Genomic DNA, 165,579 nt, shown 5'->3' on the forward strand with positions numbered 1-165,579 from the left:
TTTGACGGTGTTGATTGGTTTCATGTGAGTGGTATAACGGTCGCTTTGAATCCAGATATTTATCGACTGACTTTTCGTTTGATGGAAATGGCAAAGGGGCAGGGTGTTAAGGTTTCCTTTGACTTGAATTATCGAGAAAGTTTGTGGTCTTCTTTTGAAGAAGCGAGGGAGAAATTATCTCCTTTTGTGAAATTGGCAGATATTTGCTTTGGTCTAGAGCCTATTCAACTTTTCAATGAATTTGGAAAAGATGTGAAGGATGAATTGGGGTTGAAGCGCCCTTATGAAAATAAAGAAGTCTTGTTGGCGGTGGTTAAAGGTCTGGCGGAGACTTATTCTTTGCAAAGTCTTGCTTTTACCCAGAGGGAAATGACCTACAATAATGAATATTTGCTGAAAGCATACTTGTATCAAGATGGTATTCTTTATGAAACGGAAAAAGAATCCATTCAAGTTTTGGACCGAGTTGGGACAGGGGATGCCTTTACAGCAGGAATTATTTTGGGCTATTTGCAGGAAAAAACGCTACAGGAAATAGTTGACTTGGGGATGGCTAGTTTTCAATTCAAGCATACCATTGAAGGGGACATTAATGTCATCAGTCAATCAGATATTGATTTGCTATTGAAAAAAGGGTCACGTGAAATAAAACGATAGAAAGAAGGAAAAAGTATGTTGTATCCTATACAAACAAAAACACGCTCAGTTTATTCTTTAAATGGAATATGGGCATTTAAGCAAGGGAATAATGATGTTCATACTCTGTTAGATACAGATGAAGTAATGGTTGTACCGAGTTCCTTTAATGATGTTGTTGTCGATAAAGCAAAGCGCTGTTTTGTCGGAGATAATTGGTATGAACTCACGGTGGCTCTTCCTGTCGTATCAGCTGATGAAGAGTTGGTTGTGCGCTTTGGTTCGGTGACGCATCAGGCTAAAGTATATGCAGACGGTCAGCTAATCGGGGAGCACAAGGGTGGTTTCACACCTTTTGAATGCTTGATTCCATCAAACTTATACGACGCTGACCAATTCCGTTTGACAGTCTGTGCCAATAATGAGTTGAATTACACAACCCTTCCAGTAGGGAATTATAGCGAAGAAGTGGATGAGAATGGTCAAATTGTGAAGACCGTCAAAGAAAATTTTGACTTTTTCAACTATGCTGGTATCCAGCGGACAGTCCATCTCTATAAACGTCCCAAAAATAGAATTGAGGATATTGTTATTCGGACGGAGCTAAATCAAGATTTGACTCAGGCAGTAGTAAATGTTGATGTGAAGACAATTGGGCAGTACGATTCCATCCGTATGTCTATTTTAGATCAAGAGGGACAGGAAGTAGGTCTTCTTGAAAATGGACAAATGGTCATTGAACATCCACGCCTTTGGGAGGTCTTAGATGCCTATCTCTATACTGCTAAAGTTGAATTATTTGACGGAGAAAACTTGCTAGATACCTACTCAGAACAATTCGGCATTCGTAGTGTTGCGGTTGAAAATGGGCAGTTTTTCATCAATGGAAAACCTTTCTATTTCAAGGGATTTGGTAAACATGAAGATACCTTTATTAATGGTCGTGGTTTCAATGAAGCAGCCAATCTGATGGATTTGAATTTACTGAAGGATATTGGAGCAAATTCTTTTAGGACATCTCATTATCCCTATTCTGAGGAAATGATGCGGCTGGCAGATCGTTTGGGAATCGTTGTCCTTGATGAAGTGCCAGCAGTTGGCTTGTTCCAGCTTTTCAATGCAGCCTTGAATTTGACAGGTGATTCTGAAGAAGTAAAAAATACTTGGGAAGTTATGCAAACCAAGGAGGCTCATGAGCTGGTGATTGATGAATTGATAGCGCGTGATAAGAATCATCCTTCTGTAGTGATGTGGGTTGTTGCCAATGAACCGGCAGGACATGAAAAGGGAGCGCGTGCTTACTTTGAACCTCTGATTCAGCGCATGAGGGATAGAGATCCTTCTGGGCGTCCTGTGACCTTGGTCAATATTATGACAGCAACGCCTGATAAGGATGAGGTTATGGATTTGGTCGATGTTGTCTGTCTCAATCGTTACTATGGCTGGTATGTTGCTCATGGTGACTTGAAAGAGGCAGAGAAAGGGCTCCGTCAAGAGTTGGAGACTTGGCAAAAACTTTATCCTGACAAGCCGATTTTGATTACGGAATATGGTGCAGATACTCTTCCAGGTTTGCATTCGATGTGGGATATTCCTTATACAGAGGAATTTCAGGTGGATTACTATGATATGAACCATCGAGTCTTTGATTCTATTCCTAATTTAGTTGGTGAGCAGGTCTGGAATTTTGCTGATTTTGAAACCACGGTTGGTATCATTCGGATTCAAGGAAATCATAAGGGGTTATTCTCACGGAATCGTCAACCGAAGCAAATTGTTAGAGAAATAAAGAAACGTTGGACTGCCATTCCAAACTACCATTATAAGAGGAAATGAGCTATAATAGTAGCAAATAGAAAGTTGTATTGGAGGACCAAGCACATGGCGAAACCCTTGGTAGAAAAAGCATCGGAACGCTTATTGGAATTGATTTTGGAAAGAGGATATGAAGTTGGTGACAAGCTTCCAAATGAGTATGAATTGGCCCAAGATTTAGAAGTTGGACGTTCGACTGTTCGTGAAGCTGTTCGAAGTTTAGCTACTCGAAATATTCTGGAGGTGCGCCAAGGGTCGGGAACCTATATCAGCTCTAAAAAAGGAGTATCAGAGGATCCCTTAGGTTTTTCTTTGGTAAGAGACCGTGTGAAGTTGACGACAGATTTATTTGAAGTGCGGTATTTGCTTGAACCGAGAATTGCGGAGCGTGTCGCTCAGTTTGCCTCGGACGAAGATATTGCTCGACTAGAAGAAATTGTCCTTGCTATTGAAGAGGCCGTTGCTGCTGGAGACACGAAGCATCTGGAGTTGGATGTAAAATTCCACTGTATGCTGGCTGAGATGAGTGGGAATCTGGCCATGACAAGTCTCATGCCTGTCATTAATCAATCTATTCATCTGATCAATGAAAATTATTCAAATCGTCAGATGAAATCGGATAGTTTACAGGCCCACAGGAACATCTTAATGGCTATCAAGCAACGCCACCCTGTTGCAGCATATGACAGCATGTTAGCACATATTATATCAGTAAGACAGGTTGTTTTAAGCGAATGGTTCGATAAAGATATGACCTTGCATGGTCTCAATGATCATAAATAGAAATACAAAATAAATTGCCCAGAAGAATTCTTCTGGGTATTTTTTGCTTTTTTCATTGACAAATCATCTGATGAATTGTATACTATAACTATAAATGACAACGCTTTCTAATTGGAGGTCAAGATGTTAAAGCAATTAAAAGAAAATTACTTTTTTGCAGTGATTCGCGGAAAAGATGAAGAAGATGCGAAAGAAATCGCTCGCCATGCGATTTTGGGAGGTATTCGAAATATTGAAATTACATTTTCGACTCCAAATGCAGCGACAGTTATCAAAGAATTACAAGAGGAGTTCTCAGATGATTCTTCCGTAGTCATCGGGGCGGGAACAGTAATGAATCTTAAGCTGGCACAAGAGGCCATTGACGCAGGGGCTAGTTTCCTGGTCAGTCCTCATTTTGATAAAGAAATTCAAGACTTGGCTCAAGAGGCTGAGGTATTCTACTTCCCAGGCTGTGCAACTGCAACAGAGATTGTCACAGCTAGTCAGGCGGGATGTCCTATTATTAAGCTTTTCCCTGGTGGCGTGTTGGGGCCTGGATTTATCAAGGATATTCACGGTCCTGTACCCCAAGTGGATTTGATGCCTTCTGGTGGCGTATCGGTTGAAAATGTTGCAGATTGGAAAAAGGCAGGTGCTTGTGCTGTTGGAGTCGGTTCGGCTCTGGCAAGTCGAGTGCAGGCTGAAGGCTATGAAAGTGTAACGACGATTGCTCGCAGTTTTGTTGCAGCTTTGGAGGGATGAAATGAGTTTTAATGATACAAACTTTATGCTAAAAAATGAGCCTGCTAAGGAGCTTTACGGGAAAATAGCAGAACTTCCTATCTATGATTTCCATTGCCACTTGGATCCTAAGGAAATTTTTGAAGATAAGGTTTATGAAGATATCGTTGATCTGTGGCTGGGGGGTGACCATTATAAGTGGCGCTTGATGCGGGCTAATGGTATCTCAGAGGAAGAAATCACAGGTTCAGCAAGTAAATTAGATAAGTTTAAGGCTTGGGCAAGAACCTTGGAACGGGCTTTCGGAAATCCTCTCTATCATTGGAGTCATTTGGAATTGCGACAGGTTTTCGGTGTTGAGGAATTGTTGACCGAAGAAAATGCAGAGCGACTCTATCATCAGCTCAATGCCTATTTGCAAGACCATCAAGTTAGTCCACGAAAGCTAATTGCGGATGCTAGGGTGACCTTTATTGGGACAACTGACCATCCACTAGATAGCTTGGAATGGCATAAGCGCTTGGCTGAGGACCCAACTATAGATACTGTAGTGGCACCAACTTTCCGTCCAGATGAAGCCTTTATAGAACATCGAAATTTCAATCCATTTATTAAACGCTTGGAAGAAGTAACAGGGGTAGCAGTAAGAGACTTTGCAAGTTTTGTAGAGGCACTTGGTCAGCGCGTTTCCTATTTTGCTCAACACGGTTGCCGAGCAAGTGACATCAGTTTTACGGCTATTTCATACGAAGAAGCAAGCCTTGAAGAGCTTGATGATATTTTACTAGCAAGACTTGCAGGTAAAGAGGCTGGCCAATCCAGTATCAATAAATGGCAGACAGCCATCTTTAGAGAATTGTGCCGATTGTACAAGAAACATGGTTTTGTGACACAAGTTCACTTTGGTGCCTTACGGAATAACCATACCGGACTGTTTGAAAAACTTGGAGCAGATGTAGGTGTGGATTCGATTGGAGACCAGACATGTCTGACTGTGAATTTGAATCGTTTGTTAGATAACTTGGTCAAGGAAAATGCCCTCCCAAAAATGATTTGGTACAATCTCAATCCAAGTTACAACATTGCTCTGGCCAATACTTTGGCGAATTTCCAGTCCAATGAGGAAGGGCTTCGTAGCCAGCTACAATTTGGTGCTGGTTGGTGGTTCAATGACACCAAGTTGGGTATGATTGACCAGATGAATGCCTATGCAGAACAGGGCATGCTTGCTAATTTTGTTGGGATGTTAACCGATTCGCGTAGCTTTTTATCTTATCAACGGCATGATTATTTCAGACGCATTTTAGCGACTTATGTCGGCCAATGGATTGTTGATGAAGAAGTGCCTGAAGATTACAATCGTTTAGGGCGGTTTGTAGAAGCCATATCCTATTACAATGCCAAAGAATTTTTTGAACAATAAAGGAGAGTAAATCATGAAAATGTCATTTCGATGGTATGGGAAAAAGGATCCTGTGACACTTGAAGAGATTAGGGCGATTCCTGGTATGCAGGGGATTGTGACTGCTGTCTATGATGTGCCAGTTGGTCAAGCTTGGCCCCTTGAAAACATTCTAGAGCTGAAAAAAATGGTAGAAGAAGCAGGACTTGAAATTACTGTTATTGAATCCATTCCTGTCCATGAAGACATCAAACAAGGGAAGCCAAATCGTGATGCGTTAATCGAAAACTATAAAACGTCCATCCGTAATGTCGGCGCTGCAGGTATTCCAGTTGTATGCTACAATTTCATGCCTGTGTTTGACTGGACCCGTTCAGACTTGCACCATCCACTTCCAGATGGTTCAACTTCTTTAGCTTTCCTCAAGTCTGATTTGGCAGGGGTTGATCCTGTGGCGGATGATTTGAACTTACCGGGTTGGGATTCATCCTATTCCAAGGAAGAAATGAAGGCTATTATCGAAAATTATCGTCAGAATATTTCCGAAGAAGATTTATGGGCGAATTTGGAGTATTTCATCAAAGCGATTATGCCAACGGCTGAGGAGGCTGGCGTCAAAATGGCCATTCATCCTGATGATCCTCCCTACGGAATCTTTGGTTTACCGCGCATCATCACTGGTCAAGAAGCCGTTGAACGATTTTTGAATCTCTATGATTCAGAGCACAATGGAATTACCATGTGTGTCGGATCCTATGCTTCTGATCCGAAAAATGATGTCCTTGCCATGACAGAATATGCTCTCAAACGCAATCGCATCAATTTTATGCATACGCGCAATGTGACGGCAGGTGCTTGGGGCTTCCAAGAAACTGCACATTTGTCACAGGCTGGTGATATTGACATGAACGCTGTTGTTAAATTATTGGTAGACTATGACTGGACTGGTGCCTTGCGTCCAGACCACGGTCGTCGTATCTGGGGAGACCAGACCAAGACACCTGGTTATGGTCTGTATGACCGAGCTCTTGGGGCAACCTACTTTAACGGTCTCTATGAAGCCAATATGCGAGCAGCAGGCAAGACGCCAGATTTTGGAATTACAGTCAAAACAGTTGGAAATAAGGAGAGCTAATATGTCACGTGTTATTGAGTTTAAGGATAAGGTTGTTGTTATTACAGGTGCAGGAGGCGTTCTTTGTGGCTATTTGGCAAAAGAATTTGCAAAGGCAGGTGCAAAGGTTGCGCTTTTGGACTTGAATGAGGCTGCGGCTCAGGTCTTCGTTGATGAAATTGCAGCAGCAGGCGGTGTTGCAAAAGCCTATAAATCTAATGTTCTTTCTAAGGAAAATTTGGAAGAAGTTCGTCAGCAAGTCCTAGCAGATTTTGGTCCTGTAGATATTTTAATCAATGGGGCTGGAGGCAATAATCCCAAAGCGACAACGGACAATGAGTTCCATGAGATTGGGTTGCCAGCTGATACCAAAACTTTCTTTGACTTGGATGAGGCAGGTATCAATTTTGTATTCAATTTGAACTATTTGGGAACCTTATTGCCAACACAGGTCTTTGCACAGGATATGATCGGTCGCTCGGGAGCAAATATTATCAATATTTCCAGCATGAATGCCTTTACTCCTTTGACAAAAATTCCAGCCTATTCAGGTGCCAAAGCTGCTATTAGTAATTTTACCCAATGGTTAGCAGTCCATTTTTCAAAAGTTGGCATCCGCTGTAATGCGATTGCGCCTGGATTCTTGGTTACCAACCAAAACCGTGGTTTGCTATTTGACGAGTCAGGTCAACCGACCGCACGTGCTAACAAGATTTTGACCAATACACCAATGGGACGCTTTGGTGAAGCCGAAGAGTTGGTCGGAGGAGTCTTCTTCTTGGCAGATGAGAATTTGGCAAGTTTTGTCAACGGTGTTGTTTTACCGATTGACGGTGGCTTCTCAGCCTATTCAGGAGTCTGATGATGAAGACGGAATACGTATTTTGTGTGGACTCTGATGGCTGCGCCATGGACACCATGACCTACAAACATAAACTTTTTTTCGGCCCCTTGGCTGCAGATGTTTTTGATGTCAAAGATAAAGAACCGTTTTTAGCTGAATGGAATCGTGTCAATCTGTACTCTCGAGAACGTGGTATTAACCGCTTTGTAGGCTTAGTTAAAGGCCTAGAATTTGCAGGTGTGACTGGTATAGACAACTTGAAAAATTGGGTCGCGACCACAGATTCTTTGTCAAATGCTTCTCTGGAAAGATTGATAGAGGAGCAGCCGTCAAAAGATTTGGAACTCGCTTTAAAATGGTCCACTCAAGTCAATCAAGCCATTAAGCATTATAGCGGTCCTGTTTTAGCCTTCATCGGCGTTCACAAGGGCTTGGAAAAATTGAGCCAGTTAGGAAAAGTCTACGTGGTTTCTTCTGCTAATAAGGAAGCAGTAGAAGAAGAGTGGACAGACCAAGGTTTGATGGACTATGTTACAGAATTGTACTGTCAAGACCGTGGTAAGAAAGAAGATGTCATCAAAGGGTTAATAGAGGAAGGGTATTGTCCTGATAAGATTATGATGATTGGTGACTCGCCTGGTGATTTGAAGGCGGCGGAATTGAACGGTGTCCATTTCTATCCTATTTTAGTAGGACGAGAGATGCAATCTTGGACAGATTTGACAGAAACGATTGCAGATGAATTTGCTCATCAAGCATTCACAGGTGAGAAAGAAACAGAATTGACACAGGCATTTTGGAATAATTTAGACGACTAGAGAGAAGGGCTAGAGGCGCTATGTCCTCTAGCTTTTTTGGAGGCAAACATGACACATTTAGTAGATTTACGGAAGAAACCTTACAGCCTTGATGAAGAGGCTATTTCTTGGATTGAAGAAACCATTGCTCAGATGACCTTAGATGAAAAAATCGGTCATCTCTTTGTCAACATGGGGAGCCAGCGGACGGAAGAATATCTGACTGGAGTATTAAATGATTATAAGATTGCTGCTGTTCGTTATAATCCTGGACCTGCTGCAGATATTTGGGAGCAAAACTATATTTTGCAGACCAAGTCTAAGATTCCCCTTTTGATTGCAGCCAATACTGAATCTGGTGGGAATGGTGCTGTTACGGATGGGACGAAAATTGGGGATGAAATCAAGATTGCTGCGACAGCCGATCCCAGCTATGCTTATGAAATGGGGAAAGTTGCAGGACTTGAAGCAGCTGCGGTAGGCTGCAATGCCTCCTTTGCACCGATTATGGACCTCAGCTGTAATTGGCGCAATCCAATCATTGCAAACCGAACTTGGGGAGCTAATGTAGACCAAGTCATTGAATTATCTAAAGAATACATGCGTGGCATTATGGAACACGGCATTGTGCCGTTTGCTAAGCATTTCCCAGGCGATGGCATTGATGAACGTGACCATCATCTCTCTTTTGCTTCGAATCCCATGACCAAGTCTGAATGGATGGAGACTTTTGGACGGATTTACGGTGAAATGGCTGACGCAGGTCTTCCAGGTATTATGGCGGGACACATTCATTTGCCAAATGTTGAGAAAGAAATGCATCCAGAACGTGAATTGGATGACATGTTGCCAGCTTCGCTGAATAAAACCCTCTTGGATGAATTGCTTCGTGGAGAGTTGGGTTATAATGGAGCCATCGTCACGGATGCCAGTCATATGATTGGTATGACGGCTTCTATGCCGCGTCGTGAGCTATTGCCTACAGCTATTGAGGCAGGATGCGATTTTTTCCTTTTCTTCAATGATCCAGAAGAAGATTTGCAATGGATGAAAGAAGGATTGGAAAATGGTCTGCTTTCTGAGGAACGCCTCCATGATGCCCTTCGTCGTACCTTGGGCTTGAAAGCTAAACTCGGTCTTCACTTGTTTGAAGGTCGTCGTCAGGAAATCATGTTGCCAAAAGAAGAAGCACTGGCTTTGATTGGTAGAGATGGGGCGAAACAGCTTGCCAAAGAAGTAGCTGATAAGGCGATTACCTTGGTAAAAGCCAAACAAGAAGGAATTTTCCCTGTCAATCCAGACCGCTACAAACGTATTTTGTTGGTAGAAGTAGATGGCTATAAGGGTGGTTTTGGCGCCATGATCAATGCTGGCAAGAAGAGAGCAGCCGATACGTTGAAAGAACTATTAGAAGCTCGAGGTCACCAAGTATCTATCTGGGAAAATACAGAAGCACGGATTGCCAAATTGCCAGAAGAAGAAAGACCAGCAGCGATTACAAATGTCTATGCTTCCAAACGTCCTATTGCCGAAATCACAGATAACTATGATTTGATTATCAATTTAGTCGATGTCAACTCAGGAGGGACAACTCAGCGGATTATTTGGCCAGCTGCCAAGGGAACACCAGACCAGCCTTTCTATGTTCACGAAATTCCAACCATTGTTGTCTCCGTTCAGCACCCATTTGCACTTGCAGATATGCCACAGGTTGCAACCTATATCAATGCCTATGATGGCTTGCCTGTCACTTTAGAAGCCTTGGTTGCCAAACTAGCAGGAGAGTCAGCCTTTACAGGGGTATCGCCTGTTGATGCCTACTGTGGTTTGGTAGATACACGTATTTGGCGAGGAAAATAAGGAGGAAATAATGCCTAGATTGGTTGATTTGCAGAAGAAACCCTATTGTTTGGATGAAGAGCAGATTGCTTGGGTGGAAAATACCTTGGGTCATCTGACTGATGAAGAAAAAATCGGTCAATTGTTTGTCAATCTATTCTTCTTCGGAGGAGACGCTTTTAGCGGAAATAATTTGAGTAATCAGGAATTGATGAATCGATACCACATAGGTGGCGCCCGCTATATGAATGGTAGTCCAGAACAGGTACAAGGACTGATTAACGAGTTGCAAAGCTATTCAAAAGTACCTCTCTTGGTTGCAGCGAACTGTGACTCAGGTGGAGATGGAGCTGTGAAAGGAGGAACCTATATTTCCTCAGGTGCTCAATCTGAAGCCAGTCGGGATCCTCGTATTCCCTACCTAGCAGGTCTCGTATCTGCGCGCGAGGAGACTGCATTAGGTGTAAATGTCAATTTTGACCCTTGCGTGGACATTGTTCAGAATTGGCGCAATACTATCGTCAATACCAGAGCCTACGGTACAAATGCTGATGATGTTATTGCCTATACCAGTGCCTATTTGGAAGGATTGACTGCTGAAAGAGATGTGATTCAATGTATCAAGCATTTCCCAGGAGATGGTACAGAAGAACGTGATCAGCACCTAGTCCTCGGTGTCAATGAGCTCTCTCCAGAAGAATGGGACAAGAGTTTTGGTCGTGTCTACCGTCATCATATTGAAGCTGGTGTTGAGATGATTATGGCGGGTCATATAGCCTTGCCCTACTATCAACAAACATTGAATCCAAGTTTGAAGGACGAAGATATTTTGCCTGCAACGCTGGCTCCCGAATTGATTCAAGATTTATTGAAAGAAAAACTGGAATTCAATGGCTTGGTCATAACAGATGCCAGCCATATGTTGGGGATGACAGCAGCGATGCGTCGTGAAGATTATGTCCCAGCAGCCATTGCTGCGGGTTGCGATATGTTCTTATTCTTCAATAACTTAGAAGAAGATTTTGAATTTATGCTCAATGGCTACCGCAAAGGAGTGATTACTGAAGAACGCCTTCATGATGCTCTCCGTCGCATTTTAGGTCTGAAAGCCAAACTCAATCTGCATATCAAGCAAGCAGAAGGAACCTTACTAAAATCAGCTGATGAATTGGCTATTATCGGCTGTGAAGAACACTTGGCTTGGCAACGTGAAGCAGCAGACAAAGCAATTACGCTGTTGAAAGATACACAGAAAAATCTTCCAATCAGTCCAGAAACCCATCGCAGAATCCGTTTATATTACCTAGAAGGCGAAAAAGAAGGGATTATGGCGGCAAGTACAGAAGTGGTTGATAACCTTAAATCTGCCCTAGAGGCGCGTGGTTATGAAGTGACTGTCAATGATGGCACAACTCGAATCAAAGGAAAAACGCTGCAATACCGAGAAGAAGTTGATCTAGTCTTGACTGTTGCCAATGTCATTGGATATGGAGCGCAGAATAATTACCGCATCCAGTGGAAAACAGCCATGTCCAATGAAGTTCCTTGGTATGTACATGAAGTTCCAACCATTTTCGTTTCACTAAACTATACAACTCACCTTCACGATGTTACCATGGTCAAAACTGCTATCAATGCCTACCATCATAATAAAAACACGATCGAATCCCTCCTTGATAAATTAGAAGGAAAAGATGCATTCTATGGTGTGCCAAATGAGAATGTTTGGGCCAATAAATGGCAGGCAAAACTATAAGAACCTGTATCAACAGTTTAGCACTTCCGTCTAAGGCTAGTTTTTTTCAAAATACAGTCAGAATTCCTTCAAAATACTATCTTTATGATCGAAAAACTAGTTCTTATTTAAAATACTTCGCTTGTGAATACATATTCTAAATGTAAACTCCTTTCTATCCTAGATAGAGGGAGTTTTCTAGGAAGATTTCTTGCCAAACTTTCTTATTTTTGATAGAATATTCTTAATTGAATAGAAGTCTGTGAGACTAGTACACCTATGGAAACTGTCCAGGGAGTTGAGCCGTGACTGTAAGCTCAATCAGTGAAAGTTGGTCGAATTCACTCACGCAAGGACTTAGAACCTGTATTCACAGTTCAGCACTTCACTTGTGAATACAGATTCAAAGAAACGAGGTCTGCCTAGCAGATGAAAACGGATGGTACCGCGTGACAACGCTCCGATACGAGTGGTGTCATGCGTTTTTTTTTATTGGAGGAATTATGTCAAACATTGAACAACAGTTGGCTGAATTAAGCCAAACTACACTTGAACAATTAAAAGAAATCCAGCACCAAGGAGAAAAAGAACTACAAGACCTGCGTGTTGCGGTTTTGGGTAAAAAAGGGTCCTTGACTGACCTGTTGAAAGGCTTGAAAGACCTATCTAACGATATGAAACCAATCGTTGGTAAGCAGGTCAATGAAGTACGTGATGTGCTGACAGCTGCTTTTGAAGAAACCGCTCAGAAGGTTGCAGCCGCAAAAATTCAGCAGCAATTAGCGTCAGAAACTATTGATGTGACCTTGCCAGGTCGTCAGGTCAAGGTCGGAAAACGCCATGTCTTGACTCAAACTTCTGAAGAAATCGAAGATATTTTCTTGGGCATGGGCTTCCAAATCGTTGACGGATTTGAAGTGGAAAAAGATTACTACAACTTTGAACGCATGAATTTGCCCAAAGATCACCCAGCTCGTGATATGCAGGATACCTTCTACATCACAGAGGAAATCCTTATGCGGACCCATACGTCGCCTGTTCAGGCACGGACCATGGACCAGCATGATTTCTCAAAAGGTGCTTTGAAGATGATTTCACCAGGCCGTGTTTTCCGTCGTGATACGGACGATGCGACCCACAGCCACCAGTTCCACCAGATTGAAGGCTTGGTTGTCGGTGAAAATGTATCCATGGGTGATCTCAAAGGTACGCTTGAAATGATCATCAAGAAAATGTTTGGTGAAGAGCGTCAAATTCGTCTCCGTCCGTCTTACTTCCCATTCACAGAGCCATCTGTTGAGGTGGATGTTTCTTGCTTCAAGTGTGGTGGTGACGGCTGTAACGTATGTAAGAAAACAGGCTGGATTGAAATCCTCGGTGCCGGCATGGTCCACCCACAAGTATTGGAAATGAGTGGGATTGACTCAACCAAGTACTCTGGCTTTGCCTTCGGTCTTGGTCAGGAACGCATTGCCATGCTCCGCTACGGTATCAACGATATTCGTGGATTCTATCAAGGCGATGTACGATTCTCGGAGCAATTTTAACGTAGCACTACTTAAGGCTGACAAAGTCAGCTCTTAAGTAGACGGGAATCGCTATTCTGCGACTTCCCTAGCTACCTTACTAGGATTTCAAGCAAAAGATATCGTTTTGCTTGAAATCCGTCGTAATCTGATAAAGTTAGTAAATTGTTGTTTGAGAGAAACGGTAGCCGCTATAGCGGTCTACCTACTCCCCTCACTAGTTCTAAGGTTGAAAAAGTATCGTTTTCAACCTTAGAACGTCGTAATCCGATAAAGTTAGTAGATTGAGAGAAGCGGTAGCTGTTCTAGCGGTCTACCTACTCTTCTCACTAGGTTTACAGTTGAAAAGTAGTGTTTTCTAAAAAAATAAAGAAAGAAAAGTTATGTTAGTAAGTTACAAATGGTTAAAAGAACTCGTTGACTTTGATGCGACAAGCCATGACTTGTCTGAAAAAATGTCAACAACAGGGATTGAGGTAGAAGGGGTTGAGCAAAAGAGTGCTGGTCTTTCTAAGTTGGTTGTGGGTCAGGTTGTGTCTGCTGAGCCAATTCCTGATACCCACCTCAACATCTGCCAGGTCAATGTCGGTGAGGAAGTTACGCAAATCGTTTGCGGTGCCCCAAATGTCAAGCCAGGCATCAAGGTGATCGTCGCTCTGCCAGGAGCTCGTATCGCTGGAAACTACAAGATTAAGAAAGGCAAAATCCGCGGCGTTGAGTCCTTGGGGATGCTCTGCTCATTGAGCGAAATCGGCGTGTCCGACTCTGTGGTACCAAAAGTATATGCGGACGGAATCTACCACCTGCCTGAAGATGCAGTCGTAGGTGAGCCAGTCTTTTCATACCTTGACCTCGACGACGAGATTATCGAGCTGTCTATCACGCCAAACCGTGCCGACGCCCTCTCTATGCGTGGCGTGGCTCACGAAGTGGCAGCTATCTATGACAGCAAGGTCAACTTCAAGCCAGTGACCTTGGAGGAAAGCGACAAGAAGGCCAGCGATGTGATTGAAGTGGCCATTGAGTCAGACAAGGTGACTGCCTACACAGCCCGTGTCATAGAAAATGTGACTATCGCACCGAGCCCACAGTGGTTGCAAAACCTGCTCATGAACGCAGGTATCCGCCCACTCAACAACGTGGTGGACATCACTAACTACATCTTGCTCTACTTCGGTCAGCCAATGCATGCCTTTGACTTTGACAAGTTTGACGGTAAGAAAATCGTAGCTCGTCAGGCAAAAGAGGGGGAAAACTTGGTAACTCTTGACGGCGAAGAGCGTGACTTGATTACTGATGACATCGTCATTTCCGTTGCGGACAAGGCAGTTGCCCTCAGTGGTGTCATGGGTGGTGCCAACACAGAAATTGACAACAACTCTAAGACGGTTGTGCTGGAAGCTGCCCTCTTTGACGGTAAGTCTATCCGCAAGACCTCTGGTCGCCTCAACCTTCGCTCTGAGTCCTCTTCTCGCTTTGAAAAAGGCATCAACGTGGCAACCTTGACGGAGGCCATGGACACAGCAGCTGCTATGATTGCGGAGCTGGCTGGTGGTCAGGTCTTGTCTGGTATCGTTTCTGCGGGTAGCGTGGACACATCAGATGTCCCAGTCACAGCGACTATTGATTACGTTAACCGCTCGCTCGGGACCAATCTGGACTATGCCCAAATCGCAGACATTTTCCGTCGTTTAGGTATGGAAACAACTGGCGATGCAAGTCAGTTTACAGTAGCAGTGCCGCGTCGTCGTTGGGACATTCGCATTCCAGCAGACTTGGTAGAGGAAATCGCTCGTATCTATGGCTATAATAATCTACCGACCACTCTTCCGAAAGAGGACGGAACAGCAGGTGAGTTGACCCTGACCCAGAAAATCCGTCGCCAAGTGCGTAGCCTGGCAGAAGGTGCAGGCCTGACAGAAATCATTTCCTATGCCTTGACAACACCTGAAAAGGCTGTGGAGTTTGCGGCTCGTCCAACCACAGTCACCGAACTCATGTGGCCAATGACCGTTGACCGCTCTGCCCTTCGTCAGAATATGGTGTCTGGTATGCTGGAAACAGTGGCCTACAACGTGGCTCGTAAGAATAAGAACTTGGCCCTCTACGAAATCGGAAAAATCTTTGAACAGTCTGGCAATCCAAAAGAGGACCTGCCACAAGAAATCAATAAATTTGCCCTTGTCTTGACAGGTTTGGTGGCTGAGAAAGACTTCCAGACACCAGCAGTATCCGTTGATTTCTTCCATGCTAAAGGTATTTTGGAAGCTATCTTTGGTCATTATAAGTTGGCAGTTGACTTTGTGGCAACCAGTGAGATTGCTGCCCTGCACCCTGGTCGTACAGCTGAAATCCATTTGAATGGAGTAGTTATCGGCTTTGTCGGGCAGGTACATCCTCAAACGGCTAAGGACTACGGTATTCCTGAGACTTATGTGGCTGAAATCAATCTGGATGCGATTGAAGAAGCTCTCCAGCCTGCTCAGCCATTTACGGAAATCTCCAAATTCCCAGCGGTTAGCCGTGATATTGCCCTGCTTTTGAGCAGCGATGTCAAACATCAGGATGTCCTGGATGCCATTGCTGGTGCTGGCGTGAAACGCTTGACCAAGGTGACCCTTTTTGACGTCTATGCAGGCAGCAATATCGAGGCTGGTAAGAAGTCTATGGCTTATAACCTGACCTTCCAAAATCCTGCGGACAGCCTGACGGATGAAGAAGTGGCGAAGTATATGGAGAAAATCAGTAAGTCGCTCGAAGCACTTGGTGCTGAGATTCGTTAATTTGTAGATCTTATCAAATCCTAGTCTGCGGGCTAGGATTTTTGGGAGGGAGATATGAGTACTCAAGACATTCAAGAAAAATTTTTCCGAGATGGGAAATTGCTTGTCATTCCGAAAAAGCTGAAAAGTAAGCAGGTCTTGTTTGCTTATTTACAAGAAGAATTAGCTAAGAAAGGCTCAACATTCACCGAAAAAGAAGTCAATGCCTTCCTAGCTGAGTGTTATGATGACTATGCTATATTGAGACGCTACTTGGTGGATTATGGCTACTTATCGCGTGACCAGTATGGTTTGGAATACAGGATAGAAGAAAAGAGATGATTGCGGTCATCTCTTTTGTCTTATACTCTTCGAAAATCAAAATTATCCGTTGTCAAGAGCCTTGATGAGTGAAAAGCTCCAGTGGAGGTTTTCAGCCTGTTACCTTTCAATAAAAAAGTAACAGAGTTCTATCTTCGCCTTCGTTTCCTAGGCTACTTTTGATTTTCATTGAGTATTACAAAATAAAAGGTTCAATCTTCAACTCTATCTGTTTGCCATACTTGGCTAGTAAATCGTCTGCCAGGGGATGATAGAGTGCTCTTAGTTGTTCAATCTTGTCAGGGAATTGCTTGCCAATGTAGTCAAACTTGCATTCGATGGTTAAGAAAAGTTGGTGGAAGAGTTCGTTAATTTGGTTCAATCGGGCAATCATTTCTTCGTCTTCTTTGAGAAAATCAGGAATTTCTGAGCGATTGTTGACAAAACCGTCGATGAGTTTTACGGGGAAAGAGCCGTATTCTAGGACAAATTCGTACATGGGTTTCTCCTTGCCTTACTATTGATAGGACTATTGTAGCATAGATTAGAATGTGACAAAAGAATTTCAACTTTATTGCAGTTTAAGTTTTGTTTAATTTTATTTTCAGTTTCATTTAAAGCTTGGTCGGTAAACTATATCTTGTAAACAAGACAGGGACCTGTCAAAATTTAGGATAGAAGAGGCACAATAATGAAAACAAGAATCGTACAAAAGCAGTTTAAGCGTAAAGAGACTAAATATATCGTTGATAAAAAAACTTTTGAACTTTTAGAAAAGGAACTTCGTCAGTACATGATGGCAGATGAATTTGCGACATCAACGATTACCAATATCTACTTTGATAATGAAGATTTTGATATGATTCAAGATTCACTTGCCAAAAAGAATGGACGTGAGAAAATTCGTATGCGTGTCTATGATGCGACACCATCTGAATCGAGTCAAGCCTTTCTTGAAATCAAGAAAAAAGAAAATAAAATTGGCTATAAATACCGTTTAACTTCAAACCCTGTTTCTGTAACAAATTATATCGAAAATGGAGTGATTGATTCTACAATCAAGGATGATAAGGTAACCACAGAACTCGAAATGTTGAGAGAACGCTACGGGACTATTAAGCCGAAGATGTATATCTACTACGATCGCGTATCCTATAAAGGAATCGAAGACAAAAAAGTTCGTCTCACAATCGATAAGAACTTACTGTATCGAGACTACGATGTGGATGCAATGGAAGGTAAATTTGGTAAGAACCTATTAGACCCAACCAAAGTAATCATGGAAGTAAAAGTTCCAGAAGAGCGACCAGAATGGTTAGTAGCCTTGCTTGAAAAATACCAGATCGAAAAACAATCATTTTCAAAATATGGCAATGCCTATAAGCTTGCCCACAACATCCCTGGAGAGGAAGTAAGCCAACATGCAGCTGTTTAATAGTATCTTTTCAACGGCCAATAGCAATATTACCTTAGCGCAGATGTCCATGGTTTTTGGAGTTAGTCTATCCATGGGGGTACTCTTAGCGGCTGTTTATAAATATAAATCTAATTATACAAAGGAATTTGTCATCACACTAAGTTTAATGCCAGCTTTGATTGCTGTTATCATTGCATTAGTTAATGGTAACTTGGGAGCGGGTGTTGCGGTAGCAGGGACTTTCAGTCTAATTAAATTCCGCTCAGCAGCAGGTTCTTCGAAGGAAATGCTTGCAGTCCTCTTAGCGATGGCTATCGGTCTAGCGACAGGAATGGGTTTCCTAGGTTTGGCTGTCTTTATGACGGTCATCTTATCTGCTTGTATCTTGATTTTTGAGAACATTAGCTTTGCTCAAGTCAATCAAAATCGTCGTCATCTCTTGGTAACAGTGCCAATGAATTTTGACTATGATCAATTTTTTGAAAATCAATTTGGTAAATCTTGCAAGCAAGCCGACTTAATTTCCCTCAAGTACAAAAAGAAAAAAGAAGCGCTGATTTTAGAATATCAAGTTCTCCTCGATAAAAAAATTACAGATAAACGTTTGGTAGATACAGTATTGTCAGCTGGTCCCTTGGATGTCGTATTGAACAAGCAAATGCCTAAGAAAAAATTCTTATAACGAAAATAAGCCTTGAAAACCAAGGCTTTTTCTATTTATAGGATTACTCCTCATAAAAATCAACGCTGTAATCCAGCAGTTTGTCCCCATCATAGCGAAAGCATGCAGAGAAGAAGGGACGGTTTTCCAAGAGCCATGCTTGAAAATGGCGATCGCCTTCCCAAGTTGGTTTGGAGAGCACTTGGTCATAAGGAACCCATTCTAAATCGCCTTCGTTGCAATCAATCAAACTTCCTTCAAAACCAGTTATCTTAAAGACATAGGTGTACCAGTCTGTATTTGGAGTAAAGTCTGGGAAGGTTATCACTCCTTTTAGAGCATGCTTTGTTACAGTAAGCCCAGTTTCCTCAAAGACTTCTCGAATGGCACAAGCCTGTGGTGTTTCGCCAGGTTCTAGTTTACCACCAACTCCAATCCATTTTCCTTGATGGACATCGTTTTCTTTCTTGTTTCGATGAAGGAGAAGAAATTCCTTACCATTATCAATGTAGCAAATCGTAGCAAGTTGGACAGGTTTTTTGGTCATAAAGGCTCCTTGTAGTTGATTTATCCTATTATACCACAAAGGTGGTAGTAGGGACACCTGCATGGTGCTCTGGTAGGGGACAGTTTTGGGATCAGAATACTGAAAGCCCTTTTCTGAAAACAGTTTTTGAGGTATAATAAGAACATCAAACTATTTAGGATGCACTATGTCAAAACAAGAACAAATCGAACAAACAATTTATCAATTATTGGAATTATTGGGTGAGGACCCGAATCGTGAAGGTTTATTAGATACGCCTAAACGGGTCGCTAAGATGTATTTAGAAATGTTTAACGGCCTAGAAGAGGATCCCAAAGACCAATTTACAGCTGTCTTTTCAGAGGGACATGAAGAGGTTGTTTTGGTAAAGGATATTCCTTTTCATTCTATGTGTGAACACCATCTTGTCCCATTTTATGGTATTGCACATGTAGCCTATATTCCGAGTAAAGGGCGTGTGACAGGTCTTAGTAAATTGGCGCGTGCAGTGGAGGTGGCGAGCCGTCGTCCTCAATTGCAGGAGCGCTTAACTCATCAAGTGGCTCATGCACTTCAAGATGCCCTTGAACCAGAAGGTGTTTTTGTCATGGTAGAAGCAGAGCACATGTGCATGAGTATGCGTGGGATTCGCAAGCCAGGTAGCAAGACAGTGACTACAGTTGCCCTTGGCAAATACAAGGAAGATGCCATCTTGCGCCGTGAACTCTTGTCCATGATTCACAATAAATAGGAGGTTATATGTCAATCGAACAGTTAGCGAATCAAGTAACCATTATGGGGATTCTCAATGTGACGCCAGATTCATTTTCAGATGGTGGTCACTATAATGAGGTGGAGTCTGCCTTGGTACAAGTAGAAAAGTTGTTGACTGAGGGTGCTACCGTCATTGATGTTGGTGGTGAGTCCACTCGTCCAGGTGCAACATTTGTGTCTGAAGAAGAAGAAATCGCACGAGTGGTTCCAATTATTCGTGCAATCAAAGAAAACTACGATTGTTTGGTCAGCATCGATACCTATAAAACAGGCACAGCGCGTGCAGCCTTGGAAGCAGGCGCAGATATTTTAAATGATGTCTGGGCAGGACTTTATGATGGAGATATGTTAGCCCTGGCTGCGGAGTATAAGGTACCAATTATTCTCATGCACAACCAGAAAGAAGAAAGCTATGCGGATATTGTTGGAGAGGTCAAAAACTTTCTAGCCGAGCGTGCCCAAGCAGCACTTGATGCTGGTGTTTCCGCAGACCGGATTTGGTTAGACCCAGGATTTGGTTTTTCAAAAAATGTCCAACATAATCTGGACCTTTTGCAAGGTCTGGAACAGATTACTGCTCTTGGTTACCCTGTTCTATTTGGAATATCTCGTAAGCGCGTGGTAGATTATCTGCTTGGTGGAAATAGCTTACCGACTGACCGCGATCAAGCAACGGCAGCCTTGTCTGCCTGGGCAGTCCAAAAAGGCTGTAAAATGGTCCGTGTTCACAATGTCGCTGCCAACCGTGACATCGTTAAAGTTTGGGACCAATTGACTTCTGGAGGTCAACATGGATAAGATTTCTCTTAATAAATGTCGTTTTTACGGCTACCATGGTGCCTTCAAAGAAGAACAAGTTCTCGGTCAAATTTTCACAGTTGACTGTGATTTGTTTGTTGACCTGACAGCAGCTTCACAAACTGACAATTTAGAAGACACAGTTCACTACGGTATGGTCTTTGAAACCATTAAAGCAGTTGTGGAAGGCAAGCCCTACATCCTTATAGAAAAGGTAGCAGGTGTTATTTGTCAGGAGATTTTTGATCAATTTCCAAAGGTGGAGAAGATTCGCTTGGCCATTTACAAGGAAAATCCGCCCATTGCTGGACACTATGATTCTGTCGGAATTGAATTGGAGCGTGAACGACCATGAAGCATATAGCCTATCTCAGTATCGGAGGGAACATGGGCAATCGGCAAGCCTATTTACAGGCAGCCCTAGACAAATTAGCCAGTCATCCAGGTTGCCAGCTTGGCTTAGTTTCCAACATTTATGAAACTCCAGCTTGGGGTAAGACAGATCAGGCTGATTTCCTCAATCTAGCTTGTCAAGTGTATACTGATTTATCTGCTCAGGATTTTCTAAGCGTTTGCCAGAACATCGAACAAGAGTTGGACCGAGTACGGATTGAAAAATGGGGACAACGGACCATTGATTTGGATATTATTTTTTGGGATGAGGAGAAGATTCAAGAAGAGAATCTGATTGTTCCCCATCCCTACGCCCATGAAAGAGCATTTGTTCTCAAACCTCTTGCTGAGATTGCTTCTGATTACCGTCACCCAATTTTGAAAAAAGTGGTATCGGACTTACTTGCAGAACTAGGGGAACAAAAAGATATAAAAATTTTCAAATAGTTGCCTCTGATACTAGGTTTATTAGGGGATAGAATAGATAAAGGAGTTTTATGACAATTTTAGCAACTTTAGGGGTTTTATTGGCTATTGTAGCCATTATTTATTGGACATCAAAAAATTTACATGTTATCATTGCGGCACCACTAGCTAGTTTAATCATCATTCTGACCAATCAGATGAATGTTTTGGAAGTTATGTTGGGCAAAGAGCAGTCTTATATGGCGGGCTTAGCAGGTTTTTTGATTAATAATTTTGCCATCTTTATGTTGGGGTCTATCTTGGCACGTTATATGGAGGCAAGTGGAGCTACGCAGACGATTGCCAATAGCATTTTGAAAGTAATGGGAAAAGATAGTCCCTATAAGGGCTTGTTAGCCATCACTTTGATTGCTTCCATTCTGACCTATGGTGGTGTGAGTATTTTTGTAGTCATTTTTACCTTGCTTCCCCTTTCACGCCCCCTCTTTAAAGAGTTGAATATCAACTGGGCACTTTTTCCGATTCCTGTCTTTTTGGGAGCAGGTACCTATACGATGACAACTCTTCCTGGGGCACCTTCCATCCAGAATGTCATTCCGACAAAAGTTTTGGGAACTAGCTTGACCGCGGCACCCGTTATCAGTTTGGCAGCCAGCTTGACGCTATTAATATTTGGCTTGCTCTACATGGCCTACTGCCTCAAGAAAAGTCTAGCAAATGGAGAGACGTATACGGAAGAAGAGGATGAAGCTGCAGTAGTGGTAGCTGATAAGACACCAAATCTATTTTTATCAGTCTTGCCTCTATTCAGTCTTATTGGGACGATTTTCCTAATGAGTAAAACTCCGAATGTCCTAGCAATTGGCTTGCTGGTTTCTATCCTTCTATCAGCCTTGATTTTTTATCCATATCTGCCAAATCAAAAAGAAATTTTGAATGCTGCGACAACAGCATCTATAGTGCCTGCTTTTGCAACTTCTAGTACCGTAGCATTTGGGACGGTGTTAACCTTGTCAGCAGGTTTTGCAGTCATTCAAGAATGGATTCAACAAATACCAGGATCACCGCTGATCAGTTTATCTGTTTCGACAGCATTGGTTAGTGGTATTATCGGTTCATCTTCTGGTGCGGTAGGTATTGCTTCAAGTAATTTCCTCCCTGCCTATTTGGAAATGGGGATTAATCCAGAGTTGCTGCATCGTGTAGTAGTTGTTGCATCAGCTATCTTGACAGTTGTGCCTCAGTCTGGTGTGATGATTACCTTCCACAATCTTTCGAAATTAAGTATGAAACGAGGACTCAAGTATTCGTTTATCCTAGTGACAGTTGGGCATTTGTTAGCCTTACTTGTGATTTTACTGTTGGCACCTTTGCTATATTAGGATTGATTAACGAACAAATAAAAGCCCTGCCAAATGGCGGGGCTTTTATGCACGAATAACAAGAAGTGGCTTAAGACCAAAACTTCTCTGCAATTTCTTGGCCTTGTTTAATTTTTGCCCACTGTTGCGGGATGGCCAATTCATTACCTGAATCACATGAAGCGAATCCACATTGATGTGACAAGTAGAGACGCTCTTTTGGAATAATCTTGCTTGCTTCTTCGAGTAATTTATAAACACGTTCTTCATCATCCAAATCAGAAGTTTTACTTGAAAGTAGACCAAGAACGACTTCGACATTCTTATCACGCAAGCTTTCCAAAGCTTTTAAATCACCTGCACGTTCATCATCCCACTCAAGGAAGAATCGATCGTATTTTTGGTCACGCAGGAATTTTTCAGCAATGGCTTCGTAAGTTCCGCCAGCTGCTGAGCGGCTTTCATAGTTACCACGGCAGTTGTGCGTCCAGACGGTTAAGCCAATTTCATGTCCGTAATCAATAACAGCATTATTGATAGCAACAAACTCGTCAGCCAAAGCAGCCAATGCTTCAGAATCGTCTTGTGGCAAGAAAGGTACAGGGTTAGCAGGGTCGAATAATTCCCAAAGGCAGTCATCGAATTGAACGATTTGTCCACCAGCTTCCTTGTACTGGTCTAAAAATTCTCTATAGGCAGCCAATAAACCTTCTTTCAAATCCTCACGTGTTTTATAAACTTGGTCTGGACCGACTTGACCATTGAAGAGAACAAGCTCGGTAAAGGCATGGGCAGGTCCCCATACAGTTAACTTTGTATCAGTTTCACCAGCTAGTTCTTTAACTTTTTTATAAATGTCAATGAAATGGTGATTTTTTGCTGAAAGAGGACCTGTGATACGTAATCCAATATCCTTACGTGTTTCAAAAATTTGTCCATCATGGTCTTTAAAAGGATAACCATGCTCAGCAATGTAACGCTCGATACCATCGAAGCCCCAGACAAAGTCAAGATGCCACATTGATTTTGAAAACTCACCGTCTGTTACAATATCAATACCATTTGCTTTTTGTTCAGCTACAATCGCTTCGATAGTTGCAGCTTCAGTTTCTTGATAGCCATCAAAGGCGTCGTAGAATGGGTATTGGATATTGTCACGATGCTCAATTTTACGTTTAAATTCTCCTAAGTTTGCTGGTCGAAGAAGTGAACCGACTAATTGGAATCTTGAAGTTGTCATATATGTATCTCTCTTTCTTTCGTTTTAGTATGAACCTATTCTAACTCATAAGCTATCATTTGAAAAATAGTTATTTTCATGGCAAATCCATAGTTAAAAACTATAACTAGAAAAAAAGACGGAAATAACTTTCTATCATTTGTCAACTATGGTATAATCGAAAGTGCTGAAATCCGAACATTAGGAGACTTAGGAGAAAAATGAAAAAACAATCACCCTTTATAATTGCAGGAATCGTCATGCTAGGGGTCGTGATGCGTGCCCCCTTTACAGCTTTGCCTGCTATTTTGACAGATGTGGCAGCAGGACTGGGAGTAGAAGTGAGTTCATTAGGAATTTTAACCTCTATTCCGCTCATTATGTTTGCTCTCTGTTCATCCTTAGCACCGCGTCTTGCGGCTAAGTTTGGCATGGAAAAACTAATGGCCCTGGTCTTACTGGTCATGGTGCTTGGTTCAGGAATGCGAGTTCTCAACTTACCAGCCCTTTACATTGGTACAATGCTTGTTGGTGCTACAATAGCGTTTATTAATGTTTTGCTACCAAGTTTGGTTGCGGCTAATTTTCCAAAGAAAATTGGTCTGTATACGACGATTTATATCACTCTCATGGGGGTTGCGGCAACAGTTGCATCTATGATTGCTGTTCCAATTGTATCCTCTAGTTCTTGGGAATTTTTTATTCTGTTAATTACAGGATTGGTGTTTATGGCTTTCCTAATCTGGTTGCCTAATGTAAAAAATAACCATCGATTTGCAAGTGAGAACCAAGGAAAACAGAAATCATCTATCTGGAAAAATAAAGCAGCGATTGCCTTTTTGATATTTGGTGGGCTACAATCAGTCCTCTACTATACAGAGATTACCTGGTTGCCAACCATTTCTCAATCAGTTGGCTTTAGTAAGGCAGAAGCAGGTCTAATGGCTGGTTTCTTCAATATGACAGCTATTCCCATGTCTATGATTATCCCGGCTGTTCTTTCCCGTCAGACAAAGGAAATGCGTCGAAATATCATGCTGGCTATTTCATCTGTTACCTTGCTTGGCTTGGTTATGATGGCATTGATTCCGACCAATCTCATTCTTTGGTCAGCACTTCACATTATTTTAAGTTTTTCAAATGCAGCCCTCTTCCCTTATATGATGTTGAGCTTTACTTTGAAAACAAGCAACAGCCAGGCTACTGCTCAGCTATCAGGAATGGTGCAGACAGGTGGCTATCTCATTGCAGCATTTGGACCAGGCCTTCTCGGTTATAGCTATCCAATCTTCGGAAACTGGATGCCATTGATTCTTGCTCTGGCTATCGTCACACTTGCCATGATGTGGACTATTGTTCTGATCGAAAAAGAAGATATTATCTTATAAAGTATAATCCCTTAAGAAGGCTGTCATTTTTCTGTGAAAATGGCAGAGCTTCTAAGGGATTTTTTGTCAAACAAAAAAGCTGGACTCCTGCCAGCTTTTTAATGTGCTACACGTTTACGAGCAGCTTTTTTACGATTTTCCTCAATGAAGGCTTCTTTCTTTTCTTCTGGTTCAATGATTGTTTTGTGAACAGTGAAGACTGCGCCTGCTGCAAGAGCAACTGTAGAAAGAACACCTGTCAAGAAACCTTTACCAAAACCTTTAGCCATAGTTATTTCTCCTTTACTTGTGTTATAATAGATTTTAGCGAAAAAACAAAATATTTTCAAGGAAAAAGATGAAAACTAAAGTTATTGTGGTCATTGGACCAACTGCGGTAGGAAAAACCGCTTTAGGCATTGAATTGGCCCGGCGCTACAATGGAGAAATTATCAGCGGTGATAGCCAGCAAGTCTATCGCAAACTAGATATTGGTACGGCAAAAGCTAGTCCTGAAGAGCAGGCTGCTGCGGTTCATCACTTGATTGATGTCAGAGATGTGACCGAGGGCTATTCGGCTTATGAATTTGTAGCAGAAGCCAAGGCCTTAATTGCTGACATTACTAGTCGTGGAAAGTTGCCCATTATCGTTGGAGGAACCGGACTTTACATTCAGAGCTTGCTTGAAGGCTACCATCTAGGCGGGCAGGTTGACCAAGAGCAAGTTCTTGCTTATCGGGCGGAACTTGACTGCTTGTCTGACGAGATTTTGGAAACAATGGCAGAGCAGGCAGGTTTGACGATCGAAGGAAACAGCCGACGGAGAATTATTCGTGGGTTAGAGTTGAAAAAATTTGGCAAGAATTTAGAAAATACAGAGTCAGAATTTGAGCCTCTTTACATCTGCCTGACGGATGACAGACAGGTTCTTTACGACCGCATCAATCAGCGAGTGGATAAGATGATAGCGGCGGGCTTGCTAGACGAAGTTAGCCGGCTCTATCAAGAATACCCAGAAGCCCAAGCTGCTATGGGAATTGGCTACAAGGAGTTTTTCCCTTATTTTGCTGGTGAGCTTTCGCTAGAAGAAGCGGTTGATAAGGTCAAGCAAAACAGCCGCCGCTTTGCCAAACGCCAATTGACCTGGTTTAGAAATCGGATGCAGGTTCCCTTTTATTCAGTAGGCCAGCCAGATTACAAGTCTCAGATTTTCACCGCCGTGGAGGAATTTTTAAATGATTGAAACGCAGAAAGAACAAGAACGTGCCCTCCTGGTTGGAGTGGAATTACAGCAGACAGACAACTTTGACATGTCCATGGAAGAGTTGGCAAGTCTGGCTAAGACGGCTGGCGCTCTGGTCAAGGGAGTCTACACTCAAAAACGTGAAAAATACGACAGCAAGACCTTTGTCGGCTCAGGGAAACTAGAAGAAATTGCCCAGATGGTAGAAGCTGATGAGATTGATACCGTCATTGTCAATAACAGACTGACACCCCGTCAGAATGTCAATTTGGAGGAGATTCTGGGGGTTAAGGTCATCGATCGCATGCAGCTGATTTTGGATATTTTTGCCATGCGAGCACGGAGCCACGAGGGAAAACTGCAGGTCCACTTGGCCCAGCTCAAGTACATGTTGCCACGCTTGGTTGGTCAGGGTATTATGCTCAGCCGTCAGGCCGGTGGTATCGGCTCTCGTGGACCAGGTGAAAGCCAGTTGGAGCTCAACCGTCGAAGCATTCGTAATCAGATTCACGACATTGAACGCCAACTCAAAACGGTGGAGAAGAACCGAGCGACTGTCCGTGAACGCCGCCTGCAATCAGGCGTGTTCAAAATCGGCTTGATTGGCTATACCAATGCTGGTAAGTCCACTATTATGAATGCCATGACGGATAAGCGACAGTACGAGGCGGACGAACTCTTTGCGACACTTGATGCTACGACCAAGCAGATTAACTTGGCTGACAAGTTCAACGTGACCTTGACCGACACGGTTGGTTTCATTCAGGACCTGCCGACCGAGCTGATTTCTGCCTTCAAATCCACCTTGGAGGAGTCCATGAACGTGGACCTCTTGCTCCATGTCATCGACGCCTCTGACCCCAATCACAGTGAGCAGGAGCAGGTAGTCTTGGATATTTTAAAAGACTTGGATATGCTGGACATTCCGCGTCTAGCCCTCTACAACAAGCTGGACAAGACGGACGACAGCTTTACCCCCAGTCAGTTTCCTCATGTCATGCTGTCCGCTAAGGATGAAAATGCCAAAGGCCATATACAGATGATGGTCTTGGCCAAGATTAAGACCATGTTTGAACGGTTTGAGGTCAGGGTCCCACTAGCTGAAGCTTACAAGTTGCACGATTTAGCTACTCTAGCTCTGATAGAAAATCGGACCTACGAAGAGGATGTGGAAGTGGTATCAGGCTATATCGCTTCCAGCAATAAATGGAAGTTGGAAGAATTTTATGACGGATTATCTTGATTTGGCAATGAAATACGGTGGCTTTACCAGTCTGGACAAGGTCTATCTGGCTAAGAAATTAGCTGATTTGACTGACCAACAAAAACTAGATTTTATCACGCCACCACCTTCGGTTATCAATGCTTATTTTGCGGAAATCTACCAGAAACAAGGGGCAGAAGAGGCGACGGATTACTATCTGACCCTCTCTCAGCAGCTCTGCCTTTTTCCAAAAGAGCCCAGCTTTGAAGAAGATAAGCCCTTTGTCCGCCTGAATTTGTCAGGCAAGTCTTTCGGATTTGCCTATGTGTCAGCGGATGGTCTGGCTCAGGTTTTTTCGGAGCAAGACGAGGAAGTGACGGAGAGTTTGCTCTTTGAAATCGCCCAAGTTTTCCCCTACTATGTTGTCTTTGTGGAGGAGGGCAAGATTTTCATGAAAGCCAATCCCTTTAAGGACGCCGAGTTAGAGGAAGTTGAAACAGACTATCTCTTGACCCAGGTGGAAAAGGCAGAAGGTTTGGTCAAGATTTCAGGCTTTAATCAGGAAGAAGTGCTGGAAGTGGCGGACGGATATGCTGGTCAATATTACTATGTCTGGTCGGGTCGCTCTGCAATTTTATATATAAAACATTAGAAAGTAAACAATGCAAATTCAATTTTTAGGTACGGGGGCTGGTCAGCCCTCCAAGGCTCGAAATGTATCCAGTTTGGCCTTGAAACTCTTGGATGAAATCAATCAGGTTTGGTTATTTGACTGTGGCGAAGGAACTCAAAATCAAATCTTGGAAACGACTATTCGTCCACGTAAGGTCGCAAAAATCTTTATCACTCACCTGCACGGAGACCATATTTTTGGACTGCCAGGTTTTTTGTCTAGCCGTTCTTTCCAGTCAAGTGAGGAGCAGACTGATATTGATATTTACGGTCCTGTTGGCATCCGTTCCTTTGTCTTGGCAAGTTTGAAAGTTTCAGGGACACGCCTACCTTATCGCATTCATTTTCATGAATTTGATGTTGATACAGTTGGTCAGGTCCTAGAAACGGACAAATTCACGGTATTCGCTGAAAAGCTGGACCATACCATTCCTTGTGTCGGCTATCGTGTCATCCAGAAAGATTTGGAAGGGACATTGGATGCAGAGGCTCTGCGCGCGGCAGGTGTACCATTTGGCCCCCTTTTTGGAAAAATCAAAAACGGTCAAAACGTGACCTTGGAGGACGGCAGGGAAATCATTGCCAGCGACTATATTTCTCCTCCTCGGCCTGGTAAGGTAGTGACCATTCTAGGTGATACGCGCAAGTGTCATGCCAGTGTCCGTCTGGCTGTCAATGCTGATGTGCTGGTGCATGAGGCGACTTACGGAAAAGGCGATGAGAAGATTGCTCGCAAGCATGGGCATTCGACCAATATGGAAGCCGCTCAGGTTGCCAAGGATGCTGGTGTCAAGCAGCTCTTGCTTAATCATATCAGTCCACGATTTTTATCAAAGGATATTAGTCAATTACGGAAAGATGCAAGTACTATTTTCGAGCAGGTTCATATTGTCAAGGATTTAGAGGAAATTGAGCTATGAGAACCATTCTAATCACAGGTGCTTCTGGTGGCTTGGTACAGGAAATGGTGCCATTGCTGAAGGATGATTTTTTGATTTTACTAGGTCGTGATGTCGAAAAAATTGAGCAGCTCTATGCTTACCATGAAAAAAAGGCTGTCTTTGATGTAGACATCCGAGATGAAATAGCTCTGACGGCATTTTTCGATGAACTGGATAGTCAGTTTGGTCAGATTGATATTTTAGTCAATAACGCTGGCTATGCCATTTACGATGATTTTGAGAATTTTTCCAGCCATCAGGTGCAGGCTATGTTTGACATCAATACTTTTGCTCTGATGACCATGTGCCGTTTAGTAGGCAAGCGTATGAAAGCTAGACGGAGCGGACAGATTATCAATATCATTTCCATGTCAGGCTTGATTGCTTCAAGTAAATCGTCAGTTTATTCGGCGACCAAGTTTGCAGCTATGGGTTTTTCTAATACCATTCGCTTGGAATTAGCCCAGTATGGTGTGACGGTTACTACGGTCAATCCAGGTCCAATCGCAACCAGCTTTTTCGACCAAGCAGATCCGGATGGAAGCTATCAAGAGAGCGTCAAGGCTTTCTTGTTGCAACCAGATTATGTGGCTCGGAAAATCGTGGCAGCTATGGGGACGAAGAAACGAGACATCAATCTGCCCTGGTCACTAGCAGCTGCTCATAAACTCTATACTCTCTTTCCAAGAATAGCAGACTACTTGGCCAGTACAGTATTTAATTTAAAATAAGCATAGAAAAACGCCGAAATAACACTCGGCGTTTTCGTGTATACTAGCTACGCTTTTTTCTACGTAAGGAGATACTGCCTAGAAGTAGGCTACCTAATGCGATAGCGATATAGTTTGTTTTTTCACCTGTTTGAGGTAGTTGTTTTGCATCGGTAGACTTGGTGGTATGTACTACTGTAGTAGTTTTTGGCGCCTCATCCAGAATATTTTTTGGCATTTCAGGTTGCGGTACAAGAATTTCTACAGCTGGTAAGTCTTCTAAGGTTGCTAATTGGCTACCAAAGAGGGCGTTGGACACCCAACGGAAGAAGTGAACAGGGTGGACCTTGTTTGTTGGATTACCTGCATAGATAAAGACAGGTTGGTCTTGATAATTTCCAGCGATGGCGACAATTTTATTGGCTAATTTGTCATGACCAGGCCACCACCCTGCGATATAATAATCTTTGTCAGCAATTTTAACAAGTGTTTTAAATCCTTCAGGAATGCCTTCAATCCAATTACCGGAGTTGGAATAGAAAAGTCCATTCATAGCGTAGCCACTTGTTAATGGATCTTTATCATCAATAATAGCCCGCATGAGACCTTCATAGTCACCACCATCTGTAAATTGTTCCGCATTGAAACCTGCTAAGATTCCTAATTCCTCCAGTTTTTGCATGGCGACACCACCTACGATGATGATTGGTTTCTTACCAAATACACTAGCATCGAATTGATCTGATTCGAGAATGATAGCATCAGCCTCATCTGGGCTATTGACAATTTCAAACCCCATTCGTTCTACCGCAAGTGCAGCATTTGCAAGAATGGCAAAGTCGCCTGCCCAACTATAAGAGTGAGAAGGAGCATACACCTTCATTGCTTTCAATTCTTGTCCAAGAGGCTTCTTATAGAGAGGTTCGCCGTATAGAGCATAGGTGTCCAGCAAGTGGCTAAATTGGTTAGTTTCCATGATGTAGCCATCGTCTGTAAGGTAGACCTTAGCGCCTGATTTGATGGCTTGATTAATGGCCTGAACGGCGCTTTCAGATGTGTTTGCAACGATATAGTAAGGCGCTTTGAAATCAATTTCCGTAGTACGTGGAGCTTTTGTCCATGTGATGCTACCTAATTTGCCGCTAAAGGCATTTTCTTCAAATACAGCCTTGGCGCTAAAGCCTTTCATATCTGGGAAGTTGACCACCAATTCAGCATACATGGCTCCCCAAGCAGATTCATCAGAACCAGCGTAGAGGACATGGTTAGCGAATCCTCGTTTGGCTTGAGCCATATCGACAACTAGGTCGCCCTTGCGGAAGTTTCCAACATCTTCAGTTAATTCCTTGACAATAACCCCATTACGATTGAAATATTCAATCATCTTAAAGGCTTCTTGCATATCGTTGTGTTTATCGAGCGTCATAGGAATCACATAGTAGTCTGGGAAGAATTTTGGCTGGTCTTTTTTGACACGTCCGACAACAGCTCCGTCTGGTCCGACTAATTCAGACTCTGCTTTTGGATCTTCTACCTTATTGACACCGCGTGAATAGTATTTGAGACGCATTTCCATGAGACTGTCTGGTTTGGTTGCCATATTGTGAACACCGCCCAAAACAGCAAAGAATCCAGCCTTGAATGATTCTTGATTTCCTTCTGGAATTTCGATCGTGTGTCCAAGAATACCGTGATACATTGCATACACCGCTGTATAGCCTGAGAAGGAATCGTCCCAACCATCTCCCCAGTGGACTTTAGGGATGGTATAGCGTTCATATTTAGAATTTGCAATACCTGCTCGGCCCATTTCATGAGCTTTTTCCAGCATAATATCGGCTAGTAAATCATATTCAAAGTTCGGGTCATGTGGCGGAGTGGCAGGCTCGATGAGAAATCCAGATACAAAACCATGAATATCTAAAACAGATATTGGATTCCATTTGTGGATTTGACGGACGATGGCTTGTGTTTCTGGATTCACTTGGAAACCAGTATCACGGTTAGGGTCCAAACCATTTACTAGTGAACGCAAGTTTTTAACATCGCCATCAGGATTTTCTGTGAAATTGAACAAGAAGATAAATTTATCTAACAAATCTGTCACTTTTAAATGAAGAGTAACAGGATTTCCATCGGCATCTGTAGATGGGAAAGTAATGGTATCTTTTTGTGCAAATTCTTTGAATAGGCTAGTTACTACATCTATGCCGGGTTGTTCATCAGCATGAGTGTTGTTGATGAGAATAGGTAATTTATAGTCGAAGGTTCCAGCTTGCAACTCTTTCAGCATCTGGTCGGGTTGGGTCAGCATGAGTGGTGTTGTTTCAGTAAGGTATTTATCAATACTTGCTTGATTTTTAGCTACAACAGCCATTTTAATATCTCTACCTTCAGCTGATTGACCAATTGACTCAATCCTTACTAAGCGGTCGGTCGCGGCATTATTTTTAGTTTCCTCAATCTCTGTCAACATTTCCTCATGTGTACGGTAGGCTTCATAAGGACGGAAATGAAGAGTTTTTGAAATGATCAAGTTTCCATCGGCACTAGTACCTTCCAATAGCATATCTTTTATAAAATGTCGATAGGTACGGCGAATATTACTCGGTGTCCGTTTACTCAAATCTTCTCCAAAGAGAGCTGCGAGCTGGATATTCAAATGAAGTTGGTTATCCTGTCTGCTTTCTTCTACTGTGATAAATGTATCGCCTGTGAAATCTCCCTCTTTCAAATTCCATGTTTTCCATTCGGAGATAGGCTTTCCATCCAATGTCCATTCTATTTTTTCAGTCGTATCTGGAAGAGTGACGGATTCTGTGATAGTGACTGCTTCCGATAGATAGACAGTTTTTGTTTCGAGTGTAATTGTATCAATAGTCGGTGTGGCAGATTTTTCTTCTGTAGGATCCCGACTATCATTATTAGCTGATCTGAGCGTAGTTTCCTCGGTATTGGGCTCGGAAGATGTTGTATCTTCTTCTGTGGAAACAGGTGTAGGAGAAGTATCTGCTATTTCTTCAGTTTGTTTTTCTGTCTCCTTCCCGTCTACAAGATTATCTGTAGCTTCGCTTGTGCTAGTTTCCATGATAGGAGTCTCTTCAGGCAGTGGAGTCACTGTTTCACTAGCAGTAGTTGGCATCTCCTCTGTATTTGCGAAGACCGTTCCCTGAGTGAGAGATGCAGCTAAAAGAACTGTTGAGGCAAGCAGGACTTGATTCAACAGCCTTTTCTTATATGAAAGTTTCATGCGAACTTCCTCCTTTTGATAATGTGTACGGGGTAGTAAATTAAAACGGGTTATTTCATGCCTATCTTATCAAAAAATATATGTCTTTACAATATGAGTTAAATATGTTTATATATTTAAAATATTCAGAAATATCGGATCATAAAGACTATTTATTTTGAGTAGGATAATGAACTAAAATCTGTTATAATGGTAAAAAAATAAGGGAGAGATGTATGGAAAAACTTTGGAAAATTATATACAGTCGGACCTTTATCGTCATTAGTTTGATTGTTCTAACCATTTTCCTTATTCTATGGTTGGTAGGTTCGGCAGCTACCTATATGCCTGCTTTATTGATTGTTTTGCAAATTTTTTCGATTTTTGTAGCTATTTCAATCATCAATAGACCGATGAATACCAGTTTTAAGTTAACCTGGATTGTTTTTGTCATTGGTATTCCGATTTTTGGTGCTCTATTCTATTTTATTTTGCAGTCCAACATCGAAACCAAACGCTATCGTAAAAATTTTCATAAGCAAGCACAAAGACTTCGGGAGTATAGCAAGACGTCTGAAAAGGTCATGAAGGCATTAGAGCGGGAAGATAAGGAGCAACTGAAATTAGCTCACTTTATGAGTGAGTACGTTGGCTACCCAATTCATACCAATACGGATGCCGTCTATTTTTCAACAGGTCAGGAAAAATTTGAAGCTCTACTAGAAGAATTGAAAAAGGCAGAGCAGTATATTTTCATGGAGTACTTTATTGTCGATATGGGATATATGTGGGATTCCATCCTTGACATTTTGAAGGAAAAAGCAGCGCAAGGGGTGGAAGTTCGTTTTATGTATGATGGGATGAATTCACTGACCAATCTTCCCTATAATTACTATAAAACCTTGAGAAAATATGGGATAAAAGCCAAAGTATTTTCTCAAATTATCCCAGCCTTATCTACGGTGCAAAATAACCGTGACCATAGAAAAATTGCGATTATTGATGGAAAGGTTGCCTTTACTGGTGGCATTAATATCGCAGATGAATACATCAACAAGAAAGTGCGTTTTGGTTACTGGAAAGACGCAGCGATTATGATTAGGGGAGAAGCTGTTGCAAACTTTACGTTGATGTTCCTTCAAATGTGGAATTACAATGAAAAGACAGAGACAGATGATCTACAATATCTCAAAACGCATAAAGATTTAGAGACGGAAACCATTGATGCTGAAGGTTTCTTCCTTCCGTATGGCGAGAATCCATTTGATGGAGATGAGGTAGCCAAACGAGTCTGCCTAGACATGATTCAGTCGGCAACGGATTATATTTATATCATGACACCCTACTTAGTGTTGGATGATGAAATGATTGATAATTTGACTTATGCTGCGAAGCGTGGAGTCGAGGTTCGCATTCTGCTCCCGCATATCTACGATAAAAAATCGGCTTATTTGGCTGCTCGTACTGATTTTCCGACTTACTTGGAAGCAGGAATTGAAATCTTTGAATTCCAGCCTGGGTTTGTCCATTCCAAAGTTGTTTTAGTCGATGATAAGAAAGCTACTGTTGGTACGGTGAATATGGATTTTCGCTCTTTTTATCTTAATTTTGAGTGCGGTCTCTATATTTACAATCACTCGGCAGTTTTGGCAGCTATTAAGGATGACTTTACTCATTCCTTCAAAAAATCACAGCAAATTAACCTTCTAACCTTCCATAAAACGTACTCTTGGTATAAGCGCTTGGGAGGAGCCCTACTGCGAATTATTTCACCTTTATTATAAATTGCACTAATTAGTTCTTCATGGAGCAAGGGATCGACATTCTGTTTCGGTCTTACCTTGCTCCATTTTTCTTGGAAAATGATATAATAGAAAGATAGTTTATACTCGGAAAAGTTACAGGTTACTTGTGATTTTGAGTATTAAGGAGTAAAAAAACGTGATAAAACCCAATTATGACTGGCAATTATTGACCGGTTTTTCTGATGAACAATTTATCAAAATTGCTAAAAAAGAAGGAGTGGACCCGGTAGCAGCTAAGTTGCTGTATGAACGTGGCATCCATTCGGCGGAAGAATTGCATACTTTCTTACAACCAAGCTTAGAAGACCTTCACGATCCCTATTTACTACATGATATGGACAAGGCGGTAGAGCGGATTCGCCGAGCAATCGAAGATTACGAACAAATTTTGATTTATGGAGATTATGACGCAGACGGCATGACCTCGGCATCTATTCTGAAAGAAACCCTGGAGGAAATGGGGGCAGAAGTCCAAGTTTATCTTCCCAACCGTTTCACAGATGGCTATGGGCCAAATCAATCAGTTTACAAGTATTTTATCGAGCAGCAGGGGATTTCTCTTATTGTGACGGTGGACAATGGCGTAGCGGGTCATGAAGCGATTGCCTATGCCCAGGAAATGGGTGTCGATGTTGTTGTGACAGACCACCATTCCATGCAGGAAACCCTTCCCAATGCCTATGCGATTGTACATCCAGAGCATCCAGAGGGAAATTATCCCTTCAAACATTTGGCAGGTTGCGGTGTGGCTTTCAAATTGGCCTGTGCTCTTCTTGAAACTGTTCATGCAGACTTGCTGGATTTGGTCGCAATTGGCACCATCGCTGATATGGTTAGCTTGACCGATGAGAATCGTGTCATGGTCAAATATGGTCTCTCGCTTCTCAAACAGACTGAGCGAGCAGGTTTGCAAGAGTTGATAAAGATAGCTGGTATTGACATAGACAGTATTGATGAAGAAACAGTTGGTTTCCAACTTGCTCCGAGGTTGAATGCCCTTGGTCGACTTGATGATCCTAATCCAGCCATCGAATTACTGACTGGTTTTGATGACGAAGAGGCCCATGAGATTGCTCTCATGATTGACAGTAAGAATGTTGAGCGTAAGGATGTCGTCCAAGCAATTTACGATGAAGCAAAAACCATGCTCCGTCATGATAGACCTGTTCAAGTTCTGGCTAAAGAAGGTTGGAACCCAGGTGTTTTAGGAATTGTAGCAGGACGCCTACTAGAAGAATTGCACCAGCCTGTTATCGTCTTGTCTATTGAAGATGGTAAGGCAAAGGGTTCGGCTCGTTCGGTTGAAGCGGTTGACATTTTCAAGGCCCTTAAAGATCATCAGGACCTATTTATCGCCTTTGGTGGCCATGCTGGTGCAGCAGGTATGACCTTGGAAGTTGACAAACTCGAAGAGCTTGCTCTAACCTTGGCAGACTACATTATCGAAAATAAATTGGATTTATCCAGCAAGTCTTCGCTGGTCTTAGATGAAGAATTGGATTTAGAGGAATTAACCCTAGATACTCTAAAATCTTTCGAGAAGCTTGCGCCTTACGGCATGGATAATAAAAAGCCTGTATTCTACATCAGAGACTTTCAGGTGGAATCTGCAAGAACCATGGGGCAGAATAATGCTCATTTGAAACTACGCATTACTAAAGGTGCTGCTGGATTTGATGTGGTTGCTTTTGGTAAGGGCAATCTAGCCTTGGAATTTTCACAGGCCAAGGGCTTAGAACTAGCTGTCACCTTGTCTGTCAACCAATGGAATGGCAATACCAGTCTTCAGCTCATGTTGGTTGATGCTCGGGTCAATGGTGTTCAACTTTATAATATTCGTGGAAAACAACATCCTATTCCTGTAGGAGTCCCAATTTTGGACATTGAAAATCCAGTAGCAGATAACAAAGCAATTGTCTTGGCTAACTTGCCTGAGGACCTCAGTAGTCTGCGTAGCTATTTTCAGGAAAGAGAATTTGAAGCCATTTATTTTAAAAATGAAATTGCCAAACCGTACTATCTAGATGGTTATGGTAGCCGAGAACAATTCGCTAAATTATATAAGACTATTTACCAATTTGATGAGTTTGATGTCCGCTACAAACTGAAAGATTTGGCTGGTTACTTAAAAATTAAGGACAGTCTATTGGTTAAAATGATTCAGATTTTCCAAGAATTAGAATTCGTCACGATTACGGATGGGGTCATGCGGGTCAACAAAGAGGCGCAGAAGCGAGAGATTTCAGAAAGTCAGATTTATCAAGACTTAAAACAAACCGTAATGCAGCAAGAGTTAATGGCGCTTGGCACCGTTCAGGAAATTTATGAATGGCTATGTGGTCGCGTTTGATGACAGTAGAAGCTCTGGTTGTTGTTGGAGTGATTGGAACGCTTCACTACACTTATAGGTTTATCAGGCAAAAAAGTCTGTTGAAAAATCTTGAACAGATAACCGAAATAAAGCACGCACTGATTGAATTACAGCGAGTAGGATGGTCAGAAAGAACCATCAAAAAGGTTTTCCTGAAACAACTGTTGCCTCTAAAACAAGAAGACATCCCAGCATTTGTTCAAAATTTCATAAAAGAAGCTGCTATTTTTGCCTCAACTAGCTTTTATCAGTTGATAAAAGTTGACAGTCGCTCTTTAAGCCAAGAGAAAGCGACGGCTTTATTGGAGCAAAGTATGAATATGTTAGATTTTCCTGAGGAATTAAGTCACGGGATATTACCTGAACTTTTGCAGAAGATGGATGTGAATTGTCCTCCACACCATCCCTTTTGGCGGTACTTTTCTAAGCTAGTTGATAAGGCTTTTCCAGTTCGAGAATTAGAAGTCAAACGGCCGTTAAACAGACAGGTCCATCAACTGCGCTACCTTATTTCCTATCAGCAGGCTTTTTGGGTACGTCAGCAGTTTGGAAAAGGAAAAACAGACTGGCAGGCTCTGGTAGCCTATTTACGTAGCCTACCTCGGTGGTCTTACCGCTTACGAGAATCTGCCCGTCTACACAATAAACAACTGTTCGGCAAGAAAAATCAGAAGACCTTGCCAGTCAATATGAAGATTTTGATTCATTTTCACAGCGAATTTATCCTAAATCAAGATGGACAATTTGCCTTGATTTTAGAAGAACGACCTCAGGTCAATGGCGTGGTAAACGGGGCTTCCTTCAATTATGCCAGAGCTAATAATAAGCGCCATAGACAACTTGATATGGCTCCAGTTGGCAGGCAGGATCCCGTTTTTCGGAAAGAATTGCTACGCTCAAAGATGGGAGTCTATTTATCGCCTACTCGCTTTCGTCGCTACCAAAAAGGAAGAAATGAGGTTGGCTGGGAGCAGTCTTACTTTAATCAGCAAGGAAGCTTTTCCTATGGTGGGCATAGCAGGGCAGCTTGTGTGGCGAATGTGAGGAGACGATTTGCTAAAGATATAGGTCTGAAATGTACCAAAAAACAATTTCATGGTATAATGAAGAGTAAAAATTATTTTTAAAAAGAGAGAGACAAATGAACTTAAAAGATTACATCGCAACAATTCCTAACTATCCAAAAGAAGGTATCGAATTCCGTGACATTAGCCCTTTGATGGCAGATGGAAATGCTTATAGCTATGCAGTACGTGAAATCGTTCAGTATGCGACAGATAAGCAAATCGATATGATTGTTGGGCCAGAGGCGCGTGGTTTCATTGTTGGATGTCCAGTTGCCTTTGAATTGGGAATCGGTTTTGCACCAGTTCGTAAGCCAGGTAAGTTACCACGTGAGGTTATCTCAGCTGATTATGAAAAAGAATATGGTGTAGATACATTGACGATGCATGCAGACGCAATCAAACCAGGACAACGTGTCTTGATTGTCGATGACTTGTTGGCAACTGGTGGTACTGTAAAAGCTACGATCGAAATGATTGAAAAGCTTGGCGGTATCGTTGCTGGCTGTGCCTTCTTGATTGAGCTAGATGATTTGAAAGGCCGCGAAGCAATCGGCGATTACGACTACAAGGTTTTGATGCACTATTAATCTAAGGTTATAGCCAAAACTTATAACTGGTCCTATTTTTATTCTAATTGAATTGCATAGCAACCTGTCTTATAATAAATATAAGAAAATTGGGAGGTTGCTTATGCCAATTAAAATTGAAAAATCATTACCAGCAGTTGAAATTTTGAGAAAAGAGAATATTTTTGTGATGGATAGTGACCGAGCTAGTCATCAGGACATTCGTCCTATCAAAATCCTTATTCTCAATCTCATGCCACAGAAGATCGTGACGGAGACTCAGTTGCTCCGTCTTTTGGCTAACACTCCTTTACAGCTAGAGGTTGAATTTCTCTACATGGCTAGTCACGAGTCCAAAAATACACACTCAGACCATTTGAAGCAGTTTTATAAGACTTTTGAGCAGGTCAGGGATAGCTATTTTGATGGGCTCATCGTGACAGGAGCACCAGTTGAAAACTTACCTTTTGAGGAAGTTGATTACTGGCAAGAACTTACTCAAGTTTTTGATTGGTCAAAAACACATGTTTATTCAACATTGCACATTTGTTGGGGAGCACAGGCTGGTTTGTATGCACGCTATGGTGTACCCAAACACAGTATGTCTCGAAAACTATCAGGTGTATATTGTCAAGAAGTGACTAATCCAACTAGCCCTCTTATGCGTGGATTTGACGATGAATTTCGTTCACCACACTCCCGTTATACGGAAGTAAGAGAAGCAGATATTGCCCATCTGAGTGGGTTGACGATTTTATCACAAGGTCCAGAAGTTGGCCTATCCATTTTAGCCAGCAGGGATTTAAGAGAAATTTATAGTTTTGGACATTTAGAGTATGATAGGGATACCCTAGCTAAGGAATACCAACGTGATTGTATAGCTGGAAAAAATCCCCATTTACCGGAAAATTATTTCAAAGAAGATGACCCTACAAGCAAACCATCTCTCTCTTGGAATTTACCAGCAGCACAATTCTTTACCAACTGGGTGAATTACGCTGTCTATCAAGAAACTCCATACGACTGGCATATCTTTGAACAATCAGCCCAGTCAGCTAGTCTTTAAAGAGGAAGTATGAACTATTCACAGCAATTTCGTCAGGGACATTTGGTCCTGCCAGCAGCAATATTATTCCACTATCAAGAGCTTTTTCCGTCGGCAGATGATTTTTTGATTTGGCAGTTTTTCTTTTATCAAAATTCTTCAGCTATCGAATCATTAGCACCTAGTGAGATTGCTCAAGCTACTGGTAAAACAGTTGCCCAGGTCAATCAAGCTATTGAAAATCTCCAAGATGCTGGACTCTTAGAATTTAAGACAATCAGTATTGCTGGTGAAATTGAAATGATATTCGATGCGCTTCCTGCTTTTGAAAAATTGGATGCTCTGTTAACTCCAAAACAGGCAGTTGAGATTGTGCAGCCAGAGAATGATTTGAAGACCTTGGTGGGTGATTTTGAACGTGAATTGGGCCGCTTTTTATCGCCGTTTGAAATCGAAGATTTGCAGAAGACTATTGAGGATGACAAAACTTCGATTGATTTGGTTCGTGCAGCCTTGAAAGAAGCTGTTTTTAACAACAAAACAAATTGGAAATACATCCAAGCTATTCTACGAAACTGGCGCCGTGAGGGAATTACTACAGTTGCGCAAGTAGAAGCGAAAAATGCAGAAAGAGAAATTCAGACTCCTAAGAATGTGACTGTTTCAAGTGACTTTCTTGATGCAATGGATCTCTGGAAAGATTGATATGGAAACAAAATTATCTAAAAGGCTGGAAACAGTCGCAAGTTTTGTCCCACAAGGGGCACGTCTAGTCGATGTAGGGAGTGACCATGCTTATCTCCCTCTTTTTTTGGTAGAGCAGGGGCGTATTGATTTTGCCATTGCAGGGGAAGTCGTTCAAGGTCCCTATCAGTCAGCGCTCCAGAATGTAGAGCAGGCGGGACAAACAGAAAAAATTCTAGTCCGTTTAGCAAATGGCTTAGGTGCGTTTGAGATGTCTGACCAGATGACTGCCGTGACCATAGCAGGTATGGGAGGGCGCTTGATTGCAGAAATCTTAGAAGCAGGAAAAGAAAAGCTTGCGACCATTGAACGGTTGATACTCCAGCCAAATAATCGTGAAGATGATGTGCGTCGATGGTTGGAAAAAAATGGTTTTAGATTGGTTGCTGAAAAGATTCTGGAAGAAAATGGCAAGTTATATGAAATCCTCGTTGCAGAATCAGGACAGATGAGATTATCAGAAGTTGAACATCGTTTTGGTCCCTATCTACTAGAGGAGGCTTCACCAGTTTTCGTCAAAAAGTGGAGAAGAGAACTTGAAAAATTAAGTTTTGCTTTGGAACAAGTTCCATCTGAACGCCAAGGTGACCGCTTTGCAATTTCCCAAAAAATCCAACAAATTCAGGAGGTACTCCATGTTAGCTAGTCAGGTTATTGAGCGCTATCAAGCCTTTTGCCCCTCTTCTTTGGCTATGGAAGGCGATGTCAAAGGGCTGCAAATTGGTACCCTTAATAAAGAGATTCAACGTGTCATGGTGGCTCTGGATATTCGTGAGACAACAGTGGCAGAGGCGATTGATAAAAAGGTGGATTTGATTATCGTCAAGCACGCTCCAATTTTTCGTCCCATAAAGGATTTGGTGGCAGACAATCCGCAAACTAAAATGTATCTTGATTTGATTAAGCATAATATTGCAGTCTATGTCAGTCATACAGATATTGATGTGGTTGAGGGTGGTCTCAACGACTGGTTCTGTGAACTATTAGAAATTCAAGATACTACCTACTTGATTGAAACTGCCGAGGGGCAGGGGCTTGGTCGTGTGGGGACAATAGCAGAGCAGACTTTGGAGGATTTGGCTTTGAAAGTCAAGTCTGTCTTTGGTCTAGATGCTGTCCGTCTAGTGACCTATGGGCATCAAGCCAAGCAGTATGTCAGCCGTGTAGCCATCTGTGGAGGCAGTGGTGGTTCCTATTACCATGAGGCTCTTGCCAAGGGAGCAGATGTTTACATCACAGGCGATATTTACTACCATACTGGGCAGGACATGCTGACCCAGGGCTTGCTGGCTATTGATCCAGGCCACCATATCGAAGCCTTGTTTATCAAGAAAATTGCTGAATTGTTGGAAACTTGGAAGGCAAAAGAAGGTTGGGATGTCGAAATTCTACCTTCAACTGTTTCAACCAATCCGTTTAGACATTTGTGATAAATTAATCAGTACCTGATTATGGAAAGACCAAGACGACATTTAATGTGGTTTTAGGTCTTTTATTTTTTAGATATTTTCTTATTTATTTAAGTGAAAAAGCTTGAATTTTATAATAAATTAGGGTATCTTAATTTATAGGATATGCAAGATTAAACAGGATAGGATGTTAGTTATGACTTGGTTTACTAATCAGTCTGTAGTTCTACAGGCTTTGCTAGGTGGTTTATTCACATGGTTTTGTACGATTATGGGATCTGCCGTTGTATTTTTCTTTAAGACAGTTAGTCGTCGTTTGCTAGACACCATGCTAGGCTTTGCAGCTGGTGTTATGATTGCGGCTTCTTTTTGGTCTTTATTAGCTCCATCGATTGAGTATGCTGAAAGTTCATACGGCAATTTGGCTTGGATACCAGCAGCAGTAGGTTTTGCAGCAGGTGGTATTTTTTTACGCTTGGTAGATGCCTGGGTTCCGCATTTACATTTGGGAAATGATAAAGACAAGGCAGAAGGTGGTGGTGAGAAGGAGAGAAAAAATCTATCCAAAACAGCCCTGCTCTTCTTAGCCATTACAATTCACAATATTCCTGAAGGCTTGGCGGTCGGTGTGACATTTGGTGCACTTGCTTCTAACTATAGTCCAGCAGCTTTTATTGGTGCAATCGGCCTTGCTATTGGGATCGGTATACAAAATATTCCTGAAGGGGCAGCCTTGGCTATTCCAATTCGTACAGACGGCGCATCTAGGTGGAAGGCTTTTTACTGGGGATCAATGTCGGCAATTGTCGAGCCGATTGCAGCAGTCATAGGGGCTTTTGCGGTCACCTTTATGACACCTATTTTACCTTATGCCCTCTCCTTTGCGGCAGGAGCCATGATTTTTGTCGTCGTAGAAGAGCTCATTCCAGAGTCGCAGACAAATGGCAATACGGACATTGCAACTCTGGGCTTAATGGCCGGTTTTATCATCATGATGATTTTGGATGTTGCCTTAGGATAATTTGTTAAAGTCTGTTGTTACAGGCTTTTTTCTTATGACAATATCTTTAAAAATATGGTATAATGAACTGATATTAATTTAGGGAAGGTACTCTTATATGAAAGGTATTATTCTAGCTGGTGGGTCAGGTACACGCTTGTATCCTTTAACGCGCGCAGCTTCAAAACAGTTGATGCCAATTTACGATAAACCAATGATCTATTATCCATTGTCAACATTGATGTTGGCTGGAATCAAAGATATTTTGATTATTTCAACTCCGCAAGATCTTCCACGTTTTAAGGATATGTTAGGAGATGGTTCTGAACTTGGAATTTCACTTTCATATGCAGAACAACCAAGTCCAGATGGTTTGGCGCAAGCCTTCATTATCGGTGAAGAATTTATCGGTGATGACAATGTAGCCTTAATCCTTGGTGATAACATCTACCACGGCAATGGATTGACCAAGATGTTGCAACGTGCAGCAAGCAAAGAAAAGGGCGCGACTGTCTTTGGTTACCAAGTAAAAGACCCAGAACGCTTTGGTGTTGTCGAGTTTGACGCAGATATGAATGCCATCTCTATCGAAGAAAAACCTGAAGAGCCAAAATCAAATTTTGCGGTTACTGGTCTTTATTTCTATGACAATGATGTTGTGGAGATTGCCAAAAATATTAAGCCTTCACCTCGTGGTGAGTTGGAAATCACAGATGTCAACAAGGCTTACTTAGAGCGTGGCGACTTGTCTGTGGAGCTCATGGGCCGTGGATTTGCCTGGTTAGATACAGGTACGCATGAAAGCCTCTTGGAAGCTGCACAGTACATCGAAACGGTTCAACGTTTGCAAAACGTTCAAGTGGCTAACTTGGAAGAGATTGCCTATCGCATGGGCTACATCACCAAAGAACAAGTGCACGAGTTGGCGCAACCACTTAAGAAAAATGAATACGGACAATACTTGCTCCGTTTGATTGGAGAAGCCTAATGACAGAAAACTTTTTCGGTAAAACACTAGCAGCTCGCCCAGTTGAAGCTATTCCAGGAATGTTAGAATTCGACATTCCTGTTCATGGTGACAACCGTGGTTGGTTTAAGGAGAACTTCCAAAAGGAAAAGATGTTGCCTCTCGGCTTCCCTGAAAGCTTCTTTGCAGAAGGAAAATTGCAAAATAATGTTTCCTTCTCTCGCAAAAATGTTCTTCGTGGTCTTCACGCTGAGCCTTGGGATAAATACATTTCAGTGGCAGATGGCGGTAAGGTTTTGGGAACTTGGGTGGATCTTCGTGAAGGCGAAACCTTCGGTAATACCTATCAAACCGTTATCGATGCTTCAAAAGGTATCTTCGTTCCGCGCGGAGTGGCCAATGGTTTCCAAGTTTTGTCAGATTTCGTGGCTTACAGCTACTTGGTTAACGACTACTGGGCTTTGGAACTCAAGCCTAAGTATGCTTTCGTCAACTACGCTGACCCTAGCCTCGACATCCAGTGGGAAAACCTAGAAGAAGCAGAAGTTTCAGAAGCAGATGAGAATCACCCACTTCTCAAAGATGTGAAGCCTTTGAGAAAAGAGGACCTCTAATGTTTCAAGCCTTTTTGGAAATAGCAGAGCAGTTAAACAAGCTAGGAATCACTCCCTTGTTAATGGGCTCAGTTGGTTTGGAAAGGCGCACAGGGAGGGACTGGCAGGCAGGAGATTTAGATATTCATGTTCCAAGTGATCCACGTGGCTGGGAAGCCCCAGACGACGAACGGATTTACCGTGCAGATGAGCTGATTGCCATGATGAATCAACTCGGCTATGTCCTGGTTGACCGTCACGAACATGAATTTCATAAAGATGGCTTATCTGTTGAATTCGGAGGTCTGCATTCACTGCCTGAATTTGCTGGTGTAGAGCTAGAAGATTTGGAAGAACTAGAAACAGCAGGTGTTCGCTATTACCTACCGACACTTGAACAATACCTGAAAATCTACCAAGCCTCTTCAAAAGATTCCTACCGTGCAGAAAACAATAATCAAAAAGACTTTGCCAAGATTGCTTACTTGGAAGAAGTATTGAAGTAGTCTGGTAATTTAAAGAAGGCGAGCACAGTGAGCCAATAGCGATAGTTTCCGCCGTAGTGAAAATAGGAACCTGCATTCATAGTTCAGTACGTTCATCTAAGGCTATTTTTTCAGCTACTCATCGTTAGTTTTTTTCAGAATACAGTCAGTATTCCCTCAAAAAACTGCCTTGATTAGCGAAAAACTATCTCTTATATAAAAGTACTTCACTTGTGAATACAGGTTCCGAGATTACGTTTTACGTAATCTTGCAGGGAAATTTTGAAACCTTGGGTTCAAAATTTAGCCATGAAACCGAAGGTTTGCTGGCGTCCCCACTACCTAAGGAAACTATCAAAATAAGAAAAATTCGGAGAAAAAAATGTCTCAATTTAAAAATATTATCGTAACTGGTGGAGCTGGTTTCATCGGTTCAAACTTTGTACACTATGTTTATAACAATCATCCAGACGTTCATGTAACTGTTTTGGATAAACTTACTTATGCTGGTAACAAAGCTAACATCGAAGCTATCCTTGGTGACCGTGTTGAGCTGGTTGTTGGCGACATTGCAGATGCTGAGTTGGTTGACAAATTGGCGGCTAAAGCAGATGCAATCGTTCACTATGCGGCAGAAAGCCACAATGACAACTCCCTCAACGATCCAAGCCCATTCATCCATACCAACTTTATCGGTACTTACACCTTGCTTGAAGCGGCTCGTAAATACGATATTCGTTTCCACCATGTATCGACTGACGAAGTGTATGGCGATCTTCCTTTGCGTGAAGATTTGCCAGGTCATGGCGAGGGTCCAGGTGAGAAATTTACAGCAGAAACCAACTACAACCCATCATCACCGTACTCATCAACCAAGGCTGCTTCAGACTTGATTGTTAAAGCATGGGTGCGTTCATTTGGTGTTAAAGCGACTATTTCCAACTGTTCAAACAACTACGGTCCTTACCAACACATCGAGAAATTTATCCCACGCCAAATCACCAACATCTTGGCAGGTATCAAGCCAAAACTGTACGGTGAAGGTAAAAACGTCCGTGACTGGATTCATACCAACGACCACTCGACTGGTGTTTGGGCAATCTTGACAAAAGGCCGTATGGGTGAAACTTACTTAATCGGTGCTGACGGTGAGAAGAACAACAAAGAAGTGCTTGAATTGATTCTTGAAAAAATGGGTCAACCAAAAGATGCTTACGATCACGTGACTGACCGTGCAGGACACGATTTGCGCTATGCTATTGATGCAAGCAAACTTCGTGATGAGCTTGGCTGGACACCACAGTTTACCAACTTCTCTGAAGGTTTGGAAGAAACAATCCAGTGGTACACAGATAACCAAGACTGGTGGAAGGCTGAAAAAGAAGCTGTTGAAGCTAACTATGCTAAGACACAGGAAGTTATTAAATAAGACTATTAAAGGCTAGGGCTCATGCCCAAGCCTTTCTTGAAATAAGGAGCAAATATGATTTTAATTACAGGTGCAAATGGTCAGTTGGGTACAGAATTGCGTTATCTCTTGGATGAGCATGGTGTTGAGTACGTTGCCGCTGACGTAGCAGAAATGGACATCACGGATGCAGATAAAGTGGATGCCTTCTTTGCAGAAGTCAAACCAAGCGTTGTTTACCACTGTGCAGCCTACACAGCTGTTGATATGGCAGAAGATGAAGGTAAAGAACTCAACTACAAGATTAACGTAACAGGCTCTGAAAATGTTGCTAAGGCAGCTGCTAAATACGGAGCAACCCTTGTTTATATCTCAACGGACTATGTCTTCAATGGTGATTTGCCAGTCGGTCAAGAGTGGCAAGTAGATGACCAGCCAGATCCACAATCTGAATACGGTCGTACCAAGCGTTTGGGTGAAGAAGCAGTCGAGAAGTTTGCAGACAAGTTCTACACTGTTCGCACAGCTTGGGTCTTTGGTAACTACGGTAAAAACTTTGTTTTTACCATGCAAAATCTTGCGGAAACCCGCGATACTTTGACGGTTGTCAATGACCAACACGGTCGTCCAACCTGGACACGCACACTTGCGGAATTCATGGTACACTTGGTGGACACCAAGCAAGCATTTGGTTACTACCATTTGTCAAACGATGCAGCAGAAGATACGACTTGGTTTGACTTTGCGACGGAAATCCTTAAGGATACTAATACCAAGGTATTGCCAGTGGATTCTAGCCAGTTCCCAGCCAAGGCAAAACGTCCATTCAACTCAACCATGAGCTTGGATAAGGCAAAAGCCACAGGCTTTGTCATCCCAACTTGGCAAGAAGCTTTGGAAGCATTCTATAAACAAGAAAAGAAATAGTCTACAGGAGATGTGTATGAAAAAGAAAGCGATTGTTAAGCCGTTATTGACATCAGCAATCCTTCTTGCTTTACTGGGAGGTGCTATATTACCGTCCGGAGCAGTTCCAGTTGTAGCAGCAGAGACAAGTCAAAGTACGACCTATCATTTAACTGATGATGAAAAAGTTGCCGTACGTGAATATATTCAAGCAAAAATGACTATCGATATGCAAGAATATGGATTGGCGTTTCTTGAGGGAATGATGGAAGAAATGGCATCGGGTAGTGCTGAAGCTACATGGGATGAAGAAATTGCAGACTTGAAGGCAAGCTTAACAGCAGAGCAAGTTGTTGTTTTAGATGAACTTAAAGCAAATTTAATTGGTAGCATAGCTCAACATTACCATTACTTATTTGAGACACTTACAGTCGCTGGAAAAAGCGGAAGAGAAGAAGCAGCGGCTATAGTTTCTAAGTACGAGTCTGAAGATGATGCAAGTACTCCTGAAGCCGAGTTGGCTGCATTGAAATACGCTAGAGAAGTTATCGTTGAACTACTGAATAAAGAGTCGGCAGCGATTGATAATTATATTGCTTATGCAGAAGCAACTGGACAAGAATTAGCTGGATTGTTGGAAAGTGGAAACTCTAATTTAGAATCTATTACATCTGCAACTATAGGATATGGTCAAGCTCTTGCAACTGCTTCGCAACCAAAATTTCCGTATGACTTTTCAGAAATAGACCGACAGATTGCAGAACTAACTGCTAGTCTACAATCAAAAGTCGAGGATAAAAGTACAGCTAATATTGAAAATACCGGGGCACAAACAAGTCAAAGCGTTTCAAATGACTCAAATGATTTGCAAGATGTTTCAGGTCAAGGGGATGGTCAGATTTCTGATGTAGCTACAGGAAAAGGTAGTATTTCCGAAGCAGGTCAGAAAAAGGTTATACCAAATGATAAAGCTAAGGTATTACCAAAAACCTCAGGGAAATCTGGTCTTCCATTAACTGTATTAGGACTCATAATAATTTTTGCTGGTTGGCTATTGACAAAGAAGCAAGAAGAAAAATAAAGGATTAGTGTAATTACATCTATTTTGAGAAATATAGTTGTTTTTACATGTGAAATACATAAAGGAGATATTTGTGAAAAAAAGAACGTTGTTATTTCTTTCTTTGTGTGCATCCGCGTTGAATGCTCAGCTTGTTCAAGCGGATATGGTAAATGCCCCATCTAGTCAAGTTTCTTCATCTCAGGTTGCTGAAACTGGCGGGCAGCTATCTGTCGTTGATGAGGCTGGTCAGATTAAAGCTATTCTGTCGAACATTCAAGGGGAAATTATTGGTGTTACAGCCCAGTTTAGCTCTGAAACAAATAGCGGCATTACGGTCACATTCTCAATGGATGAGCAGGGTAGATACGTAGCGGTTTTGGATCGGTCTGCATTTGCGGAGGAAGACCAAGTCTTTTCGCTGAAGTTAACAGCACAATTAACAGATGGAAGTTTTCAGACCTTATCAGATTATAGTTTCGAGTGGAAGAAGGATGTCGTAAACGCGGCTGAGAAGCCTACTGCTTTGAATAATAGTGATGCAACTCCGTCTAAAATTGAGGAGGAAGCAATTTCGACTACTACAAGCTCAACGGTTAATTCTAGTTTGACAGCAGGTACAACAAGTAGTACTTCGAATTCGCTGACCAGAAGTTCTTCCAATACGATTGCAGGAAGTTCGAATGGCTCTACAAGTGTTCCAAGTGCTCGAGTCAGTACAGCTTCCAGTTCGGTCAATGTTACACAACCTACAGGCACCATCACAATTGAAAATCGTAACGATGCCCAAGGTACCTTCGATGTTCGTGTTACTAATGTTTCGTCACCGCGTGGTCTAGACAAAGTCTATGTTCCGACCTGGACAGAATCAGGAGGTCAGGATGATATTGTTTGGCATGAAGCATCACGCCAGTCAGATGGTAACTACCTTGCAAGAATTAACAAAACTCAACATAAATATGAATCCGGTAAATATATCTCCCATGTTTATTACCGAGGTCACGATGGAAGTATGACTGCTATTGGCGGAGTTAGTGTTGAATTGCCAGAATTAAAACCTACAGGCATCATCACAATTGAAAATCGTAACGATGCCCAAGGTACCTTCGATATTCGTGTTACTAACGTTTTATCACCGCGTGGTTTAGACAAAGTTTATGTTCCGACCTGGACAGAATCAGGAGGTCAGGATGATATTGTTTGGCATGAAGCATCACGCCAGTCAGATGGCAGCTACCTTGCAAGAATTAACAAAACCCAACATAAATATGAATCCGGTAAATATATCTCCCATGTTTATTACCGAGGTCACGATGGAAGTATGACTGCTATTGGCGGAGTTAGTGTTGAATTGCCAGAATTAAAACCTACAGGCATCATCACAATTGAAAATCGTAACGATGCCCAAGGTACCTTCGATGTTCGTGTTACTAACGTTTCATCACCGCGTGGTTTAGACAAAGTTTATGTTCCGACCTGGACAGAATCAGGAGGTCAGGATGATATTGTTTGGCATGAAGCATCACGCCAGTCAGATGGCAGCTACCTTGTAAGAATTAACAAAACCCAACATAAATATGAATCCGGTAAATATATCTCTCATGTTTATTACCGAGGTCACGATGGAAGTATGACCGCAATTGGCGGAGCTAGTGTTGAATTGCCAGAATTAAAACCTACAGGCACCATCACAATTGAAAATCGTAACGATGCCCAAGGTACCTTCGATATTCGTGTTACTAACGTTTCATCACCGCGTGGTTTAGACAAAGTCTATGTTCCGACCTGGACAGAATCAGGAGGTCAGGATGATATTGTTTGGCATGAAGCATCACGCCAGTCAGATGGTAGCTACCTTGCAAGAATTAACAAAACCCAACATAAATATGAATCCGGTAAATATATCTCCCATGTTTATTACCGAGGTCACGATGGAAGTATGACCGCAATTGGCGGAGCTAGTGTTGAATTGCCAGAATTAAAACTTTCTGGCACCATTACAGTTTCAGATGTAAATGTTCAAGCAGGTAGTTTCAATGTTCGCATCACTAATATTTCATCACCGCGTGGTTTAGACAAAGTTTATGTTCCGACTTGGACAGAATCAGGAGGTCAGGATGATATTGTTTGGCATGAAGCATCACGCCAGTCAGATGGCAGCTACCTTGCAAGAATTAACAAAAACCAACATAAATATGAATCCGGTAAATATATCTCCCATGTTTATTACCGAGGTCACGATGGAAGTATGACTGCTATTGGCGGAGTTAGTGTTGAATTGCCAGAATTAAAACTTTCTGGCACCATTACAGTTTCAGATGTAAATGTTCAAGCAGGTAGTTTCAATGTTCGCATCACTAATATTTCATCACTGCGTGGTTTAGACAAAGTCTATGTTCCGACCTGGACAGAATCAGGAGGTCAGGATGATATTGTTTGGCATGAAGCATCACGCCAGTCAGATGGCAGCTACCTTGCAAGAATTAACAAAACCCAACATAAATATAGTTCAGGGAAGTACATTTCGCATGTTTACTACCGCGGAACAGATGGAAGTATGACAGCAGTTGGCGGTACTAGTGTTGAATTGCCATCAACACGCTCCTACACAGTCTATATTGACCCAGGACATGGAGGGCGAGACTCAGGAGCTTCTTATGGAGGCGTACATGAAAAAAATCTTGCTTTGTCTGTTTCAAATAAGTTGCGTGAAAATCTCTTGAAATATGGAATCAATGTTTTGATGACCCGTACAGGTGATTATGATGTAGACTTCAAAACAGAGAGGTCACGAATGACGAATGCAAGCAACGCAGACTTATTTATTAGTATCCATTTTAATGCGACGGGTGCAGGAGTTTCGAATGCAACTGGTATCGAAACATACTGGTATCAATACGATCCGGAATACCAACCTAAAATTAATAAAGAAATGCATAATAACCCTACTCGTTTAGCTGAAAGTGAGATTTTAGCTAACAAGGTTCAGGAGAGTTTAATTAAAGAAACAGGTGCAGTTAACCGTGGCGTAAGAAGAGAAACTTTTGCAGTCCTTCGCGAGACAGCAATTCCTGCTATTCTAGTGGAGCTAGGATTTATGGATAATCCTTCGGAGTTACAAGTTATCAAACAAGATTCTTATCACACTCGCCTTGCGAAAGCATTGGCACAAGGTGTAATGAACTGGTATGGTGCTGTTGAGGGAAAGTAGGAATTGCAGGTACAGATATTGAAACAGGAAGACTTTCTAATGATCAGAAAAGTTTCATAGCTAATCTAGTGCCTGCAATTGAGCAAAATTCAAAAGCGAATTCTATCCTTTCTAGCGTCATGTTATCTCAAGCCATCCTAGAAAGTGCATGGGGAACGTCATACTTGGCGACTCATGGGAATAATCTTTTTGGCATCAAAGCGAATGCTGCATGGACGGGGGATACAATTGAAATCATTACCAATGAATACCGTGATGGTGAGAAGAAGCAAGAAAAGCACTTGTTTAGAAAATATAATTCATGGAATGAAAGTGTAGCAGACTATGCTAAGTTCTTTACCTCTACTCCGTGGAGAATAAAAAATTACCAGAGTTTTAGGGAGGCAACTGATTATCAACAAGCTATTCTTGCGTTAAGACAATCAGGATATGCTACTGATCCGAAATATGGTGAAAAATTACGATCAATTATCGAGAATTACAAGCTTTATCTTTTAGATAATTAAGTTTTTTGGATGATTGATGATAAAATAGCCTTGCTCAAAAACGAGCAAGGCTATTTTTATCACTCATATAGATCTGTTAGAGGTCGTTTATCAACGGCACTATTGTATTCTAGTTGTAAATAGGTTTGGTAAAGTGATAGGCTTGACATGTCTTCAATTTGTTGACCGCTATTATCGATGTTTCCCCAACTAGTAATGATAGGTGCTTCGATTTGCATATCGCTCAAAAATTGTTGGTAAGGTGATCGAGGAAGGGCATAGTCTGATTCGGATAAAATATCCATCAAATATGGAACGAGATAATTTGGGCTAATAGTTGTAGATTCACGTTCCTTAATATCAAAATTAGACCAAATCACAAAAGGGGTAGAATATTTAGCAGCAGGATTATTTTCATCCATAAACTGCGAGTAAAATTCTTGACTCAAACTAGGTTGGTGATCGCCGTACATGACGATGACCGTAGGCTCTTTGTAAGTGCTAAAGAAAGTAATTAAATCAGCAAATGCTTCGTCCGTCTTCTTCATGCTGGTCAAAAATTCTGTTTCAGCTAAGTATTCAGATGTTGAACCATTAATGCTGACTTCACGAGGGTAAGTTTCTTCTGTGCTTAGATATCCGCCGTGACCTTGCATGGTGACGACAAAACTGAATAGAGGACGGTTTCCTTTTTGTTTGTAGAGTTCCTTTATTCCATTAAATAGAAATTGATCAGATGGCCAACTTCGATCGGTTGTAAAATCAGCTAAAGTTTGAATTGTAGGAACAGAATCAGAGAAATAGCTTTGCTCAAATCCTAATAGAGGATAAACGATCTTTCTATTATAATTGATACCAGTTTGCGGATGTAACGCAACAGTCTCGTAATTTTTATCTTTTAGATAGGATGCAAAACTTGGTCGTTCTTGCATGATAATCTGTTGATAAGGGAATAGATTAGAAGATAATAGACTAATAGCATTGCTTGTTAGAACTTCATACTCTGTATTGGCTGTCCCACCTCCAAATACAGAAACATTTAATGTACCGTGAACAGCATTATCTGTTAAAGCATGTTGGTTTGAGAGTGGATCAGGCTCCATACTTAATCCCTGTAAGTTTGAAAAATCACTCTGTGATTCATTCTGTATAAAGATAATATTAGGTCGGATTGTCTGTTTTTCTGTTTCAGGAGAGTACTTCTCAAGAATTTCATTAAGTTTGGGAACTGAGTATCCATCAGGTTTAGTGATTTTACTATCTTCATAGAAAGAGGCAAGCGAGAGTGGGAGCCCTGACTCGCCATAGGTTGCATACATACGCCAGCGGTTTAAGGGAATATCAGCATTTTCTACGATTTTTTGACTGATAAAGGGAAATAGTAAAACCAAAGAGAGCCCAGCTACTATTCGAATAAACTTTTTGAAGAATGCTGTATCATATTTATCGTTGCACATTACAGTCGCAGATAATTTTGGAAACCTGGTATAAGGAACGAAAGTATAAACAATAATAGAAAGCATTGTGATGGTTATGCTTTGTAACATTTTATTGTTTAATTGTAATGCAACATTGGACGCTACATTTAAGCCATCTTCAATTTGAAATAAATTATAGAATAGAAGTGGTGTTCCCCTGCTATCAATCATGACTTTATTCACTAATCCAATAAGTAATGACAGAAGTAATAAGGCGAGAGTAGCTCGACGAATATTGAAAAATAAAGAAAGTATTATATAAACAAGCCAAATAATTAATAGATTATTCAGTATAACCTGATTAGACAGAGGTGAAAACTGTGAATATGTATTTTCTATTATAAATAAGGAAAGATATGGGACAGCACAAAAAACTATAATAGAAATAAATTTATTGATTTTTTTCCACAGTTTATTTAATAATCTATTGAAACTTGCAATGCAAACAACAGTCAGAAGAGAGAACAAGTGGACTAGTTTTACAAGATTAATTTCTTTGAAACTTGAATTAAATAAAATCAGTTGGTCACTATAGAATAAAGAAAAAGATAGAGAGATTATGGTGTGCTCTACGAGTAGCAGTATAAGTAGGATAGCAATTTTCTTTCGATTAAGCTTCCAAGTCATTCCTTTTATAATAAAAATTAAAATGCCTATTCCAAAAAAGATTAGATGTAGGTACCAAATAAAATTATCTTTGGTCATCTTTATTCCTTGAGATAGGGGAATAAATGCTATGTTTCTATGCCCATTTCCTTTAGAAGTATCAATAGTTTCAAATAAGCGGTTGTTAACAAAAATCTCAATTTTATTCCTGTCTGATGTGACATTGTATTCGAATGCTAGTGATTGTATGCTTTTTTGAGGAGAGATGGCAATTGTATCTCCCAACGAACGGGATATATAAAATTCGGTTAAAACATCGACATCTGCTACATACCAGTCATTTTCCCCAAAATTATCACTTGAAACATATTTACCATTGATTTGTATTCCTTCTAAATACAGTTGTGGACCACCAGCAACTATCTTTACTTGATTAATTTTTGAAGATGCGCTCAACTCGTTCTTGATTAAATGGGTATAGTGGATGAAAGAAACACACATCAAGAAAGATAATAGCCAATGGACAATTAGTTTTAAAAATTTCATATTTTACTCAAATTTCTAATTAATTTAGTATGTTTGTATAAAAGCCAGTACATATTATATCAAATTTTTCTTATTAACTCAAAATTTGTTTTTACCTATACTGTGGAGTTAGAAGTGTAGAAAAAGAAAAGGCTTTATAGCCAAACTAGGATAGAATTAGGAAAAAAAACTAAAAAATGGTATAATGAAAAGAACTGCAATTTGATGGAGAGGATTCATGAAACACGTTTTTATTATCGGTAGTCGTGGACTGCCAGCAAAATATGGTGGCTTTGAGACCTTTGTCCAACAATTGGTCAGTCACCAGCAATCTGAGAAGATTTGTTATCATGTGGCTTGTTTATCGGATACAAGTCATCACCAACATTCGACCTACCTGGGTGCAGATTGCTTCACCATTAATCCACCAAAACTTGGACCAGCTCGTGTGATTGCTTATGATATGATGGCGATCGCTTATGCCCTTAAAATCATTAAGGAACAGCAGATAGAGCGACCAATTTTCTATATCTTGGGAAATACCATAGGTGGCTTCATAGCACCTTTTGCGAAAAAGATTCACTCTGTTGGAGGTATCTTGTTTGTCAATCCAGATGGTTTGGAATGGAAACGGGCCAAGTGGGCTAAGCCAGTCCAAAGCTATCTAAAATTTTCTGAAAAAATGATGGTCAAATATGCTGATTTGATTATTGCTGATAATGAGGGAATTGAGGATTATATTCAATCTGAATACTTAGCTACCAATACACGCTTTATTGCCTATGGTACAGATTTAAGTCCGACTAAGTTAACAAAAGAATCTGAACAAGTTCGCCAATATTTTACAAATTGGGACATTAAAGAGAAAGAATTTTATCTGATTATTGGTCGTTTTGTACCTGAGAATAACTATGTGACAGCAATTAGGGAGTTTATGGCAAGCAACACGAGACGTGATTTAGTTATCGTTGCAAACCATGAAGGCTCTGCCTATTTTCAAAAATTGAAAGATGAGACAGGCTTTATATCCGATAAGCGGATTAAGTTCGTAGGAACAGTATATGACCAAGAACTACTTAAGTATCTGCGCCAAGAATGTCGAGCTTATATTCATGGACATGAAGTTGGAGGAACCAATCCTAGTCTCCTAGAAGCGCTGGCGCAAACCAATGAAAATTTGGTTTTAGGTGTTGATTTTAACCGCAAAGTTGCCCTAGCAGGTGCTCGGTATTGGAGTAAGGAGTCAGGTAGCCTGAGTCAATTAATTAACCAAATTGATGAGAATGCTGAAGCGGTGGAATTAGGAGAAATTGCGAAAAAACACATGAAGGATGAATACACCTGGGAAAAAATCGTCCAAGAGTACGAGGAATTATTTTTACAATGAAAGTAAACATACTCATGTCGACCTACAATGGTCAACAGTTCTTAGCTGAGCAAATTCGCTCTATCCAAGAACAGACTTACACAGACTGGACACTATTTATTCGTGATGATGGTTCCAGTGATCGAACAAGAGAGCTTATTAAAGATTTTGTTGAACAAGATCAGCGAATTCATTTCATAGATGTTGAGACAGATGAAAATCTCGGTGTCATCAAAAGTTTTCATAGGCTAGTTCATTATGATACTGCTGATTTCTATTTTTTCAGTGACCAAGATGATGTTTGGCTACCAAATAAACTGGAAGTTAGCTTGAAAAAAGCACAAGCCTATCCAACAAATTTGCCATTGATGGTTTATATGGACCTCAAAGTTGTCAATCAAAATCTAGAGGTTATGGCAGAAAGCATGGTAAAATCTCAATCTCATCATGCCAATACGGAATTGGTGCAAGAGTTGACTGAGAATACTGTGACTGGCGGTGTCGCCATGATTAATCATCATCTTGCTGAAATGTGGCAAGTAACTGAGGATATTTTGATGCATGATTGGTATCTGGCCCTGCTTGCGTCAGCCTTTGGAAATTTGGTATTTATTGATCAACCAGGGGAACTGTACCGCCAGCATTCTGATAATGTTTTAGGAGCTCGAACTCTCTCAAAACGCTTTAAAAAATGGATTCGCCCTCATATTTTATTTGCGGTTTATTGGGATTTGATAAAAAATAGTCAAAAACAAGCCCGACACTTACTACAAATGCCTCTATCTCAGTCAAATAGAGAATTAATTGAAGCATTTGTAACCATTATGGATAAACCAATGCTTGAACGATTCAGGATTTTAAGAAAATATGGATTGAGGAAAAATAAGGCTTTCCATACATTGGTATTTACAACACTCATTATTACAAAATTTGCTTATAAGGAATAGTTATGAACTTATTGAATAGAGAAAACCAGATTCTTTTGAAAGAAATGGTAAAAACTGATTTTAAACTGCGTTATCAAGGTTCTTTGATTGGACACCTGTGGTCAATCCTAAAACCATTGTTACTTTTTACAATTATGTATTTAGTCTTTGTACGTTTTTTGCGTTTTGATGATGGAACTCCACATTATGCAGTAAGCTTACTGCTTGGTATGGTTACTTGGAACTTTTTTACTGAAGCAACCAACATGGGAATGATGTCCATTGTTTCTCGTGGAGATTTGTTGCGTAAATTGAATTTTTCGAAAGAAATTATTGTCTTTTCTTCAGTTGCAGGAGCTGCAATTAATTACGCCATTAACTTAATGGTTGTGTTTGTATTTGCTGCTATTAACGGGGTTCCCTTTACTTGGTCCGTTTTAGTTATAATCCCATTGTTTTTTGAATTGGCATTACTAGCAACAGGTATAGCTTTCATTCTATCTTCTTTATTTGTAAGATTTAGAGATATTGGTCCAATTTGGGAAGTGTTCTTACAGGCTGGATTGTATGCGACACCAATTATTTATTCATTGACATTTATTTTACAGCGTGGGCAAGTAACATTTGCTAAATTGATGATGTTGAACCCTGTTGCACAAATTATTCAAGACCTGAGACATTTTATTATTTATTCGGGTAGTATGACAATAAGAGATTTGATTCAAAATCCGCTAATTGTTGCGATTCCATACGTACTACCTATTATTATTTTTATTCTTGGGTATATCATTTTTAAAAAGAACTCGAAGAGATTTGCGGAGATTTTATAATGACAAATAAAAAAATAGCAGTAAAGGTAGAACATGTAAGTAAATTTTTTAGATTACCTACGGAGAGTACGCAAAGTTTACGAACGACTTTGGTAAATCGCTTCAAAGGTATTAAGGGCTACAAGGAACAACATGTTTTACAGGATATTAATTTTGAAGTAGAAGAAGGGGATTTTTTTGGAATTGTTGGGCGTAATGGTTCTGGAAAATCAACACTTTTGAAAATAATTTCACAAATCTATGTTCCGGAAAATGGGAAAGTAATTGTAAATGGTAAGCTTGTATCTTTTATTGAATTGGGTGTGGGATTCAACCCAGAGTTAACAGGTCGTGAGAATGTATACTTGAACGGTGCAATGCTTGGTTTTACGACGGAAGAAATTGATGCAATGTATGATGATATTGTTGAATTTGCGGAATTGAGTGAATTCATGAATCAAAAGCTGAAAAATTATTCTAGTGGTATGCAGGTACGTTTAGCCTTTTCAGTTGCCATTAAAGCTCAAGGAGATATTCTGATACTTGATGAGGTTCTAGCAGTCGGTGATGAGGCCTTTCAGCGTAAATGTAATGATTACTTCCTAGAGCGTAAAAAAAGTGGAAAAACAACCATTCTTGTCACCCATGATATGGGAGCTGTGAAAAAGTATTGTAATAAGGCTGTTTTGATTGAACATGGTGTAGTTAAAGCGATTGGCAATCCATTCGATGTAGCCAATCAATACAGTGTGGATAATATACAAATACAGCAAGTTATAGCAGATTCTAGCGAGCCTATTTCGGATAGTCAAACAAAAGTAATTGATAATTTTACGGCACATTTAGTGGGAGAAGATAGATATAGTAATGAGGATGAAATAACGATAGAATTTACTTATGAAGTATTGAGAGATGATTTATCAACGTATATCGCCTTCTCATTTGTAGATTTGTCAACAGGTTTAGGGTTGTACAATGACAACTCTTGGGATTATTTACAAAAGGGAGTTGGCAAAAAGCGATTAAGGTATACCTTTAAGTTACCATATTTTAATCATGTGAAATTGAGATTAATGGCGACATTAAGAGATGAAAAAAATAATGATTTAGGTATATTGAATATTCCTAATCCTCCAATTTTTTCTATAGATAAAAAAATTAATTTAGATGATTTTTCAGAAACGGACTCAGCAACCGGTTTACTTATAAGACAGGGAAGTTGGATAGAACAGTAGGATTAAGAAATTATGAGAATATTATTTATTTCTCCAGTAGGTGCTCTATTTAGTGGTGCAGAAGTGTCCATCTTGAATTTAATGGAGTATTTATCAAAAAATGGTCACCATATATATAACGTAATTCCTGATAATGAAACCAATGCCGATTCTACTTACCTAAGTAGGATGCAAGTTGCAAATATTAAGTATTATTCTATGCGTTCTTTATGTTGGTGGTGGCTAGAATCTAAAAATATTCCTGAAGCAGATAGAACGGCGGCACTATTATATCAGCATAAAAATATAGCAGACATTAGACAGATTATTAGAGAAGAAGCAATTGACTTGGTTATCTCTAATACAGTCCATGTTTTTCAGGGTGCAATCGCTGCAGCGCTAGAAAACTGTAGACACTATTATTTAATTCATGAATTTCCAAAAGGAGAATTCGAATATTATAAAGAAAAAATACCTGTAATTAATTTATTATCCGATAAAATTTTTGCAGTACATGGGGGACTTTATGAAGAATTATCAAATTATTTCTCATCAGATAAATTAAGCTCGTTTATTCCTTATTCCCAAGTAGATGAGCAGAAGCTAAAAACAGGCAGAAGAACTCGGATAGTTTCAATTGGAGGTATATCGGAGTGGAAAAATCAACTGGAGTTGATAAAGGCTTTTGCTAAGCTACAATCGACTGACTTGGAGTTGGTATTTATTGGAGGATGGGATAATGAGTACAAAGCTATCTGTGATTGCTATATCAGTGAGAACTCAATCAGAAATGTTCAGTTTTTAGGTTATCAAGAAAATCCTTGGAGTTTTGTTACAGATAGGGACATTGTAGTATTCCCTTCAAAATTTGAAGCATTTCCGTTGGTATTGGTAGAAGCAATTTTGAATGGTGTCCCATATATCGCTTCAGACAATCTTGGGTATCATACAGTAGGTAAATTCTTTGAAACTGAAAATTTCTATAGCCTAGGAGAAGTTGAAGACTTAGTAGAAAAATTAAAAAATACTTTAGAAAACTACGAACATTGTAAAGATGAAGCGTTACTGCTAAGTGCTGTAGCTCAACGGAAGTATACTATTTTCGAGGCCTCTAAGAATATCATAGACAGTATTAATGGTGATTTTTTTCCATTAAAAACTAAAAAGTTACAAGGAATTTCTAGTCTGCTTGGTGTATCAATTGCTGAGGATATGCTTAGGTATATTGAACAGCAGAAAATTACTGTGTATTACTCCAATGAGAAAAATGAGTTTTCTGTTGCAGATTCATTTGTTCTACCACTTTTAAATGAAGGTGAATTTACAATTAATACTGGCATAGCAAAGAAGATTCGAGTAGATTTATCAGAGTCTTTTGGCAGTTTTGAATACACAAGTTTCAAAACAGTTGATGATGCTATTGAATTAACTCCTATATTTGTTAGTGGAATAGAGCTGAACGGCGGAAATGTATTTGCAGAAGAGGATCCGCAGCTTATTTATGATGTTAGCGAACTTAGTGACCGAAAATTAGTATTTAGATACAAGAGAAAAGATGTGAGTTCTACACCTAAGCAACTCTGTGAACTATTAAATGAGGAAATTATAATCAATAAAAGTAAGGAAATGGAGTTGGAGCAACTCCAAGAGAATTTTAAACAGTTGGAGCTGGCATATGAGCAACTATCTAATGATTATCACATGGTAATTGGTTCACGACGTTGGACAATCCCAACTAAGATTATTAACTTTTTTAGGAGAAAAAAATGAGTCGTTTGCTTATTTATGTACATTACAATAAATATGATGCTATTAGTGATCATGTAATGTATCAGTTAAAAGAAATGAATCCGCTTTTTTCAAAAGTAATTTTTATTTCGAATAGTCAATTATCAGAAAAATATGTAAGTGTTCTTTTTTCAAAGGATTTGATACAAGAATTTATTCAACGTGAAAACATCGGTTATGATTTTGCGGCGTGGAAAGCCGGATTAGAATTAGAAGGGCTAGATAACCTGGAAAAATATGATTCGGTAACCGTTATGAATGATACTTGTTTTGGGCCTCTATGGGACATTGTAGGGTATTATGAGAAATATGAAAATGATCCTGAAATTGATTTTTGGGGTATGACAAATCATGCAGAAGTCAAAGGACATAATTTATATATACCTGAGCATTTGCAATCTTATTTCATTTCCTTCAAAAAAAGATTAGCAACCTCAAATGTTTTTCGGAAATTTTGGGAATCTGTTGTTGCCCATACTGATGTACAGAAAGTAATTGACGAGTATGAAACTCAGTATACAAAGATATTTATGAAAGCAGGTTTTACTTATACAGCAGTCCTAGATACTGTTCCGATTCATCAAGATTATTTCCATAGGAATTTCACGATTCACTACCCACAAGTATTATTGGATTATAAGGTTCCCTTTATAAAAATAAAAACATTCGACTTGTCACAACATCTATCGCCGTATACTCTTAAAACAATCGAAGAAAAATCAAGCTATCCTATAGATTTGATTGATTCTCATATGACCAGTGTTTCAATTCCTACTCCTGCCTATTTATTGGATAGAAAAGTCATTGAACCCTCAAATAAAATAGTTTCTGTTGACAAAAAAGTAGCAGTTCATTTACACACGTTCTATGTAGACTTACTACCAGAATTTTTAAATACTTTTAAAGAATCGTTTACATTTAAATATGACTTGTTTTTGACAACCGACTCCGAAGAGAAGCGGGAAGAAATACAGGAAGTTGTTGATGCATTTGGAATGCAAGCAGAGATTGTTGTGACCGGTAAAAAAGGTCGCGATGTTGTGCCAATGTTCAAATTAAAAAATTATTTAAGTCAGTATGATTTAGTTGGACACTTTCATACAAAAAAATCCCCTGAATATCCATATTGGGTAGGTGATTCGTGGAGAAATGAATTATTTGACATGCTGATTAAACCTGCTAATGGTATTTTATCTGATCTGTCCAACAACGAGGGGATTGGATTAGTTATTGCTGATATCCCAAGTTTTTTCCGATATACTAAGATTGTAGATCCATGGAATGAAAATCGTTTTTCAGATGATATGAATCGTCTTTGGGAAAGAATGAACCTTGGACGAGAGATTGATTTTACGAAGATGGATACCTTTATCATGAGTTATGGTACTTTTATCTGGTTTAAATATGATGCTTTAAAACCATTGTTTGATTTGAATATATCAGACGAAGAAATTCCGGATGAGCCACTTCCTCAACATACGATTCTTCACTCCATTGAACGTATTTTGATGTATATTGCATGGGCTAAGGGTTATGACTATCGGATATCAAGGGCACAGTTTTATATTACTCCATTTGTTGATAACAAAGTATTAAATATTCGCCCAGACACATTACCTAATACATATATTAATTTTGATAATATTGGTGGAATCACTGGTGCATTAAAATATATTTATCGAGGCCCGGGAAGTGCAATTAAGTACATAATAAGACGAATACTGAATCCCAAAAAATGATTGGTAGTAGAGCTATCAGATAGCGGGGAGATTGATAAAAATTCTATATGAATCATCTTTTATAGATACAGTACATATTTGGAGGAGAATAGGGTTGAAAAAATCTGATTTGCTTATAATAATACCTGCCTATAATGAAGAAGAATCTATTGGCGCTGTTGTTGATAATATCATAAATAATTACAGCCAGTATGATTATGTAGTCATTAATGACGGTTCCAGAGATAGAACATCCATGATTTGCCATAATAAAGGATATAATATAGTTGATTTACCAGTAAATCTTGGATTAGCAGGTGCATTTCAAACAGGACTTCTATATGCCTATGAAAAGGGATATAAAAAAGCTGTTCAGTTTGATGCAGACGGTCAACATCTGCCAGAATATATTTCTGTTTTGGATGCTAAAATTGACGAAGGATATGAAATGGTGATTGGATCTCGCTTTGTTTCAGAAAAGCGTCCAGTATCTTTGAGGATGCTAGGAAATATATTGATTAGTGCCGCGATACGACTAACAACAGGTAAAACAATTAATGATCCAACTTCAGGGATGCGAATGTTTTCAGAAAAGCTGATTAAAGAATTTGCATTGAATATTAATTATGGACCAGAACCAGATACGGTTTCTTATTTAATAAGACAAGGTGTTAAAGTTGTTGAGGCACAGGTGTATATGCAGGATAGACAGGCAGGAGAGAGTTATCTTACGCTCTCTAGGTCTATTCAGTATATGATGCATATGTTTGCTTCTATACTCATAATTCAAAACTTTAGAAAGAGAGGGTAGTATGAGTTTATTATTTCAAGTGGTACTAATTTTTGTCTCTCTTTTCACTTGTGCATTTATTTTGCGAGCAATTCGTAAATCACAAGTTCAGATTGATGATTCCTTATTTTGGATTTTCTTTTCATTAATCTTATTAGTATTCAGCATTTTTCCAATTTTTGCTGAAGCAATTTCAAAAATTCTGGGAATTGCCTCTGCGGTTAATTTTATATTTTTATTTATTATTTTCTTATTGTTAATAAATCAATTTTATTTAACTATTCGTATTTCTAAGTTGGATACGAAATTAAAAAGCTTAATACAGAAAATAGCAATTAAGGAAAATGATAGTGAGTAGCATCAATAAAAACGTTAGTAGAAATAAAATTTATTTTTGGAATTTACTTGGAAATGTATTTGCCTCAGGTGTATCAGTATTATATTTGATGGTTGTTTCCAGATTGCTGTCAGCAGATAGCGCTGACCAGTTTAGCTTAGCTTCTTCCATAGGAAGTCTATGGATTGTTATTGGATTGTTTCAAGTAAGGAACTTTCAAGGAACGGATGTCAATGGGAAGTATACCTTAAGAGATTATTTTCAAACTAGGGTAGTTACAATTGGATTGATGCTTGTAACAATCGTACCGTATTTATATATTATAGGCAATGGGGAATACTCTACGGAGTTAGTTACACTAACGATACTTTTTTTACTATATAGAACAGGTGATGCACTTTCGGATGTATTTCAAGGTTTCTTACAACAAATAGGTAGGCTAGACATTGCTGGTATGTTGATGACTTATCGCTATCTGATTAGTATTATTATTTTTTATGTGGCATTATCACTAACAAAGTCTATTAACTTTACAATAATTTGTCTAATTATCTTTACATTTTTTTATATAATATTGATAGAGGGATATTTTGTTAAACAGAATACTTATTTTGCTTGGCGGATGATTTTAGAAAAATGGAATTGGGTAGGAATAATTAATATTTTAAAAGCTTGTTTTCCCCTGTTTATAAATGGATATCTATTATTGAGTGTCCTAAACCAACCCAAAATTGTCATAGAAAAAGGAATGCAACTTGGTTTGCTAGAGACAGGTATTCAAAGGGATTTTAATATATTGTTCATGCCTGTTTTCTTTATGAGTATGTGCATCCTTGTAATTCGTCCACAAATTACAAATATGGCATACTTATGGGGAAAAAGAGATTATGCTCAATTTTCTTTATCGCTGAAAAAAATGTTTTTAGCACTAGGTGTCGTAGGAGGGGTCTCTGTTATAGCTTCTAATGTCATAGGGATACCAATTTTAAGCCTTGTTTTCGGTGTGGATTTATCGAAATATGTGTTTGAATTAACTATTCTAGTATTATCCGGTACATTATATTCCATAGCTATTGCAATCGAAAATGTATTGACAATTTTTAGAAAACATTCAACGTTAGTTATGACATATCTTTTTATATTTTTCCTTTCTTCAGTTATATATCAACCTTTAATTTTTAAATTTGGTATTATGGGAGCTTCGGTAGCGTTTACGATTGTTATGGGAGCATATACTTTAGGGGCTATTACAACATATTGGATAGTTATCAATCGAGAAAGAGGTAAAAATGTCTAAACGTATTATTTTTGTTACACACCATTTAGGTGGAATAGGTGGAGTGCAAAGGGTGGTTGATCAATTAGCGAAACGTTTTACATGTGATGGAAATGATGTTACTGTGATTGGATGCGGAGTACAAAAAGGTGTAAAACATAATCCCAAAAATCTCGAATATGAAGAGATACTGCTCTATAGTGAAGATATTTTTTTTGATAAGCCGTGGATGTTCTTTGTTGAAAAATTATTTTCTAAGAAATTGAATAATATCTTGGAAGATAAATTAAGTAAAAATAATGATGCTATTGTTATTTTAGCGAATCCCATTGTGTATTTACTGATGGATAATATTATAAGAAAATGGAGAGATAGCGCTACTTTTATAGGTCAGATGCATAGTTCAGCTGAATTTGTTCTAGATAGTCAAGGTCTATATTCAGTTTATCCATTTATTATCAAGCACTTTTATCCAAAGTTAGATAAAATACTATTTTTAACTCCAGAAGATTCTAGGATTATTCAAGATGCTTATACGATTGATTCAGCTAAAATGGGCGCAATTGGTAATCCATTATCCAATTATATTCATAAAAACGAGCAATTGGTTAATGTAAATAACAAGGTTATTTCATTTGTTGGGCGATTAGATCCTGTAAAACAAGTTGACCATGTGATTAGAGCATTTGCAAGAATAGCAGGGGAGTTTCCTGATATTCAGTTAAAAATATATGGTGATGGAAATGAAAGAGCTTCATTGGAATCCTTGATACAAATGTCGGGTGTTGAGGATCAGGTACACTTGATGGGCAGAACTGATAAAGTTGAAAAAGTTTATAAAGATTCCCTCTTCACATTGATGACTTCTAAAACGGAAGGATGGCCATTATCCCTAGTAGAATCTCTGTTAATGGGAGTTCCTGTTTTATCATATGCCTGCAGCCCAGGTGTCTCAATACTTCAATCTGCAACACCAGAAATGCTGGTATATGATGGAGAAGAAGAACTTGCTGAAAAGATGAGATATTATTTAACGAATTCATCCGAATTGGTAGATATCGCACGTAGGGGGCAAACATATTTAACAACCAATTTTTCAGAGGATAAAATTGTGGAAGATTGGTATATATTATTTGATAGCATAAAAAAATAAAGGAGATATGATGGATAGGTTTGTGGAGTATTTAAGATTTTATCACATTGCAGAAATGCTAAAAAAAAGATATAAATATGTATTGTTTATTTGGCTATCAATAATTGTCCTCTATTTTATTTTAGATGGTGGGGTAGTGAATGCTCCGAAAAAATTATTAATTATTTCGGGGGTAGTATTTTCAGCTATTATGCTTTTTCCTGGTAAGTACCATAATCGGGTATTTATTTCGATTCTCCTATCGGGAAGTTTATTCGTTTACAATACGCCAATTATGGATACACCAGATGAGAATGTTCATTATGCAAGAGCTCTCTATCTTAGTGATGGACATCTCTACGTTCCTGAAAAGTTAGAACAGAGCAAAATTGCAGATGATATTATAGATGTTGAAGCTGTATTTAAACAACCACTTGTATTGACCGATTTAGAAGATGAAGAGGTTGCAGAAGAGAAAGTCACATATTCTGGGATTGTAAAAACAAATGGATATGCTTTTATTTCTTACTTGCCACAAGCAACAGGGATTTTGATTGCACGATTATTTAGATTAAGTATTTCGGCTTCAATCATCTTGGGACGTTTCCTCAATCTATTAGTTTACGCTTTATTGGTAAGGTTAGCTATAAAAAAAGCTGCCACGAATAAATACGTTTTGGGTACAGTAGCACTACTTCCTATGAGCGTTTATATTGCAGCATCATTTAACCAGGATGCTATGTCAAATGGACTGATATTCTTGATAATTGGCTTATTCTGTGAATTTGTAGAGAAAGAACAGATTACTGATATTGATTTATTTCTGTTTGCATTACTTAGCTTAGCACTTGCAACAATGAAATTCCCATATGTTTTAATAGTTGGGTTGCTACTATTTCTACCTATAAATAAATTAAATTTGAGAAAATATTTGGTGATTTTTATATCTATAGGTGTGACCCTTATTTTAGGGATAGTTTGGTTAAAAATAGCAAGTAGTATTAACTTACAATTAGTTGCCGAAAATCCAGAAATTAATCCGGCAAAAAAAATTGTCTATACCCTTCAAAATATTGGAGGATTTCTTCAGTTGGTTCTGAAAGAACTTTTCTATTTGGTACCAAATAAGCTACAAGGAGCTTTTACATTTGGATGGTTTACTTATGGGTTGGACCTGACATGGTTATATATAGCTTATCTGTCTTGTATCTTTATAATGTTACCTAGAAAAAAAATATTTAGTAATTGGAATAAAGTCGGAATAATTTTAGTAAGCCTAGCAATTACAATGGGTATCCTTTTAACTGCTTATTTGATGTGGAATCCAGTTACAGACATGTCTTTTGCAGGTGTACAAGGAAGGTACTTCATAGGTATTTTTGTATTATTAGGTCTGGTAAGTAATGTTTTTTATGAGAGTAATAATAGAATTACGGTAGAAACCGAGAAAATTGAAAGTACCTTGCTATTGTGTGCTAATTTCTTTGTCTTAGCATTGATTATTAGAACTTTTATTGAATATTATCAATTTTGAAAATAGTAATGAAAATAAGAATTGGATTAGGGGCATCTCAATATTACATGTGTTCCCACCAATTCCTACTCAAAATATTTCAAAAGCGTTTCAGAAGTTTTACAAACCAACTAATATTGTCATGTAAATGTAATAAAAAATTTCAAAAGATAGAGGTTTTCATAGGAAAATCTCTTTTTTTGTGCTAGAATAATAGATGGAGGTCCGATATGATCAAAATTTTTGGTAAAATTCGTTACCATTGGCAACCGGATTTATCATGGGCCATTATTTACTGGTCACTTACCTTCACGCCTATTTTCATTGGTATGACACTTTTATTGGAAAAGTTGAGAGTGTCAAGATTATTTATCTTACTTCTCTCTCTCTTTGCTGTATTAGTAGTGCTTGGCTTGCATCGCTATTTCGAGATAAAAGAAAAGCATTTACGGATTGCTTCAGCTAATCCTTTTGCAGTACAGAAAATTGAAATTGCTACCATAGAAAAAATTGAAGTTTCTTATCTAGCCATTCGCATATTTTCACACGAATTTCCCAATGGGCAGGTGTATCACATGCGCAAATGGCCGAAAAAATACTTTATTAACCATTTAGCTATTCATAATTGCTTCAAGGGTGAGATTGAATTAATAGACCATTTAATAAAACAGGATTATTTTGAAGAGTATTATACAAAAAAAGCCAAATCAATCCGCTGAAATGGCTTTTGTAGGACATGATTTGATGGCTTTGAGAATATCTGGATTGGGTTCAATCGTTTTCTCAAATTGTGAGTCGTCTGAAAAAACAACGATACCGTCGTCATCATAATCGAATATAGATGAATAGGTTTGACAGAGCCCGCAGGCAATGCACCGTTCAGGAATAAGTTTTATTTTCATATTAGTATTGTAATCATATTTTAATAAAAATACAAGGAGTTTTCTCGATAATGTCACAAGAGCCATGGAATGAAGAAGTTTATCAAACAGAAACAGTTAGTCGAAAAGAACGTTTAAACAAGGGAGTAGCAAGTACAACAGTATTTACAGTCTTGGCAATTATTTTCTTTGTTATCGTACTGATTATTGGTATCACTGCCATCTATTTGTCGGTTGGAGGAAGTAAAACAGATTCAACTAAAGAATTCTATAATCCAAGCTCCGCAGCAGTTGTAGCAGAAAGTTCAACTTCAGTTGCAGAAACACAGGAGTCTACTTCTACTGATGCGACAGAAACAGAAACAACGGAAACAAGTTCCAGTCTAGCAGAAGCTACGGATGGCTCTACCCTTACTGTTCAAGCAGGTGAAGGTGTTGGACAATTAGCCGCACGTGGCGGGATTTCAATTGCTGAGCTAGAGCGATTAAATCCAGAGAAAATGACCACAGGGTCTTGGCTTGCACACCCAGGTGATGTAGTTCGTATTAGATAAAGAGGAGTTATGAAATCAATTCAAATTGCAATTGACGGTCCAGCTTCAAGTGGGAAGTCAACGGTTGCTAAAATTATTGCTAAAAATTTTGGATATACTTACTTAGATACAGGCGCTATGTATCGCTCGGCTACCTATCTAGCCTTGACAAACGGCATAGAGGTTACAGATCAAAATAGAATCGTGGCCTTGCTTGCTCAGTATCCTATTCGATTTGGGCGTGATGAAAATGGCCAACAATTAGTTTTTGTGGGTGATGAAGATGTTACTTTGCCAATTCGTGATAACCAAGTAACAAATAATGTGTCGGCAGTAGCAGCACTTCCTCTAGTACGGGAAGAATTGGTACGCCTGCAACAGGAAATTGCCCAGGCTGGTGGTATTGTCATGGATGGTCGCGATATTGGAACAGTTGTTTTACCACAGGCAGAACTCAAAATATTCCTTATTGCCTCTGTTGAAGAGCGGGCCCTTCGTCGATTTAAGGAAAATACGGAACGTGGCATTGAGACCGACTTGGAATCCTTGAAAGAGGAGATTGCGGCTCGTGACTATAAAGATTCTCATCGAGAAGTTTCTCCTTTAAAGGCAGCAGATGATGCCATTACCTTTGATACAACAGGAGTATCCATCGAAGGTGTAGTGAAATTTATTTCCGAAAAAGCGAAAGAAATTCTTGACAAGTAGTTTTAGACATGTTAGAATAGTCGTATTGAGAAAAGCAGAAGTGAGAGCTTCTCGCCTTGCGACTAACGTTGTCTGGCTCTACGGATTAAGATTTCTTCGGAAAGAATAATGGTGTAGTGCGGACTTGTTTAGCAAGTCCGTTTCGTTTTTCTCGAAAAATATAAAATGAGGTGAAAAGCCATAGCAAAGCAAGATTTGTTCATCAATGATGAAATTCGAGTGCGTGAAGTTCGTCTTATCGGTCTTGAGGGTGAACAGTTGGGAATCAAACCGCTCAATGAGGCTCAGGCCATTGCTGATAGCGCCAACGTGGATTTAGTATTGATTCAACCACAAGCTAAACCACCAGTAGCGAAAATTATGGACTACGGTAAGTTCAAATTTGAATATCAGAAGAAACAGAAAGAACAACGCAAAAAACAAAGTGTTGTCACTGTAAAAGAAGTGCGTCTAAGTCCAGTTATTGATAAAGGGGACTTCGAGACAAAACTTCGTCATGCCCGTAAATTCCTTGAAAAAGGAAATAAGGTTAAGGTTTCGATCCGTTTCAAGGGTCGTATGATTACCCACAAAGAAGTTGGAGCGAAAGTATTAGCTGAGTTCGCTGAAGCAACCCAAGATATTGCCATTATCGAACAACGCGCTAAGATGGACGGACGTCAAATGTTTATGCAATTGGCCCCAGCTTCAGATAAAAAATAAGCTTTTTAAGCAAAAGGAGAATTAACATGCCAAAACAAAAAACTCACCGCGCATCAGCTAAACGTTTCAAACGTACAGGTTCTGGTGGATTGAAACGCTTCCGCGCTTATACTTCACACCGTTTCCACGGTAAAACTAAAAAACAACGTCGTCACCTTCGTAAAGCAGGTATGGTACATGCTGGTGACTTCAAGCGTATCAAATCAATGCTTACAGGTTTGAAATAAGCCGACTACTAGAATTTAGATTATTTGGAGGAAAATTAAATGGCACGTGTTAAAGGTGGCGTTGTTTCTCGTAAACGCCGTAAACGTATTTTAAAATTAGCTAAAGGTTATTACGGAGCTAAACATCTCTTGTTCCGCACTGCGAAAGAACAAGTAATGAACTCTTACTACTATGCATACCGTGACCGCCGTCAGAAAAAACGTGATTTCCGTAAATTGTGGATCACTCGTATCAACGCGGCTGCTCGCATGAACGGTTTGTCATACTCACAATTGATGCACGGTTTGAAATTGGCTGAAATCGAAGTAAACCGCAAAATGCTTGCTGATTTGGCAGTAAACGATGCAGCAGCTTTCACAGCTCTTGCAGATGCTGCTAAAGCAAAACTTGCTAAATAAGTATATAAAATAAAGAGTTTGGTCTGTGTACCAAGCTCTTTATTTTGTTTTAATCTGCTCATGGCTTGCTAAATTTCAATATGAATGATATACTTAACTGGTAAATTAAAAAGGCGACAAATTTTATTTTATGAAGTAAATGGATATGGAGATGGCATTCTACAATGGTAGAATCCATTTATCATGTCAATAATATAAATATAATAGTAAGTAAGGAGAGAAATAGTGATATGAAACAAGGTAAGACTTTGCTTTATGTAGCAGGAGTATCGCTTATTTGTGCTGTAGCATTGCTAACCTATCGAGTGTCTAATTATAAAGAGCAATCGAGCCATCAAAAAATAACAAGCATCGAAACATCGCAATCAAAGCAATCAAAAGAGATTCCTTCAGATTCGAAAAAGGAAGTTCCAGGGATTGATAAGGCGACGGATGATGGTTTTTTACTCACTGATGAATCACAAATTGAGGAAAAAACTGATTTAGGAATTATTGTCAATCATGGCGATCATAAGCACTTTTTCTTTTATTCAGATTTAAAGAATACAAAATGGGCTTATTTAATTCCTGAGAACTATCAAGAAAAAACACATTCTTCACAACCTAATAGAAGTCAATTATCGTCAGGATCGAAACAGACCGAAGATGAATACGTTTTTGATCCTAAAGATATTGTCGCAGAGGATGCAAATGGCTATACTGTTCGGCATGGGGATCATTATCACTATATTTTAAAATCAAGCTTAGGTGGTACGATACACAGGCAATTGACCTCTGATAGTCGTCAATCGCCAACTCTTCCTATCGTTCACCAACAGGAAGGGATTCCGGGGATTGATTTTCAAACGAGTGATGGTTTCTTGTTTGATGGGCAAAATATCAGCGGTGTAACGGAAACCGGGATTCTAGTAAGGCATGGGAAACATTTGCATCTTATTCATTTTGAAACATTGAAAAAGAGTAAATGGTCTTATCTTGTGAACCAGTATAAACCAAGTGTTGAATCGGATAAGAAGTTACAACCTGAGGTAGAAAATTTTGAGTATCAAACCAAATTGGACTATTTAGCAAAAGAACTGAATTTAGAGCCGTCACGTCTTAAGAAAGTCATCGTTGACGGTCAAATTGGATTAGAGTATCCGCATGGAGATCATACACATATTGTTTTATTAAAGGAAATTGATACAAGGAAGCCGTTTGAAAGTCCAGAGGATCGTATTCTTAAGCAAAAGGATGGAGAAACTCTTGAACAGAGAAAAGAACGTCTCATTAAGCAGTACATGGATCGTTTTAAAGTAAAACGTGAGGACATTACAATTGATGGGAACCATATGAGTTGTACGCCACGGGGACCATGCGCACGTTTATAAAATTGATCCTAGTTTGCCAGATGATCCTGAGCGTGATGTTAAGACCGAAACGGTAAATCTTGCTATTGAGAAACAATCGGTATATGGGCCTTTTTATACAGAAGGTTCAACAGAAAATTTAACACGTAATGGTGTCCATCAAAAGTATCATCCGGAAGGTCTTCAGGATATTAAAAATTTCATTCTAGTAACATTCAGTACAAATAGTGATTTTGGTGATTTTGTCGTTAATGGTAAAAAAACGAAGAGAGTTTATTATTTGGTTCGTAAAGATTTAAACTGGGAGGATTTGAACATCACCTATCCGCAGACCCTTCGACAAAAGGGACGCGTCTTCAATGGTTGGAATGCTACTTTGCCAAAGTCTGGCAAGATGGCAAGAGAACATCAAAGTTTTTATGCTGATTTTGATACTGTTTATCGTAAGCCGACAAAAAATATTTACACTCCAAGTGATGATGTTTCAAATATTGATTTATCAGACTATGTACCTGTTAAATATAGTGCGATAGCCAATGGTCGTTTAAAATTAAATGGTGAGATTCGAGCAGGGGTCATATACTTTGTGAAATCTGACTTAACTTGGAAACAAGCTAAGGAGCAGGGGCTTGTTGTACCAGAACCGATTCCAAGTAAAGATTATGAATTCATCGAGTTTAGGACAGTTATTACCGGTGGAGAAAAAGATACAGATTATGTTAGTGCCACAACGAGCTTGGCAGCATTTGGGACAACAGCTCCTCGTATAGGGCCATATATTGCCGAAAATACGGATAATCCAACGGACATCAATGATCCAAGTAGACATCCAAATTACCATTGGCATGATCCAAAGAATTATGTAGCTCTTGCATTTCGAGCAGGTGAAGGCGGTCAACTTCAGACCCATTTGGGAACTAGTAAAACAGTTGTTTACCTTGTCAGAAAAGGGTTAACATTGAACCAAGCTGGAATTTTTCCGCCATCTTTGAAGAGTGATAAAGGTTATAAACGAGATTATACAAAACCAATTATTCCAAATGTAGCATGGGACACACCTATTTTGAAAGATACTGTCCACGATATTCATTTTGATAAAGTTGAAAGTGATAGCAAAGACGGAACAGCTGAGAACGGGAACACTTGGTTGCCTGGAAATCCACTGCCGAATACTCCAGATGTCCCTAATGGAGAAGAGAACGCAGATAGCTGGTTAGATGATTTGTTGACACCTAGCCTAGAAGTAGAAAATGTAACAGACATTGCAACAGAAGATACAAAAGCAACTGAAAGTAGTACTGTTGCACCCATAGATGTCCCTAAGAATCCATCAGCAGGGGAAGAGCCTAGTGAGGATTCTATATTTCCTTGATGGAATAGAGATGAGTGATTTGAAATAGTGGTCTAATACTCTTCGAAAATTAAAATCAGACGTTGTTGACTTGATTTGATGAACTTCAGTTCTATCTGCATCTGCGTCGCCTAGCCTATTTTTGATTTTCATTGAGTATAAAAAGGCTTAGAATCAATGTAGTAACTGACATGATTCTAAGCCTTTTAGTGTATTACTGCGAATTTGAACTGGTACTTGTTGAGCTAGTGCTTGTACCAGTATTTGGTGTGCTAGTAGCAGTTGTACTACCGTGAAGTTCTAGGTAGCTTGGTGCTTTAAATAGTTCAATTGTTGATTTATTGCCGTTTTTACTATACAAACTTGTCGATTGTGTACCAAGTTTATTCTCCAGTGCAATCTCGGCAGCCAATGAGTCAATGTAGTTATATTGACTTGAATCTAAGGCTGGCAATCCATTGTCGAAGAATCGGATAAGATCACCAGTTTGAATGGCATCGCTAGTCGCTAGTTGTGCTGCAGTAGCTTCTTTAATTGCATCAATTTCTTTTTGAGTTGTCTCATCTGGATTTGTAATTTCAAGACCAGTTTCTGTATAGTAGATTTTACCTTCGTAGCTAGTGTATTTTGGTGTGATGAAACTGCCAGCGGTTCGAAGAGCCACAATTTGGCTGTGTTGGCTGGAAAGTAGGTCTTGACCAACTTGGAGATAGTTATCGGATTTGATTCCTAAAAGATGTTCGAGAGTAGGAAGTGCATCAATCTCACCACCATAGGTATCAAAAATCCCACCGTTGGTCATTCCAGGTACAACAATCATATATGGAACACGTTGCATCATGGCATTGTCAAAATCTGACCAAGTCTGTGAATCTTTTCCAATCAACGGTGCCAAGTCAGGATTGCGTGAATTAGAAATCCCATAGTGATCACCATAGAGAACGATGACGGAGTTTTCGTACAAGCCAGTCGCTTTTAAGTAATCGAAAAATGCCTTTATGGATGCATCGAGATAGTTTGCAGTAGCAAAATAGCCATTAATGGTTTCATCATCTGTATTGGCTAATGGAAAGCCGATTTCATCCCCAATCAAGCTGGTTGTATAGGGGTAGTGGTTGGAAACCGTGATAAATTTGGTATAGAAGGGTTGCTGTAAATGTTCAAGGTATTGGATAGAGTCGGCAAACATGATTTTATCATTCAGACCGTATTGGAATGAATTTTCAGCAGTGGCTTCAGAGAAGTAGGATTGATCAAAGAAGTAATTGTAACCCCACTGTTTATAGGTGTTGTTCCTATTCCAGAAACTGGCTGCGTTACCGTGGAATACAGCAGATGTATAGCCACCATTTTGAGAGAGAATATATGGTGCAGCTTGCTGGGTATTGCTTCCACCATATTGGACCATGAAAGAGCCTTGATTGAGTCCAAAAAGTGAGGTTTCAATCATGGTTTCGGCATCAGAGGTTTTACCTGCCTTCACTTGGTTAAAGAAATTAGAAAAGGCGAGAGTAGAGCTAGAATGATACAGAGAATTGAGGAAAGGTGTGACTTCGTATTCGACACCATTGACGTTCAACTTATAGTCAATAACAAATTGTTGTAAGCTTTCTAGGTGGAGATAGATAACATTTCGCCCTTTGGCAATACCGAAGTAGTTGTCATTCGGTTGAGCATAATGTTCTGTAATATATTGTTTTACAGGCTCCAGGTCTGAGGCAGTGGCCCCAGAGCGATCCCTATGGGCATTGTAGGTTTGATTAGCATTGTAGCCAAGGAAAGCTGGTAACCCAAGGGCTCTGACGATATAAGTATTAGAAAATCCTCTCGTAAGTAGCTCAGGTCTATCAATTTCTGCTAAAAAGAGATTGATAGAGAACAATAATACTGAAAAGGCTGTGATGGCAAAGCTAGATTTTTTATGAAATGGAGTTTTGTCCCAGTGAAATGCCTTACGGTAGACTAAGAAACCAAAAGCTATAAAATCAAGAAAATAGACAATGTCCCATAGCCTAAATAACTTAAGAGCTGCTTCTCCTAGTCCAGCAGATACGCTAGAGGTAGCCATCATGGTAGAAATGGAGATATAATCGGAAAATTCTCTATAATAGACTGCATTTGAAAAGAGCCAGGCGAAAAGAACAATATAAATGGTCATCGCTACACTATAGAATGCTTTCGTATTCTTTATATAAAGCGAGAGACCAAGCAATAAAATCCCTACTGGTAGAGGATTCATAATAGCGATAAAATTTTGGAAAAATCCTTGGGTATCTAAATTAAAATCAACATAGTAGGCCCAGAGTGTTTTGAGCCAGTAAATGATCAGCAAAATCAAGACGAAGCCAAGTCGAGTTTGTCCGCTCTTCTTGACGTAGTCAATTAGTTTTTTCACAATAAAACCTCATGGTCCTTTCTAAAAGCTTAGTTCATTATACCATAATTTTAAAATAAGCCTCAAAGTTTAGAGTTTTTTTGGCATATATGAAGAAACATGTTATAATAATTCTATGAAAATAAAGGTAAACCGTATTGCAGAACAGAAAATAAACAGAGGGATTCAACTCTTGGATAGCGCTGATTTTTCAGGTTTTTCGTTTGATGATGACAGGCTGGCTGTTTTGTATTCAGAATCTGGAAGCTATTTAGGTCAGGCTTATTTGTCTAAGCAGAATAAGGGAATAGGCTGGCTGTTTAGTAGAAGCAACCAAGACTTGACCATGGATTTTTTTGTTAAATTATTCGTGGATGCCAAACAGAAACGTCAACATTTTTATCAATCTGAGATGACGAATGCTTTTCGTTTATTTAATCAAGATGGAGATAATTTTGGTGGAATGACGGTTGACCTGTATGATGAATACGCAGTTTTTTCATGGTATAATACCTTTATTTATTCTGTCAAAGAGATGATTGTTGCTGCCTTTCAACAGGTATTTCCCGAAGTAAGAGGAGCTTATGAGAAGATTCGTTTTAAAGGTTTGGCCTTTGAGTCTGCTCATCTTTATGGAGAAGAAGCCCCTGAGTATTTCACTGTGTTGGAAAATGGAGTTCACTATCAGGTTTTTATGAATGATGGACTGATGACGGGAATCTTTTTGGATCAGCATGAAGTACGTGGTTCCTTGGTGGATGGCCTGGCGGCAGGCAAGTCACTTTTGAACATGTTTTCGTACACGGCAGCATTTTCTATTGCTGCTGCCATGGGCGGAGCAGGGGAAACGACTTCTGTCGATTTAGCCAAACGCTCGCGAGAACTTTCTAAAGCTCACTTTAAGGTTAATAGTTTAGACTTAGATAATCATCACTTTGTAGTAATGGATGTATTTGAATATTTCAAATATGCCAAACGTAAAGGCTTGACTTATGATGTGATTGTCTTGGATCCGCCAAGCTTTGCACGAAATAAGAAACAAACCTTTTCAGTAGCCAAAGATTACCACAAGTTGATTTCTCAATCTTTGGAAATACTAAATACAGGTGGAACTATTATCGCTTCGACCAACGCTGCAAATGTTTCTGTCGAAAAATTTAAGCGGCAGATTGAAAAAGGTTTTGGTGTTAGAAAATACCGTTATGAGGCAAGTTATCGCTTGCCAGCCGATTTTGTAATCAATAAAAATGATGAAAGTAGTAATTACCTAAAGGTCTTTACGATACAGGTAGATAAATGAAAATAGTAGTTCCTATTATGCCTAGAAATCTGGAAGAGGTAGAGGCCATTGATGTAGAACGTCTAGCAGAGGCAGATATTGTTGAATGGCGAGCAGACTATCTTCCGAAAGATGATATTTTAAGAGTAGCACCTGCTATATTTGAAAAATGTAATGGTAAGGAAGTGGTTTTCACCATTCGGACAACACGTGAAGGTGGCCACTTGGATTTGGACGATCAAGAATATGTTAATTTAATCAAAGAAGTTGCAGCGCTTTATCAGCCAGATTATATTGATTTTGAATATTATTCTTATAAGTCGGTTTTTGAGCAGATGTTGGAGTTTCCTAATCTTGTGTTGAGTTATCATAATTTTGAGGAAACACCGTCTAATTATATGGAAATCATGTCTGAACTGACTAGCCTGTCACCAGCTGTTGTTAAAATGGCTGTAATGGCTAAGACAGAGCAGGACGTCCTAGATGTTATGAATTATACTCGTGGTTTTAAATCGCTGAACACCGAGCAGACATTTGCGACAATCGCTATGGGTGAACTAGGGAAGTTAACGCGTATTGCAGGTGTGATTACAGGATCCTGCTGGACTTTTGCCAGCTTAGATGAAACATCTGCACCTGGGCAGATGTCTTTAGGCAATACTCGTAAGTTTTTGGAAATTTTGGAGAATTAAGTATGCGTTATTTAACAGCTGGTGAGTCTCATGGACCACGTCTAACAGCCATTATTGAGGGAGTTCCAGCTGGTCTTCCTTTAACAGCTGAGGATATTAATGAAGATTTAAAACGTCGCCAGGGGGGATACGGTCGTGGTAGTAGGATGCAGATTGAAACAGATCGCGTAGAGATTACGGCTGGTGTTCGTCACGGTAAGACAACCGGTGCCCCGATTACATTGAATGTGACCAATAAAGACCATCAAAAATGGTTGGATATTATGGCAGTTGAGGACATCGAAGAGAAGCTCAAAAGTAAGCGTCGTATCAAACATCCACGACCAGGACATGCTGACCTAGTTGGTGGTATGAAATATCGCTTTGATGATTTGCGTAATTCCTTGGAGCGTTCTAGTGCGCGTGAGACAACTATGCGTGTAGCTGTTGGTGCGGTTGCCAAACGGATTTTGGCTGAGTTGGATATTGAAATTGCTAACCATGTAGTCGTTTTCGGAGGGAAGGAAATTGATGTCCCAGATGGTTTAAGCGTAGCAGAAATCAAAGAGCGTGCAGCTCAGTCAGAAGTATCCATTGTCAACCAAGAGCGTGAAGAAGAAATCAAAGCCTATATTGATCAAATCAAGCGAGATGGAGATACTATTGGCGGAGTGATTGAGACTGTTGTTGGAGGAGTTCCAGCTGGCTTGGGATCATATGTGCAATGGGATAAAAAGTTAGATGCAAAATTAGCGCAGGCTGTTGTTTCAATCAATGCTTTTAAGGGAGTAGAATTTGGAGTAGGCTTCCAAGCTGGCTATCTCAAAGGGAGCCAAGTCATGGACGAAATTCTCTGGTCCCAAGAAAAAGGATATACACGCCGAACCAATAATCTAGGTGGTTTCGAAGGTGGTATGACCAATGGCGAGGTCCTAATCATTCGTGGTGTTATGAAACCAATTCCGACCCTCTATAAGCCATTGATGTCGGTTGACATTGATACCCATGAGCCTTATAAAGCTACTGTGGAGCGTTCAGATCCAACGGCTCTCCCAGCAGCTGGTGTGGTCATGGAATCAGTCGTGGCTACAACTCTAGCGACAGAAATCCTAGAGAAGTTCTCTTCCGATAATATGGAGGAATTGAAAGCTGCAGTAGCCAGTCATCGCGACTATGTCAAAAATTTCTAGGTAATTAATGAAAAAAACGATTTTAATTGTAGGTCTAGGGTTGATTGGAAGTTCACTTGCGCTCTGTATTCGCAAAGACCATCCTGACTATCACCTCATTGGCTTTGATCCTAACGAACAATCATGCCAAATTGCCTTGGGCAAGGGGATGGTTGATGAGGTGTCAACGGAATTGGAGGGTGTGGCAAAGCAGGCTGATGTGATTCTTCTTTGTGTTCCAATTCAAGTTTCTTTGCGTTTAATTGAAGAATTTAGTACCCTTGAATTGAAGGATACGGTCTTGATTACAGATGCAGGTTCAACGAAGTCTGCAATTGTGGCTGCTGCAGAGGAACATTTGGCGCCAAGACAAATTAATTTTATCGGTGGCCACCCTATGGCAGGTAGTCATAAATCTGGTGCCAGTGCAGCAGATCTCTATCTATTTGAGAATGCTTACTACATTATGACACCGTGTCAGGCTACCAAGCGGGATGCGGTTCCCCGATTGACAGATTTGTTATCTGGAACGGGGGCACGTTTTGTTCAGATTGATGCAGCAGAACATGACCGTGTGACCAGTCAAATTTCACATTTTCCACACGTATTGGCTTCTAGTTTGATGCATCAAGCTGGAGAGTTTGCGCAAGAACATCCCTTTACGAATAATTTTGCAGCTGGCGGATTTAGAGATATGACACGGATTGCGGAAAGTGAGCCGAGCATGTGGACTAGCATTTTGCTAACCAATGCGGATTCTATTCTAAATCGAATCGAGGAATTTCAAGAACGTCTTTCAGAAATTTCAGATGTGCTCAGATCTGGTAATCAAGAAGCAATTTGGGACTTTTTTGATAAGGGACGTCAAACTCGTAAAGCCATGGAAATTCACAAGCGTGCAGGTGTTGATTCTTTCTACGATTTATTCCTTAGTGTTCCTGATGAGGAAGATACGATTTTGAAGGTTTTGGAAGTCTTACGGGGTATTTCCATTGTCAATATTCGTATCAATGAAGAGAACCGTGAAGATATACACGGTATTTTACAAATTACGTTTAAAAATAAGGGAAATTTGGAAGACGCTGCGAAACGTTTAAGAGAGCAGACGATTTACAAAATTCATTTAGATTAGGAGAAAATTATGTCAACAAATATCTATGATATAGCAAATGAATTGGAACGTGCAATCCGTAACCTGCCTGAATATAAGGCGGTGGAAGCCGTTAAGGTCTCAGTTGAGGGGGATTCAGAAGCCAAAGAAATATTGGAAAGTTATATTTCTTTCCAAAAAGAAATCCAATCTAAATTGCAGGCTGGTGAAATTCCTACTGAAGCTGACCAAAAGAAAATGTTGGATTTCAACAAGAAAGTTCAGGGAAATCCACTTTTGACGGAATATTTCAGCAAGCAACAACAATTGGGAACTTATGTAGCTGATTTGGAACGTATCATCTTCAAGCCTCTCAACGAATTGTTGTAATATATTTATATTTGATAGGAGCAGGGTGTTAGGTCGTGGATTGACGCCTAGTATATACTGCTTACGTAGAGTTCTTATCTCCAAGTACAGATTTAGAAACGGTACTTTGGGGAGTAAGAACTCTTTTTTCTACCTTCTCACAGCATCCATTTCTTATAAAGTTATGGTAATTACTTGACATTTTCTAATAGAAGTTCTACAATATATTTAGTATATGGTTATAACCAGTTTGATAAGTATATATATCAATAAAGGAGATAGTATGACAGTATTTATAAAAGCAAAATCTATTATTTTACCAGAGAGTGAGGTCGAATCAGCCTATTTAGAAATCACTGACAAGGGTCAGTTTGGAAGGATTGTGACCGAAAAGCCTGAAGGGGAGATTGTTGATTATTCTGACTTTCATTTAGCACCAGGGCTAGTTGATACACATATCCACGGCTACGCTTCTCACGATGTTATGGACAATGATTTTGAAGGGATCAAGGTAATTTCAGAAGGTCTCTTGTCTTGTGGGGTGACCTCTTGGCTTCCAACGACCTTAACAGATACGACTGAAAATTTAGATGCAGTTTGTGAAACGATTGGGACTTATGCAGGGCAGGAAACAGGCGCCAAGATTCAAGGTATTTTCTTAGAGGGTCCCTTCTTTACAGAAAAATACAAAGGAGCACAAAATCCTAAGTACATGAGCGATCCATCCATTGAAAAGTTGGACAACTGGCACAGCTTATCGAAAGGTTTAGTCAATAAAATTGCCATTGCTCCAGAACGTGAAGGTGTTAAAGAATTCATCGAGTTTGCTAACAGCAAGGCAATTCATACTGCCTTGGCTCACAGCGATGCGACCTATGCGCAAGCGGAAGCAGCAGTAGAAGCTGGTGCCAATATCTTCGTCCATGTTTACAATGGGATGAGTGGGCTTCATCACCGTGAACCAGGTATGGTCGGAGCTACTTTGAATTTAAAAAATGTCTATGCGGAAATGATTTGTGATGGACACCATGTTCATCCAGCTGCGGCAGAAATCGTGGTCAAAGCACGTGGAGTAGAGGAAACTGTTTTGATTACGGACTGTATGCGAGCTGGCGGTATGGGTGAAGGGGAGTCCCGCCTCGGTGAATTTGAAGTTGTTGTAAAAGATGGAACTGCTCGTTTAAAAGAAAGTGGTAGTTTGGCAGGTTCTATCTTAGAATTGATCGAAGCAGTACAGAATGTTGTGAAATGGGGCTTGGTGTCCCTACCTGATGCCCTTCGTATGGCCTCTCTGGCACCAGCTCGCTCTGTCAATATTGACCATATTTGCGGTCGGATTGCAGAAGGCCGAGCTGCAGACTTTATCGTCGTAGATGATGCAGGACGCTTACAAGCGACCTATCTAGATGGCGTGAAACGATTTGGTTAATAAAATTTCTTAGGAGGAAACTAATGACAAAATTACAACTTTCTCAGGCTAAATTCAATCACATGACCCGCTTGTCAAATAGCGATCAGGTGATTGCGGCCTTGGCGATTGACCAACGGGGGGCTTTGAAACGCTTACTTGCTGCTGCAGCAGGTGGTGGCGAATTTGGAGATGACATTTTGATTGACTTCAAGAAAGTCATTTCAAGCGATTTGACCCCTTATGCAAGCTCTATCCTCTTGGATGCTGAGTATGGTGTTCCAGCTTCAGAATTGCGTCATGCAGATTGTGGATTCATTGCAGCTTATGAAAAAACAGGTTACGATGCGTCCACACCAGGTCGTTTGCCAGACCTTTTGCCAAACTGGTCAGCTAAACGCATCAAAGAATTGGGAGCGGATGCCGTAAAAATCTTGCTTTACTATGATGTAGATGACAAGCCAGAAATCAACGACATTAAGCATGCTTGGGTAGAACGCATTGGTAGTGAGTGTATCGCAGAAGATATTCCTTACTTCGTCGAAATCTTGACTTACGATGCCAGCGATATGGATGTGACTTCTCGTGAATACGCAGCCCTCAAACCACACAAGGTCAATGGTGCCATGCGTGAATTTAGTAAGTCACGTTATAATGCCGACGTGCTCAAGGTTGAAGTGCCTGTCAATATGAACTTTGTAGAAGGCTACACAGATGAAGAGCCAGTCTATACAGTTGAGGAAGCTAAGGCCTTCTTCAAGGAACAAACAGACAGCACTCACTTGCCATTCATTTATTTGAGTGCAGGTGTATCTGCCAAACTCTTCCAAGAAACACTTGTCTTTGCCAAAGAAGCAGGTTCAAGCTTTAATGGTGTTCTTTGTGGTCGGGCGACTTGGAAGGATGCAGTAGCCATCTTTGCAAGCGAGGGTGAAGAAGCAGCCAAAGCTTGGTTGGCAGATCAAGGTCGCCGCAACGTAGAAGAACTCAACGAGGTTCTAGCAACTACAGCATGTCCTTGGACTGAAAAAGTTGAAGTAAAATAATTGTTTTAGTAGGGTCTGAGCTTAGGTTCAGACTTTTTTGTGACATCAAATATAGTCATTTATACCCTTCGAAAATCAAAATCAGTCGTTGTTGACCTGATGTTGCATATCTCCCGCCTTGAACAGTCCATTTACTGTGCAAGCAATCCCAGAAACAAGAAAGCATTGAGTTATAGCTGCGGCTGTTGACAGGTCGTTTTATAGCTAATAATATAGGGGTCTATTTTTAGAAAAATTCGAAAAACTTGAAAAATCTGAAAATTTACGCAATTTCCTATTGACAAATAATTTGAAAACAGTTATGATAGTTACAAATAAATGAGAAAGGGAAACAGAGATGTTACAAATGTGTCAAAATCATTCAGCTAATCATACTTATTTCTACGGCTATTTTAGATAGTGTTTGTAGACATGGTAAACATGGATGCAAACACGGGAACGTAAAGTTTGTATCTATGTGGCTGTAGCTATTTTGACATGTGCCCATAGATGATACATCTAAATGGCACGGATAATTCATTCTGTTTTCCTATACAGATGAAATATAAGGACCGTTTAGAGTGTAGTCTAAGCGGTCCTTTCTTGTTTGCAATTATATTTATAAAAGGAGAATAATCATGGGATTTAAAAAAATTATACTTAGTTCAGTGGCACTTTTGTCAGCAGTAACGCTTGTTGCATGCAGTTCCAATTCGTCAGATTCAAGTTCAGTCAATGTTGGTATTATTCAATATGCTGAACATGAAGCATTGACCTCAGCTCGTGAAGGCTTTGTAGAGGCACTCGAAGAAGCAGGCTACAAGGAAGGTGAAAATCTGACGATTGATTTGCAAAATGCCCAAGGTGATCAAGCAAACTTACAGACAATGGTTGAGAAATTGGCAGGGAAAAATGATCTTAACTTTGCCATCGCAACACCGGCAGCCCAAGCCATGCTTAATGCAGATAGTGAAACATCAAGTGTATTCACAGCTGTCACAGATCCAGTTGAAGCAGGTTTGGTTGAATCATTGGAAAAACCAGGTGGGACCATGACGGGATCGACTGATGCAACTGATGTGGAAGGTCAAATCGAGATGTTGCTCAAGGTTGTACCAACTGCGAAGACTGTCGGTATTTTCTACAATTCTAGCGAGGTAAACTCAGAAGTTCAAGCTGAGCAGGCTAAAAAAGCACTCGAAGCAAAAGGTGTAAAGGTAGAAGTGACAACAGTTACGACTACAAACGATGTTCAGCAAGCTATTACTTCACTTGCAGGAAAAGTCGATGCTATCTATCTTCCAACTGATAACACAGTTGCCTCTACAGCTTCAACAATCGGTGATATTTTAAAAGAAGCAAAAGTTCCAGCTATGGGAAGTGACGCGGCAGTTATTGACGCAGCTCTATTTACCTACGGTGTCGACTACCATGCTATCGGTGTTCAAGCTGGTGAATTGGCCGTGAAGATTTTGAAGGGTGAAAAGCCAGCTGATTTAGCAGTTGCAAAACCAAATACAGCGGCTATTACCGTCAATGAAGAAATGGCTAAAGCTGTTGGTATTGATGCAGCGACTATAAAAGCATTAGAAGAGTAAAATATTTAGGAGAAGAAACGTTTATGTATTATAAGCTAGTAAAAAAATTGGCAACTATTTCAGTAGCAAGTATGGGTTTGCTAACACTTGCAGCTTGTTCCTCATCATCAGAACAAGCTTCCTCAGATGTGGTCAAAGTTGGAGTTCTCCAATATATGGAGCATGAATCATTGACAGCTGCCCGTGAGGGTTTTGTGGCGGAATTAGAAGCAAATGGCTACAAAGAGGATGAAAAATTGGTTTTGGACTATCAAAATGCCCAAGGTGATCAAGCTAACCTTCAAACCATTTCAGAACAATTAATCGATGGAAATGATATTGTCTTGGCAATCGCTACGCCGTCTGCCCAGAGTTTAGCGACTGTGTCTACTGAAACGCCGATTGTCTTTACTGCGGTTACAGATCCCTTGTCAGCTGATTTGGTAGAATCCATTGAAAAACCAGGTGGACTTTTGACAGGTACTTCTGATCAAGCTCCAATTGACAAACAGGTTGAGTTGCTAGGACAAGCTGTTCCGAATGCTAAGACAGTTGGTATTTTGTACACTACTAGCGAACGTAATTCAGAAGTCCAGGTAGAGCAAGCTAAGGAATTGCTAGAAAAAGCAGGTTATAAGGTAGTGGTAAAAGGAATCACTTCGACTAATGAAGTACAAGATGCTACAACAAGTTTGATGAAGGATGTAGATGCTCTCTTTATTCCAACAGACAATACTGTCGCTTCAACCATGACCATGATCGGTGAATTGTCAGTGGAGCATAAAGTTCCTGTCATCGGTGGTTCAACGGACATGGTGGATGAAGGAGGTCTTTTGACTTACGGTACCAACTATGAAGCTTTAGGTCGTCAAACTGCAAAAATGGCTATTAAGATTATCGAAGGAGCCAATGTGTCAGAAACAGCGGTAGAATACCCAGAGACCGTCAGTCTTCACGTTAATGAAGAAATGGCTCAGAAATTAGGTATCGATACTTCTAAGCTTGCTGTATCTGAATAAGATCGGTATGATAGAACCTAGTATTGACTACGAATTTAGAAAAAGGAGAAAATCGTGGATATTATTTTATCAAGTATCTCGCAAGGCTTGCTTTGGTCAGTTATGGCGATTGGTGTTTACTTGACGTTTCGTATTTTAGATATTGCTGATATGACAGCTGAGGGGTCTTATCCGCTTGGAGCTGCTGTTTGTGCGACAGGGATTGTGAACGGAGTGAATCCCTTACTGGCAACCTTTATGGCTATGGTAGCTGGTATGGGTGCAGGCTTGATTTCTGGTTTACTTCATACAAAACTAAAAATTCCAGCCCTTTTGACCGGTATTGTAACCTTGACAGGTCTCTACTCTATCAACTTGAAAATATTAGGCAAAGCCAATGTAGCCCTGCTCAAACAAGAAACACTGGTGACCCAATTGCAGGATTTCGGTTTGACAAAAACAAATGCTGTTTTGGTGATTGGTCTGGTCTTTGTACTAGCAGTTGTAGGCCTATTGACGCTCTTGCTCAATACACAAATTGGTCTAGCTATTCGTTCAACAGGGGATAACATTCCAATGAGTGAGGCCAATGGTATCAATGTAGACAATATGAAAATCTACGGCTATATGTTGTCGAATGGTCTAATTGCCCTTTGTGGAGCTCTTCTTACTCAGAATAATGGCTATGCAGATCTCAATTCAGGTACTGGTACCATTGTTATCGGTCTAGCATCTGTCATTATTGCAGAAGTTATCTTGCGTAACTTACGCCTGGGTTGGAGACTCCTATCGGTTGTTCTCGGTGCAGTTGTTTACCGTTTGATTATCTTAGCGATTTTGGAAATTCCAGGTATGGATGCAGACCTTGTTAAACTCTTCTCAGCTATCCTTCTGGCAACCGTTCTCTATGTGCCAGAATTGCAGAAGAAATTGAATATTCGTCGTCCAAAATTGAATGGAAATGCTTAGGAGGAAGTCATGTCTACAATTTTATCAATTCAAAATATTCATAAAACCTTCGAAGCTGGAACAGTTAATGAGAACCATGTCCTTCGTGGGTTGAACTTAGATGTAAAAGAGGGTGATTTTATCTCCATTATCGGTGGTAATGGTGCTGGTAAATCAACTTTCATGAACTCACTTGCAGGTGCCTTGACGGTTGATTCGGGCGATATTTTGCTTGAAGGTAAATCCATTAAGTATGTCTCAGCTGCCAAACGTTCTAAGGACATCAGCCGTGTCTTCCAAGATCCTAAGATGGGAACAGCTTCCCGCTTGACCATTGAAGAAAACATGGCTATTGCCTATCGTCGTGGATTGTCACGTGGTCTTGGCTGGGGTGTGAAGGATAGTGAACGTGCTATTTTTAAGGAAGCCTTGAAAGAACTTGGTCTGGGACTAGAAAACCGTATGAAGGTTGACACGCAATTTCTTTCAGGTGGTCAACGTCAGGCCTTGACATTGATGATGGCTTCGCTGGTCAAACCAAAAGTTCTGCTCTTGGACGAACACACTGCGGCCCTTGATCCCAAAACTAGCGATATGGTCATGGAATTGACTAAAAAGATTGTCGAGAGTCACCAGTTGACAGCTCTGATGATTACGCATAATATGGAAAACGCCATTGAATATGGTAATCGTTTGGTCATGTTGCACCGTGGTCAGATTGTTGTCGATGTAGAAGGAGAAGAGAAGAAGAACTTAACCGTTCAAAACTTGATGGATCTTTTCTACAAAAACAGTGGTGAAAAGCTAACTGACGATGAAATGATTTTATAAAAAATAAGACTACTGATGATTTTGAATCAGTAGTCATTTTTCTTATCTTGTCATTTAGTATTTCTTTTATTACTTCGACGTGAGAGGAAACTCCGTTTCCTTATTTCTAACCTTCAACTATCTACCAGATAGTTGAAGCGAGTACTAAAAGACTATACTTGTAGAAATTCTAGCATTTCTTCCATTGGAATTTGATGGATGGCAGCCTGTCCCGATTGAGGGACGATGACGAGTTTGATGGTCTTGCCACGTGCTTTTTTATCGTGAGTTAGGGCGGCGTATAATTCATCTACATTCCAAGGTTGGTGTGTAGTCGGCAAGCCGAATTTTTCACACATGGCGATAATCTTTTCTGTCATACCAGCTGGCATCAGTCCTTTTTTCTCAGCTGCGCGTGAGATTTGTACCATACCGATAGCAACAGCTTCACCGTGCATGACCTGGCCGTAACCAGCGGTCGCTTCAATAGCATGTCCAATCGTGTGACCGAAGTTGAGGTAGAGTCTGACACCGTTGTCTAATTCATCTTCGACAACAACCTTGCGTTTGACTTCACAGGAGTGGTAGATGATATAGTCAGCATGCTCCAGAATGCTCTCGACAGAGCCGTCTAATTGGTCTAGGGTTTCCCAGAGCTCCACATCATCTATTAAGCCATATTTGACAACCTCGCCCATTCCTTCAATCAATTCTCGTTTGCCGAGTGTTTTGAGGGTATCAGGGTCAATGAGAACGCCGTCTGGTTGGCAGAAGGTCCCCACCATATTTTTGGCAAATGGGGTGTTCACGCCAGTTTTTCCCCCGATAGAAGAATCGACTTGGGCAGTTAGGCTGGTTGGGATTTGTAGGAAATGGATACCACGCATATAGGTAGAAGCGACAAAACCTGCCAAATCGCCAACGACTCCTCCGCCGAGAGCAATGATTCCATCACTTCGTGTCATACCATTTTTTACGAGAAATTCGTAGGCCTGGTTGACGGTATCAAGATTTTTTGAGGCTTCACCTTCTGGAAATTCAAAAGCAATGGTTTCAAAACCAGCTTGTTCTAAGCTTGACTGGACTGTTTCACGGTAGAGTGAGCCAACGTGGTCATCTGTAATAATGGCGATTTTCTGAGGTTTCCAAAGTTCTTTGACCCATGCACCTGTCTGTGCTAAACTTCCTCTTTGGATAAGGATGTCGTAGGGATTGTGGGGAAGATTGACGGTCAGTTTCATCAGATTTCCTCTCTATTTGATGTCGTATTTCTGGACTAATTGGTCCCAAATCAAGTCAGTCGGCATTTCCTTACCAGTCCAGGCTTGGAAGGCTTCAGCTGCTTGGAAGAGAAGCATGCCCAAACCATTGATAGTTGGATTGCCTTGAGATTGGGCTAGTTTTAATAAAGGTGTTTCGAATGGTTGATAGATCACATCTGCAACCAAAAGATTTTCAGGAAAGCGAATGGTAGAAGGAACAGGTTGAGAATACCCATCCATGCCTACACTGGTTCCGTTGACTAGTAAGTCGGAGTTGGCAATATGTTCCTGTAGTAATTGGCTATCTTCGAGCGCTAGGACCTGCATAGGAACTCCAGTTGCTTGAGCAATAGGTGTAAGACTCGCCTGTGTTCTTTCCAAGCTTTGTTGGCGGCAGAAAATAGTAATTTCCTTTGCACCATCCAATGTAGCCTGAGCTATGATAGCAGTAGAAGCACCACCACCACCTAGAATGGTCAGTCGCTTGTTGCGTACTTGGAATCCTCTTAGTTTTTCTAAACTTTTGAAGAATCCAATGCCATCGGTATTGTGACCGATTAGTAAGCCGTTCTGATGAATGACAGTATTGACAGCGCCAATCAGGCGTGCAGAGGCTGTTAAATCATCTAGATAAGGAATGACAGCTTGTTTATAGGGCATGGAAAGATTGATGCCAAACATATCGTAGCGTTTGATATTTTCAAGAGTAGCAGCCAAATCCTCTTCTGGAATTTCCAAAGCGACATAGACACCATTTACACCTGTTTCCTTAAAAGCCAGATTATGAATGAAGGGGGAAATGGTGTGTTTGATTGGCTTTGCAACAACGGCAGCAAGACGAGTGTAACCATCAATGTTCATAGCTTACCTCCAAATTATTTATCCTATAAAAAATTAAGGAAAGAATTAGACAGTTTGATGAATTTCACGAATCAGAGCTTCCGTTTTTTCCCAACCCAAGCAAGGATCGGTAATGGATTTTCCGAATACCTCAGGGCTATCTTGACGGCCGTCTTCCAAGTAGGATTCAATCATGAAACCACGGACATATTTGCGAATGGCTTCATTCCAATCACGGTTGATGAGGGTTTGACGGACGATACGGATTTGTTCCAGGTAGTTTTTACCAGAATTGTCGTGGTTGGTATCAATTACGATAAATGGATTTTTAAGACCAAATTGTTCATACTGTTTGATGGTTTTCAAGAGAATATCATAGTAGTAGTTTGGCTCATAACCGCCCTTTTCAGTATTGGCACCACGAAGGATAGCATGAGCGAGAGGGTTGCCATCTGTATCAACTTCTGCATCGCGGTAAATAAAGTTCTGTTTGTTTTGTGCGGCGTAGATAGCATTGAACATAACGGTCAAATTACCAGAAGTTGGGTTTTTCATACCAGTTGGCATATCGACACCTGATGCAACAAATCTGTGTTCTTGGTCTTCAACCGAACGTGCTCCGATAGCATGGTAGGACACCAAGTCTTCCACAAGAGGGTAGTTGGCAGAGTAGAGCATTTCATCAGCAGTTGTGAGTCCGGTCTCAGTAATGACACGGTAATGCAAATTACGAACGGCTGCAATTCCGTTAATGAGGTCTGGTAATTTAGAAGTATCTGGCTGATGAACCAGTCCTTTATAGCCTTCCCCATTGGTACGTGGTTTAGCTGTGTAAACCCGCATGACCATGAAGATTTTATCTTTGACTTCCTCTTGAAGCTTAGAGAGACGACGTGCATATTCTAGAACGGCCTCTTCATTATCTGATGAGCAAGGGCCGATAACCAAGAGCAGACGGTCATCTTCGCCTCGGATAATTCTTTTCAGTTCTTCATCGCGCTGATTTTTTGCAGCCAGAAATTCTCCTTCTAACTTGGAAAGTTCCTTTACTTTATCGATGTCTAAACTGGTGCTACGTTTGTGAATTCCCATAATATCTTCCTATCTGTTGTAAATTTCTCGGATGAGTTCTTGTGTTTTTTCCCAGCCTAAGCAAGGGTCTGTGATGGATTTTCCATAGATGTCTGGATTGTCTTGGCGACCGTCTTCAATGTAGGATTCAATCATAAATCCGCGAACGTAGTTACGAATGGATTCGTTCCAGTCACGGTTGATTAAGGTTTGACGGACGATACGGATTTGTTCCAAATAATTTTTCCCAGAATTGTCATGGTTTGTATCGATAATAATAAATGGATTTTTCAAGCCAAATTGGTCATAGAGCTCAATGGTTTCTAGAAGATTGTCATAGTAATAGTTTGGTAGGTATTTACCATTTTCATTGACTGCGCCACGAAGAATAACGTGAGCAAGTGGATTGCCAGATGTTTCAACTTCAGTATTGTTGAAGAGGAAGGATTGCTTCTTCTGAGCAGCAAAAAGACCGTTGAACATGACTTTGAGGTTACCAGATGTTGGATTTTTCAAGCCTGTTGGAACATCGATGCCTGACGCTACAAAGCGGTGCTGCTGATTTTCAACCGAACGAGCTCCGATAGCGATGTAGGAAACCAAGTCATCAACCAAAGGCAGGTTTTCAGGATAGAGCATCTCGTCAGCAGTAGTTAAACCTGTTTCCGTAATGACACGATAGTGGAGGTTACGAACTGCTTTGATTCCGTTGATGAGGCTTGGTGCAGCATCTGTATCTGGTTGGTGCATGAGTCCTTTATAACCATCACCATTGGTACGTGGCTTGGCAGTATAGACGCGCATGACCATGAAAATTTTATCTTTGACCTCTTCTTGGAGCTTGGCCAAGCGGTGAGCATAATCTAAGACAGCCTCTTCATTGTCAGAAGAACATGGCCCAATTACTAGGAGAAGACGATCATCTTCACCTTTTAAGATAGCTTCAAGTTCACGGTCACGAGCTTGTTTTTTAGCAAGTGTTTCTGGAGAAAGTTTTGAATGTTCTCGTACTTGATTGATGTCAATTTTTTCGCTGATTGGTGTAAACAATAGGTCTTCCTCTTTCATTTATAGATTTCTCAATTATACCATTATTTTTAAGAATTTAAAACCAATATTCATGATTTTGTGTGAAATTTACAGTAAATTCTGAATATTTTATATAAAGAAAATTTAAGAAATTTTACTTACAATAGGTTAACGATTTTTGATTCATACACTTTGGATAAAAATGTAATGGAAATTGATTTTTTTGCAAGTCATTGTCATAAAAATCAGAAAATATTTAATAAATATGATAGAATGGAAGTAATACTAGTTTGAGGTAAGGGTATGAAATTAAGAAAAAACGTAGAAAAACTACAGGGTGCGATTCGTGTCCCAGGTGATAAATCAATCAGTCATCGTTCTATTATTTTTGGTTCCCTTGCAAAAGGTGTTACCCGTGTCCACGATATTTTGCGTGGAGAAGATGTCTTGTCAACCATGCAGGTCTTTCGTGACTTGGGTGTAAAAATTGAAGACAATGGTGATATTGTTGAAGTACACGGTGTTGGCTTTGATGGTCTTCAAGCACCCAAAAATGATTTGGATATGGGAAATTCTGGAACCTCGATTCGTTTGATTTCAGGCGTTTTAGCAGGTCAAGATTTTGAGGCGACTATGTTTGGTGATGATTCCTTATCCAAACGTCCTATGGACCGAGTGACTATTCCACTCAGTCAAATGGGAGTAGAGATTTCTGGACAAACTGAACGTGACCTACCTCCGTTGACCATCAAAGGGAATAAGAATTTAAAACCAATTCGCTACCAACTCCCTGTAGCCTCTGCCCAAGTAAAATCAGCTCTGATTTTTGCTGCCTTGCAGGCTGAGGGAGAGTCGGTCATCGTAGAAAAAGAGTTGACTCGCAACCATACAGAAGATATGATTGTCCAGTTTGGTGGACAGTTGGAAGTCAATGGCAAGGAAATCCGCATCCAAGGTGGTCAGGAGTTTATTGCTCAAGAGATTACAGTTCCGGGCGATATTTCAAGTGCCGCCTTTTGGTTGGTTGCTGGCTTAATCGTACCAGGTTCAAAAATTGTCCTTGAAAATGTGGGAATCAATGAAACTCGGACTGGTATTTTAGATGTCATTAAAGCCATGGGCGGTAAAATGACTCTTTCTAACATAGATGAACTTGCAAAATCTGCTACCATTACAGTTGAAACGTCGGAATTGAAGGCTACGGAGATTGCAGGCGAATTGATACCTCGTTTGATTGATGAGTTGCCAATTATTACCTTACTAGCGACTCAAGCACATGGAACAACGATTATTCGTGATGCTGAGGAGTTGAAAGTTAAAGAAACGGATCGTATTCAGGTTGTTGCAGATGCTCTAAATAGTATGGGAGCAACTATTGAACCAACAGAAGATGGTATGATTATTCACGGACCAACTGCTTTACATGGTGCTGAAATCAATACATTTGGTGACCACCGTATCGGTATGATGACTGCCATTGCCGCCTTGTTGGCCAAAGATGGAGAAGTTGTATTGGAAAGAGCAGAAGCTATCAATACTAGCTATCCTGCCTTCTTTGAACACTTAAATAGTTTGATGGATTAGGAGAATGTATGCCAATCGTTTTACTTGGATTTATGGGAGTTGGAAAAACAACAACAGCACATTTGTTAAATCTCCCCGTTTACGATATGGACCATATCATTGAAGAACGGATTGGTATGCCTATTGCTGACTATTTCAGTCTTGAAGGAGAGGCTTCGTTTAGACAACTGGAGACAGAGGTGTTGAAAGAATTGCTGGACTTACCTAGTAATTGTATCGTGTCAACTGGTGGTGGTGTGATTAAATCTGAAGTAAACAGGGAATTGCTGCTGGCAAATAGGGAGGACAATGTACTTCTTACTGCCTCCTTTGAAGTTTCCTATCAGAGAATTCGTAAGGATAGACAGTCGCAAAGACCTCTCTTTTTACAGTGTAGTAAGGAAGAGTTTGAAGCCCTTTATCGTGAACGAATGGCACTTTATCAAGGTTTAGCCGATACTGTAATCGATACAGATAAACTGAATCCAGAACAAGTAGCAAGGAAAATTTTATGCAAGTAGCCTATCTAGGACCTCGTGGTTCTTTTACACATCAAGTGGCCCAGCAGGCCTTTCCGACTGCGGATTTGCAGGCTTTTGAAACGATTACAGAGGTTATCAAGGCCTACGAAACGGGGGAAGTTACCTATTCCGTTATTCCAGTAGAGAACTCGATTGAAGGTAGTGTTCATGAAACGATTGACTATCTCTTTCATCAGGCGGAGATTCATGCGGTTGCAGAGATTGTTCAACCGATTGCCCAACAACTGTTAGCCACGAGTGCCGATAAGGCTGTAGAGGTTATCTATTCTCATCCGCAGGCAATTGCTCAGGGGAAGAAATATATTCAGGAACATTTTCCTCAGGCTCGTATTGAAATAACAGCTAGTACAGCCTATGCTGCTCGCTTTGTGGCAGAACACCCTGAACAACCATTTGCGGCAATTGCTCCGCAAGCGGCAGCTGTTGAATATGGACTGGAGGTAATTGCGCAAGACATCCAGGAAATTAGCGAGAATTTTACACGCTTTTGGATTTTGGGGGATAAGGATCCGTCTATTGCACTGGAACAAGTAGCTAAAAAAGTCAGTCTTGCACTGACATTGCCAGATAACCTGCCAGGAGCCTTGTATAAGGCCATGTCTGTTTTCTCATGGAGAGGAATCAGCTTAACAAAAATAGAAAGCCGACCCCTGAAAACGGCTTTGGGTGAGTATTTTTTCATACTGGATCTTGACAATCAGTCTGAGGAATTATTAGCCTATTCTCAAAAAGAATTGACTAGTTTAGACATAACCTATAAAGTACTAGGGAATTACCTGGTCTATATGACCAGCTAGGATGAAGACAGATGAATAAAAACAATAATATCCTAACCCATCATGAGCAATTGAGGTTAGATTATTTGCAAAAAAATATCCACTACTTAAATGACAAAGAAAGTCGTGAGTTGGATTATCTATTATATAAAAAAGAGCTGAGAGAACGGCATGGAAGTCCAAGGCAATCTCTACGTAGCTTCACACCAACGGCTTACGAAGATGACTTCGAGGAAGATTATTTTGAAGAGGATGATGAGCAAGAGGAACTGTTGCCTCGCTATCCTGAACGTAGATCCAGAAAAGCAAGACAAACCAAACCTCAACGGTTTCAGTCTCCTCGTATCGAGCCCAAAGCGAAAGTACCTAAACCTAAAAAAGCTCGTAAAAAGGGTGGTTTCAAGCGCTTTATTGGTTTCGTATTGCTTGCTATAGCGCTAGTGATTGTAGCGATGGGCTATAGTTTTTTCAAAGGTATGAATAGCGTGAGTGAGAAGCCAGTAGCTGAGGTCTTCAACGGCGTAGATACATCGAATGGGACAAATATTTTAATTTTGGGAACAGACGGTCGTGTTGGCGAAAGTTCAGGTGAAACTCGAACGGATACCATTATGGTTCTAAATGTGAATAACACGGATAACAAAATCAAACTTGTTAGCTTTATGCGGGATACCTTGGTGGATATTGAGGGATATGAATATAAACTCAATACTGCCTATACTTTGGGAGAACAGGATAATCAGCAAGGGGCTGAAGAAGTTCGGAAGGCGTTGAAGAATAATTTTGACATCGATGTCAAGTACTATGCGATGGTGGATTTTGCAACCTTTGCGACAACGATTGATACACTTTTCCCTGAGGGCGTAACGATTGATGCACAGTTTTCAACTATTAATGGTGAAGTCGTTAGCTCAGTAGAAGTGCCGAATGATTTACAGCTGGAAGAAAATGCTCCTGCTTATCAAACGATTCAGGTCGGTGTACAGCAGATGGATGGTAAGACCTTGCTTAACTACGCGCGCTATCGTTCGGATGATGAAGGTGATTTTGGTCGTACGAGACGTCAACAGGAAGTGTTATCTGCTGTTATGACACAGGCTAAAAATCCAATGAAACTATTCTCTGGCTCCGAAGCTATAGGTAAGGTTGTGGCGATGACTCCGACAACAGTGCCACAAAGCTTTATGTGGCTACAGGGACCAGGCCTTCTATTGGATGCAGCAAATGGTATCGAACGTGTTACAATCCCAGAAAATGGAGACTGGATTGACGACTATGATATGTATGGTGGTATGGCTCTTCGTGTTGATTTTGAAAAATACCAGCAGCGCTTGGCTGAGTTAGGCTTGCGTTAAGAAATATGGTATACTAGAAGTGACTTCGGTCACTTTTTTAGTGGTCCAAAAATAGAAAGTAGAATTATGTTAAAGAAAAACGATATTGTCGAAGTAGAAGTTGTAGATTTGACACATGAGGGGCAGGGTGTGGCAAAAATTGATGGTTTTGTCTTCTTTGTAGACAATGCTCTTCCAGGCGAGAAAATTTCCATGCGCATCTTAAAACTTAAGAAAAATATTGGTTTTGGTAAGGTGGAAGAATGGCAGATCTTCTCACAAGACCGTAATCAGGACTTGGATTTGACCTATCTAAGAACAGGTATTGCTGACTTGGGGCATCTCACTTATCCAGCCCAACTAGCTTTTAAGAAAAAACAAGTTGAGAATAATCTACGCAAGATTGCAGGTCTGCCAGAAATAGCAGTAGCAGATACTTTGGGAATGGACAATCCTCTTGCTTATCGCAATAAGGCAGCTGTTCCTGTTCGTCGTGTGAATGGGCAGTTAGAAACAGGATTTTTCCGAAAAAATTCACATGATTTGGTTCCAATTGAAGATTTTTACATTCAACATAAGGAAATTGACGCCTTGGTTTTAGCGACACGTGACCTGTTGAGAAAATTAGACTTGAAGCCTTACGATGAGAAAGAACAGACAGGACTTGTGAGAAATATTGTTGTTCGTCGTGGTCATTATTCAGGTCAGTTGATGCTAGTTTTAGTTACGACTCGTCCGAAGATTTTCCGTGTTGAAACCCTTATTGAGCGTTTGACAAGCCAATTTCCAAATCTTGTTTCTATCGTTCAGAATATTAATGACCAGAATACCAATGCTATATTCGGTCAAGAATTCCGTCTTTTGCATGGCAGTGAAACTATTACAGATACCATGTTGGGCAATGAATTTGAAATTTCTGCACCGTCTTTCTATCAAGTCAACACAGAAATGGCTGAAAAACTCTATCAGACCGCCATTGACTTTGCAGAATTGTCGGCAGATGATGTCGTGATTGATGCCTATTCAGGTATTGGGACAATTGGTCTCTCCTTTGCAAAACAAGTTAAGCATGTTTACGGTGTAGAAGTCGTTGAAAAGGCTGTCCTTGATAGTCAGAAGAATGCTGCTCGAAATGGGATTGATAATGTTACCTATGTCTGTGATAGTGCAGAATCCGCTATGCAAAAATGGGTGGCAGATGGAGTCAAGCCAACTGTGATTTTTGTCGACCCACCACGAAAAGGTTTGACAGAAAGTTTTATCAAAGCAAGTACTTCTGTAAAACCAGAGAAAATCGTTTATATCTCTTGTAATGTGGCAACCATGGCGCGTGATATTAAACTTTATGAGGAATTGGGGTACAAATTGACCAAGGTACAGCCGACTGATTTATTTCCAAATACGCATCACGTGGAAGTTGTGGGATTATTAAAAAAACGCAACTAGATTGTCCAGCTTGCTCTCTCATTTTTGGGCAAGCTGCTTCCAAGGTCCACAGGACCTTGGAACTCCCAAATACGCATCACGTGGAGTGTGTTGCTCTGCTAGTGAAAGCCTAGAAACCTTTGAACGAAAGCATTATAAAAAGCCTTGGAGACAAGGCTTGAGCTTTGGGGTGGGGTAGTATCAAAGTGACGGCCTCAGTTGAAGTAGTTGATGTTCTGGTGGATTTTAGAGGGATTTATTTCCGTAGACGCAAGGGGGGACATGAGATAAGGAGTATGAGGGAATAGATGTCCCCACCCCTTCCTAATTTGGAAATCAAGTAGAGTGTGTTCGAGGACAGTTAAAACAAGTTATATGGCATAGAATAAGAAAAATTAAGGTAACTAAGTTTATTATGTTATTGAGAAAAGGATTGATTTAAATGAGGTATGATGTTGCATTTGGGAGCTTTTGTTCTAGAGCCAGTCGGCTTATTGTTGGAACTGATTGAAAAAGAAAACAATCGTTGTTAACTTTGGCGAGTCCGACAGTTGTTTTAATATAACTTTGAGCTAGCCACCGTCTTAAACGGTTCTACTAGTGGGGTGAGTTTGAGCTCACCTCTTTTTCTATTTCCATATAACACCAATAGAAAGAAAAATAAAAAAAACATGGCCTTTATTCATAAAGTTGAAGATAAAGTTTCGTAGAATAGGATAAGTTTACCTTGGGTATTTTTCCTATAATAGTTGACAGAAAGGCATCCCAAAGGGGATGATGGGTATGTTTAATGAAGCTTGCAATTTTAGGTGCTGGTATGATTGTGAAGGATGTTCTGCCAGTCCTTACACAGATTGATGAGATTTCCTTGGAGGTTATTTTATCTAGTTCTCGGAGTTTGGAGGAAACTAAAAATCTTGCAGCAACCTACAAGATAAAAGAGGTGACGAGTGACTATGCCAGCATTCTGTCCAATCCTGAGATTGACACCGTCTATGTTGCCTTGCCAAATCACCTTCACTATCACTATGCCAAGCAAGCATTGGAGGCGGGGAAACATGTGATTTGCGAAAAGCCTTTCACACTGAGGGGGAGAGAATTGGATGAGTTGCAGGCAGTGGCTCAAGAAAAAAATCTATTCTTGCTGGAAGCCATCACCAACCAATACCTGCCGAATTTTCAGGTCATCAAAGACCAGTTGGCAAATCTTGGTGACATTAAAATTGTTTCCTGCAATTATTCCCAGTATTCTTCGCGTTATGATACCTTTAAGCGGGGCGATATCTTGCCAGCCTTTGACCCTCAAAAAGGTGGTGGCGCTTTGAGAGATATTAACATCTACAACATCCACCTGATGGTCGGCTTGTTCGGTCGTCCCAAGTCGGTCTCTTATGCGGCGAATATGGAAAAAGGAGTTGATACTTCAGGCATTCTTTCCCTTGATTATGGCGATTTTCAGGCCATTTGTATCGGTGCCAAGGATTCATCGTCAACCATTTCGTCAACGATTCAGGGAACGGACGGTTTTATCCGCATCGATGGACCGACCAACGAACTGCCGTCAGTCTTTGTCCAAACAGGAAAAGACAAGGGACAAGTTTTAGATAAAAATGCTGGTCAGCACAGGATGTATGCCGAATTTGTTGAGTTTAACCGAATCATTACTGAGCGTGATGTTGAAACGATGGCAAAGCAATTTGAGCATAGTCGTCAGGTGTTGGCGATTGTTGATGAGGTCAGTCCCTATCAGCTGGCTGATTGAGGAAGTAGTCTGGTCGACAGTGTTTGCGGTATTGACTGGGGCTGAGACCAGTTTGTTTTTTAAACTGCCGATTAAAATAGGTTTGGTTGCCGAAGGCTAAAATCTGACTGATTTCGGTAAAATTGTAGTCCGAGTAGCGAATCATATTTTCAGCTGTTCGAATGCGTTGGTTATTGATATAGCTTGTAATGGTCATGCCTGTCTCATCCTTGAAGAGTCGGGACAGGTAGTTAGGCGATAGATTGACCGAATCGCTCAGGTCTGGCACAGAAATCTTCTCATGGAGATGTTGGTCGATATAGTCCAGACAGGTCATGACTGGTTTTGAAAATATCCGCTGGTGTTGCACTTGTTTTACTTCCTTAAGGAAATAGGCAATCATTTTCTGCTGGATGCCCTTAATTTCTGTGAAATCCTTAGCCTCATCCATCTGGTGGATGAACAAATCACTAATATTGTACGCTTTTTCCGCCTCGACACCAGCTTCAATGATAAATCGAGTGGCAAGGGTGGCGTTGGCGATAAACATATAGCGACTACTTTGGAGGGTGTCCTTAGAGAGGCTGACAGAACGCATTTTTTCAAAGATGCGTTCCCCCTCAGTCAGGGCTTCGTCCTTACCTTGAGCAAGGAGATGGTATTGACGCATATCTTCCGAATAGGAATCGAAGTGCTTGAACTGATTCTCACGATTGAGATAGGTCATGTAGGCTAATTTGGCTGAGACGGAGTTTTTCTCTAACATAGCCCTATCATATCATAAATTATCAACAAACTAAAAAGAAAGGTTTTATGATGAAAAAATCACTCCCTGTATGGCTCAGTGTTGGTGCCTTTACCATGCTGACTTATCTTTCCATTTATACCAATTTTTGGAAGAAGGATGCTGGTGGGACAGCAGTTGCGACTGGTCAGGTTGATATTGCTGACTCGGAAACGCATACTGATAGTCTAGATTCGGATTCAACCACTTCATCAAACCAAGTGACCATTTTACTGGATTACCAACGCATGGCGGGGTCGGCATCCAACCAGGTGGCAATCTGGGTCGAGAACCAGGCTGGTGAAGTCGTCCGAACCCTGTCGGTCAGTCGCTTTACGGCTCAGGGAGGTTTTTCTCGCCGTCCCGATAGTCTAAATCATTGGGTGTCAGCAGTTCAAGCCAGTCAGCTCGGTCAACAGCAACTGGATTTGGTGACAAGTCCAACGCCGTCAACTGGGGAAAATACCTATATTTGGGATGGCAAGACTGACGATGGACTGGGACTTGAAGATGGTCTATACACCATTTATCTGGAGGGAACCCTCTACTGGGAGAGCAATGTCCTCTTCCAGCAAGACATCGTCCTTGAAAATGGTTTTTTTTCCCTAGTTGGAGACTTAACTAGCGTCTATTCGAGTGATGATTCCTTTAACAAGGAGATGATTCAGGGGGTCAGTGTCAATGTCTAACTATCTCTATCAGCTTTACCATTTCTTTCATATGGATACCGTCTTTACCATCCAACTGGCGAGCCAGCGTTCCATGGATAAGGTTGAAGTTACCCAAGTCTCGCAAGCCCTGCACCAGACTGACCAATTTTTAAAGAGTGTGGAAGAATCACTTTCTGCCTTTCTCGAAACCAGTTCACTCAGTCGTTACCGTCGTCGAGAGCCTGTCATCAATGATAAACTGGCGACCATCATTGGTCTAGCTCGACATCTTGAAGAAAAATCAGGTTATCTCTTTCATCCCTATGATGAGCGAGGTTTCAATCCCACCTCCTTTGTCAAAGGCTGGGCTGTTGAGGAAGTTGTCAAGGGCATCTGGACTGATTTGGTCAATCAAGGGGTCTTGGTTTCAATCATCTTAAACGGTGGCGGTGATATGTTTTGCTTTAGCCAGGAAAACAATGATTTTGAATGGAAAGTTACCGTTGCCCCTCCAAATGCCTGTTTAAAAATGGATGAGGTAATTTCTCTAAGGCAAGGTGGGGTGGCGACATCAGGGAAAAGTCAACGAGGCAATCATTTTTGGAAGGGAAAGTCCAATTCCCTTGCTCAAATCACCCTAGTCGGTCAGTCTTTGGTTGACATGGATGCCTGGTCAACCCTGTTGATGACCCTGTCGGATGAGGAAGTTGGGGCATTTATCAGACAACACGCCCTGACTGCAACCCTAGTGACTAATGATAATCAGATTTTACAGTATAATGGAGGTCTTTTATGTTAAAACATCATCGGTTTTACCTAAATTGTTTGTGGCTAGGTTTGCTCTTTTTGATTCCCCTACCAGCAATTTGCCTACTCTTTGCACAACTTAGTTTGGATGGCAGAAGTCAAGTCGGCGTTCTCTACGGCTTGGTTGCCTATGTCTGGTTTTTAGTGGTCATTTGGCTGTCCTCCAGACCCAGTTGGTTAGATCGTTTAATTGGTTTGCCTGATATGTATATCATTCACGGGATAACCAGTCTTTTTGCTCTGGGCTTGAGCCACCTCCATAAATGGTTGCTCCCTTCGGAAGATCTGCCTAAGTTTTTAGGAGATATCGCCTTTTATCTCTTCCTGACCCTGATTGCCTACTCCCTTATTTTTATGGCGGGTTGGCTGACCAGTCGCTGGGTCTTGCTGGTAAATCTCAAGCGGTTCTTAGAAAAGCTCTTCAAACACGAGTTTAGCATTTGGATTCATCGACTGAATCTTCTTGCTGTGATTCTAGTTTATCTTCATATCTGGGTCATTGATTATATCCGTCAAGCCACTGGTTTTATGGTGTTAATCAGTCTTTATACCCTCTTTGCCCTTGGTTCATATGCCGTTTTTAAGCTAAAGAAGTGGCAGTCTGGTGTATTGCTTTCCCTAGAGTATCTGGATGATGGTTTGCTGAAACTGGATGTTAAGAGTCAGAACCTGACCCGATTTAAAGCAGGGGATTTTATCTTCATTAGGTTTCCTAATCAGCCAGATTTAGCTGAGCCCCACCCCTTTTCTCTTGCGTGTTTTGATGATTATAGCTTTTCCCTCATTATCGACCAGGTGGGTGATTTTACTCAAGCCTTAGCTCGACATGATATTGGAGAGGGACTTGAATTTACCCACGGCTACGGGGTACTTCATCGTTTCAAATCATCGCTTCTACGGCAGGATAAACTGGTTATGATTGCGGGTGGTGTAGGTATCGTCCCCTTTCTATCCTTGATTGAAAAAAATCCCCGTCAGACGATTCATCTGATTCATACCGTAAAAAATGGCAGAGCAAAAATTGCCTATGACTGGCTACAATGCCTAGCAACTAAGCGACCAAATTTCACCTACTTTGCTCAAGAGGGACGACTGGATGAGACCCAGTTGAAGGAACTCATCCCCCTAGACCGTGACAATTTTTTCCTCATTGCAGGTCCAATGGCAATGAACCGTGCCTACCAAAATTATTTGGTCAAAAATGGCATCCCAGAAGACCGCATCTATTATGAAAGCTTTGCCTTTTAATACTCATTTAAAACATGTTGAGGCGGTATCACTGCTTGTACGAGATGATTTATCATCGAAGTAAAAGCAGATGTTCCGCCCATGCGATAGCTGTCGCAGAACATAGTAATGCGGTAACAGCGAACCGTCGAGTGTGTTGCTCTGCTCGTAAAAGCCTAGAAACCTTTGAACGAAAGGGATAATGAAAAGCCTTGATTGTAAGGCTTTTTGCTTTGTGGTGGGAAAGTATCAGAGTGAGTAGAAGTGATAGTATGAAATTATCTAATTCTATTTCCAATCCCCCTGTGGGGATATGTTTATTTCTATTGACAAGGAATTTTTAGGAATAGAAGCATATTCACCCGTTAAAAACAAGACAATAGATTATCCTAATACAATTATGTTATAATGTTCTTTATTAAATAATTTGAAATTGAGGTAATATGAAAAAGAAAAGCACTTTATTACAATCATTTTGACTAGTTCTTTTTAGTACAGTTCTACTGTTACACACAAATAATACTGTATTAGCCGATGATATTGTCAGTACCAAAGGAGATAACACTGCTTATAACTCCAATTCTTCTCCAAATACATTAGATACCTCCTGTAAAACCAAGTGAACCCAAGCTTATCTCTGTTTCACTTCCGCTGGAACCTGTCAAACCAAAAGAAGTGAAAAATCCAAAGGAGCCATTGGTTGTTAAAAAGCCAAGCTCTCCGAAGCCAATGGTTGTCTTTTATCATAGAAGTATTTATAGACCACCTACAAAACTACCTTCGCGCTCTAATAAACCAGTAGTAACAATCAAAACTCCACCAGCGCGTGCTATTCCTCCTGTAACAACCTATCCCGTTAATCAGCCACGAATACATAGCAATCTTGAGCCAAAGTCTCCGATAGTTTCCCATTACCCTACCTATCAACCGTCAATAGTAAACAAAGCAAGCAAGACTTCTCCAAAGGTAAAACCATGGACACATGCTTCAACACCCTCTCTTATGGAAAAGGAGCTAAAAGACAAGCAGGCTAAACTTGATATCAATGATTATTTCCAGAAAAATCTAAATATCGACACTCGAGCTAATTCGGTCAGCACACTTGATTATATTGACTTTTTAGCTAAAAAATTAGGTGAAAAGCATAAAGGAGATCAGGCAAAAATCAATCGAGATTTGGCTTTGATGTTAGCTTATAGAGATTATGGAAATGATGACCTGCAAAATCTTCTTAATAGTTTTTTAAAGCCCCTTGAACATGAAGATAAGATTGCTTCACTTAAAGCAATCCACAGTAATCATATTTTGGATTCGGCAACAATCGATTTTGCGCATACAATGACAACCCTGGCTTCACTTGAAATGCAAGACAATCATCTGAATAATATGACAAAAGGAATCTTTAGTTTAAAACATCCACAGTACTTGTGGTTATTAGCAAAAAGTGGAAAACTAGGAGAGGCATTGGTACAATATGATTTAGGAAAAGCTTTTGCTGGTCACAATAATAAAGAGACAATCTTACAGCTCAATTCTTTTGTTGGGGATATCTATACCTTTAACTCTATAAAAGATGTTAATTCCGATATGGATGCTGTCATTTTAAGTAGTCATCCTGACTATAAAAATCTACCTTTGGCAGAGCGGATTAAAGCTTACTATGGTCAGAGTGATTTAAATGAAAAACGGCAGAAACTGTTTTTGGAAAGCTATGACAAGAATACAAAAAAAGCAGGAGAAAAAGCGGCACTTGATATGATTGAGGCGAGCCTGACCATGGGGGGAGTACTAGCCCTTGGCTATGCTTTATTGAATAGGCGGAAACCAAAGGATATTGCTCAAAACCTTGCTATCACAGATAAGGTAGCGCTAGGAGGCACCTTTGACAGATGGCGTCAAAAACCATTTGAAGCTATCAAGGATATTTCTAGTATCTATATTGAAAAGGCTGTAAACAAGGTTAAAGCTATTGTGTCCCCGATTGTCAAAATAGGAAAAAAAGTTGTAAACAAGATTCAAGATACAGCTAATTCACTTGTCAAAACGGGAAAAAATATTTTAAAATCAGGAAAAAAACAATTCAATAAATTCATAGAATTTATCTCATCCAAGAAGAAAGGATCTACCTCAAAACCAGCTAAAAAATCTCCCACAAAAGTTTCAAAATCTTTCAGTAAGATTGGTCGTAACATTACAAGACCTATAACTGGAATGCTTCAGAAACTGACAGGAAACTCGAAGGTTTCTCCAAAGCCAAAAGCTTCTGCTAAACCTAAGGCTAGTCCAAAACCAAAACCAACTGCAAAACGCAAAACAAGTCCCAAGCCCAAACCAATTGCAAAGCGCAAAGCAAGTCCGAAACCAAAACCAACTGCAAAACGCAAAGCAAGTCCGAAACCAAAACCAACTGCAAAACGCAAAGCAAGTTCGAAACCAAAACCAACTGCTAAACCAAAGGCTAGACCAAAACCCAACCCAAAATCTAAAGGAAAAAGAAGATGAAAAAGAAAATACTTGTTGCCCTTATCCTAACTTTCATAAGCCTCCTGCTTTGGGGGATTGGAAAGATGTATATCGCATATAATCTCTCTCACTACGCAGGGTACTATGTTCAGCACATGCCTCGGAAAGATGGGACGAATCCAGAATTAGTCATCATTTTAACTCATCTGGACAGTATTGAAAGACCTTCGACCAATAACTTGTCCTACGACCTTGATGGGAATGGTGCAGTTTTATTGGATAAATCTTTGGTGTTAGCATACGGGACAGATTTCTTACTCTGGAATAGTACTAAAAACGAAAATTATCATTTTGATATGACTGGAAAATTTTCTTATTATTACACTAATGATATTGATAACAAAAAATATGATTCGCAATATCAAAAAGAGGCGGAATTACTCCTCGATAAAATCCTACCTCCTATCCTAGAAGCGCAACCCAAGCCTAAAATCAACCTTCAAAAACTATTTAACGACAAATACTACAAACAGTTTAATGAATAAATTATCTATGAAAAAGAAATTACTTGCTGCCTTTATCCTAACCTTCCTAAGCCTCCTGCTTTGGGGGATTGGAAAGCTATATATCGCATATAATCTCTCTCACTATGCAGGGTACTATGTCCAGCACATGCCTCGGAAAGAGGGGACGAATCCAGAATTAGTCATCATTTTAACTCATCTGGACAGTATTGAAAGACCTTCGACCAATAACTTATCCTACGACCTTGATGGGAATGGTGCAATTTTATTAGATAATCAATTAATTCTCTCATATCGTACAGAGGAATTTAACCTGTACCCATTATACGGAAATGAAAACTATATATTTGATACAAAAGATGGAAGATTCGTTTATTATGTTCAAAACCTTAATTTTGAAGAAGCTGATAAAAGTAAGTCCAAGGAGCTAGAAGCTAAAAAAATCCTCGATAAAATCCTACCTCCTATCCTAGAAGTGCAACCCAAACCTAAAATCAACCTTCAAAAACTATTTAACGACAAATACTACAAACAGTTTAATGAATAAATTATCTATGAAAAAGAAATTACTTGTTGCCCTTATCCTAACCTTCCTAAGCCTCCTGCTTTTGGGGATTCCGTAGGAGAAGTACCCATTTTCTCTAATTAGATAAAATGTAACCTCTGTTATTCTTGTATAACTACTTTACAAGTTTTGAAAATTTGGTATTATCTGCATCATTTATATATTTGTATATTTATGTTCGAGAAAATCTATACGCATAGTTAAGAAAGAAAAGAGCCGCAAATGCGACTCTTTTTAGCTTATGATGATTACCCAACAAACTCGTTGATTTCTTTTTCGATGTTGGCGATTTTTTCTTCCGCTTCGGCAAGTGTTTCACCAACTGTTGCGATGTAGAATTTGATTTTTGGTTCTGTTCCCGAAGGACGAACTGCGAACCAAGAATCATCTGCCAAGGTGTATTTCAAGACATCTGATGGAGGAGTAGTGAGTTTTTCAACGTTTCCATCTTTGTCTGTCTTAGTTTGAAGGGCAAAGTCTTCAAAGACCGCGATGTCTGTTGCGTTGAATTGTGCTGGTGAGTTATCGCGGAATTTAGCCATGATTGCCTTGATTTGTTCTGCACCGTCTTTACCAGAAAGGGTAACAGAGATTGTTTTCTCAGCAAAGTAGCCGTATTCTTTGAAGATTTCATCGATACCGTCAGCCAAGGTCATACCACGTGAACGGTAGTAGGCAGCAATTTCAGCAACCATAAGCACAGCCTGGATAGCATCCTTGTCACGCACGAATGGCTTGATGAGGTAGCCGAAGCTCTCTTCGAAACCAAACATATAGGTATGGTTGTGTTTTTCTTCAAACTCTTGGATTTTCTCAGCGATGAACTTGAAACCTGTCAAGACGTTGAACATGGTAGCACCGTAGCTTTCTGCAATCTTAGTTACCAACTCAGTGGATACGATTGACTTAGCAAGGGCAGCGTTTGCAGGAAGTGTGCCTGCTTGCTTGTGGGCTTCAAGGATGTATTTAGCAATGATAGCGCCGATTTGGTTACCAGAAAGGTTCCAGTATGAACCGTCAGCTTGACGAACTTCAACACCAACACGGTCAGCGTCAGGGTCAGTTGCAAGAAGGACATCTGCACCGACTTCACGGCCCAATTCTTCCGCAAGGGCAAAAGCAGCTTGGCTTTCTGGGTTTGGTGAAGCGACAGTAGAGAAGTCAGGGTCAGCAGTTGCCTGTGCTTCAACAACTTGGACAGACTCAAAACCAGCCTGTGCAAGGGCACGACGAGCCAACATTTCACCCGTACCATGAAGTGGTGTGTAGACAATCTTCATGTCTTTACCGTATTTAGCAATCAATTCAGGGTTGATGTTGAGGTCTTTGAGTTCTTCAAGATATTTTACGTCAGTTTCTTCGCCAAGAACCGTAATCAAGCCATTTTCCTTACTTGCTTCAAGGTCAGCCAATTCAACTGTAAATGGATTGTCGATGGCACGGATGAAGTTGGTCAATGCATCTGCATCAGCTGGTGGCATTTGTCCGCCGTCTTCACCGTAAACCTTGTAGCCGTTAAATTCTTTCGGGTTGTGGCTGGCAGTCACCATGATACCTGCGATGGCATTGTAATGACGAACAGCAAATGACAACTCAGGAGTTGGACGAAGGCTTTCAAATACATAAGATTTGATACCATGCGCTGCCAAAACTTGAGCTGATTCAAAGGCAAATTCTGGCGAGAAGTGACGTGAGTCGTAAGCGATGGCAACACCACGTTTTTTAGCTTCTTCACCTTTTGATTCTACCAATTTTGCCAAACCTTCAGTAGCTTGACGAACGACGAATACGTTGATGCGGTTGGTACCAGCGCCAATATAACCACGCATACCAGCTGTACCAAATTCAAGATTTGTATAGAAGGCATCTTCTTTTGTTTTTTCATCCATTGCGACTAATTCTTCACGCAAGTAATCTGGAAGGTCCGCAAAGTCGAGCCATGTTTGATAGGTTTCTTGATAAGTCATCTCATATCTCCTTAAAAATTTTTCTATTAAACGCTTTCATTATACCATGTTTGAAAAGAAAAATCACGCTTTCACGTGATTTTCTGATATTTATTTTTGAACTTTCTGTAAAACTGGAACGATAGCTATGGTTAAGAGACCGGAGATGGTTAATTCTGCAATAGAATTGAATGAGACGATACTAGCTAGTAACAATTTTATATCCCCAGCATATACATTAGAAAATAGGAAGAAGATACCAGTCAAGACAAAAATTGTATTTGTCAAGGTACCAGTAAGACCTGCTAGTAGGAGCCCCTTTTTGTTTTTCATCAATTTGTAAACAAAATATGGTGTAACTCCGATTAAAATACGTGGAACTAAGGCAATCAGGATAGAATTGAAGTTTCCATGTTCTACGAAAGGAGAGAAAACATAACTCATCGGTGAAAGGATTATGCTATTGCGGATGATACTCATTATTCCCATAAAACCTCCCAGTTGTGCCCCTAAGCGTGGACCGTAAAGAATGGAAGCGATGATGATGGGAATATGGGTAATAGTCGGTTTTATTGGCAAGATAAAATTAGCAAAAATCATCTGACTGACCACTTCAATGACAATCATGATTGTTAGAAATATTGCAAGAGTCGCAACGTCCCTAGATTTATTTGTTTTCATTTAGAACCTCCATTACTTTATTAAGAATCACATCAACCTCGGCCAGAGCGCCTGTACCAAAGTCGCCGCAAGCAAGCAGAGCTTCACGCGGTTTGATTTCCTCAAAACCATACTCTATGAGGGTTTTGATATTTTTCTGGGTAGCAGGATTGAGGTACATGTTAGTATTCATAGCAGGTGCCAGCAGTTTTTTAGTACCAATTGGCAGAGCCAGGGCTGTTGCAGTAATAATGTTGTCAGCCATACCATTAGCTAATTTAGCTATCGTATTGGCAGAAGCAGGGGCAACTAAAAATAAGTCTGTTTCTTTGGCAATATCGATATGCTTGATAAGAGCAGGATTTTCTTCGATCATGACATCTGTGTGAACCAGATTTTTTGACAAGGATTGGAGAGTCAAAGGTGTGATGAAGTCCATAGCAGAGCGACTCATGAGGACTGTAACCTGATGACCGAGCTTGGTCAATTGACTGGTTAGGTCAGCTGCTTTGTAGGCTGAAATAGAGCCAGTAACGGCAAGTGTGATATTAGCCATTTTGTTCTCCTTTTTCTAGGGTATTTAAAATGAGCTGAGCAATTTCATCTTTTGTCTGTGCTTGAATTTCCCTTGTTTTATCAACTAGATAGGCAATGTGTTGATTTTCTCCAATATCCTTCAAGTCATTAGCAAGTATATAATCAGCGCCATTTCGTTCAATGCTTTGGCGAGCTACGGCAAATAATTCCTCCTTAGGAACATTAACCAATAGTTTGAAGCCAAAGAGTGTGATAGCTGGATTCCATGTTTTTACATAGGAAATGACCTTGGGAGTTTTTTTCAAGAAAAGAACTTGGTAGTCATCCTTGGATGAAATCTTGCTTTCTGTATTCTGTTTTTTTAGTAGACTAGAGATATCTTCAGTTGCTCTTAGTTCATCTAAACCAGTCATATAAACAGGTGTATAATCGGATACAGCCATGCTATGAATCAGGGCCTGATGGGTTTTGACTAAAGGTTCTAATGTTTCTTTCAAACTATCAACATTTGTGATTTCGATAATGGTTAAATTCTTCTGAGAATTTGGTTTGACAGCCTGTCTTGTAGTCACAAGAGTAACTTCATGACCACGTTTCAAGGCTTGTTCGGCAATGATTTTTCCAAGATGTCCAGAAGCATGGTTTGTAATAGCGCGGACTTGATCGATAGCTTCGCTTGTTCCGCCTGATGTAATCAATAGTTTCATGTTCATATTTTACTAGAATTTCTATTTTTCGTAAAGTTTGCACTAACTCATTTGCTAATAAATCTGTGACACTGGAAAATGATAACACTAATAAAAAATATAAGGATCAGCCTTAGACGGAAGTGTAGAGCAATGATATGATGAGAATACAGTTTTTAAAAATTTGTATCTGTTTAAGTAAGGGAACCTGTAGTTTTTCTGAAAATTCCGTACGTTAGTGAATAAATAGTAAAAAATATGCGAAAATAAGTTGTGGTATGGTATAATGTCCATAAAAAATAAGGAAATTAGGAGCTCTCATGAAAACAGATATTGAAATTGCACAAAGTGTAACCTTGAAACCAATCACAGAAATCGTTGAAAAAGTTGGTATCAGCTTTGATGATATTGAACTATACGGAAAATACAAGGCAAAATTGTCTTTCGATAAAATCAATGCCGTCAAGGAAAATGCGCCAGGCAAGTTGATTTTAGTAACAGCTATCAACCCAACGCCAGCTGGTGAAGGTAAGTCGACTATTACTATCGGTTTGGCAGATGCTCTTTCTAAAATTGGCAAGAAAACCATGATTGCCCTTCGTGAGCCTTCTTTGGGACCTGTCATGGGGATCAAAGGTGGAGCTGCAGGTGGTGGCTATGCTCAGGTCTTACCCATGGAAGACATCAACTTGCATTTTACAGGCGACATGCATGCCATTACCACAGCAAACAATGCCCTTTCAGCCTTGATTGATAACCATATCCATCAGGGGAATGTGATTGGGATTGATCAACGTCGTATTATCTGGAAACGTGTTGTGGACCTCAACGATCGTGCCCTCCGTAAGGTAACAGTTGGCTTGGGTGGTCCGCTCAATGGTATTCCGCGTGAAGATGGATTCGATATTACCGTAGCTTCTGAAATCATGGCGATTTTGTGCTTGGCGACGGACATCAATGACTTGAAAGAACGGTTGGCAAATATTGTTATCGGTTATCGTTTCGATCGCAGTCCTGTCTACGTGCGTGATTTGGCGGTGGAAGGTGCTTTGACCCTTATTTTGAAGGACGCTATCAAGCCAAACCTAGTCCAAACCATCTATGGCACCCCAGCTTTTGTCCATGGTGGTCCATTTGCTAACATTGCCCACGGTTGCAACTCAGTCCTCGCTACCACAACAGCTCTGCGATTGGCCGACTATACCGTCACAGAAGCAGGCTTCGGGGCTGACCTTGGAGCAGAGAAGTTCCTTGACATTAAGGTGCCGAACTTGCCTAAGGCTCCTGATGCTGTGGTGATTGTAGCGACCCTGCGTGCGCTTAAAATGCACGGTGGTGTAGCTAAGACAGAACTTTCTGCTGAAAATATAGAGGCAGTCAAGGCTGGTTTTTCTAACTTGAAGCGTCACGTTGAAAATATTCAGAAATATGGTATTCCAGCGGTGGTTGCTATCAACGAATTCGTCTCAGATACAGCTGATGAAATTGCAGCTTTGAAAGAACTTTGCGCTGAAATTGGCGTACCTGTCGAGTTGGCAAGCGTTTGGGCAAATGGCGCTGATGGTGGTGTTGAATTGGCTGAGACAGTTGTTGCTACTATTGATAACCAAGCAGCAAATTACCAACGTCTCTACAAGGCTGAGGATAGTTTGGAAGAAAAAGTGACCAAGATTGTTACGCAAATCTACGGTGGTACAGGCGTTGTCTTTGAGAAGAAGGCTCGTAACCAGCTGGCTGAATTTGCTAAGAATGGCTGGGATAAGTTGCCAGTCTGCATGGCCAAGACCCAATACAGCTTCTCAGATGATCAGTTTGCCCTCGGTGCACCAACAGGATTTGACATTACAGTCCGTGAATTTGTGCCAAAATTAGGTGCAGGCTTTATCGTTGCCTTGACTGGAGATGTCATGACCATGCCCGGTTTGCCAAAAGCTCCCGCAGCTCTCAACATGGATGTGGCAGCAGACGGGACGGCTATCGGCTTGTTTTAACAAGAATGAATATAAAAAATCCGCTCAAAGGCGGATTTTTTGTCTATTCAGATAGTTTCTCAACCGTTTGATAGGCAAGTAAGCCAAGTAAAATACTTATGATAGGAAACACCGTCTGGAAGATACCAGTGTTGAATGGTGAATTAAAGAGAAAATGGATTCCAAAGCTTGCACCAATCCAAAATACTCCCTGTGCTTTTGACATGCCTGTATTTTTCGTGAGAAGGGCTACTAAACCAATAGCAAATAGAAGCGTGAAAACCCAATGGGCCCAACCAGCTTGACCAACGCGTTCAAGAATGGTTTCAAAGCCGTCTAACTTATTCATGAACATATCTCTAAAAACAAAGGTGATGTCTTCCACGATTTGGAAACCTAATCCAACAATCACTCCGCTTACCAATGCATTTTTTAGTGTCATTTTTCTACAAATAAGCAGTACAAGTAGAACAGTTAGCCCTTTACCGATTTCTTCTGCCAATGGACCTGAAATAGCTGCGCCCCAGTCATTTAGGAAATTATCACTAGCTTTAACAATTTCGAGTAGGAAATATCCAATAGCTGTATGTCCAAGTTCAGAAAAAGAGATGCTACTTGTTAAGCCTAAAAGCCAGCTAAGACCTATAACTTGTTTTGAGATGTTATAGCGTTTAGCTAAGGAATATGTCAGTATTAGTAGGGGGATGATGTAAATAGCGACCAAGGAAATTGTGAGGAGAAAGAGAGGATATTTAGCCTCCATACCATTTGGCTTTCCGAATTCTCCAAAGATAATTTTGCAACCGTTGACAAATCCAATCGTTGCTAAGACGACTGGAAGATAGGTTTTACACATTTGAAATTTTTCTTTCATAGTTTGACCTTTCTGTATTAATAAACTAGTGTATGGATACATTGTATCAAAAATGAGTATGTTTTGTCTATAATCTACCTATTTTTTATCTAAGTCTTCTCAGTTATTGTAATGTTTTTTCCTGCAACTAGGCCTCCATAATAGGCCGTAGCAGAATTGTGCCAAAAATTTTCTTTTTTGATAGACTAATGTTGAAAAAATGAAAGGAGTATTTTATGGAACAATATGATTTAGTAGTCATTGGTTTTGGTAAGGCTGGTAAGACCTTGGCAGGTAAGCTTTCTGTGGCTGGGAAGAAGGTTGCCTTAGTAGAGGAAAATCCTGCTATGTTTGGCGGGACTTGTATCAATATTGGCTGTATTCCAACCAAGACTCTCTTGGTAGCAGCAGATAAAAACTGGACTTTTGAGCAGGTCATGGAGCAAAAGGAAACCGTCACTACTCGCCTGCGAAATAAAAACGAGGCAGTCTTGAAAGGCAGCGGTGCTAGTTTGTATCAAGGACACGCGCGGTTTGTGGCGGATAAGCTTGTGGAAGTGTCAGCTGGTGAGGAATCCATCCAACTAACTGCGGAAACTATTGTCATCAATACAGGTGCTAAGTCGCGCGTGCTTCCAATTCCAGGTTTGTTGGACACAGCTCACGTCTATGATAGTACAGGTATTCAGAACTTGGAAACTCGTCCTGACAAGTTGGCTATTATCGGCGGTGGTAACATTGGACTGGAATTTGCTGTACTCTACAGCAAACTCGGTAGCCAGGTGACAGTATATGAAGCCAGCTCTGCTATTTTACCAAGAGAAGAGGAAGTGGTTGCTAAGTTAGCCAAGGAGTATATGGAAGAAGCTGGTGTGACCTTTGTCTTGGGTGCGAAAATCGAGCAAGTAGCAGCTGCGAGCGAGCAAGTTGCTGTGACGGTAAATGGCGAAACGGCAGTCTTTGACGCTGTCCTCTATGCGACAGGTCGTGTGCCAAACACTGCTGACTTGGGCTTGGAAAATACGGCGATTGAGCTTTTGGAAAATGGTGCTGTTAAGGTGGATGACTACTGCGAAACGACCGTTCCAGGTGTCTATGCAGTAGGTGATGTCAATGGCGGTCCACAATTCACTTACACATCCCTAGACGACTTCCGTATCGTCTTTGGCAAGTTGACTGGAACAGGAACTTATAGCTTGAGCCAACGTAAGTCTATTCCAACCAGCGTCTTTATCACGCCTGTGCTTTCTCGTGTTGGTCTGACCGAGAAGGAAGCCAAGGAAGCAGGCTACGACTACATTGCCAATGAACTGCCTGTTGCCAATATGCCACGTGCCCATGTCAATAATGACCTCAAAGGAATTTTCAAGGTTATCGTAGATAAGGAAAGTAAGCTTGTTCTGGGGGCGACTCTCTTTGGTCGTAATTCAGAAGAGTTAATTAACTTGATTGCTATGGCGATTGACAATAAGATTCCTTATACCTACTTCAAGACGCAGATTTTCACCCATCCGACTATGGCTGAGAATTTGAATGATGTTTTTAATTTTTAATACTTTAGGGAGGGAAACTGTCTGCCTATACTCAAGTATAATCTGCGGCTTCGTTTCCTAGACTAGTATCAAGATCATCGAGTGACCATTTTTCTTTAATGAATCGTGACCGCCTGTAAGGGGCGGTTTTTTATAATTATCTGCGATTTCTTGGACAGATTGGAATGGGATAAAGATTGGTAATAGATATTGATGAATCAACAACCATTTCGAATACGTGGTTTGTAACATAATAAAAGCCTGTCAATGCAGGCTTGTTTTAGTATGTGTTACTGGTGGTGCTGAGTCGTTTCAATTTGGTCTACTTTGAAAAATGCAGCAAGTGCCACGCAGAAACTAAAGCAGAGCATGAGAACGGTTATTTCACCAGAGTTAGATGTTAGTCCTTCGTTGAATGGAGTATTTAAGAAAAAGTGTGCTAAGACAGCCATCAGCATCCAGAAAAGTCCTTGTTTTTTAGACATGCCGCTATTTTTTGAGACGAGAGCGACCAAACCGACTGCGAATGCAAGGGAGAAGGCCCAGTGAGTTCCGCCAGCGTGTAGCATACGTTCGATAAGAGTGGCGAAGCCATCTGCTTTAGATTTAAAGATTTGTTGGAAGACATAGAGGCCGTCTTCAATAATTTGGAAACTCAAACCTACAATCATACCGCTGACTACGGCATTTTTTAGAGTAAGTTTTTTGAGCAAGAGGAGTACGAGTAGTACAACTAGGCCCTTACCAAACTCTTCATGGAAGGGGGCGGTGACAGCTGCTCCCCAGTTTTGGATAAATGTTTGAGGTGGTTTGACGATGAATAACCAAAAAGCTCCTAAAAGTGTTTGACCAATACCAGAGAAATAAAAACTAGCTGTTATACCCAAAATCCAACTGAGATGGATAACTTTTTTAGAAATATCAAAACGTTTCGCTACATAACGAATGATAAGAATCATAGGGAGGACATAAAGTGCAACTAAGGAAATAGTTAGAAAGAAGAGAGGATATTTTCCGTCCATTCCATCCGGTTTCCCAAAAAAGGTAAGAAGAACTTTACAGCCAGAGAAAAAACTCCAAACGGCTAAAAAAATAAGTAGCTTCATTTTGTGTTTAGCACAGAATTGTTTCATAAAATGACTTCCTTTATATTAATTTAGTAGATGTCTCCTATCCCTACCGTGCTATAGTTTATCATAGCCATCTTTTTATTATCTCAGGTCTATCTATTTTTTCTCGGTTTTTGTATTCCATGATATAATAAGTAAAATATGTTGGAGGACTATTATATGAAATTGCAAAAGAAAATCATGTTATCTGTTGTTCTTGGTTTGAGCCTTGTTAGTTTGTCTGCCTGTCAGTCAATTTCTAACTGGTGGAAAAATACCAAAGAAGAATGGATTGGTTTGGAGATGACGGTACGGACATACGATGAAAATTCTCAATTGATAGATGAAATGTCTGGTAAGTCCCTATCGATTTCGCGGAATCAGGAATTTGACTCGGTGGATGCCGAAGGCTATTCCAATGCGGATTCGTCGGTCTTGAAGGTGACACTTGGGAATTACGAAATTGACCACGTAGGCTCATCTTTGATTGCAGCAGAAGAAGGTTTGGAAGACTTGTATGCGAAATATCAGACCACAGTAGATATTGCAAATTACGATCGTGCAATTCCGCTTGTTAACCGTATGGTATCTAGTCTCAAAAATGATTTTACAGGTAAGGCAAAGGTGGTTTTGATTCGTTCGCAAAACGGAACCCCGCTTGCTACTTATGTAGGTGATAAAGTATCTCTTTATGCATCTGATGCACCTAAGACTTCTGAACTCTTGATTGATGGCAAACGGTTAATTATCTACCGTTGTGATTATACAATTTATGATAGAGAATTATTGGAGAACTAAATGATAGACATTCGTTCCGCAAGGATAGAGGATGCTGCAGACCTTGTGGCAATTTATGCTCCTTATGTAGAAAAGACCGCTATTACCTTTGAAACAGAGGTGCCGACTGTCGAAGCCTTTGCAAGTCGAATTGAAAAGACCTTGGAGAAGTTTCCCTATCTGGTCGCAGTTGAAGAGGGAGCTCTTGTTGGTTATGCCTATGCTTCAACCTACTATGCCCGTGCGGCTTACGATTGGACGGTGGAATTATCTGTCTATATCCAGCAAGATGCTCGAGGAAAAGGAATCGGCTCCTTGCTCTATGATGCCTTGGAAGAGGAATTGACGGTGCGTGGTTTTAAAAATTTCTTAGCCTGCATTGCCCTACCAAACCCAGCCTCTATAGCACTCCATGAGAAGAGGGGCTATGAACAGGTAGCTCATTTCAAAAAAGTTGGTTATAAATTTGATACATGGCATGATATTGTCTGGCTTCAAAAATCTCTTGTAGGTAAGCAAAATGAAGATTGAAGAATTAGAAAAACGCTTGTTGGCTGTGGCGGATGCCAGTCAGGCCCAGCCTATGAAAGCCTACATGAAGAATCACTTTGACTTTCTAGGTGTTCGGACACCTGATCGACGGAAAGTTGCTAGGCAATTTTTCAAAGAATCTAAGGCTCAGGGAATTGACTGGGACTTTGTAGAGGCTTGCTGGTCTAAGCCCTATCGTGAATTTCAATATATCGCCATTGATTATCTGGTTACCAAGAAAAAAGAATTGGTTTTAGCTGATTTACCTCGATTGAAAAAACTGGCTCAAAGTAAGTCTTGGTGGGATAGTATTGATGGATTAGATAAACTAGTCGGTAAGATTGTTTTGGACAATCCAGAGGCAAAGCAGACAATCTTGGAATGGAGTTTGGATGATGATTTCTGGTTGAGGCGAATTGCCATTGGCCACCAACTTTTGCAAAAAGAAAAGACAGATACGGAACTGTTGGAACAAATCCTGATCAATAATCTCAATCAGACTGAATTTTTTATCAATAAGGCAATCGGCTGGAGTTTGCGGGATTATTCTAAGACTAATCCTGACTGGGTGCGGGCTTTCCTTGACAAATATCGTTCCCAAATGGCAGGCTTGTCCATCCGTGAGGCTAGTAAGTATATCTAGGAGGAGCCATGTCTAAAGTCTATGAATTTGAAGCCCTTATCCACCCGGTACCAGACAAGGTTGGAGCCTATGTCATATTTCCCTATGATATACGAGAAGAGTTTGGCAAGGGGAGGGTAAAGGTACATGCCAGATTTGATGGTCATCCCTATGATGGCTCCATTGTCAATATGGGAGTTAAGGATGAAGCAGGCAATATCTGTTACATTATTGGCGTTCAAAAGGCTATTCGAGCTACTATTGGTAAACAGGCTGGTGATAGAGTACAAGTAACCATTCAAGAACGAATGGAGTAATCAGGCTTGCAAATCCTTGAGATTATGGTAGAATAGATTCATGCGATGAGCCGAGTAGTGACTTTGTCACTTTCGACGCTAGGGAGGTCTTCATTTGATTGAAACGCAGGAGCGGACCTTGAATAGTTGTGTGAACCTTCTATTCTCATCGGAAACGATGCCCTGGCCCACCTTTATGGTGGGCTTTTTTTTGCATACTAATATGCTTCAGATAATCTATCGGAAGCATATTTCAGTATGTATTTCTATAGGAATGCTATTGGCTCAGCCGAGGAAGTTTTTGTATTTCTCAAAGTTAGAAATAGCAGTTGATATTATGTTTGATGAAGATTGCTTGATAGTCTTTTAAATCTTCTGGATGGAGAGCCTTGACATCGGTCATAGCATAGGTTCGATTGAGAAGCTTATACTTATTTTCTCCAAATTGATGGAAGGGGAGTAGTTGAACTTTGTCAATCTTGAGTTGATTAAAGAGACAGGCGAATTGTTCAGCATCTTCGAGGGAATTATTAAAGTCAGGGATAACAGGGATACGTAGGACGATTTCTTTTCCGATGGAAAAGGCGTATTGGATATTTTGTATGATAAGGTTATTGTTGACGCCGGTGACTTTTCGATGAGAAATTGTATTGTAATGTTTTAAATCAGTATAGATAAAGTCAACGTATTGGATAAGGTCAACAAATTTGCGGTGTTCTACGAAAGCGGTGGTTTCAATAGCGGTATGAAGGCCGTGTTTTTTTGCCTCCATAAGAATAGCTTTCGCAAACTCATATTGGGCAAAAATTTCTCCGCCAGACAGCGTGAGCCCCCCACCAGATTCTTCATAAAAATCAATGTCTTTCATGACTTCGGATATGATGTCATCAACAGATTTTTCTTCTCCCATGATGGTCATTTTTTTACTAACAGCATCAAGCATGGGTTCAGGTTTTCGTTTTTGAGATTCTGGATTTGCACACCAAGGACAACGTAGGGGGCAGCCTTTCAAGAAAACTGTCGTACGTATACCTGGACCGTCATGGAGTGAAAAATGTTGAATGTTAAAAATAATGCCTTTTCGTGTATTCATGCTCTTTCTCCTTTTCGATTAATTTGATTTTATCACACAAAAGAAAGTTTTACAATTACGAACGTAAGTTGAAAAGTTGCAAATAGTTGAAAAAGAGTCAAAATTTGATAGAATAATGATGAGGTGATGAAATGGAACGATTAGATAAAATTATACAACTGGTATCTCAACATGAAAAAATAGATGTCAATAGTTTGGCGGAGCAACTGGACGTTTCTAAGGTAACCATCCGTAAAGATTTGGATAAGTTAGAATCAAAAGGTTTATTACGTAGAGAACACGGCTATGCTGTTCTAAATAGTGGCGATGACCTCAATATTCGGATGTCCTTTCGCTATGACGTAAAAAAACGAATTGCAAAAGAAGCAGCAAATCTTATTGCCGACAATGAAACGATTATGATAGAGTCTGGGTCAACTTGTGCTCTCTTGGCAGAAGAAATTTGCAAAACCAAGAGAAATGTGACCATCATAACAAATTCTTATTTTATAGCCAATTATGTGCGACAATATGATAGCTGTCAGATTATTTTATTGGGTGGTGAGTTTCAAAAAGATTCCCAAGTAACAGTTGGGCCGCTCTTACATAAAATGATTCAGTTTTTCCATGTTGATAAGGCTTTTGTAGGAACTGATGGCTATGATAGTGAGCATGGTTTTACAGGTAAAAACTTAATGCGAAGCGAAGTAGTACAATACATGTCTGACGTTGCTGAAAACATGATTGTGCTAACAGATTCTAGTAAATTCACAAAACGAGGGACAGTTCGCAGATTTGGTTTAAGTCAAGTTGCTCAGGTCATTACAGATACGTCGATTTCTGAAGATCTTGTCAAGGAATTAGAAAATGCTAGAGTCACAGTAAGGCTAGTTTAGGTTGGGGGCAGTATGAAGCAAGAAAAAAGAAGGCAGTTGGCAAAAATAGCCTATCTTTATTACGAAGAGGGGAAAAGCCAAGCTGAGATTGCTGCTGAGACAGGAATTTATAGAACGACAGTCAGTAGAATGTTGACCAAGGCTAAGTCAGAAGGCATTGTAAAAATAGAAATTCAAGATTTTGATAGACGCCTATACCGACTTGAAAAATATGTTCAAGAAAAATATGGATTAAAAGGTTTAGAACTGGTTGAAAACAGCACCGATGAGGACCAGCTTGATTTAGAAAATCGTCTGGCACAGGCTGCAGCCGATATGCTTACCAATCTAATTGATGATGGAAAGAAAGTTGGTTTTTCATGGGGGAGAAGCCTCAGTCTTATTGTAGATAAGATAGGGAATCATCGTATGAAAGCTGTCAAATTTGTTCCAATAGCTGGCGGTCCAAGTCATATCCACGCACGTTATCATGTGAATACTCTGATTTACGATATGGCCAATAAATTTCGTGGAGAATGTAGTTTTATCAATGCGACGATTATCCAGGAGAATCAAGAACTCGCTCAAGGTATTCTTTCTTCTAAATATTTCGAGGAGCTACGTGCTGACTGGAAGGACTTAGATGTAGCAGCAATCGGTATTGGCGGCCGAGTCGATGAAAAAAATCGTCAATGGTTAGATATGTTGACGACAGATGATTTTCAAGCCTTGTCAGATGAAGGTGCAGTCGGTGAAACCTGCTGTCGTGGTCTGAATCAATACGGTCAAGCTGTCGTTGAGGATTTACAAAAGAGGACCATTGCCATCTCTTTAGATGATTTAAAAGAAGTTCCAGATACCATAGCTCTTGCATATGGGGAGGAAAAGGCCCAAGCCATTTTAGCTGTATTGCGAGCTGGCTACATTCATCATCTGGTAACAGATGAACGAACCATCGTAAAAGTTTTAGAACTGGATAATGATGAGCACGTCCATACAAATTAGCAAGAGAATACTTCAATCGCTTAAAGGTGGTTGAAGTATTTTTTATCCCAAAATATGCACAAAAGTGCAAAAATAAATTAAAACGGAAAATGTTCTATAAATATATTTACGCTATAAAGAGAAAATGATATGATTTACTTACGAAAGAAATATAATAACTTACAAATAAAACAAATTGGAGGGAAAAGAAATGGAAATGATTATTGCAGATCAATTGATCATGGGATTGATTATTTATGCTGGAGATGCGAAAAGTCACGCCTACCAAGCTTTGTCGCTTGTCAAAGCAGGTGAAGAAGAGCGAGCAGAAGAGGAATTAGAATTGGCAGATGCAGCATTATTAGAAGCTCACAATATGCAGACAAAATTCTTAGCACAGGAAGCTGGGGGAGCAAAATCTGATATTACAGCACTATTTGTCCATTCGCAAGATCATTTGATGACATCTATTACAGAAATCAATTTGATTAAAGAAATCATTGATTTGCGGAAAGAACTTAAAAAAGTTGGCTAAAACAAAAAAATTATATTTAGGAGGAAACCGAAATGGTTAAAATCGCTCTATTTTGTGCCGCTGGTTTTTCTACAGGCATGTTGGTAAACAACATGAAGATTGCAGCAGCAGACGCAGGTGTCGAAGTAGAAATCGACGCGCATTCTCAAGGGAAAATTGCAGATTACCTTGACGAAATCGATGTAGCTTTACTGGGACCACAAGTAGCATATACGCTTGATAAGTCAAAAGCGCTCTGTGATGAAAAGCAAGTCCCTATTGCTGTGATTCCAATGGCAGATTACGGGATGTTGGACGGGAAAAAAGTTCTTCAATTGGCACTCAGCATGGTTTCATAAAGGAGTATGGTCATGTCCAAAATTGATACACAAAAAATTATTGTCCCAATCATGAAATTTGTGAATATGAAAGGGATCATCGCTCTAAAAGATGGTATGTTGGCTATCTTGCCTTTAACAGTAGTTGGTAGTATTTTCTTAATTTTGGGGCAATTGCCCTTTGAAGGCTTAAATGCTGCAATAGCTTCTATATTTGGAGCGGAATGGACTGAACCGTTTATGCAAGTCTATAGCGGAACCTTTGCAATTATGGGCTTGATTTCTTGTTTTGCGATCGGCTATTCTTACGCCAAAAATAGTGGAGTTGAGCCTCTCCCTGCGGGTGTACTGTCCTTGTCTTCATTCTTTATCCTCTTGAAATCATCTTATATTCCAGTTGATGGAGAACCAATCGGTGATGCCATCGCAAAAGTATGGTTTGGTGGTCAAGGAATTATCGGTGCGATTATTATTGGTTTGGTAGTGGGCGCTATCTATACGACTTTTATTCAGCGTCATATTGTTATCAAGATGCCTGAACAAGTACCGCAAGCTATTGCCAAGCAGTTTGAAGCTATGATTCCAGCTTTTGTCATCTTTTTGCTATCTATGATTGTCTATATTGTTTCCAAGATGGCGACAAACGGTGGTACATTCATTGAAATGATTTACGATGTGATTCAAGTGCCACTACAAGGCTTGACTGGTTCATTACCAGGTGCGATTGGAATTGCTTTCTTCATTTCCTTCCTCTGGTGGTTTGGTGTACATGGTCAGTCAGTTGTCAATGGTGTCGTTACTGCTTTACTATTGTCAAACCTCGATGCCAATAAGGCCCTTTTAGCAGCAGATAAATTGTCTCTGGAAAATGGCGCCCACATCGTGACCCAACAATTCTTGGATAGTTTCTTGATCATGTCAGGTTCGGGTATTACCTTTGGTATTGTTTTTGCAATGCTATTTGCCGCAAAATCAAAACAATATAAGGCTCTTGGTAAGGTAGCAGCCTTTCCTGCACTCTTTAACGTTAATGAACCAGTCGTCTTTGGTTTTCCAATTGTGATGAATCCTGTTATGTTCTTACCATTTGTCTTGGTACCGATCTTAGCGGCTTTCATTGTCTACGGTGCAATCTCAATAGGCTTTATGCAACCATTTTCAGGTGTGACCCTACCATGGTCTACCCCAGCAATCATTTCTGGTTTTATGGTGGGTGGTTGGCAAGGTGCAGTTGTTCAAATCATTATTTTAGCTGTCTCAACTATTGTTTATTTCCCATTCTTCAAAATCCAAGATAAGATTGCCTATGAAAGTGAAATGAAAGAAACAGTTTAGTCAATGATGTCAGACAAAAGAGTTGCACAAATGTGCAGCTGGCTTCGGAAATCTTAGCTCTCACTAGCATCAATTGACAATAACCCCTATTACAGGATATACTTAATTTACAAACGAAACAAAATTAAGTTTCGAAAGAAAGGGTAAAACTATGAAAACAGTGACTGAAGTAGCTGGCACTAGCATTAAAACTGAGTATTTTGGAAGTCTGACAGATCGGATGAACAAATACAGAGAAGATGTCCTTGATAAGAAGCCCTATATTGATGCGGAACGGGCTGTTTTAGCAACAAAAGCCTATCAAGAACATAGAGAAAAGCCCAATGTATTAAAAAGGGCCTATATGCTCAAAGAAATATTGGAGAACATGACGCTTTATATTGAGGAAGAAAGTCTGATTGCAGGTAACCAAGCTTCTTCAAATAAAGATGCTCCCATCTTCCCAGAATATACCTTAGAGTTTGTATTGAATGAATTGGATTTATTCGAAAAACGGGACGGGGATGTCTTCTATATTACCGAGGAAACCAAGGAGCAGTTGCGCAGCATCGCTCCATTCTGGGAAAAGAATAATCTTCGTTCACGTGCAGGTGTCTTGCTACCAGAAGAAGTTCAAGTTTATATGGAAACTGGCTTCTTTGGTATGGAAGGTAAGATGAACTCTGGCGATGCCCACTTGGCTGTCAATTACCAAAAGGTATTGGAACAAGGTTTGCGTGGTTTTGAGGAGCGAGTTCGTGAAGCAAAGGCTAATCTCGATTTGATGGATCCTGCAAGTATTGATAAATATCATTTCTATGACTCAATCTTTATCATCATTGATGCGGTGAAAGCATACGCCGATCGTTTTGTCGCCTTGGCTACCGAATTGGCAGAGAAAGCTCCAACCGCTCAACGCCGTCAAGAACTACTGGAGATTGCACGGATTTGTGCGAAGGTGCCGTATGAACCTGCTGAAACATTTGCAGAGGCAGTGCAATCTGTCTGGTTTATCCAGTGTATCTTGCAAATCGAGTCGAATGGACATTCTCTATCCTATGGACGTTTCGACCAATACATGTATCCGTATGTGAAAGCTGATTTAGAAGCAGGACGTGAAACAGAAGACAGCATCGTCGAACGCTTGACTAACTTGTGGATTAAGACCATTACTATCAACAAGGTTCGTAGTCAATCACATACCTTCTCATCTGCTGGTAGTCCACTATACCAAAATGTAACCATTGGTGGACAAACACGTGATAAGAAGGATGCTGTCAATCCACTTTCTTACTTAGTATTGAAATCTGTTGCCCAAACACACCTGCCACAGCCAAACTTGACTGTTCGCTATCATGCAGGCCTAGATGCTCGCTTCATGAATGAATGTATTGAAGTCATGAAACTTGGTTTTGGTATGCCTGCCTTCAACAACGATGAAATTATCATTCCATCCTTTATAGAGAAAGGTGTCTTGGAAGAAGATGCCTATGACTACAGTGCGATTGGCTGTGTAGAAACGGCTGTTCCTGGTAAATGGGGATACCGTTGTACAGGTATGAGCTATATGAACTTCCCGAAAGTTTTATTGATTACCATGAATGATGGTATCGATCCTGCATCAGGCAAACGGTTTGCACCAGCCTTTGGTCACTTCAAAGATATGAAATCCTTTGAAGAGCTTGAAACGGCATGGGAAAAGACACTTCGTCATCTAACACGGATGAGTGTTATCGTTGAAAATGCAATTGACATTGCTTTAGAAAGAGAAGTACCAGACATTCTCTGCTCGGCTCTGACAGATGACTGTATCGGTCGTGGCAAGCACCTGAAAGAAGGCGGAGCAATTTACGATTACATTTCTGGTCTGCAGGTTGGCATTGCCAATTTATCTGATTCTCTAGCAGCAATCAAAAAATTAGTCTTTGAAGAAGGACGATTGACTCCAGAAGAATTGTGGCATGCTTTGGAAACAGACTATGCTGGGGAGCGTGGTAAAGAAATCCAGGAAATGTTGATTGAAGATGCACCAAAATATGGTAACGATGATGATTATGCAGACCAATTGGTAACAGCAGCGTATGATATTTATATCGATGAGATTGCCAAATATCCAAATACTCGCTTTGGTCGTGGTCCGATTGGTGGTATCCGTTATTCAGGTACATCATCCATTTCAGCAAACGTTGGACAAGGGCGTGGTACCTTGGCAACTCCAGATGGTCGAAATGCAGGTACACCGTTGGCAGAAGGTTGTTCTCCATCACATAATATGGATAAAAATGGACCGACATCCGTTTTGAAATCAGTTGCCAAATTACCAACGCATGAAATTGTTGGAGGCGTTCTGCTCAATCAGAAGGTCAATCCACAAACACTTGCCAAAGAAGAAGACAAACAAAAATTAATTGCCCTCTTGCGGACATTCTTTAACCGCTTGCATGGCTATCATATTCAGTACAATGTTGTCTCTCGAGAAACCTTGATTGATGCACAACTACATCCTGAAAAACACCGTGATTTGATTGTCCGTGTAGCAGGTTATTCAGCATTCTTCAATGTATTGTCGAGAGCAACACAAGACGACATCATTGGTCGTACAGAACATACATTGTAAAAGAGGTTATTATTATGGAATTCATGCTGGACACCTTAAATATAGAGGAAATACGAAAATGGGCTGAGGTTTTACCCCTTGCGGGGGTGACCTCAAACCCAACGATTGCGAAGAAAGAAGGTGACATTGACTTTTTTGAACGTTTGCACCTTATCCGTGACATCATCGGTCCAAATGCTTCACTACATGTGCAAGTTGTGGCAAAGGATTATGAAGGGATTTTGGCAGACGCTAAAAAAATTCGTGAATTGGCACCGGAAAATGTCTATATTAAGGTTCCGGTAACTCCTGCTGGTTTGGCTGCTATGAAAACATTGAAAGCGCAAGGCTATCAGATTACAGCAACAGCGATTTATACCGTTTTTCAGGGCTTGTTAGCTATTGAAGCGGGTGCAGATTACTTGGCACCGTACTACAATCGTATGGCCAATCTGAATATTGATTCGAATGCGGTCATCGCTCAGTTATCAGAAGCAATTGACAGGGAGTGTTCGGAAAGTAAAATTTTAGCGGCGTCATTCAAAAATGTGGATCAAGTGAACCAAGCATTTGCAAATGGGGCGCAGGCTATTACGGCAGGTGCAGATGTATTTGAAGCAGCTTTTTCTATGCCATCCATTGAAAAGGCGGTAAATGATTTTGCAGATGATTGGTCTGCCATTCATGGAAGATATACTATCTAAACAGTTCTATATTAAAAAATAAGGGGGCACTATGAAACAATTCTCAGGTCTTTCACGCACTATCCAAGGAAATCATCTTTTAGACACTTGTGCGATTGACATTTTGAAAATAGGTCATCGCCCCCTTGTTTTATGTGCAAAACAGGAGTATAATACGACTGTAGAAAACTTTGTGAAAGTCTTAACTTGTCACGGACTCATTGTTAAAATAGCCTATATAGAGGAGTGGGACCAGAACTTGGTTGAAGAATGTGGGGAAGTTGGTTTCCGACATTGTGCAGACCATATTATTGGCATTGGTAATAGTTCTGTGGCAGCTTGTACAAAGTCTGTTGCGGATTTACTAGACTTGCCAGCCGTTCTTATACCGACTTCACCGTTTACCACTCTGCCTCGGGTATCGGTGGAAAACAAGAAAAGAGAGCGACCATTGTTTAATGAGTCCATCCAGCTAATTATCGCGGATAGGGACCAATTATTGACACAACCTACCACGGAGTTAATGAATGGAGTGGTCAATACTCTTCTTTATCTAGCAGCCATAAAAGAAGTAAAAAGAAATCATCTATTCAGTTTGATAGATGATATTCTTATCAGAGATTTTGAAAGCGTTTTATTTAATAATAGCCTTCAAGCTATAGAGGATTTTGAAGCCCGGATATTATCAAAAGAAGTACAAGATGTCTTAGAAGTTCTTTCTACTTGTGTAACATTAGACCTACCTAGTGATGCTTGGGACGTGATTCAACAAATAGAATCAAAGCTCAGCGAAAGAAGAGAGGATTTAGTGGATGAGCCATTGAAACGAAATCTTGTCCTCTATTTGCTTTTGATCTATTTGACTCAGGAATCAGAAGAATTTCAAGCCAGGCTGAAGTGGTGTCAACAGTTGCTTTTGTCTGCCAACTCTAGCAATCTATCGTCGCTGGAGGCAGTTTTCAAGGAAATTGCACTAGAGATGGGAGAAGATTGCTCGACACGTTGCTAGTAGGCATCGCTGTACAATGGCAATATTAAAAATATGGGCTCGTCCTCTTGCTTTCGGCAATGCTAACTTCGTTTATTACTCAATATAACACTATCTATTATTTAAAGGAGGAATTCTTATGAAAGTATTTGCAAGTCCATCTCGCTATATTCAAGGTAAACATGTTCTTTTCCAAGGTGCAGAAGCTATCGGAAAATTGGGAACAAAGCCTTTGATTCTTTGTGATGATTTAGTATATGGGATTGTCGGTGAGAAGTTTTTGTCCTATCTCGTTGAAGAAGGGATGCAAGTCCATCGTGTTGCCTTTAATGGAGAAGCATCTGACAAGGAAATCCAGCGCGTCGTAGAAATCGGAAAAGAACAGGCTAGTGACGTCGTAATCGGTCTAGGTGGTGGCAAGACGATTGACTCAGCCAAGGCGATTGCTGATTTACTAGGAGTGCCAGTCGTCATTGCTCCAACTATTGCTTCAACAGATGCTCCGACATCTGCTTTATCTGTCATTTATTCTGAAGAAGGGGCGTTTGAACGCTATATTTTCTATAAGAAAAATCCGGATCTTGTCTTGGTAGATACAGCGATTATTTGTCAAGCACCGCCACGTCTTTTGGCTTCTGGTATTGCGGATGGCTTGGCGACGTGGGTAGAAGCGCGTGCTATTTTACAAAGCAATGGAACAACAATGGCAGGAGGAGGTCAGACACTTGCTGGTATCGCTATTGCACAAACCTGTGAACAAACACTCTTTCAATACGGACTTCAAGCCATGGCCAGCTGTGAAGCCAAGGTTGTGACAGCTGCTTTAGAGAATATTGTTGAAGCCAATACCTTGCTAAGTGGTTTAGGCTTTGAAAGTGCAGGTTTGGCTGCGGCGCATGCGATACACAATGGATTCACCGCCTTGGAGGGAGATATTCACCATTTGACACATGGTGAAAAAGTGGCTTATGGGACCTTGACCCAGCTCTTCTTGGAAAACCGTCCGAAAGAAGAATTGGAAAAATACATCCGTTTCTATCAAGCCTTGAATCTTCCAACAACTTTGGAGGAGTTACATTTGGCTGATGCTAGTTATGAAGATCTATTGAAAGTCGGCCAACAAGCGACGATTGAAGGAGAAACAATTCACGGTATGCCATTTGCTATTTCAGCAGAAGATGTAGCAGAAGCTCTGATAGCTGTTGACTACTATGTTCGCTCATTAGATAAATAAGAAGAGCATTCACAGTTGAGCATGTCCATCTAAACTTGGAATAGAGGTTCGAAGTAATTGCCTTGGGAAATTCTTCCTCAGGGCTTTTCATTTGAAAAAATTATGATATAATTGTTAAATATAAAATATTTAGAAAATTTTGAAGAATTGACTTAAAGGAGATTTCTATGGCCTATGTAGTAGCTGTTGTTGGTGCCACTGGTGCAGTCGGTGCCCAAATGATTAAAATGTTGGAAGAGTCAACACTTCCAATCGAGAAAGTGCGTTTCCTTGCTTCTGCCCGTTCAGCAGGCAAGACCTTGCAGTTTAAGGGACAGGATATTGTCATTGAAGAAACAACAGAAACAGCCTTTGAAGGAGTGGATATTGCCCTCTTCTCAGCTGGTGGCTCTACATCTGCCAAGTATGCTCCTTACGCTGTAAAAGCAGGAGCGGTTGTCGTGGACAATACTTCGTATTTCCGCCAAAATCCAGATGTGCCGTTGGTTGTTCCTGAGGTAAATGCTCACGCGCTGGATGCCCACAATGGTATCATTGCTTGTCCAAACTGCTCAACCATTCAAATGATGGTTGCCTTGGAGCCTGTTCGTCAGAAATGGGGCTTGGAGCGGATCATCGTATCTACTTATCAGGCAGTCTCTGGTGCTGGTATGGGAGCTATCTTGGAAACACAAGCACAGCTTCGTTCTGTCTTGAATGATGGCGTGGAACCAAAAGCGGTAGAAGCAAATATTCTTCCTTCAGGTGGCGATAAGAAACACTATCCAATCGGTTTCAATGCTATTCCGCAAATCGACCTCTTCACTGAAAATGACTACACTTATGAAGAGATGAAGATGACAAAAGAGACTAAGAAAATCATGGAAGATGACAGTATTGCCGTTTCTGCAACCTGCGTCCGTATTCCAGTCTTGTCTGCCCACTCTGAGTCTGTTTACATTGAAACTAAGGAAATTGCACCGATTGAAGAAGTGAAGGCAGCTATTGCATCCTTCCCAGGAGCAGTTTTAGAAGATGATGTGGCTAATCAAATTTATCCGCAAGCGATTAACGCTGTCGGTAGCCGTGATACCTTTGTTGGTCGTATCCGTAAAGATTTGGACAAGGAAAACGGAATCCACATGTGGGTTGTTTCTGACAACTTGCTCAAAGGTGCTGCATGGAACTCTGTTCAAATCGCTGAAACCCTTCATGAGCGTGGTCTAGTTCGTCCAACGGCAGACTTGAAATTTGAATTGAAATAATTTCATTAACCAAAAGTACACAAAAGGCTGCACTCAGCCTTTTTTAGCAACAATCAGTAAGAGAGGAAGCCTATGTCTATTCAAGATTTACGTGATGTAAAAATTATTACAGCAATGATTACCCCTTTCAAAGAAGATGGCTCGATTAATTTTGAAGTTTTACCCGAGTTGATTGAGCATCTATTGTCCCATCACACAGAAGGGATTTTATTAGCAGGAACAACTGCCGAAAGTCCAACCCTGACACACGAGGAAGAACTGGAACTATTTGGTGCTGTGCAAAAGATTGTCAACGGTCGTGTTCCCTTGATTGCAGGTATCGGTACAAACGATACGCGCGACTCGATTGAGTTTGCCAAAGAAGTGGCGGCATTCGGCGGCTTTGCGGCAGGTCTTGCCATTGTGCCTTACTACAACAAACCCTCTCAAGAGGGAATGTATCAGCACTTCAAGGCTATTGCGGATGCCTCTGATTTGCCAATCATTATCTACAATATCCCAGGTCGTGTCGTGGTTGAAATGACGCCAGAAACCATGTTACGTTTGGCTGAGCATCCAAACATCATCGGTGTTAAAGAGTGTACAAGCCTTGCCAACATGGCTTACCTAATTGAGCATAAACCTGACGACTTCTTGATTTATACAGGTGAGGATGGCGATGCTTTCCATGCAATGAACTTGGGAGCAGATGGTGTGATTTCTGTTGCATCTCACACGAATGGTGATGAGATGTATGAAATGTTTACAGCCATCGAACAACAAGATATTCGAACAGCAGCTGCTATTCAACGCAAATTCATCCCGAAAGTCAATGCCCTCTTCTCCTATCCAAGTCCTGCACCAGTTAAGGCAGTTCTCAACTATCTTGGATTTGAAGTTGGTCCACTCCGCTTGCCGTTGGTTCCATGCCCAGAAGAAGATGCCAAACGCATTATCAAAGTAGTCGTTGACGGCGACTACGAAGCAACTAAAGCGACTGTGACAGGAGTCGTACGACCAGATTATTAAAAACGTCTAGGGGAGTGAAACAGTTCGGGGAACTGTTTCAGCTGGTCACCAAGAAATACGAAAGTGACCACAGAAGACCCGAGCTCAAAAAACCGAAAGTGAGGACAGTCTACGGATAGACTGTTTTAACCTGAGCCTGAAAATATGAAAGCGAGGCCTGTTCGGGGGATACGAGTAGACCGGTGGTCTATTCGTACCTGAGCTTGAAAACAAAAAAGCGAAGTATTTTTACGTGAGTTAGAGCATAAAGAGTGAGGAATTTGGAAAACGATTAACCAAGCGGAGCTTCTTGTCATTTTCGTCGGTTTATTTAAATCTACACAAGCACATCAGTTATCTGGTGTGTTTTTCAGTTGCAAGCCTTTTCAATTTTTTGGCATTCTTGATATAATAACTAAAAACGATAAAAGGATTAAGTATGAATATTGTTATTATAGGCGCCTCCTTTGCTGGTTTAAGCGCAGCTTTGGAATGTCGAAAATTGTATCAAAATGCTCAGATAACACTAATTGATAGAGAAAAAGATGTGGCTTACTTTCCAAATACCTTGAATTGGAAAGTGGCAGGAAAAATTTCTGGTTGGGAAGATGCGAAGATTTCTTTGTTCAGTGAGGTGCAGCATGCAGCTATTTCTTGTCTTTTTGAAACAGAATGTCTCGCAGTTTATCCTGAAATGCGAAAGGTAAAGATACGGCATCATCAAGATACAGGTGATATTATTTATGACCGACTAATATTGGCTATGGGAGCGAGTCAAACATGGGAATGGGGAACGGAAGAACTTCAAGACTATCTAATTCGTTCAAAAACGCTATCTCAAGCACAAGCTAGTCTAGAGAAATTGACAAATACAAAAACAGTTGCAGTGATCGGGGCAGGACAGATTGGTTTGGAAAGCTTGGATGCACTTAGCCAGTTGGATTTGAATTTGCATGTGTTTGAAGCGCAAGATTCGCTCCTTGCAAAGTACGTTGATGAGGATATGATTGTGCCGATTCGTCAAGAGATAGAAAAAAGAGGAATCCAACTTCATTTATCCGAAACAGTCAATCAGATAACGATTGATACTCAGGAAGAACAGCTGGTTTGTCATACAGTCACGGGTAACTATCAAGCTGATTTAGTCTTACCATCCACCAATTTGACGCCCAATATTCAGCTAGTGAAAGATAGGCTAAAAGTGACTGCAGAAGGGACTGTATGGGTGGATGAGTTTCTTGAAACAAGCCAAGAGAATATTTTTGCTGTAGGTGATTTGGTTAGTCTCCCAGTAGATTATTTTGGACAGGCATATCTTCCAATGATTCATCATGCGATTATGACAGGGAGGATGGCTGCTCGAAATTTGCAAAAGAGGATTGCTCCTATTAAGAGAGTCCAGCGGATTGTTTCTAGTCATGTATTTGGTTATTATATAACTAGCCTTGGCTTGACCGAGAGCGAGGCGAGCTTGTGGTTAGAGAGTAAATCAATTCGGATTAGAAGGCCATATAGCCAGTGGGAACCAACTTTAGTAGATTTCAAACTAATTGTCGAAGAAACGAGTGGACGCATCATAGGGGGACAACTCGTTTCTACTGCAGATTATATTGAGCAGATGGATGTACTGTCTCTTGCGATTTCAAAGGATTTGACCGTCTTTGATTTGGTAGAACATTCTTGGCTCTGTCTTCCTGGAAATACTCCTCTGGTTCCCTTCATCGTAGAGGCCGCTCAAGAGTATATTCGGCAATTTTATCAGGTTGATGGGGAGGGTGTCTATGCGGATTGATTCCTTATTGGAAAAGCGTGAGCGCGCCATTTATCAGCTTTTCCTCTACTTAGAAGATAGGAAAGAGGGACCCTCACTAAAGGATATTTGTTACTATTTAGAATTGTCAAAATCAACTCTTCTTCGCTATATTGTATCTTTCAATGAAGAAGCAGAAGCAGCCGACTTGGGACTCTCTTTTCAACTCGAAGATGAAAGGGTCTTTTTGAAGAAAAAGGCCAGTTTGAGCCTTCATCGTATCCTAGCCTATCTCTGTCAAACCAGTACCAAATATCAAATTATTGTTTATTTATTTGATAAGGAAGAGGTCTCTATTCAACAGCTGGCTCAAGAATTGCTGATAAGCGAAGCGACTCTGAATCGCCATCTTGCCTCTTTGAACCAGATATTGGCAGAATTTGGTATTGGAATCAAAAGTGGTCGTCTAAAAGGTAGTGAGCTTCAAATACGGTACTTTTTACATCAAATGTTGAGTTTGACTACTAGGAGAGCGGAATTACAAGAAGAGTTTATGCTTGGGAAACTAGAGGCCTTATTGCCAGTTTTCGAACGCTTCTATCAATCGCCGCTCAATCCCAAGCAAGCCCATCGTCTTTTATTGTGGTTAATGATTTCACAGCAACGCTCTCGATTGCAACAGCTAGATTTTAAGCCCCTTTACAAATTGATGGAACCCTATCAAGAACATAAGTTTTACCGACGTTTGAGAAAGATGTATTTTACACTAAGTCAGCAACAATCCACCTCTTTTCAAGAAGGGGAGATTATGGCATTGTTTGCTTTCCTGTTTAGCCATTTCATTTTAGCGCCGCATCAATTAGAGCAGGTTCTTGGTTTCGGTGGGCCGATTATGGAAGCTACCTCTTTGGCTCTTCAGAAATTACGGTTATATTTTGAGGAAAATTTACCAGTCTCAGAAGAAGCACTCTATCATTTGAACCAAATTATGAGCCAGCTATACTTCTTTTATTCTTCCGTTGAACTGGAAGAAGTAGAAGCTTCTAGTTTCTATCCAGAAGCAGAAGACTTGCTAAAAGACGTCTGTAAATCAGTTTTTCATAGAAAAGCCAGTAAAGAAATAAGGAACTCTTATCTGACAAACATTGCGGATTTGTATATTTATTTTAGTCAGGTCCAGCCTATACAGGTCAAGGTTGCTTTTGCTTCTTCTCTACACGAGGTTCTATCCTATCCTCTCTTGTTGCAACTAAGGGAGAAGTTAGAAGGCAATCGTCAGGTTCTTATTGAGCCCTATCAAGCAGGGTATGACTATGATTTGATCATTACAGATTACCTCGAAAATACAAGCCTTCCAATTTATTGTCTAGGAAATCGATTGAAAATCCAAGACATTGTACAATTAAAGGCATGGATACAGGATATATACCATCAAAAGTCCTGTCAATCAGAGATTATGGCGACCAAAACTTCTTTTCCTATCGAGCATCGCTAGACAATGTCAGATAGTCTTTGTGAAAAATGTAAGTGCATTTAACCTTGAAAAATTTATTTTATAAACTCTGATAACAGTTGGTAGAATCATCTTTCTAGCACTGCTTATCAGATTTTTTTATTTTTTTGAAAAAAATGATAGGAAAAATTCACAAGAATGGGTTAGAATAGAATTACCAAGAAAACGGAAGCGTTTTCAAAAAAAGATAAACAAACAGGAGGGAGACCTATGTCTACTGAAAAATACATCATGGCCATTGACCAAGGAACTACAAGTTCACGTGCCATTATCTTCAATAAAAAAGGTGAAAAAGTTGGCAGTTACCAAAAAGAGTTTACGCAAATTTTCCCTAAACCAGGTTGGGTTGAACACAACGCCAATGAAATTTGGAATTCTGTTCAGTCTGTGATTGCAGGGTCCTTTATCGAAAGCGGTGTTCGTCCTGATCAGATTGAAGGAATTGGTATTACCAACCAACGTGAAACAACCGTTGTCTGGGATAAGGAAACAGGTCTTCCAATTTACAATGCCGTTGTCTGGCAATCTCGTCAAACAGCTCATATTGCTGACCAGCTGAAGGCAGATGGTCACGCAGATATGATTCATAAAAAGACTGGACTTGTAGTCGACGCCTACTTCTCAGCAACCAAAGTTCGTTGGATTTTGGATCAAGTCCCTGGAGCGCAGGAACGTGCTGAAAAAGGTGAGATTCTGTTTGGAACCATTGATACTTGGTTGGTATGGAAATTGACCGATGGGAAATGCCATGTGACGGATTATTCAAATGCAGCTCGTACCATGCTCTACAACATTGAAGAGTTGAAATGGGATGATGAAATTTTATCTCTTCTCAATATTCCAAAAGCCATGTTGCCGGAAGTTCGTTCAAACTCTGAAGTTTACGGTACAACAGCTCCATTCCATTTCTATGGCGCAGAAGTGCCAATCTCAGGTATGGCAGGTGACCAACAGGCAGCTCTATTTGGACAATTGGCATTTGAGCCAGGTATGGTGAAAAATACTTACGGAACTGGTTCCTTCATCGTGATGAATACAGGTGAAGAGATGCAGTTGTCACAGAACAACCTTCTCACAACAATTGGCTACGGTATCGACGGCAAAGTCTATTATGCGCTTGAAGGATCTATCTTTATCGCTGGTTCGGCGGTTCAATGGCTCCGTGACAGCATGCGAATGGTGACTACATCACCTGAGTCAGAAGAGCTTGCTCGTAAGTCAACCAGCAATGATGAAGTCTATGTTGTTCCAGCCTTTACAGGACTTGGAGCTCCGTATTGGAACTCAGATGCACGTGGTTCAGTCTTTGGTCTCACTCGTGGTACAACAAAAGAAGACTTCGTCAAAGCAACTCTCCAATCCATTGCCTATCAGGTTCGTGATGTTATTGATACCATGCAATTGGATACAGGTATTGATATTTCAGTCTTGAAGGTTGACGGTGGTGCAGCAATGAACAGCCTCCTCATGCAATTTCAAGCAGATATTTTGGGCATTGAAATCGCACGCGCTCAAAACCTTGAAACTACAGCTCTTGGAGCAGCATTCTTAGCAGGTTTAGCAGTTGGTTTCTGGAAAGATTTGGATGAATTGAAAGAACTCAACGCTGTCGGCCAATCCTTCCAACCAACCATGAACGAAGCTCGTAAAGAACAACTTTACAAGGGATGGAAAAAAGCTGTCGCAGCAACTCAACTATTTGCAGAAGTGGATGAGGAGCAATAAAGGACTTGTTAGCTAGGGGAATGAAGGTTTTCCTCTTGCTAGACAGTCCTATTCGAAAGTTAGGAAGTGAATCGTATGGAATTTTCAAAAGAAACAAGACGCTTAGCCATTGAGCGAATGCAGGATCGTCAACTTGACCTCCTCATTATCGGTGGTGGTATTACGGGAGCTGGTGTAGCTTTACAGGCAGCAGCAAGTGGCATGGAAACAGCCTTGATTGAAATGCAAGACTTTGCAGAAGGGACTTCAAGTCGCTCAACCAAATTGGTCCACGGTGGTCTTCGCTACCTCAAACAATTTGATGTGGAAGTGGTTTCCGATACTGTATCTGAACGTGCAGTAGTGCAAAATATTGCTCCACATATTCCAAAACCAGACCCAATGTTGCTCCCAGTCTATGACGAGCCAGGTTCAACCTTTAGTCTCTTCCGTTTGAAAGTGGCTATGGACCTCTATGACCTCTTGGCTGGCGTCAACAATACCGATATGGCCAATAAGGTTTTGACCAAAGAAGAAGTGTTGGAACGCGAACCAAACTTGAAGCAAGAAGGCTTGATTGGTGGCGGTGTTTACCTCGACTTCCGTAACAATGATGCTCGCTTGGTTATTGAAAATATCAAACGTGCAGCTAAAGACGGTGCATTAATTGCCAGCCGTGTCAAAGCTGAGAAATTCATCAAGGATGAGGCTGGAAAAGTTGTCGGTATCGTCGCTCGTGACTTGCTGACAGACAGCACCTTTGAAATTCGTGCGCGTTTGGTCATCAATACAACAGGCCCATGGAGTGACGAAGTACGCAACCTCGGTGGTGAAGGTTCAGGTGTCCTTCAAATGCGTCCAACCAAGGGTGTGCACCTAGTTGTCGATAGTTCTCGCTTGTCTGTGCCACAGCCGACTTATTTTGATACAGGTCACGCAGATGGCCGCATGGTCTTTGTCCTTCCACGTGAAAATAAAACCTATTTTGGTACAACAGATACAGATTATACTGGTGATTTGGCGAATCCAATGGTAACCCAAGAAGACGTTGACTATCTGCTTGATATTGTCAACAATCGCTTTCCAGAAGCAAACTTGACCTTGGATGACATCGAGAGCGGCTGGGCAGGTCTTCGTCCCCTCTTGTCTGGAAATGGAGCTTCTGACTACAACGGTGGAAATAATGGTAAGCTCAGTGATGATAGCTTTAATAGCTTGATTGAAACCGTCAAAGGCTATTTGAACAATGAAAAGACACGAGACGATGTGGAACATGATTTGACGCATTTGGAAGGTAGTGTTTCAGAAAAACATTTGGATCCTTCAGCTGTATCACGCGGTTCTGCCCTTGATCGTGATGACAATGGACTACTTACTCTTGCTGGTGGTAAAATTACCGACTTCCGTAAGATGGCCGAAGGAGCAATGGAAAAGGTTGCAGACATCCTCAAAGAAGAACATGGTCGCAGCTTCAAACTCATCAATTCTAAAACCTATCCAGTCTCTGGTGGTGAATTGAACCCAGCTAACGTTGTAGAAGAAATCGAACATCTTGCTCAACTAGGTGTGAAGAAAGGTCTTGCCTATGATGATGCGCTTTACTTGGCAAACTTGTACGGCTCAAATGCTCCAAAAGTTTTTGCATTGAACCATAAAGTAGAAGCCGTCTCTGACTTGAACAAGCGTGACTTGCTTTCCCTTCACTATGCTATGAAGGAAGAGATGACCTTGACTGCAGTTGACTATCTTCTCCGTCGTACCAACTACATGCTCTTCATGCGTGAGCAGTTGGATGCGGTAGCACCAGACATTTTGAAAGAAATGGCAGTGTACTATGCTTGGTCTGAGGAAGAACTAGCTCAACAGGAACAATTGTTGGCTGATACGCTTGTTAAGAATGATTTGACCTATTTGAAAGAAAAATAGAAAGAGGTGCATAATGACAAATGAATTAATCGGTGAAGTACTGGGAACTGCCTTGCTGATATTACTTGGTAACGGTGTTGTAGCAGGTGTAGTGCTAGACAAGAGTAAGGCCAAGGATGCTGGTTGGATTGTCATCACAATTGGTTGGGGTCTAGCAGTAGCCATGGCAGCTTTTGTGAGTGGTTTATTGGGACCTGCCCACCTCAACCCAGCGGTATCAATTGCAATGGCCTTTGCAGGAAATCTCCCATGGGCTTCTGTAGTCCCTTACATTCTTGCCCAATTCCTCGGAGCCTTTATCGGAAGTATCTTGGTCTACCTCATGTACAAAGATCACTACGATGCAACAGAAGACACTGGTGCTGTATTGGCAACTTTCTCTACTGGTCCTGCCATCCGCAACCTTGTTTCGAATACAATTAGCGAAGCAATCGGAACCTTTGTTTTGGTCTTGGGATTACTGGCTTTCGGTCAGTATGATTTTCCAACAGGTCTTGGCACTTTAATCGTCGGCGGTTTAATTGTTTCCCTAGGAGTTTCTCTTGGTGGTCCAACAGGATATGCCCTCAACCCTGCGCGTGACCTTGGTCCTCGTATCATGCATGCCATCCTTCCATTGAAGCACAAGGGAGATTCGGATTGGAGTTATGCTTGGGTACCAGTAGTTGGTCCAATCATCGGAGGCTTGCTTGCGGCTCTCCTTTATGGTCTCATTTTTTAAGAAATATCCTTCTCTAATCAGCAATGGTTAGGGAAGTTTTTTTACTTGGCTGTTAATCGTGAGCAAAAGATTATTTTGTATCAATAATTAGTGATAAAATAAGTCTATCATAATCAGTGAGGTCATCTTATGAACAATACAGGTATTCATCACATTTCAAGTTTGGTAGGAAATATTCAACAAGCCTATCATTTTTATCATCATATTCTCGGATTAAAATTAACCTTAAAGACGGTGAATCAGGATGATTCTTCTATGTATCATTTGTTTTTTGGAGATGCAGAAGGGCGATTTGGAACGGAATTCACCATTTTTGATATGCCGACACTAGCTCGACAACGGGAGGGAGCAAATCGTTTGGAACGAACCATTTTTCTAGTCAAAGATTTTGCTGCCTTGGAATTTTGGCAGAAAAGATTGACAGCGTTTGAAGTGGAAAACGAAGGAATTCAGGCCTTTGGAAATGGACATATTTTAAATTTCCAAGATGAAGATGGGCAGTTGCTTGGCTTGACCTATCATGACTCAATTGGAGAGATGTTTCCGTATGAAACAGATGAAATTCCGTCGGAATATGCCATTCTTGGTATTGCCAGTCTTCACATGCGAATTCGTGAAGAAAAGGCATTACTAAGTTTGCTGACCGAAACCTTTGGATTTGTAGAGGAAAGCCGATTTGTTTTTAAAGATAAGATGGTGATTTCTCTACTCTTTGACAACACCTTCCAACATCGACTTTATTTGATCCTTGACCAAGAGTCGCCAATCAGCGTGATGGGAGTTGGGGCTATTCATCATATTGCATTTGGTGTCTTAGATGAGTCTGACTTGGAAGACTTGATTAGTCGCTTAAATCTCATCAATCGTCCACATTCTGGGATTATCAATCGAGATTTCATGCATTCCCTGTACTTCCGAGCGCCCAATTATCTCATGTTTGAGGTCGCGACCATGGCTGGCGAAAGAGAGGCTGCCATGCCAAGACAAGATAAGCTGCTGGATAAAGTTGAACTGTTCTTGCCAAGTTTTTTTGAAGAGGACAGACAGGAAATCGAAAAAAATCTCTCCCAGCGTTATTAGGAGAAATGAAGTATGGATTATTGCTTTATCAAAGGGACCAGCCCCCGTCTCTTGGTCTTTTTCCACGGTACAGGCGGCAACAAGGAAGCTATGCTCTTTCTCCGCCAACAGCTGGACCTAGAAGCCTCCGTGCTTTCCTTGGATGGAAGTTGGGGCCAGGGTAGGGACAGGCGTTTCTTTGCTCCGCTGATTGACGGTCAGCTGGATCTTGTCGATGTTGAAATGCGCTTGTCGGCTTTTCTGGATTTTTGGCAGGACTTAGACATTCAGCTCTACCAGCAGATTACCTTCGTTGGATTTTCAAACGGTGCCAACTTCATCATGGGCTTGTTAACCAAACAGTCAAACCTGGCGGACAATTATATCTTGCTCCACCCTTCGGCTTTAGATTATGCGTTTCCTAGGGAAAATAGCAGAGCAGAGATTTTGTTTACACTGGGGCAGAATGACCCATATGTCGACCCAGTCGCTCTTGAAAATCTTGTAGGTGACTGGCAAGCGTCAGCCTTTCCCAGAGCCATCCTAGCTCGTTTTGACAAAGGGCATTTTCTAAGCCCGGATGAATTGACCTATGTGAGAAATTGGTACCAAGAAAGAACAGACAAAAAGGCCTGAACCAATGTGTTCAAGCCTTTAAGAGTTATTAGATTAAGGATTCCAATTTATCCACCAATGAACCAACGTAGGCGATGGTTTCTTTGAGTGGTTGGTCAGTCGAAACGTCGACACCAGCGTGTTTAGCAAGGTCTTGGGCAGAAAGACTTGCACCGAGTGACAAGGTTTCCAACCATTTTTCAACAACTTCTTCAGGATGTTCTTCCAATTGCTTAGCCATAGCCGTACCGATGGTCAAACCAGCTGAGTAGGTATATGGATACAAACCAATGTAGTAGTGCGGTTGACGCATCCAGATAAGACCTGCATCGTCACCGATTTCAAAGTCTTCACCCCAGAATTCCTTGATGACATCCAACTTGATTTGGCAGAGAATATCACCATTGAGGTATTCTTCATTGTCCAAACGAGTGTAGACTTCACGTTGGAAGGCTGCTTCAAGCAAGTGAGTCACCATGTTGTGGAAGTAAGTACGGCTGATCAACTCGCTAATCAAGTAAGCTTGGAAGCCAGGGTCTTGGTTGTTTTTCAAAAGGGTGTTACATGTCAAGACTTCATTAGCTGTAGAAGGAGCCTCGATGAAGTAGAGGGATGGATCGTAGCTGAGGACGCTTTGTTTCTTAGCCAATTGGAAATGACCAGCATGACCCAATTCGTGAGCCAATACCAAGACTTCGTTCATCAAACCTGTCCATGAAAGTAGGATATAGGATGGTCCATCGTAAAGAGTAGCACAGAAGCCACCTGTTGCCTTACCTTCGTTTTGAGCAAAGTCAATCCAACGTTCATCAAATGATTGTTCAATCATTTTCACATAGTCTTCACCAAGAATGCCCAAGCAGTCAATCAAGAATTGTTTGGATTCTTCAGGAGTAATGCGTTGATTGTATTCAGATGGTAGGCTGATTTTCAAGTCAGCATGAGTGATTTTATCCAAACCATGAGCCTTGGCAACCAATTTCACATAGCGACGCATGTGAGGAGCCAATTCCTTCATGATGACATCAATCTGACGGTCAAAGAGATCACGAGAGACATTTTGACTATGTAAGAGGAAGTCAATCGTATTGTCAAATCCACGCAAACGAGCTTCGATTTGCTCGTTTTTGATATGAGACAAATAAGTCGCGGCAGTTGTGTTTTTGTATTTCTTCAAGGTTGAGTAAAAACCAGCAGCTGAATTGCGACGGATTTCGGTATCATGGCTGAGTTCATAATCATTTTCAAAGAGCACATAGCTATTGCCGAGCGTTTCGCCATTTGCCTCGAAGTTATCAAAGGTCATATCTTCAAACTTGGTCACACCGTAATTGTTATAAGGCTGACCAAATGTTGGTGCGAAGTTTGAGAGAAGTTCTTCCTGTAGCGGATGGAGTTGATGCGGCTTATCACGTAGGATTGCATCGAAGAAAGCAGCCCATTGTGGTTGTTCTTCTTTTAATTCAAGAAGAAAGGCTTCATCTAATTGACCAAGTTCTGAATAGAGGAAATCTCGTTGAGGACGTGCCTTGGCAGAAACGAGGTCGTATTCGTTGGCCAGGCTCGCCAATTCAGTATTCATCTTGTCAACTTCTAATGGCAAAAAGGCATAGTGGGAAAGTCTGCTATCAAGAATAACGATTTTTTCGTATTCTGTTAAGGCGGAAACGATGGTATCCTTATCAGTTAGCTTCCCTTTGTAATTCGATTCGAAAGCTGTCACTTGCTTAGCGTAGGCTGCCAAATTTTCTTTGTAGTTATCAGGGGTCGGAAATAGAATGTCCGTATCCCAAGTTAATTGCACATCAATTTCTTGACGTTTAGGCATTGCGTTTGTCATGATTTTCTCCTTATTTCATTTTAATAGGTCCATTATATCATACTAAAGGGCTTTCAGCGAAAATAAGCCAAGGCAAAATTTATGAAAAAGAATACTTGACAAAATACATAAAAACCTAGATAATGTAAGTATGAAAGGGTTTACTGAAAACCAGAAAGGAGCTTTTATGCAAGTCATTAAACGTAGTGGAGAGATTGTTGAATTTGATCCAGATAAAATCTACCAAGCCATCATTAAAGCTGCACAGACAGTTTATGTCATTGATGAAACTTGGCGGAAAAATCTTGCACAGGTCACAAAGAAAGTAGTGCTTGACTTGGAAGAAGCTCATACAGAGCGACCAACGATTAGCATGGTTCAGTCGCAAGTTGAACACCGTCTTTTAGATGCAGGGTATATTTCTATTGCTGAGCATTACATTTCCTATCGCTTGCAGCGTGATTTGGAACGTAACGGCTATGGCGATAAGATTATTGTACATCTGCGTTTTGAACAAGTACGTTAAGAGAAACCTAGAGAAATCTAGGTTTTTTGCTTTTATATATCTTTACATTGTTTAAAGAAAATAGCATTTCAAAAACTTTTTGAAAAAAATGTGATATTCTGAGCATATTTTTTGAAATCGGTAACATTCATATTGTATAATATAGTTCGTAAAAAAATATATTTTCGAAAGTGAGATTTTACATTATGGCTAAAATCGTTGTTGTCGGTGCTAACCATGCTGGTACTGCCGCAATCAAAACTATGTTGACAAATTATGGTCAAGAAAACGAAATCGTTGTATTTGACCAAAACTCAAATATTTCATTCTTGGGTTGTGGTATGGCTTTGTGGATCGGTGAGCAAATTGGCGGTCCTGAAGGACTTTTCTACTCAAACAAAGAAGAGTTGGAGAGCTTGGGCGCGACAGTATACATGGAGTCACCTGTTACAAACATTGACTATGATGCCAAAACAGTTACAGCGCTTGTAAATGGTCAAGAACATGTTGAATCATTTGAAAAACTTCTTTTCGCAACTGGTTCACAACCTATCTTGCCACCAATCAAAGGAGCTGAAATCAAAGAAGGTTCTCTTGAATTTGAAGCAACTCTTGAAAACTTGCAATTTGTTAAATTGTACCAAAACTCAGCAGATGTTATTGAAAAATTGAAAAACAAAGACATCAACCGTGTAGCAGTAGTTGGTGCTGGTTACATCGGTGTTGAGCTTGCAGAAGCATTCCAACGTAAAGGTAAAGAAGTTATCCTTATCGACGTTGTAGATACATGTTTGGCTGGTTACTATGACCGCGACTTGTCAGACCTTATGGCTAAAAACATGGAAGAGCATGGTATTCAACTTGCCTTTGGTGAAACTGTTAAAGAAGTTGCTGGTAATGGTAAAGTTGAGAAAATCATCACTGACAAGAACGAATACGATGTTGACATGGTTATCTTGGCTGTTGGTTTCCGTCCAAACACTGCATTTGCAGGTGAAGGAATCGAGCGCTTCCGTAACGGTGCCTTCCTTGTAAACAAACGCCAAGAAACGTCAATCCCAGGCGTTTACGCTATCGGTGACTGTGCAACAATCTACGACAACGCTACTGGCGACACAAGCTACATCGCTTTGGCTTCAAACGCAGTACGTACTGGTATCGTAGCAGCTCACAACATCTGTGGTACTGACCTTGAAGGTATCGGTGTACAAGGTTCTAACGGTATCTCTATCTACGGTCTTAACCTTGTATCAACTGGTTTGACTCTTGAAAAAGCGAAACGTCTTGGTTTGAACGCTGCTGTCACTGAAGTAACTGACAACCAAAAACCAGAATTCATGGAGCATGGTAACTTCCCAGTTACAATCAAGATTGTTTACGATAAAGATTCACGTCGTATCCTTGGTGCGCAAATGGCTGCTCGTGAAGATATCTCATTGGGTATCCACCTCTTCTCATTGGCAATCCAAGAAGGTGTAACAATCGAAAAATTGGCCTTGACAGACTTGTTCTTCTTGCCACACTTCAACAAACCTTACAACTACATCACAGTAGCTGCCTTGGGTGCTGAATAATTAATTGAATACAAAAGAAAAGCTCAGAGATAACTCTGAGCTTTTTTGGAGCTTGCTACTAATGACCCTCCAAATTTGGAAATTCATCACTCAACGATTTGTTGATCTTTCTAATTTACCACCTGCCCTAAAAATGATTTTTTGGTATAATGGAGAGAATGATTTTTTAGAGAAAGTAAGAGACAATGAACCCATTATTAAACGGAATGAATGACAGACAGGCAGAAGCGGTACAGACGACAGAAGGTCCGCTATTGATTATGGCAGGGGCTGGTTCGGGTAAGACGCGAGTCCTGACCCACCGTATCGCCTACTTGATTGATGAAAAAATGGTCAATCCTTGGAATATCCTAGCCATTACCTTTACCAACAAAGCAGCGCGTGAGATGAAGGAGCGGGCCTACGCCCTCAATCCTGCTACGCAAGACTGTTTGATTGCTACCTTCCACTCCATGTGTGTGCGGATTTTGCGTCGAGATGCTGACCATATCGGCTACAACCGTAACTTCACCATTGTGGACCCAGGTGAGCAACGCAGTCTCATGAAACGGATTTTGAAAAATCTCAATCTAGACCCGAAAAAGTGGAGTGAACGCTCAATCTTGGGAACCATTTCTAATGCCAAAAACGACTTGATTGATGACAAGGCATTTGAAGCCCAGGCAGGCGACCTATACACGCAGATTGTTGCTAAATGCTACACGGCTTATCAAAAGGAACTCAGACAGTCAGAGGCCGTTGACTTTGATGATTTGATCATGTTGACGCTCCGCCTTTTTGACCAAAATCCAGAGGTCCTGACCTATTACCAGCAGAAATTCCAGTATATCCATGTCGATGAGTATCAGGATACCAACCATGCCCAGTACCAATTGGTCAAGCTCCTGGCATCACGTTTCAAGAATATCTGCGTGGTCGGTGATGCGGACCAGTCTATCTATGGTTGGCGTGGGGCGGATATGCAAAATATCCTGGACTTTGAAAAGGATTATCCAGAGAGCAAGGTTGTCCTTTTGGAAGAAAACTACCGCTCCACCAAGAATGTCTTGCAGGCTGCCAATGAGGTCATTGAAAACAACCGCAATCGCCGTCCTAAAAAACTCTGGACACAGAATGCCCAAGGGGATTTGATTACCTACTATCGTGCCAGAGATGAGAATGACGAGGCGATTTTTGTCGCAGGGCAGATTGACCAGTTGCACCGAGAAGGTAAGGTTTATAAGGATTTTGCAGTTCTCTATCGGACCAATGCCCAGTCCCGTACCATTGAAGAAGCCCTACTCAAATCTAATATCCCTTATACCATGGTTGGGGGCACCAAGTTCTACAGCCGTAAGGAAATCCGTGATGTGATTTCTTATTTGAATATCATCGCAAATCCATCGGACAATATCTCCTATGAACGCATTGTTAATGAGCCGAAACGTGGCGTCGGACCTGGTACGGTTGACAAACTCCGTGATTTTGCGACCAGCCACAGCATGTCCCTGCTAGAAGCCTCTCAGGATATTATGTTGTCGCCGATTAAAGGGAAGGCAGCACAGGCAGTCTTTGACCTAGCCAATCTCCTCTATAATCTTCGTAATCAATTAGACAACTTGACGGTTACCCAAGTAGTCGAGGCAGTATTGAACCAAACAGGCTACATCGATGCCCTTGCCGCACAAAATACGCTGGAAGCCAATGCTCGCATTGAAAACATCCAGGAATTCCTTTCTGTTACCAAAAACTTTGATGAAAAGGATGCTGAGGAAGAAGAGACAGGTCTGGATCGCTTGACACGCTTCTTGCTTGATTTGGCACTGATTGCGGATACAGATGATGGCGACACCGAATCTTCAGAAGTGACCCTTATGACCCTCCACGCGGCCAAAGGTCTGGAATTTCCAGTCGTATTCCTGATTGGCATGGAGGAAAATGTCTTCCCACTCAGCCGTGCAGCAGAAGAAGAGGATGAATTGGAAGAAGAACGCCGTCTGGCCTATGTTGGTATCACACGGGCTGAGCAAACCCTCTACCTGACCAATGCTAATTCACGACTCCTTTTTGGTCGTAGTAACTACAACCAGCCAAGTCGTTTTATCCGCGAAATTTCCAGTGACCTCCTTGACTACCAGGGGCTCGCTCGTCCAGCCAATACTAGCTTTAAGGCCTCTTATGTCAATGGCAGAGCGACACAGTTTGGACAAGGTATGAGTTTGCAACAGGCCATGCAAAGTCGAAAAGCATCCGTACAACCATCTGCCAAGCTCGGAGGCAGTATGCCCTTCGCATCAAGCAACCAATCGTCAAGCTCAGGCACCAACTGGTCAGTTGGTGACATCGCAGTCCACAAGAAATGGGGACGTGGGACAGTCCTTGAAGTTTCAGGCACAGGCAGCAACCAAGAACTCAAAATCAATTTCCCAGAAATGGGCCTCAAAAAAGTCTTGGCAAGCTTAGCACCGATTAGTAAGGAAGAGTAGGGATGAATCTTCAGGTACAATTTTTTCAAAATGATGTTATAAAAGCCATCAAGGGAGGAGTATATCAAATTTCGCTTCAAAAAGTTGATGGTGAACGGCGGGTCTTGTATATCGGTGAATCATTCTCTATGTTGATAAGATGCGCACAGCATTTATATCAGTTGAGAAAATACCCAGAGTATTTAGGGATGACCGCTGAAATCCTTCGTGATCAAAACCTTGTCTTAATGTTTGAAATTCTAGAGCTTGAAGAAGCGATGGGAGTCAGAAGAAATAAAGAAAAGGAATACATTAAGAAGTGTATACCCTTGTTACAGAGTGGACTTAGTGATCGTATGCTATCCATTCCTAGGAAAAAAGAAGCGGTGGCTAATTTTCTGGAAATATAGATAGTGATAAAAATGAGGCTGGGCAAAAAGCCCAGCTCCACTCCCCAGAGTTCGTGTCAACATCTCAGCGCAGTGGTTGATTGGCAGATTTGTTCGTGTTTCACACTCCAAATCTGACCTAATCAACTATGCGGGGGTGGGAAGACGAACTCTTTTTTAGACTAGTCGAGTTCTTTCCCACTCCCATTTTTTGTGCATATTGCTGTTTTTGGTCTATCTGTAGTTTGTGTAATTTTTTTGAAAGCGCTCCATTCACCGATAAACTTGTGGTAAAATATTATGGAAAAGGAGATATTGTGAAAAGATTTAGACAATTATTTGGACTAGGACTTCTAATAAGTACTGTGTCCCTATTCCTGTACGGGATAGGTGATTTGGAAAAGACTGAAGAACGACGCATACAGAGTAAAAATCTTGAACAAATGTTTCAAAAAAACTCAGATGCCTATGCTTGGATTCGGGTGGAAGGAACGAAAATTAACTACCCTGTTCTACAACATCCTACAGATGACGCCTACTATTTAACCCATGATGCAGAAGGAAATGAGACTCAGTATGGTGCTATTTTTACTGAAAGGGTAAATCAGACTAGTTTTGAGGATCCTGTGACGATTATCTATGGACATGCCATGCGTGATGATTCCATGTTTGGTAGCCTAGACTATTTAGCGGAGCCTTCTACATTTGAATCAATCCAGACAGTAACGATTACCAAAGACGGGAAAGACTTTCTATACCAGATTGTTGCAGCATATTCCTTTACTGATGATCACCTGTATCACACCTTTGGACTAGGCGATACGAAGCAGGTGGAGTCATATGTCTCTCTGTTAGAAGCCTGGGCAAATGAATATGGTGGATTCTATCGCTCGTTTGATTTTGATGTTACTCGGGATAAGTTATTGATTTTATCTACTTGTGACGTGGCAGGAAATGAGAGACGGTTTGTAGTTCATGCCGTCAGAAAAGGAGGAAGCTAACATGGTTATTTTTAAAGAGAATAGAAAATTTTTTGAGTTTGCGATTGGATATATTTTTGTAGGTATAGGGCAAAAATTGATGGGAGTCGGTCTATTGAAACCCTGGTCTGAAAATGCTCCGGTCCTTTTGTGGCTAGGGTTGGTAGGACTTTCCTTGTTTGGGATTGGATTATTTTTTATTGGAAAATTAGCCATTTGGTTTCTAAGGCAGTTCAATCAGGAGCAACGAGTAGCGAAAGTCGTTGGTCTAGCATTAGCAGTTAGCGTGCTTGGAGGCTTGCTGCTTGGAGGATTAGGGCAGCTAATCTATGATTACACTTCATTTGGCTATCAAGAAGTAAAAAATGCCATCTGGTTAGTGACGAGCCTATTTCAGACATTTATCAAAGTAACGGTTATCTTTAACCTTTACTGCTTTTATAAAGATAGTAACTTTTCTTGGAAGAAGGGGGACTTCCGAAGAATAATTGCCATTGTCTTACTGGGAATTCTTATAGCAGCCAGCATAGGATTGATATGGTCTGCCATATCAGACATCTTGTTGGGGCTTGCAGATATGATTGTTATTTTAGGGACAGTATATTATTTACTTGAAAAATAATTAGGATGATATATATGAAAAAGAGAAGAAAAATTGTTAGTTGGCTGATGCTTTCAACTATTTTATTGGCCAATAGTCCCCTGGTCTATGCGCAGGAAATTCAAGAAATTGTTGAAACTTCGCAAAGTCAGGCTTATTATGAAAAAGCGGTGGAGGAAGCGCGTGAGACGACTGTCGGTGGTGATAATGCAAATACAACTAATGCATCAAACTCCGACCAGACAACCGCAGCAAGTACCACTGATGGCGGAGATGCCATTCAGCAGCCTAAAATCACTGAAGAAGGGCAAAATGCAGAAGAGTCAGCTTTACGGGCGCAGTATGGAGAACCAGTTCTTGAAAGTGGTCAAGAACAACTTTACAAGGTAGACGAGACACGCTTTGTGACCTATATTGGTAGCCAGGCTAAGACCTATATTGACCACGAGGGGCGGGAAGTTCCGATTGACCTTGATCTGTATTCCTATCATGCAGATGGCACGCATTATTATCTACCGAAAGAATCACCTGTTGATGTAGTGCTTCCCGCTAAGGTGACCGAGACTACGCCGATTGATGTTATCAGTCAGGAAGATAAAATATCGCTCTATCCTTTGGATAAAACCTACGAGCATGCGACTGTAGAGGACAATGCTATCCTTTATAATAACGTTGACGGTGCGACAGATGTCCAATATACAGTACAGTCAAACGGCGTTAAAGAAGAAATCGTTCTGAGTAAATGGGAAGAAAAGAACCGTTTTACCTACGTTCTAGAGGCAGGAAATTATGATGTAAGTCTTGAAACCAATCAAATCTTGGTTCGCCAAAAAGGTAAAAAAGAAATACTTTTTGTCTTAAATGCTCCTCTTATGGTGGATGCTGCAGGAGAAACCAGTCAAGATATAAAATTGGAACTGGCTGAAAAAGATGGACACTACCATATTACTGTCGTCGCAGGGAAAGAATGGTTGGCAGATCAGGCACGTCAATATCCTGTTCGTATCGACCCAACCATTACTGTCCCACGAGAAAATATACTAGATTCTGTAACGAGTTCGGTCCACGGTCAATATCAGGGATATGCTTATGGTTATATTGGATATATGACGGTCGAATCCATAGGAATGAAAAGATTCGCAGACGTTAAGGACATCGGTCGTAGTCGTATGTATTTTAAGGTCAACTATGACTTTAAGCAGAATATTCCTTCAGAAGCTAAAATTGATAGCGCAACACTCAATCTCTATGAGTACACTGCTCCTGGAAATCAAGGAACACAGTTTGCTGCCTATCGTTTAACAGAAGATTTTAATATCAACACGGTGACTTGGAATTCATCCGTCAATCTAGGTCGAGAAATTGCAGGTGAAAATGCCATTTCCGAGAAAAAGGTTGGGATGCACAACTTTGATATTCGTGATGCGGTCAACGGCTGGGTACAAGGACTCTATCCAAACTATGGTTTAGTTGTCGCTGCAACAGATGAGGGAGCAGATGGAGGTGCCTTTTATACGACTGAAGCCACAGCCTCCAATGCAGGTCAAATTGGCTTTACTCCTGAAAAAGCGCCAAGTATTACGATTAATTGGTCCGTCCCAGATCCAGTAGATATCAATTATGCTATCGGTGATACGACTATCAATCTCCGGACAATGGTGAAGACAGATAAGTCTGGTAAACTCCAATTCCAAGGAGTTTTTGCGGATGGTCTGACTAGCCCTGCTGCACAGGTTGGCTACCAGCTCAGTGACCCTGCTAAGAATTATACTGGTCAGAGTACAGCCAGCTTTTCATACAAATACCCTGACACGGCTTCCTTTATTTCAGCATTTGAAAAAGGAACGACACAATACAAAGATAAATTGTCTAACTGGCAAACGCTCGTGCCGTTTACAGAGCCTGAATTAAATACGCTCTACACCATCGATGCGGAAAGCCAGAAAGATGGTCAAACGAGTGGGAAGAAGAGTAGTGACTCTTTCATCATTTACAAGGTAACCCAATATGATACTCTTCCTAAGATAGCCAGTTACTATGGCGTACCGCTAAAACAGATTGCCTTTGACAACCGGATTCAAGATATGCTTCTGGTCAAAAACAACACTCTCTTTATCCGCAATCCAAGTAAAAATGCGAACAAGCCTTATAACCCACCTGCTCTGACTGATAAGGTCAAAGCAGACGTGGATATGCTGTTGATGGGACGTGGCTTACACTGTGAATTTGGTTTTGAACCGATAAATCTTAATACAGGTAATTTCTACTTAGAACGAACAGATGTATCTATCTCAGACCTAGGTGGAGACTTTGCGATTGTCCGCAATTATAACTCCAAAGCAGCAGGTATCAATAGTCTATTTGGTCGAGGATGGTCTTTTGCCTTCAACGAACAACTTTCACTTGATGACGAGGGCAATATTAACTATATCCGTACAGATGGTTCTATTTTGACCTTTACCAAAGAAGGTGATACCTATAAGGCGCCAGAGGGCTATGATCTAACCTTGACGGTAAAGGAAATAGAAACTAAAAAAGCTGATTTTGGCAATGGCGAAGAGGACTACGCTGTCAAGGAATACCACATTACCGATAGCAATCAGCAGGAAAAATTCTTCAATTTCCATGGGCTCTTGACCAGTCAGACAGATGAAAAAGGGAATAAAACTAGCCTCTCCTATAATGAACAGGCTCAACTGACTAAGATTACATCACCGACAGGTCTTGTATATGGTGTGATCCAAAATGATTCAGGCTATATCGGAGCAATCCAGTTACCGAACGGTTCAACATTAGCTTATGACTATGATGAAGCGGGAAATCTTATTTCTTACACGGACGCAGCAGGAGCTAAGACGCGTTACGACTATGACGAACAAGGACGGATGATAGCTTGGTATGATGCCAATGGGACCAAGATTATCGAAAATGTCTATGATGAACAGCATCGTGTCATCCAGCAGACCGACGGAACAGGAGCAGTCTCCACTCTTTCCTATAGTGATGGACAGACAGTAACGACAGATGCTAATGGTCAAGTGACGACTTATACCTATGACAAACATTATCGTACAACAGCCATTACTTATCCTGATGGAAGCAGTATTCGTAAGGCTTATGACGATGATAACCGCTTAGTGAGTGAGACCAATGAATTGGGTCAAACGACTAGCTACACTCACGATAGTCAGGGAAATATTCTCACGGAAACTCGTTTTGACGGAGCGGTCAAAACATCTACTTATGACCAAAACAACCATCTCCTTTCTGTAACAGATTTTGCAGGACAGACTACTAGCCATACTTATGATGCGAAAGGAAACCTTCTTTCTACAAGTTTGGCAGATGGTACTAGCATTACCCACACAGTTGATGAGCAAGGACGCATTCTTTCAACCACCGATGCTCTAGGAAACACAGTCCAGTTATCCTATGATGGGGCTAATTTGGTCAAAGTGACCAATGCAGCTGGTGGAGTGACCACTCTTACCTATAACGCTCATAATCAAGTCACCTCCATCACCAACCCTCGTGGTGGTGTGACAACGATGACCTATGATGCCGAAGGTCGTAAACTAAGTGAAAAAGATGCGGATGGTGTCGGTACAAGTCAGACATTTGACCCAGCAGGGCAAGTGATTGCAGTGACCGAAGGAAATGGGAATACTAGCAGCTTTACTTACGATGCCTTTGGACGCAAGATTGCGGCAAGTAACGGTGAAGGTGGTCAGTATAGCTACGAGTATGATGGTGTTGGGAACCTCCTTCGTTTGACAGATGCCGAAGGCCGTACGACGAGCTACAGTTATGATAGCAGAGGTCGTCTTCTGACAGAGACGGATGCTGCCGGACAAACGGTGCATTACAAACGTGACGCAATTGGTCGTGTCTTGGAACGGACCAATGAAGCTGGTCAGACAACATCATATACCTATGATGAGACAGTCAACCAAATCGCAAGCATTACAGATGCTTTAGGGCAGGTGACCAGCTATAGCTATGACAAGGCAGGGAATGTGACTCAAGTCACCTACCCAATTGGTACGAGTACGACCAGCACTTACGATGCTTTAGGTCGTCGTCTCAGCTACCAAGACCAAGCAGGCCGCACGGTTAGCTATACCTACGATGCTCTAGGAAATAAACTGACCGAAAGCCTGGATGAACGTACGACCAGCTATAGCTACGATGCACTTGGCAATGTGACCAAGGTCATCTATCCAGATAAGACAAGCGTTTCCTACCGATATGATAGCATGGGAAATGTTCTCGAGCAGACAGATGCCAAGGGCATATCCACTCAGTATGACTATACTGCCGCTGGTCGTTTGAGCAGTACGACAAATGCTCTTGGTCAAATAACCACCATGACCTATGATGCGAACGGAAATCAAATCAGCTTGACCGATGCGGCAGGAAATACTGCCAGCACACGCTATACAGGGCAAAACCAAGTTGGTCAAGTCACCGATGCACTTGGTCATACAACACACTTTAGCTACAACCAAATGGAGCAACTTCGTGAGGAAATTGATGCTCTAGGTGGAAAAACAAGCTACCAGTATAATGAACTTGGCTACCTGACCCAAGTGACCAATCCAAATGGTCATGCAACTCAGCTGAGCTATACCCCAACGGCTCAGGTTAAAGAAGTTATCCAGGCAGACGGTAGTAGTATTGTCAATGAATACGATGCTCTTGATCGCCTCATTAAGCAGACGCAGTCTAGCGGTCTTATTACTGAGTATAGCTATGATGCTGCCAATCGTCTGATAGCTGCGAAGGATAATCAATCTCTAAATGAAAGTTACACCTATGACGCAGCAGGCAATCGCCTGACGACAACCAACAGCCTTGGTCAGACCACAAGCATGACCTATGACAGCTACAATCAGTTGACCAAGGTCACTTATGCAGATGGAAGTAGTGAAAGCTACACCTATGATTTATCAGGTAATCTAGCGACTAAGACGGATGTAGAAGGACATGAGACTAGCTACCATTATGATGAAAATGGAAATTTACAGAAGAAGGTAGACCATCTTGGACGCGAAACCAGCTACAGTTATGACCAACTCAACCGTGTCGTGACAGAAACGGACCCTGAGGGGCATGAGACCAACTACGAGTACGATGTGCTGGGTAATGTCGCAAGTGTCACAGATGCCAACGGACACCAATCTACCTACGGATACGATGCTAATGAACGCCTGGTTCTGTACAAAGATCCAAAGGGACAGGAAACTGTCTTGAAATACGACCCACTCGGTCGTTTATTGGAGACAGTGGCTCCTACAGGTGCCAGCCAGACCTACACCTACGACGCAGTGGGCAATCGTCTGTCTGAAACAACAGGCGAGGGAAATACCACTAGCTATACCTACGACAGTCTCAACCGTCTGCTTAGCCTAACCAAGCCAACTGGTGGTAAGACAAGCTATACCTACGACCAAACAGGTAGTCTCTCGACAGAGACAGACCCGAGTGGGGATGTGACAAGCTATGTCAATGACCTCTACGGTCGTGCGACTAGTCGAACTCTTCCAAATCAAGCGACTTTCAGCTATAGTTATGACGCTCTTGGTCGTCTGGAGAAACAGACAGCGCCACAAGGCTTGTCCAAGACCTATACCTATGATGTAGCTGGTAATCTTATCAAGGAAGTAGACCAGTCGGAACGAGTGACTAGCTACACCTACGATGTTGCCGGTCGTCTCTTGGCGGAGAAGAATGCTCTGGATCTAGAAAAGACCTACGCCTACGATGAGATGGGCAATCTGACCAGCATCACCAGTCCGAGCGGTGCTAAGACCAGTCTGTCCTATACGAAGCTGGATCAGCTTAAAACGATCACCAGTCCGACAGGCCGTGAGACGGAGCTGAGCTATGATCCTGTGGGGCAAGTGACCAAGCGAGTCATCAATGGTAAGCGGGAGACAACCTATGCCTATGACCCGAATGGCAATCTCTTAGAGGAAGTCAATCCACTTGGTCAGGTGACCAAGCGGACCTACGACGCAGGCAATCGTCTGACAGCCGAGACCAATACCGCAGGTCAGACCAGCCTCTATAGCTATGACAAGGATAACCGCCTAATCAAGGTATCCAGTCCGACAGGCGCAAGCAGTAGCCTCACCTATGATGGCAATGGCAATCTGACCAGTGTTCTCTCAGGAAGCAAGCGACTTTCTAGCTACACCTACGACCAAGAAGACCAACTACTGACCGCCACCAAGGGAAGTGGAGATGAAGCATCAACCAGCAGCTACACCTATGATAGCGTGGGCAATCTGACCAGCATCACCAATGGCAATGGTCAGGTGACGAAGTATAGCTATGACCAGCTAGGAAATGTCGTGGAAAAGATGAATGCGCTGGGAGACAGCGAGACCTACACCTACGATGTCAATAACCAACTAGCCAAGATTACTAAGGCTGATGGTCAGACCATTAGCTACGACTACAACAAGCTGGACCAACTGCTGACCAAGAAGACTTCTGCCGAGTCAGAAGGTCAGGTCCTCTACAGCTATGATGCGGATGGTCGCAGAGTGGCGATGAGTGACTTGACGGGTCAGACCCGCTATGCTTATAATGAAGAGGGTGAATTGACCGGTGTTCGTCAGGGTGATGGCAGTCTGATTACCTACACCTACGACGACTATGGCAATATCACCAAGCTGGTCTATCCAGATGGTAGCGAGGTAGCCTATAGCTATGACGAGCTCGACCGCCTGACCAAGGTGACCGACCGTGACGGCAAGGTGACCACCTACGCCTATGATAAGGCTGGTGACATGACCAAGATTGAGCGTGGAGACGGCACGACAAGTGCTCTGACCTACGACGCAGCCCATCGTGTGACAGAGATTGTTCATCGTGACAAGAAAGGCAAGCTGATTTCCAGCTATGCCTACGAGTACGACGATGGCAACTACATCGCCAAGGAAACCATCACGCAGGATGGGGAAACTCTGGTCCAAACTTACACCTACGACAGTCTGGGTCAAATCGTCCAGATGACCGTTTCAAGTAAGGATGGCAAGGAACTGAGTCAGTTTAGCTACACCTACGACCATGCAGGAAACAAGCTGACCAGCACGGAGACGGTGGACGGTAAGGAAAGCAAGACAGAGTTTAGCTATGACGCCGAGAATCGCCTGCTTGAAATGAAGTCTGGCGACAAGACCATCACCTATATCTATGATAAGAACGGAAACCGCACATCGTCTGGTACTGATGATGCCAAGCTAGATTATATCTATGACACGGAAAATCGTCTCTTGGCGGTCAAGGATAAGGAAGGTCTGCTTTTCGCTGCCCTCTATGATGGGGAAGATAACCGTGTCTTCACTGCCAGCAGGACCCAAGCGACCAACACCTACCAGCTCTTCAAACGCAAGCCAGCGGATAAGAAGCACAAGTCTCCGTATACTGCGCCAGATGGCGAAGCCAACAGTCTCTTCTGGTATGGCTTCACGCAGAATGTCGTCCAGTTCTTCTCGAGCTTCACGACCAGCGAGGGCTATGACTGGATCGATACCTTCGATACCGTCTCAACTGCCTACCATCAGAAGGTAGCCAAGGACCGAGCAACGGAAGAAGGGCTTGTGGTCAATCCGCCGAGCGAGGACAACCTACCGGGTGAAGATGAGGTGCTCTACAGGAGTCAAGTACAGGATGTCCTCATCCCTTACACGACCAAGGAAGACACCTACAACTATTACGAGACACGAAACTACGTCAACGATGTCAATCGGGATCACACCCAAGTCCTGCAAACCTATGACGACCAGCTCCAGAAACGGGAGACCTATGTCTATGTCTATGGCAATGGCAGAGCTACCTATACTAACGAGAGCACTGGTGACAGCTATCACTACCTGACCAGCCAGTCTGGCTCTGTGACAGGTCTAACTCAGAATGGCAATTCTGTTGCATCTAGCTCTTACAATCTCTACGGAGCAACCAAGCAGACCACAGACACCACAGGCAACCCATTTGCCTACAATGGTGAGGCACGGGATGTGACAGGTCTGGACTACCTTCGTGCACGATACTATGACAACCAAGCAGGCACCTTCCTGACGGCTGACAGCTATCCAGGTAGTCAAACAGACCCGCTCAGCCAAAACCTCTATGCCTATGTGCAGAACAACCCAGCCAACTACACCGACCCGAGTGGGCATATCCGCTCACCACATGTCATGTTGGATGACCGATTTGGTGGCAAGGTTTATAAAAATCCAAGACCTCTGATTAACACAGATGATGGGACGCTTTACGCACCGAGCACACCTGAGCACAAAGCTCATCAAATCCGCCAGCAACAAACAGGAAACTACTCATACGTCTATACACCGAAGGTGTACAGCAATACCCCAATCATCAAACCAACCAGCTATGCGCAGGCGCAGGCACAACGTGACCGAGCAAGAGAGCAGGCACTCGCCGAACAACGTCGCAAGCAAAACATCAGAAATGAGTATAGCAGGGCTACAGGTTCCAAAGGGAAGGCTAAGCTGAGGGAGGCCCAGAATCTCTTTAAGAACTGGGGCAAGGCGCTGGAGGAAACTCTTAAACACGTATGTAATCCTCAAACTACGAAAGGTAAGGATTCAGGTACCCGAAACAAGCCAAATATCAGTGTTGCGGATTTCCGCAAGATTGAAGAAGCCAATAAGTATGGATTGACAGTGGCTGAAAAGACGAAGATAGATAAAATGTCTATGAGCGACTTGAAGTCTCAATATAGTAGTGTAATTGGTAATTATAACACCTATATTGGAACCGGCTACTTCAACCCATTAGGTATTGGCGAAAATAGAGCGGTTATTGAAAGATATAAGATACTTAAGGCTGAGGAAGAAGCTAAGGCGGCAGCGCAAGCAGCGGAGTTGGCGAAATATCAAGCATGGAATATATATGATACTATTCGTGCAACAGGACTGAAACCTGATGGAAGTAAACCGTCTAAAGCGGAGCTAGATATAGCCAATTCAGGATGGTATCCATGGCTGAAAGGTATGACACAAGGGGCGCAATTAGCAAGCAGTATTTCATCGGCTTATGTGGGCTATCAAAGTTACTATGGCAAACCGATTTTAGGTGTTGATACGAATTATATTCAAACCGCTAAAGCAAAGATTAATGAAAAACTATTTAATTTTGATGACATTGACTCAGGTTTTAAGGCGATTGATACGGATACCCTTCCGGTAAAAACTTACTCAGAGCGGTTTCAAAATAGCACTGGTAATCGGATTGCTGAGGAGTTTGTGGCAGAGCTTACTTCTAATCAAACAAATCGTTCATTAGTGAAAAGTTATGAAAATGATGGAGGAATGTCTGTGGCTGAAATAGATTTTGAAACATTGGGATTAGAAAAAGTCCAAAGTGTACAGACTCAATATGGGACAGGACGAAGAGGGACTTTGCCAGATGGTACAAATGTCATCCTTAGACCAGGTAGTTCGTCTAAAGAGGGGGTATATTTAAGTCAGCCTACAATTGAATTTCAAACAAGGAAAATCGGTGGTGTTAATTATAAAATACGATATTTGGAGTAATTAAAATGTTGTGGGAGAAAAAAAATTGTTGCATTGCTAATGATGACTATCGATTAACAATAAGTGTTGGAATAGGTAATCCAAATGAAGAAACCATCGTCAAGTTAGATGGTTCAAATAGAAGTTATCAGATTATTTTTGGTTTTATCCATGAATTATTTTGGTATAGTGCGACTAATGTAAATTATAAAACATTTACAGATAAAGATAGTGACTGTTTTGTAGAAATCACAAATAGCAAGCTGATTCACGAATTAGAAAAAATTTCATCAGGGATGACTGTTGATGAAAATTTAAGGCATTTCAAAATTAAGGGGCTTAATGCAACTATAGATATTATAACTGCTGAAACATTTATTATTAGTGAGTTAACAAAGGATAAATATAGCGATATAACTTCGGATTCTAAAATAGCTTTAAATGAACCAATCGAACGTGGATATTATTATCTTGGTTGCAGGGTAGAAGTTGAAAATTCTTTGAGCTTTACTCTTGAAAGCAATAAGAATACTTATGAAATTGATTTTGCCAATGCCAATAGTATAAATGTGATAAGTGAAACCTATGATTTGTTACCTAGGATACCAACGAATTCAGCTCAAGTGTTAGATGGGCAAAAAGGGTATGTATTTACAATAAAGGAGAATGATTCTATCCTTGGATACAAGATACTTGGTTTGGAAAATTATAATGCCTATGTTTTTACAGAATCTTGTCCAGAAATTTATTCCATTCAATCGAATACAAACTAAATTTGACTATTTGCTTTAAGCAATGATAATTTTGAGTGTAATTTATTATTAAAGCGGGTGGTTAGGTTGAAATTTATTTATGTTTTGAAAGAGCTTGCCATCAATAGAAATAGGCGATATTTTTCTGAGGTTGTTTTATTTGATTAATGGATATTAGAGATTGAAGATGTTGTGTATTCAATAAATCTAGACCTCCCTATTAATAACCAATATATTGATAGATGCAATTATCATATTGAGATTATTTTTAAGAATAGAGAAATTATAAAAATTGGAGATGCGGGGAATAAATATGGCTGTTGAGTTTTTACCTGAAGAAAGACAGGCATTTTTGGAAATTAATTTTGTGGAAAGATATGAGAAGTTTGCGCTTGCTCGACAGTTTCCCGAAGAGAAAAAAACTTTGAGGCCGACCAAGGTTAAAGAGCTAATTGAAAGCATGGGCTATACGGTTACCTACAATGGGAGAGAGAAATTTTTCCGCTTCTCGATTGCCAAAGACGAAGCGACAGGATTAGAAGCGTTTCTGACGATTGATGTTCGTACAGGTCGTGTAGAGCTAATATGGTACGTCAACAAAAATGATAAGCCTTATGCAGGGACGGTTCTGCTTTCGGTTGCTAGAAGATTAATCTCGCTAGATTATCGAATCCCTTATCCACATGTTCGTTCTTATGAGGAGTTACGAGAGGTGTTGGAAGAGAATATCAGCCTCTATCTTGAGTTCTTTGAAGCACTGAAGAAATACCAGTAGACTACTTAGAAGTTATAGGGAATCATCTAGACTTTTCTAGGTGATTTCTTTTTGGTGTGGTAGAATAAATGTGTAGACCTTTGAGAACAGAATATCTATACCGAACTAGCTTGGCTGCTCTGCTATTTCCCTAAAAGCTGACAGCTACCTAGGTAGTCAAACAGACCCGCTCAGCCAAAACCTCTATGCCTATGTGCAGAACAACCCAGCCAACTACACCGACCCGAGTGGGCATATCTGGAAGGCTTTGACAAATGCATATAATACTGCTAAGAAAGCAGTGTCCAAGGCCTATAACGCCGCTAAGAAAGTAGTTGTCGATACCTATAATACTGTCAAAAAAGCAGTGGTAAACACCTATAACACCATTAAGAGCGCAGTCGGTCACGCAGTCAACTGGGTCGGACAAAAGGTCAATCAGGCAGTCAACTGGGCTGGCAATGCGGTAAGGCAGACTACTAATTGGATTGGTCAGCAATTCACCTCTCAGCGAGGCTACAATAATAGCACTCGAAACTATGTGACCTACCAGCAATCAGAAGCCCAGCGTCAAGCCATCGCTCAGCAACAGTATCAGCAGCGGGTGAATCAAGAATACATTACAGCGACAGGTATAAAAGGACAGCCCAAAACAAGAGAAGCCCAAAACCTCTTTAAAAACTGGGGAGCTGCTTTGAGAGAAATGTATACACACGTATGTAATCCTCAGACTGCCAAAGGTAAGGACTCAGGTTCTCGAAACAAGCCAAATATCAGCATTGCGGATTTCCGCAAGATTGAAGAAGCCAATAAGTATGGATTGACAGTGGCTCAAAAAGAGCGCATTGATAAAATGACACTGGATCAGTATCTTCAATCTCCGCAAATGACAGCGGAAGAAATACTATATGCTCGTCAGGTAAAATTTGCTTCCTATACAGAAGCAAGAAAAGACGTATTCCCAACGTTTGTTGCAGAGTTAAGTGGATGGAATAACATTCAGCGTCTGAAAGATGGGGTTGATCCGACAACAGGTGAACAAGCGAATCGCTGGTTTGCAGCAGGAGAACTCTCTCTTGATTTAGCAAGTAATCTACTACCATTTTTGAAAGCTGGAAAAATTACCCAATTAGGTAAGATTCTAGATGCAACTGATGATGTAGTTGATACGTTTGATCATGTTAGTGATGTTGCAAAAACTACAGATAAGTTGGATGATGTTAATGCCGCGAGTAAAATTTTTGAATTATCGAATGTTAATAGTTTTAACGGAGCTAATATAAAAGATGTTGAAAAGTATTTAGATGAAGCATTAGAGGGGTATACAAAATCTCCACTGAAGCGTGGAGAAGGAGTGAGGTACTACGATGGTAGAGGGAATTCTTGGCAATTAAATTATGGTTACGCAAATGCTACTGATGAGATTCACAGCGGTGCATACTTAAAAACAACAGTGGGAGAAGGAATAGTTAGGATACCACTGACCGGAGGTAAATAGACAATGAAGACAGAAGATTTAAAAGAGTTGTTGCTATCTATTGCTGAAGAAGATGCTATCATATCTCGCTTATACGGTCTCTTTAGTTTGAGAAAAGGATACTCTGTTCAATTATTAGAAGAAATTATTCAGCATGGAATAAAGATTGGATGGTTTGAGATGGTAACTGTGCAAACTGGAGAAATTACCCATAAGGATATAGAATGGAAAATTGATAATGTTTTCCAAGAGATTATATTCTCTGATAGGAACTTTTCTGTGATGACCTTGTTCAATGAATCAGACGAGATACCGAATGAATTTAAACAATTTAGTTCCTAAGTATATAGTCTAATAAAGACGTATTCCCAACGTTTGTTGCAGAGCTAAGCGGATGGAATAACATTCAGCGTCTGAAAGATGGGGTTGATCCGACAACAGGTGAACAAGCGAATCGCTGGTTTGTAGCAGGGGAGCTCTCTCTTGATTTAGCAAGTAATCTACTACCATTTTTGAAAGCTGGAAAAATTACCCAATTAGGTAAGATTCTAGATGCAACTGATGATGTAGTTGATACGTTTGATTATGTTAGTGATGTTGCAAAAACTACAGATAAGTTGGATGATGTTGAGGATGTTGGTGATGTTGCTAAAACCCTCACGGCAGACGATATCATTTTTAGTGATAAATTTTCGAAGAGTAATTATTCTAGTCAAGTTTTAGACAGAGGCTGGAATAATCAAAAAATCGCAGACACTATTAATAATCCCGTTAAAACGACCTCTGGATATAACAAATATACTAATAGTAGTGTAACTAACTATTATATTGATGAAATACATTATGTTGCAGTCGACGATAGCACAAAGAAGGTTATTCAAATTTCGGACTTAAATAATCCTAACTGGAAAGGACCTAGATAATGATTGAAAAACCAAAAGGTAGAATCAATGAGATTGTATATTTCCATACAACTGATAGTGAATCCCAAAATAGAATCTATCCGAATCTTATACAATTATTTATATTGTTAGATGAGATTTTAAAAGCGGATGAGACGACTTCTTCGCTTCATGTTACACCATTTTATGTAAATGAAATGTTAAATTTTCAGGAGGAATTTGATATTGCACATCTTTATATAGAGACCAAAGAAAATGTAACATTAATTGAAAAAGAAGAGTTTGCAAAAAAAAACATGTTTTGGCTGACACCCGAATCTGATTATAAAATACTAGATAAATACATTAATTTAGATGATATGAAACAGATGTATTTTTTGGTAGAAAAAGCAGATATTTTGGATTTTAAAAAAAGTATTCATGCTTATATGTCCTTTTTAATGCAAAGAGGTATACCACAAATGATGGCGTGGCTATACGATATGTACGACTTTGATAAGGAATCAATACCCTATGGCTATTTTTGTTTTGAAGTATTATCACATTAGTAGATGGAGTATTCAGTTATAGGAGAGGACTGTGGCTATACGAAATCATCTAGAATTTTCTAGGTGATTTCTTTTTGATGTGGTAGAATAAATGTGTAGACCTTTGAGAACGGAATATCAGATGGAAACTGTCTAGATAGCTCTGCTATTTTCTAAAAAAATAAAAGACCTAATCTCTAAGCGAGCTTCCACAGAATGTACAGGATGCCTATAAGGGCTATGATGGGGTTAGCTGGCAAGGGAATTATAAAGGGCAAACCCCAAAAACGACAGCAGGGAAGAAGTTTGATAATCTTCAGTCATATCTACCTAAAGTTGATTCTTCTGGTAATAAGATATCTTATAAGGAATATGATGTAAATAATTATATCGCAGATGTAGGTAAACGTGACAACCAGAGGCTTGTTAGAGGTAGCGATGGCAGTGTATATTATAAGTGGAATCATTATGATAGTTTTGTAAAGGTGAAGTAATATGGATACTTTAAAAATAATTAGTAAAAATGAGCAAGATGAACTCATTTCCACTATTCCAAAAGAGGCAAAAATAGTCTATTTAGATGGAAAAGTATTACAAGAAAAAGAAAATTCAATCAATTGTATTTGTGAAGCTTTCTTAATTGATAGAAATATCAGTAATTGGGACGCTCTTAATGATGTTTTAGGCGATTCTGATTGCATAACTAATGATGTGATTTATGTATTTTTGAACAATTATCAATTGATGTTCTCTGATAGTCCAGAATTTAGAAATATTGTATTGTCTATTCTTTCAAATAACGTCGAATGGTGGTCAGGAGATGTTGAAAAATATGTTGTTGATGGTAAGAAGAAATTATTTAATGTCTATTTAGTTGATTGACTTACTTTCTTTCTTGGAGTTTGTGACTATGATTATATGTCCTTTTTAATGCAAATAGGTATACCACAAATAATGGAGTGGTTATACGAAATCATCTAGACTTTTCTAGGTGATTTCTTTTTGGTGTGGTAGAATAAATGTCTAGAGCTTTGAAAACAATATATCATTTAAAACTGTCTAGATAGCTCTGCTATTTTCGCAAAAGCTAAAAACTCTTAAACACGTATGTAATCCTCAGACTACGAAAGGTAAGGATTCAGGTGCCCGAAACAAGCCAAATATCAGCGTTGCGGATTTCCGCAAGATTGAAGAAGCCAATAAGTATGGATTGACAGTGGCTGAAAAGATGAAGATAGGATATTACGCCAGTAGAGTAAGGAGGATTCGAAGTGAGTGAAATAATAGAAATTTTAGAACTTTCAGATCTTGACGAGTATTTTATAAAGGTGAGAGTTAATGGATTAATATTAGATGCAATGATTAGTAGTGCACCCTATGTAATTGAGGTCGGAAAAAAATATAGAGGGAACTTTAGTTACACTAATTTTAATAATTATGAAACTGAACAATCAGAATCAAGCTGTAAACAACTTTTACATATGAAAAATTACAGTTACAAAGCTAACGGACTACTAGTTAGTGATGGTCATGCTGATGTGGGCATACATATAACAAGTGAATTTTTAGAAGATACTCCCGACCTTATTGGTCAATATGTAGCGTTTGTAATTGATAGATTGGAATTAAGTTTTGATTAGGAAGAGCTTCGTAATTTCATTTATCATATGTTCAGTTTCTCAAAGACAAAAGATTACGGTAAATTAAATAAACAGTTGAGGAGAAAATGTCTAATTAGTTTAATTGGTATACTGTTTTTAGATATACTATTCAGTCTCACGAAGAAATAGGAAGGCAGTGGAGGAGAATAGAAGTTTCGATTTTGAGTTCTTTGAAGCATTGAAGAAATACCAGTAGGATACTTGAAAGTTATAGGGAATCATCTAGACTTTTCTAGGTGATTTTTTTTTGGTGTGGTAGAATAAATGTGTAGGTCTTCGAGAACAGACTGTTTCTGCATCAACTAGCTGAGAAGCTCTGCTATTTTCTAAAAAGCTAAAAACTCTTAAACACGTATGTAATCCTCAGACAGTCAAAGGTAAGGACTCAGGGCAAACAAAAACTAAAATAGATGATAAAAATGGTCAAATTGTTGAATATAGACCTTTTAATTTAGGAGATGGTAGAATCAATATTGGAACATATATTCCTAAAAATAAGTGAGGTTACGGAAATGAGAGAAGCAAACGACTTGGAAAAAAATGGTTTGCATTGATGGTGAAAGCAGATTTTGAACGGAAAGAAATTATATCAGAGCAATTATCGACTGTATTTATTAGCTCTGAGGAAATAACCAAAAGTTTTGCTTCTATTAAATTAGGAACTTTGACAAATAAATGTTACCCTTTTCAAGAACGAGTGCCGGTGACAATGCTAGTATATGTTCAGGATAATAGAGGGTTGCGACCAATAGAATTTTTACTACATGTGGTTAATGGATTTGTGAATGAACTTGAAATTTTTGATGCTGCTGGCTTTGATATTGAAGATTATTCCAGTATCCCACTTGACAATATTAAGTATCTAACCTAGTAAATCTACGAAGTTTACTTAGCTAACGGTAAGCGATTGGATAGCTACGATCTAGAAGCAGGTGAAATTATCTCTCGTAAGGCAACTGATTTGGATAAAATTCAAGAAAGCACCTTTAGGAGCTATCTGAGAGAGTTTGAACAAAAATACTCAGTGGGTACTGAAATACGCTCTCAAAAATATAAGAATGAACTTTATGGAAAAGTATTGGAAGGTTCTTATATCTTGGAGGTCCCCGCCTCCAATGCGAAGCTACCTAATATCGATTACTACAAACAAATTGCATCAGAATATGATGTCACGCTTAGATTTACGGAGGAATAAATATGGCTGTTGAGTTTTTACCTGAAGAAAGACAGGCATTTTTGGATATTAATTTTGTGGAAAGATATGAGAAGTTTGCGCTTGCTCGACAATTTCCCGAAGAGAAAAAAACTTTGAGGATAACTACAAACCGACCAAGGTTAAAGAGCTAATTGAAAGCATGGGTTACTCGGTTACCTACAATGGGAGAGAGAAATTTTTCCGCTTTTCAATTGTCAAGGACGAAGCGACAGGATTAGAAGCATTTTTGACAATTGATGTTCGTACAGGTCGTGTAGAGCTAATATGGTACGTCAACAAAAATGATAAGCCTTATGCAGGGACGGTTCTGCTTTCGGTTGCTAGAAGATTAATCTCGCTAGATTATCGAATCCCTTATCCACATGTTCGTTCTTATGAGGAGTTACGAGAGGTGTTGGAAGAGAATATCAGCCTCTATCTTGAGTTCTTTGAAGCACTGAAGAAATACCAGTAGACTACTTAGAAGTTATAGGGAATCATCTAGA

The 165,579-nt window shown here is 40.7% G+C and carries 148 protein-coding genes, 2 pseudogenes and 1 other annotated feature (1 of these 151 only partly in view); of the genes and pseudogenes, 128 read left to right on the plus strand and 22 right to left on the minus strand.

Annotated features, from left to right (window positions below):
• The 13 genes from K5Q22_RS03180 to K5Q22_RS03240 form a co-directional block, all read left to right on the plus strand.
• A protein-coding gene (locus tag K5Q22_RS03180) for a sugar kinase (protein WP_172114606.1) crosses the window boundary here: on the plus strand, positions 1-657 show its 3' portion. The gene continues 372 nt to the left of window position 1, outside the view; only the last 657 of its 1,029 coding nucleotides appear in the window; its start codon lies off the left edge, out of view; its stop codon occupies positions 655-657.
• A gap of 15 nt (positions 658-672) precedes the next feature.
• Positions 673-2,472 (plus strand): beta-glucuronidase, encoded by a 1,800-nt coding sequence (uidA, locus tag K5Q22_RS03185; protein ID WP_172114608.1) that lies wholly within the window; start codon positions 673-675, stop codon positions 2,470-2,472.
• A 45-nt stretch (positions 2,473-2,517) separates the two neighbouring features.
• Positions 2,518-3,234 carry a FadR/GntR family transcriptional regulator gene (locus tag K5Q22_RS03190; protein WP_002938037.1) on the plus strand — a complete coding sequence of 239 codons (717 nt, stop codon included), beginning with the start codon at positions 2,518-2,520 and terminating at the stop codon, positions 3,232-3,234.
• Positions 3,235-3,357: 123 nt separating this feature from the next.
• The gene (locus K5Q22_RS03195) at positions 3,358-3,978 is read left to right on the plus strand and encodes a bifunctional 4-hydroxy-2-oxoglutarate aldolase/2-dehydro-3-deoxy-phosphogluconate aldolase (RefSeq protein WP_105179492.1); all 621 of its coding nucleotides are present in this window, start codon (positions 3,358-3,360) and stop codon (positions 3,976-3,978) included.
• 1 nt (position 3,979) lies between these two features.
• Positions 3,980-5,380 (plus strand): glucuronate isomerase, encoded by a 1,401-nt coding sequence (gene uxaC / locus K5Q22_RS03200; protein WP_205013530.1) that lies wholly within the window; start codon positions 3,980-3,982, stop codon positions 5,378-5,380.
• Between the two features lie 13 nt (positions 5,381-5,393).
• A complete protein-coding gene (locus K5Q22_RS03205; protein WP_105134229.1) occupies positions 5,394-6,494 on the plus strand; it encodes a mannonate dehydratase in 1,101 nt (366 codons plus the stop codon).
• 1 nt (position 6,495) lies between these two features.
• Entirely contained in the window at positions 6,496-7,335 is an 840-nt protein-coding gene (locus tag K5Q22_RS03210; RefSeq protein WP_044668754.1) for an SDR family oxidoreductase, read from the plus strand.
• Positions 7,335-8,135: an HAD family hydrolase gene (locus K5Q22_RS03215; RefSeq protein WP_205013531.1), complete on the plus strand. Its 801-nt coding sequence runs from the start codon at positions 7,335-7,337 to the stop codon at positions 8,133-8,135. The genes K5Q22_RS03210 and K5Q22_RS03215 overlap by 1 nt, the downstream gene beginning before the upstream one ends.
• A gap of 48 nt (positions 8,136-8,183) precedes the next feature.
• Complete coding sequence (locus K5Q22_RS03220) at positions 8,184-9,974, plus strand: glycoside hydrolase family 3 protein (protein ID WP_205013532.1); 1,791 nt, start codon at positions 8,184-8,186, stop codon at positions 9,972-9,974.
• 10 nt (positions 9,975-9,984) lie between these two features.
• Entirely contained in the window at positions 9,985-11,709 is a 1,725-nt protein-coding gene (locus K5Q22_RS03225) for a glycoside hydrolase family 3 protein (RefSeq protein WP_205013533.1), read from the plus strand.
• 482 nt (positions 11,710-12,191) lie between these two features.
• Positions 12,192-13,235, plus strand: a complete 1,044-nt coding sequence (gene pheS / locus K5Q22_RS03230) for a phenylalanine--tRNA ligase subunit alpha (protein WP_024400731.1) — start codon at positions 12,192-12,194, stop codon at positions 13,233-13,235.
• A gap of 362 nt (positions 13,236-13,597) precedes the next feature.
• On the plus strand, positions 13,598-15,997 hold the full coding sequence (gene pheT / locus K5Q22_RS03235; protein ID WP_205013534.1) for a phenylalanine--tRNA ligase subunit beta: 2,400 nt from the start codon (positions 13,598-13,600) through the stop codon (positions 15,995-15,997).
• Positions 15,998-16,051: 54 nt separating this feature from the next.
• Positions 16,052-16,318, plus strand: a complete 267-nt coding sequence (locus tag K5Q22_RS03240) for a DUF2087 domain-containing protein (RefSeq protein WP_172035633.1) — start codon at positions 16,052-16,054, stop codon at positions 16,316-16,318.
• 175 nt (positions 16,319-16,493) lie between these two features.
• Here the strand turns inward: K5Q22_RS03240 and K5Q22_RS03245 are convergent, their stop codons facing one another.
• A complete protein-coding gene (locus tag K5Q22_RS03245; protein ID WP_205013535.1) occupies positions 16,494-16,796 on the minus strand; it encodes a hypothetical protein in 303 nt (100 codons plus the stop codon).
• A 192-nt stretch (positions 16,797-16,988) separates the two neighbouring features.
• Here K5Q22_RS03245 and K5Q22_RS03250 point away from each other — a divergent pair, with 192 nt between their 5' ends.
• Both K5Q22_RS03250 and K5Q22_RS03255 read left to right on the plus strand, forming a co-directional pair.
• Positions 16,989-17,732, plus strand: coding sequence for a polyphosphate polymerase domain-containing protein (locus K5Q22_RS03250; RefSeq protein ID WP_205013536.1), 744 nt, complete (start codon positions 16,989-16,991; stop codon positions 17,730-17,732).
• Positions 17,719-18,396 (plus strand): DUF4956 domain-containing protein, encoded by a 678-nt coding sequence (locus tag K5Q22_RS03255; protein ID WP_024407416.1) that lies wholly within the window; start codon positions 17,719-17,721, stop codon positions 18,394-18,396. Before K5Q22_RS03250 ends, K5Q22_RS03255 begins: the two co-directional genes overlap by 14 nt.
• Positions 18,397-18,439: 43 nt before the next feature.
• Here K5Q22_RS03255 and K5Q22_RS03260 read toward each other — a convergent pair whose 3' ends face one another.
• Complete coding sequence (locus K5Q22_RS03260) at positions 18,440-18,922, minus strand: 8-oxo-dGTP diphosphatase (protein ID WP_105150869.1); 483 nt, start codon at positions 18,920-18,922, stop codon at positions 18,440-18,442.
• Between the two features lie 166 nt (positions 18,923-19,088).
• Here K5Q22_RS03260 and folE point away from each other — a divergent pair, with 166 nt between their 5' ends.
• Genes folE through K5Q22_RS03285 form a run of 5 tightly spaced genes read left to right on the plus strand, consistent with a single transcriptional unit; the run spans position 19,089 to position 22,674 of the window.
• Positions 19,089-19,652 (plus strand): GTP cyclohydrolase I FolE, encoded by a 564-nt coding sequence (gene folE / locus K5Q22_RS03265; protein WP_002938082.1) that lies wholly within the window; start codon positions 19,089-19,091, stop codon positions 19,650-19,652.
• 8 nt (positions 19,653-19,660) lie between these two features.
• Entirely contained in the window at positions 19,661-20,473 is an 813-nt protein-coding gene (folP, locus tag K5Q22_RS03270; RefSeq protein WP_205013537.1) for a dihydropteroate synthase, read from the plus strand.
• Positions 20,466-20,828 carry a dihydroneopterin aldolase gene (folB, locus tag K5Q22_RS03275; protein ID WP_012027113.1) on the plus strand — a complete coding sequence of 121 codons (363 nt, stop codon included), beginning with the start codon at positions 20,466-20,468 and terminating at the stop codon, positions 20,826-20,828. Before folP ends, folB begins: the two co-directional genes overlap by 8 nt.
• Positions 20,825-21,313: a 2-amino-4-hydroxy-6-hydroxymethyldihydropteridine diphosphokinase gene (folK, locus tag K5Q22_RS03280; RefSeq protein ID WP_105212406.1), complete on the plus strand. Its 489-nt coding sequence runs from the start codon at positions 20,825-20,827 to the stop codon at positions 21,311-21,313. Before folB ends, folK begins: the two co-directional genes overlap by 4 nt.
• 50 nt (positions 21,314-21,363) lie before the next feature.
• The gene (locus tag K5Q22_RS03285) at positions 21,364-22,674 is read left to right on the plus strand and encodes a GntP family permease (RefSeq protein WP_024401192.1); all 1,311 of its coding nucleotides are present in this window, start codon (positions 21,364-21,366) and stop codon (positions 22,672-22,674) included.
• A 70-nt stretch (positions 22,675-22,744) separates the two neighbouring features.
• Here K5Q22_RS03285 and K5Q22_RS03290 read toward each other — a convergent pair whose 3' ends face one another.
• The gene (locus tag K5Q22_RS03290) at positions 22,745-23,893 is read right to left on the minus strand and encodes a cobalamin-independent methionine synthase II family protein (protein WP_044763959.1); all 1,149 of its coding nucleotides are present in this window, start codon (positions 23,891-23,893) and stop codon (positions 22,745-22,747) included.
• Between the two features lie 200 nt (positions 23,894-24,093).
• Between K5Q22_RS03290 and K5Q22_RS03295 the strand changes: the two genes are divergently transcribed.
• The gene (locus tag K5Q22_RS03295) at positions 24,094-25,260 is read left to right on the plus strand and encodes an MFS transporter (RefSeq protein WP_205013538.1); all 1,167 of its coding nucleotides are present in this window, start codon (positions 24,094-24,096) and stop codon (positions 25,258-25,260) included.
• Positions 25,261-25,358: 98 nt separating this feature from the next.
• Here K5Q22_RS03295 and K5Q22_RS03300 read toward each other — a convergent pair whose 3' ends face one another.
• Positions 25,359-25,529, minus strand: a complete 171-nt coding sequence (locus K5Q22_RS03300; protein ID WP_012775205.1) for a DUF3042 family protein — start codon at positions 25,527-25,529, stop codon at positions 25,359-25,361.
• Between the two features lie 68 nt (positions 25,530-25,597).
• On the opposite strand from K5Q22_RS03300, the gene miaA reads away from it, so the two are divergent.
• From miaA to K5Q22_RS03325, 5 genes are read left to right on the plus strand one after another with little or no spacing between them, the layout of a single operon-like run.
• Entirely contained in the window at positions 25,598-26,482 is an 885-nt protein-coding gene (gene miaA / locus K5Q22_RS03305) for a tRNA (adenosine(37)-N6)-dimethylallyltransferase MiaA (protein ID WP_105212408.1), read from the plus strand.
• Positions 26,475-27,725: a GTPase HflX gene (hflX, locus tag K5Q22_RS03310; RefSeq protein ID WP_044670531.1), complete on the plus strand. Its 1,251-nt coding sequence runs from the start codon at positions 26,475-26,477 to the stop codon at positions 27,723-27,725. Before miaA ends, hflX begins: the two co-directional genes overlap by 8 nt.
• Positions 27,709-28,338 carry a cystathionine beta-lyase gene (locus K5Q22_RS03315; RefSeq protein ID WP_105212409.1) on the plus strand — a complete coding sequence of 210 codons (630 nt, stop codon included), beginning with the start codon at positions 27,709-27,711 and terminating at the stop codon, positions 28,336-28,338. The genes hflX and K5Q22_RS03315 overlap by 17 nt, the downstream gene beginning before the upstream one ends.
• A gap of 10 nt (positions 28,339-28,348) precedes the next feature.
• On the plus strand, positions 28,349-29,278 hold the full coding sequence (rnz, locus tag K5Q22_RS03320) for a ribonuclease Z (protein ID WP_044693944.1): 930 nt from the start codon (positions 28,349-28,351) through the stop codon (positions 29,276-29,278).
• Positions 29,275-30,030: an SDR family oxidoreductase gene (locus K5Q22_RS03325; RefSeq protein ID WP_205013539.1), complete on the plus strand. Its 756-nt coding sequence runs from the start codon at positions 29,275-29,277 to the stop codon at positions 30,028-30,030. Before rnz ends, K5Q22_RS03325 begins: the two co-directional genes overlap by 4 nt.
• 43 nt (positions 30,031-30,073) lie before the next feature.
• Here the strand turns inward: K5Q22_RS03325 and K5Q22_RS03330 are convergent, their stop codons facing one another.
• Positions 30,074-33,259, minus strand: a complete 3,186-nt coding sequence (locus tag K5Q22_RS03330) for a M14 family zinc carboxypeptidase (protein WP_205013540.1) — start codon at positions 33,257-33,259, stop codon at positions 30,074-30,076.
• A gap of 215 nt (positions 33,260-33,474) precedes the next feature.
• Between K5Q22_RS03330 and cls the strand changes: the two genes are divergently transcribed.
• The 17 genes from cls (at position 33,475) to K5Q22_RS03415 (ending at position 52,381) form a co-directional block, all read left to right on the plus strand.
• The gene (cls, locus tag K5Q22_RS03335) at positions 33,475-35,022 is read left to right on the plus strand and encodes a cardiolipin synthase (RefSeq protein WP_024407402.1); all 1,548 of its coding nucleotides are present in this window, start codon (positions 33,475-33,477) and stop codon (positions 35,020-35,022) included.
• 157 nt (positions 35,023-35,179) lie between these two features.
• On the plus strand, positions 35,180-37,393 hold the full coding sequence (gene recJ / locus K5Q22_RS03340; protein WP_205013541.1) for a single-stranded-DNA-specific exonuclease RecJ: 2,214 nt from the start codon (positions 35,180-35,182) through the stop codon (positions 37,391-37,393).
• Positions 37,372-38,541: a DUF3114 domain-containing protein gene (locus K5Q22_RS03345; protein ID WP_205013542.1), complete on the plus strand. Its 1,170-nt coding sequence runs from the start codon at positions 37,372-37,374 to the stop codon at positions 38,539-38,541. The genes recJ and K5Q22_RS03345 overlap by 22 nt, the downstream gene beginning before the upstream one ends.
• 14 nt (positions 38,542-38,555) lie before the next feature.
• Complete coding sequence (locus K5Q22_RS03350) at positions 38,556-39,068, plus strand: adenine phosphoribosyltransferase (protein WP_002937136.1); 513 nt, start codon at positions 38,556-38,558, stop codon at positions 39,066-39,068.
• Between the two features lie 103 nt (positions 39,069-39,171).
• Entirely contained in the window at positions 39,172-40,113 is a 942-nt protein-coding gene (gene metA, locus K5Q22_RS03355; RefSeq protein WP_205013543.1) for a homoserine O-succinyltransferase, read from the plus strand.
• Between the two features lie 9 nt (positions 40,114-40,122).
• On the plus strand, positions 40,123-40,797 hold the full coding sequence (locus K5Q22_RS03360) for a DnaD domain-containing protein (protein ID WP_024399480.1): 675 nt from the start codon (positions 40,123-40,125) through the stop codon (positions 40,795-40,797).
• Position 40,798: 1 nt separating this feature from the next.
• The gene (locus tag K5Q22_RS03365; protein ID WP_029185925.1) at positions 40,799-41,482 is read left to right on the plus strand and encodes a tRNA (adenine(22)-N(1))-methyltransferase TrmK; all 684 of its coding nucleotides are present in this window, start codon (positions 40,799-40,801) and stop codon (positions 41,480-41,482) included.
• Positions 41,472-42,266 carry a Nif3-like dinuclear metal center hexameric protein gene (locus K5Q22_RS03370; protein WP_205013544.1) on the plus strand — a complete coding sequence of 265 codons (795 nt, stop codon included), beginning with the start codon at positions 41,472-41,474 and terminating at the stop codon, positions 42,264-42,266. Before K5Q22_RS03365 ends, K5Q22_RS03370 begins: the two co-directional genes overlap by 11 nt.
• A gap of 175 nt (positions 42,267-42,441) precedes the next feature.
• On the plus strand, positions 42,442-43,266 hold the full coding sequence (locus K5Q22_RS03375; protein WP_024410284.1) for a ZIP family metal transporter: 825 nt from the start codon (positions 42,442-42,444) through the stop codon (positions 43,264-43,266).
• 97 nt (positions 43,267-43,363) lie between these two features.
• Positions 43,364-44,233, plus strand: a complete 870-nt coding sequence (gene rfbA / locus K5Q22_RS03380; protein ID WP_015646663.1) for a glucose-1-phosphate thymidylyltransferase RfbA — start codon at positions 43,364-43,366, stop codon at positions 44,231-44,233.
• Complete coding sequence (locus K5Q22_RS03385) at positions 44,233-44,826, plus strand: dTDP-4-dehydrorhamnose 3,5-epimerase family protein (protein ID WP_014637724.1); 594 nt, start codon at positions 44,233-44,235, stop codon at positions 44,824-44,826. The genes rfbA and K5Q22_RS03385 overlap by 1 nt, the downstream gene beginning before the upstream one ends.
• Positions 44,826-45,311 (plus strand): phosphoribosylanthranilate isomerase, encoded by a 486-nt coding sequence (locus K5Q22_RS03390; RefSeq protein WP_105150850.1) that lies wholly within the window; start codon positions 44,826-44,828, stop codon positions 45,309-45,311. Before K5Q22_RS03385 ends, K5Q22_RS03390 begins: the two co-directional genes overlap by 1 nt.
• A gap of 361 nt (positions 45,312-45,672) precedes the next feature.
• Positions 45,673-46,719: a dTDP-glucose 4,6-dehydratase gene (rfbB, locus tag K5Q22_RS03395; RefSeq protein ID WP_024411830.1), complete on the plus strand. Its 1,047-nt coding sequence runs from the start codon at positions 45,673-45,675 to the stop codon at positions 46,717-46,719.
• Between the two features lie 54 nt (positions 46,720-46,773).
• The gene (gene rfbD, locus K5Q22_RS03400; RefSeq protein WP_205013545.1) at positions 46,774-47,625 is read left to right on the plus strand and encodes a dTDP-4-dehydrorhamnose reductase; all 852 of its coding nucleotides are present in this window, start codon (positions 46,774-46,776) and stop codon (positions 47,623-47,625) included.
• Between the two features lie 16 nt (positions 47,626-47,641).
• Entirely contained in the window at positions 47,642-48,685 is a 1,044-nt protein-coding gene (locus K5Q22_RS03405; protein WP_205013546.1) for an LPXTG cell wall anchor domain-containing protein, read from the plus strand.
• A 73-nt stretch (positions 48,686-48,758) separates the two neighbouring features.
• On the plus strand, positions 48,759-51,875 hold the full coding sequence (locus K5Q22_RS03410; protein WP_253219424.1) for a GBS Bsp-like repeat-containing protein: 3,117 nt from the start codon (positions 48,759-48,761) through the stop codon (positions 51,873-51,875).
• A gap of 68 nt (positions 51,876-51,943) precedes the next feature.
• The gene (locus tag K5Q22_RS03415; RefSeq protein ID WP_228381815.1) at positions 51,944-52,381 is read left to right on the plus strand and encodes a glycoside hydrolase family 73 protein; all 438 of its coding nucleotides are present in this window, start codon (positions 51,944-51,946) and stop codon (positions 52,379-52,381) included.
• 59 nt (positions 52,382-52,440) lie between these two features.
• Here K5Q22_RS03415 and K5Q22_RS03420 read toward each other — a convergent pair whose 3' ends face one another.
• A complete protein-coding gene (locus K5Q22_RS03420; RefSeq protein ID WP_205013548.1) occupies positions 52,441-54,990 on the minus strand; it encodes an LTA synthase family protein in 2,550 nt (849 codons plus the stop codon).
• Positions 54,991-55,207: 217 nt separating this feature from the next.
• Here K5Q22_RS03420 and cps2T point away from each other — a divergent pair, with 217 nt between their 5' ends.
• The 12 genes from cps2T (at position 55,208) to K5Q22_RS03480 (ending at position 68,557) form a co-directional block, all read left to right on the plus strand.
• A complete protein-coding gene (cps2T, locus tag K5Q22_RS03425) occupies positions 55,208-56,356 on the plus strand; it encodes a beta 1-4 rhamnosyltransferase Cps2T (protein WP_205013549.1) in 1,149 nt (382 codons plus the stop codon).
• Positions 56,353-57,282, plus strand: coding sequence for a glycosyltransferase family 2 protein (locus K5Q22_RS03430; protein ID WP_024401403.1), 930 nt, complete (start codon positions 56,353-56,355; stop codon positions 57,280-57,282). Before cps2T ends, K5Q22_RS03430 begins: the two co-directional genes overlap by 4 nt.
• A 2-nt stretch (positions 57,283-57,284) precedes the next feature.
• The gene (locus tag K5Q22_RS03435; RefSeq protein ID WP_024407385.1) at positions 57,285-58,091 is read left to right on the plus strand and encodes an ABC transporter permease; all 807 of its coding nucleotides are present in this window, start codon (positions 57,285-57,287) and stop codon (positions 58,089-58,091) included.
• Positions 58,091-59,305 (plus strand): ABC transporter ATP-binding protein, encoded by a 1,215-nt coding sequence (locus K5Q22_RS03440; RefSeq protein WP_029743422.1) that lies wholly within the window; start codon positions 58,091-58,093, stop codon positions 59,303-59,305. Before K5Q22_RS03435 ends, K5Q22_RS03440 begins: the two co-directional genes overlap by 1 nt.
• A 12-nt stretch (positions 59,306-59,317) precedes the next feature.
• Entirely contained in the window at positions 59,318-61,054 is a 1,737-nt protein-coding gene (locus tag K5Q22_RS03445; protein WP_205013550.1) for a glycosyltransferase family 4 protein, read from the plus strand.
• A complete protein-coding gene (locus tag K5Q22_RS03450; RefSeq protein ID WP_024407382.1) occupies positions 61,051-62,811 on the plus strand; it encodes a rhamnan synthesis F family protein in 1,761 nt (586 codons plus the stop codon). Before K5Q22_RS03445 ends, K5Q22_RS03450 begins: the two co-directional genes overlap by 4 nt.
• 94 nt (positions 62,812-62,905) lie before the next feature.
• Complete coding sequence (locus K5Q22_RS03455) at positions 62,906-63,601, plus strand: glycosyltransferase family 2 protein (RefSeq protein WP_015646676.1); 696 nt, start codon at positions 62,906-62,908, stop codon at positions 63,599-63,601.
• A 1-nt stretch (position 63,602) separates the two neighbouring features.
• Complete coding sequence (locus K5Q22_RS03460; protein WP_015646677.1) at positions 63,603-63,938, plus strand: DUF2304 domain-containing protein; 336 nt, start codon at positions 63,603-63,605, stop codon at positions 63,936-63,938.
• Positions 63,931-65,214: a lipopolysaccharide biosynthesis protein gene (locus K5Q22_RS03465; RefSeq protein WP_238138400.1), complete on the plus strand. Its 1,284-nt coding sequence runs from the start codon at positions 63,931-63,933 to the stop codon at positions 65,212-65,214. Before K5Q22_RS03460 ends, K5Q22_RS03465 begins: the two co-directional genes overlap by 8 nt.
• The gene (locus K5Q22_RS03470) at positions 65,207-66,346 is read left to right on the plus strand and encodes a glycosyltransferase (protein WP_205013551.1); all 1,140 of its coding nucleotides are present in this window, start codon (positions 65,207-65,209) and stop codon (positions 66,344-66,346) included. Before K5Q22_RS03465 ends, K5Q22_RS03470 begins: the two co-directional genes overlap by 8 nt.
• Positions 66,347-66,356: 10 nt before the next feature.
• Positions 66,357-67,859: a DUF2142 domain-containing protein gene (locus K5Q22_RS03475; protein ID WP_205013552.1), complete on the plus strand. Its 1,503-nt coding sequence runs from the start codon at positions 66,357-66,359 to the stop codon at positions 67,857-67,859.
• 209 nt (positions 67,860-68,068) lie between these two features.
• Positions 68,069-68,557 (plus strand): EbsA family protein, encoded by a 489-nt coding sequence (locus tag K5Q22_RS03480; protein ID WP_105116666.1) that lies wholly within the window; start codon positions 68,069-68,071, stop codon positions 68,555-68,557.
• Here K5Q22_RS03480 and K5Q22_RS03485 read toward each other — a convergent pair.
• Positions 68,546-68,740: a ferredoxin gene (locus tag K5Q22_RS03485; protein ID WP_014637747.1), complete on the minus strand. Its 195-nt coding sequence runs from the start codon at positions 68,738-68,740 to the stop codon at positions 68,546-68,548. The genes K5Q22_RS03480 and K5Q22_RS03485 overlap by 12 nt on opposite strands.
• 50 nt (positions 68,741-68,790) lie before the next feature.
• On the opposite strand from K5Q22_RS03485, the gene K5Q22_RS03490 reads away from it, so the two are divergent.
• The 6 genes and pseudogenes from K5Q22_RS03490 (at position 68,791) to K5Q22_RS03515 (ending at position 74,009) form a co-directional block, all read left to right on the plus strand.
• Positions 68,791-69,273: an SAG1386/EF1546 family surface-associated protein gene (locus K5Q22_RS03490; RefSeq protein ID WP_015646683.1), complete on the plus strand. Its 483-nt coding sequence runs from the start codon at positions 68,791-68,793 to the stop codon at positions 69,271-69,273.
• 9 nt (positions 69,274-69,282) lie between these two features.
• On the plus strand, positions 69,283-69,960 hold the full coding sequence (cmk, locus tag K5Q22_RS03495) for a (d)CMP kinase (RefSeq protein ID WP_205013553.1): 678 nt from the start codon (positions 69,283-69,285) through the stop codon (positions 69,958-69,960).
• 26 nt (positions 69,961-69,986) lie between these two features.
• Positions 69,987-70,115 (plus strand) — a sequence feature (ribosomal protein L20 leader region).
• 40 nt (positions 70,116-70,155) lie between these two features.
• Positions 70,156-70,662, plus strand: a complete 507-nt coding sequence (gene infC / locus K5Q22_RS03500; protein WP_002940606.1) for a translation initiation factor IF-3 — start codon at positions 70,156-70,158, stop codon at positions 70,660-70,662.
• A gap of 26 nt (positions 70,663-70,688) precedes the next feature.
• Positions 70,689-70,889 (plus strand): 50S ribosomal protein L35, encoded by a 201-nt coding sequence (gene rpmI / locus K5Q22_RS03505; RefSeq protein WP_012027223.1) that lies wholly within the window; start codon positions 70,689-70,691, stop codon positions 70,887-70,889.
• Between the two features lie 39 nt (positions 70,890-70,928).
• The gene (gene rplT, locus K5Q22_RS03510; RefSeq protein ID WP_012028296.1) at positions 70,929-71,288 is read left to right on the plus strand and encodes a 50S ribosomal protein L20; all 360 of its coding nucleotides are present in this window, start codon (positions 70,929-70,931) and stop codon (positions 71,286-71,288) included.
• A gap of 230 nt (positions 71,289-71,518) precedes the next feature.
• A pseudogene (locus K5Q22_RS03515) lies at positions 71,519-74,009 on the plus strand (pneumococcal-type histidine triad protein).
• Between the two features lie 193 nt (positions 74,010-74,202).
• Here K5Q22_RS03515 and K5Q22_RS03520 read toward each other — a convergent pair.
• Positions 74,203-76,383: an LTA synthase family protein gene (locus tag K5Q22_RS03520; RefSeq protein ID WP_205013554.1), complete on the minus strand. Its 2,181-nt coding sequence runs from the start codon at positions 76,381-76,383 to the stop codon at positions 74,203-74,205.
• Between the two features lie 115 nt (positions 76,384-76,498).
• On the opposite strand from K5Q22_RS03520, the gene K5Q22_RS03525 reads away from it, so the two are divergent.
• The 11 genes from K5Q22_RS03525 to K5Q22_RS03575 all read left to right on the plus strand — a co-directional run bounded on the left by K5Q22_RS03525 (position 76,499) and on the right by K5Q22_RS03575 (position 87,727).
• Positions 76,499-77,662 (plus strand): class I SAM-dependent rRNA methyltransferase, encoded by a 1,164-nt coding sequence (locus K5Q22_RS03525; RefSeq protein ID WP_136628889.1) that lies wholly within the window; start codon positions 76,499-76,501, stop codon positions 77,660-77,662.
• Complete coding sequence (aroD, locus tag K5Q22_RS03530; protein ID WP_002940621.1) at positions 77,659-78,333, plus strand: type I 3-dehydroquinate dehydratase; 675 nt, start codon at positions 77,659-77,661, stop codon at positions 78,331-78,333. Before K5Q22_RS03525 ends, aroD begins: the two co-directional genes overlap by 4 nt.
• A 2-nt stretch (positions 78,334-78,335) precedes the next feature.
• Positions 78,336-79,502 carry a chorismate synthase gene (aroC, locus tag K5Q22_RS03535; protein ID WP_024407373.1) on the plus strand — a complete coding sequence of 389 codons (1,167 nt, stop codon included), beginning with the start codon at positions 78,336-78,338 and terminating at the stop codon, positions 79,500-79,502.
• A gap of 7 nt (positions 79,503-79,509) precedes the next feature.
• Positions 79,510-80,613 (plus strand): prephenate dehydrogenase, encoded by a 1,104-nt coding sequence (locus tag K5Q22_RS03540; RefSeq protein ID WP_205013555.1) that lies wholly within the window; start codon positions 79,510-79,512, stop codon positions 80,611-80,613.
• A 9-nt stretch (positions 80,614-80,622) separates the two neighbouring features.
• Positions 80,623-80,961, plus strand: a complete 339-nt coding sequence (locus tag K5Q22_RS03545; protein WP_024401417.1) for a YlbF/YmcA family competence regulator — start codon at positions 80,623-80,625, stop codon at positions 80,959-80,961.
• 262 nt (positions 80,962-81,223) lie between these two features.
• On the plus strand, positions 81,224-82,369 hold the full coding sequence (nagA, locus tag K5Q22_RS03550) for an N-acetylglucosamine-6-phosphate deacetylase (protein ID WP_205013556.1): 1,146 nt from the start codon (positions 81,224-81,226) through the stop codon (positions 82,367-82,369).
• Positions 82,370-82,392: 23 nt separating this feature from the next.
• On the plus strand, positions 82,393-83,394 hold the full coding sequence (lacD, locus tag K5Q22_RS03555) for a tagatose-bisphosphate aldolase (protein ID WP_013730422.1): 1,002 nt from the start codon (positions 82,393-82,395) through the stop codon (positions 83,392-83,394).
• Positions 83,395-84,011: 617 nt separating this feature from the next.
• The gene (locus K5Q22_RS03560; protein WP_105121769.1) at positions 84,012-84,971 is read left to right on the plus strand and encodes an ABC transporter substrate-binding protein; all 960 of its coding nucleotides are present in this window, start codon (positions 84,012-84,014) and stop codon (positions 84,969-84,971) included.
• A 23-nt stretch (positions 84,972-84,994) separates the two neighbouring features.
• The gene (locus tag K5Q22_RS03565; RefSeq protein ID WP_205013557.1) at positions 84,995-85,969 is read left to right on the plus strand and encodes an ABC transporter substrate-binding protein; all 975 of its coding nucleotides are present in this window, start codon (positions 84,995-84,997) and stop codon (positions 85,967-85,969) included.
• 54 nt (positions 85,970-86,023) lie between these two features.
• The gene (locus K5Q22_RS03570; protein ID WP_002940642.1) at positions 86,024-86,917 is read left to right on the plus strand and encodes an ABC transporter permease; all 894 of its coding nucleotides are present in this window, start codon (positions 86,024-86,026) and stop codon (positions 86,915-86,917) included.
• Between the two features lie 9 nt (positions 86,918-86,926).
• Positions 86,927-87,727: an ABC transporter ATP-binding protein gene (locus K5Q22_RS03575; RefSeq protein WP_012027210.1), complete on the plus strand. Its 801-nt coding sequence runs from the start codon at positions 86,927-86,929 to the stop codon at positions 87,725-87,727.
• A gap of 152 nt (positions 87,728-87,879) precedes the next feature.
• Here the strand turns inward: K5Q22_RS03575 and aroB are convergent, their stop codons facing one another.
• The 4 genes from aroB to K5Q22_RS03595 are packed head-to-tail and all read right to left on the minus strand — an operon-like array spanning position 87,880 to position 91,947.
• On the minus strand, positions 87,880-88,947 hold the full coding sequence (gene aroB, locus K5Q22_RS03580; protein WP_205013558.1) for a 3-dehydroquinate synthase: 1,068 nt from the start codon (positions 88,945-88,947) through the stop codon (positions 87,880-87,882).
• 12 nt (positions 88,948-88,959) lie between these two features.
• Complete coding sequence (locus tag K5Q22_RS03585) at positions 88,960-89,829, minus strand: shikimate dehydrogenase (protein WP_205013559.1); 870 nt, start codon at positions 89,827-89,829, stop codon at positions 88,960-88,962.
• A gap of 45 nt (positions 89,830-89,874) precedes the next feature.
• Entirely contained in the window at positions 89,875-90,900 is a 1,026-nt protein-coding gene (locus tag K5Q22_RS03590) for a 3-deoxy-7-phosphoheptulonate synthase (protein WP_024407365.1), read from the minus strand.
• Positions 90,901-90,909: 9 nt separating this feature from the next.
• Entirely contained in the window at positions 90,910-91,947 is a 1,038-nt protein-coding gene (locus K5Q22_RS03595) for a 3-deoxy-7-phosphoheptulonate synthase (protein ID WP_044673447.1), read from the minus strand.
• Positions 91,948-92,211: 264 nt separating this feature from the next.
• Here K5Q22_RS03595 and aroA point away from each other — a divergent pair, with 264 nt between their 5' ends.
• The 6 genes from aroA to K5Q22_RS03625 all read left to right on the plus strand — a co-directional run bounded on the left by aroA (position 92,212) and on the right by K5Q22_RS03625 (position 99,310).
• On the plus strand, positions 92,212-93,492 hold the full coding sequence (gene aroA, locus K5Q22_RS03600) for a 3-phosphoshikimate 1-carboxyvinyltransferase (RefSeq protein ID WP_205013560.1): 1,281 nt from the start codon (positions 92,212-92,214) through the stop codon (positions 93,490-93,492).
• An 8-nt stretch (positions 93,493-93,500) separates the two neighbouring features.
• Entirely contained in the window at positions 93,501-93,992 is a 492-nt protein-coding gene (locus K5Q22_RS03605; protein ID WP_024393608.1) for a shikimate kinase, read from the plus strand.
• The gene (gene pheA / locus K5Q22_RS03610) at positions 93,983-94,810 is read left to right on the plus strand and encodes a prephenate dehydratase (RefSeq protein ID WP_205013561.1); all 828 of its coding nucleotides are present in this window, start codon (positions 93,983-93,985) and stop codon (positions 94,808-94,810) included. Before K5Q22_RS03605 ends, pheA begins: the two co-directional genes overlap by 10 nt.
• Before the next feature lie 11 nt (positions 94,811-94,821).
• On the plus strand, positions 94,822-96,144 hold the full coding sequence (locus tag K5Q22_RS03615) for an LCP family protein (RefSeq protein ID WP_105133858.1): 1,323 nt from the start codon (positions 94,822-94,824) through the stop codon (positions 96,142-96,144).
• Between the two features lie 66 nt (positions 96,145-96,210).
• The gene (gene rlmD / locus K5Q22_RS03620) at positions 96,211-97,569 is read left to right on the plus strand and encodes a 23S rRNA (uracil(1939)-C(5))-methyltransferase RlmD (protein WP_205013562.1); all 1,359 of its coding nucleotides are present in this window, start codon (positions 96,211-96,213) and stop codon (positions 97,567-97,569) included.
• A 769-nt stretch (positions 97,570-98,338) separates the two neighbouring features.
• Entirely contained in the window at positions 98,339-99,310 is a 972-nt protein-coding gene (locus K5Q22_RS03625; RefSeq protein ID WP_205013563.1) for a Gfo/Idh/MocA family protein, read from the plus strand.
• Here K5Q22_RS03625 and K5Q22_RS03630 read toward each other — a convergent pair.
• Positions 99,285-100,055, minus strand: a complete 771-nt coding sequence (locus K5Q22_RS03630; RefSeq protein WP_205013564.1) for an AraC family transcriptional regulator — start codon at positions 100,053-100,055, stop codon at positions 99,285-99,287. The two genes, K5Q22_RS03625 and K5Q22_RS03630, sit on opposite strands and share 26 nt — an antisense overlap.
• 47 nt (positions 100,056-100,102) lie before the next feature.
• Here K5Q22_RS03630 and K5Q22_RS03635 point away from each other — a divergent pair, with 47 nt between their 5' ends.
• The 6 genes from K5Q22_RS03635 (at position 100,103) to K5Q22_RS03660 (ending at position 106,291) form a co-directional block, all read left to right on the plus strand.
• Positions 100,103-100,762, plus strand: a complete 660-nt coding sequence (locus K5Q22_RS03635; RefSeq protein ID WP_205013565.1) for a DUF2271 domain-containing protein — start codon at positions 100,103-100,105, stop codon at positions 100,760-100,762.
• Positions 100,755-101,522, plus strand: coding sequence for an FAD:protein FMN transferase (locus tag K5Q22_RS03640; RefSeq protein WP_205013566.1), 768 nt, complete (start codon positions 100,755-100,757; stop codon positions 101,520-101,522). Before K5Q22_RS03635 ends, K5Q22_RS03640 begins: the two co-directional genes overlap by 8 nt.
• The gene (locus K5Q22_RS03645; protein WP_205013567.1) at positions 101,516-102,778 is read left to right on the plus strand and encodes a hypothetical protein; all 1,263 of its coding nucleotides are present in this window, start codon (positions 101,516-101,518) and stop codon (positions 102,776-102,778) included. The genes K5Q22_RS03640 and K5Q22_RS03645 overlap by 7 nt, the downstream gene beginning before the upstream one ends.
• 654 nt (positions 102,779-103,432) lie before the next feature.
• Complete coding sequence (locus K5Q22_RS03650) at positions 103,433-105,259, plus strand: hypothetical protein (protein WP_205013568.1); 1,827 nt, start codon at positions 103,433-103,435, stop codon at positions 105,257-105,259.
• Positions 105,256-105,765, plus strand: coding sequence for a hypothetical protein (locus tag K5Q22_RS03655; RefSeq protein WP_205013569.1), 510 nt, complete (start codon positions 105,256-105,258; stop codon positions 105,763-105,765). Before K5Q22_RS03650 ends, K5Q22_RS03655 begins: the two co-directional genes overlap by 4 nt.
• A gap of 7 nt (positions 105,766-105,772) precedes the next feature.
• Positions 105,773-106,291, plus strand: a complete 519-nt coding sequence (locus K5Q22_RS03660) for a hypothetical protein (RefSeq protein WP_205013570.1) — start codon at positions 105,773-105,775, stop codon at positions 106,289-106,291.
• 266 nt (positions 106,292-106,557) lie between these two features.
• Here the strand turns inward: K5Q22_RS03660 and K5Q22_RS03665 are convergent, their stop codons facing one another.
• The 4 genes from K5Q22_RS03665 to K5Q22_RS03680 form a co-directional block, all read right to left on the minus strand.
• Entirely contained in the window at positions 106,558-108,276 is a 1,719-nt protein-coding gene (locus K5Q22_RS03665; RefSeq protein WP_205013571.1) for a phospho-sugar mutase, read from the minus strand.
• A gap of 90 nt (positions 108,277-108,366) precedes the next feature.
• Positions 108,367-108,936 (minus strand): ECF transporter S component, encoded by a 570-nt coding sequence (locus K5Q22_RS03670; RefSeq protein ID WP_014638079.1) that lies wholly within the window; start codon positions 108,934-108,936, stop codon positions 108,367-108,369.
• Positions 108,923-109,471 (minus strand): phosphopantothenoylcysteine decarboxylase, encoded by a 549-nt coding sequence (gene coaC, locus K5Q22_RS03675; protein WP_074391200.1) that lies wholly within the window; start codon positions 109,469-109,471, stop codon positions 108,923-108,925. The genes K5Q22_RS03670 and coaC overlap by 14 nt, the downstream gene beginning before the upstream one ends.
• Positions 109,464-110,159: a phosphopantothenate--cysteine ligase gene (locus K5Q22_RS03680; RefSeq protein WP_202848793.1), complete on the minus strand. Its 696-nt coding sequence runs from the start codon at positions 110,157-110,159 to the stop codon at positions 109,464-109,466. The genes coaC and K5Q22_RS03680 overlap by 8 nt, the downstream gene beginning before the upstream one ends.
• Before the next feature lie 299 nt (positions 110,160-110,458).
• Between K5Q22_RS03680 and K5Q22_RS03685 the strand changes: the two genes are divergently transcribed.
• On the plus strand, positions 110,459-112,129 hold the full coding sequence (locus K5Q22_RS03685) for a formate--tetrahydrofolate ligase (RefSeq protein ID WP_205013572.1): 1,671 nt from the start codon (positions 110,459-110,461) through the stop codon (positions 112,127-112,129).
• A 43-nt stretch (positions 112,130-112,172) separates the two neighbouring features.
• Here the strand turns inward: K5Q22_RS03685 and K5Q22_RS03690 are convergent, their stop codons facing one another.
• The gene (locus K5Q22_RS03690; protein WP_105183812.1) at positions 112,173-112,982 is read right to left on the minus strand and encodes a PrsW family glutamic-type intramembrane protease; all 810 of its coding nucleotides are present in this window, start codon (positions 112,980-112,982) and stop codon (positions 112,173-112,175) included.
• Between the two features lie 215 nt (positions 112,983-113,197).
• On the opposite strand from K5Q22_RS03690, the gene K5Q22_RS03695 reads away from it, so the two are divergent.
• Positions 113,198-114,514, plus strand: coding sequence for an FAD-containing oxidoreductase (locus K5Q22_RS03695; RefSeq protein WP_205013573.1), 1,317 nt, complete (start codon positions 113,198-113,200; stop codon positions 114,512-114,514).
• A 57-nt stretch (positions 114,515-114,571) separates the two neighbouring features.
• Here K5Q22_RS03695 and K5Q22_RS03700 read toward each other — a convergent pair whose 3' ends face one another.
• Both K5Q22_RS03700 and K5Q22_RS03705 read right to left on the minus strand, forming a co-directional pair.
• On the minus strand, positions 114,572-114,745 hold the full coding sequence (locus tag K5Q22_RS03700) for a hypothetical protein (RefSeq protein ID WP_205013574.1): 174 nt from the start codon (positions 114,743-114,745) through the stop codon (positions 114,572-114,574).
• 38 nt (positions 114,746-114,783) lie between these two features.
• Positions 114,784-115,515, minus strand: a complete 732-nt coding sequence (locus K5Q22_RS03705) for a PrsW family glutamic-type intramembrane protease (RefSeq protein WP_228475644.1) — start codon at positions 115,513-115,515, stop codon at positions 114,784-114,786.
• Positions 115,516-115,782: 267 nt separating this feature from the next.
• Here K5Q22_RS03705 and K5Q22_RS03710 point away from each other — a divergent pair, with 267 nt between their 5' ends.
• The 4 genes from K5Q22_RS03710 to K5Q22_RS03725 are packed head-to-tail and all read left to right on the plus strand — an operon-like array spanning position 115,783 to position 117,849.
• Positions 115,783-116,400, plus strand: a complete 618-nt coding sequence (locus K5Q22_RS03710) for a DUF5052 family protein (RefSeq protein ID WP_024400873.1) — start codon at positions 115,783-115,785, stop codon at positions 116,398-116,400.
• A complete protein-coding gene (locus K5Q22_RS03715) occupies positions 116,401-116,910 on the plus strand; it encodes a GNAT family N-acetyltransferase (protein ID WP_205013575.1) in 510 nt (169 codons plus the stop codon).
• Positions 116,900-117,553, plus strand: a complete 654-nt coding sequence (locus tag K5Q22_RS03720; RefSeq protein ID WP_205013576.1) for a DNA alkylation repair protein — start codon at positions 116,900-116,902, stop codon at positions 117,551-117,553. The genes K5Q22_RS03715 and K5Q22_RS03720 overlap by 11 nt, the downstream gene beginning before the upstream one ends.
• An 8-nt stretch (positions 117,554-117,561) precedes the next feature.
• Positions 117,562-117,849 (plus strand): DUF1905 domain-containing protein, encoded by a 288-nt coding sequence (locus K5Q22_RS03725; protein ID WP_205013577.1) that lies wholly within the window; start codon positions 117,562-117,564, stop codon positions 117,847-117,849.
• Between the two features lie 295 nt (positions 117,850-118,144).
• Here K5Q22_RS03725 and K5Q22_RS03730 read toward each other — a convergent pair whose 3' ends face one another.
• A complete protein-coding gene (locus tag K5Q22_RS03730) occupies positions 118,145-118,921 on the minus strand; it encodes a glycyl-radical enzyme activating protein (RefSeq protein WP_024384400.1) in 777 nt (258 codons plus the stop codon).
• A 131-nt stretch (positions 118,922-119,052) separates the two neighbouring features.
• On the opposite strand from K5Q22_RS03730, the gene K5Q22_RS03735 reads away from it, so the two are divergent.
• The 18 genes from K5Q22_RS03735 (at position 119,053) to K5Q22_RS03820 (ending at position 139,966) form a co-directional block, all read left to right on the plus strand.
• On the plus strand, positions 119,053-119,796 hold the full coding sequence (locus K5Q22_RS03735) for a DeoR/GlpR family DNA-binding transcription regulator (protein WP_011922238.1): 744 nt from the start codon (positions 119,053-119,055) through the stop codon (positions 119,794-119,796).
• 12 nt (positions 119,797-119,808) lie between these two features.
• On the plus strand, positions 119,809-120,780 hold the full coding sequence (locus K5Q22_RS03740; protein ID WP_205013578.1) for a sugar-binding transcriptional regulator: 972 nt from the start codon (positions 119,809-119,811) through the stop codon (positions 120,778-120,780).
• Between the two features lie 190 nt (positions 120,781-120,970).
• Entirely contained in the window at positions 120,971-121,294 is a 324-nt protein-coding gene (locus K5Q22_RS03745) for a PTS lactose/cellobiose transporter subunit IIA (protein ID WP_024376531.1), read from the plus strand.
• 32 nt (positions 121,295-121,326) lie between these two features.
• Positions 121,327-121,632, plus strand: a complete 306-nt coding sequence (locus tag K5Q22_RS03750) for a PTS sugar transporter subunit IIB (RefSeq protein WP_002935430.1) — start codon at positions 121,327-121,329, stop codon at positions 121,630-121,632.
• 12 nt (positions 121,633-121,644) lie between these two features.
• Positions 121,645-122,946, plus strand: coding sequence for a PTS sugar transporter subunit IIC (locus K5Q22_RS03755; RefSeq protein ID WP_024414650.1), 1,302 nt, complete (start codon positions 121,645-121,647; stop codon positions 122,944-122,946).
• Between the two features lie 151 nt (positions 122,947-123,097).
• Entirely contained in the window at positions 123,098-125,542 is a 2,445-nt protein-coding gene (locus K5Q22_RS03760; RefSeq protein WP_205013579.1) for a glycyl radical protein, read from the plus strand.
• Positions 125,543-125,556: 14 nt separating this feature from the next.
• Positions 125,557-126,225, plus strand: coding sequence for a fructose-6-phosphate aldolase (locus K5Q22_RS03765; protein WP_024407592.1), 669 nt, complete (start codon positions 125,557-125,559; stop codon positions 126,223-126,225).
• A 31-nt stretch (positions 126,226-126,256) separates the two neighbouring features.
• A complete protein-coding gene (locus tag K5Q22_RS03770) occupies positions 126,257-127,213 on the plus strand; it encodes a glycerol dehydrogenase (protein ID WP_205013580.1) in 957 nt (318 codons plus the stop codon).
• A gap of 118 nt (positions 127,214-127,331) precedes the next feature.
• Complete coding sequence (locus tag K5Q22_RS03775) at positions 127,332-128,426, plus strand: glycerol dehydrogenase (RefSeq protein ID WP_205013581.1); 1,095 nt, start codon at positions 127,332-127,334, stop codon at positions 128,424-128,426.
• A gap of 167 nt (positions 128,427-128,593) precedes the next feature.
• The gene (locus K5Q22_RS03780) at positions 128,594-129,670 is read left to right on the plus strand and encodes an aspartate-semialdehyde dehydrogenase (protein WP_029171167.1); all 1,077 of its coding nucleotides are present in this window, start codon (positions 128,594-128,596) and stop codon (positions 129,668-129,670) included.
• A 72-nt stretch (positions 129,671-129,742) separates the two neighbouring features.
• On the plus strand, positions 129,743-130,678 hold the full coding sequence (dapA, locus tag K5Q22_RS03785; protein ID WP_024384407.1) for a 4-hydroxy-tetrahydrodipicolinate synthase: 936 nt from the start codon (positions 129,743-129,745) through the stop codon (positions 130,676-130,678).
• Positions 130,679-131,096: 418 nt separating this feature from the next.
• Complete coding sequence (locus K5Q22_RS03790) at positions 131,097-132,449, plus strand: FAD-dependent oxidoreductase (protein WP_205013582.1); 1,353 nt, start codon at positions 131,097-131,099, stop codon at positions 132,447-132,449.
• Positions 132,439-133,902: a helix-turn-helix domain-containing protein gene (locus K5Q22_RS03795; protein WP_205013583.1), complete on the plus strand. Its 1,464-nt coding sequence runs from the start codon at positions 132,439-132,441 to the stop codon at positions 133,900-133,902. The genes K5Q22_RS03790 and K5Q22_RS03795 overlap by 11 nt, the downstream gene beginning before the upstream one ends.
• A 228-nt stretch (positions 133,903-134,130) precedes the next feature.
• Positions 134,131-135,645: a glycerol kinase GlpK gene (gene glpK / locus K5Q22_RS03800; protein WP_105179182.1), complete on the plus strand. Its 1,515-nt coding sequence runs from the start codon at positions 134,131-134,133 to the stop codon at positions 135,643-135,645.
• 75 nt (positions 135,646-135,720) lie between these two features.
• A complete protein-coding gene (gene glpO / locus K5Q22_RS03805; protein ID WP_205013584.1) occupies positions 135,721-137,550 on the plus strand; it encodes a type 1 glycerol-3-phosphate oxidase in 1,830 nt (609 codons plus the stop codon).
• 13 nt (positions 137,551-137,563) lie between these two features.
• A complete protein-coding gene (locus K5Q22_RS03810; protein WP_024408952.1) occupies positions 137,564-138,271 on the plus strand; it encodes an MIP/aquaporin family protein in 708 nt (235 codons plus the stop codon).
• 129 nt (positions 138,272-138,400) lie between these two features.
• The gene (locus K5Q22_RS03815) at positions 138,401-139,351 is read left to right on the plus strand and encodes a VOC family protein (protein ID WP_205013585.1); all 951 of its coding nucleotides are present in this window, start codon (positions 138,401-138,403) and stop codon (positions 139,349-139,351) included.
• A 12-nt stretch (positions 139,352-139,363) separates the two neighbouring features.
• Complete coding sequence (locus K5Q22_RS03820) at positions 139,364-139,966, plus strand: alpha/beta hydrolase (protein ID WP_239514832.1); 603 nt, start codon at positions 139,364-139,366, stop codon at positions 139,964-139,966.
• A 28-nt stretch (positions 139,967-139,994) separates the two neighbouring features.
• On the opposite strand, the gene pepF is transcribed toward K5Q22_RS03820, so the two are convergent.
• Positions 139,995-141,785, minus strand: coding sequence for an oligoendopeptidase F (gene pepF / locus K5Q22_RS03825; RefSeq protein WP_024407581.1), 1,791 nt, complete (start codon positions 141,783-141,785; stop codon positions 139,995-139,997).
• 166 nt (positions 141,786-141,951) lie between these two features.
• Here pepF and K5Q22_RS03830 point away from each other — a divergent pair, with 166 nt between their 5' ends.
• The 20 genes and pseudogenes from K5Q22_RS03830 (at position 141,952) to K5Q22_RS03930 (ending at position 165,548) form a co-directional block, all read left to right on the plus strand.
• Positions 141,952-142,290, plus strand: a complete 339-nt coding sequence (locus K5Q22_RS03830; protein WP_002935455.1) for an ATP cone domain-containing protein — start codon at positions 141,952-141,954, stop codon at positions 142,288-142,290.
• A gap of 185 nt (positions 142,291-142,475) precedes the next feature.
• Positions 142,476-143,843: a H2O-forming NADH oxidase gene (nox, locus tag K5Q22_RS03835; protein WP_205013586.1), complete on the plus strand. Its 1,368-nt coding sequence runs from the start codon at positions 142,476-142,478 to the stop codon at positions 143,841-143,843.
• A gap of 185 nt (positions 143,844-144,028) precedes the next feature.
• A complete protein-coding gene (gene pcrA, locus K5Q22_RS03840) occupies positions 144,029-146,308 on the plus strand; it encodes a DNA helicase PcrA (RefSeq protein ID WP_205013587.1) in 2,280 nt (759 codons plus the stop codon).
• A 2-nt stretch (positions 146,309-146,310) separates the two neighbouring features.
• Entirely contained in the window at positions 146,311-146,697 is a 387-nt protein-coding gene (locus tag K5Q22_RS03845; protein ID WP_105150811.1) for a hypothetical protein, read from the plus strand.
• A 296-nt stretch (positions 146,698-146,993) separates the two neighbouring features.
• Positions 146,994-147,677 (plus strand): class B sortase, encoded by a 684-nt coding sequence (locus tag K5Q22_RS03850; protein ID WP_238140150.1) that lies wholly within the window; start codon positions 146,994-146,996, stop codon positions 147,675-147,677.
• Between the two features lies 1 nt (position 147,678).
• A complete protein-coding gene (locus tag K5Q22_RS03855) occupies positions 147,679-148,278 on the plus strand; it encodes a hypothetical protein (protein WP_205013589.1) in 600 nt (199 codons plus the stop codon).
• A gap of 14 nt (positions 148,279-148,292) precedes the next feature.
• Complete coding sequence (locus K5Q22_RS03860; RefSeq protein ID WP_221868559.1) at positions 148,293-157,826, plus strand: DNRLRE domain-containing protein; 9,534 nt, start codon at positions 148,293-148,295, stop codon at positions 157,824-157,826.
• A 5-nt stretch (positions 157,827-157,831) separates the two neighbouring features.
• Positions 157,832-158,578 (plus strand): hypothetical protein, encoded by a 747-nt coding sequence (locus K5Q22_RS03865; protein WP_203178346.1) that lies wholly within the window; start codon positions 157,832-157,834, stop codon positions 158,576-158,578.
• A gap of 277 nt (positions 158,579-158,855) precedes the next feature.
• Positions 158,856-159,332 (plus strand): hypothetical protein, encoded by a 477-nt coding sequence (locus tag K5Q22_RS03870; protein ID WP_221868561.1) that lies wholly within the window; start codon positions 158,856-158,858, stop codon positions 159,330-159,332.
• Between the two features lie 193 nt (positions 159,333-159,525).
• On the plus strand, positions 159,526-160,809 hold the full coding sequence (locus tag K5Q22_RS09845; RefSeq protein ID WP_205013591.1) for a pre-toxin TG domain-containing protein: 1,284 nt from the start codon (positions 159,526-159,528) through the stop codon (positions 160,807-160,809).
• Between the two features lie 3 nt (positions 160,810-160,812).
• Positions 160,813-161,130, plus strand: coding sequence for a hypothetical protein (locus K5Q22_RS03880; RefSeq protein WP_029172752.1), 318 nt, complete (start codon positions 160,813-160,815; stop codon positions 161,128-161,130).
• Positions 161,131-161,300: 170 nt separating this feature from the next.
• On the plus strand, positions 161,301-161,711 hold the full coding sequence (locus tag K5Q22_RS03890; protein ID WP_024407041.1) for a colicin E5-related ribonuclease: 411 nt from the start codon (positions 161,301-161,303) through the stop codon (positions 161,709-161,711).
• Positions 161,711-162,238: a hypothetical protein gene (locus tag K5Q22_RS03895; protein WP_024393939.1), complete on the plus strand. Its 528-nt coding sequence runs from the start codon at positions 161,711-161,713 to the stop codon at positions 162,236-162,238. The genes K5Q22_RS03890 and K5Q22_RS03895 overlap by 1 nt, the downstream gene beginning before the upstream one ends.
• A 191-nt stretch (positions 162,239-162,429) precedes the next feature.
• Positions 162,430-162,711: pseudogene (locus K5Q22_RS09900) on the plus strand (ribonuclease domain-containing protein); the annotation flags it as partial.
• Position 162,712: 1 nt separating this feature from the next.
• Positions 162,713-163,099 (plus strand): barstar family protein, encoded by a 387-nt coding sequence (locus K5Q22_RS03905; RefSeq protein ID WP_044763556.1) that lies wholly within the window; start codon positions 162,713-162,715, stop codon positions 163,097-163,099.
• A gap of 389 nt (positions 163,100-163,488) precedes the next feature.
• On the plus strand, positions 163,489-163,857 hold the full coding sequence (locus tag K5Q22_RS03910) for a hypothetical protein (RefSeq protein ID WP_029171981.1): 369 nt from the start codon (positions 163,489-163,491) through the stop codon (positions 163,855-163,857).
• Positions 163,858-164,434: 577 nt separating this feature from the next.
• Positions 164,435-164,749, plus strand: a complete 315-nt coding sequence (locus K5Q22_RS03915; RefSeq protein WP_221868563.1) for a hypothetical protein — start codon at positions 164,435-164,437, stop codon at positions 164,747-164,749.
• Positions 164,750-164,785: 36 nt separating this feature from the next.
• Positions 164,786-165,073 (plus strand): hypothetical protein, encoded by a 288-nt coding sequence (locus K5Q22_RS03920; protein ID WP_205013593.1) that lies wholly within the window; start codon positions 164,786-164,788, stop codon positions 165,071-165,073.
• A gap of 2 nt (positions 165,074-165,075) precedes the next feature.
• A complete protein-coding gene (locus K5Q22_RS03925; protein WP_205013594.1) occupies positions 165,076-165,225 on the plus strand; it encodes a hypothetical protein in 150 nt (49 codons plus the stop codon).
• 8 nt (positions 165,226-165,233) lie between these two features.
• Entirely contained in the window at positions 165,234-165,548 is a 315-nt protein-coding gene (locus K5Q22_RS03930) for a hypothetical protein (protein WP_205013595.1), read from the plus strand.
• Positions 165,549-165,579 lie beyond the last annotated feature (31 nt).

This window comes from Streptococcus sp. 2018162 (assembly GCF_019754175.1).
GTDB classification, from domain to species: Bacteria; Bacillota; Bacilli; order Lactobacillales; family Streptococcaceae; genus Streptococcus; species Streptococcus hashimotonensis.

Bases quoted from the DNA above. Each gene is read 5' to 3' on its own strand.
- hflX (WP_044670531.1), top strand. From the start codon at position 26,475: ATGATTGAAACGCAGAAAGAACAAGAACGTGCCCTCCTGGTTGGAGTG.
- K5Q22_RS03225 (WP_205013533.1), top strand. From the start codon at position 9,985: ATGCCTAGATTGGTTGATTTGCAGAAGAAACCCTATTGTTTGGATGAA.
- K5Q22_RS03330 (WP_205013540.1), bottom strand. From the start codon at position 33,259: ATGAAACTTTCATATAAGAAAAGGCTGTTGAATCAAGTCCTGCTTGCC.
- coaC (WP_074391200.1), bottom strand. From the start codon at position 109,471: ATGGCTAATATCACACTTGCCGTTACTGGCTCTATTTCAGCCTACAAA.
- K5Q22_RS03735 (WP_011922238.1), top strand. From the start codon at position 119,053: ATGGAACGATTAGATAAAATTATACAACTGGTATCTCAACATGAAAAA.
- K5Q22_RS03820 (WP_239514832.1), top strand. From the start codon at position 139,364: ATGGATTATTGCTTTATCAAAGGGACCAGCCCCCGTCTCTTGGTCTTT.
- K5Q22_RS03315 (WP_105212409.1), top strand. From the start codon at position 27,709: ATGACGGATTATCTTGATTTGGCAATGAAATACGGTGGCTTTACCAGT.
- K5Q22_RS03470 (WP_205013551.1), top strand. From the start codon at position 65,207: ATGTCTAAACGTATTATTTTTGTTACACACCATTTAGGTGGAATAGGT.
- K5Q22_RS03240 (WP_172035633.1), top strand. From the start codon at position 16,052: ATGAGTACTCAAGACATTCAAGAAAAATTTTTCCGAGATGGGAAATTG.
- K5Q22_RS03670 (WP_014638079.1), bottom strand. From the start codon at position 108,936: ATGAAAACAAATAAATCTAGGGACGTTGCGACTCTTGCAATATTTCTA.
- K5Q22_RS03460 (WP_015646677.1), top strand. From the start codon at position 63,603: ATGAGTTTATTATTTCAAGTGGTACTAATTTTTGTCTCTCTTTTCACT.
- K5Q22_RS03745 (WP_024376531.1), top strand. From the start codon at position 120,971: ATGGAAATGATTATTGCAGATCAATTGATCATGGGATTGATTATTTAT.
- K5Q22_RS03625 (WP_205013563.1), top strand. From the start codon at position 98,339: ATGAAGCTTGCAATTTTAGGTGCTGGTATGATTGTGAAGGATGTTCTG.
- folE (WP_002938082.1), top strand. From the start codon at position 19,089: ATGTCAAAACAAGAACAAATCGAACAAACAATTTATCAATTATTGGAA.
- cps2T (WP_205013549.1), top strand. From the start codon at position 55,208: ATGAAACACGTTTTTATTATCGGTAGTCGTGGACTGCCAGCAAAATAT.
- K5Q22_RS03565 (WP_205013557.1), top strand. From the start codon at position 84,995: ATGTATTATAAGCTAGTAAAAAAATTGGCAACTATTTCAGTAGCAAGT.
- K5Q22_RS03420 (WP_205013548.1), bottom strand. From the start codon at position 54,990: ATGAAATTTTTAAAACTAATTGTCCATTGGCTATTATCTTTCTTGATG.
- K5Q22_RS03640 (WP_205013566.1), top strand. From the start codon at position 100,755: ATGTCTAACTATCTCTATCAGCTTTACCATTTCTTTCATATGGATACC.
- K5Q22_RS03365 (WP_029185925.1), top strand. From the start codon at position 40,799: ATGGAAACAAAATTATCTAAAAGGCTGGAAACAGTCGCAAGTTTTGTC.
- K5Q22_RS03250 (WP_205013536.1), top strand. From the start codon at position 16,989: ATGAAAACAAGAATCGTACAAAAGCAGTTTAAGCGTAAAGAGACTAAA.
- uxaC (WP_205013530.1), top strand. From the start codon at position 3,980: ATGAGTTTTAATGATACAAACTTTATGCTAAAAAATGAGCCTGCTAAG.
- dapA (WP_024384407.1), top strand. From the start codon at position 129,743: ATGTCTATTCAAGATTTACGTGATGTAAAAATTATTACAGCAATGATT.
- folB (WP_012027113.1), top strand. From the start codon at position 20,466: ATGGATAAGATTTCTCTTAATAAATGTCGTTTTTACGGCTACCATGGT.
- rlmD (WP_205013562.1), top strand. From the start codon at position 96,211: ATGTTAAAGAAAAACGATATTGTCGAAGTAGAAGTTGTAGATTTGACA.
- K5Q22_RS03760 (WP_205013579.1), top strand. From the start codon at position 123,098: ATGAAAACAGTGACTGAAGTAGCTGGCACTAGCATTAAAACTGAGTAT.
- rfbD (WP_205013545.1), top strand. From the start codon at position 46,774: ATGATTTTAATTACAGGTGCAAATGGTCAGTTGGGTACAGAATTGCGT.
- pcrA (WP_205013587.1), top strand. From the start codon at position 144,029: ATGAACCCATTATTAAACGGAATGAATGACAGACAGGCAGAAGCGGTA.
- rplT (WP_012028296.1), top strand. From the start codon at position 70,929: ATGGCACGTGTTAAAGGTGGCGTTGTTTCTCGTAAACGCCGTAAACGT.
- K5Q22_RS03210 (WP_044668754.1), top strand. From the start codon at position 6,496: ATGTCACGTGTTATTGAGTTTAAGGATAAGGTTGTTGTTATTACAGGT.
- aroB (WP_205013558.1), bottom strand. From the start codon at position 88,947: ATGAAACTGACCGTCAATCTTCCCCACAATCCCTACGACATCCTTATC.
- K5Q22_RS03345 (WP_205013542.1), top strand. From the start codon at position 37,372: ATGGCTATGTGGTCGCGTTTGATGACAGTAGAAGCTCTGGTTGTTGTT.
- nox (WP_205013586.1), top strand. From the start codon at position 142,476: ATGGCTAAAATCGTTGTTGTCGGTGCTAACCATGCTGGTACTGCCGCA.
- K5Q22_RS03790 (WP_205013582.1), top strand. From the start codon at position 131,097: ATGAATATTGTTATTATAGGCGCCTCCTTTGCTGGTTTAAGCGCAGCT.
- K5Q22_RS03245 (WP_205013535.1), bottom strand. From the start codon at position 16,796: ATGTACGAATTTGTCCTAGAATACGGCTCTTTCCCCGTAAAACTCATC.
- K5Q22_RS03585 (WP_205013559.1), bottom strand. From the start codon at position 89,829: ATGAACATTGATGGTTACACTCGTCTTGCTGCCGTTGTTGCAAAGCCA.
- K5Q22_RS03690 (WP_105183812.1), bottom strand. From the start codon at position 112,982: ATGAAAGAAAAATTTCAAATGTGTAAAACCTATCTTCCAGTCGTCTTA.
- K5Q22_RS03630 (WP_205013564.1), bottom strand. From the start codon at position 100,055: ATGTTAGAGAAAAACTCCGTCTCAGCCAAATTAGCCTACATGACCTAT.
- glpO (WP_205013584.1), top strand. From the start codon at position 135,721: ATGGAATTTTCAAAAGAAACAAGACGCTTAGCCATTGAGCGAATGCAG.
- K5Q22_RS03810 (WP_024408952.1), top strand. From the start codon at position 137,564: ATGACAAATGAATTAATCGGTGAAGTACTGGGAACTGCCTTGCTGATA.
- K5Q22_RS03680 (WP_202848793.1), bottom strand. From the start codon at position 110,159: ATGAAACTATTGATTACATCAGGCGGAACAAGCGAAGCTATCGATCAA.
- K5Q22_RS03560 (WP_105121769.1), top strand. From the start codon at position 84,012: ATGGGATTTAAAAAAATTATACTTAGTTCAGTGGCACTTTTGTCAGCA.
- cls (WP_024407402.1), top strand. From the start codon at position 33,475: ATGGAAAAACTTTGGAAAATTATATACAGTCGGACCTTTATCGTCATT.
- K5Q22_RS03720 (WP_205013576.1), top strand. From the start codon at position 116,900: ATGAAGATTGAAGAATTAGAAAAACGCTTGTTGGCTGTGGCGGATGCC.
- K5Q22_RS03700 (WP_205013574.1), bottom strand. From the start codon at position 114,745: ATGTTACAAACCACGTATTCGAAATGGTTGTTGATTCATCAATATCTA.
- K5Q22_RS03480 (WP_105116666.1), top strand. From the start codon at position 68,069: ATGATCAAAATTTTTGGTAAAATTCGTTACCATTGGCAACCGGATTTA.
- K5Q22_RS03205 (WP_105134229.1), top strand. From the start codon at position 5,394: ATGAAAATGTCATTTCGATGGTATGGGAAAAAGGATCCTGTGACACTT.
- K5Q22_RS03440 (WP_029743422.1), top strand. From the start codon at position 58,091: ATGACAAATAAAAAAATAGCAGTAAAGGTAGAACATGTAAGTAAATTT.
- K5Q22_RS03660 (WP_205013570.1), top strand. From the start codon at position 105,773: ATGAAAAAGAAATTACTTGCTGCCTTTATCCTAACCTTCCTAAGCCTC.
- glpK (WP_105179182.1), top strand. From the start codon at position 134,131: ATGTCTACTGAAAAATACATCATGGCCATTGACCAAGGAACTACAAGT.
- miaA (WP_105212408.1), top strand. From the start codon at position 25,598: ATGAAAACTAAAGTTATTGTGGTCATTGGACCAACTGCGGTAGGAAAA.
- K5Q22_RS03475 (WP_205013552.1), top strand. From the start codon at position 66,357: ATGGATAGGTTTGTGGAGTATTTAAGATTTTATCACATTGCAGAAATG.
- K5Q22_RS03830 (WP_002935455.1), top strand. From the start codon at position 141,952: ATGCAAGTCATTAAACGTAGTGGAGAGATTGTTGAATTTGATCCAGAT.
- K5Q22_RS03490 (WP_015646683.1), top strand. From the start codon at position 68,791: ATGTCACAAGAGCCATGGAATGAAGAAGTTTATCAAACAGAAACAGTT.
- K5Q22_RS03765 (WP_024407592.1), top strand. From the start codon at position 125,557: ATGGAATTCATGCTGGACACCTTAAATATAGAGGAAATACGAAAATGG.
- K5Q22_RS03725 (WP_205013577.1), top strand. From the start codon at position 117,562: ATGTCTAAAGTCTATGAATTTGAAGCCCTTATCCACCCGGTACCAGAC.
- K5Q22_RS03770 (WP_205013580.1), top strand. From the start codon at position 126,257: ATGAAACAATTCTCAGGTCTTTCACGCACTATCCAAGGAAATCATCTT.
- pheS (WP_024400731.1), top strand. From the start codon at position 12,192: ATGTCAAACATTGAACAACAGTTGGCTGAATTAAGCCAAACTACACTT.
- K5Q22_RS03780 (WP_029171167.1), top strand. From the start codon at position 128,594: ATGGCCTATGTAGTAGCTGTTGTTGGTGCCACTGGTGCAGTCGGTGCC.
- K5Q22_RS03795 (WP_205013583.1), top strand. From the start codon at position 132,439: ATGCGGATTGATTCCTTATTGGAAAAGCGTGAGCGCGCCATTTATCAG.
- K5Q22_RS03685 (WP_205013572.1), top strand. From the start codon at position 110,459: ATGAAAACAGATATTGAAATTGCACAAAGTGTAACCTTGAAACCAATC.
- folK (WP_105212406.1), top strand. From the start codon at position 20,825: ATGAAGCATATAGCCTATCTCAGTATCGGAGGGAACATGGGCAATCGG.
- K5Q22_RS03715 (WP_205013575.1), top strand. From the start codon at position 116,401: ATGATAGACATTCGTTCCGCAAGGATAGAGGATGCTGCAGACCTTGTG.
- pheA (WP_205013561.1), top strand. From the start codon at position 93,983: ATGCAAGTAGCCTATCTAGGACCTCGTGGTTCTTTTACACATCAAGTG.
- K5Q22_RS03615 (WP_105133858.1), top strand. From the start codon at position 94,822: ATGAATAAAAACAATAATATCCTAACCCATCATGAGCAATTGAGGTTA.
- K5Q22_RS03255 (WP_024407416.1), top strand. From the start codon at position 17,719: ATGCAGCTGTTTAATAGTATCTTTTCAACGGCCAATAGCAATATTACC.
- K5Q22_RS03295 (WP_205013538.1), top strand. From the start codon at position 24,094: ATGAAAAAACAATCACCCTTTATAATTGCAGGAATCGTCATGCTAGGG.
- K5Q22_RS03485 (WP_014637747.1), bottom strand. From the start codon at position 68,740: ATGAAAATAAAACTTATTCCTGAACGGTGCATTGCCTGCGGGCTCTGT.
- K5Q22_RS03430 (WP_024401403.1), top strand. From the start codon at position 56,353: ATGAAAGTAAACATACTCATGTCGACCTACAATGGTCAACAGTTCTTA.
- K5Q22_RS03860 (WP_221868559.1), top strand. From the start codon at position 148,293: ATGAAAAAGAGAAGAAAAATTGTTAGTTGGCTGATGCTTTCAACTATT.
- K5Q22_RS03695 (WP_205013573.1), top strand. From the start codon at position 113,198: ATGGAACAATATGATTTAGTAGTCATTGGTTTTGGTAAGGCTGGTAAG.
- K5Q22_RS03865 (WP_203178346.1), top strand. From the start codon at position 157,832: ATGTTGTGGGAGAAAAAAAATTGTTGCATTGCTAATGATGACTATCGA.
- K5Q22_RS03705 (WP_228475644.1), bottom strand. From the start codon at position 115,515: ATGGACGGAAAATATCCTCTCTTCTTTCTAACTATTTCCTTAGTTGCA.
- K5Q22_RS03815 (WP_205013585.1), top strand. From the start codon at position 138,401: ATGAACAATACAGGTATTCATCACATTTCAAGTTTGGTAGGAAATATT.
- metA (WP_205013543.1), top strand. From the start codon at position 39,172: ATGCCAATTAAAATTGAAAAATCATTACCAGCAGTTGAAATTTTGAGA.
- K5Q22_RS03375 (WP_024410284.1), top strand. From the start codon at position 42,442: ATGACTTGGTTTACTAATCAGTCTGTAGTTCTACAGGCTTTGCTAGGT.
- K5Q22_RS03350 (WP_002937136.1), top strand. From the start codon at position 38,556: ATGAACTTAAAAGATTACATCGCAACAATTCCTAACTATCCAAAAGAA.
- rpmI (WP_012027223.1), top strand. From the start codon at position 70,689: ATGCCAAAACAAAAAACTCACCGCGCATCAGCTAAACGTTTCAAACGT.
- K5Q22_RS03710 (WP_024400873.1), top strand. From the start codon at position 115,783: ATGAAATTGCAAAAGAAAATCATGTTATCTGTTGTTCTTGGTTTGAGC.
- K5Q22_RS03525 (WP_136628889.1), top strand. From the start codon at position 76,499: ATGAAAATAAAGGTAAACCGTATTGCAGAACAGAAAATAAACAGAGGG.
- K5Q22_RS03605 (WP_024393608.1), top strand. From the start codon at position 93,501: ATGCCAATCGTTTTACTTGGATTTATGGGAGTTGGAAAAACAACAACA.
- K5Q22_RS03190 (WP_002938037.1), top strand. From the start codon at position 2,518: ATGGCGAAACCCTTGGTAGAAAAAGCATCGGAACGCTTATTGGAATTG.
- K5Q22_RS03645 (WP_205013567.1), top strand. From the start codon at position 101,516: ATGTTAAAACATCATCGGTTTTACCTAAATTGTTTGTGGCTAGGTTTG.
- K5Q22_RS03540 (WP_205013555.1), top strand. From the start codon at position 79,510: ATGAAAAAAACGATTTTAATTGTAGGTCTAGGGTTGATTGGAAGTTCA.
- K5Q22_RS03545 (WP_024401417.1), top strand. From the start codon at position 80,623: ATGTCAACAAATATCTATGATATAGCAAATGAATTGGAACGTGCAATC.
- K5Q22_RS03575 (WP_012027210.1), top strand. From the start codon at position 86,927: ATGTCTACAATTTTATCAATTCAAAATATTCATAAAACCTTCGAAGCT.
- K5Q22_RS03845 (WP_105150811.1), top strand. From the start codon at position 146,311: ATGAATCTTCAGGTACAATTTTTTCAAAATGATGTTATAAAAGCCATC.
- K5Q22_RS03300 (WP_012775205.1), bottom strand. From the start codon at position 25,529: ATGGCTAAAGGTTTTGGTAAAGGTTTCTTGACAGGTGTTCTTTCTACA.
- pheT (WP_205013534.1), top strand. From the start codon at position 13,598: ATGTTAGTAAGTTACAAATGGTTAAAAGAACTCGTTGACTTTGATGCG.
- K5Q22_RS03740 (WP_205013578.1), top strand. From the start codon at position 119,809: ATGAAGCAAGAAAAAAGAAGGCAGTTGGCAAAAATAGCCTATCTTTAT.
- K5Q22_RS03730 (WP_024384400.1), bottom strand. From the start codon at position 118,921: ATGAATACACGAAAAGGCATTATTTTTAACATTCAACATTTTTCACTC.
- K5Q22_RS03655 (WP_205013569.1), top strand. From the start codon at position 105,256: ATGAAAAAGAAAATACTTGTTGCCCTTATCCTAACTTTCATAAGCCTC.
- K5Q22_RS03635 (WP_205013565.1), top strand. From the start codon at position 100,103: ATGATGAAAAAATCACTCCCTGTATGGCTCAGTGTTGGTGCCTTTACC.
- aroD (WP_002940621.1), top strand. From the start codon at position 77,659: ATGAAAATAGTAGTTCCTATTATGCCTAGAAATCTGGAAGAGGTAGAG.
- K5Q22_RS03665 (WP_205013571.1), bottom strand. From the start codon at position 108,276: ATGACTTATCAAGAAACCTATCAAACATGGCTCGACTTTGCGGACCTT.
- K5Q22_RS03450 (WP_024407382.1), top strand. From the start codon at position 61,051: ATGAGTCGTTTGCTTATTTATGTACATTACAATAAATATGATGCTATT.
- K5Q22_RS03285 (WP_024401192.1), top strand. From the start codon at position 21,364: ATGACAATTTTAGCAACTTTAGGGGTTTTATTGGCTATTGTAGCCATT.
- K5Q22_RS03750 (WP_002935430.1), top strand. From the start codon at position 121,327: ATGGTTAAAATCGCTCTATTTTGTGCCGCTGGTTTTTCTACAGGCATG.
- K5Q22_RS03870 (WP_221868561.1), top strand. From the start codon at position 158,856: ATGCGGGGAATAAATATGGCTGTTGAGTTTTTACCTGAAGAAAGACAG.
- K5Q22_RS03290 (WP_044763959.1), bottom strand. From the start codon at position 23,893: ATGACAACTTCAAGATTCCAATTAGTCGGTTCACTTCTTCGACCAGCA.
- K5Q22_RS03215 (WP_205013531.1), top strand. From the start codon at position 7,335: ATGATGAAGACGGAATACGTATTTTGTGTGGACTCTGATGGCTGCGCC.
- rfbB (WP_024411830.1), top strand. From the start codon at position 45,673: ATGTCTCAATTTAAAAATATTATCGTAACTGGTGGAGCTGGTTTCATC.
- folP (WP_205013537.1), top strand. From the start codon at position 19,661: ATGTCAATCGAACAGTTAGCGAATCAAGTAACCATTATGGGGATTCTC.
- K5Q22_RS03325 (WP_205013539.1), top strand. From the start codon at position 29,275: ATGAGAACCATTCTAATCACAGGTGCTTCTGGTGGCTTGGTACAGGAA.
- K5Q22_RS03260 (WP_105150869.1), bottom strand. From the start codon at position 18,922: ATGACCAAAAAACCTGTCCAACTTGCTACGATTTGCTACATTGATAAT.
- K5Q22_RS03590 (WP_024407365.1), bottom strand. From the start codon at position 90,900: ATGGGAATTCACAAACGTAGCACCAGTTTAGACATCGATAAAGTAAAG.
- K5Q22_RS03360 (WP_024399480.1), top strand. From the start codon at position 40,123: ATGAACTATTCACAGCAATTTCGTCAGGGACATTTGGTCCTGCCAGCA.
- pepF (WP_024407581.1), bottom strand. From the start codon at position 141,785: ATGACAAACGCAATGCCTAAACGTCAAGAAATTGATGTGCAATTAACT.
- K5Q22_RS03930 (WP_205013595.1), top strand. From the start codon at position 165,234: ATGGGTTACTCGGTTACCTACAATGGGAGAGAGAAATTTTTCCGCTTT.
- uidA (WP_172114608.1), top strand. From the start codon at position 673: ATGTTGTATCCTATACAAACAAAAACACGCTCAGTTTATTCTTTAAAT.
- K5Q22_RS03405 (WP_205013546.1), top strand. From the start codon at position 47,642: ATGAAAAAGAAAGCGATTGTTAAGCCGTTATTGACATCAGCAATCCTT.
- K5Q22_RS03925 (WP_205013594.1), top strand. From the start codon at position 165,076: ATGGCTGTTGAGTTTTTACCTGAAGAAAGACAGGCATTTTTGGATATT.
- aroC (WP_024407373.1), top strand. From the start codon at position 78,336: ATGCGTTATTTAACAGCTGGTGAGTCTCATGGACCACGTCTAACAGCC.
- K5Q22_RS03435 (WP_024407385.1), top strand. From the start codon at position 57,285: ATGAACTTATTGAATAGAGAAAACCAGATTCTTTTGAAAGAAATGGTA.
- K5Q22_RS03195 (WP_105179492.1), top strand. From the start codon at position 3,358: ATGTTAAAGCAATTAAAAGAAAATTACTTTTTTGCAGTGATTCGCGGA.
- nagA (WP_205013556.1), top strand. From the start codon at position 81,224: ATGACAGTATTTATAAAAGCAAAATCTATTATTTTACCAGAGAGTGAG.
- K5Q22_RS03370 (WP_205013544.1), top strand. From the start codon at position 41,472: ATGTTAGCTAGTCAGGTTATTGAGCGCTATCAAGCCTTTTGCCCCTCT.
- rfbA (WP_015646663.1), top strand. From the start codon at position 43,364: ATGAAAGGTATTATTCTAGCTGGTGGGTCAGGTACACGCTTGTATCCT.
- K5Q22_RS03855 (WP_205013589.1), top strand. From the start codon at position 147,679: ATGGTTATTTTTAAAGAGAATAGAAAATTTTTTGAGTTTGCGATTGGA.
- K5Q22_RS03775 (WP_205013581.1), top strand. From the start codon at position 127,332: ATGAAAGTATTTGCAAGTCCATCTCGCTATATTCAAGGTAAACATGTT.
- K5Q22_RS03385 (WP_014637724.1), top strand. From the start codon at position 44,233: ATGACAGAAAACTTTTTCGGTAAAACACTAGCAGCTCGCCCAGTTGAA.
- K5Q22_RS03390 (WP_105150850.1), top strand. From the start codon at position 44,826: ATGTTTCAAGCCTTTTTGGAAATAGCAGAGCAGTTAAACAAGCTAGGA.
- K5Q22_RS03220 (WP_205013532.1), top strand. From the start codon at position 8,184: ATGACACATTTAGTAGATTTACGGAAGAAACCTTACAGCCTTGATGAA.
- lacD (WP_013730422.1), top strand. From the start codon at position 82,393: ATGACAAAATTACAACTTTCTCAGGCTAAATTCAATCACATGACCCGC.
- K5Q22_RS03445 (WP_205013550.1), top strand. From the start codon at position 59,318: ATGAGAATATTATTTATTTCTCCAGTAGGTGCTCTATTTAGTGGTGCA.
- K5Q22_RS03895 (WP_024393939.1), top strand. From the start codon at position 161,711: ATGATTGAAAAACCAAAAGGTAGAATCAATGAGATTGTATATTTCCAT.
- K5Q22_RS03905 (WP_044763556.1), top strand. From the start codon at position 162,713: ATGGATACTTTAAAAATAATTAGTAAAAATGAGCAAGATGAACTCATT.
- K5Q22_RS03755 (WP_024414650.1), top strand. From the start codon at position 121,645: ATGTCCAAAATTGATACACAAAAAATTATTGTCCCAATCATGAAATTT.
- rnz (WP_044693944.1), top strand. From the start codon at position 28,349: ATGCAAATTCAATTTTTAGGTACGGGGGCTGGTCAGCCCTCCAAGGCT.
- cmk (WP_205013553.1), top strand. From the start codon at position 69,283: ATGAAATCAATTCAAATTGCAATTGACGGTCCAGCTTCAAGTGGGAAG.
- aroA (WP_205013560.1), top strand. From the start codon at position 92,212: ATGAAATTAAGAAAAAACGTAGAAAAACTACAGGGTGCGATTCGTGTC.
- K5Q22_RS03595 (WP_044673447.1), bottom strand. From the start codon at position 91,947: ATGAAAGAGGAAGACCTATTGTTTACACCAATCAGCGAAAAAATTGAC.
- K5Q22_RS03880 (WP_029172752.1), top strand. From the start codon at position 160,813: ATGAAGACAGAAGATTTAAAAGAGTTGTTGCTATCTATTGCTGAAGAA.